We start from the raw sequence: 230,686 nt of genomic DNA, 5'->3' as shown, positions 1-230,686 counted from the left end.
TAGAAAAACAGTATTAGAGAAAGTAATCCCATGATACCTGGTATTCCAAATCCGGGCGAATACAATTCTACAATAAAGCCTAAGCTAGCTACCGAAAGTAAGATGGGTACAACTACGGGGTCCGTAATAAACCGTGCTATTCTTTCTGCAAAAGTTAATTCGATCTCTTCTACTTTTGCTTCACTTAAACGTAATTTACTAAGTAACTCCGTGCGATCTTCTGCTAAGCCTTCTGCATAGCCTACTTCTAACGCTTCTGTAGCACGAAGAGTCAGGAACTCTCCTTTTGGAGCACGATATTCTGGTAAATCTATCTCCGCATTGGCCATTGCCTCTGCATAGATGGGATCTCTACCATTCGCCTCCGCAGCCGCAGTCATGGATGAAATCCAGGCAGATTGTGCTTTCTTATCTGCTGCGGTACCATCTGAGTTAATTACTCCTGAAGCGCCCATGCGTGAGGTTGGTGTCATATAAATTTGATCGGCACTTAAAGCGATATAAGAACCGGCTGAATAGGCTTCACTTAATACAAAGGCTGTGTTCGGTATTTCTAAATTTATTAATAGCTGTGCTATGTCATCTGCTGCAGCAACCGTACCGCCTGGTGTATCAATTTCAAAAATGATATGGTCAACACCATTTTCATAGGCTTGTTCTATACTACGTTCTAAAAATGCATGCAATCCTTGTTCAATATTGTCTTCGATGGGTACTACATAAACCAAATCTCCTTCTCCGTTTTCAGCATGAGATGTAAACATTGGGAATAGGAATAGAAATAGTGCTGATATAGTAAAAAATCGAAGCCATCGAATTTCTCGTAACACGTACCCCCTACCTCCTTTCTCTAAGTGGCTTTCTATGTATACGTTTATCGTATCATACAGGTTTCAAATTAATTTTACAAAATTCGTTTCATTATTTCACCTAATAAGAGGTCTGTCATTTTCTACTGGCTTGTTGGCTGAACTCCAATGAATGAGAATCCCTTCTATATGAGAGGCTTTATGGGTAGAAATATAAAAAAGGCTGCCAGATTAGGCAACCTTTTTTATAAAACAAAAGTTTAGAGCCGTTTAGGACTTCTCGTAACTTTTATCTTCTTTTATTTTGACAAGTTTTCCATAACGAGTTTATTTACTTTACCACCGTCAGCTTTACCTTTCACTTTCGGCATAAGAGCACCCATTACTTTACCCATGTCACTTTTCGATTCAGCACCGGTCTTTTGAATGACTTCCTTGACCAATTTTTCTAATTCATCATCAGATAACTGCTCAGGCATATATTTTTGTAACACAATTATTTCTTGTTCAATTTTCTCAACAAGGTCTTCACGGCCGGCATCCTTAAATTCTTGGAGGGATTCATTTCTTTGCTTAAACTCGCGCGATAAAATAGATAGTTCTTCATCTTCTGTTAACTGAGGCTTTCCCAGTTTTATCGCTTCGTTTTGAATAGAAGCTTTCACCATACGAATAACACTAAGTGTCATTTTGTCTTTACTTTTCATTGCTTCTTTCATGTCTTGATTTAATTTCTCAAGCAAAGTCACTATTAATTACACCCACTTCTTACTTTTTACGCTTTCTAGCAGCCTCTGATTTCTTCTTTCTCTTTACGCTTGGCTTTTCATAGTATTCACGTTTACGGTACTCTGATAAAGTTCCGCTTTTAGAAACTGAACGCTTAAAGCGACGAAGAGCATCTTCAAGTGACTCATTTTTTCGTACACGAGTTGATGACATGTTTCTTTCCCTCCCTCCAAATGCACAACATAAAAATATAAAAAGATATATACTACTTAAGTACACATCTTAACATATTATATATAAACATTCTATTATGGTCAACTTCATTCTTCAACCGAAAAAAATATTATTCATGGATTCTATACCTTGTCCATACAATGTATAGAGGTGAATATTTCTATGGAAAGTATTATTACTGCTTTTATTGTATACATTGCTATCTTTTTATTTGGTTTAATTTTACTCAAGACGGGAATCCAGCAGCTCTCCATAAACAAAATGAAAAATTGGCTAATGCAGCATACAAAAAATCCACTAGAGGGATTTTTAATCGGCATTGTGATTACAGCCATTCTACAAAGCAGTTCTACTACTATTGTGTTAACGGTTAGTTTAACAGCTGCTGGGCTATTATCCTTTCAAAATACAATTGCGATTATATTAGGGGCAAATGTTGGTACAACGGTAACAGCAGAAATCATGTCCTTTTCGAGTGAATGGTTAATGTGGGGCTGTTTATTTTCTGGTTTCATTTTACTATTCATACATAAACAAGCCATTTTTTCGTTAGGATGTATTTTGTTTGGCCTTGGTACTATTTTTACAGCCTTATACGGGTTTGAAAGCCTCGTTGATCCAATCCAAAAAACACCTTATTTAGAGGAAGCTATTACAAATATTAGCGAAAGCAGTGGCTATAGTCTATTATTTGGCACAATTGTTACAGGGATTATCCAATCCTCTAGTGCTTTTACAGGACTTATTATGAGTTTTATGAATGAATATTTAATAACACTTCCCGCTGCCATTATTATGATTCTTGGTGCAAATATCGGGACATGCTTTACGGCTATTTTAGCTTCATTTGGTAGTACGAAGGAAGCTAAATGGACAGCATATGCGCATGTTTGGATTAACGTTATTGGTGTTGTCCTATTTCTACCTATCATCAGCTGGTTTAGTGACTTTGTAATTCAACTAACCCCAATCCCAGGTCGACAGTTAGCTCATGCATCCGTTATTTTTAACTTACTTGTTAGTTTGTTATTCCTACCATTTATAAAGCCTTTTGCAGTCTTTGTTCGGTGGACGAGTCGAAGGGTATAGGACATGCTATTTATCCTCGTACATTCTATCTGTCCAGTGATCAATTGTTCCCGGTTTTGAAATGATTAATTTTATTTATTGATAAATAAATCTTAACTTTTATGGAATTGTTATGGTTTGTTAACGAATTATCTATTTAAAGAAAGGGATTATTTCAAAAAACATAAGAAAAGCCTTGTACACATAGAGTACAAGGCTCGTTACTTTTATTTTAATAATCCTGATCGCTAGTTCCACCTGTTACGATAAGAACACCGGAGCTTGCTCCAATACGAGTTGCTCCTGCTTCCATTAAAGCTTCGGTAGCTTTTCCATCCCGAACACCACCAGAAGCCTTCACTCCCATTTCAGGGCCAACTGTCTTTCGCATAAGCTTGATATCTTCTACTGTTGCTCCACCACCAGAGAAACCTGTCGATGTTTTAACGAAATCAGCACCCGCTTCTTTTGAAAGCTCGCATGCTTTCACCTTTTCCTCATCAGTTAGAAGGGAAGTTTCAATAATAACCTTCACAATCGCCTTGCCTTCTGCCTCTTTTACAACCGCTTCAATATCGCTCTTTACAACATCATACTGTTGGTCTTTAAGTGCACCGATATTAATTACCATATCAATTTCTTTCGCGCCATTTTCTATTGCATTTTTCGTTTCAAACGCTTTTACTTCTGATGTCGTTGCTCCAAGAGGAAAACCAATAACCGTACAAACCACTACGGAAGTATCTTTTAATTTATCATAACAGTATGAAACCCAATATGGATTCACACAAACAGAAGCAAACTCATATGTCTTCGCTTCTTCACATAGTTGGTCCATCTTCTCTTTTTGTGTGTCTGGTTTTAGTTGAGTGTGATCAATCATTTTTGCAAGTTCTTTGTTCATTGTTATTCCACCTACTCTATCTTTTTTCATCATTCTATCTTAATTTTATCATTTCCTAAAAAGAAATACTATGTACCAAAAAGTAAAAAGGATTTTCTCCTTAGAAAATCCTTTTTTAATGAGCCATCCACTTAGGTGGTGTATTTTTATGATAATAGATTTCCCCAATAGGGTAATGCTCTTCAAAATTATCCTGACTTAAGTGATAATGAAAATTAAAGTAATACCCTTCCATAGGTTTATTGATCCTACTAACGTGGAATCTAGCAATATCCTCGTTGGTACGAATATCGTATATATTAAATATTTTCTCCCCATATCCTGGGGCTAGTTCTTCGGAAATGCCATAATAATAGATAGCATCTTCTTTATCTTGTAAAAGAGATGTGATAACCTCTTCGATATTCCACATTATTGTATCTAAACTTGTTTCATCAACGGAGTCTATAATTTTAGGTCCTAATTTCGTGATGGTTTGCATTTTCGCAAGATTTGTTATGTCATGTAAAGACCAAAAACGGTCCTTGTAGGTGGAAGAATGAACAGCCTCAAAACTCCATTCCATTTCATGACGTTTAAAGGTATCATCATTTACTTTCTCTTTCGAAGAATCGACCTCTGCGGCATCCGTATTTAAGATGGGAGGTGGAACATACATTCCTAATGTTAAGATTGTTATTAAAATTACAAATGTTTTTCTAATATACATCTTCATATAAATTCCCCTAAATTATGACCTAGTTAAATTTTAACATGATTCTGGGAAATGTCTATAAAACTGTTCCATCTCAACAAAAACTTAGGCATTTCGTACCAAACACGCTTTTTTTATATTCTTATAAAGAAATGGATTTCCCCTCTTTTCTCCAGTCTCGAAATTCAGCTGCTGCCGTAAAAAGGGCATCGGTTGAAGAGTTAAGTGCTGTTTCAAAAGAATCTTGTAAAACCCCAATTACAAAACCAACACCAACAATTTCCATCGCAATATCATTTGGTATACCAAATAAACTACAAGCTAGTGGGATCAGTAATAGAGACCCTCCGGCAATTCCAGACGCCCCACTCGCACATAACGCTGCTAGAAAACATAGAATAAGGGCTGTTGGTAGATCAACATCAATATTAAGTGTATGGACGGCTGCTAAAGTCAAAACAGAAATCGTTATCGCAGCTCCAGCCATATTTATGGTTGCTCCTAATGGAATAGACACCGAATAACGGTCTTTATCTAATCCAAGTTTCTCACACAAGCGCATATTTACAGGAATATTTGCTGCAGAACTACGAGTAAAGAATGCGGTAATACCACTTTCCTTTATACATGTGAAAACAAGTGGATATGGGTTTTTTCTTATTAAAAGATAGACAATCAAAGGATTAACAAAAAATGCCACAAATACCATGGTACCGATTAACACCAACAATAAATGTCCGTACCCTAATAGAGAATCTAAGCCCCTTGTGGAAAGCGTCTCAAAAACTAAACCCATTATCCCTATTGGTGCCAACCGGATTATCCAAGAAACAATAGTTGATATAGCTTCAGAAAGGCTAGAAAGCATGGTTTTCGTAGTAGATGGTGCATTTTTTAAGGACAGACCAAAGAGTATGGCCCAGGCCAGAATCCCTAAATAGTTTCCATTGCTAATAGCATTTACAGGATTATCAACAATGTTTAGTAAGACCGACTCTAAAACCTCACCAACCCCCGCTGGTGCTGTAAACCCTTCAGGAGCACCATTTAACGTTAGTTGTACCGGAAAAACAAAACTAATGATAACAGCTACGAGCCCTGCTAAAAAGGTTCCTATAAAATAGAGTGGTACAATGAGTTTCATATTTGTTTGCTGACCATTTTGATTTTGTGCAATAACGGACAACACTAATAGGAAAACAAGAATTGGGGCAACAGCCTTCAACGAACTGACAAATAAAGTACCAAATATCGAGATAAAAGTTGCTGATTCTGGGAGTATAAATGCAAGAACAATTCCAAGTAATAAACCAATAAATATTTGTTGAACAAGGCTAATTTTATTCCAGCGTAAAAATACGTTTCTCATCGTTATCCTCCCATCAATTTGAATAAACACCATTAAATTACGGTTCCTAAAGCTATTATGTACCAAATTACCCTTCCTACTTATCAAATAGAAAAAGCCCCCCCTAAAGTAAAACTAGATTTAAAGTTCACAATCTGTTTTTCTTTTCAAAGGGGAGCAAATGTATCCTTAAGCAGAAACTATTTCTTCTTTTTCATCCATAACTCTTACAAATTGTCCTTCACAATATGGATATCCTGCTTTCGTTACTTTAACTCTTACTACTTTTCCAATTAAGTCATCTGTACCTTCAAATTTTACACGTAGGTAATTGTCTGTATAGCCGACAATGATATTACTATTCGGTTCTTCCTTAGAATGTTCTTCCGGAATTACTTCTAGTACTTCACCCTCGTAATTCGAAGCGTATTCTTTTGCTAACTGGTTTGATAATTCAATTAGACGATGGACACGATCGTTTTTCGTTTCATCATCTACTTGGTTCTCCATACGTGCTGCAGGAGTTCCAGTACGTTGTGAATACGGGAATACGTGCAATTCTGAATATCCGAGATCTCGAATGAAGTTATATGTCTCCATAAACTCTTCTTCTGTTTCTCCAGGGAATCCAACAATAACATCAGAAGTTATTGCTAATCCTGGAAGTGCTTTACGAATTTTTTCGACCTTTTGCTTGTAATATTCAGTACTATACTTTCTACGCATTCTTTTCAATACAGAGTCAGAGCCAGCTTGTAGTGGCATATGTAAGTGGCGTACAATCTTTTCCGATTGATCAAGTACTTCAATGACTTCATCCGTAATTTGACTTGCTTCAATAGATGAAATACGTATTCGCACTAATCCTTCCACTTTTGTTTCCAAGTCACGTAGTAATTGAGCAAAGTTATAATCCTTCATGTCTTCTCCATATCCCGCTGTATGGATACCTGTCAGTACAATTTCTTTATAACCCGCATCTACTAGCTGTTGTGCTTGGTTTAAAACATCTTCTGGCTTTCTAGAGCGTAATAGTCCACGTGCCCAAGGAATAATACAGAACGTACAAAAGTTATTACAGCCTTCTTGTATTTTTAAAGAAGCACGAGTACGATCGGTAAATGCTGGTACATCCATTTCCTCAAAGACACGGTTTTTCATAATATTGGATACCGCATTAATAGGCTCCCTTTTTTGCTTATGTTCTTCTATATATTCCAGCATTTTTGTACGGTTTTGTGTACCAACAACCACATCAACACCAGGAATTTCCATAATTTCTCCTGGTGAAGTTTGGGCATAACAACCTGTTACGCAAATGACGGCATCCGGGTTTTTACGTACTGCACGACGGATTGTTTGTCGGCTCTTTTTATCGCCTGTATTCGTTACGGTACACGTATTAATAACGTATACGTCTGACTGATGTTCAAAATCTACTCTTTCATAACCATTTTCTTTAAAATAGTTCCAAATTGCTTCTGTCTCATAATGGTTTACTTTACAACCTAATGTGTGAAAAGCCACTGTTGGCATTTCGGTCACCTCTGTTCTTCAAATTGATATGACATAACGGATAGAAAATAAAGGGCCGCTGTTTCCGTTCGAAGTATCCTTGGTCCAAAGCGTGTAAATTGAGAATCCTCTTTAGCTAATAAATCCAATTCTTGTTCGGAAAAGCCACCTTCTGGACCAATGACAACAAGAACTTCATCACCTAAAGACATTTGCTGAATACTAGTACTTAATCGGACAGGCTCGTCCTTTTTTGCTTCCACTTCACTCGCAACGATTATATGTTTATAGCTGTGCACTTTTTGTAATAGCTGCTTAAAACTTACTAAGGAGTGAATCTCAGGTATTTTCGTCCGATGGGATTGCTCACTAGCTTCTTTCGCAATTTTAACTAATCTAGAAACCTTTTTATCTGCCTTTTTCGGATCCCATTTCACCACAGACCTACTCGCTTCAAAAGGAATAAAGGCAGAAGCCCCTAATTCTGTTCCCTTTTGCACAATTAAATCAAGCTTATCCCCTTTAGGAAGTGCTTGCGCTATGGTAACGGAAACTGGTAATTCTTTATGTTCCTCTAACCATTTCACAATACGACACGATACTAACTGATTGTTAATTTCTTCTATTTCACATAAACATGAGCGGCCATTTGGATGGCAGCAAATGATTTCATCACCTGGCTTCATCCGCATAACAGTTGCTATATGGTGATGATCACCGTCTAGGATTTCTACTTTTTCATTTTGTAACCATCCATCTGTTGGTATGAAATAACGCTGCATTTATCTTACCTGCTTTCTACTAAAACAGTAAAATTAGGAACGCGGAGAAGGTTTTTTAGCAACAAAGGAAATCCAATCTTCCATTTGGTTGGTTTCCAGGATTTCAAAACCTGCTTCGATTAAATTCGTTTTCACTTCATCTTTTTTTCCTAAAATGATGCCAGATGTAATAAATATTCCACCGTCTTTAAGGTTATCAAATGCCTCATTCGTAAATTGAACAATTATTTCCGCTAAAATGTTCGAAACAATTAAGTCTACCTGGTCTCGAACCCCTTTTAGTAGATCATTTTGTTTGGAGGTAATCCGGTTATCCACTTTGTTTAGCTTTGCGTTAATTTTGGATATTTTTACCGCTAGTTCATCTAGATCAAATGCTTGAACCTCTTTAGCTCCTAATAAGGCAGCTGCAATACTTAATACACCAGAACCTGTACCAACATCGATAATACGATCATTTTGTTCAATATATTGTTCTAAAGCCTGCAAACTCAAAACGGTAGTAGGATGGGTACCTGTACCAAAAGCCATTCCCGGGTCTAGTTCGATAATTACTTCGTCACTTTCAACTGGTTCATATTCTTCCCACGTTGGAATAATCGTAATTTTCTCGGATACTTTAACTGGCTTATAATACTTTTTCCATGCTGTAGCCCATTCTTCTTCATTCACTTCACTTATTGTTATATTATTTTTCCCAATGTCAATATCATACGCTATTAATCCATTAATAGCCTGTTTGATTTCCTCTACTGTTTCCCCTAGAAAACTATTGACTGGAAGATATGCTACTACATAAACACCTTCCTCTGGATAGTCATTCGGATCTAATTCAAAAATTTCACCATACTTTGAATCAAATTCCTTGATCAAATCCATAGGGTCTTGGATGACAACTCCACCAGCACCAATTTCATGTAAAATGTTCGAAATGGGTTCAATTGCCTCATGCGTAGTATGAATACGAATTTCAGACCATTTCAAAGGGACCAACTCACTTTATTTTATATTTTTAATTCTTAATAGCATCATTGCGAATCATTACTCGCCTTTAAAAGCTCTTTTCATTCGTTGAAAAAGATTGTCACCTTGTTCATTCGTAGTATCATTTCCACTTAATTCATTAAATTCACGTAATAACTCTTTTTGACGATCGGACAGGTTTTTCGGTGTAATCACCTTAATTCGAATGTGTTGATCACCTTGCCCACGACCATGAACATTTGGCACTCCTTTTTCTCTTAAACGGAAATGTGTGCCTGTTTGCGTCCCTTGAGGGATTTTCAGTTTTACTTTTCCATGGACGGTTGGAACTTCAATTTCATCACCTAACGCAACTTGTGCAAAAGTTAATGGTACCTCACAATGAATGTCATCGCCTTCGCGATCGAAAAATTCATGTGGACGTACACGTATCACAACATACAAATCACCTGCTGGACCGCCATTTACACCTGGCTCCCCTTGTCCACCAACACGTATTTGCTGTCCATTATCAATACCCGCTGGAATAGTAATATGAATTTTTTTACGCTTTTTAACCGTTCCAGAACCACCACAAGTGGAGCATTTGCTTTTAATGATTTTGCCTGTTCCTTGGCAGTAATGACAAGCTCTTTTATTTACGATTCTACCAAACGGTGTATTTTGCTCTTGATTTAATTGACCTGTACCATGACAATGAGAGCATGTATCAGGGGAGGTACCAGGTTTGGCACCAGATCCTTTACATGTATCACATGTCTCTTCTTTTGGAATATGAATGTCTGTTTCCTTACCAAAAACGGCTTCTTCAAAATCTAGTTCCATCGTGTATTGTAGGTCCGCACCTTGTCTTGGTGCATTCGGGTCACGACGTCTTCCGCCACCACCGAAAAACATATCAAAAATATCACCAAAGCCACCAAAGCCTTCTGTATCAAATCCACCAAAGCCTTGTGCATTCGGCCCATCATGTCCGAATTGGTCATATTGTGCACGCTTCTGTTCATTATTCAAAACTTCATAAGCTTCTTTCACTTCTTTAAACTTATCGGCAGCATCCGGCTCTTTGTTTACATCCGGGTGGTACTTCCGTGCAAGCTTACGGTAAGCTTTTTTTATTTCCTCTTTTGGGGCATCCTTAGATACACCAAGTACTTCATAATAATCTCGTTTGCTCAAGCCTAATCACTCTCCCGAATCTTCTCACATAGATTTAATATTAACATTCCTTTAGGATAAAGTGCAACGCGTTCGTATTATAGAGGGTAAATCCTTTCCTTAAAAAAAGTCAAAGTCAAGAACCCCTGACTTTGACTTTTTCACATATACATAGAAGTAAGTCTATTCACCATTTATTACTTTTGGTCGTCATCCTTTACTTCTTCGTAATCTGCATCGACAACATGATCATCTGCACCTTGTTGTGCTCCGCCTTGAGCCGCTTGTGCTTGTTGTTGTGCCTCTTGATATAATTTTACAGTAAGATTTTGAACAATTTCTTCTAAAGCTTCCTTCTTCGCTTTAATATCCTCTAAATCGTTAGCTTCTAATGCCTTTTTCAATTCTTCTTTTGCATCTTCTGCTTGTTTTTTCTCATCTTCTGTTACTTTATCTGCAAGGTCTTTTAACGTTTTTTCAGTAGTGAAAACTAATTGATCTGCTGTGTTACGTAGTTCCACTTCTTCACGACGTTTCTTATCTTCCTCTGCATTTTCCTCAGCTTCTTTTACCATTCGTTCTACTTCTTCATCAGATAGGCCTGAAGAAGACTTGATTGTTATAGATTGCTCTTTGTTGGTTCCTAAATCTTTTGCACGAACATTTACAATACCATTTGCATCAATATCAAATGACACTTCAATTTGAGGTACTCCTCTAGGAGCTGGAGGAATATCTGTTAATTGGAAACGGCCAAGCGTTTTATTGTGTGCAGCCATTTCGCGTTCCCCTTGTAATACATGAATGTCTACTGCAGTTTGGTTATCTGCCGCAGTGGAGAACACTTGAGAATGACTTGTTGGGATTGTCGTATTACGTTCAATTAGCTTTGTAAATACGCCACCCATTGTTTCAATACCAAGAGATAGAGGTGTTACGTCTAGTAATACTACGTCTTTTACATCCCCTTGTAACACACCACCTTGAATTGCTGCTCCAAGTGCAACTACTTCATCCGGGTTTACACCTTTAGAAGGTTCTTTACCAATAACCTTCCGAATTGCTTCTTGAACGGCAGGAATACGAGTGGAACCACCAACTAGGATAATTTGGTCAATATCGTTAGTAGACAATCCAGCATCTTGCATTGCTTGACGAGTAGGTCCCATTGTACGTTCCACAAGATCACTTGATAACTCTTCAAATTTCGCTCTTGTTAGGTTCATTTCAAGATGCAATGGTCCAGCTTCTCCAGCAGTGATAAATGGTAGGGAGATTTGTGTTTGTGTTACTCCAGATAAATCTTTTTTCGCTTTTTCAGCAGCATCTTTTAGACGTTGTGCCGCCATTTTATCTTTAGACAAATCAATGCCATTTTCTTTTTTAAATTCTTCTACCATATGATTGATAATTACTTGGTCAAAGTCATCCCCACCAAGACGATTATCACCAGCAGTAGCAACTACTTCAAAAGTACCATCACCGATATCTAGAATCGATACGTCAAATGTACCACCACCAAGGTCGTAAACAAGTACTGTTTGATCTTCTTCTTTGTTAATTCCATAGGCCAATGCCGCGGCTGTAGGCTCGTTGATAATTCTTTCTACTTCCAAGCCAGCGATTTTACCAGCATCTTTCGTAGCTTGACGCTCTGCATCATTGAAGTATGCCGGAACTGTAATAACCGCTTTATCCACGGATTCACCTAAATAATCTTCTGCATAAGATTTTAAGTGTTGTAAAATAATAGCAGAAACCTCTTGAGGTGTATAATTTTTACCTTCAATTTCTTCTTTATAATCTGTACCCATATGTCTTTTAATAGACTGGATTGTATTTGGGTTCGTGATTGCTTGACGCTTCGCAACTTCCCCTACTTGTCTTTCTCCATTTTTAAATGCTACAACAGAAGGAGTTGTGCGGTTTCCTTCTGGATTTGGAATTACTTTTGCTTCGCCGCCTTCCATAACTGCGACACATGAGTTTGTTGTTCCTAAGTCAATACCAATAATTTTGCCCATGGTAATATCCTCCTTATGTTTCCTATGTAATTGATTATTGATTTACTTTAACCATTGCCGGTCGAATAACACGATCTTTCAGCTTATAGCCTTTTTGTAAAACTTCCACTACCGTGTTCGACTCTTTATCTTCTTCGTTTACTTGCATAACTGCCTGATGTAAATTCGGATCAAAAGGTTCCCCTTCTGCCGGAATTTCTTCAATACCTGCTTTATCTAACGCAGTAGTTAGCTGACGATAAATCATGTTCATTCCTTCCACAAAATTTTTCATGACATCGTCCCCTATTTCAACTTGTAAAGCACGTTCAAAGTTATCTACTACAGGGAGTAACTCCATTGCTAATTCTTGGGATTTATATTTCAAATCATTTTCTTTTTCTTTTTTCGTTCTTCTACGAAAGTTATCAAAATCAGCTTGTACTCTTAATACTTTCTGATACAAATCTTCTTTCTCTTTCGAAACATTATCAAGCTCTACTTGAAGAGCTTTTACTTTCTCATCTTCATTGTTTTGAGTTTCTTCATTTTCAGAAGCCTCATTGTTTATTGTTTCCTTATCTATTATTTCATCTGATAGTGTTTCTTCCTCTACTATCTCTTGCTTTTCTTTTTCTGACATTCCAGTCACCTCTCTTTCTACATATCCAAACGGTTTAAAATATAACATTAAAAGTTACTCTTGAAAAGTATTGTGCGTATAGATGCAAACACAAAAGGAATGAGGGGCGCATATTAATCTCTTGCAAACCCTCATACCTCAACTATCACCTATAGCCATGCAGCTCATCATAATATAGCTATAACCTAGTTTAAGAGTTTTGATACCATGACTTAAATGCTTTTGACATTTGTTGTGACAGCTCATCTATTAAGGAAATCACTTTCGAGTAATCCATACGAGTAGGGCCTAATAAGGCAATTGTTCCTAAATGCTCCTGCCCTAAAGAATAGGAGGCTGTAATCAAACTACATTCATTCATTGCCTCGTGTTCATTTTCATGTCCAATCACCACATTAATACCTGCTTGATTTGCCCGTATAATCGGAGCAATTTCAGCCTCTTCATCAAACATCGAAATCAAAGACCGAACTTTTTCAATATCTTTAAATTCTGGCTGAAGTAGTATATTCGTTTTTCCACCTATATAGAGATTTTGAGGCTGTTGGTTCATGACAGTTGCCTTTACAAACTGATAAACACTCTCGAAATTCCTCGTATGCTTTCGTAACAACGTTGCTACTTCTGTTACAATTTTTCGATTCAGGTCAATAATTGGAACACCCTTTAACTTTTCGTTTAGAATATTGACGGTTTTTTCTAAATCGGTTGGATCTAAGCCTTCTGGGATCGAAAAAGTTCGATGTTCCACATGCCCTGTGTTCGTGATTAAAATGGCTACTGCAGAATTTTTGTTGAGCGGAATAATTTGCAGCTGCTTTAATTCTGTCTCAAACACCTCAGGACCTAAAATAATGGAAGTATAATTTGTTAAATCGGATAAGACCTTAACCGAATTACTAACAACACGCTCATACTCCATCAACTTTTCACTAAACATACTTCGTATTGAATGTAGTTCATTCATCGATAAGTAAAATGGTGACATTAAATGATCCACATAAAAACGGTATCCTTTTTCAGAAGGAACTCGCCCTGATGAGGAATGGGTTTTCTCTAGAAAACCCATCTCCTCTAAATCTGCCATCTCATTACGAATCGTAGCTGAGCTAAATTGCACATCATCTTTTTTGGAAATTGCCCGAGAACCTACTGGTTGAGCGGTACGAATAAAGTCATCAATAATAACTTGTAAAATGAGTAATTGCCTTTCAGTAAGCAAGATGAATCACCCCTGTTAGCACTCTATATCTCCGAGTGCTAAATCTAATAATAATTTATCAAAAGGGGTACTCCTTGTCAATGAATTGAGCTAAATTTTGACCCCTTCTTCTAATAAAAAGGAACTAAAAACATCGTTACCAAATAGCTTTCCATCTTTGGTCATCCTTAAGTAACCATTTACTTCTTCTAACCATCCTTTTGTCTTTAGCATCTCCACTTCGTATTTGTATAAATCCTCAATGTTTAAATCATATTTATCATAAAATCTTTGAATCGAAACTCCTTCTGATTTACGAAGGCCAAGAAACATTTCTTCTTCAATTTTCTCTTTTTTTGTAATTAATTCCTCATGTAAGACCGGCTTCTCTCCTTCGGCAATCCGTTTCATATAATGGTTTAGGGGACGTAGATTTACAATTCGCTTATTCGCTAAATACCCATGTGCCCCTGCTCCAAAGCCATAGTAATGCTGATTATCCCAATAGGTTAGATTATGCTGACTTTCAAATCCTGGCTTACCAAAGTTACTTATTTCATAGTGGTGTAGGCCCGCTATTTCCATTTCTTCTACAAGCGTTTCATACATCAAAGCCTCTATTTCTTCAGGTGGCTTCGAGAGCTTCCCTTTTTTATATCGCATATAAAAAACTGTTTTCGGTTCAATTTGTAAAGCATAAGCAGAATAGTGAGGAAGATTATATCCAATAGCTTGCTTCAAAGTATGATGAAAATGTTCTAGTGTTTGATTTGGTAATGCATATATAAAATCCATGCTTATGTTGTGCATATCATTTTGATGCAAACCCTCAACAGTTCTTTCTACATCGATTACTTTATGATTACGGTTTAACATTTTTAAAAACTCGTCATCTAGAACTTGAACTCCAAGAGAAATACGATTTACCCCAAATTGCTGTAGCATTTTCATTTTTTCCTGCGAAAATTCACCTGGGTTTGCTTCTACTGTAAACTCGAGATTCGCGCTTACTTCAAAATATTGGTTCACTATAGATAATAATCGACGGAACTGTTTATCCGAGAGACTTGTTGGTGTACCTCCACCAATATAAATCGTACGAACCTTTTTCTTCTCGTTTCCAATATACATATGCATTTCTTTATGAAGGGCATCTAAATATTGATCTGCAACCGTTTCGTTATAATAGTTTTTTGTAAAATCACAGTAATGACATATTTCATGACAAAATGGTATGTGAATATATACTGCTTGAATCACGGATATCACTCTTTCCAATTAAAGCGCAGGCGCTATAAATCTATTGTTTTTGTGTAAGTATCATTCTGACGTATTCTAATTGGGTTAAAAAACGAAACCGCAAGAGAGTTTCCTGCGGCTTCTACTTCATGCTATTTTTAATCCTCATCCATTTGAAGCACGGACATAAATGCTTCCTGCGGTACTTCTACTTTACCAATCATCTTCATCCGCTTTTTACCTTCTTTTTGTTTCTCCAACAATTTACGTTTACGTGAAATATCTCCACCATAGCATTTGGATAATACGTTTTTACGCATTGCTTTGATGTTGGAGCGTGCAATGATTTTATTTCCAATTGCAGCTTGGACAGGTACTTCAAATTGCTGTCTTGGGATGATTTTCTTTAGTTTTTCTACAATTACTTTTCCACGTTCATAGGCAAAATCTTTATGAACGATAAAGGACAAGGCATCGATTTTCTCACCATTTAGCATAATATCCATTTTGGATAGTCTGGATGGTTTATACCCTTTAAGCTCGTAGTCGAAGGATGCATATCCTTTAGTATGAGATTTTAACTGATCAAAGAAATCATATACAATTTCAGATAACGGTAAATCATACATGACATTTACCCGGTTTTCATCTAAATATTGCATATCAATAAAATCGCCACGTTTACGCTGACAAATTTCCATTACGGCTCCTACATAATCGTTAGGCACCATTATTTTTGCATCCACATATGGTTCTCGAATTTCGTGAATCGTTTGTGGGTCAGGCATTAAGGATGGGTTGTCAATTTTTACGATCTCACCGTCTGTTTGCTCTACTTCGTAAATAACACTAGGTGCAGTTGTAATGAGGTCAATATTAAACTCGCGCTCAATACGCTCTTGGATAATTTCCATGTGAAGCAAACCTAAAAATCCACAACGGAATCCAAACCCTAGTGCTTGAGATGTTTCCGCTTCATATTGTAATGCAGAATCATTTAGCTCTAATCGCTCCAATGCCTCACGTAAATCATTGTATTGGCTGGCATCAACAGGGAATAAACCACAATACACCATCGGGTTTAAGCGTTTATACCCTGGTAATGGCGCTGCTGCTGGATTATTAGCTAGCGTAATGGTATCACCAACTCGGGAATCACTTACATTTTTAATCGATGCCGTTAAATACCCTACATCGCCTACAGAAAGTTCTTTTAATTGAACAGGCTTTGGATTAAATACCCCAACCTCATTTACTTCAAAGGTTTTACCAGTAGCCATCATTTTAATCTGATCCCCGACTTTTACACTACCTTCTTTAACGCGGATATAAGCAACAACTCCACGATAAGGATCGTACAAGGAATCAAAAATCAATGCTTTTAATGGTGCTTCAGGGTCTCCATCTGGAGGAGGAATCTGTTTTACAATTTGTTCTAGAATTTCCTCAATCCCTATACCTGCTTTCGCAGAAGCTAGGATTGCATCTTCGGCATCAATTCCAATAACATCCTCGATTTCTTGTTTGACACGATCTGGGTCGGCACTTGGTAAATCAATTTTATTAATAACCGGAACAATTTCTAAATCGTTATCCATCGCTAAATATACGTTTGCTAATGTTTGTGCTTCAATCCCTTGTGCTGCATCAACAACTAAAATCGCTCCTTCACAAGCAGCTAAGCTTCGAGATACCTCATATGTAAAATCCACATGTCCTGGAGTATCGATTAAATGAAAAGTATATTCTTCCTCATCTTTTGCTTTATATTTTAGTTGAACAGCATTTAACTTAATGGTAATTCCACGTTCACGCTCTAAATCCATCGCATCTAAAAACTGCTCTTTCATCTCTCTTTGTGTTAAGGCTTTTGTTTTTTCTAGTATGCGATCGGCTAAAGTAGATTTTCCGTGATCAATATGGGCAATGATTGAAAAATTTCTAATGTTTTCTTGTTTCCGTTTTGACAAAATGCTCAACTCCTGTAATTAAACACACAATGCTAGCTTAGATTATAGCAATTGGAATTGTAAGATTCAATTGAAAATATATTGGACCTGATTATCCTAAACCTCTAAATAGTAGAACAAAAAGCTAACAATCCATGATGACTGTTAGCTTTTATAAAATAATTGTGTTATTTGATAAAAAACATCAATGATAACGTTAAACAACCACTGAACACTTGTTTCCACAACAGCTGCTATTTTTTCTGTAATAAAGTCTTCTTGAATATTTGTATATTCTTCCTTTTTTTGCTCTAGCGTTTCTTGCTGCTGGAAACGTTGTCCTAATACTTCTACTTCATTTTGACCATTCTCATTTTGAGATACTTGAAGTGCATCATACGTTGGTTCATTTGTACCTCTTACCTCATCCATTCCTTCACCAGCTTGGTTAAAGCCTAAAATGACTCCACCAAGAAAAAGGATAATCATTATGAAGAAAGTGATTGTATAACGTATCATTTAAATCAGCTCCCTGAAGGTTCCCCATCTACTTTTTCCGCATCCCAATAAAACTCACTAAACACTTCAGCAAAGGCATCCGCTGTCCGATAAAGCTCATTAAAATCGTTGTCAACTCCACCAAATTCAACTAGTATAGCTTGTTCTGATAAGTCCTGGTTAAACTTACCGTTAGTAGTAGCGCCTTCTTTTTTAATTACCCCGCGGCTTATTCCTGGGTATTTTTCATTAAGAAGTTTATGAAGCTTATCAGCTAGCTGATAGTTTTGCTCAAAGTTCTCGACTTCTCCACCTATTACAAACATTAACCTCGCATAGGACTTTCCATTAATTTCTTTGGTTGTAACGTCTCCACCAACCGCATCACGATGGAAATCAAACAAATATTGTATATCTTTATTAGTCTTCAGTGCATTTTGCACAACAGGTCTAGCAGCATCATAGGATTGCCAGTATTCCATCCCGTTCTTAACTAGGTTATTGTAGATGTCCGTTTCATCTGCAACCGCTCCGATACCATTTTTCTCTAGAGCCTCTACAAAACGGTCATTTACCATCGTTATATTTACTTCAGAGTGGAAAGCATCATCTGCCACTTTCCCACCTTCTATATGAGGTAAGAAGGATTCTCTATTATGAGTGGAATATACAAATACAACATCTCGGTCCTCTGTAGTTAAAGGTGGTTCTTCCTCCTTTGGCTCTTCTGGTTTTTCTTCCTCAATGTTATCTACTACTGTTTCTTTATCTTTTGCTATCGCTTCTATAGGTGGAGATGATTCTATCGGTAAGGTCGTATAATCCGTTCCTTCTCCCGCAACTAAAATTTTGCTATCAAAGAATGAAAAGCCAGGTAGTTCTCTGCCTAACAAGGAGCGAACATCATCAGGTCTTATATTAGTAGCCGTTTCAAAAAGTAACGAGGACCAATTAATATGATCCATTCCTTCTGGATATGCTTGCTCAAAAAGCCGATTTTCTTGACTGAATAAGTATAAAAACATAGACCCGTCAATTTCCTCTGTCCATTCATTTAACGTGGAGGAAGACAAGCGAAGACTCGGCTTAATAGATGTTAAAAAGCCAATCAATACATAGAGACAAATCGTTGCGACAACTAACACCATTGTCCCTTGATAGAAAGCCTTCCACTTATCCTTGTTTGCATGCGTGTGTTTCTTATATTTCATTGCCCCATCTCCTAAGACTCCATTCTAGTAACTCTATTAAATCTATATGGAGTACTTAGAGAAAATAGAACAACCTCTTTGTTATTTTGTATAATTTTCTTTATTCTCTTTACGGACAGCATCATGCAATGCGGCATTTATACTATTTGCTAATAGGTTTGCCATATCTTCAATAAAACCATCTACTTCCTTCGGGGTAACCATTAAATTATGACCTAATGGTGCCAGTACCTCTTTTATTAATTGGCGCTTTTCATCCTCAGGTAATCCCCCAATTACTCCTAAAAAGGTTTTCCGTTGCTCTATTTCTGGCAGGTCTTCATCTGTTAATTCTCTTTTTTCACCAAATGTTAATCCAGCTGGTGTTAAGGACCTCGCTGGCTTATCTTGATCCTTAATCTCTCTGCCAAAATGCTTTAAAATATAATCAATTGTATCGCTCGTAATTGTTACAGCATCTACTACTGTAGGGACTCCTATGGAAATTACCGGTATTCCTAAAGCTTCCTCACTTAATTCCTTTCTTTTATTCCCAACACCAGATCCTGGATGGATACCTGTATCCGATACCTGAATGGTTGCATTCACCCGGTTTATGGACCGTGAAGCTAGTGCATCAATAGCGATAACAAAATCTGGTTTTACTTGGTTTATAATCCCAAAAATCGTTTCACTCGTTTCAATTCCTGTTACTCCCATAACACCAGGGGAAATCGCAGAAACAGGTCGATAACCTTCGCTCACATATTCTGGATGTAGTTCAAACAAATGATTGGTTACAAGTAAGCGCTCTGTTGTTTCTGGCCCAAGCGCATCAGGTGTAACATTTCGATTACCAAGTCCTACAACTAAACAAGATGCATCTTTTTTTATGTTACAAATCTCTAGAAATTTTTCTAATTCATGTGCAAGAACATTTGCCGTTTCTGTTTGTGCATCTGTATCATGTTGACGAATACTTTGAGTTTCAATAGTTAAATACGTTCCAGGCTTTTTTCCGACTGCCTTGGAACCTTCCTCATCAATCTCAACATAGGTTACTTTTATATCTCCTTCTTTACGTTCCTTAACGACAACACCTTTAATATCCTCTGTTCGTACCTCTTGCTTTTCTACAAACATATCTCTTGCTTCAATTGCTAAATCTGTTCGTACCTGATACATTTCTTCCATTTCGTTCTTTTTCTCTTTATTTGCCATTTCGAAAGACCCTCCAAAATTTTCCCTATTTAGTATAAAAGGGTTTCCAATGGCAAAAAACTTTATACTTTCGATGCATGGCAAGCAGAATTTCTTGACACTTCCTATTGAAAACTTGTACTAGCTTTGGTAAAATGACTTTTGGTAAATTGAAATACCGTAAGCTTCTTCAGGAGGTGAAAATAATGCCAAACATTAAATCTGCTATTAAACGTGTAAGAGTTAACGAAGACAGCCGTACGAATAACCAATCGTTTAAATCCGAAATGCGTTCTTCTATTAAACGTGTAGAAGCTCTTGTTAACGAAAACAATGCTGATGAAGCTAAAGCTTCTCTAAAAGTTGCAATCAGCAATATTGATAAAGCCGTTCAAAAGGGAATCATTCATAAAAACAATGGTGACCGTAAAAAAGCTAGTCTAACTAAAAAAGTTAACGCGCTTTAATACAAAAAACGATCCTAATTGATAGGATCGTTTTTTTACTTTACTTTAGCTACTGTTGTTAAGTTATGAAGCAATAATTCAAAAGCTAGCTCTTTTTCCACTTCTCCACGTTTCATTTGTTCGTCGGTTTTAGCTAATACCGTAATCATTTCATATAATTGATTCAAACTAAAATGTTTCTCTCGTTCTAGAGCCATTTTCACCGCATAGCGATGAGCCTTCACTTGCTTACTCATCTGCTGGCTTGTATACCCTTTATTTTTTAATAATTTACATTGTAAAATCAACCGTAACTGGCTTGCAAATAACGCTAGTAGTGCAATCGGTTCTTCTTTTCGCTTCGTTAATTCCTTAAAAATACCAATCGCTTCCCCTAAATTCTTGTTCATAACCGCATCCACCATTTTAAAAGCAGATGATTCCACATGTCTAGATACCAGGTTTTCTACAACCTCTTTTGTAATTTGCTTGTTTTCCCCAACGTAACTTGCAAATTTTTCAATTTCCTTACTTATCGCCATAAGGTCTGTACCAACTTCCTCCAATAACACATTGGACCCTTGCTCATCGATATGTACACCTAGCTGACTAGCCAACATATTGATCCACTTTTGCACTTCCCATTCCTTGGGTGGATCACATTTTACCACCTTTCCAGTCTCCTTCATTCGTTTTACAATCTTCTTCCGTTCATCCACTTTTTCATAAGGAGCAACAAAAATAACAACGGTGTGGTCAACGGGATCCACAAGATAATCTTCTAAAACCTTTAAATTGTGCTCTACTTTCGTTTTATCTGGATTCGCTTTAAAAATCGATGCATTTTTTAAAAGCAAAATTTTCTTTTCTCCAAAAAAGGGAAAGGTTTCTGCATCGAGAATTGCTTCCTGTATAGGGGTTTCCTCTAAATCAAGTGTAGAGAAATTTAGACCATGCTCTGGCTCATCAATAATGCTTTTAATTAATTTCTGTTCAAGATCTTGTATTAAATAGGATTCGCTTCCAAATAATAAATATATCGGATAAAACTTTTTCTTTTTTATTTCTTCTACCACATCAAAATAGGACATTTTTTCCACTCCATCATAATTCGTCATTCTATATTAACTATATGGTTTATTTTTGTTGAAAACAAGAAAAAAACGAAAGTCCTTTGTGGGTCATATGAAGAGGAATTAAACGTAAATAAAGAGGGAAATGTCATGACATTTCCCCCAAAATCTATATGAACGTCCGAAACACCAGTCCCGGGAAACTGTCTTTCGAACGATATTTGCTTTCGAGTATAGATTGTGATAAATTAAGGTGAAATATAGGTGTTAAGTCTTGACAAAGCAAGATATGGTAATGAATTGTGAACTTTTATTATTCATATAGATTTTTCCAAAAAAATCGCTTATACTAGGAAATGATATAGGAGGGGTTTTTCGTGAACGAATTCGAAAAAAATATTAGCTCAAAAAATAACGATGTTGTAGACTCCATTAAAGGGTTTGCCTTCTCTACAATTTTCTTTTTAGTCATTTTCTTTATTGGAACAGTTTTTGAAGTTGTAGGACGTTAATCTAATTAAGTATGGTTACGGAAATTACATAAGGTTTCATTTTTCATCACCAATGATGAACAGATTGGGCATTTGTCTTGTGATAAATGCTGAATAAAGAGAGACAATTCGGTTGTCTCTCTTTTTTACTTTCCTACGGTATCATATGGAATCCACGGATAAAAGGTTCCATGATTATGATTAAATTTATATGTGATTGCTCCGTTGAGATCCGTTCTAAAAACGTGCACTTTCTCCTCCTTAAGTCTTTCGATTGTCTCCGTCGATGGGTGACCGTAAAGATTAAATTTCCCAGCTGAAATGAGCGCAACCTCTGGACTTATCTCTTTTAAAAATGCCTGTGAGGTTGAATGTTTACTTCCGTGATGAGCTACTTTTAATACATCAACTGGAGGTTTGTATTTTCGCACAATCTCCTCTTCTATTTTCGAGCTAATGTCCCCAGTAAATAAAAATGTTGCTCCTCCAAAAGTGCCTAACAATACGATGGAGTTATCATTTTTATTGTCTGCTTGGTTGTCAGGATGTAACACATAAAGTTTATATTCGTCTATTTGTAACATATCTCCAGCAGTTAGGGTCTGTTTCTTTTCCTTATCTAATTTCATATCCACATATGGACTAACATAAACAGAACCAACTTGAAAATGCTCCATCACATAATCTAAACTCCCCATATGGTCTACATCCTCGTGGGTAATAACGATATGATCAATTGTTTTAATTCCTTTCGACCAAAGAAACGGTTGAATTTGATATTTGGCTGTATTATTTTCGTTACTAAGTTCTCCCTCACTAAAATGGTTCTCTTTTGCTGCATCAATCAGTAGAACTGCTTTACGATACGGTAATTCCACTACGATGGTATCTCCTTGTCCAACATCAAGCATTGTAATCGTTCCGTAGGGATTTAAGTATGGTTTTAATTGTTCTGCAATTAATAACACTATCAAAATAATTCCATAAAGAAAGGCTTTCACTAGTTGCTTCTGTTCAAGCTTTTTCATAAAAAGGAAATACATAACAAAGTAGAGTACGAATATAGGAAAAGAAATTTTACCAATTACCCAAATAAACTGTAGCGAATCAAGTAACCGGATAGAAAAAGAAATCAAATCTTGATGGAATGAAAAGATAGGATTAATAATTATCGGAAAAGAAGGGAGCCAAGACAGAATCGTTGCGATTAAACAAATAGGAATAACAACAACCGAAAAATACGGAACAAATAAGAGGTTACTAAATAGCGAAAGTGGACTTACATAATAAAAGGCGCTCAGTTGTAGAGGAAGTAATACAAGCTGGCTTATGAAGCTTATATAAACACTATTCCAAAAGTAAGATCGTTGTTGGATTAGAATATTTTTAGAAAGTACTAAAGCATATGTGACGAGAAAAGAAAATTGAAAGCTCATTTGTTCTATTAGCTTAGGATCTAAGAAAATAAAACATAATGCTGTGATACTGATAACATCTGTTATTGGCCATTTCTTTTGAAAAAAAGAAGTTAAAAATAATATTTCCGCCATTACAACTGCCCTTAATACTGGAGGTTGACTTCCAGCAAATAAAGCATAAATCGGCAAAATAATGATTAAGATTATTTTACCTTTTTCTTTCGTTAGCCCTAAAATTTTCGTTAAAAAGAAATACAATAAACCAATGATTAATCCTACGTGTAAACCAGAAATTGCGAGGATATGGGACAGGTTCCAATATTGAAACTGCTCTATTACGTCTTTGGACAAGTAATCTTTATTTCCAAACAAAAGAGCCTGTATCCATTGAATGGTGTCCTTGCTATATGTAGAGGAAAGGTAAGATAAAAATGTATCTTTTATGGCGTATGGTGTTGCTAAAATACTCTCCCCCTTACAAAAGGTTTTCGAGAGGTCTGTGTTCAACTGGAGATAAATCCCTTTTGAATTTAAATACGCTCGATAGTCAAAATTCCCGGGATTCCCTGCAACTTGCGGAAGTCGTGGTGTTCCTTTTATTTCGCAAAACGCACCATGTTGGAACTGTTGCACATACAAAGCAACATCTTCTGTATTGATCGTTACATAAATCTTCTCTTTCGTTACCTTTTCCTTTAAAACAAACTCCATTTTCGTTTCACTTACTTCCGGATGTTGCACAATTTTACCTTGTACCGTTTGCGAACGGCCGATAAATGTTGAATCGCTTAAAAATGAGGAAGGTTGGGAGGGCAAAAAGCTGAACCAAAGAAAGGTAAAAGCGAAAAGGAGTAGAAAAGATAAGGGAGCTTTTCGCTTTATGAACCATAAAAATAAGCAACTAAATAAAACAAAGCCAAACCATAACCAATGCGCCTTATTCCAGATTGAAAATAAGGCGCACACAACAATTATGTGCCATTTTCCTTTCATATACGTACCCTATTAATCAAGGTTGGCAAAAAGCTTATCTGCTTGCAAGCGTAAGCCCTGAAGGTCCTCATTTGATACTCCCTTATCCTCAAGGAAATGTAGCATCTTGGAGAAGAATTCCACTTTCTCAACCGGATTCGTATCAATATGCACATGGTCTAACTCTACCTTCTCGACTTGAACGGAAGCTTCCTTAAAGAGCTCTACAGCATATGGATGATTTTTGTAATCTTCTGCATAAACGACGCGTTTAATTCCACTTTGTATAATCGCTTTACAACATTGAAGACATGGAAAATGGGTAACATAAATTTCTGCCCCATCTGTTGGTGCACCAAATTTAGCACATTGAAGTAGTGCATTTACTTCTGCATGAACCGTACGCACACAATGACCATCAATTACATAACAGCCTTCATCAATACAATGGACACCACCAGATACACTACCATTATATCCACCAGCAATAATCCGTTTATCACGAACAATTGTCGCTCCAACCATTAATCGTTCACACGTACTTCTTAATGCAAGCAAATGGCTTTGTGCCATAAAATACTGATTCCAAGGTATTCTCTCCATTCTACAAACACACCCCTTTTTTGACATAATACTAGTTTAGCACGGCATGAATTGTCCGTAAATGACACATTCAGAACATTCTCTTTCTTAAGGAACTCGAATGTATTCCTTTAATTGTTCTAACGTTTTTTCACCTATCCCACTGACATTCAATAAATCCTCCTCTTGCTGAAACGGTCCAAATTCATCACGATATTGAAGGATTGCATCCGCCTTTACGGGTCCGATTCCAGGTAAGTTCACTATTTCTTCTTTTGTTGCTGTATTTAATTTTATTCTAGGATTGCTAACATTCCCACCCCCATCCTGCTTTATCTCTGCACCTTCTTCTAAAACAACAATTGTCATTTCATCGTATACTCGCTCAGCTAAATTAATCGATAAGGGATCAGCACTCTGTGTCATCCCCCCAGCCATATCAATCACTTCATGAACTCGAGCATTACTGTCTATTTCATATACTCCAGGCTTTGAAACTGCACCTTTTACGTCTACCACAACATTCTCCTGTAATTCCCCACTGCTTGCGGAATCGGTAGCTTCAGATATGGCCTGCTTATTCAAATCATTGGTATGAAAAGAGTCATGTACGATTTCCCCCTTTGAACCTGTTGAGGAATAGATAATAAAGATAAAGATAGCAAGACCTAGTATGGAGATACTTAACTTAACATATAAATGACGTTTTCCCTTCATATCATCATTCCTTCTTTCATATTTTTATTTCCGTAACATACACATATAGGAGAAACACTAGGACGCATAAAGGAGGGATCGTAAAGTGAGATGGGGAGTCATTGGTACCGGGAATATGGGTAGTATTCTTATTGATGCCTGGGTTTCAAAAAATGTCGTCGATGAAGAAAACATTTGGATTCACAATCGAACTTTAGCAAAGGCTTTTGATATAAAAGATCGTTATTCCAAGCTGAACGTTTGTACAACTGCTGATAAAGTTGTAAAAAATACAGATATTATTTTTATTTGCGTTAAACCGTTGCAAGTATTACCATTACTCAAGCAATTAAAGCCTTATATACATGAAAACCACTGTATCATTTCCATTACGAGTCCAGTGTCAATTGAGGAACTTGAAACTGTAGTTCCATGTCAGACGGGAAGAGTAATTCCAAGCATTACAAATAGAGCAGGATTTGGGGTTACGTTAACTACATTTAGTGACAAAATGGACGAAACACTTAAAGCCTATCTTATCCAAAGTTTAAAATTATTTTCTAATCCTGTAGATATAGATGAATCGATTACCCGTGTATCATCCGATATCGTTTCATGCGGACCAGCATTTATTAGCTATTTATTGCAATCCTTTATTAAAGCCGCAAAGGAATATGCAAATTTAGAAGTAGAAAAGGGATACAAACTCGCAGAACAGATGATAATTGGATTTGGAAAGTTACTGGAGGAAGGTTATTACACTTTGGAAACCCTTCAAGAAAAGGTGACGGTTAAAGGTGGCGTTACAGGAGCAGGCTTAAAGGTATTGGATGAGGAGCTAGGAGATCTTTTTCTTCATGTTCTAGAAGCAACACATGAAAAGTACGGCGAAGATAAATCTGGCGTTAGCCAACAACTACCAACTTAATTCGACAAAATTTTGTTATCTCCTGCTTTTTATAAAAATTATTTATCTAGAAAAAGTGGGTAAGATCATGACAAATGATTTTACCTGCTTTTTTTGAGTTATTACTGGTGAGATTTTAGGAATTTAAAGCTGGTATAAAAAACGGGAACATAGAGGCTCGCTATGTTCCCGAAAATCGCTCTATTAACTAAAAACGGAAACATAGGCGATGCCTATGTTCCCAATTAAAATGTTATTGCTCTATCGTTTCTTACAAACAAAAAAAATCCGGTCGCCTGATTCATGGAAAGAGTCTGTTGAAAAATCAGAATGCAATCCGATTAATTCAAATCCAGATTCCTCTACTAGTTTCTTATAAACCGAGATTGGAAACGTACGCTGATAATGATACTCATCATATCGTTCATAAAATTCCTCTTTCTTTTTAATAAAAAAGGTAAGATTATGTTCAACAGAGGATTCCTCTTCACCTTGATCACAAAACCAGACATACGATACCTCATCACGAACCTCAGCAAATGTTTGATTAGCCAAAAATTCATTCACATAATGCTCGGAGTGGACATCGAACAAAAATAATCCATCCTCTTTCAGCGTTTGATGAACGTTTAAAAAGCTTCGTCTAACATCCTCTATATCTGTGAGATAATTGATTACATCACAATAACTTACTGCAATGTCATACTGATTTGGAGTCTCTAGTTCAATCATATTTTGGTGAATCCACATGATTGGGACATTTTGCTCTTGTGCCTTTTGATTCGCAATAGCAAGCATATTCGTAGACAGGTCAACCCCGGTCACATCATATCCAAGCTGGGCAAATCGGATGGATATTTCCCCTGTACCACATCCTAAATCAATAATTGATTTTCCAGCATTATACTTTTTAACAAAGTGTTCCGTAAAATGTATCCAATCTTCATATGGTGCATCTTCCATCAATGTGTCATAAATATGGGCAAAGGTACGATATGATTCCATAATGCTTACCCTTTTAGCTTTAGATTTTCATCTAAGACGCTATCTGCATCGCCCCAAAGTCTTTCCAAATTGTAATAGCTACGTTCATCTTTATGAAAGATATGACATACGACAAAATCTAAATCTACAAGCACCCACCTTGCGTGATCAAAGCCTTCGATTTTTTTTACTTCCAGACCCAATTCTTCAGCTTGATCTTTTACTTCTCTAGCAATCGCTTGTACTTGTCGTTCATTATTACCATGACAAATTAAAAAATAATCAGCAATTAAGGAAACCTCTTTCATATCAAGTGCTATGATATTTTCTGCTCGTTTGGAATCACATGCTTTTACAGCAAGCTCTAAAAGTTCTTTACTATTCATCTACTTGAAATCCCTCCATTACTTATTCAATAACCGTGCAAAATCATTATACGCGTGAAATGTATCTGGATATATGGTTTGACCTTTACTCATTAAAAACTGAATTGTATTTCTAAGGGCTAAGTAACACCCTTGATTTAAGTCCTCTTTTGCTACTTTTCTTACTTCATCAACACCTGGAAAACTTCGACCAGGCTCTATATAATCTGCTAAAAACACAATTTTTTCTAATAAAGTCATGTTTGCGTGACCTGTCGTATGATAAGTAATGGCACTTAGAATGTCGATATCCATTACATCATGCTCCACTCTTACTAAGTAAGCTCCTACTGGTCCGTGCCATAGCTCATGATGATAAAGTAATAAATCTTTTGGCAAAGCCGTTTCTTTTATGATCCACCGCTTCATTTCTTCTACATCTCGATATTTAGCATAGTCATGGAAAGCAGCTGCTATTTTCGTCTTTTCTATATCTTCTCCGTAAGCTTCCGCAAGCTCTACAGCTGTTTCTACAACACGCTTTGTATGCTCAAATCGGGCTGGTTTTAATTTCGGCTTTACCCGTTCATAAGCCTCTTCAAGATTCATATAATCCGTTCTCCCTTATATATTCTCTAACCTTTTTGGGCAGCCAATATCGGGTTGTGCCACCATGTTTTAAACGATTACGTAATATGGTAGAGGATATCTCTATCATCGGCACTTCCACTTCTATAATGGGATACTTCGACTTTACCTCATATCCAACGCGCTTTACCCCAACAAACGTAATATTGTGGATAAGCTCCTCAATTTTGTACCATTTTGGTAAATACTCTACCATATCCGCACCTATAATAAATAAAAATTGCTTATCAGGGTGCGATTGTTTAAGCTGCTCAATCGTATCAAAGGTAAAGGATGTACCTTTTCGTTTTAGTTCCATATCTTCAATTCGAAAGTGATCGTTATCTTCAGTGGCTAGCTGTAGCATCCGCATTCTGTCATCTGGACTCGTTGTTGTCCCCGTTTTATGCGGGGGTACGTAAGATGGGATAAACCAGATTTCATCTAAATTTAGTCGCTCGTAAACCTCTTCTGCCATTAACAGATGACCCACATGAATCGGATCAAATGTCCCACCAAATAAACCAATTTTTTTCATCACATTGACCCTTCTCTTACGGTAAAGTTATCTGTTTATTTTCTTCGGATTCTTTATATAATACAATTGTATGTCCAATTAATTGTACGAGTTCACTATTTGTTCCAGCGGCAAGCTCACTCGCAACCTCATCCTTATCCTCAAAACAATTTTGCAAAATACTAACCTTAATTAATTCACGCTTTTCTAACGCTTCACTTACCTGTGTCATTAAATTTTCATTAACTCCTGCTTTACCTACTTGGAATATAGGTTTTAAATGATGAGCTAGCGAACGAAGGTAACGTTTCTGTTTTCCTGTTAGCATAATATATCACCTTTTATCTTTCTTGTAATTTTTCCATTAATTCTTGTAGCATATTGGAAGGGTTGATATGAAGTCCTGTCCATAATTGGAAGGCATAAGCCGCCTGAAACAACAACATGCCATGACCATAATGAATATGAGCCTCAAGTTTTCTTCCACTTGATAAAAATTTCGTTTCCATAGGATTATATACAATATCACTTATAATCACGGCATCTTTTAGTTTGTTCAATGATATTGGTCTGCTATTCACATTTGGAGTCATTCCCATATTAGTAGTTTGAATAATTAAATCATATTGATTCGCCAATTCTTCTCCTTGTTCTAGAGTAAAAAGGCTTGTTACCACTTTGTCCGTTTTGTTTTCGATTAACGTATGTGCACGAGAAACAGTACGGTTTGCTATATCAATATATGTAAATCCATAAGAGGCTAAGGCATAATAGATTCCTCTTGCCGCCCCACCAGCACCAATGATTAATATTTTCTTATTATCAATTGTCTCGAAAAAACTTGGGTACTCATGTTGTAGCGATTTTATATAGCCTATTCCATCAGTGTTATAGCCTATCCATTGTCCATTCTGATTCACAACAGTATTTACTGCACCTACATATTTTACACTGTCGTCTACTTTATCTAAAAAAGGAATTATTTTTTCTTTATATGGAACTGTTACATTAAAACCATCTACATTCATCGCTTTTAAGGACCGTAAAAAAGAAGATAAAAAATCCTCTTCTATTTCATAGGCACGATAGACTCCATCTAACTCTGACATCGCGAGAAACTTCTCATGTATCCATGGTGATAACGAATGCTTTGCCGGATATCCGATAACACCTAATAAGTACCCCATAAGTCTTCTCCTCCCCAGTTAAATCAATGAATCCCGAATGCTTACACGGACGCCTTCCGGAATATGAGCTCGAACAGTAAGGTTCCCCTCCGTAACAGTTACCCAACCTAAGCCAGAAAACACAATATCGGTTTTCTCTTTAATATGAAAGGTGTGTGCCTTTAATGGTGGTAAATTTTCCATTGTCTCCGTACTCGGTGGATTTAATAGCTCTCCTAAATGATTCTCATACAGTTGATCTGCATTTTCTAATTTCGTGCGATGAATGTTGAGCTCATTGGAAAAGTAACAAACAAAGGATGTCCGTTCACCATTCATAAAATCGAGCCTTGCTAACCCACCAAAAAATAAGGTTTGTTCCGGATTTAATTGATATATCTTTGCTTTTATTTCCTTTTTAGGCGTAATATATTTTAAATCCTTCTCCGAAATGTAATGAGCCATTTGATGACGATTGATTACACCTGGTGTATCATACATCGATGCATTTTCATCTAATGGTATATCAATAAAGCCTAGTGTTGTGCCAGGAAAATAGGATGTTGTAATTGCTTCCTTTTCTCCAGTCGTCTCATGAATTAAATAATTAATAAATGTTGATTTTCCAACATTTGTACAGCCAACAACGTATACATCTCTTCCATTTCTCAATTGCTCAATCCCAGCTGATGCTTCTTCCATACCGGTTCCACTTTTAGCCGATACTAAAAAGACCTCTTCCACTTTTAAGCCCATATCCTTTGCTGTTTTACGCATCCATTGCTTTACTTTATTCGGATTAACAGATTTCGGTAATAAGTCAACTTTATTACCTACCAAAACAATTGGGTTGTTACCAGTAAAACGGGGTAAGCCAGGAATAAAGCTCCCATTAAAATCAAAAATATCGATAATTTTAACTACTAATCCTTGACTTTGTCCTATTGAGTTTAACATTTTCAAAAAGTCATCATCTGTTAACGATACATCTTGGACTTCATTATAATGCTTTAACCGAAAGCACCTTTTGCAAATAATATCCTCTCTATTTAAGGAGGAAGCTGGTGCATACCCTAATGCTTTCGGGTCAGTTGTTTGTATTTGGACACCGCAACCTTGGCAAATGATTTGTTCCTCTTCCATGCTTTAATCCTCCCAGGTAATCTTTCCTCGTTTTCGGAACCAGTTTAAAATAGCCCGTTCGATTCTTCGATTAAACTTTGTAATAAACCCATCTGTTTTAACAACAGGAACGACTAAAATCGTATAAAATTTTGATGAATTGCCACCTAATACATCGGTTAATAGTTGATCTCCAACTACTACAATTTCACTTTTATCTAGCTCCATAGCATGTTGAGCTTTTTTAAATGCTTTTGATAATGGCTTTCTAGCTTTTGATATAAAAGGTATATGTAAAGGCTTAGAAAAGTGACTTACACGCTCTTCATTATTATTCGATATGATGGTCACTCGAATACCTGCATCTTTCATAACTTTAAACCATTCGATAATTTCAGGAGTTGCATCGCTTTGATTCCAAGCAACTAACGTATTATCAAGATCGGTAATAATTCCTTTTATTCCTTTTTGCTTTAACTTTTCAGGAGTAATTTCAAAAACTGTTTTTACATGTTCATTTGGCAAAAATCGTTTTAACAAATTCGTCACCTCGTGCGCTTATGCCTTTTTCTATTTTTATCCTCTTAACATCATATACAATTTTATTCATTGTATCAAAGGAAAGTTGGTTTTTAATGGTTAACTTGTTATTTTTATGATTGAATATACGAATTTACGATAAAAACCGTTCGACAAATAGTATCATTTTTCGATTGTGGATAACTTTATTAACATTATCAACATAGAATTCACTTGATTTTATAACTATTTCTTACAAAAGCCCACAACTTATACACATAGACATGTGGATAGTTCCTTAGTTGTACAATCAGAATAATCATGATAGAGTTATTTTACATAAGAAATGCAAGTTAGTTCAGACAATTCGAAACGACATAAAAATAGCAATTCTCTCAAAAATCGATATTGTACAGAATCTCATTTAAATAGATTAGGATGACTGGTTGGAAGACTATAACGGGAGGTGAGATGTCATCTGAGCCTAAGATGACATACACATTATGAAACATTTGTCTGATGAACTTTTGATTGAATCGTATCATAAGGCATGTGAGCTAAATCTTAGTGCGGATTTTATTCAACTCATAAAAGATGAAATAATTAAACGATCTCTACTACATAAAATTAAACATTCTAGTTAAATAGGTAGAAACTTATCTTTTTTTTAAAACCTTTTTGCACATAATAAAATGCAGGGAGGTTTTTTCTTTTTTATAAAGGTTATAAGTTGATAAAAAGCCTTCATATCACATACAATTAAAGGGATATTGTCCTATCTTATGAAAATTTAGTACTCATACTATTTATTCACACAAAAATATAACACAACGTGTAGGGAGGAAATTTTTTAGATGATTTATGCAGTTTTTGCACCGTTAATCATACTTTTATTGATTCCGATCTTTAATAAGTGGAAAGATAAAATACATACTGGATGGTTTGTGTTACCTGTTCCACTACTCGTTTTTCTTTATTTTATTCCATTCGTTGGTAGTGATTTTACAACGAAGACGGAAAGCTATTCGTGGATTCCTTCCCTCGGTATTTCACTTGATTTTTATTTAGATGGATTAAGCCTACTTTTTGTACTATTAATTAGTGGTATTGGTACGCTTGTTGTTTTGTACTCCATTTTCTATTTACATAAGTCAGAACAAATTGGACATTTTTATATTTACTTGATGATGTTTATGGTCTCCATGCTAGGAGTCGTTTTGTCAGATAACGTCTTTGTTCTTTATACATTTTGGGAGTTCACTTCTATCTCTTCCTTTTTACTTATTGGTTTTTGGAACCATCGTGAAAGATCTAGGTATGGTGCATTAAAATCTATGATGATTACCGTATTCGGTGGTTTAAGCTTACTGGGTGGATTTATTTTGTTATCGATTATCACAAATACAACCAGTATTCGTGGCATGATTGAAAACTCGCACTTAATAATCGAAAGCCCTCTATTACCGTTAGTGCTCGTCTTTCTAGCGCTTGGGGCATTTACGAAATCTGCTCAATTTCCATTCCACATTTGGTTACCTGATGCTATGGAGGCGCCAACACCTGTTAGTGCTTACTTACACTCCGCTACAATGGTTAAAGCAGGAATCTATTTGATCGCTCGTTTTTCGCCAATTTTAGCTGGAGAACCAAGCTTTTTTGTTCTAGTAAGTATAGTGGGTATCATTACACTTTGTTGGGGCTCATACATGGCTGTTAGACAAACCGATTTAAAAGGAATACTTGCCTTTTCTACTATCAGTCAACTAGGTATGATTATGGCCATGCTTGGTTTCGGTACCCAAGCTGCAATATTTGCAGCTGTTTTCCATATTTTAAATCATGCAACCTTTAAAGGTAGTTTGTTTATGATAGCAGGAATAATCGATCATGAAACAGGTACAAGAGATATACGTAAACTTGGTGGTCTCATGACATTCATGCCGATGTCTGCAACCCTTGCATTATTTGGCATACTATCAATGTCAGGATTTCCACTTCCATTTTTGAATGGCTTTTATAGTAAAGAATTATTCTTTGACTCGGCTAATGCATTAAATGCATATACAGGTGGTTTCTTAGGCTTTCTACAAGAAGCGCTACCTTACTTAGCTGTTTTCGGAAGTATTTTTACATTTGTGTATTCCATGTACTTTTTCTTTGGTACATTCCGCGGACAAGCAAAATTGGAGGAATTACCGAAAAAACCACACGAAGCACCAATTGGAATGCTTATTTCACCAATTATACTTGTATTAGGGGTACTTGTTATTGGATTGTTCCCTAACGTATTTGTCAATGGTTTATTAGGTCATACCGCTACTGCTGTTTCAGGTGAATTTTACGAGCCTCATGAGATTTATTTCTGGCATGGGTGGGATTATAAACCTTTCCTAATGACTCTAGTCGTAATTGCATTAGGAGTATTGTTGACTGTTACAAGGAAAAAATGGTCTTCTATTTATAATGTGTTTCCTCGTCATTTAAGCTTTAATACAGTATATGACTTTATTATGGATAAAACAGAGACCGTATCATCACGAATTACAAAAACGTATATGACTGGTTCGTTGAGACATTACATGAGCTATATATTAGTGGCGATTATTGCCATTACATCCATTGTACTCGTTGTAACAAATGGTTTTGATATCAATACATCCTATTTAGCAACGATTACCATTCCTGAAGTATTAGTTGCCATTATGATGGCTGTAGCTGCAATTGCTACTATTTTTACGAACAGCCGTCTAGCAGCAATTATTATCTTAGGTGTGGTCGGTTATGGGTTGTCCATTTTATTTGTTATTTACCAAGCACCAGACTTAGCGTTAACTCAACTGATCATCGAGACCGTTACCGTTGCCTTATTTTTACTTTGCTTTTACCACTTACCAGAACTTCGAAAACGGGATGACACACTTGCTGTGAAAAGCTCAAATACCATTATTTCTGTTGGATTCGGTGTGCTCATCACGTTAATAGCAATTAGTTCTCATAGTAATAAACTATTTGAGCCAATTTCGAGCTATTTTGTTGAAACGTCGAAATCGCTAGGTGGAGGAGCAAACATCGTAAATGTTATTTTAGTAGACATGCGTGGTCTTGATACATTATTTGAAATTACAGTCCTCGGAATAGCAGCACTAGCAATCTACGGCATGCTCAAAATTCGCCGAGATAAGGAGGCGAAATAACAATGGAAATTATTACTTCCGTCCTTGGTGGTATTTTGTTTGCAACAGGTATTTACAACTTGTTACAGAAACAATTACTGCGGATTATTATTGGAACAGCTCTCATTTCACATGGAGCCCACCTACTTATACTAACGATGGGAAGATTGAAAACTGGAAAGCCACCTATTTTAGTGGATGGTGTTACCCAATATACCGACCCATTACCCCAAGCATTAATCTTAACTTCTATTGTTATTAGCTTCGGGGTAACAAGTTTGTTACTTGTATTAGCATATCGAGCTTCTAAACTAAACAATTCTGATAATATGGATGAATTAAGGGGAACTGAAAATGAGTAATTTAGCTGTACTACCCATTATCATACCAATGCTAGCAGGAGTCTTAGCTATCTTTTTCCATAAAAAAATCAAGGCTGTACGAATTTATGCCCAAATCATGATGCTACTAAATGTAGCTGTCGTTAGCTGGATTGGTTGGTATGTCTTAAAGAATGGAACCATTGTGTTGGAAACCGGTGACTGGCAAGCTCCGTTTGGAATTGTTTTAGTCGCTGACCCTCTAGCAATGATTCTTGTCATCACAACAAATTTAATAGCATTAGCTTGCGTATTTTACGCGCCTAGCTCATTGAGTGCTAAGCAAGAAGAATATTATTTCTATACCCTCTTTTTCTTACTAATTACGGGGGTGTCCGGGGCCTTTTTAACCGGGGACTTATTTAACTTATTCGTATTCTATGAAGTATTGTTAATGGCTTCATATGGATTAATTGTATTAGGTGGGGAGAAGGTTCAATTAAGGGAATCGGTGAAATATGTACTACTAAACTTATTCTCTTCCATGCTATTTGTGACAGCTGTTGCCTTTTTGTATTCCGTTGTGGGAACAGTAAACATGGCACAAATTGCAGAAAGAATTCAAGAAGTACCAGCGGAAGATCAGGGAATTATCACGACAATTGCCATCCTATTGTTTTTCGTGTTTGCGACGAAGGGTGCTATTTTCCCACTTTACTATTGGATGCCAAAATCCTATATCGTTCCAAATGTTGTGGTATCTGCCTTGTTTAGTGCATTACTTACGAAAGTAGGAATTTATTCGATCCTAAGAACTTTTTCGATTATGTTTGTTCAGGATACGGAACTTACCCATCAAATCTTTCTATGGTTAGCTGCACTTACGATGATATTTGGTGTTATTGGTGCATTATCAACGAATAATGTAAAGCTAATTATCGTCTACAATATTATTCCTGCTGTTGGATATATGCTTCTTGGAATCGGGTTACTATCCCCTTCTGGATTATCTGGTTCCGTATACTACTTAGTACACGACATGATTATCAAAACCGCACTATTCTTACTAATAGGTGCATTAGTATATGTTACGGGCACATCGGATTTAAAGAAAATGAGAGGAGTCATACACCAATATCCAGTTTTAGCATGGTTATTCCTATTAGGAACTTTCGTTTTAGCTGGTATCCCTCCTTTTAGTGGATTTATAGGTAAGCTTCTTATTTTAAAAGGGGCAGCCGAAGAAGGAGAATATGTATTAGTTGTTATTGGACTTCTTGTAAGCCTATTAATTTTACTTTCGATGGTTCGAATCTTTGTTGTAGGAATGTGGGGCGAAAAACAAGAAATACAACAGAAGCGAAAAATCGGTAAGTTTTTAATACCTAGTGCATTTTTACTGTTTTTCTCTGTATTTTTAGGAGTTGGAGCTGAATGGATTTATCCGCACATTGAAACAATCGCAAATAGTTTATTAGACCCAAGTATATACATTGATTCTGTATTAAAGGAGTAACCTAAAATGGCATTTCAAGTTGTGTTAAATTTAATAATCGCATTTATGTATATGTTTCTATCCGAAACATATGGGGTAGGCACGTTTTTGTTTGGTTACTTAATTGGTTTATTCCTACTCTTTTTATTACAAAGGTTTATTCCAGACGCCTTTTATTTGAAAAGGATTTACTACATTGTTCGATTGATTCTTCTCTTTCTGAAAGAATTAGTGAAATCAAATTTTAGTATTGTAAAGCTTGTCTACAAACCAAAGTTAGATATTAAACCAGGCATCTTTATGCTTCCTACTGAGTTAAGAAGTAATTGGGAGGTCACTTTACTTGCCAATCTTATTACACTAACTCCAGGCACATTATCTGTAGCTGTTTCAGATGATCAATCCCGCATATATATTCACGCTATGGATATACCTGATGTAGAAGCTGAAATTAAAGGAATAAAAGATACATTTGAAAAAGCGATTATGGAGGTGACCAGATAAAATGGATTGGGAAGAATTGCTTAAGGTCGTAACCGTTATTTGTATTGCAGGTGTCTCCATTTCCATCTTTATTCTCCTTTATCGTGTACTAAAAGGACCGACAAACCCAGATAGAGCTGTAGCATTAGATGGTATTGGCGTAAATTTAATGGCTTTAGGGGCACTAATTGCAATCTATATGGTTACTACTAAATTAAATGACGTCATTTTGTTAATTGGTATCCTATTGTTTATTGGAACGATTGCAATTGCAAAATTTTTAGAAAAGGGTGTTATCATTGATCGAAATCATAATTAGCATTATTCTTATTCTGGGCACCTTTTTCATCATCTCATCATCCATAGGTATCATACGGTTTCCAGATGTCTATACACGGCTACACGCTGCATCTAAGGCATCGACATTGGGAGTATCTTTAATATTAATTGGTGCTTTTCTATTTATGCTATATGAACATGATATTGTAAGTGGGAAGCTTTTGCTGGGAATCTTTTTCCTTCTACTTACTGCACCCGTTTCTGGTCATATGATCTCAAGGGCTGCATACAAAAGCGGTGTGAAATTATGGGATGGAAGTATCCAGGATGATTTAGAAGAAGTGAAAAAGAAAATAGAGAATTAATTTACGAAACAACCCAATGATTTGGGTTGTTTTTTATGTTGGATTTTTACAATAAGAATGTTCAAGTACCCTCCTCTTAATCAATTTGTAACAACCTTTGTTTAAATGGACAGACACAAAAAAGCACACGATTACATACCTTTAAATATAGGCATTTGCCTAAAATATTTTGGAGGTGTATGCACTTGTTTAGTGTCTTAAAAACAGTAGCTTTATTTATTAAGGATATGTTCTTTTTTGCCTCCTATATAAAAAACAATGCTTTCCCTCAACCGTTATCCAAAGAGGAGGAAGCTAAATACTTACAGTTGATGCAAGAGGGAGACGAAGACGCTCGTAATATTTTAATTGAACACAATTTGCGATTAGTAGCACATATTGTCAAAAAATATGAAAACACTAGAGAGGATCAAGAGGATCTAATATCGATTGGGACAGTTGGATTAATAAAAGGAATTGAGAGCTATTCACCTGATAAAGGTACTAAGCTTGCGACTTATGCGGCTAGATGTATAGAAAATGAAATATTAATGTTTTTACGCTCTTTGAAAAAGACGAGAAAAGATGTATCTCTTCATGATCCAATCGGTCAAGACAAGGAAGGAAACGAGATTTCTTTAATTGACATATTAAAAACAGACAATCCAGATATTGTTGAAAAAATACAAACCAACATGGAAATTGAGAAAATGAATGAATTTTTAAATATTTTAGATGAACGAGAAAAAGAAGTCATTATGAAAAGATATGGAGTCGGCAGTTATAAAGAAATGACACAACGGGAGATAGCAAAAAATCTTGGTATTTCAAGAAGCTATGTTTCTCGTATTGAAAAACGAGCGCTGATGAAAATTTATCATGCCTTTCATCGAGAAAGTCGAAAAAGTAATTAATATACCTTTTATATCTCACTTCTTGGATAGGAAAAACAATGCCATACAATAGCCTATACGACAAAAGGACTTTTATCATATTTTATAATTAAGACGTTATCCAGTGAGGTGAGTTCACATGTATTATGGTTATTCTCCTTATGATTTTTATCCATATGAACCATACTATTATGGACCGTATGGATATAATCAGCATAAAGGATATAACGGCTTTTGGTTAGGTTTAGCGGTAGTCCTACTCATTCTCCTCTTTTTATTTGGTGGTATCTATTACTATAATGACTAAGAAAAAAGCAAAGCGCTTTAATTCACGCTTTGCTTTTTTCTTTATGCTAAATCCTTCACCATATCTATAATTAATGTTGCTGCATTTTTAGCTGCTGTATCTAAAAATTGATCAAAAGATACTGAGGAATCCTTTCCTGCGATATCGGATAAAGCTCTTATAATAACAAATGGCGTTTTATATTGATAGCAAACTTGAGCGATTGCAGCAGCTTCCATTTCCGCCGCTTTTAAATCTGGAAATTTTTCTCTCACAAAATTAACTCGATCCTGGTCACTCATAAAGGAATCACCTGTGGCTATTAGACCTGTAACCGTGTTAACATCCATTTGTTTTGCTACATTTATTGCCAGGGAAATTAGTTTTGTATCCCCTTCATAATAGGTAGGTAATTTGGGTACTTGGCCATAGTCATAATCAAAAGCTGTTACGTCCACGTCATGATGAACAATTTTTTCCGATATTACGAGATCTCCAACATTTAGTTCTGCAGCAAAACCACCAGCAGAACCAGTATTAATTACATAGTCAGGTGAAAAACGTTCATGTAAGATCGTCGTAGACATAGCTGCATTTACTTTTCCAATCCCTGACTTTAATAAAACTACTGGTTGGCCCTTTAGTGTTCCTTTTATAAATATAGACCCTGCAATCGTTTCTTCCTTTTCTATCTCCATGGAAGATTTTAATAACTCTATTTCTTCATCCATTGCTCCAATGATACCAACTATCATTATTGTTCCTCACTTTCCTCTTGTTGTGCTTGTGCATCTTGATTCGCTTTTGTTTCTTCGTTACTAGAGAAGTGTTTTTCCTTTATATCATTTTCTTTTAATAACTCTACTTTGACTGGCTTCCATCCTTCATTTGTTACCCACTCCATATAGACACGATATGTTTCCGTTTGCGCTTTATTGGAAATGGTTAATTTTGCACTATGTTCATCCCCATTATTTGTTGCCCACCACTCAACCGTATCATCTTCACTTAAACCAGTAGCATACCTTGCTGCAGCCCACATTTCTTTCCAATCTTGTGAAGATGTATCATAAGTTGCAACATGGGGTTCCTCTTGAACCGTACCAATCGGCTGCCAATCCAGTACAATCGTTTCAATTACATTCGGATCATCGCTTTCCTCTATCGCTTCAGAATTTGTGCTATCTTCTTCCTCTTCAGCCTCTGAATCCTCGTCTGTTACAGAGTCTTCCTTTTCTTCCTCTGTTTCCGGTTCTGTTGAAGCATCTTCTTCCCCTGCTGCCTCGTCTTCCGAATCTACTTCTTCACTTAACTCGCTTGTATCGTTTTCTGCAACCGCTTCTTTTTCTGGACTATTTTTTTCCTCATCGTCACCAAATACTACAAAAAATAGGAAAAGTAAAAATAAAAATCCACCTAACACGATAAATGTATTAATAAGCTTTGTGTTTTTCCTTTTTTTATTATACTTGTCCACTCTTGATTGATCATCGAAAAAAGATTCTGGCACAATATTCCTCTCCCTTCCTAGCTATTATACAATGGATAAAAAATGTATGCTACATCTTACATTACCTAAAAAATCCCCTTGCCTTAAATGAAAACAACACTTGTTTATATAGTATACTAACAGGGACTCCAAATCCTGAACGTCGATTTCAAACTTTTATTGTCAAAAATCATCTAGTTTTGGCATATAGGAAGGTATTTGAACATACATATTTAATAATTACACAAATGAAAGGAGAAGGATTATGAAAAAAACAATTTTTAATGATAATCTTTGGGGTCTCTCCTCCTTTAATGAAATCGGCTATGATAAGGAACATCAATTATTAACCATTTATTACTACAGTGGAGAGGTCCTAGAGTTTCAGAACGTTAAAGAAAAAGATGTTTTTGAATTAATCATTTCTACAGACAAAGAGGAACTAATAAATCAGACATTTAAAACTACATTTCCATATAAGATTGTCGATAACCTTTCTATTCTTTGAATTCATTTATTCGTTTCATAAATGAATTCAACCAACTCTTTATATACAGAATAAATTTTTGAAGATTCTTCCGTGTTGTTAAATTCAACACCAACCATTGCATATTTCGGTTTTTCATAAGGGAAAAAACCACCAAACCAGTGATGTGTTTTTTTACTATCTCCCATTTGAGCAGTACCAGACTTCCCTGCGATGTCTAATCCTTGCAGGGAGCTTGCTGTACCATTTTCTGATGTCACTTGAATCATTAACTTTTTTAACTGATTTAACGAATATGGATTTAAAGTCTGTTCCTTTTTTTGTTCTTCAAACTCCGTCATCGTGCTTCCGTTTTTATATACGATTCTTTTAACTCCTCTAACCGATTTGTTCTCCCCATTACTCGCTATCGTAGCCATCATATTAGCAACCGCTAACGGAGTAAGCCGTACATCTCTCTGTCCAATTGCAGTAACCTTTACCACACCAGCATCTTTCTCAGCTCCTTCAAATCCCCATATGCTCCCCTTTTGCTCTTGTGGAAAATGGCGTAGGTTTTCATACTGATACCTGTTTCCTGTCCAGCCAACAGGACCTAATAGCCCAAGCCTATCTACATATTGGTTTAAGAGGTCGGGATCTTTTTCCATAAGCTCCACAGCTAATTCAGCAAACGTTCGATTACAGCTTTTAGCAAAACTTTGCTCAAAATTTAGCATCCCTAAATCCCGATTAGCTTTTTCATTATCATTTAAATAATCTTTCGAACAATTAAAGGTGCGATTAGGGTCTACATGTAATTGTTCTATTGCTGCTAATGCAACAACCGTTTTAAAAACGGAACCAGGAGGATTGGATATTAGCATTCGATTCGCGATGCTGTCTTGCTCATATGGATTATCAGAGTTAATTAATGGTCTTGATGCCATCACTAATACGTCCCGAGACTCCACATCAAGTAATACAATTCCTCCGTCTTTAATTTTATATTTTGCTAATAGTTCTTCAGCCTTCTTTTGCAAGGACACATCTATTGTAGTTTCGACTGTTAAAGGATAAAAACTATTTTCAAAGCCCGAATATAGTAATTCGTAACCAAACATTGGTTGTCCAACAGCATCTACATGATATAGGAGCTTCTCTTCCTCTTTTGCTAGTAAAAATGGGTCAAATGCTTGTTCTATACCTGAAATACCAACAGGCTTTATTTGGTCTCCCTTCGCTTCGTATCGTTTTTCATAAGCTTGTTTGTTTTCTCGAACTAAGCCCACAAAATGCGAGGCTACAGATGGGTCCTCACTAATGGAACGTTCTACAGGCAAAAAGCCCTGTACACTTATTTCCTTCAGGTCCTCAAATTGAGCTTCTGAAATTTCCACATCTAAAATATCTGTTAAATATAGTGGATTTTCTACTTCGTTTGTTTTACTCCGAATTTGATTCGTTGATACAGCTAGTACTTCCGCTATCCGATTGACTAGATCGGTATTTGATTGAAAGCCTGGAAAAATAATCGCATCATTCACCTTTTTGTTTGTTAATTCTATCCCATTGCGGTCCACAATTGTCCCTCTTCCATTGGATAAAACGATTTGATGGGATCGTTGTGCCACACTTCTCTCTAATAGATTAACATTACTTTGACCAAAGCTTTCAGTAGAGAATAATTGTATTTGACTTAGTCGAAATAAAAGTAATAAAAAAAGAATCGCTATTATTGCTAATAAAATATAAATTCGTTTTGCCTTCATCTTCATCACCTACTACCATTTTAGTCAAGAAAGTAGGCTTTAAAACAAAAGACATTACCTTTTCCTCAAAGGTAATGTCTTTTTATATCTTTATTAAATGAATAATTAGTAAAATTAATCCACTTTAATAATTTTCACATTAATTTCTCCACCTGGTGTCATTACAGCAACCTCTTCACCTATTTCATGGCCAAGAAGGCTTTTTGCCATAGGGGAATCGTTGGAAATTTTTCCTTCAAATGGATCCGCTTCAGCACTACCTACAATAGTGTATGTTTCTTCATCACCATCAGGAAGCTCTTGAAATGTTACCGATTTCCCTAGTTGTACTACATTTGAATTTTGATTATCACTCTCTATAATAACAGCATTGCGAATCATTTTTTCAAGCTGTGCAATTCGAGATTCAACAAAAGCTTGTTCATCTTTCGCAGCATCATATTCTGAGTTCTCGGACAAATCTCCAAAGCTTCTTGCTACTTTAATACGTTCTACTACTTCTTGTCTACGTTCCGTTTTCAAGAAATGTAACTCTTTTTCTAATTTTTGTTTTCCTTCTTCTGTCATGTAATAATTTTTTTCCAAAGCCATCAAAACACTCCTCCGTTACCATCAAAATCAATATACATATCTTATGCCATTTCCTTGTGAGTCATTCCCAATATTATACTACGATGTATGTAAACATTCCTGCAAATAGTATAATAAAAAGAGCAGCACTAAAAAAGTGCGCTCAAACCCTAAAAGAATATTGGGATTCTAAATATTATAAATTACTATTAATTACTATGGCAGATTTTATCATTTTTTTCAATACCTTTTTCCTGTATGCAGCTGAATTATTGTGATTTTGCTCTTTCTGCCAAAATACTTCTAATTTTAGTTGTCAGTAAATCAATAGCAACGAGATTTTCTCCACCCTCGGGAACGATTATATTTGCATACCTTTTCGTTGGCTCCACAAATTGTAAGTGCATGGGACGGACAACATTCACATATTGATCAATTACCGAATCAATCGTTCTACCTCTCTCATTGATATCTCTAGTTATCCTTCTAATAATACGAAGATCCGCATCTGTATCTACAAATACTTTAATATCCATTAACTCTCGTAAACGCTCATCCTCTAATACTAATATTCCTTCCAATATGATTACGTCTTTTGGCTCCACTCGTATCTTTTCATCCGATCGAGTATGTAATGCATAATCGTAAACCGGCTTTTGAATGGACTCTCGATTTAGTAATTTTTGTAGATGGTCAATTAACAAATCATTATCAAATGCCAATGGGTGATCATAATTTGTTTTCAGTCGTTCTTCGAAAGGTAGATCGCTCTGATCTTTATAGTAAAAATCCTGCTCTATCATTAGTATCGTTTTATCCTCAAATTGGTCGATTATAGATCGAGTAACCGATGTTTTTCCGGAACCCGTACCTCCAGCAACCCCAATTACTACTGGTTTTTCAAACATCTTCAAGCCCCTTTCCGGATTCGTCCTGTCTCGTTGGTTTATTTTTTTACTGTAATGGCAATTCCGTCCCCAATCGGAACAATTGTTGTTACAAAATTGGCTTGATCGAACAACCAATCATTGTAATTTCGTACTTTGTTTGCTATCTTTTGTAGCCTGCTTGTCTCTGCTTGGACTTCTTCCGCAACATATCCTCTGAATAGAACATTATCACTAATAATGATACCCTCTTCATTTAAAAAAGGAGTGAACGTCTCGAAAAACTTTTTATATTGACCTTTTGCAGCATCGATAAACAGGAAATCATATGGACCTTTTTCTCCTAGAGTATCGATTGCATCAAAGGCATCATCTTTAATAACTTCAATCCGGTTTGCTAAATTACTGTTTTCTATGTTCAATATGGCTTGTTCATATCTTACATCGTCTCGCTCAATAGTAACGATGTGAGCCTCTTCATATGCTTCCGCCATACGTATAGCAGAATAGCCAATCGCCGTACCAATTTCAAGTATACGCTTCGGTTTTGAGATCCGAATTAATTGGAGTAAAAACTCAATTCCTAGTGGCTCCATGATTGGTACATGATGTTCCTGTGCATATTTTTCCATATTTACAATGTGTTCTTCTTTTTCTTTGATCGTGCTTATTAAATAGGAATGCAATGAATCATTCACTCATTGTTCCCCCAGTCTACTAGATTTTACAACTTCCCTATTTTAGCATAAAAAAAGTAAGGAATGCGAGTCATATAACACATTCCTTACTATACCTCTTAATTGTGAATATATTGAGCTTTTTTCTGGTTATGCTCTTCTAAAGTATCCGAATAGTATACTTTACCAGTATCTGTTGCTGCTAAGAAATATAGTGCAGATGTTGGTTCTGGATTTAGTACTGCTTCCAACGCATTTTCAGCAAAATTGGAAATAGGACCAACAGGTAAGCCAGTATACATATACGTGTTGTACGGTGAATCAATCTCTGTATATTCTGTTAACACTCGGTCCTTATGCTCGCCTAAAGCATAAAGTACAGTAGGATCTGTTTGTAGTGGCATTCCCTCATCTAATCGATTATAAAAAACATCAGCAATTAACTTACGATCGTTTACCTCGCGAGCTTCATTCTCTACTAAGGATGCCATAGTTAATGCCTCATGAATGGTTAAATCCTCGTCCTCAAACTCTTCTATTTGATTCATGTATTTTAAAACCACTTCTTCTGTCTTATCCAACATAGCGATAATGATAGATTCCACCGTTGGGGTTTCTGTGTTAAAGTCATAGGTTGCTGCAAATAAGTATCCTTCTAATGGATGAATGATATCACTGTTGAGGATTTCCTCCGATAGTATAGTTGGATACATATTCATTACGTTCTCAATGAACTCAGGATCGTTTACCGTTTTCATAAATTCCTCTTCGGTAATGGAGGTGTGTTGAGCAAATATTTTCGCAATATCCTCTAACTTTTTCCCTTCTGGTATCGTAACCGTAAGCACTGCTTCCTCCATTAACTTCCCTGTTTTTAACGTGTCAATAATTTCATCTAGAGTCATAGAAGCTGAAAAGTCATAGTTTCCCGCTTGAAATTCCGTTTCATTTTTAAATTTCGTATAATAACGAAAAATAGTACCGCTTTTTATGATGCTATGTTCTTCTAAAATTTCCCCAATCGTAGAAATTGAAGAGCCTAAAGGTATTTCCACACTTTTTATCGTATCATCTTTTGGATCCATTGGCTCCAAAGCAGACTTAACGTATAGATAGCCAGAAACTCCGATGGCAATGATGAAGACCATGATCACAGCAAACACAATCAAAACAATTTTACGAACGGTTTTTGCCTCTTTATAGCGTTCCTCGTCTTGATTTGAAGTAGACATATCTACGTCTCCCCCTTTCATCCGGTATATTATACTATAATGTGCTATATTTTTCTATTTTTTATTAGTAAGAAAGGGTTCGATTTTGATTTTAGATGTCGAATATAAGAGAGTTGACAGATAGCGATGAATATCATACCTCCACAAAAAAATAGCCGACAGCTGTCGGCTATTTTTTTTAGGATTCTTCTTCGTCGTCACCAGCAAATGTTGCTAGCATTTCCTCTACCATGTCCCATTCTTCTTCACTTTCGATTTGGAAAAGGGTCAGATCATCTTCGTTACCGTTCGGCTCTTCAAAGCGAAAAGCATATACCTCTTGTTCTTCTGCTTCGGCTTGCTCCACTGGAACAACAACCATATAGGATTGCTCCGTTTCGTCTACGTCAAAGGTGAATAATACTTCAAATAAATGTTCCTCACCAGACTCATCGGGTATAATAATTCGTTCTTTTTCTTCAAGTGGCATGGTTTTCCTCCTTAATTTTTAGCATCCATGTAGCTTTGTAAAATAATGCTGGCTGCCATTTTGTCTATTACTTTTTTTCTTTTTTTTCGACTCATATCAGCCGACAATAATACGCGTTCAGCAGCCATTGTTGTCAACCGTTCATCCCATAATTCAACAGGCAGTTGGAACGTTTCTTTCAGTTTTTCAGCAAAACGTTCACAAGCCTGACCTCGTTCACCAATTGTACCATTCATGTTCTTCGGAAGACCAACAATAACCTTTTCGATTTTATATTCTGTAATGAGCTGTTTTAAATCTTCCGTGACGTCCGCAAAGTTCTCTTTCCATAAAAGCGTCTTGACGCCTTGGGCAGTCCAGCCCAAATCATCACTCACAGCAACACCTATCGTTTTTTCTCCTACGTCTAAACCCATTAGTTTCATTATTTTGCTCCATTATGTTCATTAATATAGTATTTAACCAATTCTTCTATTAATTCGTCCCTTTCAATTTTTCGGATTAAATTTCTTGCATCCTTATGACGAGGAATGTAAGCTGGATCTCCTGATAACAAATAGCCAACAATTTGATTAATTGGGTTATACCCCTTTTCTTGTAAGGCCAAATGAACCGTCAACAATATCTCACCTACATTATGTTCAACTTGCTCTTCTGAAAAGTTAAACTTCATTGTATGATCATTCGAATTCATCGTCGAAACACCCCTTTGGAAAGAATTACATCTATTCCCATTATATACGTTTTAAATGCTTTGTACATATTCGCGAGCATAATTAATAGCTTCTTCCAATTTCTCTGGTTGTTTGCCTCCTGCTTGTGCCATATCCGGGCGGCCACCACCACCGCCTCCACAACGAGCTGCAGCTTCCTTAATTAATTTTCCTGCATGGTAGCCTTTTTCAATTAAATCCTTCGTTACACCAGATGCCAATTGAACCTTCCCATCATTTGAAGCACCTAGTAAAATAACACAGGAGTTCAATTTTTGTTTCATTTCATCGACCATTTGTCGAAGACCTTCCATATCCGATACGTCGACCACTGCAGCTAATACGTTTACACCGTTAATTGTCTCTGCTTGATCTATAATACCGCTTGCTTCCATATTCGATAGTTTCGCTTTTAAGGATTGGCTTTCACGCTCTAATTCCTTAATTTCACCAAACAATGCTTCAATTCGCTCTGGTACTTGTTCTTTTCTCGTTTTTAATAAATCACTTGATTTTTGCAATAGCTCTTCTCTTTCTAGGAGCCATTCATAAGCACCTTTACCAGTTTGTGCTTCAATTCTTCTCGTTCCAGCTCCAATTCCAGACTCTTGTACAATTTTAAATATACCGATTTCCGATGTATTTCGAACGTGACATCCACCACATAGTTCAATACTATAGTCCCCAACCGATACAACTCTTACTACATCACCATATTTTTCTCCGAATAAAGCCATAGCGCCCATTTTTTTTGCATCATCAAAGGATTTACTCTCGATTGTTACAGGAATCATGCTCCATATCTTTTCGTTTACAATCGCTTCTATTTTCTTTAACTCCTCGTCTGTTACTTGTCCGTAGTGGGAAAAGTCAAAACGGAGACGATCTGGTGCCACTAAAGATCCCGCTTGATTAACATGATCCCCTAAAACATCCTTTAACGCCTGATGTAATAAATGCGTAGCAGTATGATTTTTAATCGTATGGGAGCGTTTTGCTAAGTCCACCTTTGCCTCGACCTTGTCTCCTTTTTGGAGAGTGCCTGCTTTCACAATTGCACGGTGCATGTTTTGACCATTTGGAGCTTTTTGCACATCTTGTACTTCTAATGTCATCGAAGTTGACTGGATAACCCCTTTATCTGCAATTTGCCCACCACTTTCTGCATAAAATGGTGTCTGATTTAGAAATACGTAAACTTCGTCCCCTTCTGATGCCGTTTCTACAAACGCATCCTCTTTTACGATTTCTACTACCTGTGCTGCTGTTTCCAAGGTTTCATAACCTACGAATGTGCTTTCGACCGTAACATCTCGTAATACCCCACCTTGAACCTTCATCGATTCCACTTTCTGTCTTGCTTGACGAGCTCTTTCTCTTTGGGCATTCATTTCTTGTTGAAATGCTTCTTCATCAATTTCTAATCCTGCTTCTTCTACGTACTCTTCTGTCAATTCCTTCGGGAAACCATACGTATCATATAAACGGAAGACTGCTTCTCCAGGAAAAACATTACTTCCTTGTTCTTTTACTTTTTCCATTACTTCTTTTAAAATAGCTAGTCCATCATGTAGCGTTTCATGGAATCGTTCTTCTTCTGCCTTCACTACGTTTGCAATAAAGTCTTGTTTCTTTTTCACATTTGGATAGAATGCTTCCATAATGGAGGCTACATCCGGAACGAGTTTATACATAAACGGCTCTTCAATTCCAAGCTGCTTAGCATAACGGACCGCTCTTCTTAACAGTCTACGTAACACATATCCTCTACCTTCATTAGACGGTAATGCTCCATCCCCAACAGCAAAGGAAACGGTACGTATATGATCGGCAATTACTTTAAATGCAACATCCAATTCCTCGTTCTGTCCATAAGAAACTCCAGCTATTTTCGCAGTATGCTCCATAATCGGGATAAACAAATCTGTGTCGTAGTTTGTTTTTGCATCTTGAATAACGGATACAACACGTTCTAATCCCATACCTGTATCAATATTTTTTTGTGGTAGTGGCGTATAGGTACCATCCGGATTATGGTTAAATTGGGAGAATACTAAGTTCCAAATTTCTAGATAACGTTCATTTTCTCCCCCGGGATACAATTCTGGATCATTGACATCATTGCCGTAGGATTCTCCTCGGTCATAAAAAATTTCCGTATTTGGTCCACTTGGTCCCTCACCAATATCCCAGTAATTTTCTTCTGTTCGTATAATTCTTTCTTTCGGAATTCCAATGTTATTCAACCAAAAATCATAAGCCTCTTCGTCTTCCGGGTGAACCGTAACCGATAATTTCTCAGGTTCAAAACCAAGCCAATCCGGACTAGTTAAGAATTCCCAAGCCCATGTAATAGCTTCCTCTTTAAAGTAATCTCCAATTGAAAAATTACCTAACATTTCAAAAAATGTATGGTGGCGTGCTGTTTTCCCTACATTTTCAATATCGTTCGTACGAATGGACTTTTGTGCATTGCAAATTCTAGGGTTGGCTGGCACTACACTACCATCGAAATATTTTTTTAACGTAGCAACCCCACTATTAATCCATAGTAAGGTTGGATCATCCTTTGGCACTAAAGACGCACTAGGTTCTACACCATGCCCTTTCTCCTTAAAAAAATCTAAGAACATTTGTCTTACTTCACTTGATGTTAACTTCTTCATTCTATTTCCTCCTTTTTCGTTCTAACCAAACAAATTGGCTTGCGAATGATCGGACTTACCAAAAAATAAAAAACTCCCATCTCTGCAATTCATGCAGGGACGGGAGTTGTATCCGCGGTACCACCCTGATTATGGACATAGATATCCATCACCTTGGGTTGCATATAACGGTGCAATTACCGGCGGGGATTAGCCGCACTCCAGACTAGCTTTCCATGATTCGTTTTCTAGGGTTCTTTCAGCCGAGGAACCCCTCTCTATAAAAGAGCGTCATCATGTACTTAAGGTCTTTCAACGTATTAACAGTTCATATATGCCGATATTATAGAAAACTATTTACGAAATGTCAATGTAATACAACTTAATTGGTTTTATACCATGCCTTTTTCATTTTCTTGATTATGTGTGTTGGTTCAATAAAAACCTTTGCAATGGTTAGCATAGGAACCGCTAATATCATCCCGACGATACCGAACGCTTCCGCTCCAATCAGTAAAGCAAGAATTATTAATACTGGGTGAACATGTAGGGAGCGTCCTACAATATAGGGAGATAATAAATTGCTTTCGATTAATTGTACTACAATGACGACACCAACTACAAAAATGACCCTTTGAGAAGAAATCGTAAAGGCAATAATGACAGCAGGTATGGCACCTAATATTGGGCCAAAGTACGGAATAATATTTGTTACCCCCATAAACAGGCCGAGAATGAGGGGATATTTCATGGATATGAGCCATAGTAGCATGGTAGAAATAACTGCTACAAATAAACAAACGAGTAATTGTCCTCTTAAATATCCACCTAAGCTTTTATCCAATTGACGTAAATACTCCTGGAATTTTCGCTTCTCCGGTACAATCGCAGTACAGGCGGCCTTAATTTTAGGGAAGTCCTTTAAAAAGTAAAACACTAATATCGGAATTACAGCAGCAATAACAAGTACATCGGTTATTCCGGTTAAAGAATAAATCGTATTCGTTAAAATTTGCATAAGCTTGTTTTCAATGGTTGCAAAAGCACTATCCATTTGATCATGAACCGTTTCTGGAAAACGAGACGTTTGAATGTATAAATTATATATCCATTCTTGATACGTCTGTATAAGTGTAGGTAAATTATGAATTAATTCTTGTAATTGGTGCACAAATACAGGATAAGCTTTCGAAATCCCAAATATAATCCCTCCAAAAATGAGGAGATAGATAATGAATATAGCGAACCATCGTGGGATAATTTGTTCCAACATTTCAATAATAGGATATAAAATATACGCGATTAATGCGGATATCAATACTGGTGTTAATACTGCTAATAGAAAGGAGAAAATAAAATTGTAAAATGGAAAACTTATCCATAACAAATAACATAAAATTAACGAAATTAAGGCTATAAGTAACCAATATAGTAATTTTCTTTGCGATTCATTCATATCCGAGTCCCCTACGTTATGATTTGCGTAAGGTTAGTTTCTGGAGGGAACTCGATTCTTATTCGAAGCTCTCCATATAAAGAGAGTAGCGTCTTATTCACGCTACTCTCCTTTTACAAAAATTTAGTTAGTTTAACTCCCCAACTGATAATTCCTCGTCACTAAACAAATCATCCAAAGAGGATAACGAGCCATCCTCTTCTACTTCATGTACATTAATTTTTCCATTTTGAACGCTTAATTCAATTAAGCAGTTCCAACAATAGAACTGCTGGTGACCGATTTTCCCAAGATTATGACTATGGCAATTTGGACAATTCATGAATTAGCAACTCCTTCTAGCTGTTTATACTAATTCTATTAATGTCCAATAGATTCCCAATCTATACATAGCAGGAACAAACTATTACATAAAATCGTATGGGGATATTTCTGTATCCTCTTCCTCTTCTTCCAAAGGTAAAACATTAGTTGAGTTCTCGGTTATATCGAACATCATTTGCAACCTTTTTGTTAACGTTGTATTCCGTACATTGTAATCCTCAGTTTGGACACCATGTAGAAAGGATTGGGCATGCCCACAAATAATAAGAGAGCTTTTGCTTCTTGTAATAGCGGTGTATAATAGATTCTTTTTTAACATTCTACGATAGGCAGGCATAACCGGCATAATCACTATATCAAACTCACTACCTTGTGATTTATGGATGGAAATACAATAGGCATGCATTAATTGATTTAACTCATTTCGGACAAAGTATACTTCTCTACCATCAAAATTTACTACTACTTGCTCGACATTCTCCTCTGTCTCATCCGCGCGTAGAATGGAAACAATTTCTCCAATATCCCCATTATAAACCCCTTTTTCAGGTTGATTGACAAGTTGAATTACCTTATCGCCAGACCTGAAAATGATCTCATTAAACTTTATAGACCTCTTTTGATTGGAAGGTGGATTTAAGAGCTGCTGTAGTTCCATATTCAAACGATTAATGCCAACATCTGATCGATACATCGGAGCCAAGACTTGTATATCCTTTAGCAAATATCCCTTATCAACTGCCATTTTTACAACGTTTTGAATTAATTGGAGAAGTTGTTTTTCTGAAGAAGGGATAAAGCTGAAGTCCTCTCCCTTCTGAAGGGAATCCTTTGCACAACTATTATTCTTAATTTCATGGGCTAGCTCAATAATCCGTGAGCCTTCCTTTTGCCGGTATATTTCAGATAATCTACTAATTGGCAACATATTTGCAGCTAATAAATCAGACAATACTTGCCCTGGTCCTACTGATGGTAATTGATCTTCATCTCCTACAATAATCACTTGAGCGTGACTTGGTATTGCCCGAAACAACTTATTAGCAAGCCATATATCTACCATAGAAAACTCATCAATAATAAATACCTCACCCTTTAATTGGCGACTGTGATTATATTCAAATTCGTCGTCTCCTGTCCATCCCAAAAGTCGATGAATAGTTTGTGCTTTTATTCCTGTCGCTTCCGCCATCCGTTTGGCTGCTCTTCCAGTTGGGGCAGCTAATACAAAAAGGGATTTTTCCCCTTCCTCTGTATCCTTTTTTCTACCACTATGAAGTCGATTGTAAGCGCCAATTATCCCTTTAATAACGGTCGTTTTCCCAGTTCCTGGACCGCCAGTTAGAATCATAATTTTAGAATTTAACGCTTTTGCAATCGCCTCGTATTGCTCTGTTCCATAGCTAAGTTCCTCATCCTCTTCTATTTCGCCAAGAACCTTCATAATTTCTGCTTGAGAAAACTCATTGGTTAACTGAATATCCGAGATTCGTTTTAATTGCGAGGATAATCCTTCCTCTGAAAAGTATAGGGAAGGCAAATACACCCGATCATCCTCTTTAATAATATATTTTTCCTCTGCTAAATCGGAAATTTTCTCTACTACTTCGTCAAGTGTAATCGTTTTTTCAAATTCATTTAATAACTGTTGTACTTCTTCGGATACCGTTGTCAAATATCCAAAGACATGACCAAGTTGGGAATATTTATTCAAAATATGTAAACATGCAGCTTGGATTCTAGCAGGATGGTCTAACGCTAAACCAACTTTCTTGGCAATCTCATCAGCACGCCTAAACCCAAATCCTTCAATTTCAAAGACAAATAAGTAAGGATTTTCTTCTAGTAGTTTTAATGTTTGTTCTTGAAACGTATCGTATATTTTTTGCGCTAATTGCAAACCAATTCCATACACCGCTAGTGCCATTACCACGTGTTCAAAACCTTGATTCTCCCGAAGCATTTGTACAAACTCCCCAATTTTATTTTTCGGGAAATTTGGTACCGTCTCCAATATGGTTTCATCTTTTAATATTTTATCAATTGCATTCTCACCTAATTGGTGCACTAGTTTTTCCGCTGTCTTTTTCCCAACACCATGAAAAAGATCGCTTGATAAGTATCGAATAAGACTGTCTTTCGTTTTGGGTAAATCTTTTGTATAGGTGTGGACATTGTACTGTTTACCGAATTTTGCGTGGTATTGAATCGTCCCAAAAAACACATATTCTATATCTTGCTCTAGTGGAAGGAAATAACCTTTTACAACGATTTCTTTTTCTTCCACTTCTTCGTTTGTATCCAAAATATGTACATTAGCAATAGAAAATTTTTCATCAGCATTATAAAAAATAGTACGATTTAGCTTTCCTTTTATATATCCTTTCTTTTCCTCATGCTTTTGCTCCATTGCCTTGTACTCCTTTATTTCATATGTATAGTTAAGCTTAATATAGATTTATTTCCATTCCTAATGCGATTCGAGACGTAAGGATAATCGGTAGTAATGTCCGTAATAATCGTTTGCTTTAATTAAGAACGCTCGTTTATCATTTGTTCCACTTTTTCTTTTCCATTTAGGGCTAATACATGATCTGGTTGTATTTCAATCGCTTTATCAAAATGCTCGATTGCCTTTTTTGCTTCATCTTTAAATAAGTAACAAATGGCTAAATTATAATGAGCATCACTATGACTTTCTTCTAACTCTAATACTTCGTTAAAGATATTCATTGCTAAATCGATTTGTTCCGATTGTGCTAATGCTAATCCGTATTGAAATGCGGCATCTACATCTTCTTTATTTAATTCTACTGCTCGTTGTAAATATGGTAAAGACAATTTCGGATTTCCTTGATTCACCATACACATTCCAAGCATAAAATACACATCACTAGTTGACAATCCAAGCTTCATTGCTTTTTCAAAATGTGTTTGTGCAAGCTGGAAGTTTTCTTGCTCAAAGTATGTATTCCCTAACCCATAATGAGCTGCTGGTATTTCAGGGTCAATTTCTAATGCTCGCTGAAAAAAAATAGTTGCTCTCTCGAAGTCCTGTACATGTAATAATAAATTTCCAAAGTTAATAAACCCTAGTGGATCTTTCGGATTTTCATCAATGGCTTCTGTGAATAGCTTTGCCGCTTCTTCATACTTTTGATTACGCATGAATTCTATTCCCTGCTCGACTTTATTCATTATTTTCATCCTTTACTATGTTTAATCGTTTGAACAAAAGGGAAGGCCAGAATGTACAAAGTTGTACACATCTGACCTGTTGTTTATGCTAAATGTTTAACATATTCTTCATTTTTTATTACTTTGTCAATGGTTCCCCCACCTAAGCACACATCACCTAGGTAAAAAACTACCGCTTGACCTGGAGTTATGGCACGCTCTGGGTTATCGAATTCTACTCGTACATCACCATTTTTTAATGGATATACTGTTACACCACTATCTTTTTGACGATAGCGGAATTTAGCAGTACATTTTAATGGCACTTCTAGATTTACTGGGCGAATCCAATTCAATTGGGAAGCTTCTAAAGCATGAGAATATAAATAATCATTTTCATAGCCTTGCCCAACATACAATACGTTTTCTTTTAGGTTTTTGCCAATTACAAACCAAGGGTCACCAGCTCCGCCAATTCCTAAACCATGTCTTTGACCAATCGTGTAGTACATTAGCCCATCATGATTTCCTTTTACTTCACCTGTGATGGTTTTCATTTTCCCTGGTTGTGCTGGTAAATACTCGCTTAGAAATTCTTTAAAATTACGTTCACCAATGAAACAAATTCCAGTACTATCCTTTTTCGTAGCAGTAGCTAAGTTATGTTTTTTGGCGATTTCACGAATTTCAGGCTTGTTGTACTCCCCTAGTGGAAACATAACCTTTGCTAGAATATCTTGTGGTAATTGGTTTAAAAAGTAAGTTTGATCTTTATTTTCATCCATTCCACGTAACATTTCATATTGATCACCAGTTTTACGAATTCGTGCATAGTGGCCAGTAGCCAAGTAATCTGCTCCAAGTGACATCGCATGATCCAAAAAGGCTTTAAATTTAATCTCTTTATTACACATAACGTCAGGATTTGGAGTTCTTCCTGCCTTATATTCATCTAGAAAGTACGTAAAAACTTTATCCCAATATTGTTTTTCAAAGTTTACCGAGTAATATGGAATGTCTAACTGATTACATACTTTCACGACATCTTCAAAATCCTCTGTAGCGGTACATACGCCGAATTCATCCGTATCATCCCAGTTTTTCATGAAAATACCAACAACATCGTAGCCTTGTTCTTTAAGAAGTAAGGCAGCAACAGATGAATCTACACCACCTGACATACCAATTACTACTCTTGTATCCTCTGGCCTTTTCTCCATGATTTCACCACCTCAATTTGTTAATCTCTTTACAATAGAAGCTACCTTTAATGCAGCTTCTTTTATGTTTTCTTCGTTATTCGCAATACCGAAGCTAAAGCGAATCGAATTTTTCGTTCTTTCGTTATCTGACCCATACATCGCTGACAAAACATGGGATGGATCCACTGAACCCGCCGTACATGCCGAGCCACTTGAGGCTGCAACACCAGCTAAATCAAAATTCGTTAGTAAGCTTTCCACATTTGTACCTGGAAAACTCAGATTAATCGTCGAAGGAATCGAAATCGCTGGATTCCCATTAATTTCATACTGTATTCCTTGGTCCGATAACGTATCTAAAAACAATTTACGATAGACTACATATGTTTCCATTCTTTTTTTCCGCTCTTCCATAACGAGCTCAACCGCTTTTTGAAAGCCGGCAATTGCAGAAGTGTTTTCCGTACCTGCACGTCGTTTTCGTTCTTGTTCACCACCATGCTGCATTGCCTCTAACATAATGCCTTCCTTAGCATATAAAAAGCCAATTCCCTTTGGGCCATATATTTTATGAGCAGATGCACTGAGTAAATCCACCCCTAAAAGCTGAACATCAATAGGTAATACCCCATACGCTTGAACCGCATCGGTATGGAATAAAGCCTGGTGGTTTTCAAGTATAAATCCAATTTCTTGAATTGGTTGTATAACCCCAGTTTCGTTATTTACATACATAATGGATACAAGTATCGTATCATCTCGCAAATTTGCTTCTAGGTCGTCTATCGAAATTTGACCATTTTCATTCACTGGTAAATAGGTTACTTCAAATCCTTCCTTTTCTAAATACTCGGCTGTATGAAGAGTAGCATGATGTTCAATGGAAGTAGTAATAATATGCTTACCCTTATGCTTGTATTTTTTGGCAACACCAAGTATTGCTAAGTTATCTGCCTCCGTACCACCAGCGGTAAAAATTATTTCTTTATCTTGAGCATTTATGCTACTGGCAATCGTTCTCCTAGCTTCATCTAGAATTTTCCGAGCTTGTCGTCCGAAATAGTGAATACTTGAAGGATTCCCATATACATTTTCTAAAATAGGTAACATCGCTTGAACAACCTCTGGGTGTACTGGAGTTGTTGCAGCATGATCTAAATAAATTGGGTTCATGTACGTTCCCTTCTTTCTTATAACATTGACCATTAAATATAAAACATATAACCCTCTAATCGGTCTTCATCGTCCTTGTAGTTTGCCAAATCCTCTAATGTCGTTGTATCTAACACATCTTTTACGGCATCCCTAATTCGCAACCATAAATCACGTTTTGCTGGTTCTTCTTCGTCTTCTATTCCTTCAACAGGTGTGATTGGTCCTTCCAAAACCCGTATAACATCACCTGCTGTAATGTTCGTAGGGTCCTTTGTTAGTAAATATCCACCATGGGCACCGCGCACACTTTTAACGAGACTATTATTACGTAGGGGAGCTATTAGTTGTTCTAAATAATGCTCTGATAAATTATGGTCCGTAGCAATACTTTTTAAGGATATTGGTTTTTTGGCATCATATGATTTCGCAAGATCAATCATTATTGTTAAACCATATCTTCCTTTAGTAGAAATTTTCACTACTTAGCCTCCCTTTAATCATTAAAAACATTTTGTTCATTATATGAAAAACTTCCATTATACGCATTCTTTCTAACATCCGCTATAAGCAACAACTGATATTATAGCATGAACACTCCTCCCTTGCATTTTAAAGGCACGAAGATTACCCTTTAAGTATGAAAAGAATATAGATATTTCGGAACTAGAAAAGCATCCTGTTTCATTATAAAAAAGCAATTGTTAAGAAAAAGGAGACATAATATTGAGTCGGAAACCATTAGCTTATCGAATGCGCCCACAAAATATGGAGGGTATTATTGGTCAGCAACATTTAGTTGGAGAAGGAAAAATGATTCGGAGAATGGTAGAAGCGAATATGCTTTCTTCTATGATTTTATTCGGCCCTCCAGGTACAGGGAAAACAAGTATGGCAATGGCCATAGCCAAAAGTTTAAAGCTTCCTTATAAGCTTTTGAATGCAGTAGTAGATAAGAAAAAAGACATGGAAATCGCTGTTGAAGAAGCAAAGTTTTCAGGGCAATTAGTATTAATACTAGATGAGGTTCACCGATTGGATAAAGCAAAACAGGATTTCCTACTACCACATTTGGAAAGCAATTTACTAACACTTATCGGTTGTACTACAAGCAACCCTTATCACTCTATCAATCCTGCCATTCGAAGCAGATGTCATTTATTTGAGTTACATAAATTAGAACCGGAGGATGTAAAAGTCGGGCTTGTTAATGCTTTACAAGATGAAACGTTAGGCTTAGGAAAATACAAGGTAAACATTACAGACGATGCACTGGACCATTTTGCGAATTCCTCCAATGGTGATTTGCGCTCTTCTTTAAATGGACTGGAGCTCGCAGTAATGAGCACGAAACCAGATTCGAATGATGATATTAACATTGATTTAACGATTGCAGAAGAATGTATGCAGAAAAAAAGCTTCTCCCATGATAAAGATGGAGATGCACACTATGACGTTTTATCTGCCTTTCAAAAATCGATTCGTGGAAGTGACGTAAATGCCGCTTTGCATTATTTAGGTCGTTTAATAGAGGCTGGTGATTTAGATAGCATTGCTAGAAGAATGGTTGTTTGTGCTTATGAAGATATTGGTCTAGCTAACCCACAAGCAGGGCCAAGAGCATTATTCGCCGTCCAAGCTGCAGAACGTATTGGGTTTCCAGAAGCAAGGATTCCATTGTCTGTTGCGGTTATTGAACTATGTTTATCACCTAAATCCAATTCTGCCTATAAAGCGTTAGATGAAGCCTTACAGGATATACGGGATGGTAAATCAGGAGATATTCCAATGCACTTAAAGGATGCTCATTATAAAGGAGCAAAAGCATTAGGGCGAGGAGTGGAATATAAGTATCCCCACAATTATGAACAAGGTTTTGTAGTACAGCAATATTTGCCAAACTCTATTAAAAATAAAGAATACTTTCAACCAAAAGAGACTGGTAAATTTGAGGCGTCCTTAAAGAAAATCTATTCCAATATTTTAGAACAACAAAAAAAGAATAAATAGAGTATAAGCTCCTTTTTAATTGTCCATAATAGATATAAACATTAACAAACTATTAAAAAAGCGTAAGTACATACGATTTGCTTCCGCTAAAACGAAGGAAACGAAAGAAACAAATGGTATATTTATAACCTTTTACCTTAATAATACTTTTGTTTTCCTATGTTTATATCATTTTTTGTTACGATAACAAACTTTAAACACAATTAAAAAGGAGTGGAAATTATGGCCAAAGTAAGACAAGATGCATGGTCACACGAAGACGATCTACTACTCGCCGAAACAGTTTTAAGACATATTCGTGAAGGTAGTACGCAGTTAACAGCTTTTGAAGAAGTTGGAGACAAATTAAATAGAACAGCTGCAGCTTGCGGCTTTCGTTGGAATGCAGAGGTTAGAAGACGTTATGAAAAAGCAATAGAGATTGCGAAACGTCAAAGAAAAGAAAAAAAACGTGCCATGGCGAATCAACAACGTTATACGCCAAGACCTACACCAACATATGAACAAACACCAATTCCAACATCATCTACAACAATCCAATCAAATGTAATGGAAAGTGTTGGACAAATTTCGCGAACACAAGCTAATGGTTCCTTTCGTTCTATTGACGAGGTTATCTCCTATTTGAAAGAATTTAAGAATGAATATGAAACTAGCTATAAATCTCAAACGCTAATGACAAAATTAGAGCAAGATAATAATTTATTACGAGATGAGAATGAAAAATTACAGCAAAAACTAGCGAAATTAGAAAAGAAATACGAATCCATGGAAGAAGACTATCAGGTGCTTATGTCCATTATGGATAAAGCAAGAAAAATGGTCGTTTTTGATGACGATGATAATAGTGAACCAAAACAATTTCGTATGGAGAAAAACGGCAACCTAGAGCGTGTTGCGAGATAAACCTCCTTCAATAGAAATAGATGGACGAGCTGTAATTAATAGAGCTATATTATATGTATTTATCTATAATTCGCAGTAATGCTCTCACTCATCTATTGGATAATGCGTGCTAAAAATGCTGCCGCAAAATACTTCGCTTTTTCTTTAAATAAAAAAATACAAAGAACACGATTTCATAAATGGGACGAAATGCTTTTGTCCCATTTTTTTATTTATAGGGCTTGCTAAAGGTAACAGAGCAGAATAGAAGGAGGTTTATCCTACATAGCGTTAATACCCCCACCCTCATTTATACAACCCCATGTATTAAAATACAAACAACTCCTCTCTCAAGTAAAACAAAATGCTTATTTTTTAAGTTTTTTTCTGATTTTCTATTGAAACTCTTCATTCATTTATGCATAATAATACAAAACAGTAAATAAAAATACATTGTGAAAAGGGAGGAGATTTAATTGACAAGAGAAAAAATCGTTTTAGCTTATTCTGGAGGTCTTGATACATCCGTCGCCATTAAGTGGTTACAGGACCAATACCATTATGACGTTATTGCAGTGGCGTTAGATGTTGGAGAAGGAAAGGATCTTGATTTCGTAAAGGAAAAGGCACTCCATGTAGGAGCAATTAAATCTTACGTAGTGGATGCAAAGGCATTATTCGCTAACGATTATGTATTGCCGGCATTAAAGGCAAATTTACTATATGAAAGTAAATATCCGTTAATTTCCGCTTTGTCTCGTCCACTTATTGCGAAAGTACTTACAGAAATCGCTGCTAAAGAAGGAGCTGTTGCTGTTGCACATGGCTGTACAGGGAAAGGAAACGATCAAGTTAGATTTGATGTTGCGTTTACGGCATTAAATCCAAACCTAAAAATTGTAGCTCCTGTTCGTGAATGGGCAATGTCCCGAGACGAAGAAATTGCATATGCAAAACAACATCAGATCCCTATTCCAATAGATTTAGATAATCCTTATAGTATCGATCAAAATTTATGGGGGCGTAGTAATGAATGCGGAATTTTGGAAGATCCATGGGCTGAGCCACCAAAAGACGCCTTTGAGTTAACGGTTGATCCCATTGACGCACCTAATGAAGCAGAAATTGTCCAAGTAACTTTTGACCAAGGAAAACCAATTTCTTTAAACGGAGAAACATTACCGTTAGAAGAATTAATCGTAACGCTTAACAAAATTGCTGGAAAGCATGGTGTCGGACGGATTGACCACGTTGAAAATAGATTAGTTGGTATTAAATCAAGAGAGGTATATGAAGCACCTGCAGCATTAACTTTAATTGCTGCCCATCAAGAGCTGGAAGCATTGACACTACCAAGAGAAGTTGCACAGTTTAAACCAACTATTGAACAGAAACTAGCGCAAACCATTTATGATGGTCTGTGGTATTCACCGCTAACAAATGCATTACTATCCTTTATTGAGGAAACACAGAAATATGTTTCTGGAACAGTAAAAGTGAAACTATACAAAGGACATCACCATGTTGTTGGAAGAATGTCTGCACATTCCTTGTATGATTTCGATCTAGCAACCTACAAGCCAGAGGATAGCTTCGATCATAATGCAGCACTAGGATTTATAAAATTATGGGGGCTCCCAACAAAAGTACACTCAACTGTGACTCAGGAGTATGCTAAGAAAGATGTGAAAATAGACCAAATTATTATCGATATGAAGGAAGCGGTAAAGCAATGAAACTTTGGGGTGGACGATTTACGAAACCAACAAACGAATTAGTGGATGAATATACAGCATCAATTTCCTTTGATCAAAAGCTTGCGAAATTTGATATTTTAGGCAGTTTAGCTCATGTCGAAATGTTGGCTAAATGCAAGATTATCTCAAGTAACGATGCTGAGGTAATCATACAGGGCTTAAAGAATGTAGCTCAAAAAATTAATAATGGCGAGGCTACCCTGTCGGTTGAACAGGAAGACATTCATATGAATGTGGAAAAGCTATTAATGGAGGAAATTGGTCCTACAGGTGGGAAATTGCACACTGGAAGAAGTAGAAACGACCAAGTTGCTCTTGATATGCGCTTATATTTACGCGAATCTATTGTTCATATTGTAGACCTTCTCTCAAAAGTCCAGAAGGCTTTAATGGCCCAAGCAAAGCAAAATATAGATACCATTTTACCAGGATACACACATCTCCAACGGGCCCAGCCTGTCCGTTTTGCTCATCATATGTTGGCCTATGTATTTATGTTTCAACGAGATGTAGAACGTTTAGTAGATAGTTATAAACGCGTCAATCAATCTCCATTAGGTGCAGGAGCATTAGCAGGTACCACTTTTCCAATAGACCGGGAGTATGTCGCTCAAAAACTACATTTTGACGGAGTTTCGTTTAATAGTTTAGATGCCGTAAGTGATCGTGACTTCGTTGTGGAATTTCTTTCAAATGCATCTCTTATTTCTATGCACTTGTCTAGACTGTGTGAAGAACTTATCCAGTGGTCTAGTACTGAATTTCATTTTATCGAGCTGGATGATGCTTTTTGTACGGGTAGCAGTATGATGCCCCAAAAGAAAAATCCAGATGTAGCAGAGCTAATACGGGGAAAGACAGGAAGAATCTATGGACATCTAATTGGAATGCTAACGACGTTAAAAGGATTACCACTTGCTTATAACAAGGATATGCAAGAAGACAAGGAGGGTATGTTTGATTCTGTTGAGACGCTAGAAGGGGCACTCGCGCTCTTTGCTCCAATGATTGAGACCATGACCGTAAACAAAGATACAATGCATAAGGCGGTGCAACATGATTTTTCAAATGCCACCGACCTTGCTGACTATTTGGTTAGCAAAAATATACCCTTCCGCGAAGCACACGCCATTGTTGGTCAAATTGTTTTGCACTGTATTCAAACAAATAATTATTTATTGAACTTACCCTTTGATACGTTTCAACAGTTTTCGCATGTAATCAAAGAAGATATTTATGACGTCCTTGCCCCAGCATCTGTTGTAGATGCTCGTAACGTATTTGGTGGCACCGCGAAAGAACGGGTAATGGAGCAATTGCAAATAGCGGAAGAACTAATAGATTCTAATATGAAATGGGTCACAAATTACGAGCCATTAAAAGATATGCTGTTAACCTAAAGAGAAGGAGATGAAGGAAATGGCAGGGGAAACAGGCTATCTCGTTTTAAGTACTGGAGATATTTTGGAGGGAAAATGGTTATCCCCAAAGAAGGAAATGGAAGGGGAACTCGTATTTAACACTGCAATGACCGGTTATCAAGAAGTTATGACAGACCCTTCCTACGCAGGTCAAATTGTGATCATGACTTACCCATTGATTGGAAATTACGGCTTCAATGATACGGCTTTTGAGAGTGTACGACCGCAAGTGGCCGGCCTTATTATAAATTTTCCATGCGTTACACCAGAGCACGCAGAATCTCAATATTCGATTATGGAAATGGTTCAGAAATTTGACATTCCTATCCTTTATGATATGGACACAAGAAGACTTACAACAATTGTACGAAATAACGGAAATGTATTCGGAAAAATGACCAGTAACAAAGATGAAAAACCTATTATCGAAAAGGTGGACCCGAATATTGTCAAAACAGTATCTGTCTCGACGACACATACCTTTTACCAAAAAACAAATAGAGAAAGAACGAAACACGTTGTTGTGGTGGACTTTGGCTATAAGCACTCCATTGTCAACGCTTTGTTAAATTTAAGTTGTCATGTAACAGTTGTTCCTTATCATTCGACATTACAGGAAATTCAAGCATTACACCCAGATGGAATCTTATTTTCAAATGGACCAGGAAATCCTGAAGATTTACAAAGTCTCCTACCAAAGTTGAAAGAGATGGCAGATCAATATCCAACGCTAGGGATTTGTTTAGGTCATCAGCTGTTGGCACTAGCCTATGGAGGGAAAACCAAACGATTACCATTCGGACATCGGGGTAGTAATCATCCTGTAAAAGATTTAAAAACAGGAAAGGTCTACATTACATCACAAAATCATGGTTATGTAGTGGATGAACAATCCCTTAACAAAACCGTTTGGAACATATCCCATATTAATGTCAATGACAATTCCGTTGAGGGGATGGTCCACCGTTCTAAACCAATAATTGCAGTCCAATTTCATCCAGAAGCACATCCAGGTCCACTAGATTCACATCATATTTTTGAGCATTTCTATCAGTTATTACAGGAAAAAGGAGCGAGAGAGCATGCCAAAGTATGAGCAAATCAACAAAGTATTAGTAATTGGTTCTGGACCAGTAGTAATTGGGCAAGCTGCAGAATTCGACTATGCTGGAACACAGGCGTGTTTGGCTCTTAAAGAAGAGGAAATGGAAGTTGTGTTAGTAAACAATAACCCAGCAACCATTATGACCGATGAAAAAATTGCAGATCGGGTTTATTTAGAACCATTAACCTGTGAATCTATTGAAAAAATAATTGAATTCGAACGACCAGACGGCCTGTTGCCAACACTCGGTGGGCAAACAGGCTTAAATCTTGCTGTTTCCCTAAGTGAGTCTAATATATTGGAGAGGTATAATGTGCAGCTATTAGGGACTCCTTTAGACACCATTCAAAAAGGAGAAGATCGAGAGCTTTTTAAAGCAATGATGAAAGAGATACAGGAGCCAGTTGCTGAAAGCATCTCCACCACTTCAATAGAGGAAGCCGCTCAGTTTGCCACAAAAATGAACTATCCAATTATTGTTCGACCTGCATATACACTTGGAGGCGCTGGTGGTGGAATTGCAAATAATACAGAAGAGCTAATCCGGATTGCAAAGACTGGTATTCATGCTAGTCCAATTAATCAAATTCTAGTAGAACAAAGTGTAAAGGGTTGGAAAGAAATTGAATATGAAGTGATGCGCGATGCCAATGATACTTGTATTATTATTTGCAATATGGAAAATATCGATCCTGTTGGCGTTCATACAGGGGATAGTATTGTAGTCGCTCCCTCTCAAACGTTAAATGATTACCAATATCAAATGCTTCGTAATGTATCTTGCAAAGTAATTCGTGCGCTTGGGGTAATCGGTGGCTGCAACATTCAATTTGCCCTTCATCCCGAAACAAATGAATATGTGATTATTGAAGTAAATCCTAGGGTAAGCCGTTCCAGTGCCCTTGCTTCAAAAGCAACTGGATATCCCATTGCTAGAATTGCTGCCAAACTAGCATTAGGTTATCACTTAGATGAAATTTACAATCCAATTACAAAAGAGCAATTTGCAAGCTTTGAGCCAACAATGGATTATCTTGCTGTTAAAATACCGAGATGGCCATTTGATAAATTTAAACATGCGAATACATTATTAGGTACTCAAATGATGGCTACAGGAGAAGTGATGGCACTAGCACGTAACTTTCCTGCTGCTCTTCAAAAGGCAATTCGTTCATTAGAAGCCGGTGTAGGCGATCTCGACCTCCCTTCCCTAGCTAACGTTACGAATAAAGAACTTGAGAATAAGCTAATATACCCAACTGATGATAGACTCTTTGCTATAGCCGAAGCTTTACGTCGTGGATATTCGATTGAAACGCTTTATGAATTAACGAATATTACAAAATACTTTCTTATTGAAATGAAGCAGCTTATCCAAGTAGAACAGGAATTAAAGCATACAGATTGGGGAGCTGTAACGAAAGAGATGCTTCTGAACGCCAAAGTATATGGTTACTCCAATCAAACGTTAGCGAAATTATTTCATCAGCAAGAAGAAACCATTGAGAACAAATTAAAAGAGTTGCAGCTAAAACCAGCCTACAAAATGGTTGATACGTGTGCTGGAGAATTCGAAGCAAAAACTCCATACTTTTACAGCACATGGAAGGAATATAATGAAGTTCCCCCACTTACGAAAGAGCATAAAATTGTTGTTTTAGGCTCTGGACCAATTCGTATTGGGCAAGGCATCGAATTTGACTATTGCTCTGTTCAAGCCGCTCTCTCTTTAAAAGAACAAAACTATGAAACGATTGTGATAAACAATAATCCAGAAACCGTAAGTACGGACATTCACATAGCTGATCATTTATTTTTTGAACCTCTCACATTAGAAGACGTAGTGAATGTAATTGAAACAGAGGAAGCAACTGGTGTAATCGTACAGTTTGGTGGTCAAACGGCTATCCATTTGGCTGATGGGTTAGCGGAAAAAGGAATACCCGTCTTAGGAACCACTACTGATGCTATTGAAATGACCGAAAACCGAGAACGCTTTTACAACTTATTGCAAAAATTAAACATCCCTCACATTCCTGGGGAAACCATTACAAACGTACAACAACTAAAGGCAGCAGTGAATACTTTAGGATTCCCAATTCTTCTACGACCTTCCTACGTTATAGGTGGTAGTGGGATGGTTGTCATTCGAAATGATCAGGAGCTAAACGATTATGTAGGGGAAATAGTAGATTTGGATGAACAAGATAAGATGTTTCCTATATTAGTAGATTCCTTTATTCAAGGAATGGAGGTTGAAGTGGATGCTGTGTGCGATGGGGAAGATATTATAATTCCTGGTGTTTTTCAACATGTGGAGCATGCTGGCATCCATTCTGGTGATAGTATGGCTATCTTCCCTGCACCAAACCTCACATTAAAACAAAAACAACTTATTACAGAATATACGAAAAAGATTTCAAAAAAAATGAATGCAAAAGGTGCTTTAAATATTCAGTTTGTCATAAAAGAAGAGGATCAATCTCTTTATGTCCTTGAGGTAAATCCTCGAGCATCTAGGACTGTTCCAATCGTAAGTAAAATAACTGGAGTTCCATTAGTGAATTTGGCCACAAAAGTGCAAATGGGTAAAAGTTTAAAAACATTAGGATATGAGCTTGGTTTACATCAAGAAATGCCCTATTATGCAGTAAAAGCTCCGGTTTTTTCTACGAATAAGCTAAAAGACGTTGACCCTTTATTAGGTCCAGAAATGAAATCGACAGGTGAAGTAATAGGACTAGGAATGTCTCTACAATCTGCAATGAAAAAAGCGTTTCATTGGAAAGAACAAACAGAACAATTGGAACAGAAGCCAAATGTATTCCTTTCCCCTTCTCGTGCCGATTTAACACACATTCATCAACTGAAAGATGTATTAAACGATATTACAACATTTTCAACAAAGCCCGGAGCAACCTTACTTGCGGAAACGGGAATAATCATTGATCACATCATCACCATTGATGAGGCAATCCAGTTATGTACAGATAACATACTGCAAATTCTGTATACAAGTGTAGAAACAAAAGGGGTTGAAAAGTGGCAGAACCTTAGAGAAACGGCGTTAAAAATGCATACAGCATGTTTTTCTTCCTTACAGAGTTTACTTGCATATTTAAGCGTCATGCATCACGACATGGAGGTTCCAAAATCAATCCAAGATTATGTATTAATGACGGAAAATTTGAATAGGCAAAAGGAGCGTGTCACTAAATGAACACGTTATATAGAGAGGACGTTACAAACGAGCTAAAAGGAAAAAACTTTTTATCATTAAAGGATTTTTCTAAAGAGGAGATCCATACTTTACTGGATTTAGCAATCTATTTAAAGAAGCGTTATAAACAAGGCTTGATCAATCATCCGCTAAAAGGAAAAACGTTAGCCATGATTTTTGAGAAAGCATCCACGAGAACGAGGGTTTCCTTTGAGGTTGGCATGTATCAGTTAGGGGGCTCTGCTTTATTCTTAAGCAAAAATGATATTCAACTTAGTAGAGGGGAATCCATCTCCGATACCGCTAACGTTTTATCTAGCTATGTAGATGGAATAATGATTCGAACATTTGACCAAGGAACGATTGACGCACTTGCAACACATGCCTCTATCCCAGTAATTAATGGTTTAACGGACCTATATCACCCTTGCCAAGTATTAGCAGACCTACTCACCATTAAAGAAAGGAAAGGTACTTTAAATGGAATGAACATTGCTTATATTGGAGATGGCAATAATATGGCCCACTCCCTAATGATTGGATGTGCAAAAGTAGGTGCCAATATCACAGTTGCATCCCCTAATGGCTACGAACCATTAAATTCGATTACGGAGTTCGCTCAAACGATTGCAAAACAAGAAAATAGTTCCGTTGAAATTACAAATTCTCCTCTTCATGCAGCGATGGAGGCAGATGTTATTTACACCGATGTATGGGCAAGTATGGGGCAAGAAGAGGAACAAATCGAAAGAGAACTTGCATTCCGTCCTTTTCAAGTAAATGAAAATATTATGAATGAAGCAAAAAAGGATGCGATTTTTATGCACTGCTTACCGGCACATCGAGGCGAAGAAGTAAGTACAGATGTAATAGATGGAGAACAGTCTGTAATCTTTCAGCAGTCAGAAAACCGCCTTCATGCCCAAAAAGCTTTACTAACAGCTATTATGGGAGAATTGGAATAAACACAGTAAAAAACCTTCGACATCCCTTGTCGAAGGTTTACTTTATACGTTATGTATCATCAATCCCAATCGTGCCGTCACCCTTAAACGTTTTGAACCCGCTCTCGGCAGGTGGGTGCCCTGTTCTTTGTTTTATACTTCCTCTCTTAGGAGGCTTGCACGCCACAATAGAAACTCCAGGCTCCCGTTTACGTTGTTGTTCGGTCAAAACTAATTGGTTAAGACGAACACATCAGGATTGATTACCTCAATTACTATACTTGAATGATAGCATATATAACTTGCTCATATCAAGTAGAGAACAGCTAACAATTTTTACAAATGCTTTACATATATTCGCCTATATTACAAGATTTTAACGTATTGACATGAGTAAGAAACGACACTGTTACTCCTTGCGATTTAACTTCAGTTGTAGCTCATCCAGTTGTGCATGACTAACTTCTGATGGCGCCGCTGTTAAGAGATCGGAAGCTGATGCTGTTTTTGGGAAAAGGATCGTATCCCGTAAATTGGTTCTACCTGCAAGCAGCATAATAAATCGATCAAAGCCGAGTGCGATTCCTCCATGTGGTGGTGCACCGAACTCTAATGCTTCCATTAGAAAGCCAAATTGACTATTCGCTTCTTCCTTCGAAAATCCTAATACTTCAAACATTTGCTCTTGCATCTCTTTATTATAAATACGTAAAGACCCACCACCTAGCTCATACCCATTTAACACGAGGTCATAGGCTTCAGCCTTCACTTCTGCAGGATTGGTTCTTAGTTTTTCCACATCTCCATTTTCAGGCATTGTAAATGGATGATGTGCCGCAAAATATCTACCTAACTCTTCGTCATACTCTAATAGAGGCCAGTCTGTTACCCATAAGAAATGGAACTTAGATTCATCGACTAGACCTAATTCCTTACCAAGCTTTAATCGTAAGGCACCTAAGCTCTCATATACAACATTTGTTTTATCCGCTACAAATAGTAGTAAATCGCCATCTTCCACTCCTAGCGCAGATGAAATACCAGCTACCTCTTCCTCAGATAAAAACTTTGCAATTGGTCCAGTTAACTGACCCGCGTCAGCCTTTAACCAGGCTAAACCTTTTGCTCCGTAAATTTTTACAAATTCTGTTAAATGATCAATGTCTTTTCTCGAAAAGTCCTTTGCTTTCCCTTTCACATTAAGTGCACTAACTTTCCCACCAGCTTGTACTGCTCCACGAAATACTTGGAAACTTGAATTTTCCACAATTTCAGATACCGATACAAGCTCCATGTCAAATCGTGTATCCGGTTTATCAGAACCGAATCTTTCCATCGCTTCCTGATAAGAAATCGTTGGGAATGGTGTCTGAATATCTAATCCTTTGATTTCCTTCATCACTCTTGTCATCATTCGTTCTGTCATCGCCATAATATCTGCTTTTGACATAAACGATGTTTCAATATCGATTTGTGTAAATTCCGGCTGTCTGTCTGCACGGAGGTCTTCATCACGGAAGCAACGTGCAAATTGATAATATTTTTCAAATCCCGCTACCATTAACATTTGTTTAAATAATTGTGGGGACTGAGGTAATGCATAAAATTCTCCAGGATGAACTCGACTCGGTACTAAGTAATCTCGAGCGCCCTCTGGGGTACTTTTAGTTAACATCGGTGTTTCCATCTCATAAAATTCCTCTTCATTTAGGAAATTCCGGATAACCTGAGATGTTTGATGTCTAATTTTAAATGTTTCTTGTAATGGTTTACGTCGCAAATCTAAATATCGGTATCTTAAACGTAAATCTTCTGCAGTATCTAGTTCATTTTGTATTAAAAACGGTGGGTTTTCTGATTTGTTTAAAATAGATACTGCTGAAACTTCTATTTCAATTGTTCCTGTTTCCATATTTTTATTGACAGTACTTGCATCACGAGCTACAACTTTACCTTTTACTTCTAACACATATTCACTACGGATTGATTCTGCTACCTTTAATGCTTCTTCATTAAAAGAAGGATTAAAGACGATTTGTACCAAACCAGAGCGATCACGTAAATCAATAAAAATGAGTCCACCTAAGTCCCGACGTTTTTGAACCCAGCCTTTTAAAAGAACTTCTTGGCCGATATGCTCCTCTGTTAACCTGCCACATTGCATACGCTCACTCATTTTACTTCCCCCTTAATGGATTTTTTTAGGAAGGAGATAATCTCTTCAAATGATTTTTCCGATTGCTCCCCAGTTCCCATATCTTTCACAGCAATTTTATTTTCTTTTAGTTCATTTTCACCTAATACTAAAACGTATTTCGCATGGAAGCGGTCTGCTTGCTTAAACTGTGCTTTCATTTTTCGATCTAGATAATCGATATCTACTTTTAAACCGGATAGTCGTAAATTATGACATAGTCCAACCGCTTCTTGCCTTGCTTCCTCACCCATTGAAACGATATAGCAGTCTAATGCCTCGTCTATTGGCAACGTAATGTTTTCCGCTTCTAATGCCAACAACAATCGTTCAATACTTAGTGCAAATCCGATTCCAGGTGTCTCTGGTCCACCTAAGTCCTGTACTAACCCGTTATATCTTCCACCACCAGAAAGTGTTGTAATTGCTCCAAATCCCTCAGCATCACTCATAATTTCAAAAGCCGTATGATTATAGTAATCTAATCCACGTACTAGAGTTGGATCTTCCACATATGGGATTCCCATCTTTTCTAGGTAGCTTTTCACTTGATCGAAATACTTCTTTGAATCTTCATTTAAATACTCGATTATAGAAGGTGCCGATTTCATTGCAGGATGGTCTCGATCCTTTTTGCAATCGAGTACACGTAATGGATTTTTATCTAGTCGAGCTTGACAGTCATTACACAATTCATCCTTGTGAGGTGTGAAATGATTGATTAATGCCTGTCTATGATTCGTTCTACTTTCTTTATCACCTAGGCTATTTATCACAAGTTTCAGTGATTTTAATCCGAAGGTCTTATAGCTTTCCATTGCTAAAGCCATTACTTCTGCATCTACAGCCGGATCACTACTTCCTAGTGCCTCAATCCCAAACTGTACAAACTGTCGATTGCGTCCTTTCTGCGGGCGTTCATAACGGAACATTTGACCGATATAATACAGCTTAGTAGGTTGGGTTGGATCACCATATAATTTGTGCTCAACATAAGAACGGACAACAGATGCTGTTCCTTCTGGGCGTAATGTTAAGCTACGGTTACCTCTATCTGTAAAAGTATACATTTCCTTTTGAACAATATCGGTTGTATCTCCCACCCCACGTTGAAAGAGTTCTGTATTCTCAAATAAAGGAGTGCGAATTTCATTGTAGTTAAATGCATTAGCAATATCTTTCAGTTTCGCCTCCACATATTGCCACTTTTTTGCCTGGCTTGGTAATATGTCTTCTGTACCTCTTGGCGCTTTAATCATTATGTATCCCCTTCCTATAATCTAATCAATCGTATTCTTGTAAAAACAGAAAAAACCCGTCCCTTTATAAAAAAGGGACGAGTTTATAACCCGCGTTGCCACCCTAAGTTAAAGTGTATAAAAAAAAACACTTTCACTCATTCATTTTAACGCTGTAAAGAGCGTCCAACATTTACTAAGAAATACCGACCGTTCAATGTGGAACCTCAAGAATGTCCTTCATTAAGCTTCGATGTGGAAATGCTTTCAGCCTAAGGCATATCCTCTCTTTTCACCAATTTACTTAATTACTCTTTCTATCATAGGTTCTGCTATAAAGTTTTGAATTGATAATTATCATAATGTTCTATGCGAAAAATGTCAAGAACGATTTAGCTTTTCTTTTAAATATTTAACATCTTTTAATGAAAGTCCAAATTCCTGAGCAAGCTCAATAGCAGATTGATCCGTTGATGCATTCATAAACCGATGAAAATCAACATGGAATATGTCTTGGCTTGTCGGTGTTAATTCAAATCTTTTGCCACTTACTCTCATGTTTGTTCCTCCCTTTCCTAGTAAGAATAGAATGCCAATATAACAGGATTTTGTTTAATCCATATTATTTTGTACATAAAGAGCGAAAATCTTACATAGGAAAGTAATTTTTGTTTCGATTAGAAAGGATTGTGAGTTAGGTTATAAGGCAATACCTAAGATTGATTATGAGGAATAACACGTCCCATTTTGCAAGATAATGATATTATTGTGATTGTTATATCCATCATAAAAACAGTAAGAATTGTACAACTTAGCAATTCTTAGGTAAAATAAAGAGATGAATGTACTATTAAATACATTATTCGATTAAGCGTATTGCTTGTAGGAGGTATCGTTTTTGAAAAAGAAGATTCTTTATATTCCTTCTTTAAGTTTTCTTCTACTTCTTTTATTTAACTCTCCCGTATTTGCTGTAGATGGAACGATAACAGTAGATAATTTAAATATAAGAAGCGGTCCTGGTACAGAGTATGATGTTGTTGGACAAGCTCATAAAAACACAAGTGTAACCATTTTAGATCAAACAGGTACTTGGTATAAAATTAAATTGGGACAAACAGAAGGATGGGTATCGCAGGAGTTTGTTACTGTAGCTCAATCTGGTAATAAATTAGATGCCTATGTCATAATAGATGCAAAAGATGTGACCGTCCAAGTAAGAGAAGAACCCCATATGAACGGTAAGGTTATGGATCAACTAAAGGGTCAACAATCCTATCCGTTTTTAGAAGAGAAAAATTCTTGGTATAAAATTCAGCTTCCATCTGGTAATACGGGTTGGGTTGCAAAATGGCTAGTTGAAAAAATAGATACGGTAAGCAATAACAAAGACCAACCACAAGAAGAAAAAGACCTACTGAAAAATAAAGTCATTATTATTGATGCTGGACATGGCGGAGATGATACTGGAACAATAAGTGTAACAGGGGACTATGAGAAGTATCTTACTTTCCGAACGAGTGATCTTTTAGCAGAAAAATTAGAACGTTTAGGTGCAATACCAATACAAACGCGTACAACAGATTACTTTTTAACGCTTGAGAATCGTGTTGCTTTTTCTCATGCGTATCAAGCAGATGCATTTATTAGTATTCACTATAATAGTGCCCCAGAATTTCCTGAGGTTCACGGAATTGGTACTTTCTATTACCATGATCAATATTATCCATTGGCAAATGAAATACAAAAAGAGGTCATAAAAGCAACTGGGTTAAAAAATAGAGAGGCAAGATTTGGGGATTATTTTGTAGTCCGAGAAAATATCCGACCCTCTGTATTACTTGAACTAGGCTTTTTATCCAATCAAACAGAGGAAAACATAGTAAAAGGGGATCAATTTCAACAACAGGCTACTAACGGGATTATTAGAGGTTTAATTCAATATTTTGATTATATCGAGTAAGAACAAAAGTGGAAGCACTAGGGCGCTATCGCTTGATGCGGCCATTCCTATTCGTAAACGTATACACTGTTTTTAAAATGATAATTCCCTAAACAAAAAAGGGTGCTTCTCATCAAAGAAGCACCCTTTTCTTAACGATCTTTACTATCTAATAGTAGTGTAACAGGACCATTATTGGTTAAGCTAACATTCATCATGGCACCAAAAACGCCAGTCTCCACTACTATACCTTTTTCCCTAATGAAGTCATTGAATTTCTCGTATAACGGATTTGCCACGTCCGGTTTCGCTGCATTCATAAAATTAGGCCGTCTTCCTTTACGGGTGTTCCCATAAAGTGTAAATTGTGAAATAGAAAGAATCTTTCCTCCAACATCCTTTAAGGAGAGATTCATTTTTTCCTGATCATCTTCAAAAATTCGTAAATGGACAATTTTTTCAGCTAAGTATTCTGCATCCGTTTCATTATCATCGTGGGTAACACCTAACAATACAACAAGTCCATCCTGAATTTCCCCCACTTGCTTGTCTTCCACTTCTACTTTCGCTTGAGTTACTTTTTGAATTACTGCTCGCATGTCTTTTAACGACTCCTTATTGAATCTTACGTCTTACTGTATATACTTCAGGGATCTGTTTAATACGTTCCACAATTTTACGTAAATGATCAATATTATGAATCATAATTGTAATGTTAATTGTCGCAATATGGTTTTGATCGGACTTACCAGTTACGGCTGTAATGCTTGTTTTCGTTTCATTGATTGCTTGCAATACTTCATTTAATACACCATGTCGGTCATAACCAGAAACCTCAATGTCTACACTAAACTGCTTCTTGTCATTGCCGTCACTTTCCCATTCAACCTCTAACAATCGACCTTGCATCTCCTCATCATTAAGATTTACATTGGAACAATCTTCACGATGAACAGAAACACCACGACCCTTCGTGATATATCCGATAATTTCATCACCAGGTACGGGATTACAACATTTTGATAACCGAATCAGTAAATTATCTGTTCCTTTTACTCTTACCCCAGAGTCTGTTTTTCTTCGTTTCGTTGTTTCATTATCTGTTTTTAATTCACTCAGTGCCTTTTCCAAGTCTTGCTGTTTTGGTTTGTTTCGTACTTTATCTGCTAAGCGATTTGCAATTTGCATAGCAGTAATCCCTTGGTACCCAACTGCAGCAAACATATCATCCTCATGATTAAAGTTAAACTTCTCTCCAACCTTACGTAAGTTGTCAGTAGTTAATACTTCTTTTAAGGAAACACCTAGCTGATGCAGTTCTTTTTCAACCAATTCTTTACCTTTGGCAATATGTTCATCCCGTTTTTGTTTCTTGAAGAACTGCTTGATTTTGTTTTTCGCTTGTGATGTTTTCGTAATTTTTAACCAATCCTGTGAAGGACCATAGGAATGCTTTGAAGTCATTATTTCTAAAATATCGCCCGTTTTTAACTTATAATCAAGAGGCTCCATTTTCCCATTAACTTTTGCGCCAATTGTTTTATTCCCAATTTCTGTATGAACACGATACGCAAAATCAATCGGTACAGAACCCGACGGTAATTCAATAACGTCTCCCTTTGGGGTAAACACATACACCATATCCGAAAACAAATCCATCTTAAGGGATTCCATGAATTCTTCTGCATCGTTTGCATCATTTTGCCATTCTAAAATTTCTCGGAACCATGATAATTTCTTTTCAAAGGATTTTGCTCGATTTACAGGTTTGCCTTCCTTATATGCCCAGTGAGCCGCAATTCCATATTCGGCAATTTCATGCATATCTTGAGTACGTATTTGTACTTCAAGTGGATCTCCTTTTGGACCAATAACTGTTGTATGCAAGGATTGATAAAGATTTGCTTTTGGCATTGCAATATAATCTTTAAATCTTCCAGGCATCGGTTTCCAACAAGTATGGATAATACCTAATACTGCATAGCAGTCTTTAATACTTTTCACGATTATTCTTACGGCTAACAAATCATATATTTCATTAAATTGTTTGTTTTGCATAACCATCTTTTGATAAATACTGTATAAATGCTTAGGACGACCATTAATGTCTGCTGAAATATGAACATCTTCTAATTGTTTATTGATTTCATCAATTACTTCTTCAATATAACTCTCGCGCTCCGCACGCTTCTGTTTCATTAAGTTTACGATACGATAATATTGTTGGGGATTTAAATAGCGAAGAGCAGTATCTTCTAGCTCCCACTTTATTGCAGAAATTCCAAGTCGATGTGCTAATGGTGCAAAGATTTCAATGGTTTCATTAGCAATTCTTCGTTGCTTTTCAGGTGGTAAATGCTTTAAAGTGCGCATGTTATGCAAGCGGTCTGCTAACTTAATTAAAATAACCCGAATATCTTTAGCCATGGCCACAAACATTTTTCTATGATTCTCGGCTTGTTGTGCCTCTTTTGATTTATAACGAATTTTGCCCAGTTTTGTTACGCCATCTACTAACATTGCTATTTCTTCATTAAAATTTTCTTTTATATCCTCTAACGTGTAATCTGTATCCTCGACGACATCATGTAAAAAGCCACAAGCAATGGTTTCTGGATCCATCTCTAAATCCACTAAAATACCTGCAACTTGAATCGGATGAATGATATAAGGCTCACCGGATTTTCGAAATTGATCCTTATGGGCATTTTCCGCAAATAGATAGGCACGCTCAAGTAACTCAATATCTTTTCCAGAAAGATATTGAGCAGCCTTTTTTATGACATCTTCGTTCGTTAATATTTGGTCCTTAGCCATGAAATCACCTTATATACATTAATAATCTGTTTTTCTTTTTTGCGAGCTGTCTTGTTACGTAAATTATAATAAATATTTTTTTATATTATTTATTCATTATTATGGATTTGTTACGTAAATGTAAAGTAAAAATACTTATTTTCTAGCAAAAATTAAAAAAATTTGTCGATTTTCTCTTCATGCTGAATATGAAAGTACCCTTGCCACTAAAATAAATGACAAGGGAAGAAAAATGTACCAAAAGTGTTTATACTAGTATTGCATTAATGTTAATACATCATAACCGTTTAATTTGTCTCTACCATGCAAATAACCAAGCTCGATTAAAAAGGCACAGCCTGCCACTACTCCACCTAGTTCCTCTACTAGCTTTATAGTTGCCTCAATAGTTCCACCAGTCGCTAATAGATCATCCGTAATTAAAACACGTTGACCAGGTTTAATAGCATCTTTATGCATAGTAAGAACATCCTTACCATACTCTAGACCATAGTCTACTTTTATTACTTCTCGAGGTAACTTTCCATCCTTACGTACAGGTGCAAATCCCACTTCAAGTGCATAGGATACTGGACAACCAATAATAAAGCCTCTCGCTTCTGGACCAACAACAAGGTCAATGTCTAATTTTTTCGCATATTCTACAATTTCATCTACTGCAGATTTAAATGCTTTCCCATTATCCATTAATGTTGTAATATCTTTAAATTTAATGCCTTCTTTAGGCCAATCTTCTACTACAGTAATATATTGCTTATAATCCATTTAAAACAGCCTCCTCTAAATTGCTTGCCTTCATATGCTCCGAAAACCAAGTCTTTAATTCATCATAAGTAGAATAATATAGAACTTTTTCAGCTATGATTTCCTTTTGCTTCACTTGATACGTTGATGCTTCGGTTAAATCTTGCTTTATCGGATTTGGATTGTAGATTAAATTTCCATTGTCTATTTTAACAAATTGAAGCTCTAAAAACACTTTTATTATAAAGTCTACAAAATCTTTTGACCATCCACGTGAATGAGCAAACCTTAGGCGATCTTGGACTTTAAGCTCTTTTTGTTTCATCATAAATGCATAAAATTGTTTAAAATGCTCACGAGTCGGTAGCTGACTTAAAAAGCTTTGCTTACTTGTCTTAAAATAGACATAAATCTTTTTAGGTGAGATACGGCTAAGCGCCTTTTCTAATTCTTCGATTTCGGTTGGCAAATCAACAATAAACAGCTCTTCAACTTCCATATTACGTGTTAGGAAATCTTCTATTTGGCAACATTGAAACGTCTCATTCATCCAGAGATCTTCACTGTCCAGTGGTTTAAAATGTAAGGCTACGATCGATCTATCATCCAGATTTTCAGCTAATTGCTTCACGGAATGTTTAGAGCCTCTGTAATCGAACAGCTGCCATTCCTTCACCATTAAATCCTTTAACATAATTTGCATTTTCTTTCGACCGTTCCACTCATTAATGCCTAGCTCACCAACAAGAGCAACTTTTGATTTTGACGATAATTCATGAAAAATACCGCCTTTCCCAAAACCAATCACATCAATCAATGTGCCATCTTTTTGAAAGTTCATTTTTAGATGATTTAATTTAGAACCAATTTGACGAATTTCATTTGGAATCTCTTGTTCAAATTGAAAAATTGGTTTTGGATTTCCCATTCCAAATGGTGCTAATTTTTCCACCTCTTCGATCGTTTCCATTGAAACGGTACCCATATCGACTTTCATATCAATTGGTGTGATTGGAATGAAATCCTCTGCTGTTAGTTTTTCGCTAGCAATTTGATTTAAAGCATCTCTAAGCTTGTCTACATTTTCAATTGTTAGCGTCATACCAGCTGCTTGAGAATGTCCACCAAAGCTTACAAATAAATCCTTCACCTCTAAACAGTTCTCAAACAAGTTAAATGCTGGAATACTTCGAGCAGATCCTTTTGCTATTCCTTTTTCTGCATCTATTCCTAAAACAATTGCTGGTTTATTGTACGTATTCACAAGCCTTGAAGCAACAATCCCTACTACCCCCGGGTTCCATCCTTCTTGCGCAACGATTAGGACAGACTGTTGATCAAAGTGATTATCGGTTATTATTTTTTTCGCTTCATTCGCAATATCACCAACAAGCTTTTGTCTCTCCTCGTTTAAACGATCTACTTCTTCTGCCATTTCTGTCGCGATTTCCATATCATCTTCTAAAATTAGCTCTACTGCAACGGTGGCATCTTGTAGTCTTCCAACAGCATTTAGCCTTGGTCCAATACCAAAGCCAATATGCTCCTCTGTAACGGTTCCAGATATACCAGATAACTCTTTTAATACTTTTAAGCCTGGTCTTTGGGTAGAAGTAAGAGCCTTTAATCCATAATAGACAATAATCCGGTTTTCATCTTTTAAAGGAACTAAATCCGCAACAGTACCTATGGACGCCAATTCAATTAAATGTAACGGTAATTCACCTAAAAGTGCGTGAGCAAGCTTGAAGGCAACCCCAACACCGGCAAGCTCATCAAAAGGATACGTATTTGCTAATTTCGGATGAATAATGGCATATGCATTTGGGAGTTCCTCTTGTGCCTCATGGTGATCTGTAATAATTAAATCAATCCCAAGCTCTTTTGCTACGTTCGCTTCATGAACAGCAGCAATACCTGTATCTACTGTAATAATCAAAGAGACCTCGGCTAATTTAGCTTGTCTAAAAGCCGCTTCATTCGGTCCGTATCCTTCTGTAAATCGATTTGGAATATAATAGTCCACGTATGCATCCTTTTCACGTAGAGCTTCTACTAGTAGGGAAGTTGATGTTACTCCATCTGCATCATAATCTCCAAATACTAAAATTCTTTCCCTATTTTGTATAGCCTGTTCTATCCGCTCTATTGCTTTTTCCATATCTGGAAATAAAAAAGGATCATGTAAATCCTCTAATTTGGGTTCTAAAAATTTTCTAGCTTCTTCCGTATTATAAATACCTCTTTTTATTAAGAGTTCTTTTACAATCGTAGATATATTTAATTCTATTTTTGCATCGCTATTCGTTGGATTTTCTACAATCCATCTAGAACTACTTTCAATCACAAAATTCACCCCTAACCTAGTTATTATACTAGAGGTGGATAACTGTGGCAAACCAGATTCGAACGGGTCTTATGTACCTTTATTGCTAGATTCACCCCTAGACACGTTATTTTGTTCCTTTTCTAGCTCACTTAACTTAGGATCCTCCTCTATAATGGTAGCAGAGTTGTTTTGCTTCGTTCGCAATGCCTTTATTTCCTTTTGCAATTTAAATACTTTTACAAACCCAAAAGCACCTGTAAGCAAACTCCCCATTAATACAGAGAATAGAATGACTAATATGAGAGGAATTTCACTTGTTCCGAATAGATAATTAACTGGAACTGCATCTACATTAATAACCGCAAAGATTGCGATAAGTACAGCAAAGATAATAGCTAATATAATTGATGATTGAGCTTTCATATCGCTTCCTCCTTTTATATTCTTTAATTCAGTTTCCCCTATTCATTCTTTCAATATAAGAAAAATCCCTTGACCATAAAACTTAGGCAAGGGATTTGATCTTTTCACTATTATACTTGTGGTCCGCCAGACGGCTTTTTCTTAACCGTTTGGATAGGATTACTTTCAATATTCTTCCCTCTCCATACTAGCCATAACTGGGCAGCAATGAATAAAGAGGAATACGTACCTGCCATTAAGCCTACAACTATTGCTAAAGCAAATAACGTAATGGAGCTTGCTCCGAAAATAAGCAGCATTAATGCCGCGAATATTGTCGTTATCGAAGTATTTATACTTCTGGTTAAAGTTTGCATAATACTCTTATTGACGATGCCAGCCAATTCCTTAAATGTTTTCACACGCTTTTTCATTTTTAGATTTTCGCGTATTCGGTCAAAGGTGACAATCGTATCATTTATCGAGTACCCTACGATAGTCAAGATGGCTGCAATAATCGTAATATCGAATTCCAATCTAAATATACTAAACAACGCAATAATAAAGAAGGCATCATGCAATAACGCAATAATCGCTGTTAAAGCGAAATAGAATTCAAATCGGATTGTCGTGTAAATGATTATTCCAATAGATGCATATAAAACAGCCAAAAAGGCATTTTTCACTAAATCTAACGCTACATCCGGTGTAACCGTACTTACACTCGGCTCGTTCCCATATGCTTCTGTAAAGTGAGCCTTTAATTTTGCAATTTCGTCATCTGATAAAATACTATCGAATCGAATCATCGCAATTTCGTTTTCATCACCAGCATGTGTAATCTCTTTAGCTTCAAAACCTAATTGATCTATGTGTTCATTTACTTCTTCTACTGTAATCGTATTTTCCGATAAAACTTGTATCCGTGATCCAGCAGTAAAATCAATACCTAAATTTAATCGGAATAGGGCTACAGAAATAATACCAATAGCAACCAAAACAATGGATGCGGTAAAAAACTTTTTGCGATGTTTTACAACATCGAAGCTTCTACCAAATACCTTCGGCTCCACTTCCTCGCCTTTGTTAATATCCTTGATTTCAGAAGCTTTTACACCAAACCAGCTTTTCTTCTTGTTTAAGTATTTACTCTTCACCCATAACCCTAGCATTAATCGTGTTCCATAAACCGCAGTTAGGAAGCTTACGAGAATACTAATAATTAGCATCGTAGCGAAACCTTTAACCGTGCTAGTCCCAAACATAAAGAGAACAACGGCAGCAATTAAGGTTGTGATATTTGCGTCAATAATTGCTCGTAAGGATTGGCTTGTCCCTGCTTTAAACGCAGAGGCAACCGTTTTACCTGATTTTAATTCCTCTTTTATACGCTCATAAGTAATAATGTTCGCATCAACTGCCATACCAACCCCCAGCACTAATGCCGCTAAGCCAGGAAGAGTTAATACTGCATGCATTAAATTAAATACGAGCAGAATTAAATATATGTACACACTCAATGTTACTACCGCTACAACTCCTGGTAAACGGTAATAGAAAATCATAAACAAGAAAATAATACCGATACCGATTGCACTGGCAAATACTGTCTTATCTAACGCTTGTTCTCCAAATTGAGCACCAACAGAAACCGAATAGATTTCATTTAAATCTACTGGGAGCGAACCAGCATTTAAAACATCTGCTAAACGCTTTGCTTCTTCAATTGTAAAGTCACCAGTAATTTCAACTCTCGTGTCATTAATTGGGAAGTTCACGTTCGGATCGGAAATAAATTTAGGATTTTCTTTTGTTACCTCTTCTAAATAAGAATCTCCCTCATCAAAATCCATCCATATAACCAATTTGTTATTAGGTGTCATTTGAGAAATTTCCGTCGTTACATCGAAAAATTTAGAGCTATCCTTTAATTCTAACGTTACATTTGGTTTATTATATTGGTCGAAGTTTTGTGCTGCACTTCCTTCGACTATGTCTGTGCCGTTTAAGTATTCCTTATCGTTTACATCTCGAAAGGAAAGCTGTGCTTCTGTTGATAAAAGCTCTCGTGCTTCTGTTTGATTTTGAATTCCAGCTAATTGAACGCGAATTCGATTTCCTTCCTCGATATCTATTGTTGTTTCATTTACGCCTAGTACATCGACACGCTCCCGTAGGCTTTGTACGGTAGCATCCATAACTGTACTATTAATTTCTTGTCCTTCTTCTAGTGGTTCCACTTCATATAAAATTTCAAAACCACCCTGCAAATCCAAACCTAGTGATATCCCTTTTGATATATCTGTTGTTGTTGTACCTATAATTCCTGCAAATATAAGCGTTAGCAAGAAAAAGGCAACAATTCTACCTCTTTTCACCATGATGAATAAGTGCCTCCTTTAGTTCGATAACATTGATAACGTATCATACAAACAGCCCAATAAGGCGTAAGAACCCTCTGTTAAGGTAGTGCGTGCCTTAACAGAGGATTTAGAATAGCTAATTTCATTTAGCTAAACGTTGTTCATAAATGATTATTCGTTATTCAACCCTGAAATTGCCTCGATTTGTGCAAGTAAATCATCATTACGATAAAATTCACGAGTTAAATATGCCATATATGTACCTGCACTTAGATGAAATATGTCTTGAACTACTTGATGTAATCGTAACTCCACATCTTTTTTCCATACTTTTTTTAGACAGCAATCCCACACATTTTCTTCATCAGCTTGGTCATAACCTAAAACATGTAATTCTTCCACTTTACTCTTTAATACAGGCAAAACAAAAGGTTTCCACTTCGAAACTGCTCTTGTCTCTATCATGAATTGCCCCCCTCTTTGTCAAAAAGCACGGATATTGTCTATCGTTCTATCCAACTTCGTACCTTTTATTTTAAACGATTGTGCTAGAAAGCAAAAATAATATTTACAAATTTTATGATTTTCATCTAGGCTTGTCATGCTTGACCAACACCCTTGCATATACATTCATTGTATATGATTTTTAATATTTTGAGAAGGCAGGGCATTATTATGGCGAAACAAACCTTTATCCAAGGTACGCTAATTTTGATTATCGCGGGTTTAATTACACGTTTCCTTGGATTTATCAACCGAATCGTAGTTGCACGAATAATGGGTGAAGAAGGCGTAGGTTTATATATGATGGCTTTGCCAACCTTATTTCTCGTTATCACACTGACTCATTTTGGATTGCCTGTTGCAATATCCAAAAGAGTTGCAGAAGCCGATGCTCAAGGGGATCGGCTGAAAATTAAACGCATCCTAATTATTGCATTTTCTATTACATTAGTATTGAGTGCTATTTTTACTGTTGCCTATATTTTAATTGCTCCCATTGTTGCAACTCAATTTTTAACAGATGAACGCACATTATATCCTCTTATTGCAATAAGTCCCATAATACCGATTGTTGCAATTTCAGCAGTGTTAAGGGGTTATTTTTTGGGGCTTCAAAATATGAAACCACAGGCAATCTCGCAAGTAATAGAACAAATAGTTCGAATTGCCTTAGTAGCATTGTTAACGAAAGCGTTACTCCCCTATGGTGTGGAATTTGCCGCTAGTGGTGCTATGATATCCGTTGTCATCGGGGAAGCCTGTTCTTTAGCATACATTGTCTATCAATTTAAAAATAAAAAGAGAATTAGAGTGAGAAAGAACTTCTGGAAGTCGTTTAAAAAAGGGAGAGAGACATTAGGGGAACTTATGTCTATTGCTCTCCCAACTACTGGAAGCAGACTTGTCGGTAACCTATCTCACTTTCTAGAACCTATACTTGTTGCACAAGCTTTAGCTATAGCTGGTTTTACAGTTTCGCAAACAACATCACTTTACGGAGAATTAACAGGTTATGTGTTGCCTTTGTTATTTCTACCTACTTTTATTACCAATTCCTTAAGCACTGCCCTTGTTCCATCCATAAGTGAGGCTGGAGCAAAAAACCAAGTAAAACTCATCCATTTTCGAATTCATCAATCGATTCGACTGTCCTTTGCTTCAGGAGGTATTGCAACAGTCGTATTGTTTATCTTTGCTGGCCCTATTCTAACCTTTATGTATAACGATGCGGATGCAATCAAATATGTACAATTGATGGCTCCATTTTTTATTTTACTCTATTTTCAAGCACCTCTACAGGCTGCATTGCAAGCGCTTGATCTAGCAAAACAAGCTATGTATAACAGCATAATTGGTTCGATTGTAAAACTAACCACATTATTTATTTTAGCATCGCGTCCTGAATTTGGAATACGAGGGGTTGTCATCGCTATAGTAGTTGGGGTGGTTTTGGTGACCTTTTTACATTATGCAGTATTAGTAAAAGCGATTTCCTTCAAACTACCTTTTGTTGATATAATCAAAATGCTAGGATTACTAGGAACCACCTATATGGTTGGTAAATATATATATTTCCTATTTCCGCAAGCAGAAAAGAGTGGGATCACGCTTCTATTCGTATTCCTTATTATTGGAATCATTTATGTCCTCTTGTTATTTTTGTTCCGTTTTATAACAAAAGAGGAATTAAAGCAGCTGCCTTTCTTTAAGAAAAAGTAACATAATTCGCTATAAAGGAGCACAATATGGAAAACTGGTTATTAGATATCATGGCTGAGAACGGGTATGGTGGTATTTTTGTGTTGATTGCTTTGGAAAATCTTTTCCCACCAATCCCTTCCGAAATCATTTTAACCTTTGGAGGTTTTCTAACTACTACCTCCAATTTAAGTGTAGTTGGCGTCATATGTGTGGCAACATTAGGCTCTGTGGTAGGGGCTATTCTTTTATATTTATTTGGTGCCCTTCTTGGATTGGAGCGGCTTGAAAGAATAATTGAAAAGTGGGGTAAATACCTACGTCTAAAAAAAGAGGACATTCATAAAGCAGAAGGCTGGTTTCAAAAATATGGTCCCTTGGCCGTCTTTTTCTGTCGCTTCATCCCTTTGATTAGAAGCTTAATCTCTATACCAGCAGGGCTCGCAAAAATGAATTTTACGTTATTCTTGTTATTAAGCACATTAGGTACTTTAATCTGGAATATCATCCTCGTGTTACTAGGTGCATCCTTAGGGGAATCATGGGATACAATTGTACATTATATGGATGTGTATTCAAACGTCGTATATGCAGCATTATTTCTACTAGTACTAGTAGCTTTTACGTACCTTTGGAAAAACAGAAGCTCGAAAAAATTGAAATAACGAAAGAAAATCCAAACTAGCCTGAACTTCTCATAAAAAGTTCTCTAGTTTGGATATTTTAGTCCCTTTGTTAAGTTTGTATAGTATTATTTAAATCAACATAAAGACTCCCATCTTTATTTAAGGAGCAATAAAATATACTTTTTATGTCATGATATCCTTGCTTGGCTAACTCCTCCACTAACCAATTCTCATCCTTCCCCATTTTCTGCAATGTTTTCTGTTGAATTACACCATCAGCAATAATTGGATCAAAAATGTCGAGTGGTTTATTCTTTTTTTCAAAAATCGAAAGTTTACCAGTTGGTTCCAGTATTGCGATTTCTACATCTTGAACCAATTGTATACCGTTTTCATGCAATTGCTCCAATAAATCATCAATATTGTACCGCTGTCTTCTCATTTCCCTCTCATTTATCTTTCCTTTTTCAATAAGAATGGAAGAAGTCCCATCTAGTATTTCTCTTGCTTTCTGACTTTTTAAGGAGAGGTGTGCTGTAAAGCGCTGAATAAGTAGCAATAGAAGCATCGGGATAATAGAAAAGAAAAATCCTTTATCTAAATTTTCAATGGAGATGACCGCCATTTCCGCCAGCATTAAAAAGATGACTAAATCAAAAACACCAACTTCTCCAATCTCCCTTTTCCCCATAATCCTTAAAATAAAGAAGATGACAATATAAGCACCTAAAGTTCGAGTAATAATAGTCAGAATTGGATCCATCCATTCCATCGTTCTATGCCCTCATTTCTTTTGTACAAAATAAAAAAGGTACTCATCGTTAGGATGAATACCTTTGCTCATTCTTATGTATGTAATTACTGTATCGTATTTTGTAAAAAAGGGAGTAAATAACGGAAGAATATATAGACCGTGGATATTACTAAAGATAAAAGAACAAATGGAAAACCATACAACATGAATTTTAAGAATGAAATGCCTTTACCTGCACTTGCTGCAATACCAGCAACGACAACATTTGCCGATGCACCTAATAATGTTGCATTCCCTCCTAAACACGCTCCTAAAGCTAAAGACCACCATAGTGGATCTAAGTTCATCATTCCGTATTCTTGAAACTCTTGGATAATCGGAATCGTTGCTGCTACAAACGGAATATTATCGACGATTCCGGACGCTAAACCAGATACCCACAAAATGATAATTGCTGTTGTTGGTAAATCCCCTTCTGTTACAAAAATTATTCCCTTTGAAATTTCTTCAATAACTCCTGTTGCTTGGAGACCACCAACTAAAACAAATAATCCCATAAAGAAAAATAATGTTAGCCATTCTACCTCTTTAAAAACTATTTCTGCATTCAACTCGTTATCGGTTAACAACAATAATAATAATGCACCACTAATCGCTATTGTTGTTAATTCAATATGTAAAAAAGGATGCAATAGGAAGCCTGTAATTGTTAAAAACAAAACAAATAAAGATTTATATAATAACGGGGATTTTTCTAAATATTCCTCAGGGTTAAGTTCGTCCAATTTTTGCTTATCAATGATATTCTCCTTCAGTGATTTTTGAAATAATAATACGATGAAAAACATCGTTACGACAAAAATAATGACAATCACTGGTGTCATATGCATTAAAAAAGAACCAAATGTAAAATGTTCTACCGCTTGACCTATCATAATGTTTGGCGGGTCCCCAATTAAAGTGGCGGCCCCACCAATATTGGAGCTTAGTATAATTGTCAGTAGGTACGGAAAAGTTGGCAAATTTAAGATGGAGGTTAGCTTTAATAAAACAGGTACAAACAATAGTACGGTTGTAACATTATCTAATAATGCAGAACCAAATGCCGTAAGACAAGCAATAACAATGAGTAATCGTATTGGTTCCCCTCTTACCTTTTGCGCTAAAACAAGGGCGATATATTCAAAAAAGCCTGTCCTTTGCGTAATGGACACTAGTACCATCATAGAAAATAGTAATGTGATCGTACTCCAATCAATAAAAGAAGTAAAAGCATCATTCCAATCAAATAGCCCCAAAATTAACATGAATACGCCACCAGTTAATGCGACAAGAGCTCTATTTACTTTTTCAAGGATAATAAAGAAATACGCCAGAATGAAAATGGCAATCGATAGTACCGCCTCCATAATCGTTCCCCTTTTACCTTTTTTATTCATGTATATTTTGTCCAACCGAAAAATATTTGCTTCTATTTTTATTTTTTCTGAATACAATGGTGATAAATTGGACAAACAAGGGGGAACGAATATGGCATTGACTCGATTAACTGCATTATTGTACGGATGGATCTCCATTTTCTTACTAATGTTGTTAAGTAGTTTTGTATTAGCATTATTTATTCGTTACACAGAATTAAGCAATAGTTCGTTAGAGTGGATTACACTAGGACTGGGACTCTTATATTTATTTGTTGGTGGATTTTTAGCTGGATTGAAGGGCAAGGATAAAGGATGGATGCTTGGTGCACTCACTGGTATTGGGTATAGCTTATTTATTTTCCTTTATCAATTCCTGGCTTATAACGAGATTTTTAGCGGGGAACAGTGGATATTCCACGGACTATTTTTACTTACTGCCGTTCTAGGTGGAATATTTGGAGTGAATGCACAGAAGGAGTAGGAGTATCAAGCTTTCCTAACCTTAAGAAAGAATATTCGAGCTGCTTCATCCTATCATTTCATTCCAAGCCGAAAACGGAAAAATTGTCAGACACGTTCGGCTTGGATTTTCCTAGTCTAAGATAGGGATCACTTATTAACGTCACCTCCCTATACAGAACCATAAAAGGGTAGGAATACTCGTAATCAAAAAAAGCGCTTCCCTCCACAATGAATAGGTAAGCGCTTTTTAATACAATGATTAATCTCTAACAACATCACGAATTGCTGTGCGGTCGTATGTAAGTTTTGTGCCATCTTCAACGCGAATAACAACAACACCTTCATCTAGCGCATGAACAACTCCGTGTAGGCCGCCAATTGTTACAACCTTATCATCCTTCTGCAAACTCGTTTGCATCTCTCTTACTTGCTTTTGACGTTTTTGTTGAGGTCGGATTAAAATAAAGTAAAAAATGACGAAGAATAAAATAATTGGTAGTAAACTAACTAATGTTTCCATCTATGATTTCACCCCTTTCCATTCTTAGAAGTTTTTCGCATTCGGTTTATTAAACCCATACTCTTCAAAGAATTCTTCGCGAAAGTCACCTAAACGATCGTCTCGTATCGCCTGACGAACTTGTCCCATCAATTTTACCAGAAAATGCAGATTATGATAAGTAGTTAGTCTAAATCCGAATGTTTCGTTTGCTTTAATTAAATGTCGTATATAAGCTCTGGAATAATTACGGCATGTATAGCAATCGCATTTCTCATCAATTGGTCGAAAATCTCGGGCATATTTCGCATTACGGACAACTAATCTACCTTGTGAAGTCATACAAGTGCCATTACGGGCAATTCTAGTAGGAAGTACGCAATCAAACATATCTATGCCTCTTATTGCTCCGTCAATTAAAGAATCGGGCGATCCCACACCCATTAAATACCTAGGTTTGTCTTTCGGAAGTAATGGAGTAGTAAATTCCAATACTCGATTCATAACTGGTTTTGGCTCTCCAACAGAAAGACCACCTACTGCATAGCCTGGTAAATCAAGCGAAACTAAATCTCTAGCACTTTGTTTTCTTAATTCCTCATATTCCCCACCTTGAACAATTCCAAACAATCCTTGCTTCTCTGGATTTTTATGAGCCTTTAAGCAACGCTCTGCCCATCTACTCGTACGTTCTACTGAATTTTTCATATATTCGTATTCCGCTGGATATGGCGGACATTCATCAAATGCCATCATAATATCTGAGCCAAGTGCATTTTGAATATGGGTTGCTTTTTCCGGTGATAAAAAGAGCTTCTCTCCATTTAAATGGTTGCGGAAATGCACACCTTCTTCTGTAATTTCTCGCATATCACTAAGGCTAAACACTTGAAAGCCACCGGAATCCGTTAAGATTGCTCCATCCCAATTCATAAATTTATGTAAGCCGCCAGCCTCTTCAATGATGTCTTCCCCTGGTCGGAGCCATAGATGATACGTATTAGATAGTAATATATTTGCGCCCATCTCTTTAATTTCTTCAGGGCTCATCGTTTTTACCGTAGCTAACGTACCTACCGGCATAAACACAGGTGTATCAAACGAGCCATGAGGGGTATGAACCTTCCCCAGTCTAGCTCCTGTTTGTTTGCATTCTTTTATGAATTCATAAGTAATTGCTGCCATGTATGTCACTCTCCTATATGCTAAAGAATTAGCATTGCATCTCCAAAACTAAAAAAGCGATATTCTTTTTCTACTGCTTCGTTATATGCTCTCAAAACAATCGCTCGTCCTGCGAAAGCGCTTATTAGCATGATTAAGGTAGACTTTGGTAGATGGAAGTTTGTAATTAATCCATCAATCGCTTTAAACTCATATGGTGGATAAATAAAAATGTCCGTCCAGCCACTAGCTTGCATAAACTTGCCATTATAATCTCTTGCAATCGTCTCTAATGTTCTAGTAGAGGTTGTCCCAACTGTAATAATTCGCCCCCCATTACTTCGAACCTGATTAAGAAGGGCTGCCGTATCCTCATCCACATGGTAAAATTCCGCATGCATTTCATGATTTTCGATTGATTCTACGGAAACCGGACGAAAGGTACCTAATCCAACATGTAAGGTAATATAAGCGATATGTACACCCATCTCTTCTATTTCTTGTAATAAATCCGTAGTAAAATGTAACCCTGCCGTTGGGGCTGCAGCGGATCCTTCCTCTTTTGCATAAACCGTTTGATAACGGTCTTTATCTTCTAATTGTTCTTTAATATATGGTGGTAGTGGCATTTCTCCTAATTGACTTAAGATTTCGTAAAAAATACCATCATAGCGAAACTTTAAAATCCTGCCACCATGATCCTTTTCACCTGTACAAGTAGCAGTTAATAACCCTTCCCCAAAGTCTATTTCTGTACCAATCTTTACTTTTCTAGCAGGTTTAACTAATACTTCCCATTCGTCTTCCTCCTGTTGGTGAAGTAATAGCACTTCCACTTTAGCGCCAGTATCCTTTTTGATACCAAAAACTCGTGCAGGAAGGACTTTTGTGTTGTTTAATACTAAACAATCACCAGGCTTTAAAAACTCCTTAACAGAGCGAAAGGTTTCGTGTTGAATTGTTCCTTCTTCACGATTTAAAACCATCAATCTGGATGAGCTACGATCCTTCAAAGGTGTTTGAGCAATTAGTTTCTCTGGTAAATTAAAGTCAAAGTCTTCTACTTTCATTATGTATCTCCCTAACGTCTAAGTTTATTACTTAAATTTCCCTATTATATAAAAAATAACAGATAAGATAATACTCACTACTATCGAGGTCATAATCGGGAAAAAGAAGGTGACATTACCTTTTTTAAACGTAAAATCACCTGGCAACTTCCCAATCAAACTCCAAATCAGTCCAATTACCACAAAAACAATACCGATGATAACGAAAATTTTCCCGAAATCATTCAATCTTAGGAACCTCCCGATTAAAATGCTCGTATGCTAGAGGTGTAACGATTCTCCCCCTTGGAGTACGCTGGATAAACCCAATTTGTAATAAAAAGGGTTCATACACATCTTCTATCGTTTGTGATTCTTCACCAATTGTTGCTGCAATTGTATCTAGTCCAACAGGTCCACCCCGAAATTTATCGATAATAGCTAGCAAAAACTTATGATCAATATGGTCTAGCCCCATTGCATCCACCTGTAGCATTTTTAACGCTTTTCTTGTAGTTTCTAAAGAGATTAAATCTTCTCCATCTACTTGCGCTATATCTCGAACACGTTTTAACAGACGATTTGCAATACGTGGCGTTCCTCTTGATCGTCTAGCTATTTCTATTGCGGCATCTTCCTGAATACCTACATGAAATATATCGGCTGTTCTTGTTACAATAGCACATAAATCCTTTGTTTCATAATATTCCAGACGACATAGTACGCCAAACCGATCCCGCAGTGGTGCCGTAAGTAAGCCTGCTCTTGTTGTCGCACCAACAAGTGTGAATGGAGGTAGGTCTAGTCGAACAGACCGCGCACTAGAGCCAGAACCAATGACAATATCAATAAAGAAGTCCTCCATAGCAGAATATAAAACCTCTTCCACAGAACGGGGTAAACGATGGATTTCATCAATAAACAGTACGTCTCCCGGGTTTAATGAAGATAAAATCGCTGCTAAATCCCCTGCTCTCTCAACGGCCGGTCCAGATGTAGCACGAAATTGAACTCCCATTTCATTTGCAATAATGGAAGCTAATGTTGTTTTTCCCAAACCAGGCGGCCCATATAATAAAACATGATCCAGTGGCTCGTTTCGCATTTTTGCCGCTTCAATAAATATGGATAGGTTTTCTTTTGTTTTGGATTGTCCAATATATTGCGCTAACGTTTCTGGACGTAAACTATATTCAACCGCTGCATCCTCTTCCTGCAGTTCACCTGAAATCATTCGCTCGTCCATGTAATCACCCCTTTATGAAGAAAAGCGTAAGTAACTCTTGTAACCCAATCGAAATTTTTGTAAGTTTGACAGTAATCTTTGGGTTCAGAGTGATTTTACGCTATAGCAACTATAATGTCATTTTGTTTACTGCTCCATCATTAAGGAAAGACCCTTTTTAATAAAATCATCAACTGTACTACATGAAGCTTTCTTTAATGCTGGTAAGATTCGCTTGATTTCACGATCCGAATATCCTAATGAGCTTAATGCTCCCATTGCTTCCTCTAACATTTGTGAAGTTTGATTGTTCCCTACAGATTCGCCATTCGGATCATTCGGTACAGACTGTCTCTCATCCCCTAACCACTCTGTAACTTTACCTTTTAAATCCAAAATCATTTGCCTTGCTGTCTTTTTTCCTACACCAGGAAAACTGGTTAAAAACTTTTCATCCTCCTGTTCAATGGCTGCTGCTACATGTCCTGCACTAGTAGTTGCTAAAATACTAAGTGCACTTTTAGGGCCGATACCGGATACATTAAGAAGCTTGGCAAATAACGTCTTGTCTTCTTTTTGCTTGAAGCCAAATAGCAATTGCTGATCTTCTCTTACATAATGGTACGTATATATTTTCACTGTATCATTAATTGCGCTTTGAAATTGAAAAGGATTGGCACACGTTATTTCGTAGCCAACTCCATTCGCTACAATGACAACATTGGAATCCTCAATAGAGTCTACCATACCTTCTATAAATGCATACATTTGTGATCCCTCATTTTCACTACCAATTTTTCTAAAAGGAGAACAAACTTTCTCTACTGTCTATTGTAGCACAAAAAAAGCACCTGTTACATCACTCACATTCTCGTAACAGGCACTTTACTAACATTTTATATCACTTCAAATTTCACGAGCGTCTTATTAATTAACAAACTTACAAAATTACAGCCTTGATTTTTTCCGTCAATCATTGACCGGTTCGCTACTCGCAAATTCCTTAAATGTTTCCATGACATTATCAAAGGTATCCTTCTTATTGATTTTAATTCCTTTTTCGAGCTGATCCATTCGATAACTTTCCAGTTTTTCTACATTAATTTGATAAAATGCTTTAATAACATTATCGTTCTCTGGTTTACCGTCAAAAATGGATAAAACATTGTTTTCATCTAAACCAAAATAGCCATTTTGTTTCACTGTTGGGGATAGGTCGTTAATCTTTTTTTGAAAAACCACTCTACCTTCTTCTTGTTCCATAACAGTCCAATCTGCATAACCTGCCCAGAAATCTTCTAATGACCAAACGGTTTGTTCTTTTGTTTCTTGTTCCATACTGCCGTCTATGTATTGTTTTTGAAGAACCACTTCTAAAACTAAAGGATCTCGTTGCCATGAAGGCTTATCATTCTCTACATCCTCGCCTGCAAAGGTATGTATGGAAACAATACTTATGAAAATAGCAGCAATAGGGAAAAGAAAAGTAATTTTTTTCATTTCCTACACCCTTCTTTATAGAAATTTATGTACAAATTACCTGCTAGTTCTATTTTGTCCATAATTACAACTTTTAATCTTAAACCTGAAATTGCAAGCTTCATCTATAAAACGAGGCCAATATACATTGGCCTCATTTATTTATGGTTCAAATCTCATTTCTGGATTAGTGCTCATATTTCGCATGCGATCAAAATAAGCACCATCCGTATAAATTCGTAGATCTCGCTCACCAACTAGTTGTTGCACTCGACTTCTTACCTTGTTTAACAAATTTGGATTTCCCCTAAATTCGTCTTCAGTATCCAAGGCAACATGAACGGTTTTGTCCGTAACCGTTGTTTGGACATCATGGATACCAGGTATATCTTTAATTTCATTTCTTATTTTATTTGCTAATTTAATTTCACCACTATCGCCATATGAGGCTGCATTTTGTTTCGCATCATCGTTCTGAGGAGCACTCAATGGCATTTGCGTCCTATTCCAATTATTATCTGTCTCTCTGCCACTATTATTGGAATTGTTTTTGTATTGAACTGGCTGTGTCATAGGGTCTGTTCGTTGACTTTCTGCTTCATCCCCGCAACCAACCGTAATAATACTTAATGTCGTTAACAGAACAACTAAACCTTTTCGCAAATAAAACACCCCCTCTTACACTTATTTTGTGAAGATGGGGATATTTTAAACGCAGTTCTTTTTTTACTTAAAATTTTGGGGGAGCTTTGGGCAACGCCCGTTTATGCGCAGTGTTATGATGCATGCGTTCAATGATTTGTTTGTCTTTCTCAGGCACATCTTCTCCCTTTAAATAACGATCAATCATATCGTATGTCGTACCCATTTCATTTTCGTCCGTCTGACCTTCCCATAAGCCAGCACTTGGAGCTTTATTGATGATTTCATCTGGCACACCTAATTCCTTCGCTAACTCACGTACTTCCCCTTTCGTAAAGTGAATAAGGGGTACTAAGTCTACACCACCATCGCCAAACTTAGTAAAATATCCCGTATGCCATTCGGCTGCATTATCCGTGCCTACTACAAGAAATTTATAATTGGTAGCTACTGTATATAAGGTACTCATTCTTAATCTTGCACGAAGGTTTGCATCCGCAAGCTTTTCTTGCTCCTCATTCCATTCGGACGTTGCGCTCTTTATGGTATGAAACATCACGTCATGTGTTTCTGTTAAATCAACTGTCATACTGTTAATACCCGATGAATCTACTACCATCTGAGCATATTTTGCATCTTCTGGATTACTTTTACACGGCATTATGACTCCTAAGGAATCCTCAGGGAAAGCACGCTGAATCAAATGTGCGACTACAGCGGAATCAATTCCACCACTAATACCAACTACAAGTCCATTTACACCAGCATCTTGTACTTGTTGTCTCAACCAGTTTATTACGTTTTCGATATGGTTTTTCATTATACTAGTCCCCTCTTTTTTTCCATAATAATCAATTATAGCACTATTTTGGTTTCTTTTGAAATTACGAGAACGTTGATTCCATTTCTGCTCAAATTGTTGCAAATAGCCTCTTAGCTCATGTTCTGAATCGATTCGCTGCAGGAAATGTAGCCATTCCCTTACTAAATCACCAGGAAACTTAACACCATACTGAAAATACATATTATCTTTATAGCTATTAAAAATAGGATAGGAAAGAAGCGCTTCATAGGAATCGACCCCATCAAACATAAACCGTTGAGCTAGTTGAATCCATTCATATTCATATGGAGCGTATTGTACAAGGTCGAAGTCAATTAAATAGACCTCCTCTGCACTTTGAAGAAAATTATGTGAAGCAGAATCTCCATGGATTATTGTCTTTCTTCGTTTGGCTTTTTGTTCCAGCTTATCCCACTTAAGCTGACGTATGGTTTCTAATCTTTGTCGTAATTCTTTATCCATTTTTTTATAAAAAAAGGAGAAGCCTAACCTTGTAAAGATATGCTTTGTCTCCGTAAATCGTTTATATCTATGTTCTAATTTTTCAACAAAAGATCTTTTATTATAACTTTTTATTTTAAGTCCTTTCGCTTCCTTGTGAAAATCGACCAGTAAGTCGATTGCGTGTAAGCGGTCCTGTTCATTACGAAAAGACAATTTACTCCCTTCAATAAAAGGCATCAAACACCATTTGTGCCCCCTTACATCCTCTAGCCACAATTTATCATTTGGAAATGGAACAAAGGTAACAAACGTATTTTTGGATGGTAATTTTTCAAATAAAGACCATAATTTTTGCATATTGTGATCATAAAGGCATTTTACAATCCACCACTTTTGATTACCAAATACTTTATAAACATTTTTCTTGATTGGGATGATGCTTTGGACCTCGAGGTCTCCTTTTTGCTTTAAAAAAATACGGAGACGATTCAGAAACGAATCGTCCCTCCAATTTTGATTGCTCAATCTTCATCCCAATCCCAATTATCCATTGGATTCGTATGACTTTGTGGGGATTGCATGTTGGGTTGATTAGCCCCATATCCATAACCCGCATATGGGAAATTAGCATAAGGCTGAGCTCCTCCCATTTGCATTGGATATCCTTGCATTCCTGGATAGGAATTTGGCATCATCCCATGCTGTGGTGCCCCCCAATAATTTTGCATCGGATTTGCACCTTGCCAGTTTTGTGCCGGGTAATTAGGTTGTGGTGGAGCTTGTGTCGCTGTGTTCATTTCTGTCGGCATTTCTGGCATCTCAAGAGAGGATGAGTCCTCATCATGATTCATTTCAGGATATTGACCTTGATTATATCCTTCGTGAGCTCCCATTGTAGTTGGTTGTGCAAACATTTGATACTGATTCATTTCCGTCATGTATGGTTGTTGTTGCATTGGGTAAACCGGCATATAATACGTAGCTACATTGTGTGCTGGTGAACCACAACCACATCCACACGGACTTTTCGGTTTGTGATGATAGAAATGATGATGCCCCATCATTGGATAATATGGGACGGTCGGCTTTTGATAATAGGTTGGCATCGAAACTTGGAATTGATTAAAGTAGTAATGGTCACTGGATTCATCGTATTCAATATGAGGCATACTAGGGATAGATGGTTGTTGATCAACTGCAGGCGCAACCGCTTTTGGTTGCTCTACCATTGGTGCTTGAACCTTTGGTGCTTCTTTCGTATAGGGCTTAAGCTGCTTTTCCATAGGTGTTATTTCATCCTCCTCGACTACTGGTTTTGCTTGTGGAGAGAGATCTTTGTATGGATGCTGCACCTGCTTCTTCGCTTCTTTCTGGATTGGCATTTGTCCTTCTTTTCTCTCCATTTTAACTGGCTTTGATACAGTTGGAATCTTAATTTTCATTCCAACTACAATGTTGTCTGGGTTAGCAAGTTGTTTATTAAATTCTTTTATTTTATCCACATCAACGTCATATTTTTCAGCAATCTTAGCTAATGTATCTCCTGATTGTACTACATGAATCTTCACAGACATTGCCCCTTTCCTTCTCATGGTGTTATTTAGTTCGGACCCATATCAATATCAACATATGCGCGATTTTGAAAATGTTGAGCCATTCGTCTAATTTTTTCTATTTGGATAAGCTAAATTTATTAATAAAAAAACAACCCATATTTGATTGGGTTGTTTTAAAGTTATTTATATTCAGGAGTGACAACATGTTCTAATTCCGCTTCTGAAAGAACATAGGTAGGGTAGGTGCCAAGGATTTTCATCTTACAGCCTAAAGCTCCTAATTCAGCTTGTACTCCAGGGAAAAGAACATCATCATAGGCTTGATTAACATCAATAATAAAAAAGTAGTTACCTAAGCCCGTTTTCATAGGACGAGACTCTATTTTAGATAGGTTCATTCTTCTCCAAGAAAAAGCAGATAAAACTTGATGAAGAGCTCCTGCATAATCTCTAGGTAGGGTAATCAATACGGTTGTTTTATAACCGCTATCCTCCAAATGGGATAACGTTTTTGGCTCATTTTCTTTATGTAGAACAACAAATCGTGTGTAATTATTTTCATAATCATGTATGGCCTTTTCCATTGTTTTTAAGCCAAATTCTCTAGCTGCAAGTTCATTGCCAATTGCCGCTACATTTCCACCAACCTCACGAACAAATTCTGCAGCATAAGAGGTTGAATCTGTGTAGGTGATTTTTGCATTTGGCATATTTTGATAAAGAAATTGATGACATTGAGCGATTGCTTGTCTATGCGAATAGACGACTTCAATATCTGTTAGCTTACCATTAAATGTAGGATGAACAAACAAATGCTGTTTGATTGGAACAGCTACTTCCGAGACAATTGGTAATTGGACTTGGTGGATTAAATAATCTAATGTTAAATTCACAGAACCTTCAATGGCATTCTCAATTGGCACAACACCGAAATCTACTTCCCTTTTATCCACAGCATCAATACTTGCTGGAATCGTATCGTATCCAACATGTTCATCATTTGGAAAGATTGCGTCCACTGCCATTTTTGTAAACGTACCCTTCGGACCTAAATACCCTACTTTCATTATTCTCCCCTCCCCTTAAGCGTTTGTACTTAAAATTTCCACTCGTAAAACGAAGTCTAACCTTTTTAATTGTTGGATTAACTCATCCATTTCAATTTGAATCGAATTTGTATTAATCGAAAGTGTAACATTTGCTTTCCCTTGTAATGGGATGGTTTGATGAATCGTTAAAACGTTACAGCCTGCATTTGCTACTGTTGCTAATAATTTGGATAACGTTCCTGCCCTGTCCTCCAAATGAAAAAACAATGTGATCATTCGTTCTTTCACCATGGCTTGAAAAGGAAATACGGCATCCTTGTATTTATAGAATGCACTTCTGCTTAAGTCCACCTTTTGAACAGCATCGTTAATCGAAGAGGCTTTCCCCATTTCTAGAAGTTCCTTAACCTCTAGTGTTTTCCTCATAGATTCAGGTAAAACATCACTTCGAACTAAATAAAACTTCTCCTTCTTTTCACCCAATCTTCCTTCTCCTCTACACAAATATGATTACTCTACAAATTCAAATTCAAAGTCTAACAAGCGTACCGTATCTCCGTCTTTTGCTCCCCGTTTTCTTAAAGCTTCATCTACTCCTAAATGGCGCATCTGTCTTGAAAAACGACGAATAGAATCATCCGTATTTAAATTGGTCATTTTAAACATTTTCTCTATTTTCGCACCTGATAATACAAAAGCACCGTCTGGATCTCTTGTAATTTCAAATGGCGTTTCTTCTTTACGATGACGGAAAATAACTCGTTCCTCTTTTTCTTCTTCCACAAATTGATTTTTCGGAATTCGCTCAAGCTGATCAGCGATTGCTAACAACAGATGATTTAAACCATCTCGTGTAAAGGCGGAAATTGGATAGACTGGAACATCTTCATCTAGCTGCTCTTTAAATTTTTCCAACTCTTCTTCTGCGTTAGGCATATCCATTTTATTTGCTACGACAATTTGTGGTCGTTCCTCTAACCGAATATCATATTGCTTCAGCTCATCGTTGATTGTAACGTAATCTTCATACGGGTCACGACCCTCCATTGCAGACATATCAATGACATGCACAATAACTCTTGTTCGCTCAATATGTCGCAAAAATTGATGTCCTAGCCCTACCCCTAAATGAGCACCTTCAATTAATCCAGGTAAATCAGCCATAACAAAGCTTCTTTGGTCACTTGTTTCCACAACACCTAAATTAGGGGCTAATGTCGTAAAGTGATAATCCGCAATTTTCGGCTTCGCAGCAGTTACAGCAGATAGTAAAGTAGATTTCCCAACACTAGGGAAACCGACTAGACCAACATCTGCAAGTACCTTTAATTCAACTTGAACTTCTAGCTCCTCACCCGGCTCCCCGTTCTCTGCAATTTCTGGTGCACGATTTCTAGCAGAAGCAAAACGGATATTGCCTCTTCCACCACGACCACCCTTTGCGATAATCGCTTGTTCCTCATTTTCCGTTAAATCTGCTATGAGTTCTCCAGTTTCTAGATTTTTAACCGTTGTACCAGGTGGAACTTTGACAATAAGGGAATCGGCATTTTTACCATGCATCCCTTTCCCCATGCCATGCTCTCCTCTTTTTGCTTTAAAATGCTTTTTATAACGGAAATCCATTAAGGTGTGCAAACCTTCATCCACTTCAAAAATAATGTCTCCACCGTTTCCGCCATCGCCACCAGCAGGACCGCCGTTTGGTTCATATATTTCCCGACGGAAGGCAACCGCGCCGTTTCCTCCATCTCCAGCTTTTAAATAAACTTTGACCTGATCTACAAACATATCTTCACCTCATTAGAAAAGCTCTTAAAATGCGAATAGCACGGATAACTTTTCTTCCTTAACTTCTATTGTTTCTACATACTCCTGTTTCTTTAGCTTTTGTCTACATTCTTCCAAGTTACGAAATGCACCATCAAACGTAAGTTTCACTTTTGGTTCACCTTCATTAAAGAGTATTAGCTCTCCATTATATAATTTTTCTTTTGAACTATAGTTATGTAATATTTGTATGATTTCCTGACAAGTAGCATATAAAGTTAAATCAAAAGTGGATAAGTCTTCTTGTATCAATACTTTATAGGAAAGACGTATATTTTCATACTGTGCATTGAAATTCATTAACCATAACGTAAAATGAGGACATTTCAAATTCGTTAATCGACGTTCCTCATTTGTCTTTTGTAACAAATCCTGAAGCTTATCTTTTATTTTATCTAGATTGCCCATTGAAGCATAACCATGAATTAATTGGATATCGTTCAATAAATCATGTCGATAATGGCGAAACATATCCACTACCTCATCTGCTTTCATATAGACCCGCTCCCTTTAAATAATAGTAAGAAAAATTATAACATATTTCCCTATTCTTTTGGGGAGCGGTTTCATCTTATTCTGTTCTTAAATTATTGCCCATATAATGATCAAGCAATAAAAAAAGAACTTTAACCTGACAGGTCAAAGTTCCTTTATCTACATTAAGCTTCTTGAGCTACAGGATAAACACTAACCTTTTTACGGTCACGACCGTAACGCTCAAAACGAACAACACCATCAACTTTAGCAAATAGTGTGTCATCTCCACCGATACCAACGTTTGTTCCAGGATAGATCTTTGTTCCACGTTGACGATATAGAATAGAACCACCTGTTACGAATTGGCCATCAGCACGTTTTGCACCAAGACGTTTTGATTCAGAATCACGTCCGTTCTTTGTGCTACCTACACCTTTTTTCGATGCGAAAAACTGTAAATCTAAACGTAGCATACTGTTGCACCCCCTCTTATTTAGGAAATTGTAATATATTGATGATAATCACGTTCAATCGTTTCGAGTGAAACAACCATTCCTTCTAGTAGAGTTTGTGCTTTTTCGAGCACTTCCGGAATCGTAATCGTAGGAAGGTCCATTTTTAAATAGCCACCTTCTCCACCTTGTTGAATAGTTGGCTCTATACACAATAGCTTCATTATTGCATTAACTGTTCCAAATGTTACAGCGGATACAGCAGCACATACTAAATCATGGCCATAAGGACCACTTTCTGCATGCCCCGATACTTCAAATGAAGCAATATGTTTATGTTCATTTCGTATAATTCGAACATGAATCATATCATTAATCCTTACGCTTGGATTTTATTGATCGTCAATTTTGTATATGGCTGACGATGACCTTGCTTACGCTTGTAGTTCTTTTTAGCCTTAAATTTGATAACTGTTACCTTTTTAGCACGGTCTTCTTTAACAACTGTTGCTGTAACAGAAGCGCCGTCAACATAAGGAGCACCAACTTTAAGTTCTTCTCCACCTACAGCTAAAACTTTATCAAAAGTTACTGTTTCACCAGCTTCAACACCTAATTTTTCAACGAAGATTTCTTGTCCTTCTTCTACTTTTAGTTGTTTTCCACCTGTTTCGATAATTGCGTACATTCCTGCACCTCCTCTTTAGACTAAGACTCGCCATACAGGTACTAACGAAAAGCAAGCACTGTAGCTTGATAAACACTAGTTTCAAAACCTGTTCTGTGCGGTTGTAGCATCCGGTGCTACCGTTTATTACAACATTTGAATACTACCACAAACTAAAAAAGTTTGTCAAGAGTATTACCGTTGGTCTCGAGACGCTTAAGCCAATTTACGTCACCTATAAACTTTATCACATACTTGCGATTTTCTAAAGTCTTTTTTTCTATAAATACAGGAGTTTTTAACTGATTTTTAAGCTTATCCAGTTGAATATATTGGACAAACATTTCATAGACAGTAGGGTCAAGCTCCACTAAAAACGCATCGGTATCTTTGTGACGATAACGTAACAATTCTCGCTCTAATTGATAGGCTACTTCTAAATCCGATTGTCTCGTATCTTTATTACTAAAAAGTGAAAAACTATCTAATCCCTCTCGCTTACGTGTCATTTCTAAAATTCCTAAACTAGTAAAGCCGTGAATTTGTGTAAAGGTTGGATCCTCTTGTAATAATTTGCTCATTTCCTCCAGCAATAATGCTTGATTTTGCTTTTGCTTCATGTCAATAAAATCGATTAAAATAATCCCTGATAAATTACGTAATCGTAACTCCCTAGCAATTTCTTTTGCTGCTAATATATTCGTTTTAACAATCGTTTCCTCTTTTGATTGTTTTCCAATGTAAGAAGCCGTGTTTACATCAATTACAGTGAGAGCCTCTGTTTTTTCAATAATTATCTCTACACCAGACTGTAATTTGACACGATTGGATGTTACTTGATTAATCAATGTATCAATGGACATAGGTAGTTCCTGTTCCAATCGCCTACTCCAACGAATACGATTTGCTAGATGGGGATATTCCTCCTTCATCTCTTGCGCAACCTCTACTTCATCAAAAACGATTTCCTCAATTTGTAATGAAGCAAACTTCCGCAAAAAACGATTTGGGATAACCGGGTCTTCAAATAACAACGTTGGTGCCTTTTTAGCTGCACTATTGTTTCGTAGCAACAACCATTTTTCCTTTAAATAGTGCCACTCTTTCTTTAATTGTTCCTCCGAGGCAAAAAGAGCAGATGTGCGAATAATGGCCCCTTCCTTGTCCATTTCCCAGTTCTTCCAGTATTGTTGAATTTGTTCCTTCTTTGCACCTAGGATTTTTTTGGAAAAGGCTAGGTAGTCACTATTTGGCAAGTAAATAAGATAATGACCAGGAAGAGTAATATTTGCTGTAACAGTAGGACCCTTATTTCCATAAGGGTCTTTCATTACTTGAACGATAATACTCATGCCTTCATGAATGATATGCTCAATTCCTTTTGAACTGTCTCTTCTTGAAGCTGGCAATTCTTTTTTCGATAGAAACCCTAATTTTTTATGGCCAATATCGATAAAAGCAGATTGTAATCCATGATCGATTCTAGCAACCCTACCTAAATAAATGTTACCAACTAGGGTTTGATTAATGGACCGATCCACGGAAAATTGTTGGATGTTTTGGCCTTCTGTTAACAAGGCAAATTTTTCACTTGGAATCGTTTGAATATAAATTGATTTCACTTTTATCGCTCCGCTAAGTTTTTACTAATTTTGCTACTGATTCTATAGACTCATAGGGCTTTTTCCATTCAAAAAACGCAGTCAAGCATTGTTGCTCATCAAGGGCAATGTATCCCTTTGTTGGACTCGTAAAATGGACAGTGTGATAGTATCCCTTGTGAAAACCTTTCATCACATCATAAACACTAATCGTTGAATCTGCTTTTAAATTTTTTATGATGCTTTTCTGATCGATCGGATTTTGATATCTTGCCAACAAATGACGTAAAAAGATAAATTGCCTTTGCTTCCATTCTAAGCGATTTTCTACTAACAGGAAACTGGCTAAGCATAATGTATGAAAGGTCATCCATTCAAATAAATACGTAATACATAACCCTACAAAAATAAAGAAAACAGAGATAATAATAGTATAATGGATTACTTTTTGAAAAGGAAATTGGTAAGACATAAGTAGTAACAATATCTTCCCTCCATCAAGGGGATAGATTGGTAATAAATTAAACAGAAACAAAGCGGTATTATAAGAGATAGCATACTCCATAAGCCCTGGGGAGAAGACATCGTTATGCAGAAGATACAGCAGTACAAAATGCATCCAAATATGCTGCAATGGTCCCATCAATACAACAAGAAACTCTTCTTTATAGGATCTCGTAAAGTATTCCTCCGTCTCCATTACTCCACCAAATGGCCAAAACATGACTTGTTTAATGCGCCAGCGAAAAAAAAGAGCCATAAAGAAATGGCCCATCTCATGTATAAAAATTAAAATAAAAATAACAATCATTTCTGTAAAAGAACCTGTTAAAACCCCGATTGAAAGAACAATCCACAATAAAGGATGGATGTGCCAAGAAGCTAGGTGGCTTTTAATTTTGGTCATCAACTTGAATCACCTTTATCGGGTCTACAAATGTTCGTTTATTCTTAATTGCAAAATAAAGACTTGCTGTCGCACTTCCTTCTTGGGGTTTAAGTGTACCTATAATTTCATTTTTTGAAACAAATTGATATTGAAATACATCCATTTCATCTAGATTACCATAAATAGAATTGCTTCCATCCTCGTGCTGTATAATAATCGTTTTCCCTGTCTCTTTATCATTGCCCGCAAATACGATTGTACCAGCTTCCATTGCCGTTACACTCATATCATCCTGAGTTGCAACCTCAATCATGACGCCTTCACCGGTTTCTTGAAAGGATTCGGAAATACTCCCGTTTACCGGTAAAACGAGTCCCTCATTACTAACATGCTCCACTTTCGAGTTGCTTTCATTTAAGAAGGCGAATGGAGTCCCTAAGTTATCACGGTACCATCCTTGCATCTTTGCAAAATTAAAATCCTCCGTAAGAGCACTTAACATAAAATTTCTGGGCTTGTCCAGTGCTTCCACATCCATTCGTAGTATTAATGCAGTGGCAACAAATAGAATACCCGCTAAAAGAGCTTTAAATAGGAAGGCTGGAATTACTAAACTATCACTATTACTGGATGGATTATGATTGGAGAAAGGAAAATATCCATGCTTTTCTTCCTCCTGTGGAACATCAAAGTGCTGAAAACTTTTTACCTTTGCTTTCGCATCACCAATATGAATATGCTGCCTTCTCTGTTGTTTTCTTTTTGTAATGTTTTTTCTAATTTCATTAAGATTTTTATTTGCCAAAGCTCCTCATTCCTTAAAAAGATAGTTTGTACAAGTCTATTCTCTGAAAGGAAAAATATGAACACATTTAATCGAGAAAAAGAAAAAGCTGTTCCATAAATCAAACAGCCAACATAAAATTAAGTAGTTCCGATATTGTGGAGAAGATCTAAAAAAACAGGCTAAATCGATATGCTGATTGCACTATTTTTAGCACTGTAAATAACAGTACAATTAGCAAACAAAAACGCTTGGGTATTTTAATTACCCAAGCGTTCAATCTTATATTTTCTTGTTAAACGAACCCACCCCTTTCGTTTAAGTTCAATACATTACAACAATCCCTTTAGGAATACTTACTCTATTTATAACTCAGCAATCACATTTCCAAATTTATCTAAGGCATCTATATTTAAGTTGTCGAAATTATTTTGAATATCCATTATAATCCAAATCGCAATTTCATTATTAAGCATAACAATATCTGCATTTTTTCCATTTACTTTTATGGTCTTCGTTTCAGAAACTATATCTTTTGGTATGATACCGTGAAAAAGACTCTCTCCATCACCATAAAAACCTGAATGTGAATAATCTCTATTTTTATAGTGAGAATGATAGCTTTTTTTCCAACCAAAAATCCCTTTCTCAAACTGAACTAAGGAAACACTATCTTCAAACTCAAATGGTACAAATGTATAATTACCCTTTCTGTAAAACTCTTTATCAATTTCATTCTGAGCAACTTCGGTTTTAAATTCACCGTTTATAAATTTTCCGAATGCTTCATCGACTGTTTTGGAGCTTAAATTTGCTGTTTCTATCATTGCAAATATGACATATATGGAAACAATAGATGTGACAAAAATTAAGGTTGCTTTTGTACGTCTTTCCATACAAATCGATTCCTCCATTCTTTATTTATTTTAGCGGTTGAACTATCATGCAGTAACCTGCGGCGTTAGCACAAGAAGCGATTGTCTTATTAACAATCGCCCCCGTTAGTTCAATTGAAATTATTCAAAAATAACTCTCTTATTAAAGGTTTGCTCCCCCTATTTAAAGGTGATTTTTGAACTTCTCATAAGCTTTAATTTAATACTAATTTACTAGGATTTATTATAATAAGGCATTTAGGAACTGATATATAAAACTTTAATTCTATACTGTTAACTCCTTCTCACACTAACCTGCCCCGTTATTTCAATAACTCTATAACTTAATAATAACATAAAATACCAATTGTCCTCTTTATTTAAAAAAAACAGCATTGAAATAACATACAAATTCGCATAGGAAAAAGTACATTGACAACTGTTATTGACACTATGCTATTTGGGGTATGATTTTAAATCGCTAATTCAAGCGTTAAAAACCAATAACCGCTGAAATACAAAAGAATAAAACAAGACCAAATCATATGTGATTTGGTCTGCTAATTAATATGCTATTTCGTATGTTACTCCACCGAAACGGAGCTACTTTACATAAAGTGACTGTTTTTTCATAATTTCATATATTACGAACGTATACCAAAAAATTTCTTTACTTTTGTAAACATCCCTTTTTCATCTTCTAATGACATCAACGGTACAGACTCTCCTAATATCCTTCTAGCAATATTTCGATAAGATATAGAAGCCTTCGTATTTGGCTGGAATGCTACTGGTTCTCCATGATGGGAAGCCTTTATAACCTCATCATCATCTGCAACAATTCCTAATAGATCAATTGCTAAAATGGAAACAATCTCATTCACATCTAGCATATCACCCGTCTTCACCATATGTGTACGAATACGATTGATGATCAAGCGTGGTGCTTCAATATGTTCTTCCTTCTCTAATAATCCAATGATGCGATCGGCATCTCGTACACTCGACTTTTCTGGGGTTGTGACAACGACTGCCTTATCAGCACCCGCAATGGCATTTTTATATCCTTGCTCTATACCAGCTGGACAATCTACTAAAATGTAATCGTAATCCCCTTTTAATTCTTTAATAATCTCTACCATACTCTTAGGCGTAATCGCACTCTTATCACTAGTTTGTGATGCTGGTAATAAATGCAAGCAATCAAATCGCTTATCCCGAACAAGAGCTTGGTTTATTTTACATCTTTTTTGAACAACATCTACAATATCATAGACAATTCTATTTTCTAAACCTAAAACAACATCTAGATTTCTTAATCCAATATCCGTATCAATTAAACAAACCTTTTTCCCTAATAATGCTAAGGATGTTCCTACATTAGCCGTTGTTGTCGTTTTACCAACCCCGCCTTTTCCAGAAGTAATAACAATTGCTTCACCCATTCATTATTCTCCTTTCAAAAGTACCTATATTTGGTCGAATTTTTGAGATTTTATGTAGTCGATCGATTAAAATCGTTTCGCTTTCTTCATCAATATATGCATATTCCATCGATATACCTTCTGTTTCATAATCTGGTGATCTACTGAAAAGGTCTGATATCCTTAGCTGCGTAGGATTCATATAAGAAGCAGCTACAATTGCATCGCGATTCCCATCATATCCAGCATGTGCAATTCCATTTAATCTTCCTAAGATATAGATGTTACCAGTAGCAGATATTTTTCCCCCTGGGTTTACATCTCCAATAAGCAATACATCACCATTAACATGCATGACTTGACCAGATCGGATAATGGAAGTTAATGTTGTTACTTCTAAAGACTTGTAAAATTCTTCTGCTTCCTTCTTTTGAATAACATTCGAAACGATTTCTTGAATAATAAAATTTTGTTTGTTACGTATTATTTCAGAAATCTCTTCCCGCATTTCCGGTGTCAAATATCTATTTCCAACATGAATATTCACTTTCACCATTGGATGATCACTTTCTACAACTGTTGTAGAAAGCTTCTCTTTTAGTTCTTTTATTATATCCGAGTAGGAACTTTTTTCATTTATATTAAAAGTTAATCCATTTTTTGTGCCTTTTATTGTAACAGCCTGATTTTTGTTTTTCACAGAGGTTCACCTCAATAATACTATTTTTCGATAAATAAGGTAGAAATTCCTTTATATTGCGTGTTGAACAAATTGAATTTTTTATTTCTCTGGTAACTGTTCTTCAGACCATTTTAATAACTTACCTTTGATAATTGGATACAGAATAATTAAAAACAATACATTCCCTAAAAGGGTAGGAATAAATCGTGTTGATAAATAACTTGTCCAACTCAAGTTTGTAACACCAATCATAAAGTATAAACCATAAATAAAATGCTCCGCCAAGAATATCCCTAAAATAGTTAATAGAAACGTTACAATAATATTCGGGTGAAATAGTTGCTTTAATTCATGAATAAGATAAACGACTAATCCATAAGAAAACATATAAACACCAAGAATATTTGTATACGTTAAATCAATTAAAAAACCAAAGATGATTGCATACAATACACAGAAGTATGTATGGTCGCGATCATAGAAAATAGCTACTAAAATAGCAAATACCAATGTCCAATGAGGAATAATAAAATTCTTCGAGTATATCCATTCTGTTGGTAATACATTAATTGCCGTACTTTCTAACACTAATAATATGAGTAGGAATAGAGGAATAAATAATCGCTTCATTATTCCTCCTCCTCAAGCTCTGCATTTTCCTCAGGGGCAGCAACATCACGGTCTATCACAATAACTTGATTTAAGTCATATAAATCTGCAGCAGGTTTTATATAGCCAATGTTTGTTAAACCGTATGGATCTGTCTCAATGGACTGAATTTCCCCAATTGGAATACCAGCTGGGAATACACCCCCAAGACCAGAGGTTACAACTAACTCACCTTCCTGCAATTCAGCGGATTTTACAGTCAATATTAAAGCCTCTTTTTCTTGGTCGTAGCCCTCAATAAGTCCATACGTATTATCTTTTTCTTCATTACCTTGGATCATAACCGAAACTCTATTATTTATATCAAAACCACTTAGTAATTGAATGGTGGAGGTAAATTGATAAGCTGTCTTCACTTTACCAATCATGCCGTCCGCTGTTCGAACAGCCATATTTGGCTCTACACCATGCTGTTTTCCTTTATTAATCGTTACCTGCTCTACCCAAAGCTCTGGGCTTCTACTATTAACTGTAGCATAAATTGGATGAAAATCTCGTAAAGTTTCTTCTATTTCTAATATACCACGTAATTCTTCATTTTCTTCTTTTAAAACTTGAACTTCATATAATAAATCTTTATATTCGGATAAATGTTCGTTTAATACTTCGTTTTGTTCATATGTTGACTTCAAATCGTTTACATCTGTAAAGAAATCAATTACAAAGTTGGTCGGAACTCGAAACACACTTTGTACCCAACCAATCGTATCCTTTAACAGTTCCTCAGGAAGAGAAACTTCTTCTCGATTTCTCATTGTAAAACCGATTAATGTCACAAGCAAAATAATACTTACTAATATGATAATTAAAACTTTTTTGCGAAAAAAGGACCACATGCCTTACACCTACTTTTGTTTGCTCTCTTAATAATAATCAATGTCTCGTTTGATTCGCAACATTTGGATTAGATCGAAAATGATGGATAAAATCTAATGCTTTACCAGTACCTATTGCAACACAATCTAGAGGGTCCTCTGCAACAAATACAGGCATTTTTGTTTCAGCACTGATTTTTTGATCTAAGTTTTTTAACAATGCTCCACCACCAGCAAGAACAATGCCTTTCTCCATTATATCCGCGGCTAGTTCTGGAGGGGTTCTCTCTAATGTATTTTTTACGGTTTCTACAATAGCTAAAACCGTATCACTTAAGGCCGAAGCAATTTCTTCATTTGTAATAGTAATCGTCTTTGGTAAGCCTGTAACTAAATCTCTACCTCTAATCTCCATATCATCAATGTCATCAGATATTAGAGCAGTGCCAAGCTCCATTTTCACTACTTCTGCAGTATGCTCACCAATTAAAAGATTATATTTTTTTCTAATATATTGAACAATGGAATCATCCATCTTATCTCCGGCAATACGTATCGATTGACTTGTTACAATACCACCTAGTGAAATAATAGCAACTTCTGTTGTTCCACCACCAATATCCACTATCATACTACCAGTTGGCTCCCATACAGGCAATCCTGCCCCAATCGCCGCTGCAAAGGGTTCGGCAATGGTAAAGGCATCTTTTGCTCCTGCTTGTTTTGTTGCATCTAATACAGCGCGCTCTTCAACCATGGTGATGCCTGAAGGAACACATACCATAACATTTGGTTTCCTCCCAAAAAAGGAACGTTTTCGAGATGCCTTATTCATATAATATTTCATCATCATAGCAGTTGTTTCATAATCAGCTATAACCCCATCCTTCATTGGTCGAATAACCGTTATACTTCCAGGAGTACGGCCAATCATCATTTTCGCGTTATTTCCGACTGCTTCCACTTTACCACTATCTACTCTTCTTGCGACAACTGAAGGCTCCCGCATCACAATGCCTTTTCCTTTTACAAAAACGAGCGTATTAGCTGTGCCTAAATCAATCCCTAGGTCTTGTGATAAACCGAATTTTGCCAAATGAATCTTCCTTTCCCAATATAAGTTGTTAGGGAATCCGATATTTTATCGATTTCGTCTCCATATATAACACGTGTAAATGGATTGTCATCATATGTATTGCTTGGAATTATGGTAAATGAAAAATACATCCTTATTTTCTTCCTAAAATTAATGATAATAAGCGCCATTATAAAATGGCGCTTTATTTTTCGTGTCTATAATATTATACGAAAAAAAAATCAAAATAGATAGGTCTATAAATATCCTTTTTCTTTTAACGATACGTATTTACGATCTCCTATAACTAAATGGTCTAAAAGTTCTATTCCAATCATTTTTCCACACTCAGATATTCTTCTTGTCACATGGATATCCTCCTGAGAAGGAGTTGGATCGTAGGGTAGAAGATAGACGCCAAACCAATGGAAATCTATTCCTCCCTCAGAACCGTACGTACACCTTTCAGCGTATACGGCTCGCCAGTTGATCGTTACTTCGAAAAATGAAGATCCTTAACCATAATAAATACATGATGCTTCTTGTTGTTATCGTCATCTTTATGAACAATCGTTAATCTTCCTTGTCTTGGTTTTCGTAATTGTTTAGCTACTTTGGAAGCAGTGCTTTTTCTTTTTAATGCAATGGTTTGGATAAAGCTTTTCTCTGCTAATTTAAATAATTTGTGCAGCAGATGAATAGAATCACTATTCGTGAATAATCGAGCAAAATCCTTTAGCTCGTTATTATAGACCGATACTATTTCCACATCCTTTTTATTAACTAGATATGGTCGATGGGTTGCTTGAAAGTTTTGTAAAGAACCATAGCCTCTGTTCCTGGCAAACTCAAAAACTTTACTTTTAGAAATAGTTATTGTTAACTTCCTGCACCCAGCTTTTGTATGTGGGGAGAATTTCAGTTCATAGTCCCCCAACGTAATTGGTTTTCTGCCATGAATATGCTGCACATTGATATTTTGTTTCGGGATACATAAATTTTTTTGGAATTCATAGTGAATTGAAGCTTTCACCTCTTCTGAAATACGTCTAGAGGTGTTCACGCCAATTAAGAGGGTTTGATGATAACGGACATACTGTCGTATATTTTTGTCATATAGGATTGCATTATCTAAAGGAATGAAATATATATTTACAAGGAGTCGAGATAATTTGTTAACCACTTTTTTTAAAGCTTTTGTTTCACTTAGCATTGAAAAATTTGTTATGGCATTATGAATAAGGCTTCTAAATCGAGTATCTTTTATTTTGGAAGCAATTGTTTTAAGCAATATAGAGTGGGAAAGGTTACGAATGTCTACCTGTACGTCACCTCGTATGTACCAGTTGGATTTTGCCCAATTTTTTTTCATATAACGACAAACGTTTTGATGATTGGGTAAACAGTGATTGTCAAAGCAATGATGCCTTTCCAACACTGGTTCATATATATGGAGCAATATTGTATAAAGTAATTCAAGAAGTTTTCGCTTCATTTCAATACTAATAGCATTATCTTGGAAGCGAAAAGTCCCTTGTTTTAACTGTTCTATTACGTAATCCGTGTGATGCCCCAAAACATTTAATTCCTCTTTTTTATTCAAACTTAGCCATAATTGCGATTTATATAATAGACGATAACAATCAACAATCCTTTTTCCCTTTTTAGAAGCATTTCGAATTACGTTTAATTGTTGAAATGGATTATTTGCCATATTCATGACTCCTTTCAAAACGAACGCACGATCAACCTGTCTCCCTTTCCCTTGCTAAACTCATTACAAGCAAACGTAGAGTACTATGGAGACTCCGTTACCTTATGGAATAACCAATTAGGCAATCCCTGCTAGTACATAAATTAGATACGTGATGGTTAGGTATCCATTTCGACGTTTTCCTTTATCAAAGGATTGATGAACAAACCTTACGATAGAGTGCGTTCTGGTGAAATGCTCCCTATTTTGTTCACGTTGCCGTTTAACTATCGTAGACAACGACGTTTCCTCTCGTTCATTCGTCTTGGATTCAAGCAGTATAGCCTTTACCATACATCACTTGGTCTGAAGAACAGAATCGACTAGATAGCTTTGTCGTCTTTCTCCTTTTCACATCATGCTTTTGTCCCTATCTGAGTTTCCTCTTCAGGTAAGATGCTGACCATAGAACATTGTAAGGAGTTCTAGATTATTCAATCGCTAAATACTATGCACATTGCAGGCGCACACCAGATGGATGATTATGGACACAAATGAGGGATGCTGCAGATCTTTTTACAGCTTCACGGAATATTTCACGAGGGTGGACAATAGAAGCATTTAGACTTCCAATAAAAATGGTTTGCTGATGGATTACTTGATTTTTTGTGTTTAAAAAGAGTGCAACAAAGTGTTCTTGCTTTAGATGTCTTAACTCTTCCATAACAAAGTCAGCACCATCTTCAGGACTTCTAATCACGTATCGCTCAGTAGGCTTATACGCATGAATTCTTTTTCCTAATTCCAAACACGCAATAAGATGCACGGCTTTTGCTTGTCCAATTCCTTTTATTGCGGTGAGTTCCTCCACCGTTGCATCTTTTAATAAAGGTAATCCTTCAAAATGTATTAGTAGTCGTTGAGAAAGAGACATGACAGATTCATTTTTCGAACCACTACCTAAAATAATCGCTAATAGCTCCTGATTGGAAATAGAGCTAGCACCATGTTGAAGCAACCTTTCTCTTGGCCTTTCATTTTTAGGAACATCTTTAATTTTGACATTTAGCCTTTCCACAAACTACCTCCTTCTGTTGTCTTGTTTAAGAAACAGGATTCCTTTTCCATACATCAAACTGGATAAATTCCGAAGTTTCGAAGTTCTCTAACGGTTTTCGAGAGAGGTAAACCTACTACATTGAAATAGTCTCCATTAATAGATTTTACTAATAATGCACCTATTCCTTGAATGCCATATGCACCTGCCTTATCATAAGGTTCCCTTGTGTGAACATAGGTTCGTATTTCGTTTTCTGATAGGTTCCAAAATTCTACTTCTGTCTTAACAGTAAAAAGGATGGCATTTTCCAAAGAGCGAATCATAACACCTGTATAAACATCATGTCTATTTCCACTAAGAGCAGAAATCATTCGATATGCTTCTTCTTCATCTCTTGGTTTCCCAAAAATGTTGTTTTGAAATGCCACAACCGTATCGGCTGTTAAAATAACCTCATTATTGGCTCGTATGCTCATACTTTCTCCTTTTAATTTCGCGAGCTTAGTTACCGTTTCCACCGGCTCAGCTAAAGGAACAATCGATTCATCCACTTCTTGCTTTCGTAACTGAAAAGGAATTTGAGCTTGTTTTAATAATTCTTGTCTACGTGGTGAAGATGAAGCTAAAATAAGTTGCTTTTTCATAAAAACTCCTCCTGTTTCTTAACCGTACATTTATAATAAGGAAAGCTGCTTTCATAATCAAATGATAAAAAATTCTTTTTATCCCATTTGGGTTTCTAAATAATGTAATATCTATTTTATAATTAAGCTTATTTAGCCTATTAAAAGCAATAAAAAAGAACAGCTCTTAACTGTTCTTTAATTTAATAGATAAGTTTCATATGCTTTTAACACTGTTATAAATTGTGCTTCCCTATCCCAAACAGATGCTTCGGAATTTGATATGGTATCTATAAAGGCTTTATATTGGCTTTTAAACGCCTCCCCAGATTCTGTTAACTCTTTAGGTCCCTCACTTAACCAGCTCGTCAATTTCTCATTTGTATCACTAGAGATTGTCGATTGTTCACGATAACCAGTAACTGCTTCTTGCCAAAGCGTCATTCCCTCTTTAATCCATTTCCCTTCTGCTTCTGTCGTTTCTTTCTTAGCTGGCTTGACAATCCACGTTTTATCAAATGCTCCATCTGCCTCTGCTATTGTATCTTTTATGGAAGTTTCAATTTGGTCTGCTTGTTCTTTTGTAAAGCCTAGACCTATAAATACAAAAAATTGATTATCTTTTTCCCAAATAACGGGATCTATATTTGCCTCCACAAAAGGAGCGTTTCCATTTTCCGCACTTTCTAAAGATGAATAAAGACCTACTTGAACAACTTGTGCTGTAATACCATCAAATTCAACTGGAATTAAATTTGTTGGATTCTCCTTTTCGCCATCTGTCCCACCAACCGGATTCGTATCTCCTTCTGTGTTCGTTTCTTTAACGTTAGCTGTTCCACTAGCTTGTTCGGCTTCATCATCGGCATCAACGCCGGATAATAAATTTAACATAATTATTCCAAGCACAATTCCTACAAGGATTGCAGAAAAACCTGAAATAAATAGATGCTTAAACTTTGGAATACTAGCGAAAAAAGATTTTTTGGATTGGTAGGGTCTCTCTAACACTTTTATTTTCGGTGGATTCTCATCAAAAGAAGAAGTCGTAGTAGTAAACTTACTTTTATCACTTGAATCCCTATTATTTTTGTCTATCGAGGCAGCTATTTCCTCTTCTGCCTTATGGCCATGTTTAATAGGAAATTCTTTAACTTGTTGATTTACACGAACAGTAATAGGTTTTGGTTTATTATCCACGAAATGTCCCCCACTTTTTTGCTAGTTTTAATATGACCTTATCATGTATAAACTAAAAAAGTAGACGAGTTTTGTCGTAGGGAAAAATCTTTTGTTCGAAATATTTCCGGTTATTTCGATATAATCTGTGGCGTAGCTCCGTTTCGAGTTCTTAGTCACCTATCAATTATCGATACCCCTAGCAGGCTAACTCCCAATAATAACAACAAAAAATCCAAATCATATAGCCTGATTTGGATTTCCCTATAGATATAACTATTCATTTTCAATAAGCTCATACTTCAATTGCTTTTTCATAGGTAGCTACTCGGTTTCTACCTTTTCTCTTAGCTCCAACATACATAGCTCGATCTGCATGTCGAATTAATTCCGTAGATTCATCACAATCGTCAGGAAATGTTGCAAGTCCAATACTAGCTGTAATTTGGATTTCGATGGAATTTTCACTTTCCATTATATGTTTTTGCAAAAAGAATGGCTCATCGCTTATCATTTTACGAATTCTTTCCGCTTCAAATATCGCTTCATCCTTCGTTCGATTTTTTAACAGGAGCACAAACTCTTCTCCGCCATATCTTGCTACTATCGTATTTTCATTACTTAATGAGTTCAGTCTTGTAGCAAGTTCTCTTAATACTTCATTACCACTTTCATGGCCATATAAATCATTAACCTGTTTAAAGTGATCCAAATCTAGCAAAATTAAGGAGTGATTTTCGTAGACACCTTTCGCTTTCATGTCTTCAAATAATCCTTGTAGATAGCCTTCAAAGTATCTAAAATTGTATAACTTTGTTAATGGATCTCGCTCACTCTTTTTCTTCGTATTTTCATAATGGCGTGCATTTTCAATAGCAACTGCTAAATAGTTAGATAAAATATCTAGTAACATGAAATGATATTTTTCATATGCTCGTTTCCTTTTTGAAACAATTGTAATAATACCAACAACTTTATCATTTCTACGAATTGGTACAGACATTAAACTCTCTGCATCCTGTGGTATGGTTTGGTCTTTTATTTTCCGATACCAGCTAAGACGGTTTGTGAAAAACATCCCCTCTTCCTTACCATACACAGTTCCACTAATTCCTTCATTTTTCGTTAACAATATATTCGAAATCTTCGTTTCACAGCTCGCATCTACATAACGAATTAATGATAACATTTCGTTGCTATTCGTAACATCGTATATATACGTATAATCTACTTTTAATAAATCACTAATTTCCGTTACAAAAACGTCTAATACTTCTTTAACATTTAAATGACCTGTTAATTTTTGACCAATATTACTTGTTTTCTGCATATAACGATTGATTTGGTTGGTTGTATAAAAACTAGTAATTATACCAGAAATCATAATAAAAGGAATACCAACAAAATAAATCGCAATTGCACCTAAATCACTATATAAAAGATATAAGATGAATCCTACAGGCAAAGTGATAATAGAGGTCATTAAATCCCATAATAGACTAGAAGAAAAGAACTTTTCTCTAGTACCTGTTGTAAACATCTGTAATAAATGCAGTAATACTTGGTTGGAAATAATAATTCCTAACGCATAGCAAATAATTGGTACAAAATTCTCTAAACTAAAGGAAGTCAATTCTCCATTTTCTCCGCCAACTAAATAAAAAATGGCTGCACCAATAATAGATGTTAATAAAAATAAGGTTAAATTTACAGGTATTCGATAAAGCTGACTCTTACTTAAACGCAGCTTAATTAATAATGTTATAACAGCTAATTCCGTTAGGATAATCTCGACGAATAATCCAAAATGTAAGAATACAGCAAAACTAATACCATGTATAAAGAAAATAGGAGTCTCCCCTACGATAATTGGAAATATCGCTACAATACACATTAATAGTGCGAAGGAAATAACATCAAACCACTTGCCGTCTATGCTTGTACTTGGATCTAATACATTAAATAGATAGATTATAATTGTTGGCCATATTAGTAACCATACAAGCCAAACAATCCATTGTTTACGTTTCGTCATGTCATTGCATCTCCTATAGAAGACTACTAAGTCCGTCCTCAAACACTTATATCAAAACAACCAATTTCCATAAATTCTTATTAAATAATTATAAAGTATTTTGTACATGAATGGGTAAAATGAAGTAGTTAATTTTAACTATTTTCAAATAATTACATTAATTCTATCATATCTGTAATTTTTCACCAATAGGAGATTGCTAAATATTTATCTTATTTTTTTAATAACGTTTCACGAACTTGAGAGATAAAGTATAAGGAGCCAGCAAATATGATTATGTCATTTTGATCATCTATTTGTTTGAGTAAATGAGAATATGCACTTTGCCAATTGTCCGCCATTTCTTTATGAGGATGGCTACTTAGTGAATACAACACTTCTTCACTATCTGCTCGCGGATTTGAAAAGCTCGTAAACCACACAGAGTCAAATACCTTATCAATTTGACGTATCATTTGTTGAACCGCTTTATCCTTCATAACAGAAAAGATGATATGTTTTCTCTTATTTGGATACCATTCCTTTAACGTAGCAATCATTGCCAGGATACCCTCTTCATTGTGCGCTCCATCCATAATGATAAGTGGGTTCGATTTCACGACCTCAAATCGCCCTTTCCATAATGTAGCCCATAGGGAATCTATCACAGTTTGTTCCATCACTTGAATATAGTCACGTTCACTTATTAGAAGGAAGCACTGCAATGCGAGCGCCGCGTTCTTTCTTTGATGCTCACCTAGCAATTGTAGTTTTATATTTTCGAAGTGGAACGTTTCATTCCAAAAGGAAAACGCATAGTCCATAACTTTAATATAAAAATCTTCTCCTAAACGAAATATAGGTGCATGGTATTGTTGAGCAATGTTGTAAATAACAGAAAGCGCTTCCTGTTGGTCAACCGCTGTTACAAGTGGAATGCCTTTTTTTATAATGCCAGCTTTCTCAAATGCTATTTCTTCATATGTATTTCCTAATATATTCGTATGATCCAAGCCGATCGATGTAATAATTGTCTGGATTGGATCGACTACATTGGTTGAATCAAATCTCCCCCCAAGACCCGCTTCCATTAGAACATAATCGGCTTTTTTACTAGCAAAATAATGTAGGCCAACAACCGTAAACACCTCAAACTCCGACGGCCTTCCCATTGGCAATGTATCCATTTCCTCTATGATAGGAGCTAAATAATTGATTCGCTGCAAAATTTCATTATCCGAAATTATTGTATGATTATATTCGATTTGCTCATTCCATTTGTAAAAAAAAGGTGATGTAAAGGAACCAACTGATTTGCCGTGATGAATAAGTAAGTTTTTTAGAAATTGTAAGGTGGATCCTTTTCCATTCGTCCCAGCAATATGAACCACTTTTATTTGCTTCTCTGGATTATTCCATTTAGACAATAAATATTCAACTCGTTCCAATCCAGGCTTTACTTGCTTAGATAAATGTGTGTTCATCCATGTCACGAGATCATTATATGTTTTTAGCATTTCATCAGTCCTTAACTCGATGATCTTATTTCTGTTCTATTAGAAAAGCCATTTCGGCTTCAATATGAGTGAAAAAACGTTGAACAATATTAATATTAGAATGATTACTCAACATACGACTACCAACAACATCTTCTATTTCGTTAAATAATAGTTGATTCTGTTCATCCAGTAAGAAATCAATACCTACGAAATCAAAGGAAAAGGAGTTAATGATTTTTTGAACGAGCAGCTCTTCTTCCTCCGTTAGTGAATAGAGGGTGGCTTGTCCACCCAACGTATAATTGGATTTAAAGCTGTCTTTAGACTCTCTTTTAACAGCTGCTACAATCTCATTTCCGATTACATATACACGAATATCTTTCCCATAATTTTTTGCTAAAGGTTGAATAACAAGGTCTTCTGTATGTACTTTTTGTATGACGACTTCAAGCTCCTTCTTATTTTGAATTAAATATACCTGTTTTCCTCCCCTACCGTTCCCTTCTTTTACAACGATTGGATAGTCAAACCGTATATTTTCTTCGCTAATTTCATTTCGTTTTACGAATATAGTATCTAGCATCGGTATTTGCAAGGCAGCGATAGCTTGATGTGTTTTCCCTTTATGGTTACACATTTCGGCTATCTCGGATCGGTTAAATACTCGAGCACCTAGTTGCTCCATTTGTGTACTAAAAAGAGGATCAATATTACGCATAATTACAAAATCTGGGAATTGTACATTTGCATTTCGATACAGGATGGAAAGTTGATGGTGTTTGATTCCGAATTGTACGTCGTCTTTTATGACGACTTGTAAATCAAAAGGAAAGTGCTCCGCTTCACGTAACAGCCAATTTACAAAGGCCTCATTTCTATCATAGTCCTGCTTATTGTATACGACCCAGCCTCTTACGTTCATTTTAGCGACACCTTTCCAAGTCTTGTAAAATATACGAAATAATATGTCGTGATATGTCAATTCCAGTACATGCTTGAATACTTCGAATATGGGCATTAGAGTTGACTTCACATACGATAGGTCCATCTTCACCAAATAACAAATCTACGCCAGCAAAATCCGTTCCAACCAATTTTGCTGCTTGGATAGCCAATGCTTTTTCTTGCTCGGATGGTTGGTAAGGTGATGTTTCTCCACCTGCCGTTACATTGGCTCGGAAATCATGTTTCGAAGTGCGCAGCATCGATGCAACAACTTCTCCCCCAACAACATTCAATCGTACATCTTTTCCATAGCTTGTAGTAATAAATTCTTGAAAAAGGAAAGGTTTACTTCCTAGTTCTGTAATTTTTTTGAACATCTCTTCTTTCGTGTGGACCAAATACACTTGTTGTCCAAAAGAGCCAAATGCTTCTTTTATCACCATGGGAAAGCCCAATTCCTCTATAATCTGATCAAACACACGAAAGTCTTGATATGTTGTTCCATCAAATAACATAGCACCTAAGATGGTCTTAGGTACTTTCATTCCAGCATCAGATAATTTTTGGTACATTCGAATCTTGTTATCACAAACTTCGATAGAATCACTGCTGTTATATACTTGGAGTCCAATTTTCTCTAAATGCTTTGCTAAAGGAATATCTTTATCACCAAAAAGGACAAAATCAGGTAGCTTATCTTGAAAGCTTCCTCTAATCTTTGCTTTCCCGTTTTCAATAACCATGATGAGCTCATGATTCGGAATAATTTCCGGCTGAATGTGTTGCTTTTGGGCTGCCTCTGCCATTAGATTGGCATAATCTAAAAACTTTTCCCCAACTAAATTTCCATTATAAATAATCCAACAAGATTTCAATCAATCAGTCTCCTTTATTCGTTCCACAATAAATTGTCTTAAACTATTGCACACCTTATAAAAATCAGTCATATTTCCATTTGGAGTATGTAACAAATTCCAATTTATCTCAATTTGTATCGCTATAATTCCTGTCTTTTTTGCAACATAAGAGGATACGGTATATGGATATCCAGCGGTAAAAATATAGTCAACCTTGACATCTTGAATATCGTTTTGCTGAAAAGAATGTGTTAAATTTTCTATTATTCGATATTGACTTTTTATATTTTTGCCTCTATTTGTTCCGATATCAATCATTTACGGTCTATTCGGTGACATGATATGGATATCTAGTAAATAGTTAATTTTTTCTTTTTTTACTAAGTTAATAATGGCATCTCTATAGCTACTTTTCTTGTCAAAATTAGCATCCTCTTGGTTATTTTTCGTTTTATAAATACTATAACAGCCTGTTAATCTTTGAAGCTCTTCTACAACGATACCACTTCGGTGTTCGCCGATTTTCCATTTTCCATCTCTAATTTGAGAAACACTATGAGGAGCTGAAACCAAAAACGGAATTCGCCCTTCTTTAATCAAAAAACCGCTTTCATCTGGAAAGGATTCCTCTGTAAACGATTTTTCTATTTGTAAAAGTTGACGATAAGAAATCACATTATTCACCACTACTTTTCTATAATCCATAACACTTATGGTTATATTCTACTATATATTATAAAGGATTTTTTCATTTTTAGGAAAGCGAATAAACAGAACAGAAGCCCTATTAAGAAATAGGGCTTCTGTTTCATTAGTCTTGCATTTCTTTTATTCTTGCTTCTACTTTCGACCGTTTCTCTAAATAATCTTGTTCTTTTTCTCGTTCCTTTTGAACAATTGCTTCTGGTGCGTTGTTTACAAATTTCTCGTTTGCTAGCTTCTTTTGAACGAGCTGAACTTCTGCATTCCATTTATCCCATTCTTTTTGTAGGCGTTGAAGCTCTTCTTCTTTGTTAATTAGGCCTTCTAATGGAAGATAAAGTTCAACACCAGTTATTACTGCACTCATCGCTTTTTCAGGTGTAGTAATGTCTGTATCAATAGTTAGCTCACTTGGATTACAGAATCTTTCTAAATAATGTCGATTCTCTGTTAGTGCTGATTTCACTTCTAGATCCCTAGCCTTCACAATCATTGGAATTGCTTTCGACATTGGCGTGTTCACTTCTGCGCGAATATTACGAACAGCTCTAATGATTTCTACTAATCGTTTCATATCATGAGCTGCTTTTTCGTTCGTATAGGCAGCTTGAACAGTTGGCCATTCAGCAACCGTAATCGACTCTCCTTCATGTGGAATATGCTGCCATATTTCCTCGGTAATAAAAGGCATAAATGGATGAAGCATTCGCATGGTTTGATCTAGAACATACACAAGAATGGATCTCGTTGTTTTTTTCGCATCTTCATTTTCCCCATAAAGTGGGATTTTCGCCATTTCAATATACCAATCACAGAAGTCATCCCAAATAAAATTATATAAATATCTTCCGGCTTCACCAAATTCATATTTTTCAATATTACGTGTTACATGATCAATCGTTTCGTTTAATTGCGTAAGTATCCATTGATCTGCAACAGACTTGGTACCAGAAAGGTCTACATCCTTGTAAGTCATACCGTCTAAATTCATTAATACAAAGCGGGATGCGTTCCAAATTTTGTTGGCAAAATTCCATGTCGACTCAATTTTTTCCCATTGGAAACGCAAATCTTGACCTGGAGCTGAACCAGTAGATAGGAAGTAGCGTAAGGAATCTGCGCCATATTTATCTACAACATCCATAGGGTCCACACCATTGCCTAACGATTTACTCATTTTACGTCCTTCTGCATCTCTTACCAAGCCATGAATCAATACATCTTTGAATGGACGTTGATTTGTAAATTCTACAGATTGGAATACCATTCGCGCTACCCAGAAGAAAATAATGTCATAGCCCGTAACTAATACATCTGTAGGGAAATAACGTTTAAAGTCTTCACTTTCTTCATCTGGCCAACCCATTGTGGAGAATGGCCATAAAGCGGAAGAAAACCACGTATCTAATACATCATTATCTTGCTCCCAATTTTCAGCATCATTAGGTTCTCCCATTCCTACATAAACTTCACCAGTTTCTTTATGATACCAAGCCGGAATTCGATGTCCCCACCATAATTGTCGAGAGATACACCAATCTCGAATGTTTTCCATCCAATTAAAATAGGTTTTTTCAAAGCGTTCTGGAACAAAGTTAACCTTGTCATCCTTATTTTGAATTGCTAATGCAGCCTCCGCTAGTGGTTCCATTTTTACAAACCATTGTGTTGACAAATATGGCTCGACAACTGCATCACTACGCTCTGAATGCCCTACCGAATGAATATGCTCTTCAATTTTAAATATTATGCCTTCCTCTTGTAGGTCTTTTACGATTTGCTTACGGCATTCAAAACGGTCTAATCCTTCATACTTTCCAGTGTTTTCATTCATCGTACCGTCTTCATTCATTACAAGAATACGCTTCAGGTTATGGCGATTTCCGATTTCAAAATCATTTGGATCATGGGCAGGGGTGATTTTAACTGCTCCTGAACCAAATTCCATATCAACGTAATCATCCGCAATAATCTCAATTTCTCGTCCTGTAATTGGCAATATTACTTTCTTACCAATTAGATGTTGATAGCGCTCGTCTTTAGGGTGAACAGCAACTGCTGTATCTCCTAGCATCGTTTCAGGTCGAGTAGTTGCGATTTCTATTGATCCAGACCCGTCTTTTAAAGGATACTTCATATGATAAAAAGCACCTTTAACCTCTTTATAAATAACCTCAATATCTGATAAAGCAGTTTTAGTGGCTGGGTCCCAATTAATGATATACTCTCCACGATAGATTAAACCTTTTTCGTAAAGACTTACGAATACCTTTTTTACAGCCTCCGATAATCCTTCATCAAGGGTAAAACGCTCCCTAGAATAGTCGAGCCCTAAGCCAACCTTTTCCCATTGTTTTCGAATAAATGACGCATATTCTTCTTTCCATCTCCAAACTTCTTCCACAAACTTCTCACGACCTAGATCGTAACGATTTTTCCCATCTTCTCGAAGTTTTGCTTCCACCTTCGCTTGTGTTGCAATACCTGCGTGGTCCATTCCTGGAAGCCATAGCACATCATACCCTTGCATTCGTTTATAACGAGTAATGATATCTTGTAGCGTTGTATCCCAAGCATGACCTAAATGTAATTTACCAGTAACGTTAGGTGGCGGAATAACAACTGTAAATGGCTCCTTCGATTTATCTTGTTTTGCTTCAAAAAACTTACCTTTTAGCCAAAAATCATAACGACCCTTTTCAACCTCTGTTGGATCGTATTTGGGCGGCATGGAAATTTGCTTTTCCTCCATGACTTTTCCTCCTCATTTTTTAAATTCTTCCTACTATTAAGAAAAATAAAAAACCCTTTTCATCCTATAAAAAGGACGAAAAGGGTATATTTCGCGGTACCACCTTTATTCATAGCAAAAAAAACATACTATGCACTTCATTAGGTTAACGGACTTTATCCGGCTTCTCCTACTTCGGTTCAAAGAAGCTGCTTCTGGGCGACCTTCCAAGGATTCAATAACCTAGGAAACTTTCAGCTAATGTTTCCCTCTCTGAAGGATTTCTCCTTGTACTCTTCCCATTCATTGCATTTATTATTTCATGTAATTGTACTTGTTATTTTAAGCATTTTTACATACAAAAGTCAATGGTTATTACACACTTTTACCATTTTCTTTTCATAATATACAATAAAAAAGTTAATTGGGTATCTAACTAGTTATAATACGGAGACTTTTATTTCAATAAAACTCCAAACAACAAAAAAAAAGCGCAACCCGTTTATTTAGATTGCGCTTCTTCTAAAAATCTTTTTTTCATAAGGAGGAGAAAACATGGCAAAGTTTTATCGTTATCGATTACCACCATGGTTAAGAAAATGTATCTTTGTGCTAGAAAAGTGTTCTTTACCCATTATGATTTATCAAAATATCCGTACCTTCTTTATTCCAACAACGTTAGATGTACTACTAACAGCAATTGTAACAGGGCTGTTTTGTTGCTTTTATTTCGATGTCATTTAAACATCTGATTCTTCGTCTACTAATTGCGTTTTGAATTGTTCCTGAAAATATAACATATGTTCAAGGTAATATAGATACCTTTGAAAAAGACGGACCCATTCTATTTCTGTTAACAGCTCTTTGTTCGAGACAAATTGCTTTAGCTTCTTCATCATTTGTTCCAAGTGTAGCATTTGTAGACTTAAGGAAGCAATTTCACTCTTCTTTAGTTTGTAATGGCGTATATACGCTTCAAAGGCAGCTAAAAGATCATCTCTATTTACATTACTAGATTGACAAGTGGTTGAAAAAAAGATCGCTAAATCTTGTACTGGTTCGCCATAAAAAGATTTTTCCCAATTGATTAGAACTGCTCCCTTTGTAGTATGAAGTAAATGAGAAGGTGTTAATTGTCCATGACATAGGGCTAGATTAACCGATTTATCGTCTACAATATAGGTCGCCCATTCATCATACCAATACTCTAAATTTTGACATACACTTCGAAATGTTGGGTATAAGTGACAAATAAGTAGCTCTGCTGGTGACATAAAATGTTTCGCTTCAAACGATGCAATCCATCGTTCAAAGCGATTAAAGGATTTTCGAACTTTCTCTTTTTGTTTTTTATACCATTCATCTACAAGAGACAAGTCTATTTTTTTCTCAAATTTCGTTTTTTCATGAACGATTGCTATCTCACGTAATACCATTTGATAGGTTGGAATTGGATCTACATTTTCCTTAAGCCAAGGCGTTAAATAATATACGTGACTTTTACCATTCACAATCATCCTATTCTGCCGTGTTAAGTATAAAGGAACAATATTCGTCAATTGATGCTCCCTGGCAATCTTATATACATTTTGAAACTTCTCTTCCACGTGCTTATTTTTTGATCGTTTGAGGACGACATATTGGTCCCCAGTGCTTATTTTGATTGTTTTTGAACTCAGCTTCTCCCCTTGATATGGTTGGAGGCCGTATTGCTGAAGTATCCGCACTAATTTACTCAATATCTCTCATCCTTACTTTTCATTAGGATGGACTTTTATTCTTTGACTTTGGGATGTATAAAATATCTCCCGCTTTGACTTCGTCTTCATTTAAGTTGTTATATCGAGCTATTTGGGATTTATTCATTTCGTAACGATCTGCGATGGAATCCAGTGTATCCGCCTCCTGGACAATACACATCCGAATGCTAGAATAGGATTCTTCCTCACGATTAAACATATTTACTAAATAGAAGACATCCTCACCGTTTCGCTCACTTTCCTCGTTAACCTCATCCTGTTTCTTCATTGATGCATAGCCAACTTTAGGAACAACATCTACTATCTGTTGTGTTTCTTCTTCAGCACGAGCTTCTTCGTGTGCCACACTTTCATGCTCTATGCCTTCATTTGCTTCCTCTACCATTTGACCTACTACTTCTTCTGTATCAACGGGTTCTTTCGTTGCTTCAAATTCTGGTCGCTCTATTTCAAATGTCTCTTCTTCATATTCCTGGTTATTCTCTACTTGTAATTCATATGATGGAGACGGAGATGGGGAAGGACTTTCCAATACATCCTCCGGTGAATCTTCCACTACTTCTTTATTTTTACCAAAAAACTCATCAAAAGACTGAGATTTCTTCTTGAACCAAAGTTCTCTATCCTTCTCTTCTTTCGACTCGATTGATTCATCGTGCTCCTCATTTGATGAAAACACCTCTGATTCCGTACTACTTTCTGCTTGAATGGATGAAGAAGATTCCTCTTGTTCAAACTTCAAATCAAAAGAAAAAGGTTGATTCACATCTTCCCATTCATTCTTTTGCTCTTCTTCCTTGCGTACTGGACTTCCTGTGCTTTCTTGCTTAATTCCAGAAATTACAACCTCAGCTTGTAGTTTTATTTGTGATGGATCAGGGATTTGATAATCAAAATAATCGATCTCGACCATAACATCATCTAAGGATGGGACACGGTATTTAGGTATTGTTACTTCAACTGGTATGTGATAGTGAAATTCATTTAATCCATCTTCAAAACTACGAATATCCTTTACATAGTTTTTTAGTTGTCTCTCCTGGAAGGATAATACTTGTGAGTCAAAACCGGAATCCCTGTCATTCTGTGCACTGTCTAACGGCATATATTCCCCTGTAAGTTCGATTACCCCTCGAATAGTAACATACTCATCCGACTCAAAAATGCTAATATCTGGCTCTAATGCAATCCCAATAAGCTCCATTACTTCCTGTCCCTTTTGAAAGGACAAAAGCTCGTTCAAATCAAATTTAAATACGTTTGATTGATCAGACAAAAAATTTTCCTCCTTCCAAGTCAAACTTCAACACAAGTGAACATTTTTCCACCTATGAAGCATGAACTGTAATATTCCAATATACTTATCTTTATACGTATATGAAAGAAGTAGTAAATTTATAACGTAACTTATAGATTCTATTGATATTTTTATAATAGTTGAAATATTAGAGGGATTTTTTTCGATTACTTAGATAATGAATATGATTGCACTAAAAGGTCAAGGTAAGAAAGACATAACAGCCAGTATATAACCCAAAGAATGCATCTAATAAAAAAAAAATGTTAGATACCAATTGGCATCTAACATTTTTTCGTTACTTACTTATTTTACGAAATGCGTTTTCAAATGCATTTAATGTTTTATCAATATCTTCTTCTGAATGTTCTGTTGATAAGAACAAACCTTCAAACTGTGACGGCGGCAGAAAAATCCCTTCATTCGCCATGGCACGGTAATAAGAAGCAAACAAATCAAGATCAGACGTCTTGGCTGTATCGAAATTGATTACATCTTCATTAGTAAGGAATAAACCTACCATTGAACCAGCACGATTAATGGTATGAGGAATATGATATTGGTCTGCCAAATTCTCAATTCCTTGTACTAAGCGATCTATTTTTTTGTTCATTTCTTCATAGGATGATTCTGTTAAAAGATTTAGTGTCTCATACCCTGCTGTCATTGCTAGTGGATTCCCAGATAATGTACCTGCTTGATAAATTGGTCCACTTGGTGCAATTTGTTCCATAATTTCGCGTTTGCCACCGTAAGCACCTACAGGAAGGCCACCACCAATAACTTTTCCTAAACAAGTTAAATCTGGAGTGACACCGTAATAGCCTTGTGCGGAATGAAAGCCTACTCGAAAACCAGTCATCACTTCATCAAAGATTAAGAGAGTACCATATTGTTCGGTAATATCACGTAAATGTTGCAGGAAATTGTCTCTTGGCGGAACAACTCCCATATTGCCACAAACAGGTTCTACAATTACGGCAGCAATATCATTACCGTATTGTTCAAATGCGTATTGAACACTATCCATATCATTGTACGGAACGGTAATAGTATTTTTCGCTATGGATTCTGGTACGCCAGGGCTATCCGGTAGCCCTAAGGTTGCCACACCTGAACCAGCTTTAATTAACAAGGAATCACCGTGACCATGATAGCTACCAACAAATTTCAAGATTTTATCTCGCTTCGTATACCCACGTGCTAAACGTAATGCACTCATTGTTGCCTCAGTACCGGAATTCACCATTCGCACTACTTCGATAGATGGGACACGATCGATTACTAATTTCGCTAATTTGTTTTCCATTTCGGTTGGGGCTCCAAAGCTTGTCCCATTGGCGACAACCTTCTGAAGTGCTTCCACAACCTTTTCATGAGCATGCCCAACGATTAGTGGTCCCCAGCTTAATACATAGTCAATATATTCATTTCCATCAATATCGTATATCCTTGACCCTTTTCCTTTTTCCATAAAAATAGGATCCATATGAACAGATTTAAAGGCACGTACTGGAGAGTTCACTCCCCCAGGAAGTAATTGCACAGCTTCTTTAAACGCCTCAACTGATTTCGAATACGTGTTCATTATTTTACACCATCCCTTATTTATGCATTATTCACTTAGCCACTTCGCTACATCTTTAGAAGCATATGTAATAATTAAATCAGCGCCAGCTCTTTTCATTGAGATTAATTTTTCTAATACGATTTGTTTTTCATCTATCCAGCCGTTTTGAGCTGCAGCTTTAACCATGGAGTATTCTCCACTAACATTGTAAGCAACTAGCGGTAGAGTGGAGCGCTCTTTTACATCCCGCATAATATCTAAGTAGGACATAGATGGCTTCACAATAATAAAATCTGCACCTTCTTCGATATCCGAATCTGCTTCTCTAAAAGCTTCATAGCGATTGGCAGGGTCCATTTGATATTCTTTACGGTTTCCAAATTGTGGCGTGCTATCTGCAGCATCACGGAAAGGACCATAAAAGGCGGAAGCGTATTTAACCGCATAGGACATGATAGGTATATTTGTGAATCCGGCTTCATCTAATCCTTTACGAATGGCAGCAACGAAGCCATCCATCATATTAGAAGGTGCAATAATATCAGCGCCAGCTTTTGCTTGGCTGATTGCTGTTTCCGTAATTAATTTTAGAGATTCATCATTATCTACTTTTCCATCCCGGATTACACCACAATGTCCATGAGACGTATATTCACACAGACAAGTATCTGCAATAACAATGATAGAAGGATGATCTCGTTTTATTTGTTTCGTCGCTAATTGAACAATACCATGTTCACAATATGCTTGTGAGCCAACCTCATCTTTTTGTTTTGGAACACCAAAAAGCAATACAGAACGGATTCCTAACGACTCTACTTCTTTCATTTCTTCTGTAAGATTGTCTAATGATAATTGAAAAATACCTGGCATAGAAGGAATCTCTCGTTTAATATTTTCCCCTTCTACAACAAATAAAGGGTAAATTAAATCCTCTTTATGTAAATGTGTTTCTCGTACTAAAGCTCTCATGCTTTCAGATGAACGTAATCTACGATGTCGTTTAAAATGTAAGTCATTCATTTTTCTCATGCTCCTTTTGTAGAAATTGTATTAATGCATCCATCATATCTACAACCGTAAATTGATTCGGTGTCAGTGTATTTTCAAATCCTGCAGCTCGGGCAGCTTTTTCCGTTGTAGTCCCTATACATAAGCAAAGGGTATTTACAAAATACTCTGCTTGCAGTCCTCCAAGTTCAAAAAACGCTTCAACACATGAAGGGCTTGTAAAGGTAATTATATCTAAATCATGTGCTCCTAAAACCTTTTCTAAATCCTTCTTTACCAATTCATTTGATGCTGTCTCATACACAACAATTGGTTGATAAGCTATGTGTTCCGCTTCAAAATATGCTGGTAAAACATCTCTGGACCGATTCCCTTGAACTAATAAGACCTTATCTTCATCTTTATGTATTGGTAGTTCCTCAACCATACTATCTGCGTTATAGATCGTTGGAATAAAGTGAACCGGTACTCCATATTGCTCAAGTCCCTCAGCAGTCTTTTTCCCGACAGAACCAATCCGAATATGTTTCGGAATGGATACATCTTCCTCCTGTAATAGCTCCATAAAAAAATGGACACCATTCGTACTCGTAAAAAAGATCCAATCAAACTGCTGTAAATGAGAGATAATTTTTTTGTTATCGACTCGTCTTGCTTTTTTATACGTTAATAGAGGGACTTGAAGAGGTATCCCACCAAACTTCGAAATCAGTTTTGTTAATTCCTTCGCTTGATTGGCACCTCTCGTAACAAGAACCTTTTTTCCCTCTAACGGGAGGTTCATGACTGCTCAAGCTCCTCTTTTGCCTGATCTATTAATGCCTTTCCACCTTGAGCCATTACCCGCTCTGCTGCTTCCTTACCAACTTGTTTCGGATCTTTACCACGAACAATCTCATGAATCACTTTCGATCCATTCGGCTTGGCAACTAGCGCACTAAGGATTATGTCATCCCCTTCTAAATGAGCATAGCCTGCAATAGGAACTTGGCAGCCGCCTTCCATAAGATTTAAGAACGTTCGCTCCGCTGCTACGGTGCGACTTGTTGTCTCATCGCTAATCTTTTCTAGAAGCTCTCTAAGTTCTGTATCGTCTTCCCGACACTCGATTGCAAGCGCTCCTTGTCCTACAGCCGGAACACAAACATCAACGTCCAAGTATTCTGTTACAATATCGGATGACCAACCCATTCGTTGTAACCCAGCCACTGCTAAAACAATAGCATCGTAATCCTCTTCTTTTAGTTTGCGTAATCTTGTTTCAATATTTCCACGAACCGATTTAATTTTAACATCTGGTCTTTGTACTAATATTTGCGCAGCTCTTCTTAAGCTGCTTGTTCCAACAATCGCACCTTCAGGTAAATCCTTTAACCTTGTTTTCCCATCTTTGGAAATAAATGCATCACGATGATCCTCACGCTCCGGTATAGATGCTATAATCAACCCTTCTGGTAATTCAGCTGGCATGTCTTTCATACTGTGTACAGCAAGGTCAATCTCTTTATCGTACATTGCTTGTTCTAGTTCTTTAACAAATAGACCTTTACCACCTACTTTTGATAACGTGACATCTAGGATTTTATCACCTTTTGTCATAATCTTTTTCGTTTCAAATGTATAAGGTAAACCTAAGCCCTTTAGCCTTTCAATTACCCATTCCGTTTGCGTTAGTGCTAAGTTACTTTTTCTTGAACCAACTATAATTTTACGCATCCATCTTATCTCCTTATCTCAAAAATGAAAATTTGATAATGTACTAAATAAAAAATAATTTACGAGTAAAAATAAAAATGCATATATGTTTAATGTTGCAATTTTCTTCCCTTGAATGCCTCTCCCAACTCGAATAAATAAGAAAACTGCATATACAATCAACACCGCAAAGGAGCCAATGGTTTTAATGTCATACCAGAAAAACACTTCATTAGAAGTATAGCCCCAAATAACACCTAATAATATGGCAATGAGCAAAATTGGTAATCCCATCAAAATAGCGAAAAAAGAGAATCGCTCCAATTGATTTAAATCCCCTAACCTTTTTAATCGACTATTCCACTTTTTTTGCTTTAATAAGCGATATTGAAGTATATACATGATCGAAAATATAAAGGAAAGTGTAAATATCCCATATGATAATAGCGCAAGTGTTATATGAGTAATCAACATTTCACTAGCAAAATCAATTTCATTCACGGTAGGGGATTGTTGAATCTTCGTGAAAATATGTAACACCATAATGAAGAAACCTACAACATTTGTAAAAAAAACAAAAAAGTCGACTCGAAATATTCGATTTATGATAAGCGAAAACGTAATTAAAATCCAAGCATAAAAATAAAGACCATCATAGATGGTTTGGATTGGAAAGTCTTCCTCACCTAGTAGATTACGAAACAAAAAAACGGTTTGTAGTATCCAAACCATTGATAGGGACCAGAAGGCCAAACGATTGACCTTCCGATTCTGTTGTATAAAATCAATAAAGTATCCGATTATTGCAACAGCGTAAATTAGGATAATAAGTTCATAAATCCATTTAAAGTCAACATCTAACATTCATTAGCTATCCCTTCTCATGAAAAGTAAAGGTAGATCGATTAAGGGATAAAGAACTTAAATTTCTTTTTGTTTCACCAATTTTTGCTTTATATGCTTTTGCGTCTTGTTTTGCGACCTCTTCTGCTACCTCTTCTTCTATCCCAAACGTCTGAATAAACTGCTCCAATCCTGCTTCTCGAGTTTTAGAGCCGGCCATTTCCTTTGCATAAAGAATCGGTTCTTTTAATAATTGGTTAATGATGCTCTTCGTATGTTTATTTAAAACCTTTCGCTCACGATCGGTTAAATCTGGCATTTTTCTTTCAATAGATTGCATGGTTACTTCTTGAATGGATAGTGCTTTTTTGCGAAGTGCTGATAAAATCGGCACCACTCCTAACGTTTGAACCCATTCTTGATATTCATTCATTTCTGCAGCAATGAATGCCTCAATTTCTGTAGCAATTTCTTTTCTAGCCTCTAAGTTAGCATCTACAACACCTTGTAAATCATCAATATCATAAAGAAATGCACCTTCTATATTATTAATGGAAGGATCAATATCTCTTGGAACTGCTATATCCATTAAGAATAGTGGCTTCCCATTACGTTGTTTCATAATGTTTTGTACTTCTGATTCTTGAAGAACATAGCCCGCTGCACCTGTAGAAGCAATTAATATATCTGTATTTAAGAGAACATGATTTAATTGGTCAAGGGAATAAGCGTCTCCCTTAAACTTTTGAGCAACCTCTTCCGCTTTGCTTTTAGTTCGATTGATTACAGAAATATGGTGAACCCCTGAGCCATGAAGGTTTTTAACAGCCAGTTCTCCCATCTTACCGGCCCCTAATATTGCAACACTCTTTTGTTGTAAATTACCAAATATTTTTTTCGCTAATTCAACAGCTGCATAGCTAATCGAAACAGCATTCTCACCTATTTCTGTTTCTTTATGAGATCGCTTTGCAACAGTGATAGCTTGCTTAAACAACTGATTAAATATAGTTCCAGAAATATGATAATCCTGTGCAACTAAAAACGCATGTTTAACTTGTCCAAGAATTTGAGTTTCCCCTAATACCATCGATTCGAGCCCACATGTTAAACGGAATAAATGTTCTACAGCTTCCTCTTCTTCATGAATAGAGATATAAGAAGAAAGTTCTTCCATATCCATTTGAAACCAATCCGCCATAAAACGTTTAATATAATAACGTCCCGTATGCAGCTGATCCACTACTGCATAAATTTCCGTACGATTACATGTAGAAACAATCACATTCTCTAATACGCTTTTTTGTTCGTTTAATAATTGCATAGCACCTGCTAATTGCTCATCAGGAAAGGCCAGTTTTTCACGAATGGCTACCGGTGCAGTCTTATAACTAACACTTACCACTAGTGTATGCATAATATCCATCCTCCGTCTAACAATACCAATCTCTATATAATAATAGTTACTTTGTACTAATCTCATTTCTTTCTATTATAGCATGTAATTCCATGTTCCTAATGGACACAAAAGTGAACATATTATGAAAATATCTAACCCTTCTGTACATTAACATACCTCCAATGTACAAGCAAGAATATTACTCAAGTCTGATACTCCTTCAAGCTTAGTATAAGCATGTGTTTCCTTAACCATTCTTTCTAAATTAGATAATTTTGGGAAAGATTCACTGCTTAGACTCTTGAGTCAGGATGAGGTCATTGACCGTATTTTCCTCTTTTACAAGCTCACCTAAAATACTCCCTATGACATTTTTCAACTTGATGACCAAACTAGCAGAATAATAAAAGCCGAAAATGGTAACTACAATCCCCATTTTCGGCTTTTATGAAATGCACTATCCGTACGTTACAATTCTCTTCAACAGCGTGTAGATCAACTGCGGTCGCACGTCGCAAACTCTTACTTTTTTACTTATTAATAAATCCTTTTATTGCTCCCCAGGCCTCATCTTTCCCTTCCCCAGTTTCAGAGGAAAACGTCACGATTTTATCACCTGGTTCTATATCTAACGCCGTTTTAATTCGCTTTAAGTGACCAGGTCTTTTCGTTTTCGGTACTTTATCCATTTTTGTCGCAATAACGAGAACTGGAATGTCATAATGCTTAAAAAAGTCATACATTAATAAATCATCTTCTGTAGGATCATGACGTAGGTCCACAATTAAAACAGCTAGCTTTAATTGTTTTCTTTCGGAGAAATATCTCTCCATCATTTTCCCCCATGCCTGTCTCTCTTTTTTTGACACTTTAGCATAACCGTAACCAGGTACGTCCACAAAATAGAGCATTTCATTAATAAGATAGAAATTTAAGGTTTGGGTTTTTCCTGGCTTACTAGAGGTACGAGCCATGTTCTTCCTTTGAATCATACGATTGATAAAAGAAGATTTCCCTACATTAGATCGACCAGCAAGAGCAATCTCAGGTAAAAAACCAGCTGGATATTGCTCAGGCTTTACAGCACTTATAACTAGTTCTACTTGATTAACTTTCATTTCTTACTCTCCCAACAGTGCATGTTCCAGCACTTGATCTAAGTGACGTACAGGAACGAACGTTAAGCCCTCCCGAACACTTTCCGGAATATCATCTAAATCTTTTTCATTCTCTTCTGGAATAATGATTTTCGTTAATCCAGCCCGGTGTGCACTTAGAGATTTCTCTTTTAAACCACCAATTGGTAATACTCTACCTCTTAAGGTGATTTCCCCAGTCATCCCTACTTCTTTACGGACTGCTCTACCTGTTAGAGCAGAAACAAGGGCAGTTGCAATCGTTATTCCAGCGGATGGGCCATCTTTCGGTACGGCACCTTCTGGAACGTGTATATGAATATCGTTTTTCTCATGAAAATCTGGATCGATGTTTAATTCCTTAGATCTGGATCGAATGTAGCTAAATGCTGCTTGCGCGGATTCCTTCATTACATCCCCTAGTTTACCTGTTAACGTTAAATTACCCTTACCAGGATATAAGGAAACTTCAATAGAGAGTGTATCCCCACCTGCAGTTGTATAAGCCAATCCAGTTGCTGCGCCAATTTGGTCTTCCTCCTCCGCTTGACCATAACGGAAACGAGGCTTCCCTAATAATTCATCTAACATCTTTTCTGTCACAACAACTCGTTTTTTCTCATCTGATACGATAATTTTGGCTGCCTTACGACAAACTGAAGCAATCTGGCGCTCTAAATTCCTTACACCTGCTTCCCTTGTATACATGCGAATTAATTTCATAATCGCATCATCACGAACTTGCAATTTACTTTTCGTTAAGCCATTTTCTTTTATTTGCTTTGGAAGTAAATGCTCCTTTGCAATATGAAGCTTCTCTACTTCTGTATAACCAGCTATGGAGATGACTTCCATCCGGTCTAACAACGGACCTGGAATGGTGTCTAGTGAGTTAGCCGTTGCAATAAATAACACTTTTGATAGATCATAGGTTTCTTCAATGAAATGATCACTAAAATTGCTATTTTGCTCAGGATCTAATACTTCTAGCATTGCACTGGATGGATCACCACGAAAATCATTCGACATTTTATCAATTTCATCTAATAAAAAGACAGGATTAATTGTCCCAGCTTTTTTCATTCCTTGAATAATTCGACCAGGCATTGCACCTACATATGTTCTTCTATGACCTCTTATCTCCGCTTCATCTCTCACTCCACCTAATGAGATTCGGATAAAGTTACGATTAATCGACTTCGCAATCGATTTCGCTAGGGAGGTTTTCCCTACACCAGGAGGTCCAACCAAGCACAGAATTGGTCCTTTAATAGACTTTGTAAGTTTTTGCACTGCTAAATATTCAAGTATTCTTTCTTTCACTTTATCAAGACCATAATGATCTTCATTTAAAATGTCCTCTGCGTGGTTAATATCGAGAACATCTTCTGTTTCCTTTGTCCAAGGTAGAGCAATTAACCATTCAATATAATTACGAATAACAGAGCTCTCTGCTGAATTGTTTGGAATTCGTTCGTAGCGATTTAATTCCTTTAATGCTACCTTTTCAATTCTTTCAGGCATATTGGCTTGTTCAATCTTCTCTTTTAATTGAGCAACCTCACCCGTTTTGCCATCTTTATCGCCAAGCTCTTGTTGAATTGCCTTCATTTGTTCCCGTAAATAATATTCCTTTTGCGTGCGCTCCATTGATTTCTTAACTCGTTGTCCAATTTTCTTTTCTAGATGAAGTACTTCTTTTTCGTTATTAATTAATTCAATTAGCTGTTGAAGTCGGTCGGTTACATGAAAGGTTTCTAAAATAGATTGTTTTTCCTTCATCTTTAAGGATAGATGAGAAGCAATTAAATCCGCAACGCGACTTGGCTCATCGATATCTTTTACCGTATTAAAGGTTTCTTGACTAATTTTTTTAGAAGCCTTTATGTATTGTTCAAAATATTGAAGTAGTGTACGCATTAATGCTTCTTCTTCTACCTTATCCCCACGAGTTTCTTCCACTTCTTCAATTTCGACAAAATAATATTCCTCATCTGCATCTATAAATCGAATTAATTCTGCTCGATACAAGCCTTCTACTAATACACGTATTGTACCGTTTGGGAGTTTGAGCATTTGCTTAACTGTTGCAACGGTTCCTACTCGATAAATATCTTCTTCGTTCGGTTCATCTATTCCCACTTCTTTTTGTGAAGCCAAAAAGATTTTGTTATCTTCCATCATTGACTTTTCCAAAGCTTTTACAGACTTATCGCGTCCCACATCTAAATGCAATACCATTGAAGGATAAACGATAAGTCCTCGCAAAGGTAGGAGGGGAAGCTGTAATTCTTTTCGTTCCGCCATATTCTTAATACACCTCCGAGACATCCATATCGTATTACCATCATAAAGAAAAGGAAATCGTTTGTAAACAATTTAGTATTTGACTTACAGACTAAGTGCTTGCATTTCTAGATACGTTATATCGTTTTTCGTTGTTGGATGGTTAAGATATCCTCTACCAATGAATGATTTTCTTCCTTTACCACAACATGCTCTAACACTTCTTTAAAATGCCCCACTGGAATTACTTCCATATTTTCGATTTGGTTCCCTACAACTTGAAGATTTTCTTTTGGAATGATTGCTTGTTTCGCTCCTGCTTTGTATGCAGCTTTTATTTTTGGCACGATGCCACCAACTGGCTTTACTTTCCCATGAATACTCACTTCACCAGTTAAAGCAATATCATTTTTTATTGGTATTTTATGAATTGCTGAAAAGATTCCGGATGCAATTGCAATCCCTGCTGATGGACCATCTACTGGCATCCCACCTGGAAAATTAATGTGTAGGTCATATTGATGAACTGGTACACCAATAGACTTAAGCATCGTAAGAACATTTTGAACGGAATGATTTGCCATACTTTTTCTTCGAATGGTTTTACCACCTTGATTCAACTCTTCCTCATCCACAATTCCTGATATTTTTACCGTACCTTCTCCATTTGAATTTGTAACCGGAAGAGCTAATACTTCTATTTCTAAAAGAGCACCACTATTCGGTCCATACACAGCCAAGCCATTAACCGCCCCGATTCTTGGTTTGCTAGGAACCTTTGGAGTTAACTTTGGTGTTAATTGACTTGATTCCGCAACCCATTCAATATCTTTTGTTGCTATCGTCGTACGTTGTTCTTTTTTCATGATTCCAACACATATTTGCACAATGTTTACTGCTTCCCGTCCATTTCGGGCATAAGCCGCAATTCTCTCTAACGCGTTTTCTTCTATTTCAACATGAACCTTATCGGCTGCTCGCTTTGCTACCTCTTTTAAATGGTCTGTTTCTAAATCCTTAAAGAAAATCTCCAAGCATCTAGAACGAATAGCTGGTGGTAGTTCTTCTGGTCTTCTTGTCGTTGCACCAATTAAACGAAAATCAGCAGGTAAGCCTTGTTGAAATATTTCATGTATATGTAGCGGAATTTTTTCATTTTCTTCACTATAATAAGCACTTTCAAAATAAACTTTCCTGTCTTCTAATACTTTTAGTAATTTGTTCATTTGAAACGGATGTAGCTCCCCTATTTCATCGAGAAACAACACACCCCCATGTGCATTCGAAACAGCACCTTTCTTAGGTTGGGGAATTCCAGCTTGCCCCATTGCACCAGCCCCTTGATATATTGGGTCATGAACGGAGCCTATTAATGGGTCAGCAATACTTCTTTCATCAAATCGAGCAGTAGTTGCATCCAGCTCAATAAATTTTGCATCCGATTTAAAAGGCGTTTCCTTCATACGCTTTGCTTCCTCTAAAACAAGACGAGCAGCAGCTGTTTTCCCGATCCCTGGTGGTCCATAAATAATAACATGCTGTGGATTCGCACTACATAATGCTGCCCTTAGTGACTCAATACCATCTTCCTGACCTACGATATCTTCCAGACGTTTTGGCCTTACCCGTTCAGATAGTGGTTCAGAAAGCGAAATGGATCGCATTTTTCGAAGCTCATCTAATTCTTTCTTGGACTCCTTTTCAATTGCTACTTTATTGGTTCGATTGTTTTTTAGCATGTTCCAAAAATAGAGACCAACGATAACCCCAACAAGTAATTGAATAAAAATAACAATACTAGTAAAACCGCTCATTTGTTCATCCTCCCATATGTAATCTGTCATAAAACAACAACATCTATACTTTGTTTTTGATGTGTTTGATTTTGAGCATTATTTCACTAGTATTTCCGAATCAATATTCAATTAAACGCCTACGGAAAATAGAAAAGCCAGAAAATCATATTGATTTTCTGGCTCTTTTTGTCGTGTTTTATGCACTTTCCTTAGGTGATTCATCATTTTGATCTAATACGGTTCCATCTGTCATAACAAGCTTCGGTTTTCCTTCTGGATTTATAACCGTTTCTTTCGTAATCACACACTTCTCTACATCGTCACGTGATGGAAGCTCGAACATTACATCCATCATAATACTTTCAATAATAGATCGTAATCCACGTGCACCAGTTTTACGCTCGATTGCCTTTTTCGCAATCTCTCTCAAAGCCTCTTCTTCAATTTCTAATTGCACATCATCAATTTCAAATAATTTCTCATATTGTTTTACTAGTGCATTTTTTGGTTTCGTTAGGATTTCAACCAGTGCATCTTCATCAAGGGGCTCAAGGCTACCAATAACAGGTAGACGCCCGATAAATTCAGGAATTAAACCAAAACGCAATAAGTCCTCTGGAAGTACTTTAGATAATAATTCTTCCTTATCTAAATCTTCACTTTGATTATCCGTTCCAAATCCAATAACACGTTTTCCTAAACGACGTTTAATAATTTGTTCAATACCATCGAAGGCACCGCCAACAATGAACAGTACATTCGTCGTATCAATTTGAATGAATTCTTGATGCGGATGCTTGCGTCCACCTTGAGGCGGAACACTTGCTACAGTACCTTCAAGGATTTTTAATAATGCCTGCTGAACACCTTCACCTGAAACATCTCTAGTAATAGATGGATTTTCAGATTTACGTGCAATTTTATCAATTTCATCAATGTATATAATACCTTTTTCTGCTTTTTCCACATCATAATCTGCTGCTTGAATTAATTTCAATAATATGTTCTCTACATCTTCCCCAACATAACCCGCTTCTGTTAAGGATGTTGCATCAGCAATTGCAAATGGCACATTTAAAATTCGAGCTAACGTTTGAGCTAGCAATGTTTTACCACTACCAGTTGGTCCGATGAGAACGATATTACTTTTGGAAAGTTCTACATCATCTTCTTTTTGATTCGTATTAATACGCTTATAGTGGTTATATACTGCAACCGATAATGACTTTTTCGCTTTTTCCTGACCGATAACGTATTGACTTAAGATCTCTAAAATTTCTTTTGGCTTCGGTACGTCTTTAAATTCAACTTCTTCCTCGTTACCTAGTTCCTCTTCCACAATTTCAGTACACAATTCAATACATTCATCACATATATAAACTCCAGGGCCAGCTACTAGTTTACGTACTTGCTCTTGTGTCTTCCCACAAAAAGAGCATTTCAGACGCCCTTTTTCATCATTAAACTTAAGCATTCAATCACCTCACCAATTATATCTGTCTCTAATTTAACAAGAAAATCTTACTTTAGTTCTTTATTCTTTAGCACATCATAACAAATATGTGCATGGAGAAGAAAGTAATTCAACTTGAATATTCTTTGGGAATATTTGCACATGCGGGATCGTTCATCATTATGTACAAACCATAGAAGCTAATTAATTAAGAACACACTTATTTATATATGTATGCTAGTAGGTAGCAAGATGTTCTCCTTAAACTATTCTTTCTTAATTTCGTAACTATGTATACCTATTAAAAAAATTAAATTACTATGTAGTATAAAACAAGGCACGAAAATTCGCACCTTGTTTATGTTCTGTTCTTATCCTTAATGGTACTTATTTAACTGTTTTACTATTTTCAGCTAAAAAGTCAATTGCTTTACGAACTTTCAAATCACCTTTTAATGCATCTTGATTTGCTCCAAGCAATTGTTTAATTTGCTCCACTTCCATGTTGTACATTTCTGACATTGACTTAAGTTCATTTTCAATGTCATCTTCGGTAACTTCTAGATTTTCTGCATCTGCAATTGCTTCTAGAGTTAGGCTAGTTTGAACACGTTTTTTCGCATCTTCTTTCATTTGATCCTTTAATGCATTCTCATCTTGACCTGATAATTGTTGGTACATTTCTAGGTTTAGACCTTGCATTTGGAGATTTTGTTCAAATTCTTGAAGCATACGATCTAACTCACTATCCACCATAGCTTGTGGGATATCTACTTCTGCATTTTCTGATGCTTTTTCCACTAATGTTTGACGCTTGTTATTTTCTGCATCTTCCGTTCTTTGCTTCTCAAGACGGGTTCTAATTTTGTCTTTTAGTGCATCTAAAGTTTCTACTTCATCATCAGCGTCTTTAGCAAATTCATCATCTAGCTCAGGAAGCTCTTTTGTTTTAATATCATGAATTTTCACTTTGAAAGTTGCTTCTTGTCCAGCTAAATCTTCAGCATGGTATTCTTCTGGGAAAGTTACTTGAATTTCTGTTTCTTCACCAGCTTTTTTACCTATTAACTGTTCTTCAAATCCAGGAATGAATTGACCAGAACCAATTTCTAATGAATGGTTTTCACCTTTACCACCTTCAAAAGCTTCTCCATCTTTGAAACCTTCAAAGTCCATTACAACTGTATCGCCTTCTTCAACTTGTCCATCTTCTTTTACAACAAGTTCAGCATGACGCTCTTGCATTGATTTTAATTCGTTTTCTACGTCTTCTTCAGTTACTTCGGTATTTTCTTCTTCTACTTCAAGACCTTTATATTCGCCAAGTTTCACTTCTGGCTTCACAGTTACTTTAGCAGTAAGTACAACATTTTTGCCTTTTTCAATTTGTTCTACGTCAATTTCAGGACGATCCACTGGTTCAATACCAGCTTCGTCAATTGCTTTGACATATGCATCAGGTAAAGCAATATCAAGCGCATCTTGATAAAGTGCTTCAACACCGAAACGCTTTTCAAAAATTTGACGAGGTACACGACCTTTACGGAATCCAGGTAATTGTACATCTTTTACAACCTTTTTGAAGGCTTTATCTAAAGCAGTATTAAACTCATCTGCTTCAATTTCAAAAGTTAAGACACCTTCATTTCCTTCTAACTTTTCCCATTTTGCTGACATAAATTTCCCTCCAACATCTATTATTCAATTATTACATGTTTAATTCGGTCATTATGAGGTATTCCTTATAGTAAGTTAAACGCATAATGAAACCATTATATTATAACATAGAATTATAACTGTTCAAGAATCTCATATGTAATTTAGCAAATTCTGTCTGAAATACCCTACAATTCTTTCCTATGATTCTATTTGGGAGAAGTACTTCATTTCCAAAGATTGAATTTTTTTCTTCCAATTGTCCCTTTGCTCATTTGGCTCCTCTAACATTTGCTGATACTCGCCGTCTATTTGTAAGTAATCTAGAGCCAAGGATAATACCGCTTCAGAAATATCGGTGATTTGCTCTTCGTCTGGAATGAAAGGAAAATATATATATAGGAAACGAAACAATATTTGTCTGATGAACTCAAATAACGTAGGATCTTGATCTTCCACATAAGACAATTTCAATAAAATTTGTTTTGCAAATTGGGTGTCCATAACATCTTTTAACTCTTTTGGATTAAAAATTGCCGATTGATCAAACTTATGCACTTGCATGTTTTGATCAACTTGTTGCTCGATAAAGCATTGTAATATACCGGTTTTTATTACTGGATTTAGCTTCGAATCAATTAAATATGGTACTAAATCATTAACATAAGGATGAATTGTATTTTTCCTAATGCTTGATAATAGCCTCCATTGTTCTTGAAAACTTCCATTATCCAATCGTTGTATAAAGGTTACGATGGCATCATCATATTCACTTTCTGCTTGATCATCATGAAATTTTTTACTTAAGTCGTAAATTTGCCAAAATTGTTGGCGATATGTATGTGGGATTTCTTCATTTTCAAATATCTCATCTAATAAACTCACGATTTCTCCATATTGACTGGTTTGAAACAAAATCGTTACATATATATGTAAATATTTATAATAATTATCTACATCTTCCTTCATAAGTTTCCGACAAACACTGATTGCATCATCATATCTACCTAATTCAATTAAACAGATTACCTTTCCAGTTAACATTTCAAATGTAGAAGCCTCATATAGTTCTAATTTCTCGAAGTGTTCCAATGCATCCTCGTATCGTTTTTCTTTTAAAGCATCTAATCCGTCCCGCTCTAATTGCTTTTTCCACCCAGGAAAAATAATAATATCCTGTTCGCTTTTTTTCATAAACACCCTTCCTGTCTGTATAAGGTAACGAAAGGTTTAGTTTTATATTGTATATTCATACCCTTATTTTCAAAATCATAATCCTTAAGCCCAAAACATTTATTAATTATTTTATATACTATAACATAAAGCATGATATTATATTAAAAAAGCATTTAAAAATAGGTAGATTTTGGTATGATTAATTATAATAGAAAAGTTCTACATTTAACTACACAACCTAAATTCAATATTTTTAAAATTAAAAAGGAGAAACTGTTATGGAATATCATGTTTTACACAAAATGATGAACTATTATAGGGGATTCAATAAAGTTTTAGAGGAGGATTGGCAGAAAAACGCTCAAAAAATCGGCATTACAAGTGCTGAGCAACACATTCTTTGGATTCTTCACTTTGAAAATGAAGCTACCATGTCAAAAATAGCACAACTAGGTTTATGGGACATAAGTACTGTTATGCAAGTTGTGAAACGATTAAAAGAAAAGCTTCTGGTTGAAGTTCAGAAGGATTCTAATGATCGTCGTATTTCCTATGTAAAACTAACCGAAAAAGGCAAAACAATAAGAAAAGAGTCTTCACTTAGTACTTTTCAGCTTCAAAAATTCGTCGAGGAATACGTGTCTAAAAGCGAGGCAAATAAGGAAAAAGTTATTGGAATGATGGATTTCCTAAAAGATCTAAATACACATTTTTATGGAGAACAATTTAGTAATTGGGTTGAAAATTCCGGGAACAGGTTTTAAAAGCTTTGCTCATTTTTCTAAACGACAGCAGCAAATTTTCGCAAGAAAATTTGCTGCTTAGCTCGCTGGAATATTTAAAATAGCCCATTTCTCTTCCCTATCCTCAAAATCAAGCCTAAATATTTTCAACAAAATCCCAGCTAAGTACACTAATATTTTTATATCCTAGGTGTGCTAAATAATGGTTAATGTCATTAACCTCTTCCTTAGGAACAATAATCGCTTCCACATCTTCATAAGAAAATACGAAATCCTTTAAGCACCGCCATTCCCTTTCCCCATAAAAAGAATCCTCATAGTCCGGATCAAAATGCGTTAATTTCAAAAAATTTACTAAAGGATTTCCTTTATGAATCCCAAGTGCACTTAAAAATTTCTCTTCCGATGTGGCTGTACTTGTTTCAAGAAATTCCGGTTTAACGATTTTCGCTAAATGTGGTTCAAAATATAAAACAGGGTGAAAGTTTTCATGAATCCTTTTGGCATTAAATCCAATGGCATAATCCCCATAATATACTTTATGAAGCGTAATATCCTCTAAAGGAATATCACATACACAACAAAATTTTTCTGTTTCCATATCATCCGCAATTATTTCCGTACAAGTTGCTTTTAAGGTTCTTGTGTTTAAAATATTTTTTAAGTTTTCCATGGCGGTATCAGGGGTTTTTAAAACGGTATTTTCTTTTACCTCTTGTAGACAGCGAAAACCGTGCCAGACAACTTCTCCTTCTTTGGAAACGGGGCCACCGGTAAAATGCCAATAAATATTAGAATAATATCGCGGTTTTGTCATCGTGTATTCTCCTCTTCACATACTACGTCTTATTTTTCATAACAAATGAAGGGTTTATGCAGTAGTGAAAGAAAGCTTAATAATAGCGCTGCTACTTGGGACTGGTCCTTGCGCTAAGCATCTTTACGTATATAGAATTTTTCTTTTCTAACCATTTTTTTGTTTCAAAATCAAAAAAACCTTCTGAAATACAGAAGGTTTACGATTATATGTATGGCGTCCCAGGAGAGATTCGAACTCCCGACCGACGGCTTAGAAGGCCGTTGCTCTATCCTGCTGAGCTACTGGGACATTTATAAAATAGTATATTTAGTAGAATCACCATAATAGAGTGAACTCCGTCGTCCTAACCTCAGTGAGTATTTCAAGATGTGTCTCGGTTAGTACGCTGATGTAACTTCAGTGATGCAGATTCGTTCGTGCTCTATCCTGCTGAGCCACTGGGACATTATTATTAGAAAATAATGGAGCGGGTGATGGGAATCGAACCCACGACATCAGCTTGGAAGGCTGAGGTTTTACCATTAAACTACACCCGCAACTCCTAACGGACAAATGTTATTATATAATCCATTTTTTATAATGTCAAGGAGTTCTAAAATATTTTTTCAAAAAAACATTATAATGTTACAACAACTTCTTTTTCCATCTTTCCGTTCAGGTTTAAAAAGGCAATTGTTATATCCTTCTTCCCTGACGTCCATGATAGTTTTACATACGTAGGGGTCCGACCCACTATTCCACCACGTGGCTGCTGGATACTTCCAGGATTAATAAATACCTTACCACCCTGTAGCTCAACACCAGCTACATGGGAATGCCCAAAGCATACGATATTTGCCCCCACCTCGTCACTACGATAAGAAATGGGCATTAAATTCATTTTGACATTATATAAATGACCATGCGTTATAAAAAAATGCATGTTATCAACAGTAATATTTACTTCTTTCGGATAATTAGTATCGAAGTCACAATTGCCTCTTACTTTATAATACGTATCCATCTCTTCTGATTGATATGCAAGTTCTGAATCCCCACAATGGATAAATAATTCTGTATCCTGTTTATGACGTCGTTTGATATCTATTAATTCCTTTTCCATCCCATGACTGTCACTCACAATAACGATAGTAGGCAAATGCATCACCCCATTTAGTTTTGTTCCTTTATCCATTCTACTAATTTATTAATGGCATCCCGACGATGACTAATGTTATTCTTTTCGTCTGGTTGTAGTTGAGCTAGTGTTTTTTCATATTCAGACGGATAAAAGATGGGATCATAACCAAATCCATTTGTTCCAACAGGTTCAAACCCTATCGTTCCCTCACAGGTACCTCTTTTCGTGATCGTATCTTCACCTGGCACAGCGAAAGCTAGAACACATACAAAGCGTGCTGTACGATCTTTTTCTTCTACACCTTGTAGCTCTTTTAACACCTTTTCCAAGTTCTTTTGGTCATTCTTCTCTAAGCCTGCATAACGTGCAGAATATACACCAGGTTTTCCCCCTAATGCATCAATAACAAGACCTGAATCATCACCAATAGTAGGTAATTGAAATTGGTTAGCAATTGTTTCCGCTTTGATGGCCGCATTTTCTTCAAATGTTGTACCTGTTTCTTCAATTTCTGGGATTTCTTCATCAAAATCAAGTAGGGTAACAACTTCGATTCCCATCTTCCCAAAAATCTCCTTAAATTCTTTGGCCTTACCTGCATTTTTTGTAGCTAATATTACTTTATCCAAGAGTTGCTACCTCCAATATCACTTTGAGTTCTTACTTTTTTTCATAATTGTTTCATGCCAATCTCCAACAGCTTCACGTTGTATTTCAATCAATTGCTGTAATCCATCATTTGCTAAACGTAGCATTTCATTTAATTCATCGAACGTAAATGTATCTTCTTCTCCAGTTCCTTGAATCTCAACATATTCATTACTACCATTCATTACGATATTAAGATCTACCTTTGCTTCTGAATCTTCTTTATAGCATAAATCCAAAATTGGCGTACCATTTGGTAATATCCCAACTGATGTAGCGGCTAAATAATTGTTTATCGGGAATTCCTTTATCGCTTTTCTTTCGATAAGTTTCCCAAAAGCTAGCACCATCGCTACATAAGCTCCAGTTATAGATGCAGTTCTCGTTCCACCATCCGCTTGAATCACATCACAATCTATCCAAACCGTTCGCTCGCCTATTTTATCTAAATCTACAACTGCTCGGAGCGCTCGCCCTATTAAGCGCTGAATTTCCATTGTTCGACCCGTTACTTTTCCTTTGGATGATTCACGAATATTACGTTGTTCCGTAGCTCGAGGTAACATGGAATACTCCGCAGTAATCCAGCCCTTACCTTGCCCACGCAAAAAAGGTGGTACCCGATCTTCAATACTAGCATTACAAATTACTTTTGTATCTCCTACACTTATAAGGACAGAGCCTTCCGGATGTTTAACAAAGTTTGTTTCGATATGTACTTTTCGTAGTTCATTTTCTACTCTACCGTCTACACGCATAACTACAAGGTCCTCCTTAACTCTTACTATGTAAGCCATCATACCATATAATTGAATCGATAACTAGGTTCCACACAAATAGAAAAGAGACTGCTTTAGGCAGCCTCTAAATTTCTTATATACTACTAGCTTTTTTTACATCTGAACGAGTTACTGGCTCTGAAAAAGCTTCGCCTTCTTCATTGAAGACTTGTTCTACACCCTCTACTTTCACTTGAACAGACTCTACACCTTCTTGTTCTGTTAAAGATAAAACAAGGGAGCTCAACACTTCATCAGAGATAGAATGATTTTCTAAATTGTTTAAAATCGCATCATTAAAGGTTAAAGTTAATATACCTTCCTCCACAGTTGGTTCGGAAACTAATTCAACCTCACTTTGGAATGGACTTAGCAATCCCGGAAGCTCATAACTAGGACCCTCTAATATACTATTTACAACAGCCGTAAGTCGTTTTTCATCTTCGGATTCAATAGGCACTGTAACAGGTACATAATAATAATGAGAGTCATGCTCTGCTGGGAAGTACACAGTGGTTAAATCTGCTTCGGTTACATCTTGTACATCCCCTACATGAATGTTAATTCCATCCGCGCGAGAATAACCATTCGATAGTGGTGTACCATTTACTGGCATCACATCTTGGTCGACACCATTAATTTGCAGCTTAATACGTTCTACAGAATCAAATTGGGTAAGTGTAAACGTCATTGCTTGAATGATCTGAAGCTCTTCCTCAGGTTGATATTCTTTAAACCCTTCTGTTAAATCTACAATTAAGGTACCGTCATCCTTAATTTCTAATCCATTAATACCTGTACCTGCTGGCAATACCGCTTGGAACCCATTCGGTAGAACATTTGTTACTGGGCCATCCTTAATTAAATATTCTAAGGCTTGTTTCGCAACAGCATTTGTATCCGACTTTGGTAGTGAAACCATTTGTGGGACAACCATTCCATTTTCGTCTAATAAATATAGCTCGCGAAGCACTGTCTCCGATGAACCTGTATCTTCTGACTCGTCAGGTTCTGTTGCAACACTCTCTTCCTCTGTCACTTCTTTCCCGACTTTCGCAAGGTCCTCAGTCATTTGAACATTTGGCGGTGGATCCATTTCTTCCTCTAAGGACTGTTCTCCTTTAAACAAGCACCCTGAAAGAATCAATATACTAAATAAAAAAGTTATTGTAGTGAATATGAAACGTTTTTGCATGCACATTCCCTCCTGTGATGGTTTGTACTACTATTTATACGAGCCTATTTTAAAAATAGACCAACTATCACGAAAAAAATGTACAAGCAAATCCTCCATCTCCAAATATAAAAAGTCTTGCCAGGAAAACTAGCAAGACCTTACTTATAAAATGATATTCTTTACATGACTTAAAGGATAGCCAAACCAAAAACTTGCGATTTGATGGAATAATCGAATATTACCTGTTGCTAAAAATTTATGCTCTGGCATACGTTGGCCTTTATATAATAAATCATGATAGGCTAATATAGCACTAACATCTCTAGCTGTTTCTGTCCCCGAAGAAATCACCGTTACATGTTCTCCTACCATCTTTTGAATAACTGGTTTTAGTAAAGGATAATGGGTACAGCCCAGTATTAATGTATCTATGTCCGTATGAAGCATTGGTTTTAACGATTCATACACAACTTGCTCTGCTTGTTCGCCATTTACAATTCCTTTTTCAACTAAAGGAACTAACGCAGGACATGCTAAACTATAAATTTGAATAGAAGCATTTATTTGTTTTAACACAGTTGGATATGCGCCACTTTCCACAGTGCCTTTTGTGCCAATAATCCCGATATTTAAGTTTTTTGTGGATTTAATTGCTGCTCTTGCACCTGGTTGTATTACACCAATAACGGGTACATTTAAGTTAGCCCTCAAATCCTCTAATACAAACGCAGTAGCAGTATTACAAGCTACAACGAGCATTTTTATATTGTATTGTAATAAGTGATTTACCATGGACCATGTAAATTCTTTTACTTCCTCTTTTGGTCTAGGACCATATGGACATCTTAAGGTATCCCCAATATATATAATTTCTTCTTTCGGCATTTGGCGCATTAATTCTTTTGCAACCGTTAATCCACCAACACCTGAATCGATAACTCCTATTGGATTTCTCACCCTATTTACGCCTCTCTCTTTATTTACTCAAGCTGTTTTCTCTATGGTTGGTCATCTTAGTCAACAATTGGTTTAACCCTGTTTTAATAGAGATAATTTCATCGTTATTAAATTCTTGCATGACTTCTAGTAAATATTGTTGTCTTTTTTCAATTACTTCATCAATTATTTCTTTTCCTTTTTGTAACAAGTGAATACGTACTACACGACCATCGGATACATCTCGCACACGTTTAACTAAACCGCTCTTTTCCATTCGGTCCACTAAATCTGTTGTCGTGCTAAAAGCGGAATATAACTTTTTGGATAATTCCCCGATCGTTAAATCACCCTCATCTAATAACCATTGTAATGCAAGAAATTGAGGGGTTGTGATTGGATAATTATTTAAAATTTCTCTTCCCTTTTGTTTAATAAGGTGAGCAATTATTCGCAAATCTTTTTCGAGTTCAGAAATTAGGATAGAATCTACTACCTTTTGCAAACGGAATACCTCCTAGTATAAAATCTCCTCTACTTATTTTCAATCTTTTCCCTCAAAAATTCAAGTATATAATAGAGAGATTCTTTTTTATGTATCAAAAAGATAGAAGGTTGACCCAGTAATTAAACCCCCTGGATCAACCTTTCCCTTAAAGCTTAAGCTCCCCCATACGAAGGAGCTCTACTACCGCTTGTGAACGCCCCTTTACACCAAGTTTCTGCATCGCGTTTGAGATATGATTCCGCACTGTTTTTTCAGAAATGAACAGTTCTTCAGCAATTTCTTTTGTTGTTCTGTCTTGCACAAGCAATTCAAAAACTTCTTTTTCCCGTTTGGTCAGTAGCTGCTTTGGTTTGTAGTCTTTGTCATTCAATCGGGAACCCCTCCTTGCTATTTCTTGAGCCACAAGGACCAAGGGGGATTATTTAGTCATAGTATATTATGTGTAATGGAGAGAGACTGTTCCCGCATTTTCAAAAATCATGTGTAAGACTAATTTTCATCATGAAGTTTTTCGATTTGCTCCTTATGAAAAGGAACAGGAATGCCTGTTTGTGGATTAATTTGAACGATTCTGCCCCTACCAGTTATACAAACCTCCTCCTTCTCATTCACCATTAAATAGTGAATATCTAACGATGTTTTCCCAATATGATGAACCTTTACAAATAATTTCAGCGTTTGGCCGAAGAACATTTGCTTATGGTAATCACATTGAAGATCCGCAACTACTGGTATTCGATCTACATCTTCACTCATATTTTGAAAGAGCCCTTTAGCTGCAAAAAATGCAATCCGTCCCTCCTCAAAGTAAATAAATGGGGAGACATTATTTACATGGCCAAACATATCTGTTTCTGAAAATCGAATTCGTATTGGTATATGAAATGAAAAACCTTGTTTCCATGACTCAAAATCTTCTATATAAGATACTTGCTTCATACGATTCCTCCTATCGCCATGAATTCTATTAGTTCATGGATTAAACTTTACGTTTATTCATACTTTACTATGAAAAAAGAGCCTCTCCTTAGAAGAGGCTCTTTAAGTAATTTTAGCTTAGTTGTTATAATCGCTACCAAAAAAACTCTTAAAGGACTGCACTGTTGCTTCTCTATTAAGAGCTGCAATGGATGTAGTCAATGGAATTCCTTTCGGGCAAGACTGTACACAGTTTTGGGAATTACCACAATTTGCAAGTCCTCCGTCTCCCATAATGGTTTCCATTCGTTCTGCTTTATGGAACGCACCAGTTGGATGAGAGTTGAACAAACGAACTTGAGATAACGGTGCAGGACCAATAAAGTTCGAATTACTGTTTACGTTAGGACAAGCTTCTAAACAAACACCACACGTCATACATTTAGAAAGCTCATATGCCCATTGACGCTTACTTTCAGCCATACGTGGTCCAGGACCTAAATCATACGTTCCATCGATTGGTACCCAAGCTTTAACTTTCTTCAATGAATCAAACATACGACTACGATCTACAGCCAAGTCACGCATAACAGGGAACGTAGTCATTGGTGCTAATCGTACTGGTTGTTCTAATTGATCTACAATAGAAGAACAAGCCTGTCTTGGTTTTCCATTAATAACCATGGAGCACGCTCCACAAACTTCTTCTAGACAACCCATTTCCCAGAATACAGGTGTTGTGTTTTCACCTTTTGCATTCACCGGGTTTCTTCTAATTTCCATTAACGCAGAAATAACATTCATATTTGGGCGATATGGAATCTTAAATTCCTCATCATAAGGTTTAGAATCGGGGCTATCTTGTCGAGTAATAATGAACGTTATCGTTTTAGATTCACTCATGGTTCCTAATCCCCCTTAATTAATGTTTTGTTGTATAGTCCCTCTTACGTGGTTCGATAAAGGAAGTATCTACTTCTTCATAAGAGAATTTTGGTGCATTATTTTCCGCATCATATTCTGCAATAGTCGTTTTTAGCCATTCCTCATCGTTACGTTCCGGAAATTCTGGCTTATAATGAGCACCACGGCTCTCGTTACGATTGTATGCACCAATTGTAATAACTCGCGCAAGTTGAAGCATGTTTTGCAATTGACGCGTAAACATAGCAGATTGGTTACTCCAACGAGATGTATCATTAATGTTGATATTTTCAAAGCGCTCCATAAGCTCTTGAATTTTTTCATCTGTTTGCAACAACTTCTTATTCTCACGAACTACCGTTACGTTATCTGTCATCCATTCGCCAAGCTCTTTATGGATTTGGTAGGCGTTTTCTGTACCATCCATCCCCATAATTTTATCGAACTTCGCTTCTTCCTCTTTTACTAAAGCATCAACAAAAGAAGATGATAAATCTTCTGTAGTCTTTTCTAATCCATCGATATAGTTAACTGCATTTGGTCCAGCAACCATACCGCCATAAATAGATGATAGTAAAGAGTTTGCTCCAAGTCGGTTCGCACCATGTTGTGAATAATCACATTCACCAGCAGCAAAAATACCAGGAATATTTGTCATTTGATTAATATCAACCCATAATCCACCCATTGAATAGTGAACTGCAGGGAAAATCTTCATTGGTACTTTACGTGGATCTTCACCTACGAATTTTTCATAGATTTCGATAATACCACCAAGTTTAATATCTAGTTCTTTCGCATCTTTGTGTGAAAGGTCAAGATATACCATGTTTTCTCCATTAATACCAAGCTTTTGATTTACGCACACATCAAAAATTTCACGTGTTGCAATATCACGAGGCACGAGATTTCCATAAGCCGGATATTTTTCCTCTAAGAAGTACCATGGCTTACCATCTTTATATGTCCAAACACGTCCACCTTCACCACGTGCGGATTCACTCATTAAACGAAGCTTATCATCACCAGGAATCGCAGTTGGATGGATTTGAATAAACTCACCATTTGCATATTTTGCCCCTTGTTGATATAAAGCAGATGCTGCAGAACCAGTATTAATAACAGAGTTAGTAGATTTACCAAAGATGATACCAGGACCACCTGTTGCTAAAATAACCGCATCAGCAGTAAAAGCTCTAATTTCATGAGAGTTTAAGTTTTGGGCGATAACACCACGACCTACTCCCTCATCATCAACAATAGCAGATAAAAATTCCCAGCCTTCATATTTGGTTACAAGACCGTTCACTTCGTGACGTCGAACTTGTTCATCACATGCATATAACAGCTGTTGACCAGTAGTTGCACCAGCAAAGGCTGTTCTATGATGCTGTGTTCCACCAAAACGTCGGAAATCTAAAAGACCTTCTGGAGTACGGTTAAACATAACACCCATACGGTCGAACATGTTAATAATACCAGGAGCTGCCTCACACATTGCTTTAACAGGTGCCTGGTTCGCTAAGAAATCCCCACCATAAATTGTATCATCAAAGTGAATCATTGGAGAATCGCCTTCTCCTTTTGTATTTACCGCACCATTAATACCACCTTGAGCACATACAGAGTGGGAGCGTTTAACAGGGACTAGTGAAAGTAGATCAACATGAACGCCTGCTTCTGCTGCTTTAATAGTTGCCATTAGGCCGGCCAATCCACCACCAACAACAACAATCTTTCGATTACTCATCAATTTCACTCCCTCAAATCTAGTAAATATAAATTTAATTAACTAACAAATGCGAATAGAGTTGAAACACCTACATAAGATAAACCTAAGAAAATTAAAATCGTTACATATGTAACTACCTTCTGTGAACGAGGAGTAACGGTTAGTCCCCAGCTCACACAGAATGACCATAAACCATTCGCAAAGTGGAAAATAGCAGATACTACACCAACAACATAGAACCAGAACATAAATGGTTCCGAAAGAATGGTATTCATCATATCAAAATTAACTTCTGTACCATAAAATAGGTTAGCGAGTCGAGTTTCCCATACATGCCATACTACGAAAATTAATGTAATAATTCCTGTTACACGTTGGATGAAAAACATCCAGTTACGAAAATATCCATATCTTGCTACGTTGTTTTTAGCAGTAAATGCAATATAAACACCGTAAATGGCATGGAATAATAGCGGAAGGAATATTACAAATATTTCAAGAAAATACCTAAAAGGTAAATGCTCCATGAATGCTGCTGCTTTGTTAAAAGATTCAGCACCCCCGCGAGCAAATTGGTTAACTACTAAATGCTGAATTAAAAAGATTCCAACTGGGATTACTCCAAGTAATGAATGTAATCTGCGATTAAAAAATTCACGGTTATTCGCCATTTTGACCCCCCTCAATTGATGTGAATAGTTTCTTCATAAAAGCGCTTTATTTTCCAAAAAAACAAAACAAACTTAGTTCCAATTCGGACTAAATTATGTTCCTTTGTACATACCCCTTCTAGCTATGTACAGACAGCAATTTGGAAAAATCCCCCTTCTCGCCTAATAAATCAAAATATTTCATAACATGTAATATTGTACCCCTCCCCTGAATAAGCGTCAAGAAATCTAGACAATAAAATATTCCTATTCTACTTATTGTACCTATAGAAAATATGGAAGTATCCAGTTAATGTATGGACAACTAATTTCTTCCACTAAAGCTATTGAATCGTATTTTCCAAATTAAAGAATGTATTGCAATGGTAATAAAACAAAACGATAATAAGAGAGGGGAAAGGATGATTCTACATGGCAAAAGAATATTCAATTAACGATAATGATAAGCTAAAAAGTCTTCAATTACCTTCATTAGGATATGAAATACTTAGACATATATCACTACCTGATCTACTTGGTGAAGATTCGTCCTTTATTCAATATTATATGGGGAAAAGCTTAGCTAGAAGGTTCCCTCTCTCTACTATTGATGAGATTTTAGCGTTTTTTGAAAATGCTGGCTTTGGGAATTTAGAATGTATAAAAGTGAAAAAAGGGGAATATACCTTTCAACTTTCAAGCGCCTTAATTACAGAGCGCTTTACGTACAAAGAAAATGTGACGTATCGATTAGAAGCAGGATTTTTAGCTGAACAATTATCTCAAATTCATAAAGAAACATACGAATGTCTTGATGAAGCAAAAAAACGGCAAGATTGTATTCTTTTTTATTGTATTCCTTCCATATAAACAGAAGCAGCCATCAGAGAAATTTACTCATGGCTGCTTCTGTTTTATTTCCTATTCGTCTGTTTGATTTGGATTACCTGTTTCATCATCCACTCCATTTAATACAGATAATATATTTTCCGCGACTGGTTGTGGAATCCCAAGCTGTTGAAAATCATTGATACTAGCTTTTTTTATATCGTCTAATGACTTAAAGTGCCTTAGTAAAAGTCGCTTCCGCTTCGTACCTACACCCTCAATATCATCTAGAATAGATTTAAAGGTGTTTTTCCCTCTTACTTGACGATGAAATGAAATGGCAAAGCGATGGACCTCATCCTGTATACGTTGAATTAAATAAAAGGGTTGAGACTTACGATCAAGAGGGACCATTTGTGGAGGAACTCCGTATAAAAGCTCGCTCGTTCGATGCTTATCATCTTTAGCTAAACCACATAAAGGAATATCTAAGCCGAGCTCATCCTCCAGTACTTCAAGAGCTGCACTCATCTGACCTTTTCCTCCATCAACTAAAATTAAATCAGGGAGAGGCAACCCTTCTTTAAGTACTCTTTTGTATCTTCTCCGAATTACCTCTCTCATCGTTTCATAATCGTCAGGACCAACTACATCTCTAATTTTATATTTGCGATATTCCTTTTTATTTGGTCTCCCATCAATAAAAACGACCATTGCAGATACAGGGTCAGTACCTTGAATATTTGAATTATCAAATGCTTCAATACGGTGAGGTGTTTCAATATGAAGTGCCTCTCCTAATCCTTCAACCGCTTTAATCGTTCGTTCTTCATCCTGCTCGATTATAGAAAACTTTTCTTTTAAGGCAATTTTTGCATTTTTCTTAGCTAACTCCACTAATTCTTTTTTTCTTCCTCGCATCGGGATCTTAACAGGTGTATTTAAAAGCTCATTTAACAAGTCTTTATTTGTAGCTAATGGGACTAAAATTTCTTTAGGCTTTGGGTGATTTTGGTGAATGTAAAAACGACCGATAAAAGTTAAAAACGTTTCATCCGGATCATCAAAAAACGGAAATATAGAAACATCCCGCTCAATTAGCTTCCCTTGTCTAATAAAGAAGACTTGAACACACATCCAACCTTTATCATAGGCATAACCAAATATATCTCTATCGATTTCATCATTTAAGGTCATTTTCTGTTTTTCCATAATGGATTCAATATGTTGAATTAAATCACGATATTCCTTTGCCCGTTCGAAATCTAACGTTTCCGCAGCCTGCTCCATTTTACTTTGAAGATCCTTTTTAATTTCTTTATGTCCACCACTTAGAAACTTTGTAATATTTTGCACGATTTCATCATTCGTTTCTTGTGTTACATGGTGTTCACAGGGACCTAAGCATTGATGAATATGATAATACAGACAGACTCGGTCCGGCATCGTATTACATTTACGCAACGGATAAAGGCGATCCAATAATTTCTTCGTTTCCCTAGCAGCATAAACGTTCGGATAAGGACCAAAATACTTCCCCTTATCCCTCTTCACTTTCCTTGTAATAATTAAGCGTGGGTGCTTTTCTGCAGTAATTTTAATATAGGGATAGCTCTTATCATCTCGAAGTAAAATATTATATTTTGGATCGTATTTTTTGATTAAATTCATTTCGAGTATTAATGCTTCCATTTCGGAAGAGGTGACAATGTAGTCAAAAAAATCAATTTCTTGTACTAACCGGGTTGTTTTCGCATCATGTGCCCCAGTAAAATACGACCGAACTCTATTTTTTAAAGCTTTTGATTTCCCGACATAAATAACTTCACCTTGTTTATTCTTCATTAAATAACATCCGGGTTGATCAGGCAATACTGCAAGCTTTTCTTGTATTCTTTTATTCAAGGAATTCACCTCCCTATCACCATCATAATAAAAATAAAATCCCTTGTCATGTTGAATAGACAAGGGAACAGTAGAAATTATATTATATATTTTACTTAAATGAACGTATTAAGCATGTTTATTAACTAATTCTGTTAAAGCTTCTTTTGGTTGGTAACCAATTACTTGATCCACTACTTCGCCATCTTTGAAAAGAAGTAATGTAGGGATACTCATAACACCAAACTTTTGAGCTGTTTCTTGATTTTCATCTACATCAAGTTTTACGATTTTTACTTTATCAGCCATTTCACTGTCTAATTCCTCAAGTACAGGAGCAATCATTTTACAAGGTCCACACCAAGTAGCCCAAAAATCTGCTAGTACTAGTCCATTTGAAGTTTCTTCGTTAAAGCTTTGATCTGTCGCATTTACAATTGCCATTATATATTCCTCCTAAACAATCAATATTTATTTCTTGATAAGTATAACATCATGAAAGAAGTTTATTCCAATAGTTTGTTTGGTAACTAGTTTCCCCGTTCAAAAGGGAAACATACTTTCAACTCGTTTTGTTCCTCAAGTTACTTACTTACGTTGTGCTATACTTCGTATTTGCAGCATCAAATAAGGCAATCTCTCTAAAGATTGCCTTATCCATGTTATGCATTTACCTTTAATTTTTTAATTTCCTCTGTCAGTTTCGGAACAACATCAAACAAATCTCCGACAATCCCATAATCCGCTACGTTGAAGATGTTTGCTTCAGGATCTTTGTTAATGGCAACAATTACTTTAGAATTGGACATTCCCGCTAAGTGCTGAATAGCTCCAGAAATTCCACATGCTATATAAAGGTCAGGTGTTACAACTTTACCAGTTTGACCAATTTGTAAAGAGTAATCACAATAATCCGCATCACACGCCCCGCGTGAAGCACCAACTGCTCCACCTAATACATCCGCAAGTTCTTGTAGAGGCTTAAATCCATCCGCACTTTTCACACCACGACCGCCTGCTACAACTACTTTCGCTTCTGAAAGATCTACCCCATCTGTTGTTTTACGTAAAATATCTTTAATCACCGTACGTAAATCTTTAATTTCTACTTCTTTCTTTGTTACATCACCACTTCTTGAAGTATCAGCTTCAAGTGCCGCAATGTTATTTGGACGAATTGTCACAAATAGTAAGCCATCTGTAACAATTTTCTTTTCGAATGCTTTACCAGAGTATATTGGTCTCGTGAAAACAACATTTCCACCAGTAACTTCAATGTCCGTTACATCGGAAATTAAACCGCTTTCTAATTTACTTGCAAGTTTTGGAGTCAAGTCTTTACCCGCTGCTGTATGACCCATTACAATTCCTTCTGGCTCTTCATCTTCTATAACTGCCAATGCTGCTTGCGCATAGCCCTCTGATGTATAGTTTTTTAGTTGGGCATTTTCGACTATAAGGACACGATCTGCTCCATAATGAATTAACTGTTGGGCAGCGCTTTCTAAATTACCATCACTAAAAATGGCTGCGACAACTTCTCCACCTTCACTTATACATTTTCCAGCTGCAATAGCCTCAAATGAGACATTACGTAGTTCACCGTCACGAACTTCTCCGAACACAAGCACTTTTCTGCTCATTGTCTTTTCCCCTTTCCATAGCTGTATCATTTATCTTCGTTTCCATTTTTCCTACAATACCTTTGCCTCGTTGCGAAGTAAGGAAACTAGTTCACTTACTTGTTCATCTAATTCACCCTCTAATACTTTTCCAGCTGACTTCTCAGGTGGAAGATAAACTTCAATCGTTTTTGTTTTTGGTTCCACATCATCTTCATCAATATCTAAATCATCTAGCTCTAATTCTTCTAGAGGCTTTTTCTTCGCTTTCATAATCCCAGGTAAAGATGGATAACGAGGTTCGTTTAAACCTTGTTGACATGTTACAAGTAGAGGTAGAGTCGTTTCTACTTTTTCCACATCCCCTTCAACATCACGCTCGATTTTTACTGTCTCCCCATCAATTTTCAAATCTGTAATTGTCGTAACATAAGGGATATTTAATAATTCCGCTAGTCTAGGACCTACTTGACCACTTGCTTGATCTATCGCTACATTCCCAGCTAATATCAAGTCATAATCTTTATCCTCAAAATAAGCCTCTAAAATTTTCGCTGTTGAATATTGATCACTTTCTTCCAAATCATCCTCTGTATTAATAAGAACAGCCTTATCTGCACCCATTGCTAACGCAGTACGTAGCTGCTTTTCTCCTTCTTCTCCGCCAATTGTAACAACTGTTACCTCGCCTCCATGCTCATCACGAACCTGGATTGCCTCTTCAATTGCATATTCATCATATGGATTAATGATAAATTCTGCCCCTTCATCCTCTATACGTCCATCTTCAATGACAATCTTTTCTTCTGTATCAAACGTTCTCTTCATTAATACAAAAATGTTCATTGTGTATGCCTCCCTAAAAGTCTATTTATCTTTAAAATTTGGCTTTCTTTTTTCAACAAAAGCGGTAATTCCCTCTTTTGCATCTTCTGTACCGAAGATGGAACCAAATTTCTTAGCTTCTTCCTCTACTCCTACTTGGAACTGAGTAGTATGAGTAAATGGTATGAGTTCCATAACCGCTTGGATGGACGGACCACTTTTGTCCACGATATTGCTTGCTAGTTTCATAGTAAATGAGGACAATTCCTCTTCCTCAACAGCATAATTTGCCAAGCGATAGCGAACTGCTTCTTCCCCACTAATTGGTGTTCCTGTTAAAATCATTTCATATGCTTTTGCTTGCCCAACATATCTTGGTAAACGTTGTGTTCCAGCAAAACCAGGAATAATACCAAGTGTTAATTCAGGAAGACCGAGCTTTGCTGTTTTTGTAACGATGCGAATATGACAGGACATGGCAAGCTCAAGGCCACCACCTAATGCAGCTCCATGAATCGATGCAATTACTGGAATGTGGAATTTTTCGATTCGATCAAACAATTTTTGGCCACCTTGAGCCAGCGCTGCATAATCATCACCGTTTTGCAATGATGTAAATTCCTTTATATCTGCACCAGCAGAAAAGAACTTCCCTTCCCCTTGAAATACTACGGCTTTTATCTTTTTATCCTTTTCAATAGTATCTAGCGTTGTCGAAAGTTCTTTTAGAAGATTAGTAGATAAAGCATTGGCTGGCGGACTATTAAAAGTAACGACTGCAATATGTTCTTGAACCTGTAGTTGAACCTTTTCCAAATCCCCACTCCCCTTTGAAAATAAGTATTTATTTATTTTTTAAACCATGGATAATAAAGTGATGTACATCGCTGACTTGTGATACTAAATCGTATTTCTGTTCCTTCATTACCCAGTTTGTTACTACTTCATCAAGTGTACCAAAAATCATTTGTCTAATAAGTTTACTATTCATTTCTTTATAAAATACGCCTTCTTCCATACCTTCCTGTAATATAGAGTCTACAATCTCCATATACCCTCTTAATACACGGTTGATTTTTAGACGTAATTCTTTGTTGGACTGTCTTAGTTCCAGCTGTGTCACAATGGCTAAATGGTGGTCTTGTGCTAATTGTGTAAAATGCATTTCAATTAAGGTATAAAGCTTTTCATTCGCATTGCTTTTCGTAGCTATTTCCTCTTTAATAATCTCAATAAACTGTCCCATTTTTTCTTCAAACATGGAAACAAGAATGTCTTCTTTGTTTTTAAAGTAAAGATAGATGGTACCATCTGCTACTCCCGCTTTTTTTGCAATTTTTGATACCTGGGAAGCATGATACCCGTTTTCTGCAATCACTTCTACAGCTGCATCAATAATTTGTTTATACTTTGGTCTATTCTTTTTCATCTTTTGCTCCTTACGAGATAAGCATAACCGCCTTAAGAAGTTGTATTGATCGTTGCTATCTCTAGTTGATTTAATTAAGGCGGCTTCTATTATTCATAATAATGAATGAATAGTCATTCATTACATCTTATTTTAAAAGGAACAAATTAATCTGTCAAGCAAATCCAAAGGAAATGTTATCTCTATTTTACTAACCTTACCATTTGAATACAAAGAATAAAACCATAGTAAGCGAATCAGACAAGACATGTTTGTTCGGTACGTATTCGTTTTTAACACGTTATTATATTGTTTGTTCTTTTTGTAGCTTTTCTTTTTCTTCATCCACAAGCTTTCTACGTAATATTTTTCCTACAGCTGTTTTCGGTAATTCCTTTCTAAATTCATAAATACGAGGTACCTTGTAAGCAGCTAAATTTTTTCTACAGAATGCATCCAGTTCTTTTTCTGACAACGATTTTCCTTCTTTTAATACGATATAGGCTTTAACCGTTTCTCCACGATAGGCATCGGGAATACCTGCAACAACTGCTTCCTGTACATCTTCATGTTCATAAAGAATTTCCTCGACTTCCCTTGGATATATATTATATCCACCTGCAATAATCATATCCTTTTTACGATCCACCACATAAAAGAAGCCCTCTTCATCCATGTATCCCATATCGCCTGTAAAGAGCCAGCCATCTTTTAAGACTTTTTCTGTTTCTTCTGGCTTATTCCAATAGCCTTTCATTACTTGAGGACCTTTAACAGCTAATTCTCCGATTTCTCCTTGCTCCGCTTCTTCCTTCAACCCTTCTTTGAAAATTTTCGCATCTGTATTGGGCCACGGTACCCCAATACTTCCACTCACTCGCTTATCCCATAAGAAGTTTGCATGTGTAACAGGAGATGATTCAGATAAACCATAGCCTTCTACTAGTTTTCCACCTGTTACTTTTTCAAATTGCTCTTGCACCTCAACTGGAAGTGGAGCTGAGCCACTAATGCATGCCTCTACAGAAGATAAGTCATATTCTTTAATTTTAGGGTGATTTAGTAGACCAACATAAATTGTAGGTGCACCAGGGAATAAGGTTGGTTTCTGTTTATCAATTGCTTTTAATACCTCTTCGACATCAAACTTAGGAATGAGAACCATTTTGTTAGCAGTACTAATACTTAGATTCATGACTGCAGTCATACCATATACATGAAAGAATGGTAAGATACCTAATGTAACCTCTTTTCCTTTCTTGGCTTTATACATCCATGCTTCGCTCATTTTTGTATTCGCTACTAAGTTATAATGAGTCAACATAACACCTTTCGGATATCCAGTTGTTCCACCAGTATATTGAAGCAATGCTAAGTCTTCTTTTGGATCAATTTCTACTCCCTTTACATTCCCGCTTGCTTCATTCATCATATTTACCCAAACATGTACATTTCCACCATGCTTTGCTTTTTCGAACTTTCCATACTCTCGTTTTTGAACAATTGGATAAAGGATGTTCTTAGGAAATGGCAAATAGTCTTTAATTCCTGTAACAATAATATGCTGTAGATCTGTGTCTTTCTTCACACCCATAACACGTTTATATAAAATGTCTAGACATACGATGACTTTAGAACCAGAGTCTTTCATTTGGTACTCTAATTCTCTCTCTGTGTATAAAGGATTTGTTTGAACAACAATAGCACCTGCCATTAAGGCACCATAGTAAGCAATTACAGATTGCGGGCTATTTGGTAGCATAATTGCTACACGATCGCCTTTTTGAATCCCTAGTGATTGTAAATAACTTGCGACTTTTTTCGACTGGTAATAAACCTCTTGAAATGACATTTCTTTACCCATAAAGTGAAGCGCTTTCAAATTTGGGTGATTTTCTGCTGAATCTTGTAGAAATAAATGAAGGGCTTTTTCCTCAAAATCTAGTGAAGTAGGAATCTCTGAAGGATAATGCTTATACCAAACTTTTACTTCCCCACTCATTCGTTCGCCTCCTTGTATAATATGGAATGATATAAATACTACTTCTATTTTATATCATTATTTACAATAGTCAAAAAATTTTTATTTTAGAATGAAAAATCCTTACAAGAGGAAGAGTTTACCACTCTACATGAATTCTTCTCACATCTGAAAAAAAACGCAACATAGCTGTAGTCAGAACCATACTTATCAGCTAATCTTTTTGTCGATTAGTGCTGAGTAGAGCTTTTGCAAATTAATATAATACAAGCCGAAAACAAATTACGCATCTGTTTTCGGCCTATTAGTAATGAATGTTTTGTACAAGTCTAAGTGTAAAATACCTTTTTTCATTATTCTACTGTCTATCATGAACGTCAATCCGTCTTTTCGTTTACGTTCGCGTCACAAAACGAAAATAACGCCTGCGATGATGAAGATGACTGCGACAATCATTAATACAATGGCTAATGTTTTCATTTTCTTTTCCCCTTACACAATATTCGCCCCGATAACATAGGACAAACCAACAGAAATAATCATAGCTATTAATCCAACTGCACGATTATCCTTTTCTATTTCCTCATCAATACGGAAGGTCGGTGTTAAAAATTCAAAAATAAAATAACCGATTAAAAGCAGTACAAATCCAAATGCACCCCAACTCATACTAACAAGTAATGAATCGTTATGCTCGATGGAATAGCGAAAAATGTTTGAAATACCAAATATCTTCCCACCTGTAGCCATGGCAACAGATAAATTCCCTTTTTTGATTTGTTCCCAGTTGTTATACTTTGTTACTAATTCAAAAATTGCTAAAAACACAATAACACATAAAATGACCACACTGTAACTAGCAGCTGTTTCGATTAATGCGTTTTCCCAAAAGTCCGCCCACATTCCAATTCTCCTCTCTTAGAATGCTACTTAAATTCAATTATTGTAACGCCAGTTCCGCCTTCATTCATTGTACCACTACGATGCGATGAAATGGATGGATGCTTATCGGCAAATTTTTGAACACCTTTTCGAAGTGCACCTGTACCTTTCCCATGAATAATCGATACATGGGGATATCCCGCTAATAAAGCATCATCAATATATTTCTCTAATTGAAGCAATGCATCCTCATAACGCTCACCACGAAGATCTAATTCTGGTTTAATGTGGTATCCAGAGCCTTTTACCGATGCTACAGGCTTTTCTTGAATAGGTTCCTTCCGTTTTACAAATTGCAAATTGTTTCGTTTTACTTTCATTTTCATGATTCCAAGCTGAACTTGGTACTCTTTTTCACTAATTTTTTCCACAATATGTCCTGTTTGATTTAAGGTTAATACCTTTACTTCATCACCGGGTTCAAGCTTTTCCCCATCCATACTCGGTTTGGAAGTTTTTTGCATCTGATCTGCATTCGCATGAAACCCTGCCTCTTCCAGCTGTTTTCGAGCATCGATAATTTCATGTTCTTTTATAGAGGCATGCTTTTCCATTTGACGAAGCTTTTCAATTATTTCTTCAGCCTGTCTTTTTGCCTTCTCTACTTCTTTTGCTGCTTTCTCTTCTGCTTTTTTCAACAGCTTTTCCTTTTGCTTTTCAAACGCTGACCATTTCTTCTCTAATTCCTCTTTTAATTCGTTCGCTTTTTCTAATATTACCTCTGCTGTTTGGTAATCTTCATCTGCTTTTCTACGCGATTCCTCTAAGGAGGCAATCATATTTTCTACACTTTGTGATTCTCGACCTGTTAATGATTTTGCTTGTTCTATAATCGATTCACTCAAACCAAGGCGTTTGGAGATATCAAATGCATTACTTCGTCCTGGTACACCGATTAACAATCGATAGGTTGGACGTAATGTTTTAATATCAAATTCTACGGAGGCATTGATAACACCTTCGCGATTATACCCATATGCTTTCAGCTCAGGATAATGTGTAGTTGCAATTACTCGTGCATTTCGCTTTACTACTTCATCTAATATCGCCATTGCTAATCCTGCACCTTCTTGAGGGTCAGTGCCTGCTCCAAGTTCATCAAATAATACGAGGGTCTTATCATTTACCTCTTTTAAAATCTCGACAATATTGGTCATATGTGAAGAAAATGTACTTAAGGATTGTTCAATCGACTGCTCATCCCCAATGTCCGCAAATACTTGATTAAACACGGCCATTTCACAACCATCCAATGCTGGAACTTGTAATCCAGATTGTGCCATTAATGTACAAAGTCCAACTAATTTCAACGTAACGGTTTTTCCACCAGTGTTTGGACCAGTTATGACAATGGACGTATAGTCTGCTCCAATTTCAATATCATTTGGAACAACTTCATCAGCAGGAATGAGCGGATGTCTAGCCTCCTTCATCCGAATGATGCCTTGGCTGTTCATCTTTGGTTTGGCCGCTTTCAGCTGATGTGCCAATTTTGCTTTCGCCGTCATGAAATCTATTTTTGACAATATGGCGACATTTTGTCGTAAAAAGCCTTCATCATTTGCCACTTTAATCGAAAGTTCCTTTAAAATGCGTTCTATTTCTTGTGCTTCTTGAACTTTAGCAGAATGAAGTTTATTGTTTAATTCCACTACCGCTTGTGGTTCAATAAACAATGTTGCACCTGAAGCAGACTGATCATGAACAATACCACCGAAAGAGGCTCGATATTCTTGCTTAACTGGCAAAACATAACGATCATTTCGAATAGTAACAATTGCATCCGAAAGCATTTTACTTTTAGATCTTGTATAAGATTCTAAGCGGTCTCGCACACTACTTTCCATTGTGCGAATTTTACTTCGAATGGAACGAAGCGCATCAGAAGCTCCATCCATAACATGGCCATGATCGTCAATGCATTGCTTAATGCTTCTCTCTAATTCACTTAACATGACAATATTGTTCGTAAGCTCCCGAATTATAGGAATGGGTAATTCGTCTGCATCTATATCATCAATATATTTTTTTAATATCCTTCCCCCATAAATGGTACTAGCGATATCTAGACATTCACTTGCATTTAACACCCCACCGATGCTTGCCCTTTTTACATAGGGTCTAATATCGTAAACCCCACCAAGCGGAATGCTCCCCTTAACACGAATTACCTGATGCGCTTCGTCTGTTTCTTCCTGCCAAGTAGTAACCTCTTGGAGTTCAGAAGAAGGATATAGTTTCTCTGCCAATTCTTTACCTAACGAAGAACTAGCATGATGGACTAATTGTTCCTTAATTTTTTTAAATTCTAACACTTTCATTACTCTATCGTTCATGCTGTAACTCCTTTATTTTTTCAGAAACTCCTTCAAATCCTCTAAGTTCCATGTATTAATAACATCCTCTTTTTTAAGCCAACCTTTTCTACCAAATTGCACCCCAATCTCCATATCATGGAGCATCATATAGTTATGTGCATCGGTATTTATAGCAATAGGTACACCGTTTTTCTTTGCTTCCATTAACCATTTCCATGAGAGATCCAAACGATTTGGGTTCGCATTTAATTCCAAGGCCGTATTTGTCTCTTTTGCCCAGCTTATTAGTTGTTCATAGTCTACTTCATATCCACTTCTTTTGCCAATCAATCTACCTGTAGGATGTGCGATTAAATTAACAAACGGAGATTCCATTGCCGTTCTTAATCTGGACATGATTTTTTCTTTCGGTTGATTAAAGCTTGAGTGAATGGAGGCAATAACAAAGTCCATTTCTTTTAAAAAGTCATTTGAAAAATCGAGGGTACCATCCGGTAAAATATCCATTTCAACACCAGCGAATATATGAATGTCCTCATATTTTTCATTCATACGGTCAATTTCTTCTCGTTGCTTTCGGAGTCTTGTTTCATCTAAGCCATTCGCAACCCGCAAATATTTAGAATGGTCTGTTATCGCAATAAATTCATAGCCTTTTTCACGAGCCTTATGAACCATTTCTTCTAGAGATTGAGCGCCATCACTCCAGGTAGTGTGCATATGTAGATCACCTTTGATGTCTGACAATGTAAGTAAATTCAAATTTTCCTCTGTCGCCTGTATCTCCCCTACATTTTCCCGAACCTCTGGAGGGATAAATGGTAAACCAAAATGGTGAAAAAATGCTTGCTCTGTATTAAACGTTAGAATTTCTCCGGTATCTAATCGTTCTACCCCGTATTCACTTATTTTTTCATTTCTCTCCTTTGCTAATTGTCGCATGGCTACGTTATGGTCTTTCGAGCCTGTAAAATGATGCAATGTAGTGGCGAATTCCGCTGGAGAAACGATGCGAAAATCAACAGATACTTCATAGCCTTCATTAAAAATAACGGTAATTTTTGTTTCCCCTGCAGCTACTACATTCTCAATACCTTCTAATGCTAGTAACGCTTCTCTCACTACTTCTGGTTTTGTAGTAGAAATAATAAAATCCAAATCCTTAACGGTTTCACTTAATCTCCGTATACTTCCTGCTTTAGAGTATTTTTCAATTTCTTTTATTTTCTTTACTTGCTCCTCAATTTTATTAGCAATAGGAAGCATAAAAGCAATAGGCAATCGTTCTGGTCTTTTACCAAAGGATTCTAATGATTTCAATATTTTTTCTGCCGTCTTTTTACCAAACCCACTTAATCCTTCTACCTTTCCACTTTCACAAGCTTCTTTTAAACTAGCTGCATCGATTACACCTAACTCTTGATAAAGCTTTGCTAACTTTTTACCACCTAGTCCTTGTAGGTCTAATAATGGAATGAGTCCTGCTGGTACTTCCTCAATTAATTGGTTTAGTGTATCCGAGAAGCCATCCTCCATGTATTCTTGGATAACAGCAGCTGTCCCTTTCCCAATTCCTTTCATTTTTGTAAAGTCTTCTATTTCAGAAAGGGATCGGTCATCACTTTCTAACGCTTGCGCTGCCTTTCGATATGCAGAAATTTTAAAAGGATTTTCAGCTTTCAGCTCTAGGTAAATCGCTATTTTTTCTAATAATTTTATTACTTGCTTTTTATCTACTGTCATTTTAATCACCTACTATAGTTTTTCCTTAATGAATTCCATTTTAATATAACAATATCATGTTAACGTGAAAAAACTTCTCACTACGAACTAGGAGAAGTTTTTAATCGTTTCTGCAATATGTTCAAACCATAATTCTTTTACTTGATTAGACAATAACGGTGTGTGCTCGATCATGAACTGAGCAATGGAAGAACCTTCTATATAACCTTGGATCGACTCGATTGGAACAAGAGCCATGAAATACAAAAGAATAAAAACAATAAAATAGGTTTCAATAAACCCTAATATTGCACCTAGCAAACCATTAAAGCTATGTAAAATTGGTAAGTCAGCAACAAAATCAAGCATGTTCGCAATAATCTGCAATACAACCTTTGCTACAAAGAAAATGATTACAAACGAAATACCATTATAAAAAGCGGTTTCTAAAGGTAAGGAACCGAATAACGCTCCAAATCCTTCTTCACCGAACTCAGGATAAGGAATCCACATCGTTAAAAGCGGTGTTAAGGATTTATAAAAAATAACTGCTAAAATAAAGGATAAAATAAAACCTGTTAAATGAAAGACTTGCATAATAAAGCCTCTTTTAAGGCCGATAAGCGTTCCTAATAATAATAGGATTATCAAAATGAAGTTAACCATTTTTCCTGCGTTCCTCTCTCCCCGTATGCACTTGCGTTAGTAAATGATTAAATTCCTCTTTTAATTTAATATAATCATTCATCGTATTTATTGCAGTTAAAACCGCTAATTTCGCCGTATCTAGTCTAGGATTTGATTCTTGTATTTCTTTCATTGTTTGATCCACTAGACTAGCAATCATTTGAATATGGTGAGGCGGCTCCTCTCCTACCACTGTATATTTTCTATTATAAATTTCAACTGTAGTTTTGATTTTATTTTCTTGTGACACATAATGGCCCCCTTACTATACATACATCCTTTTTCTATATTAACAGATATATGAACATTTTGGAAATCTATATAAAGATTTTCTATCGTGTTATACTAAAAAAATAGAAAGGAGCCATCTATATATGTCTCAAACTGTTATCAAAACGTCCGAAACTGAACTACATAAAATGAAAGAATACTATAAATCAAGTTTAAAACCAAACCCGCCAAGTGGAGCAATATTTGCTGCCAAAGTGGAGGATTGTTCCATAACTGCCTATCGCTCAGGGAAAGTTCTTTTTCAAGGAAAAGCACATAATGATGAAGCATCGAAGTGGGGAAAAGGAATCCCGAGCAAGGAAAAAGGAAAGCAAACGAAAGCAATACCTAACAGTGTTACGAAAAATCATATTGGATCGGATGAAGCTGGTTCAGGAGACTTTTTCGGTCCCATGACTGCAGCTGCTGCTTATGTAGAGGAAAAAAATATCCCTCTACTAAAGGAGCTTGGTGTAAAAGATTCCAAATTGATGAAAGATGAAACCATTTTAGAAGTTGCAAAGCATATTCAGCAAGTCGATATTCCTTACAGTATCCTTGTGTTACGTAATAATAAATATAACGCTTTGCAACGTAAAGGTTGGACCCAAGGGAAAATGAAGGTCATGTTACATTATCACGCGATCCAAAATGTACTTGATAAAATAAATGAATCAGAGCTACATGGAATTGTTGTAGATCAATTCGCAGAAGCTTCTGTATTTAAACGACACTTAGCATCTGAAAAACGAAACATGCCAGAGAAAATGCACTTTATTACGAAGGCTGAAAGCTATTCCATCGCTGTTGCTGCTGCATCTATTTTATCAAGAGCAAAATTTGTACAAGAAATGGATCGTTTGTCCAAAGAAGTAGGTTTCTCCTTACAAAAAGGAGCAAGTAAACTAGTAGATGAACAAGCGGCAAAGATTATTTTATCAAAAGGAAGGGATACGTTAACAAGTATTTCTAAAGTGCACTTTGCCAATACAACAAAGGCATGGGATCTAATAAAGAAAAGAAACCAATAAGAAAAGCACCCAACTCCGAATAATAGAGTTGGGTGCTTCTATGCTATCCTCTTAATTCTGCTTGGAAGGATTCTTTTACATTTGCAACAATAGCCGCTCTCGCTTCTTCAATTTCTTTATCTGTTAGCGTCGCTTCTGGATTTTGGAAACGCAACGTAAAGGCGATTGATTTCTTACCTGGTTCCATATGTTCGCCTTGATAAATATCAAATACGGAAACATCGGTTAAATAGTTACCTGCTGATTGTTTAATAACTTGTTCCATTGCTTGGGCAGGAAGCTTTTCATCCACCACGAATGCTAAATCTTGCGTTACAGATGGATGCTTCGGAATTGGAACGAATAAATGATCCCCATCAAGCTTTTCGATAATCCATTCTAAATCTAAATCAAACACATACGTATCTGTTAAATCGAGACGCTCTTGCAAGGCAGGATGTAATTGTCCGATAAATCCGACATGTTGATCATCTACTTTTATCGTCGCAGTTCTACCTGGATGCATATCTGGCAATTGAACGGCCTCATAGCTAACATTTGTAATATTTAAAAGGCGGAAGAGACCTTCAACAATTCCTTTTATTACATAAAAATCAACTTTCTTCTCTTCTTTTTGCCATGGATGCTCAACCCAAAGACCTGTCATTGCAGCAGCAAGACGTAATTTTTCTTCTGGTTGCTTCGTAACTTTTTCTTCTTGACTAATGTAAATCGATCCCATTTCAAATAGTGACACAGTAGGTTGCTGACGAGCTAAATTATACTGGACGCTTGAAAGCATTTCTGGCAATAAGCTTAGACGTAAATGGCTATGCGCTTCACTCATAGGCATTGCAAGCTTTACAGGAAATGGTTTTTGTTCCATTACTTTCGGATCCACGAATTGAGCTGTTTTATCTTCTGATGTTAACGAATAGGTCATCGCTTCATTTAGCCCAACACCTTGTAAATATCTACGGATTTGACGTTTCACATGCTGAACTAAAGATAGTCCCCCTGCACTTGCGCCTACTGGTAATGTATATGGAAGATTATCATAGCCGTAAATACGGGCAATTTCTTCTACCATATCTTCAACGATTGTAATATCACCACGTCGAGTTGGAGCAGTTACAATAAATTGATTTTGGTCTTGTGTAAACGGAAAACGTAATCGCTCTAAAATCGCTCCAATTTCATCAGATGAAATGGAAGTTCCTAGTACCTCATTTATTTTGTCAGAAGTAAACCGAATAACCTGCTCCTCTAAATGCAATTCATCAAATTCAGATACACCAGATACTACTTCTCCATTTGCGTATTGTTCAAGTAATTGACAAGCACGAAGACCAGCTTCCTTCACACGTTTCGGGTCTACTCCTTTTTCAAAACGAACACTCGCTTCACTTCGCAGACCATGATCCTTAGATGCTACCCGAACGGAAAGTGGATTAAAGTAAGCAGCCTCTAACAAAACGGTAGTTGTATCAGCTTGAACCTCTGAATCAGCACCACCCATTACTCCTGCAATTGCAGTTGGAACCTTTCCGTTCGTAATGACGATGTGGTCTGCCTTTAGAGTACGCTCTTCGTCATCTAATGTTGTAATTTTTTCTCCTTCTTTAGCTAAACGAACCAATACCTCTTTGGAGCCAAAACGATCATAATCAAACGCGTGAAGCGGTTGGCCATACTCTAATAAAATATAGTTGGTAATATCAACGACGTTATTAATTGGACGAATACCTGCAGCGATCAAGCGGTTTCGCATCCATAGTGGAGATGGTCCCACTTTCACATTTTTTACAATATAAGCGCCGTAGTATGGATTTAATTTTGCATCCTCTACTTTTACGTGAACATAATCTTCCGCTTGTTCCTTTGTTGGATGGATAGAAACCTCTGGTAAACGTATTTCTTCATCTAACAATGCCGCTACTTCATAGGCAACACCTAACATACTTAAACAATCTGAACGATTTGGAGTAAGCTCGAATTCTAAAATCGTATCATTTAGATTTAATAATTCAATGGCATCTGCTCCAATTTCAACATCTTCAGAAAAGACGAAAATACCATCCTCAAATTCTTTTTGAACAAATTTAGGGTCAACCCCTAATTCTTGAAGGGAACAAATCATACCATTAGATTGTTCACCACGTAATTTGGCGCGCTTGATTTTAAGTCCACCCGGTAGTCTTGCACCTGGTTTGGCTACGGCAACTTTTTGTCCAGCAGCAACGTTTGGTGCACCACAAATGATTTGTAATACCTCATCCCCAACATCAACTTGACAAACATTCAGTTTATCTGCATTCGGATGCTGCTCACATGATTTCACAAATCCAACCACCACGTTGTTCATTTGATCCTTCATCGTCTGAATGCCTTCTACCTCAATACCACTTTTTGTCACTTTCTCTGCCAATTCTTCTGGCGTAATACCATCTATATTTACATATTGCTTCAACCAATTTAATGATACTAACATGTCTTCTCCTCCTTTTATGCGTTATGGAATTGTTTTAAGAAGCGATTGTCATTCGTATAGAAATGACGAATATCATCAACGCCATATTTTAGCATCGCAATACGTTCTGGTCCCATTCCAAAAGCAAAACCTGTATAAACCTTTGGATCAAAGCCTGCCATTTTTAATACATTCGGATGTACCATTCCAGCACCTAAAATTTCAATCCATCCTGTTTGTTTACACACAGAGCAGCCGCTGCCAAGACAGATTTTACAGGAAATATCCATTTCTACAGATGGCTCGGTAAACGGAAAGAAGCTAGGACGTAGGCGAATTTCTCGATTTTGACCAAAAATCTTTTTCGCAAAAGTATCCAGTACCCCTTTTAAATCACTCATACGAACATTCTTATCAACATATAATCCTTCAATTTGTGTAAATTGGTGAGAGTGTGTTGCATCATCTGTATCACGGCGATACACTTTACCAGGGCAAATAATTTTTACAGGTCCCCTACCCTCATGGTTTTTCATTGTTCTTGCTTGTACTGGTGATGTATGGGTACGCATTAATAAATCTTCTGTAATATAAAAGGAATCCTGCATATCTCGAGCAGGGTGTCCCTTCGGTAGGTTTAATGCTTCAAAATTGTAATAATCTTGCTCTACCTCAGGACCTTCTGCGATTTCAAAACCCATTCCAATAAAAAGATCTTCAATTTCTTCAATTAGCTTTGTTAAAAGATGTGGACCACCTTGCTGTACTGGTCTTCCTGGTAAGGTCACATCAATAGACTCTTCTGCAAGTTTTGCTTCTAGTGCAACCTTTTCGAGTTGCTCTTGTTTTGTATCGATTGCGGTTGCAATTTCCCCACGGACATCGTTAGCTAATTGGCCAATTACTGGTCTTTCCTCAGCAGATAATTTGCCCATTCCTCGTAACACTTCGGTAATAGGACCTTTTTTACCTAAATATGCTACTCTTACTTCTTGTAGCTGTTTCACATCTTCTGCTTCACGAACACGTTGAAGCGCTTCTTGTTTTAGTTCTTCAAGACGTTCTTTCATGTCATATCCTCCTTTAATGTAAAAGCGTATACCTTTTTCCTCTAAACAACATAAAAAAGCCTCTATCCCTTTATAACAAGGGACGAGACTTGTATTCCGTGTTACCACCCTAATTGACATATACGTTCATATATGTCCACTTCATTTCCATAACGGTATTAACCGGTTCACCATTACTTGTGAAAAACACAAGGTCCCGGTGACAGCTCTAAGAGTGAAGGTTCAATTATAACCACGATAGAAGTGCTTTCAGTCTATGACACTTCCTCCCTATATCGATCATGTTACAATCTACTGGGCTCATTTCAACGCTTTTTTTATTATTAAATATAATATGAACTTATTATAGAAAACAAAAACCTTAAATGCAAGCCTATTGCCGTAAATTATACATAACAATGCTAGATGCAATACTAACATTTAAGGATTCTGCTTTTCCGGTAATTGGTATAAATACACGTTCATCGGATAAAGCCAACAATTCCTTATCCACTCCACTTCCTTCATTCCCGAATATGACAGCAACTTTTTCAGGCGGAGAAAGTTCTGGTAAGCTCGTTGCATCTTTTAATGCCGTGGCCCAAATCGAAAAATTATCTTGCTTTAGTCTTGGAATCCATTCAGCTAACTCTCCAGATAAAATAGGTAGATGGAAAAGAGAGCCTTGCGATGCACGAATCACTTTTTCATTGTACACATCTACTGTACCAGTACCTATGATAATCGCATCAAAGGAAAAAGCATCTGCAGTACGAATCATTGTTCCAACATTTCCTGGATCTTGGATAGCGTCTAAAATAAGTATTCTCTTCATATTAGATGGATATGTAAACTGTTTCATCTGCATTTCAGCCATAATACCTTGGGGCGATTCTGTATTACTAATCGCCGAAAATACTTTAGAGGCAACCTTTGTAATCGGCTCCTTTATAGGATGTAACAGCTCCGACTCATAGGATTCGTCCACAATAATTTCCTTTACGATCCAATCACTATGTATTGCTTCCTCTATTAAATGTTCCCCTTCAATTAAAAAGGATTGGGATTTTATGCGATCTTTTTTTCTTTTTAATTTGATCCAATTTTTCACTTTTGTGTTTTGAAGTGATTCGATCATGACATCACCTACATTCCCTAAACTTTATACCTTATCATACATATTTATCGTCTCTGGGGTCAAACTATATCCAACAATACTTTAATCAATGAGGTGTACATGTATGAATTTAGACTTAAGAAAAGCCGTTCTTCATAATATTTCTGGTAATAGTGTAGATGAATTAGAAGCAACTATTGTAGATGCCATCCAAACTGGTGAAGAAAAAACATTACCAGGCCTTGGGGTTCTGTTTGAGGTATATTGGAATAATGCGGATGAATCTGAAAAAGAAGAAATGTTGGAAACATTAGAAGACGCACTGAAAAAAAGCTAAAAGAGAGGCATATCGCCTCTCTTTTATTGTGTGTATTAACCAAAAGTAATTTCTTTTACTTTCTCTGCATCTAACCCTTTAATCACTTCTACTAATAACTTAACTGTATTTTCAAAGTCATCACGGTGTAAAATAGCCGCATGAGAGTGTATATAGCGAGTTGCAATGGTGATGGATAACGCCGGTACACCATTTGCAGTTAAATGAATAGAACCGGAATCTGTACCGCCACCAGCCATAGAGCTGTATTGGTATGGAATATTATTTTTATCCGCTGTTTCCACAACAAAGTCACGTACACCTTTATGTGAAATCATCGATGCGTCGTAAAGAATGATTTGTGGACCATCTCCTAAGTTACCAACAGCTTCTTTGTCAGAAATTCCTGGGGTATCTCCAGCAATACCAACATCTACACCAAATCCAATGTCCGGAGTGATGGTATGTGTAGAAGTTTTTGCACCACGTAGACCAACCTCTTCTTGAACAGTTCCAACACCATACACAACATTTGGATGATCTTCATCTTTTAATTGTTTTAAAACTTCAATTGCAATCGCACAACCAATTCGGTTATCCCATGCTTTTGCGAGTAACATTTTTTCGTTTTTCATTACAGTAAAATCAAAGTAAGGAACGACAGAGTCTCCTGGGCGTACACCAAATTTTTCTGCTTCTTCTTTGCTAGAAGCACCGATATCAATAAACATGTCTTTAATTTCATACGGTTTTTTACGAGCTTCTGGTGTTAATACGTGTGGTGGTTTAGATCCAATTACACCCGTAACATCACCATTTTTAGTCATGATTGTAACCCGTTGAGCAAGCATAACTTGATTCCACCAACCACCAATTGTTTGGAAGTAGACAAATCCTTTATCATCAATACGAGTAACCATGAAACCAATCTCATCTAAATGACCTGCCACCATAATTTTAGGACCATTCGCATTACCAGTCTTTTTCGCAATTAAGCTGCCAAGATTGTCTGTAAATACTTCATCGGCATATGGAGCGATGTATTTTTCCATAACGTCACGTGCTTCTTTCTCATCGCCAGAAATTGCTTTTGCATCTGTTAGATCTTTAAGCATCGTCAATGTTTCATCAAGCTTAGCCATATGTATTCCTCCTATATTTTTAAAATATATGTACCACCATATTATACACCTTTTTATTTACAATGAAAAAGTTTAATAGCCCTCGTCTTGTCTTACGTGATTGACTTCATTTTTTTGAAAGTACGCTTTTTCAATCATCTCTTCACTGAATCCTAAAGCAGAACCTAATAGGAGGTAGAGGTCTACCAATTGTATAAAAGATGTCTCCTTCTTATCCTTTTGCAGCATCGTTATTTGTTCATAAATTCGGAGAAAGTGCTCTGTTAAGGATAGCGCCCTATCCCGCTCTATTGTCTCCCGATGCTCAAAAGTAAATCCTAGCTCAATCCCTATTGATAAGATAAAATGTAACCCATCTACATATTCCTCTAAAATGACTTTTTGTTCATTCGGACCTTTATTACTCCAAAACTTAAAGCAACGTGTTTCATTCGCTAATTCCCCAAGCTCAACAAATAACGCGAGCAGCTTTTCAGGTACGAGGTTCCTTGCTTGCAGCTGGTGTTCTTCTTTAATACGCTTGTCTAATTTTCGTTGCATCGAAAATAAGGTATCCCAATTCATTATAAACAACCCTTTTTCTTTTTATTATAGCATTTCAAACAAAAGCACGAAAAACAAGCCATCAAAAAACTTTCATAAATAAAATGAAACAAAAAGGCTAGCTGTTACGTACCTTCTACTAGAAGTGTAATTTATGATTGGAGACGGTCGCCATGATTGTTATCTTATTTCGGATTTTACTTTTTGCCGCTATTCTATTTATCTTATACAGCGCCTATACCTTTTTTACAAACCCGAAAAGAAAGCTTGATATAGCACGTAAAAACAAAGATTTTTATGTTATTGATGAAGAGGATAATGTAAAAAAGAATTTTGTCATGACTTATAAGGGTGTTTTGTTTGAAGGTGAAAAATATCTAGGGGCAACAGAGCAGTCTTTTGATGTCGTTACAATAACCGTTTGGACTACGGAACCTAGTAGCTTAAGGGGAATTTCAAAAGAAGATCTTTTCTTTTTAGAAAAAGAGATTTTAATACGATATCCGAATGCAAAAATAGAATGGAAACATCCAATTAAACATCTATTACATTAAAAGCCTGGCATAAAGCAATAGTATAAGAGTTCGAAATCCGCCAAAAAAGGTTACTAAGCAACCGCTTAGTAACCTTTTTTTGTCCTGCTTTGCCTTTATCAATATGCTCTTCTATGCGTAGGAAGCTCCGGAACATTTTTCTCATCCTTATTAAAAAACACTTCCCATTTAATTACTATTTCTTTTTGTCTTAATAAGTATAGAACAGGTATAAAGGCTAGTACGACAATCATTACAATTAGTGGAGAAAAAGTGGAAATCCATTTTCCGAATGACGTATATACAAATGCTAATGGAATGTTTGATAGGATGGATAGCTTGAAATATTCCTTGTAGTTTCGAGACATTTCTATAATACAAATGCTTAGTAAGTGAAAATGAATAAATGGCATCAATCGTAACAATACAATCTGCCCTTTTGACATTTGTCTATTTTGTCCGATTATCTTTCCTTTCATCTTGACGAGACGATTAAAGGTTTTAGGCATAAATGTAATCATCCGATAAAACATCAAGCTCGATAGCGTTATTCCAACAACTGAATATATAGTACCAGATACCATTCCAAATAAAATCCCACCTGATACACAAATAAATGCAACTGGCATAAATAGTATAGGTCTTAATAAATGAAACGCAATAAAAAGAAAAGGTGCAAACATGCCACTGGATTCTACAATAGTGAGGACCACTGCGCTGATCTGTTCCATGACAAGAGCCCCCTTGACTAGTTTAGGTTGTTTTATTTATATGACATAAGACGAGCCTTTATGACAAGGTTAATTTTAAAATTATGATGACAGTTAGTTCTAAACTAAATAACACAGGCATACCAAACTTAAACTTACCTTTATTGGTTTTATGATGAAAGAAGTACATTCCGATAATACATCCAATTACCCCACCAAGAATCGCAACTAAAAAGAGCGTGGACTCTTGAATACGCCATTTCCTTTTTCTTGCCTTGTGCTTATCGATTCCCATAAGAAAAAATCCAACACTGTTTATTCCCAAAATATAAAAATATAGCCAATCCATGGTCAAGGTACTCTTCTCCTTTCTTAAGAAAATAAGCCATCTTCTAGATAGAAGATGGCTTACAGATCATTATTTTAAAGCTTCTTTAGCTTGGTTTACTAAATTAGCAAAACCTTTTTCATCATTTACAGCGATGTCAGCTAGCATTTTACGGTTAACTTGAATACCAGCAAGTTTTAAACCGTGCATTAAACGGCTATAAGAAATATCATTTAAACGAGCTGCTGCATTAATACGAGCAATCCATAATTTACGGAAATTACGCTTTGTTTGTTTACGGTCACGATAAGCATATTGACCTGATTTGATTACTTGTTGTTTTGCTGTTTTGAATAAAGTATGTTTTGAACCATAATAACCTTTAGCTAACTTTAAAACACGTTTACGACGTTTACGTGTTACTGTTCCGCCTTTTACACGTGGCATAAGAATTCCCTCCTATAATTGTCTTTCCAAATTTGTCTTGTCGTTCTTATTTTTTAGGAAGCATTGCACTAATACGTTTCAAATCGCCTTTAGAAACTAGTGTTGCTTTACGAAGTTTACGTTTTTGCTTTTGAGATTTATTTGCAAACAAGTGGCTAGTATAAGCGTGAGAACGTTTCACTCTTCCTGAACCAGTCTTTTTAAAACGTTTTGCTGAACCTCTATGAGTTTTCATTTTAGGCATAGTAAATGTCTCCTCCTTTGATTTGTCCTCATCTTGCTGCTACTTATTTTTCAGCCGTAGGAGCAAGCATCATGAACATACTACGACCTTCCATTTTAGGTCTTGTTTCAACCGTAGCAATATCTTTACACTCTTCTGCGAAACGATCAAGAACTTTTTGTCCGAGCTCTTTATGAGTAATCGCACGTCCACGGAAGCGAACAGATGCTTTCACTTTATCTCCTTTTTCAAGGAACTTACGAGCATTACGCAATTTTGTATTAAAATCGTGCTCTTCAATAGCAGGACTTAAGCGAACTTCTTTCACATTGATTACCTTTTGCTTCTTACGGTTTTCTTTTTCTTTCTTTTGTTGCTCAAAGCGATATTTACCGTAGTCCATAATTCTACAAACTGGCGGTTTCGCATTTGGTGCAACCATAACCAAATCAAGTTCCGCACGTTCTGCAATTTCTAAAGCTTCTTGACGAGATTTAACACCAATTTGTTCTCCATCTTTACCAATTAGACGAACTTCACGGGCACGAATTTTCTCATTTATCAAAGTTTCACCTTTGCTAATAGTTAGCCACCTCCACAATTTATTCAGGTCGTTTCAGACAAGTTAGCCTTAAAGCATTCACAACACACTGTCAAATAATAAAAAAAGTGTCGGTACACATAATGCACCCACACATCTACTGTTCTTTTATCCATGAGAACAATTTAGATATAACCTGCCAACTGCCTTAAGCGTCGATCAGGTGAGAAGCGGGTGCTTCTACTTGCTCTAAAAGACCTTATTTAATTCACTCTTAACATTATATGATGGACAACTAAGTTTGTCAACTAAAGAAAAGTGAAAAACACTCGAGCTACATTACCAAATAAAAAAACTTCCAACGGTGTTTATTAAATCACACCATTGGAAGTAATACAATGTTAATTTTTTCTACTCTTATTGTTAATATCTGTTTTTATTTGATTTACAAATTCATCAAATACCTTCGTAACGGAGTCTTTTTCCCCATACTTGCGAACATTTACTGCATTTTGTTCGATTTCTTGATCTCCGACGACTAAAGCATAAGGAATTTTTTGGGTTTGAGCTTCTCTGATTTTATAGCCGATTTTTTCATCTCGCTCATCAAGCTCTACACGTATGCCTTCAAGTCTTAATTGTTCTTCTACTTTTTTCGCATATTCTAGGTGTGCTTCATTGGATACTGGAATAATTCGAGCTTGAACCGGAGCTAACCAAGTTGGGAATGCGCCTTTATATTCCTCTGTTAAAAATGCTACGAAACGTTCCATTGTTGATACAACACCGCGGTGGATAACGACTGGGCGATGTTCCTTACCGTCTTCTCCAATATAAGATAATTCAAAGCGTTCCGGAAGTAAAACATCAATTTGCACTGTAGATAACGTCTCATCTTTACCTAAAGCTGTTTTAACCTGAACGTCTAGCTTAGGACCATAGAACGCAGCCTCACCTTCTGCTTCTACATACTCTAAATTCATATCTTCCATTGTTTCCTTAAGAATACCTTGCGTTTTTTCCCACATTTCATCATTATCAATATATTTCTCTTTATCCTCTGGGTCGCGATAGGAGAGTCGGAAATAATAATCGTTAATGCCAAAGTCCTCGTAAACACGTTGGATAAGTTCCACTACGCGAATAAATTCATCTTTTAATTGATCTGGTCGAGCAAAAATATGAGCATCATTTAAAGTCATTGCACGGACACGTTGAAGTCCTGCAAGAGCACCTGACATTTCATATCGATGCATTGTTCCAAGTTCGGCAATACGCACTGGTAAATTACGATAGCTCCACAATTGGTTTTTGAAAACCATCATATGATGCGGACAATTCATCGGGCGTAAAACAAGCTCTTCGTTATCCATTTCCATTACTGGGAACATGTCTTCGTGATAGTGATCCCAGTGACCACTTGTTTTATAAAGATCTACATTTGCTAATACAGGCGTATAAACATGGTCATAGCCTAGTCGTTCTTCTACATCCACGATATAACGTTCGATTTGACGACGGATTGTTGCACCCTTCGGTAACCATAAAGGTAATCCTTGTCCAACCTTTTGGTTAATTGTAAAGATATCTAGCTCTTTACCTAATTTACGATGGTCTCGTTCTTTACGATCCTCAAGAATTTGCAAATACTCTTCTACTTGGGATTGTTTTTCAAATGCAGTCCCGTAAATACGTTGTAGCTGTTGATTATTACTATCTCCACGCCAATAAGCACCAGAAATCGTTAACAGCTTAAAAGCTTTAATTTTACTAGTTGCAGGTACATGTACTCCACGGCACAGGTCGAAAAACTCGCCTTGCTTATAAATAGTTACCTGTTCTGCTTCCGGAATAGCATCGATTAGCTCTAATTTTAAATCATCGCCAATCTCACGGAACATTTCTTTTGCTTCTTCTCTTGTTACTTCTACTCGTTCCACTTTTAGGTTTTCATCTGCAATTCGTTTCATTTCTTTTTCAATTTTAGGGAGATCTTCTGGTGTAATCTTATGTTCCATATCAAAATCATAATAGAAACCTTCTTCGATGACCGGACCAACCCCAAATTTCACATCTTTATACAAACGTTTGATCGCTTGCGCCATTAGGTGAGCGGTAGAATGGCGAAGAACTTCAATCCCATCTTGTTCGCGTAATGTTACAATTTCAACTTTACTGTCCTTTAGAATCGGTCGAGTGAGATCGTATAACGCACCGTTCACTCTACCTACGATTGCTTGCTTCTTCAAACCGGAACTAATAGAGCTTGCAATCTCTTCACTTGTAACTCCCTTTGGGAATTCCTTTACTGCTCCATCTGGAAATGTAATGTTTACTACTTCTGACACAGTGAACACTCCTTTTCATCCATTTTTATAAATACAAAAAAGCCTCGTTCCTAAAATAGGGACGAGGCTTGATTTACCCGTGGTTCCACCCTAGTTCCGTATATGTAGCATAACCTACAACGGCACTTTGGCATCTGTAACGTAGATGAAACGCTAATCACTACTTTTTGTTCATAATCAGAGTTCAAAGGTGGTAAACAATATCTCTTACTTAGGAAGCTTACAGCCTAGACTTCCCTCTCTATAAAGCGATAATACTGTTCTTGTCCTTATCATAACCGTTTACTAAGCAAGCAATATGCATAAGCTTAGACGTATTCAGTTTTTATATTATTGTTTCCAATTAAATATGATTTTATTATACTTAATTGCACATTTCTTGTCTATGATAAAATTATAATTTCAATTAAGGTGCATAGAAGACATGAACACTATGCTTTCTTCCCTACAAATGGGAATGTATCAATAGGTCGTATAATTGCCTTTTCCTGAAACAAATTTTGTAACGTAATGATCTTCGGGTCTGAAATGTGATTCGTATAAATCACCACTTCTCTCGGCGCAATTGCAGCAATAAGAGACATTGGAAAATCATGAGATAGAACATCGATAAAGTGAACTCGTTCGTCATGTTGAATGGTTTTAATTTCAGAATAAGTCACACGTCTCCCGTTCGGTTTAAAAAAAAGTAGCTCTTTATCATACATAAGCAATAATGTATCCATTTTTGGCTCTTTATTCTTGATGAAATTTCGTAAGCTATGTATAAATTCTTGATAATCCTCTTCTCTCTTCCATTCATCAATAGCATATCCCGTAACATCAATTAAATTCGACATATACTCCTCTTGGTGTTGACTCATATATTCATTGAAATTTAAAACCGATTCTTTTTTCACATCCCTTTCAAACATTTGATAAAACGTATACGTGGTTTGAACCTCGAACTGATTTCCATAGTGCTTTGGATTTTTCATAATGGATTGTAAAATTGGAATTATATGATCCATTTCATGTTTGTCTGCATAATAATAATGCTTCGCCAAAATGGACTTCGCTATTTCTGGAAGGCGATAAAAAATAAAAACATGAATAAGAGCTTGGACAATATCCTTCCAAAAACGATGAAGTTGATTTTGACTCATTTCAAATTGAATTACATAGGAGTTTTCACTAGTAAGCTGGACATGTATTTTCTTTACCTTCGCCTTATTATAAATCTTGTTGTAAAATTCCTCTGCCTCATCCTGTTCCTGAAAAACATACTTCAAACGTATCAAACTCATCCCTCTCTCCCATAACAAACTGCTACATTATATGGGAAAAATCGTGATAAAATGAACAAAAAATTTTTAGCACAGCCATATTAATTGGTTAAGAGCGCGTCGATTCCTTTGTCTAACAAGGACTTACAAAATAAAAAAAGAAAGTGAATTTTTTCACTTCCTTTTTCCTTCTGTCAATTAAACTCTTCTGTTTTCAGCCATCACCGAAACAGATTCACTAACTTGCTTAATGCGTTCCACTATTCTTCTTGCTTTTAATCTTTCCGATTCCCCATTGTGGTTAGCAGAGGCGAATACAATTTCCAATTCTTTTAAGCTATAATTGGATGTGAAGAATACTGGAAGGCGCTCCATCATCCTATATTGAAGGATAGCCCCTAACACTTCATCACGGAACCAAGCAGATTGATATTCCGATCCGATATCATCCAAAATTAATATAGGTACCTTTTTAAATTTATCTATTTTCTCATTTATCGTAGAGTCCCCAATCGATGATTTCATCTCACGGACAAATTCTGGCATATAGATGAAAAGCGATTGTATTTCCCTCTCTGCTAGCGCGTTAGCCAACGCCCCTAATAAATATGTCTTTCCAACCCCAAATGGACCATACAAATACAATCCTTTTGACTGTTTCTCTTCCGTGCTATGAATAAATCGCTCTACTTTTCGAATAGCATCGAAACGCTCTGGGTCGTCTAGCTCAATTTTATCAAATCGCGCTTCTAATAAGTCCTTAGGCATGTAAAGACTTTGAACAAACGATTTCTTTCGATTTTGCTCATCTTGTATCACTTTCCGCGGACATCTTTCGTAAGCGATTCGAATTTGATTATTTTCAGCTGAAATTTTTGGTGCATATCCTCGTACCATATTACAGCAAGATTCTAAGGATTGGCATTTCTCACAGCGCTTCGATTGAGAGTCATATTCGTACAATTTAATTAATTGTTTTTCTATGATTTCAGGGGTGAGTTCTGGGTTTTCAGCTAAAAATGCTTGAACATCTTTTGATTCCAAAATTTGTTTTTTCATTTTTGTATAGGACTCTTGAAAACTATTGCTTTCGTTTAACCATTTTTTTAATGAAGCTTGTATCGATTCCACGCGCGCTCACCCTTAATTTAAAAATTTTTACACATTTCTCAAAGCTCTTTCTAATTCTTCTTTTTCTTTAAGGAAATCTCTATCCACCTGTTTCCCTACTTGTTCTACTTCATTTTTCTCTTTTTCCTGTTCCTTCTTAAACCAATCCGGTAACACTTCTTTTTTACGAGATCCTGCTCTTCTTGTTCCCCACGTTTGATAAAGTTTCGATTCTGCTTTCGCTAACGCCATCGCCTGTTTTGCATTATGGACATTTTTTCTAGCCCAATGTGTTGCAATTTTTTCCACATAGTTTTTCGTTAATTTCATATCGGACTTTTGCATCACATAATGAACTAATACATTCATAACACTTTGTGATAATCCATGCTTTAACATGATACTTGTTAACATTTTTATTTCATTTTCCGATGCGTATCCCGTTTGAGAAAAGTCTTCTAAAATTTCGCGGTGTGTAATGTTTTCAAAATGCTCAATAAGCTTATCTTCTTTCGATTTAGGTTGAGTATCCTTTGCTTTGACTTGTTTAGTATGTTCGAGCTTGTTGACAAGCTTTGGTGCCTTTATTTCAAAATGTTTTGCATAAAAGTCTTTACATGCCTCATGTAATTCCTCATGCATCAATTCTTGATTTTCGTTAATTGACCATAACATCGCTTTTTCCAGAGTTAGATTGTCCACATGGTATATTTTCACCAAGTTGGTAATAAAGGATTTGTTTTCTCTTGTTAATATGTTTTCTGGGTGAAGTGCGTTACGTCTTAGAGCTTGTTCAATCCAATCAAAGTCTACTATCTTTTCCGCTTCTGTATCCAAGGATTTAGGAGATACATCAATAGTAGAGTGCCTATTAGATGCCTGGGATTCAAATTGAATTGTAGAAAATACATCATTAAAAGATTTAGTCTTTTCTACTAAATTGCTAGTTGGTAGCTTTTGACTCGAAAGAAGATTCTGCTTTAATCGTTCAAAATGTGTTTTCCCAACCTGATGCTCCAACAATATCGAAAGCATGGAGTCATTAAAGAATTCTGTTACAGAAAACGGTGGGTTTAACACGTAGTAATAAGATCGTAATTCCCCATCGTCAACATAGGTTTTCATTAAACCAATTGCCTCTAGCTTAAGTCTTGTTTGGTAAAACTGATCCAAATCCATATTGGTCATGTTCATAATCGTATGATGTGTTGTAGGACCTTTTTGAACATTTCTATCATTTAATAAGGTTAAGTAAAGCGTAATAGATTCTAAGCCAATAAGAGGTTGATATAAATGAGTCAAAGCTAAAACATAGTCTTCACAACAAGTACCATGCATTTGAATGACATAGCTATCTTTTGGTAATAGGTTTTTCATTCTTTCATTCATAGCTAAAGACTCCTTTATCATCTTAAAATCACTTATCTGTTTTCTTAATAATATCTTCTAGTTCTTTTAGAAATACATTGATATCTTTAAATTGTCGATAGACGGATGCGAATCGCACATATGCCACTTCATCGATATTTGCTAATCGTTCCATCACCATCTCACCTATAAATTCACTATTGACCTCTGAATTGCCAATATTACGAAGTTCCTTTTCAACCTCAGATACAATTTGCTCAATTTGTTCTAGAGGTACAGGACGTTTTTCACAAGCCTTTATAATACCACGAAGTAGCTTTTCACGACTAAATTCTTCTCTTGTCCCTTCTTTTTTCACTACTATTAGAGGAGTTTGTTCGACTCTCTCAAATGTTGTGAAGCGAAATGTACAATCTTCACATTCTCTCCTACGACGAATGGACCTACCTTCCTCAATAGGTCTCGAATCTAGAACTTTTGTACTTTTAGAAGCGCATTGGGGACATCTCATATATCAATCAACTCCGGAATGTTTATCGCAATCGTTTTATACGATTTACTATTCTAGTTTTATTTGTTAAATCTCTTTATATTATAACACAAATAACAATAGAATTATTTACCTTTAATAGGTAGGGAAAGTAGGAAAACGCCTGGTGATGGTTACACCAAGCGTTTCTAATTTCAGCCTATTCCGTTACATTACTTTAAATTGCTTCACATCTACTGGTCCTTTTCCACGTGGTACCTCAACTTTCTCTACCACTTTCGCTTCCAAGGATTCCGAAATATATTCTGCTGCAACATTTGGATCTATTCTGTCACCACAAGTATAAACATCAATACTCGCATAACCGTGTTCTGGAAAACTGTGAATAGTCAAATGCGACTCTGAAATAATCACAACTCCACTTACGCCATGGGGTGCAAATTTATGAAATGCAACTTCCCTGACTTCAGCACCAGATTTTAGTGCAGCATGAACAAACACTTTTTCAATCAAATTCATATCGTTTAATTTATCAGCATTGCAATTCCATAATTCAGCAATAACATGCCTACCCATTGTTTCCATTGCAATGTCCCCCTTTACATCAAAATTGCACTCCTTACTGAAATCAATAGAACTCTGCACGGGGGAAAGTTAGTCCAAAGAGGTCCTAACCCTTTCAGCAGTTTACCTACATCAAGCTTTCAGTTTAGAGAAGTTCAAGTGAAAGTATAAATGGTTAAAACGAATTTTGCAACATATATTTATTTTATCTATATGAAAAGGATGGTCATGCATAACATACAGGGATAACGATTTACATGCACCACACAAAATAGACACATTGAAAAAGGATTTAAGAGGAAACGAGCACTCTTAAATCCTTGAACGATTACTTAAGAATAAGCATTTGTCACTAGCTTCTTCCCAACATATTTTGCTAAATCAACCACTCGACACGAATAGCCCCACTCATTATCATACCAAGCTAATACTTTTACCTTGCGATCTTCAATCACCATTGTCGATAATCCATCAACGATAGAAGAATAAGAGGAAGTTGTATAGTCTATGGATACTAAAGGTTCTGTACTGTACTGCAATATATCTTTTAAGTTAGTAGATGCTTCTTGTTGAAAAGCTTGATTTACTTCATCAATCGTAACCTTCTTCTTTACATCAACGACTAAATCCACTAAGGATACATTTGGAGTAGGAACCCTTAACGCAAGGCCGTGTAGCTTTCCTTTCATTTGTGGCAATACTTCCCCTATCGCTTTTGCTGCACCAGTCGACGTAGGGATAATGGATTGGGTGCAGCCTCTTGCTCTCCTTAAGTCTTTATGTGGATTGTCAATATTATTTTGGTCATTCGTAAACGCATGAACCGTAGTCATCATACCATTTTCAATACCAAAATAGTGATCTAATACCTTTACTACAGGCGCTAAACAATTGGTCGTACAAGAAGCATTGGAAATAATATGGTGCTCTTCGGGATTGTATTTCTCTTCGTTCACGCCCATTACAAAGGTTCCGTCGATTTCTTTTCCGGGGGCTGTTATAATAACCTTCCTTGCACCAGCTCGAATATGGGCAGAAGCAGTATTGTTGGTCTTAAACTTACCCGTTGCTTCAATAACAAGATCTATATTCAAATCATTCCATGGTAAAAGTTCTGGATTTCGGTTGGATACGATGTGAACAAAGTGACCATTTATGACAAGTCCATTTTGAACGGCTTCTACAGTTCCGTTAAAACGTCCATGAACACTATCGTATTGAATTAAATGTGCTAACGTTTCAGAAGGATAACTTGCATTAATTGCAACAACATCAAAATCTTCATCTAAAATTGCTTTTCGAAATACCATTCTACCTATTCTGCCAAAACCATTAATGGCAATTCGCAACTTGCTCATATATGACTCCTCCTAAGCTAAATATGTTATACTCTTTTTGTTATAGTATAACATAATAAAGTGAAAACGTTAGCAAAATATTTAAAAATTAATCTTTTTTTAAAAAAGTAAAGCCTTATGAATGTTTTATCATTTTATAATGTGCACAATAAAAAGCACACTTTTTATAAAGTGTGCTTGTCGTTTATATAACGTTCCATTTTTTTAGTAATGCTAACAATTGCTCCCTTGTTTCATCTAGTGAACCGTTGTTATTAATAACCGCATCGGCTAGCTTTATTTTATCCTTAATTGGATATTGGGATTGCATACGCTGTAGGGCCTCTTCCTTTGTGCTATTATCCCTTTTCATCAGACGTTTGAGTTGTGTGCTTTCCTCTACATAAACGACTAGCGTTTTTTCTACATAGTCGGTTAAACCACTCTCAAACAAAAGAGGTATATCTAAAATGACGGCCTTATAACCTTGCTCTTTATAATACTCTCTCTGCATGATCATTTTTTTCCGTACTTCTGGATGTACAATAGCATTCAGTTTTTTCCTCTGCTCGTCATTGGAAAACACAATCGCTCCAAGCTTTTTGCGATCAATCAAACCATCTGATTGAACGATTGCATCTCCAAAGGTTTTTACAATTTTTTCATAAGCTACTTCCCCTGGTTTAACAACTTCTCTCGCTATTTGATCTGCATCAACAATTGGTATTCCTAATTCTCGAAGCATATTCGAAACGGTACTTTTCCCCGTTGCAATGCTACCAGTTAAGCCGATTACAAGTGTCATACAATAATCCATCCCCTTTAATACAACTTCCAACATCCTAACACTATTAAAATAATGCCTGGTATAAACGCAATGTTTTGAACCCAACTCCATTTAGCTAAAAACGAGCCACTTTTCGTCCCAATCCACAAAAACAAACTTGACATGGTACCCATAATCAATGCCGTTAGAAAAGGGGTAAAGCCTAGCATTGCAGCAGCAATACCTGCCCCAAAAGCATCAATTGATAAAGCTGCACCAAGCAAAATTGCTTCCAAACCTCGGATATCACCAGAATGATCAAAGTCTGCACTATCGGGATCCTTTAAAATTTGAATTACAATACCTAGTGATTTAATCTCCCATTTGAGGACAACTGCGCTTTTCGATTTAGACTCATTATTTCCCTTATCACGCTCCCGGAAAAATTGATAAATCACCCAAATACCAATAACAATAAAAAGAGAGCCCCCAATGATATCTCCTGTTCGCTCCGTAAAGAGATGTGCTAGCTGCTTACCAATTAATAGCGCAATTAGAAATACAAATCCTGTAACTATTCCAATTGCTATTACTGCTTTAATCGATATGGTTATTTTCCTTAGACCAAAAGTAAATCCTGCTGTAAAGCTATCTAAACTAAGCGCAAAGCTAAATAGTATTAATGTTACTAATTCTCCCACATTTAGTTGCCCCCTCACGCAACAATCTAGGGTATTATATGAGAAAATACATGTTGCGTGCCTAACACGTAAATGAGGGCGAGGGTGAACAACTCATGCTTGAACGGTTTATTTTCTAACCTTTTGACAGGTTGGACAATAATGGGTCCCACGTCCACCAACTTTTGTTTTTTCAATAAACGTACCGCAATGTTTACATGGCTTACCAGTTTGGCCATAAACATAAAGCTGTAACTGAAACAATCCTATTTCACCAAGACTATTTAAGTAGGAACGAATTGTGGTTCCACCCGCCTTAATTGCATCCGTTAACGTAGCAATGATTTGCTCTCTTAACTTAGTACAATCGGTCAAGCTTAATGCTTGAGCAGGTGTTGTTGGATAAATCCCACTTCGAAACAACGCTTCATCCACATAAATGTTCCCTAAACCAGCGACAATGGTCTGATCTAATAGTACATTTTTAATTACTCTTGTTGTTTTTTGACAACGCTCATACAAATACGATGCTGTAAACTCCTCATCCATCGGCTCAGGACCTAGCTTATTGAGAGGAGGCAATTGAAATTCCTCCCCTTTTTGATAAAGATGCATCGTACCAAACTTTCTTACATCTTTATATCTTAAGTCCGTACCATCCTCAAAATGAAAAATAACATGCGTATGTTTATCGTATGGCTCTCCGGATTCAAAAATAGCATATTTCCCTTCCATTCTTAAATGGGAGATTAAACTATAATCTGTTAAATAAAAGATTAAAAATTTCCCTTTGCGGTCAAGATGCTCAATTCTTTGACCGATAATATTCATCCGAAATGCTTCTACCTCTTTTGGATATTGAATGATATTTTCATATCGTATAGTGACATCTTTAATAACGTTTCCTTGAACAATTCTATTTAATGTTTTCCTAACTGTTTCTACCTCTGGTAACTCTGGCATCCTTTGTCGACTTCCTTTCACACTAGAACCAAAAGTGAACAATATAAAGGCAGTGTGATTTATTTTGCTTCATACCAAGTAGGCCCATGAGATACATCTACTTTAAGTGGTACACTTAGTGAAACTGCATTTTCCATAACCTCACATAGAACCTTTTGCAATTGCTCAACTTCATGTTTTGGTGCTTCCAATATTAATTCATCGTGTACTTGTAACAATAGTTTTGCCTCAAATTTATCCTTTTCTAATCTATCGGCCAAATCAATCATTGCTTTTTTAATGATATCTGCTGCACTTCCTTGAATTGGTGTATTCATTGCAGTACGTTCCGCAAAGCTACGTCGGTTAAAATTTCTGCTTGTGATTTCAGGTAAATAACGTCTCCGATTCATTATCGTTGTAACATAACCGTTTTGTTTCGCCTCTTGTATGATATCGTCCATGTAGGATTTTACACCCGGAAAACTTTCTAAGTATGTATCAATAAATACTTTCGCTTCTTTTCTCGTAATCCCTAGACTTTGACTTAATCCATAGTCACTGATTCCGTAAACAATTCCAAAGTTAACTGCTTTCGCCTGTCTTCTCATATTGGATGTAACTTGATCAGCCTCTACATGAAATACATCCATTGCTGTTTTTGTATGGATATCCATACCCTCGTTAAAAGCTTCAATTAGTTTTTCATCATTCGCAATATGTGCGAGTACCCGAAGCTCAATTTGTGAATAATCTCCTGCTAAAATAACCCAATCATCCTTTGTCGGAATAAAGGCTTGTCTAATTTTACGCCCTTCCTCCAAACGAATCGGAATATTTTGTAGGTTAGGATCTGTCGAGCTTAGACGTCCTGTTTGGGTTAGCGCTTGGTTAAATCTTGTATGAATGCGGCTTTCATCCTTGTCAACGACCTTAAGCAGTCCTTCAATATATGTAGAATGTAGTTTTCCTAGTTGGCGATATAGCAAGATTTTAGGCATGATTTCATGTTTATCTTGTAATTGCTCTAATACATCCGCAGAAGTGGAATAACCAGTCTTCGTCTTCTTTATAACAGGTAAATTCAGTTTTTCAAACAATACTTCCCCTAATTGCTTCGGTGAATTAATATTAAACGTCGTTCCAGCTAATTCGTAAATTTCTCCTTCAACTGTATCCAAACGTTCCTTTAGTTCCTCACCCATATTTTGAAGTCGCTCTGTATCAACCCGAACACCATAATATTCTATATCTGCTAATATTTTTGCTAATGGTAATTCAAGGATTTCAAATAGATCATACTGCTCATTTTCAGTTAATTTTTCTACAATACGTTCCTTTAAACGAAATACCATATTTGTTTTACGAACGACATGCTCCGCTAACAATTCTTGTTCCGGAACTTTTTGTTTAGCTCCTTTTCCGTATATTTCTTCATCATAGGAGACACTTATTTCATTTAAGCTATGGCTAATGGATGGTATATCATCATGACTCTCACCAGGATTAATGATATAAGAAGCTAGCAATAAGTCGAACGTGATACCACGTAAGTCAATACCTTGCTTTCGAAGTGCAACAATCGTCTTTTTCGCATCAAATACATATTTTGTATTTTCTTGCTTTTCCGCCCACTCCTTAAATACGGAGGAATTTATCGCTTGATCAATTGTAAAGAAATAGTTGCCTTGATCATTTGCAATACCAATTCCGATAATATTTCCATAATAATAATGTTCCTCTAACATCTCAATATGAATAGCATCTGTCCCAGTAAACATTTCAGCTTTTATTTCATCTACGATTTCAAACTTTATTTCTTCCATCTCTCTAGACTCTACTTCTTCACCATCAGATTCCCCAATTCTTGTTAATAAAGAATTAAACCCTAGTTCTTTAAATAAATCAAATACTTTTCGTGATTCGTAGCCTTCATAATTTAGATCGCTCAAGTTAATTTCAACTGGGGTGTCTCGATATATTGTCGCTAACTCTTTACTCATAAACGCATCTTCTTTATGCGTTTCTAGCTTTTCTTTTAATTTCTTCCCCGTTACTTGATCTAAGTTTTCATATAAACTCTCTAATGTATCAAATTGATTCAACAACTTAACAGCTGTTTTTTCACCAATGCCAGGGACACCTGGGATATTATCCGACTTATCCCCCATTAACGCCTTCATATCAATAACTTGGTCCGGACGAATCCCTAACTTTTCTTCAAGTGTTTCTGGACTATAGTTTTCAACTGTTGTAATACCTTTTTTCGTTAACGTTACTTCTACTTTCGGATCTACTAACTGGAGTAAATCTCGGTCACCAGAAATGACTTTTACACCTATTTCGTCCTCTTGACTTACTTTTGATAGCGTACCAATAATATCGTCGGCTTCATAGTTGGAGAGCTCGTAATGTTTAATGTTAAATGCATCCAAAAGCTCTTTCACTAACGGGAACTGCTCCGACAGCTCTGGTGGTGTTTTTTGTCTTCCACCTTTATACTCGGTAAATGTTTTATGTCGGAAAGTCGTTTTACCTGCATCAAATGCAACTAAAACATGAGTAGGTTTTTCTTCTTCTAGGATTCTTAATAGCATCGTTGTAAAGCCATAAACCGCATTCGTATAGACACCTTTATCGTTGTTTAATAGAGGTAAAGCAAAAAACGCTCTATATAGTATGCTGTTTCCGTCAATTAATACTAGTTTTTTCGACATTTGTACCACTCCTTATTTCCTAGGAAATATATATTTAGGGATAATGTTCATAGTAAGAGAATCTTTCCTTAAGCAAATTTGATTTCCTTCATTATTATCCTCTTAACATGTTTCTATAAAAAGGCTAGTAATCCTTTTCCAATAAGGAACAAAAACGTAATTCACCCTACTACTTAGTGGCTTGTTATTATAACAAGCTTATCTACAGGTATAAAAATAGCTCTCTTCCTAATACATAAAAAAGGATGACTTCTCATCCTTCTATTTTAGCAGAATTACCATCAGAAGGAAAAAGTGTCATCTTTATCTTTTGAAGCTTATCGGAATACCTATAAGGTAAGACTCCTACTCCAAAGGTTTACGATATTTTATTTTGTAGATAAATGTGGAATGTAGTACCCTTCCCCAATTGACTTTCTACCTCAATCTTTCCTCCATGGGCTTCCACAATATGTTTTACAATAGCTAACCCTAATCCAGTCCCACCGGAATTTCTACTTCTTGCTTTATCAACCCGATAAAATCTTTCAAAAATTCTCGGCAGCTCTTCTTTTGGTATACCAATCCCTGTATCCTCAATACTTATTTTCACATATTCATCCGTATCTTTTGCAGTAAGTTTTACACGACCGCCTTCTTTTGTATAATGAATCGCGTTCATCACTAAATTTAATAGAAGTTGTGTGATTTTAGATGGTTCTACTCGTATTGGATACGATTGATCTAACTCCATTTCTAAATGAATGTTTTTTTCCTCAGCTGTATATTGTACAAAGCACTTTACATCCTCAACTAGATTCTTTAAATTAATATCTTCCAGCTTTAACTGATAGTCCTCTTTCTCAAGCTTCGATAGCTCTAGTAGATCCTGGATTAGATTTTGCATTCTCTCGCTTTCTTTATTAATGATTTGCAAAAACTGTGTTAGTGCTTCAGGATCGTCCTTTGCGCCTCCAAGCAATGTCTCAGCAAATCCTTTAATCGATGTAATTGGTGTTTTAAGTTCATGGGATACATTCGCCACGAAATCTTTTCGCATTTCCTCAAGCTTTTTATGTTCGGTTATATTGTGGAAAACGAGTACGACACCTTTCCACTTTTGATTATTAAAAATAGGGGCACCAGAGATAGCTAAATATTTTTGTTCTATACCACTACTAATAATCAATGTTTTTTGAACCGTTTCTTCTAGCATAAAAACGTCTTTTACGACGCTTTGAATTTCCTCATAAGAGAGTGCATCATAATATAAATAGCCTATGTAATCAGAAGAATCCCCTTCAAAGTCATGTAAAAAAGCGCGATTAATGAGTTGAATATATCCTTTTTCATTTATAAGCATAAGTCCACTGTTCATATTATCAATAACTGCTGCAATATGACTATTTTGTATTTCCGTTTTAATGCTCATTTCCTGTAGGTTACGAGCAAGTAAATTGATGGAGGAAGCCAACATACGCGCATCGTCATAATAAGCTTCATATGTTCTAGCATTATATTTCCCATCAGCTAGTTTCTTAGCTACTACAGATACGTTACGAATTGGCTTAATATACTTTTCATAGGTGTTATAGTTCAGAAAAAAGATAAGAATAAGTAATAAAAACGTAGCAAAAAAAATAAGAATCCACGTTGTTTCCGTTAATTGATCAACCGTTGCTGCAAGTTCAACATTATTGACTATAAGTTGATTCATAATCGAACCAAGCAAAATCATGATAACAATAGTAAAAAAAGAATAAAAAATGAATGCACGCTTTGGTACTTTACGCATGTACTTTCGGCTCCTCAAATTTATATCCTAAGCCACGAATTGTTTTAATATATATTGGTTTTTTTGTATTTGGTTCAATTTTTTCTCGTAAATGACTAACATGTACATCCACAATTCTTGTATCCCCAACAAAGTCATAGTTCCAAACTTCATTTAATAATTGATCTCTGGATAATACTTTACCTTTATGATTTGTTAAATATAGCAATAGCTCAAACTCTTTCGGCGTGAATTCAAGTAAGTCATCTTTTAAGTAAACTTCATATTTATCCTTATAGATAACTAGGTCACCGATTTCCACTTTATTTTCCTCTTGCTTGGTCTCATCCTTTTGCTTCGCCCTTCTTAAAATTGCCTTAATACGCGCAACAACTTCTCTCGGACTAAAAGGCTTCGTTAAATAATCGTCAGCCCCTAGCTCTAAACCTAATATACGATCGTATTCATCATCTCTCGCTGTTAACATTAAGATGGGAACTTCAATTTGACTTTGCCTCAATTGCTTACAAACCTCTACACCATCTAAACCTGGTAACATAATATCAAGTACAATAAGGTCAAAATTCTCTTGCTTGGCTATCTCTAAAGCAGATAAACCATCATATCGAACGTCCGTATCAAAACCCGCTTGTTCGATATTATATTTTAAAAGCGTAACAATTGATTCTTCGTCATCCACAATAAGAATTCTTTTGTTCATTTAAGAGTCCCCCCTATTATGCCTATAATCTCATCATACAACGAATACTTTAGAATAAAAAGAATCCTCTATAAAAATTTACAAGGCTTTTACAAAAGTAATACTATTTATTATAGATTAACCAAATGTAAAAGGCTCTATTTTAATATCCATTAAAACAGAGCCTCTTACTAATTATATATACTAATAAAAGTTCTCTAAAGATTGTGCTGTTAACGATTGCAATTCATACGGTGGAGAAATCTCTAATTTTCCTTCTAGAATAAGATCATTTTTATCATTATACCCTGTTACTTCAGCTGTGACGCTATTTGTCTTTACATCCTTTCCAACTATTTTCATCTGTATCGTAATATTTTCATAATGATACACTGGTTGTTTATATGTAATGGAATGCTTTGTTATATGACTGCCTGGTCCAGGTAAAGACATCGAAACCATTGAAGATACAATGCCATACAACATAACAGTTGGTACTAGAGGACGTTTAAAGGGAGTTTGTGATGCATAATCATGTTGAATATATAAAGGATTGGAATCTGACGTAAGCCCGAGATATAGTAATAAATCTTTATCTTCTATATTTGTTTGAACTTCATGAAAATCTCCAATTTTAATGTCATTCATTTGCCTTCCGAGTTTTCGTTTTTTACCTAACATTGCCTCACCTCTAATGTAAGCGTTTTCTTTTATTTGAGAATAGAAATCGAGATTGTATACAACCTCGATTTCTATATTTGTTCTACTTTGATAATACGTTTAACACGTTTTTAACAGAATCAGCCGATTGATCAAGCTTTGTTTTTTCATCTGCTGTTAGCTCTAATTCAATGACTTTTTCAATACCATTTCCACCAAGTACAGTAGGAACACCTAAGTAAATGTCTTCATAACCATATTCTCCTTCGAGATATGCAATGGCTGGAAGAACACGACGTTGGTCTTTCACAATAGCCTCCGTCATTTCTGTAAGTGCGGCAGCTGGTGCATAATAGGCACTTCCATTCCCAAGAAGGTTTACAATTTCTCCTCCACCTTTTCGCGTGCGCTCCACAATTGCATCAATGCGGTCTTTGGAAAGCAATGAGGTTAAAGGAATACCACCAGCATAAGAATATCGAATAAGAGGCACCATGTCATCTCCATGTCCACCTAAAACAAAACCTGTAATATCTTTGACCGATAAGTTCAGTTCCTCTGCTATAAAAGAGCGGAAACGTGCTGTATCTAGAACACCAGATTGACCAATTACGCGGTTTTTAGGGAATCCAGATTCTTTATAAACGGTATATGTCATAGCATCTACTGGATTTGTTAATACAACAATGTAACAATCTGGAGAGTATTTTACGATCTCATTCGTAACACTCTTCATTATTTTTGCATTTGTATTCACTAAATCATCACGGCTCATTCCAGGCTTTCGAGCAATACCAGCTGTAATAATAACAACATCTGAATCTTTCGTATCTTCATAATTAGAAGTACCAGTTATATTAGCATCAAATCCTTGGACTGGACTAGCTTCGAACATATCTAGTGCTTTCCCTTTTGTAGGGTTTTCCATATTTGGAATGTCTACAAGGACAACATCACCTAACTCTTTTTGTGCTACCATTAAGGCTGTTGTTGCCCCTGTAAAACCAGCACCAACTACAGATATTTTTTTTCGTTTTATTCCCATGATGATCCTCCTTTTGATTCTTATTAATTTCATATGCAAAACCCTTCAGTGAGAATTTCCCACTGAAGGATTATTTACAAATAAATTGGTGGCCAACCTACTTTGGTTCGAAATCGTCTCACCATTATTTAATTACATATTATTAATTAATGCATCTCCAAATTCAGAACATTTTACTTCTGTTGCACCATCCATTAAACGAGCAAAGTCATAAGTAACCACTTTGCTAGCAATGGTTTTTTCAACTGCATTGATTACTAAATCCGCAGCTTCTCTCCAGCCAAGGTGTTCAAGCATTAAAACACCTGAAAGGATTACAGAAGATGGGTTTACTTTATCTAGACCAGCATATTTAGGAGCTGTACCGTGAGTAGCTTCAAAAATAGCATGACCTGATTCAAAGTTAATATTAGCACCAGGAGCAATACCGATTCCACCTACTTGAGCAGCAAGTGCATCAGAAATATAGTCTCCATTTAAGTTCATCGTAGCTACAACATCAAATTCTTTTGGACGTGTAAGAATTTGTTGTAGGAAAATATCAGCAATAGCATCTTTAATGATTATCTTGCCTGCTGCTTCAGCAGCTGCCTGCGCTTCATTTGCAGCATCTTTTCCTTTTTCTTCTACGATACGATCATATTGAGCCCAAGTGAATACTTTGTCACCAAATTCTTGCTCTGCAACTTCGTAACCCCAGTTTTTAAATGCACCTTCTGTAAACTTCATAATATTTCCTTTATGAACAAGTGTAACACTCTTACGTCCTTCTCTTAATGCATACTCAATCGCTGCTCGTACAAGACGCTTTGTACCTTCTTTAGAAACAGGCTTAATACCAATACCAGAAGTTTCAGGGAAACGAATCTTATGTACTCCCATTTCATTTTGTAAAAATTCAATTACCTTTTGTACTTCAGGTGAACCTTTTTGCCATTCAATACCAGCATAAATATCTTCTGTATTTTCACGGAAGATTACCATGTCTGTATCCTCAGGACGCTTAACAGGAGAAGGTACACCATTAAAGTAACGAACTGGACGTAGACAAGTGAATAAGTCAAGTTCTTGACGTAATGCCACATTCAAAGAACGAATACCACCGCCGATTGGTGTAGTTAAAGGACCTTTAATAGCAATCTTGTATTCACGAATCGTTTCAAGTGTTTCTTCTGGCAACCACTCACCAGTTTGATCAAATGCTTTTTGACCAGCTAAAACTTCTTTCCACTCGATTTTTTTCTCGCCATTATATGCTTTTTCTACCGCTGCTTCAAGTACACGTGAAGCTGCAGCCCAAATATCAGGACCAATTCCATCTCCTTCAATAAATGGAATTACTGGATTATTAGGTACGTTTAATTTGCCATTTTCTACAGTTACTTTTTCACTCATGGGAAAACCTCCTAGTTTTTCTATTATTCACCTTACAAAGAGTTCTATTAAGTTAGATTACATGAAGAGAGCCGGTAAGACCGGCCTCTTTATCATAACAATATTTATAGGTCGTTTCCACTCTACTATTAAGAAACTAGTATTAAACTTTCTTAACGATTTTCAACAGGCTCATAGCTTTGAAGTGTTGGACCAACGTATTCCGCACGAGGGCGAATAAGGCGGTTGTTATCATATTGTTCTAGAATGTGTGCTAGCCAACCAGAAACACGACTAATTGCAAAAATTGGCGTAAATAAGTCGTGATCAATTCCTAAACTGTGGTAAACAGATGCAGAGTAAAAATCTACATTTGCTGGCAGACCCTTTTCACGTTTCATAAATTCTTCGATTGTTACAGACATATCATAAAATTTAGATTGACCTGTTAGCTCTGTTAAATGCTCAGACATTTTCTTCAAATGCTTCGCTCTTGGATCTCCATTTCGATATACTCGGTGACCCATACCCATAATTTTTTCTTTGTTTGCTAATTTTTCTTCAATATAAGGTAGAGCGTTTTCAGGCTCGCCAATTTCAGATAGCATTTTCATTACTCGTTCATTAGCACCACCGTGAAGTGGGCCTTTTAAAGCACCAATTGCAGATGTAATACCAGAATAAACATCAGATAATGTTGCAACACAAACTCTTGCTGTAAATGTAGATGCATTTAATTCATGGTCTGCATGTAGAATCAATGCCTTGTTTATTGCTTCCTCTTCGATTGGTTCAGGCACTTTATCATTTAGCATATACAAAAAGTTTGCCGCAAAGCTTAAATCGCTACGCGGTGCTACTGGCTCTAGACCTTCGCGAATACGAGCAAAAGCAGTAACGATTGTTGGCATTTTTGCCTGTAAACGCACAGCCTTGCGACGATTTGCTTCTGGCTCCATTTCATCTGCTTCACTATCGTAAAGACCTAACATGGATACAGCTGTACGTAGTGCTGCCATTGGATGAACTGTTTTCAAATCATAAGATTTTAAGTGCTCAATGATTCCTTTAGGTAATTCCATGTTTTCAGCTAATTCTTTTTTCAAAGAGTTTAATTCATCTAACTTTGGTAATCTCTTATTCCATAAAAGGAATACTACTTCTTCAAAGCTAGAGTTTTCAGCTAATTCATCAATGGAATAACCAACGTATGTAAGTTGATCATCAATGATTGAACTGATTGATGATTCCGCTGCCACAATTCCTTCTAGACCTTTAGTTCCTGCCATTGACTCTCTCTCCTTTTTCTCTATGATATCCCCTTAATTCACATAAAACTTTTAAAAATCATTTGGTCTATTGATAAACCAATTAAAATTATTTAGAAAGTAAACGCTTTAAAAAAAGATTAAAGCAACCTCTTCCATACTAATTATAAACAAAATGTTAAAGAAAGTGAAATCATTTTATTTAAAAGATGGAAATGTTCAGAATTAAAAAGTGTAGAAATGTATGATTTTTAATGATTCCTAAGCTTAAAATACAGTATTTGAAAATAGGAATTGTTAGCATGAAGTGGATTAATAGTTAATAGAATAATTATAGACAAGCCTTAACATAAGGCAGAAGAATGGAAGGAGGCACTTTCTTGCAGCACATCATAATACAACGAATTTTTCGCACCATATTTGTGATTGGTATCGTTTTTCTTGCTCTTTATCTGTTTTTTTTCTTATCAAAATATACCTATCCGTTTCTCTTTGCTCTTGGATTCGCTTTTTTAATGAATCCCCTTGTTAACTACTTATCTGATAAAGCAAAAATACCACGGCCATTTGCTGTCTTCTTCGTTATTTTATTTATTTTATTAATCATAATCGGGTTTATCACCCTATTAATATTGGAAATTATCAATGGAATGACATCATTGGCAAAGGAAGTACCTCAATATTTTACAGAGCTGGTAGAATATATCGAACTGTTTATTGTCCAAAATATTATACCTTTGTATGAAAACTTTAGCTCTATGGTCAATAGTTTAGATCCATCAGCACGCACACAAATATTAGATGCTATTGAAAATATTGGTACAGGGATTGCAGAAGCTGGACAAGACTTGCTTAGTAATATTCTTACATGGATTCCAGAACAAATTGCGGGGATTCCGAACTTTGCTACCGTTTTGATTTTTTCTTTACTTGGTACTTTCTTTATTAGTAAAGATTGGTACAAAATTCAAGAAAGAGTACAACATATAATACCACAAAAAGTAGTGCATTCGAGCAGTAATGTTTTTGATGGTTTAAAAGGCGCATTAGTAGGTTTTATCAAAGCACAGCTGACTCTTATTTCCATTACTTCGATAATTGTATTAATTGGTTTACTAATATTACAAGTAGATTATGCGATTACACTTGCACTTTTAATAGGTGCTGTTGACTTAATGCCTTATTTAGGTACAGGTCTCGTATTTATCCCTTGGATTTTCTATATGTTTTTTACAGGTAATTACTTTTTAACAATCGGTTTAGCGATTCTTTATATTGTTGTCATTATACAGCGGCAATTAATGGAGCCTAAAATTTTATCTACCAATATCGGTTTAGACCCGCTTGCAACTTTAATAGCCCTATTCGCTGGTTATAAGATGTTTGGGTTTCTAGGCTTAATTATAGGTCCAGTTGTACTGGTTTTTATTAATACATTAATTAAAACAGGTGTTCTACATGAAATTTGGTCCTTTATCAAAGGGGAGGTAAAAAAGTAAATTAGAAAATTTATCGACGTCCTCCTCTAAAAAACACTATATTCCCTTTATTCATCATATTTATGAAAAGATTTTTTAATTTGCGTTTAACTGGTTGGCGAGTTATCGGAATGAGCAAAAGAAAGCCTAATGTATCTGTTATGAACCCTGGAGTAAAAAGCAAGATAGCACCAATTAAAATTGCAATTCCATCCAGAATTTCATCATGAGGAAAGCCGCCCAAGCTCATTTGGCTTTTCGCACGATTTAGCGCTTCTATTCCTTGATTTTTAGCCAACAAGGCACCAATAATCCCTGTTCCAATAATTCCTAATATAACAAACCAGCCACCGAATTCGTTGCCTAACCATATAAAAACTCCAATTTCTAAGGCAGACAAGATAACAAGAATAATAAATAAAAAACGAAACATAATCTCACCTATTTCAATATATGGAAAGAGGAGGGTCTCCCCTCCTTTAACCACATTTCATTTATGCATTATAGTACTTTGGCATGTCCATTAAAGATATCGCCACGAACCGCATCAATGGTAATTTCTAACCCATCTTCAATGATCGAGGTTGCATTTTCTACTCCTACAATAACTGGAATTCCTAAGCTTAAACCAACTACAGCAGCATGAGAGGTTAACCCACCCTCTTCTGTAACGATTCCTCCTGCTTTTTCAATAGCAGGCATCATATCTCGATCTGTAGCTTGGCAAACAAGGATGTCTCCAGCTGTTACTTTATTAATAGCATCCGTACCACTTGTAGCAACTACCGCTTTACCAAAGGCATTCTTTTGACCTACTCCTTGACCCTTTGCTAAAACATCGCCAACGATGTGGACCTTCATTAAGTTTGTAGTACCACTTTCTCCTACAGGTACTCCTGCAGTTATAATTACTTTATCGCCACGTTTATAATGTCCCGTAGTTAGACCATAATCAATCGCCTTATCCAGCATTTCATCTGTAGAGCTAACTGTTTGTCCAATTACAGCATATACACCCCATACGAGGGATAACTGGCGCTGAACTCTTTTATGTGCTGTTACAGCAATGATTGGTGCTTCAGGACGATATTTGGAGATCATTCTTGCCGTATGTCCACTTTCTGTTGGTGTTAAGATTGCATTTACACGTAAGTTTAATGCTGCATAAGCAACCGATTGACTAATTACATTTGTAATTGTTAAATCCATCTCACTTGTACGGTTTTCAAAAATACTTTTATGATCAAGTACTTTTTCCGCTTGTAGTGCAATGTTATGCATTGTTTGAACGGACTCTACAGGATAACTCCCAGCTGCTGTTTCACCAGAAAGCATAACTGCGTCCGTTCCATCAAAAATTGCGTTTGCAACGTCACTTGCTTCCGCTCTAGTTGGACGTGGATTTCGTTGCATAGAATCCAACATTTGTGTTGCCGTAATAACCGGTTTCGCAACAGTATTACACTTTTTAATAAGCTGCTTTTGAACAAGTGGAACCTCTTCTGCAGGAATTTCCACGCCTAAGTCTCCGCGGGCAACCATTAGTCCATCACTAATTTCTAGAATATCGTCAATGTTGTCCACACCTTCACGGTTTTCAATTTTCGGTATGATGTGAATATGTTCTGCATTATGTTTTTCCAGTAACTCTCTAATTTCAAGCACGTCTGATCTACGGCGTACAAAGGAAGCTGCAATAAAGTCAACTCCCTGCTCAATACCAAAAAGAATGTCATTTGCATCTTTTTCAGTAATACCAGGTAAGTTCACACTTACATTTGGCACGTTGACACCTTTTTTGTTTTTTAACACACCAGAATTTAAAATAGTCGTTTTTATTTCTCCACGATCCTTATGTAAGTCCACAACTTCTAACTCAATTAAACCATCATCTAATAAAATTTTGGAACCAACATGCACATCATGTATTAAATTAGGATATGTGATAGAGAAACGCTCCTCATCACCTTCCACTTCATTCATAGAAACAATAATCTCGTTCCCTTTTTGTAAGTGAACCTCACCATTTTTCATGTTTCCTGTACGAATTTCCGGTCCTTTTGTATCTAAAAGAATAGCTACTGTTTTATTCGTCATTTCCGATGCTTTACGGATATTTTGAATTCGATTTAAATGCTCGTCATGGTCACCATGAGAAAAATTCAATCGTGCCACGTTCATCCCAGCATTGATTAATTCGGTTAACGTCTCTACAGATTCAGATGCAGGTCCAATTGTACATACAATTTTTGTTCTTTTCATCTTCATATTATCCTCCAATCAATAAGAAAAACAGAAGCGCCTCAATCGACGCAACTTACATATCATAACATAATAATGGATTAAATTGAGAGCTCTTTTGATAAGTGATACATCGAAACCTCTGGTTGACGCTCCATCTTTAATATATCCAATATATTGTGATCTACAATTTGGTTGTTTTGAATACCAACCATACGGCCGCCTTTTCCTTCCATTAGAAGATCAACAGCTTTAGCACCTAGTCTACTAGCTAATGCCCGATCCGCTGCCGTTGGCGATCCACCTCTTTGAATATGACCTAATACGGTAACTCTCGTTTCTAAGCCCATTTTTTCTTTAATTTTATTGGCGAACTCAACACCACTTCCAACACCTTCAGCAATTAAAATAATACTGTGACGTTTTCCACGTTGGTTTCCACTCTCGATTCGTCCAATAATGTCATCAAAATCCTCTTTCTTTTCAGGGATTAACACACTTTCTGCTCCGGCTGCAACACCTGCCCATAGTGCTAGGTCACCTGCATCTCTTCCCATAACCTCAATTACATACGTACGTTCATGTGAAGTAGCTGTGTCTCTAATTTTGTCAACAGACTGAATAATCGTATTTAACGCTGTATCAAAGCCTATTGTAAAATCAGTACCTGGAATATCGTTATCAATGGTGCCTGGAACTCCAACACACGGAAAGCCTTTTTCCGTTAGCTTCATGGCACCTCTGAATGAGCCGTCGCCACCAATAATTACTAAGCCTTCAATACCATGCTTCTTTAGCTGCTCAATTCCTTTTAATTGCCCTTCTTCTGTTTTGAATTCTAGGCTTCTTGAAGTAAAAAGCTTTGTTCCCCCACGATGTATGATATCACCAACAGAACCAAGTTCCATTTTTTCAATGTTTCCATTAATTAAGCCTTGATATCCGTAATAAATCCCATAAACTTCAAGATCATGATAAATACCCTTCCGAACAACTGCACGAATAGCTGCATTCATTCCTGGAGCATCACCACCACTAGTTAATACGCCGATTCTTTTCATATTATTTTGTTCACCTCGATTAATTGATGTTTGCGCAACTATACATTTTGGTCTTTATTTGAATGATGATATGAACACTATCATCAGAAACAAATCTTAATATTTCACTACTCTAACTGTTACTATAACCAAATATTTATAACTTTTGAAGGGAAATGCACTTTTTTTACAATTCAATGAATTTCCTATTTTTCAACATAAACGCCATCGTAATTGCTCTTTTCCATCTTTTCACAATCACTAAAAAAAAGAAAGCGTGCAATCTATTGGATTGCACGTAATGGATTCTTTCTAAAGCGATGTATAACTACCAATATTTTTATATTTTTCCCATCTGGATTCTAATAATTCCTCAGTAGTTAAACTTGTTAATTCTTTTAGTGCTTTTTGTAATGTTTTATTTATTTCTTGCGCTTGTGCTTGAATGTCACGGTGAGCCCCACCTATTATTTCTGGAATAACATCATCTATAATTTCTAATTCTTTTAAGTCAAAGGACGTAATTTTCATGGTTTCGGCAGCCTTTTGTGCAAGGTTAGAGTCCTTCCATAATAGAGCAGCTGCCCCTTCAGGAGAAATAACAGAGTATGTTGAGTTCTCCAGCATATATATTCGATCTCCAACTCCTAAAGCTAATGCACCACCACTACCACCTTCTCCTATTACAATACAAATAATAGGAACAGTTAGTCCAGCCATTTCTTTGAGGTTACGGGCAATCGCTTCACTTTGTCCTCTTTCTTCTGCTGCCTTACCTGGATAAGCTCCTTTCGTATCGATAAAGCATATAATTGGTCGATTGAACTTATCCGCCTGTTTCATTAAACGTAATGCCTTACGGTAGCCCTCAGGATGAGGCATACCAAAATTACGTCGAATATTTTCTTTCGTGTCTTTTCCCCGTTGATGTCCGATAATCGTTACTGGACGTCCATGATATTTTCCAATACCACCAACGATAGCTTCATCATCACCATACAGACGATCTCCGTGTAGCTCGATAAAATCTGTAAAAATTTCATTGATGTAATCGATTGTAGTCGGGCGACCTGGATGTCTTGCCATTTGGACACGATTCCACGGTTCTAGGTTCCCATAGACTTCTACTTCTAGTTTTGCTAGACGATCTTCTAGCTTTTTGATTTCATTGGATAAATCTAGATCACTATCAGCAGTGAATTTTTTCAATTCATTTATTTTCTCTTTTAATTCTACAACAGGTTTTTCAAATGGCAATACATGTTCTTTCATTCGGAATCACCTCCGACCTTATGCATGTCTAAAATCTTACCAAGTACCTCTTTCATATCCTGACGATGTATTACTTTATCAAGTTGTCCATGTTTTAATAAAAATTCTGCTGTTTGGAAGTCTTCTGGTAATTTCTCCCGAATGGTTTGTTCAATTATTCTTCGACCTGCAAAGCCTATTAATGCACGTGGTTCAGCAAAATTATAATCTCCTAGCGATGCAAAGCTTGCCGATACACCACCTGTGGTAGGGTGAGTCATGACGGAAATCATCAAACCACCAGATGTATGAAAACGTTCAATTGCAACAGATGTTTTGGTCATTTGCATTAAGCTGATAACACCTTCTTGCATTCTAGCCCCACCCGAAGCTGTAAAAATAATAAACGGAATGCCCGCGACTCTTGCATTTTCTATTGCTCTAGCAATTTTTTCACCCACAACGGAACCCATACTTCCCATACGGAATCTAGAATCCATTACTGCAAAAGCCGTTTCGCAACCTTCAATAGTTCCCTTCCCTGTCACTACGGCTTCATTTAAGCCAGACTTTTCTCGGTCCTTCTCTAGCCTTTCCAAATACCCAGGGAATTGTAATGGGTTTTCAGACAGTAAATCATTATCCCATTCTACAAATGTATCCTCGTCAAATAGGGACTCGATTCTTTCCCATGCTGTTAGTGGAAGGTGATAATCACAATTCGGACAAACCTTTAAATTATTATTCAGTTCTTTTCGGTAAAAGATTTTTTTACAATGGGGACATTTTTGCATTAATCCTTCTGGAACATCCTGTTTTGCTTCATCACGTGGAATGGTGGCATATTTTGTTTTCTTGCTAAAAATATCCTTAAGCAAGTCAATTCCTCCTTTAAACTGGCACAACAATCGTCGAGATATGTTGGATAAAACACATAAAAATATAAATTTAAAAAACTTTTATTCATCATACCGAATTTATCGTAAAGAGATTGTCAAAGCTTGTCTTCTTTTTCACAATTTTTATATAAACTTTCTACTAAATCCTCTATTAAATGTTTATCTTTGTTTTTCATTGCTTTCAATAGTAATTGATATGTTTCTTTTCCGTATTCAATTTCATGATTGGAGCTTGTAAAAGCTTCTATTAATTCCCAAATTTTTAATAACAAATGATTACCAGTAGCTTGAAATAGCTTCAAGAAAAAGTAATAATGTCGATCGTTATTATCCTTTTTCTCAACGATTTGACTTAACTCCTTTAAATATTGACTATTTAAAGAGGCTAGAATATATTTAGCTCCTTGTTGTTCAAGGAGCATTTTCACTTCAATCAGTTCATTTTTTGCCTTTGATTCTCTTAAAATAAACGACGACAGTAGCTCCACCGAATGGTAAGGCTGATAGGATTTTAAAAATGTACCCTCTCCCCGCCTCGTTTCAATGATTCCTAACAATTCAATGGCACGAAGAGCTTCTCTTACAGATGAACGACCAGCTTTTAATGTCTCGGCTAAATACCTTTCAGAAGGAAGACGATCACCAGGTGATAAGTTATGTTGGTCAATAAATAAACGGATTTGACCCAACACTTCTTGATATACTTTTAAATTATCTTTTAACACTTGTTTAAATCCTCCTCAAACATAGAAAGGCATCTAACTTAGATCCTTTAATTATCCCCAATTAGAGCTAATCTTCTCGTTTTCTCCGCAACTTCCTCTGGATCCTTTTCGTGTCTTGCTACCCCAGACTCCATCGCTGCCTTTGCAACACTTGCAGCAACAATAGGGGCTACTCTAGCGTCGAAGGGTGCTGGAATGACGTAATCCGGATGTAATTCAGATTCATCTACTAAAGAGGCAATCGCCTCGGCTGCTGCTACTTTCATTTTCTCATTAATCCTTGTAGCTCTAATATCTAAAGCTCCTCGGAATATCCCAGGAAATGCTAATACATTATTAACCTGATTAGGGAAATCCGAGCGGCCAGTACCAATAACCTTAGCCCCTGCTTCCTTTGCATCCTCAGGCATAATTTCAGGATCTGGATTTGCCATCGCAAAAATAATAGAATCCTTATTCATTGTTTTTACCATTTCTTTCGTTAGAGCACCGCCAACAGAAACACCAATAAAGACATCCGCACCCTTAATTACTTCTTCTAAGGAGCCTTCTATCTTATCTTTATTTGTAAATTGCGCGACAGATTCTTTGACACTGTTCATACCATATGTACGACCTTCAAAGATAGCTCCTTTCGAGTCACACATAATCATATCTCGAACACCAAAATGATATAAAAGTTTAATAATTGCAATACCGGCAGCACCTGCACCATTTGCTACAACTCTAATATTCGAAAACGATTTATTTACTAGCTTTAATGCATTAATAAGTCCAGCAACAGTCACGATAGCTGTTCCGTGTTGGTCATCATGAAAAATAGGTATATTTGTTTCCTTCTTTAATCTCTCTTCAATTACAAAGCAATTTGGAGCTGCAATATCTTCTAGATTAACGCCCCCAAATGTAGGCTCCATTAATTTTACTGTTTCCACAATTTTGTCGATATCACGTGTGTCTAAGCAAATAGGAAAAGCATCTACACCAGCAAAACTTTTAAATAATGCAGCCTTCCCCTCCATTACTGGAAGAGCAGCCTCTGGGCCAATATTACCCAGCCCTAATACAGCAGATCCATCTGTAACAACGGCTACCATATTGCCTTTCATTGTATATTCATAGACGGAATCCTTTTTATCATAAATTGCTTTACAAGGTTCTGCTACTCCTGGTGAATAAGCCAAACTTAAATCGCGGGAATTTTTCACTGGAACTTTAGAATGCGTTGCAAGCTTCCCTTGATTTACTCGATGCATATGTAATGCTTCTTCCTTAATATTAGTCACAAATGATCGCTCCTTTAATTCCATTAACAAAATAAAATCATCACCAATATTGGTCTGACCACTAGACTCCTTCATTATAACAAAAGGGATATATGTGTAAAGACTAAATTTTTGAAACCCTCAAAAAAACTTCTGGAATAAACGGTAATTCAATTGGTTCAACCTCATTTTTTCTGTAACACAACATAATCTTGTCCAAAGTAGTTTTTAAGTGTTTTTATACAGGAACTGTTCGGTTTGAGATTATATTGACTTGCTAATTGGTAGGTTTCCTTCCTTACTTGAGAATGGACTACAACAGGAACATTTCCTGGAAATTTTTCAGACACATCTTTCAAAAACTCTAACTGCTCCCGCTCATCACGTTGAAGCAATTTAATATAGAGCAATGTATTGGTTTTTTCCTCCGTTAGTTGTTCCGGATTAAACGGCGATAATTGGTTTATTAACATTTGCGCTTTATCCCTTCGCCATTCTAGCTTTCCTTGTACAGTTAACAGCATTTCCTCCATCAACCACTGCTTCGCTTCCCGGTATACATTTGGAAAAAGAACGCCTTCTAATGTATCTGTCTCATCACCTAATGTAACAAAAGCCATTTGATCTCCCCGCTTTGTACGAATAACTTTTATTTGCTGTATGGAGATAACCACTTTAGCATTATTTCCCAAATGTTTCTCTTTTAAAGTATGAATAGGTAAAAATCCATTATTTCTTAAATGATTTCGATATGTTGCTAAAGGATGGCTGGATACATACATTCCAACAATTTCCTTTTCATATGCCAATCTCTTCAATGCCGGAAATTCATCTACTTCTGTATAAGATGGTTCAAGCATAAAGTCTTCATCAAATAATGTACTTTGACCTTGTAATCCACCAAATAACTCCCCTTGCTCAATTGCTTGATCTATAGAAGCTAAAAGTGTAGCTCGATTAGAATGGGTTTCATCAAAGCATCCTGCTAATATTAAATTTTCTATAATACCTCTGTTAACCGTCTTTAGTGGTACCCTTTGACAAAAGTTAAATAAGGAAGAGAAAGGCTTTCCTTTCCTCGCTTCTAAAATGGCATCTACAGCATTTTTCCCAACGCCTTTAATAATTGGTAAAGCCATACGAATTTCATGGTTGTTTTCTACCGTAAACATGGAAGAGCTTTTGTTAATAGATGGTGGCAAAATAGATATACCAAAATCTTTTGCTTCTTGTACATATTGACTAACTTTATCTTGGTCATACGTGACAGAGCTTAACAATGCCGAAAAGAAATGGGCTGGATAATGGGCTTTTAAATATGCTAATTGGTATGATATTAAACTGTAAGCAACAGCATGGCTTTTATTAAACCCATAATCAGCAAAACGAACAATCCAATTGTAAATCTCTTCTGCTATTTCAAGCTTGTATCCTTTTTTTAAACAACCGGAAATAAACACTTCCTTCTCCCGGTCGATAATTTCTTTTTTCTTTTTACTAACAGCTCTTCGTAATAAATCTGCTTCTCCTAATGACAACCCAGCAAATTGGTTTGCAATCTGCATAATCTGTTCCTGGTAGACAAGCACCCCAAAAGTTGATTCTAAAATTGGCTGCAAATTTGGATGAGGATACTGTACCTTTTCTCTTCCATGCTTACGTTTTATATAGGTTGGAATAAACTCCATCGGACCAGGACGATACAACGCATTAACAGCAACAATATCTTCAAATGCTGTTGGCTTTAACTCCTTAAGTACCCTTCTCATCCCTTGTGATTCTAATTGAAATACGCCTGTGGTTTTACCTTCCTGTAGTAACCGAAACGTTTTCGAATCATTTAAGTTTAAATCTTCCAGAGTAAATGTTGGTGCGATATTCTTTCGGACCCTCTTTATAATTTGCTCCATTAAAGTTAAATTCCTTAAGCCTAAAAAGTCCATTTTTAATAGTCCAATTTGTTCGAGGTCATTCATCGGATATTGGGTTAAGGAAATGTCTTGATGTCCTTTAATGACAGGGACAATTTTCGACAAAGGTTCTTTACTAATGATGACCCCAGCAGCGTGGGTAGAATGGTGCCTGGGTAATCCTTCCAATTTGACTGCTATCTTAAATAAAAGTTGAAGCTTCTTCGATTGCTTTACATACTGTAGCAATTCTTCAGATTCTTGCAGTGCCGTCGATAAGGAAGACGTATTTTGAGAAATCTCATTTAATAGAAATTTCATATCTTGTTCATCAATGGACATTGTTTTCATTAATTCGCGCAATAGTGAGCGTTGTGCAAAAGTTCCAAACGTTATAATTTGTGCAACATGGTCGGCTCCGTACTTTTCTTGAACATATTTAATAACTTCATCTCTTCGATAATCTGAGAAATCAATATCAATATCAGGCATATTTAGACGCTCTGGATTAAGGAAACGTTCAAATAACAAATGATATTTTAGCGGATCAATTTCTGTTATATGTAATAGATATGCAACAATAGAACCTGCAGCAGAGCCACGACCAGGTCCTGTTAAAATATGATTCTCTTTAGCAAATTTCATAAAATCCCAAACAATAAGGAAATAATCACTAAAGCCCATTTTCTCTATGACTGTTAATTCATACTGTAGCCTTTTTTGTGCGCGTGCGAGATCCTTATCCTCGTATCTTTCGGCTAGCATTTCTTCACATAGGTTTCGCAAATACTCCACCGAGGTTATCTTGCTCGGAGTAGGAAAGGCCGGTAAATAGAGCTTTTCAAAATCAAATGTTACATTACATTGTTCCGCAATTTTTTCTGTTTCCTGAACAACTTCAGGCCAGGCTGAAAACTTTAATTCCATCTCCTCCTCACGAGCTAAATGACGATGCATGCTTGTGGTCATGTCTTTTTGGTGAGACCAATGCTTCCCCTCCCCCATATATCGATAGCAATCATACGCAACATAATCTTCTTCATTTAAATATCTTACATCCTGGATTGCCGTTGCCTGATACCCTTCCGCTATACAAAGTTTCTTCATTTGGTTATTAATTGTCCGTTCTTCTATTAGACCATGATCCTGTACACCTAAATAAAAATTGTCCGAGTTAAATGCATTTCTCCAATTATCAATTACAATAATTGCTTTTTCTAATGCATTCTCTAAAAGATATTTTTTCAAACCACCTTGAAATGCAGGTAAAATTACTACTAGATCCTGTAGTAAAAACGGAATATTTTTTAAAGAAATAGCGTGAAACTCCTGTTCCGCTGCATATGACGAGAGCTTAACTAATGATTCATATCCTTTATTTGACTTTGCTATTAAGATAAACGTATATTCCTCTTCTGTATCCGGAAGTACGAATGATGCTTTCATACCAATTAAGGGCTTTATTCCTTCTGCTATACAATGTTTATAGAATTGTATAATACCGTGTAAAACAAAATCATCTGTCAATGCAATGGAATGAAATCCTTTTGATTTTGCTCCTTGAACGAACTTCTCCACGGATAGCGTACTTTGCATAAAACTATATCCACTATTTGCTTGCAAATGTACAAATCCCATTTCACTCACGCCTTTTCATATAAATAAAAGAATTAAAAATGTAAAATATTTCTACAGCTACGCCCGTATAGTAGATGTATCCAATTATAAATGGTATATATTCTATTATATAACAACTACCATATGCATTAAATTGATAACATATAAAGATGGGGTCGTCCATAAACATATTATATAGGCTATGCACTCTTATAAAAGGATGATCAATATGGAAGAAAACTTCATTCCGACTCTAATAAAGTGTTATTTTATTGCATTTGGTGTACTTGCTGGTGGTTCCTTTATTGGTAGTATTGGGGCATTTTTAGTCGGAGAGCCTCCCATTACTACTGTCACTAGACTAGCAAAAAGCTTACGCATATGGGCAATTGTGGCCGCAATAGGTGGTACTTTTGATGCAATCTCCACCATCGAACGAGGATTATTTGAAGGTGGTACAATAGATGCCATTAAGCAAATCTCCTTTATTATTTCTGCAATGGCCGGTGTTCAATCCGCCATATTATTTATTGAATGGTTTAGTCAGGAGGAAATAACGTAATGCACATTCCACCGTATTACAAAAGAAGAGGTACCCAATACTTTTTCGTTGGAATGTTAGTTGGAGCAATTCTAGCCTATTTATTCTTTCTTTATATTAACGGAAAACTAACAGAACGTTGGATTGAACAAACGGTTGAACTAAGAAGCGAGATTGTGCAGTTAGAGGATCGAATAAACGGGCTTACGAAAGATAAGGAAAACCTCAGTAAAGAAAATAAAGAAATGTTAACGGTTCAAGAAATAAATATAGAAATTAGCAACAAGGAACAATTGAAATTAGACAGTATCGAAGCGGTCGAACTAACAGCACGTATACAGAAAGAATTATCCCCTTTAATAGGGAATAGCATTGAAAGCTTAAGCGAAAACCGGTCTCTTATTTATTCCACATTGGAAAACAAATCCTTTCAAATGAATAACTTTTCTTATCAACCATCTATAACAGAACTGATTATCGCAACAAAAATGGAAATAAAAATCAAACTTTCCATGACAAATTAAGGCGTAAAAAATGGAATGTTTTTTGAAATAATTTAGAATAAATGTAAAAAAATGACGTATAGGGATACAATAATAGTAGAAAATAAAGATAATTTAGAAAGGGTGAGTCACATGTTAGAAATAAATCGAAAATTGCTAGTGGAAGAAAAAACGAAGGATTTAGTAAATGGCTATTCTGCTTATGCAGATACTGACGAACTCATCCGACTCATTCAACGCAATGTAGCTGAATTAGATTTAGACGTCATTAAGGATCAAACAGATATCGGTTGCTGGTTCATACCAAATAAATAAGAATAGCCATTAATTAAATAGGAATTCAAGTCTGGTAGAAACCAGACTTTTATTTTTGCTGATACTGAAAACATACATCTTCTAAGTCCTTCACAACCTCATCTGTTTCCTCCCAAGAGTAAACGGTTGCTCCAGATGCTAACGGATGCCCACCACCATTATACTTTTGGGCAACAATATTAATAATTGGTCCTCTTGAACGTAAACGCACTCGGATTGCGTCCTCTTCTTCTATGAAAAATACCCAAGCGATAATCCCTTCGATGTCACCTAGAACACCTACTAGTTGAGAGGTTTCTCTACTTGTTAAACCAAATTCTTGCAATGTTTCTTTCGTGATTTTTATCGTACTTAACCCATTTGAAGAAACCGTAAAATTCTGCAGTATATAACCTTTTAACTTCGCAATAGAATGCTTTGTATTATACAAATTGTCATATAAAGCAGTTCGATCAAAGTTGTATTTCACAAGTTCAGAGGCGTACTGAAATGTTGTTGCACTGGCACTTGGAAATAGAAATCTTCCTGTATCCCCAACAATCCCAGCAAAAAGCAACCTTGCTCCTTCATTACTTAATACGAGGCCATACTCTTTCTTCCCATACCTAAACAACTCATAAATCATTTCACTAGTTGAAGAAGCATCTGTATTCACCCATGTAATATCTCCATATGGATCATGATTTGGATGATGATCGATTTTGATCACTTTTTTCCCTTTTGTATAACGTTGGTCACAAATTCGTTCTTGGTTTGCAGTATCACAAACAATGACAAGAGCACCTTCAAATGTTTCATCCTCAATTTGATCTAGTTCTGCTAAAAAACGAAGGGATGGATCCGCTTCTCCAACAACATAAACGCTTTTTTTAGGATATGTACTACGAATGATCTCTGCAAGCCCACTTTGTGAGCCGTATGCATCGGGATCGGGTCGAACATGTCGATGAATAATAATCGTATCAAATTCTTTAATGCTTTCTAATATCTCTTTTTTAAACATGAAATTGTTCCTTCCTTTTCTTCTATTAGTTAACCAGGTGTTATCATTATTTTGCTCAATTTTATACCGATAGTAGCAATACAAAGACGAGGACACTATTTTTAAAATAGGACATCTACTGGTTGAAGTTGGACTTCTCTATGGTATCACTAACACCATAGTAGCAAAAAAAGAATAAAAAAGTTAAAATGAAGAAGACATTTTGTCTCGTGTCTAAAGAAGAAGTGATCGTTTCAATTAAATCATATCAAATTCAGATACGAATAAAAACGATTTCCGTTTTAAACTACATAAAGGAGTGCAACCGTCATGATTATCTTACCGATTTTAATTATTTTAACATTAGTTATGTATATCTTTTTCAAGGTTAAAATATTGAGTCTAAAAGACCCACTTTTAATGCATTTTACGAACGCAAAGGCAAGACTAGCACTAGGCTTTTTAATCGCTGTTTTTGGCATTAATCAATACCTTTTCTATGAAACGACACTTTCTTTAATTATTGGAATTGTATTTGTTGTCATCGGAATTGCTCAATTACAATATGGTTTTAAATTATATCGTCATTATCGAAATGAACTGTTAAAACACGAAGTAGTAGCGGAATAGGAAACATCAAAATTTAAGATGAAAAAGCAAAAAAAGAGGCACAGTAAGCCTCTTTTTTTATCGATCAATAAATTGTGCCATTAATAGAGCTTTCCCTACCAAAACCGAATCTGAAAAGACTTCTACATCGATTTTCGTGAACTTTCTACCGATTTCAATCGGATTTGGTTTGATATTTAATAAACTACCAAGCTGAACAGGCTTCATAAAGTAAATGGAGATATTTTCAAAAACTAAGTCTGCTTTTTTATATTGCTTTAGCGCTCTAGAACTTGCTTCTGTAATTAAGGAAGTAAATACACCATAGGATAGCGTCCCTAAATGATTCGTCATTTGTGGGGTTACATCAACATAATACGTCTGTATATCTTTTTCTTCTTCTTGCAGCTCTAGAGGGTTCGTGATTAAATCATCAATTGTTTCCCCTACTTGTGGCTGACGTTGTAATTGTTGTAATCCTTTAATGACGTCCTGTCTTGTAATCACACCCTGAAAACGAGATTGAGCATCAACAACTGGTAATAGTTCAATTCCTTCCCATACCATTGTGTGGGCAGCGTTCGCTAAGGATGTGTTTGTTTGAACCAACATTGGGTTTTTCGTCATTACCTTTGTAATACTCATATCTAGCTCTTTCCCAATTACATCCTTTGACGTCACCATACCTACTACTTTTTGATCATGGTCTACTACTGGATAACGAGAATGATTGGTCTCATTATTAAGTTCGTACCATTTATCCACATGATCCTCCGTACTTAAATAATGGGTTCTATCAAGTGGTGTGTATATATCATCTACATTAATGATTTCTTTCTTAATGAGCTGATCGTATATAGCACGGTTAATCATTGTAGCAACGGTAAATGTATCATAGGATGTTGATATGATTGGTAATTGCTTTTCGTTCGCTATTTGTTTTACATAATCATCTGTATCAAATCCACCTGTAATCAATACTGCTGCTCCAGCCTTTAGCGCATATTCCTGTGCTTTAATTCGGTTGCCGACAATAAGTAAGGAATCCGCTTCTGTATAACGCATCATTGCCTCAAGCTTCATAGCACCAATAACAAACTTATTTAATGTTTTGTACAATCCTTCGCGCCCACCAAGAACTTGTCCATCTACTATATTAATAATCTCTGCAAAGGTAAGCTGTTCGATGTTTTCCTTCTTCTTCTTCTCGATTCGTATCGTTCCAACTCTTTCAATGGTACTAACTAGTCCAATATTTTCTGCCTCTTTAATCGCACGGTATGCGGTACCTTCGCTGACGTTTAGGTCCTTCGCAATCCCGCGGACAGATATTTTACTACCAATGGACAATGTTTCTATATAATCTAATATTTGTTCATGTTTAGTGGCCAAATAAATCACCAAACTTTCAATCTATTTACTGTATCTCCTATTATATCGTGAAAGTTGGTAATGCATCAATTTTGTTTCATAAAAACTTTTGAAACTTCTTCCTTTTTTACAGGACTTCTTTCACGGACATTGATTAAAATACCTAGATTTGCTCCTACAACTAGTAAAAAAAAGCCAATCCAACACGCCCAAAACAATGCACTTAAAGATGAAGACATTTCTCGAATATAAGGCATTGCCAAATACATTAAAAAAGCTGCCAAAAGAACTTTCAAAAAAGCATCTCGTTTCATTATCTTGTCCTCCCATTGTTTTCTTCTACATATTATGCTGGAAATCCGAATGTAAGAACAGAAGAGCGAATGATTCTCTTGAAACAGCGGGAGGGGAAGTAGATAAAAAATAAGCAAGTAGATAAACTTGCTATAGCCATAAGATAAGCATGTGATAAATGGAAATCACATGCTTATCAATTAGTACTATTCTAAAACCAAGCCTTCACCTGGTCTTAAAACTTTTCCTATTCCTTTTTCTAGACGTTCTACAAAAGCGTGAGGGTCTTGTTTGATTACAGGAAATGTATTGTAATGTATAGGCACTACTTGTTTTGCCTGAACCCATTCTGCTGCAACTACTGCATCATCAGGACCCATCGTAAAATTATCACCGATTGGTAAAAAGGCAACATCAATATTATTTCGTTCTCCAATTAACTTCAGATCTGAAAACAAACCGGTATCTCCAGCATGATATATCGTCTTACCCTCTGCATAAAAAAGAATTCCAGCAGGCATACCAGTATAAAGGACACTTCCATCTTCATCTGTGTAACTAGAGCTATGAAATGCTTTCGTTAATTTTACCGTACCAAAATCAAAGTCAAAACTTCCTCCTAGATTAAGAGGGTGTGTTTTAACACCTTTTGTTGAAAGAAAATCACTAAGTTCCACTGGTGCAACCACTAAGCAATCCGTCCTTTTCGCAATGGTAACCGTATCCCCAACATGGTCGTTGTGACCATGGCTTAAGAGAATGGCATCTGCTTCAACCGTACTCGCATCTAAGTCACAAAGCTCATTTCCCGTAATAAAAGGATCTATCAATATCCTTTTTCCTTTAACCTCAATTTTGACAACTGCGTGTCCGTGGTAAGTAACTTTCATGCATTTCGCTCCTTCCCTTTTCTTATATGTATTTCTTTCGATAAACTCTCGGGAACTCCTTCTAATAATAAGTCCAAGCCTCTTCGTATTTTTCGATTAAATGGGGATTGATTAACGTATTAGGCTCTAGTACAAGGGCTTTTCCCTTCTCCATGATGTCATTATCTTCATCTTTACCAAAATAGGTAAGTCCTATAATCATTTCCGAAGTTAAAAATTTTGTTTCTACGGAGACTTGTAATTCATCCGTTCGTATCGGCATCCTGCTCGCCATCACAAATCCCCAATTTCCAAAACTGGGAATATCAACATGAAAGTTTTCTGTGTTTAATCCTGTCGCTTCTAAAGTTTTGTTTATGGTCCAGTATACTTTAGGTGCAAAGACTGGACTTGTTGCTTGGACCATCATTGCACCTTTTGGATTCAAATGATTCCGTACTAATGAATAAAATTCTTTTGTATACAATTTGTTTAGGCTTTCATTGTTCGGGTCTGGTAAATCAATTAATACGACATCAAATGTCTTTTTTTCATTTTCCAAATACTCAAAAGCATCTTTATTTAAAACCTTAACTTTATCATTCTTCAAAGCGCCTTCATTTAAATTTAGTAGATGAAAGTTTTGATTTGCAAGTTCGACCACAGCTGGATCTAAGTCTACAAGCGTAATATTTTTCACATCATCATACTTTAATAATTCGCGAATAGCTAATCCATCACCGCCGCCAAGTATCAATATTTCATCGTGCTTTGGTACTTGTGACATAACAGGATGTACTAGCACTTCATGATAACGATGTTCGTCTGTTGAGCTAAACTGAAGGCCACCATTTAAATAAAGTCGTGTATCTCCTTGCTCTTTCGTAAGAACAATCGTCTGATACTGGGACTCATCCATATAGATAATAGGGTCTTTATATAACTTTTGTTCAAACGTAAAGGCTAATTCCTCTCCAAAAAAAAGCCCACCAACCATTAAAATAGCAATGATAATTCCGACAAATCCATGTTTTCGATAGCCTTTAATTTCATCCCGAAACATCCATAGAATAAACAATGCTACCGCTAAATTAATACATCCAACAAAAAATGCACTTTTTACCATGCCTAATTCGGGGCGTAAAAGAAATACAAATAATAATCCACCAATTAAACCACCTGCATAATCAGAAAAAAGCACACGTGCTGTACTTTTATTTAAAGCAACACCTAAATCATTTGCTTTTCGAATAAGTACTGGTAATTCTACCCCTGTTAAAGCACCGACAATAAAAGTGACAAGATATAAAAATAACGACTCCGATCCTTCGGGAAGAAGGGCTGTTACTCCAAACATTGTAAAGCTCGAAAATCCGCCAACTAACGCGACCATAAATTCAATCCAAACAAAGGAAAGAATTAAATTCTTCGTGATTTTCTCACTTATACTAGCACCAATCCCCATCCCTGTTAAAAACAACGAAATTGTAAGTGTATATTGCTTAACACCATCTCCAAGTATATAAGAGCCTAATGCCCCAAATAATACTTCAAAAACAATTCCACAAATGGATACGATTCCTGATGCCCAATAGATTAAATGACTTTTTCTTTCTGCGTTTAATTGCAAGTACAATCACTCCACTTCAAATCCCGCAAGCAAAACGATGATATCTAATTATTTGTTGGGCAACCCTTTCATCTACTTATGTAATAGACGCACCAATTACAAAAGCAAGGCCAACAGAAACTGCTAAGGACATAATACCAACAGCCATATTTCCGTCTTTTAATTGTTGTTCAACCGAAAAAGATCTTGTTAATACTTCAAAAATAAAGTAGGCGATAACTTGAAGTATAACACCATATGCGCCCCAAATTAACGTATCTAGTAGTTTATCACTATGATAAATCGCAAATGATAAGATAATACAAATCCCTATTACCTTACCTGCAATGGAAAGGGAAACAGCACTATTACCGTTCTTAATTTCTTCCCAATCCTTATATTTTGTAGTAATAATTTCAAAGATAACGACTCCAATAAATACTACAACAATTGCAATTAGAAAATATAAAAACGTATAAAGAAATGGTTCCATTCTTTTCTCCTCCTTTATTTACCTGCACTTGGTCCTCCACCACGATTAGTCGAACCTCTTAAATTTCCAATTCCACCAGAACGATATTTGTCGGTTTTCACATAGCCACCATAACAATTACCAGTATTATAACAAGACTGAGATCTTTTTTTGCCCCAATCATCTACATCTAACACTTCATCTAAAACCCATAATGCAAATAATCCATCAAAATAGTTCGGTGCGTAATGGTTTCGTACAAATTCTTTCGTAGCCAATTCCATCAAAACAATACTTTTATCCTCTTGATCTAATTGAACAGTTAGGAAATCATTAGAATATACAAAAGCTTGCTTCTCATTTTTTATATCACTTACTTGGTCTGGATTCGTATAGTCCTCAAACATGGAGGATAGCTCTTGTATCGAAAATTGTGAAGTAGCATAAATCCTTGTTGTTTCATTTGAGCCTTCTGAGATGACATCAACTAAAGTGAAATTTTGATCTAGCAATTGTTTAATACTAGAATACGATTCCGTTTTCACATTTCCTTCCACTGTCTCTTTATCAATTGAATCAAGGGAGGATGCATTTATTCCTTTATCTACTTCTTCCGTTAATAATCCACAACCTGTAAGAAATACAAAACTCACAATTAAAATAGCCATTCTAAATTTCAAAGTACCCCTCCTCCCTACATCGAAATATTAGACCAAGAACAAAATATGTTCATGGCCTAATTTTAACCTTCATCCCATTATATGTGTAAGTTTTGTTATTCTTTACCTAATTTCTTTTTCAATGCCGCAAGCTCATCGTCAACGCCACTAGAGCGATCTAATTCTTTAAATTCATCATCTAATGAACGACTAGATTGGGATAAATCCTCACTTGTCTCCGCTTCTGCTTCATAACGAAGTACCTTTTCTTCCATTCGCTCGAATCCTTGTTTTGATGAATCACTACCAATAGAAGACATCGTTCGATTCATCTTTGTTCTTGTCTTAGCCGATTCCGCACGTGCTTTTAATGTATCTTTCTTTAGTTTCATTTCACGATATTCATTTTTCATTTCATCTAACTTCGTACGAAGCGCATCGGAATCTTGTTTCGCTCTTTCCCAAGATTCTTTTAAAACAGTTGCCTGTTGTTCATAGTTGTTCTTATCCTCAAGCGCTCTTCTAGCCAGATCATCATTCCCAGCCTCAATCGCTTTTTCTGCTTGTGCTTGTCGTTTATCAACAATTGCTTGAGCATCATCATACTTTCTTTTTAACATCTTCTCATTTGCTATCTGCTTTGCAACAGCACTTTCCGCTTCTCGAATATCTTCATCCATTTCCCGCATAAATTGATCAAGCATCTTTACTGGATCTTCCGCCTTATCAAGCATGGCATTAAGCTCTGAACTTACCACTGTTTTAACACGTTTAAAAAATTTAAACATTTTTACTCCTCCTTTTAATTTACACTGAACCTGCGATTATTTTTATTTCATATTCTTCAATTGGGTAGCCTAGGCTTACTTCAACTTCGGTTCCCCAAGCTTCTACACTTAAATAATTTTCTTCCTGATCATCGGAGTAATCTGCATAATGTACCGTTCTACCATTTAACTGCTGACTCCTACCCTGACCAAAAACCTGTGCATGACCATCTTCTTCTAGATAATAAGTTTTCCCATCAAATTCTATTTTTTTAGGATATGGTTCACTTACAGACAGAGAAATTGTTTTGTATATACCTAACTCTAGTTCATCATCCATTTCCGCCGATAACCAAATGGTATTACGACCTTCTAGTAGTTGATAGGCAAACCATTCATAACCATGATCTCGGTATGAAATTTTTCCAACAACCTCATAATCTGTTAAATCATAAGAAACAATATCTCCAACCTTGATGGATAATACTGTTCTTTCTTTGATGGGACTAGTACTTTTATCCGGTTTCTTATGAAATAATTTTGAAAAAATGCCCAAATACTTCACCTCTTTATAGATTCTTTCAAAAATCATTACGTTATTTTTACGAATGTATTAGGAAATGGTTTCACTTTTTTTATCATTTTTTATAAATAATCTGGAGCAAAAGTATGTAGAGTCACTCTGGAAACGTAATTCTGTGTATTTTTATGACATTCTCCGATTTTTACTCATTCCCTCTGTTTTTACGTCTCTCATCTTAGTGTAACCGAAAAGTATGTTTGTCTACTAGAACAAAGAAGTGATATCATCTCCTTATAAGGAAAACTTTACATAGCATTTACATTAAAGGAGTGAATCCGATGGAAAGTCGATTCAGCAATTTAATAAATAATCTAAAGAAACAAAAGATGGATAGTATCTTCATAACCTCCAAAGCGAATGTATATTATTATTCGAATTATTATACGGACCCACATGAACGATTAGTTGGTATTTATGCTGATCGTAAAGATAATCCTCTTCTTATATTACCTAAAATGGAAGAGGAAGATGCGTTACGCGCTGGTTGGAAAGGGGATATTCTTTCTTATGATGATGACACAAACCCTTGGGATAAGTTTTTGTCGTTTATAACAGATGCAGAAAGATTACCACAACAATTAGCAGTAGAAAAAAGTCATCTTACAGTAGATCGATATGAACAGCTTAGAAAGCTATTTCCGAATAGTGCCATTCTAGATGGAAGTGATTTGTTAAACGAGCTTCGAGTAATAAAAGATAAAAAAGAATATACGTTGTTAAAGCAAGCTGCATTATTAGCAGACTTTGGTGTACAAAAGGGTATTCAGGCAATTGAAGAAGGAAAATCCGAGTTAGAAATTTTAGCTGATTTGGAATTTGCATTAAAACGAGAAGGTGTAAGAGAAATGTCTTTCTCTACAGTCGTTTTAACCGGTGCTAAAACAGCTTCCCCACACGGAAACCCTGGCAAGGATAAGGTTAAAGCTGGCGACCTTGTATTATTTGATTTAGGCGTTGTCTATGAAGGTTATTGCTCCGATATTACTCGGACTGTTGCCTACAAACAAATATCTGAGCAACAAAAAGAGGTTTACAACACCGTCCTAAAAGCACAACTGGCTGCAATCGAAGCATCAACTATTGGCACAGAAGTAGGTAAAATAGATAAAGCTGCTCGTTCCATTATTACAGAGCACGGCTATGGTGAATACTTTACGCACCGTATCGGCCATGGCCTAGGAATTGATATCCATGAGTATCCATCTATGAATGCAAGCAATAAGCTAGCATTAGCAGAAGGCATGTGTTATACCATTGAACCCGGCATTTACATTCCTAATATTGGTGGAGTACGTATAGAAGATGATATCTTTATGACAAAAAAAGGTGCAGAAGTATTAACGGAATATCCAAAAGAGTTACAAATAATAGGATAATAAACTATAAACGTATCTACAGTTGCTGTTTATCTCCTACTGTAGATACGTTCTATTTTAAGATTAAGAATTTATGAGTACGGTTTTATAAAGAAAGGTGCAAAACATCAATACTATTTTGCACCTACTATATTATTTTAATAGATTTTCAACATTTGAAAATTCCAACTGATGTGCTTCCGCTACTGCTTGATACGTTACATAGCCGTTTAACGTATTAATACCCTTTTTCAATGCTTCATTATCTAAGCACGCTTGCTTATATCCTTTATTTGCCAATTGCAGTGCATAAGGGACCGTTACATTTGTTAAGCCGATTGTGGAGGTTCTTGGTACTGCGCCTGGCATGTTTGCTACAGCATAATGGACAACTCCATGTTTCGTGTAGGTTGGATTATCATGAGTTGTTATGCGATCTGTCGTTTCAAAAATACCACCTTGGTCAATCGCAACATCTACGATTACAGACCCATCCCGCATGGATTTCACCATATCTTCTGTAACAAGTCTAGGTGCTTTTGCGCCTGGAATTAACACAGCCCCAATTACTAAATCAGACTCTTTAACAGCCTCAGCTATGTTTAGCGGATTGGACATTAATGTATTAATGGTAGAACCAAAGATATCATCTAGTTCACGCAATCGATCTGGGTTTAAATCTACTATTGTAACATCTGCTCCAAGACCTGTAGCTATCTTTGCGGCATTTGTCCCAACGACTCCTCCCCCAATAATCGTTACTTTTCCACGTTTTACACCTGGAATACCACTAAGTAATATGCCTTTACCACCTTTTGGTTGCTCTAAAAATTGTGCTCCAATTTGAGCTGCCATTCTACCTGCCACTTCACTCATTGGTGTTAGTAAAGGTAGTGAGCCGTTTCCTAATTGGACTGTTTCATAGGCTATCCCTACTACTTTCTTCTCAATTAATGCTTTTGTTAAGGATGGTTCAGCAGCTAAATGTAAATAAGTAAATAAGATTAAACCTTCATAAAAATATCCGTATTCCTCAGGTAATGGCTCCTTTACCTTCATCACCATATCTGTCTTCCATGCTTCATCAGCACTACCAACTATATGAGCCCCAGCTTCCTGGTATTGTTCATCTGTAAAACTAGAACCTAAGCCTGCCCCTGTTTCTACATATACATCATGACCTGCATTTGTTAAAGAAATTACTCCAGCTGGTGTTAATGCCACACGGTTTTCATTGTTTTTAATTTCCTTAGGTATCCCAATCCTCATTTTCATTACCTCCAATACTACGTTAAATAGGATGTATGTTGTTACAATAAAAATAGTACATAATAAAATGATTTCATTATGTGCAAGAAAAAGTTTTCCTACACATCACACATAATGTAAGCACTTACAATTCATTCTATCAAATTTTATTTAAATGTTAACACTTTTTTTATATTTTCTTCGATACGAGTTATAAATGCCGATGTATAACGTCTAATCCTCCTGTTATGTCCACAATGGAGCCTGTAATCATATCAGAAGACTCCTCACATAAAAATAAGACGGCTCGTGCAATATCTTCCCCTGTACCTGAACGGCCAATTGGTGTATGTTCATCCTTAAATTTACGGCTATGCTCAATGGTTGCTTCTTTCATATCACCGATAATATTTCCTGGGCAAACCATATTCGAGGTTATTCCGAATTCTGCTTCTTCATATGCTATTGTTTTGGTTAAGGATACTAGGCCCGACTTTGCCGCAGCAAATGCGGAACGGTATATCCAGCCAGGTGCATCACTTGCACCTTGGAAACCATAGTTTACGATTCTTCCAAACTTATTTTTACGCATACTCGGAATGACTAATTTCAATAAATGAAATACACAATTTAAATTTCCATTCACCATTTTATTCCACTCATCTGTTGTATAGTCAACGAGTTTCTTCCGTTCAAAAATATAGGGTCCTGCATTATTTACTAAAATATCGATGGATCCAAATTTGGCCATTGCATGATTAAATAACTTTTCAATGTCGTTTGGATCTGTTATATCTACTTGCACAATTTGTAGTCTGTCATTAAATTTTGCAAGTTCTTGCCCCATTTGTTCCGCCTTTTGTTGGTCAAGATGATACGTTGTTGTTACAGAATATCCTTTTTCTAGAAAGGCTTCGGTTACCTTTCGTCCAAGACCTTTTGTTCCAGCTGTTACTAAAGCGTGTCTCACAACCATTCCCCCCCAATATAGGCAAAAAACGCTTTTATAATTAAATATTATCATGACACGAAAAAATACCCAAAAATAAACATACTGTAGTAAATATAAAACCCTAGTTTTTAAGATTTGTACCATAAGAGTCAATGAATATTGCGAGGAATTCCATTGAGGCTTGCTTTAATACTTTCTCTTCGTTCAAATCTATATCGTCGCCCAATCCTGAAGCACGTCGGATTTTATTTCTAAACAACAAAGTAGATGTCATAGACATCTACTTAACACCACTTATTTCTTATTTCTATATTGTCCCTCATCTTGTCTAGGTTCGATTAAACCGCTTTGATAACTTTCTTGTATTTGTTGTGTTATGAATTCTTCTTCATTGTTTTGTTCCAATTCCTTGTTTTCCTTTTTATCCACAAATACACCTCCTTACCATTAGCTTGTCTAAAAGATTCACAAAATAATCAGACCATCTCCGGTCACAGCCTTTCTCATTTGATACAATAACCGTATAGAAAGGGGAGAGAAAGATGCCACATAATTACAAAGATATTTTAGTAGCTGTTGATGGTTCAGATGCATCTAGTGCAGCCTTTTTTAAAGCAGTAGAGATTGCAAAAGCAAACAACGCAACCTTAGTAATCACTCATGTCATTGACACAACTGTATATACGCATAGCGTCTTACAAGTGAATTACAATGAAGAATTAGAAGTGTATGCAAAAGAGCTCCTCCATTCATTCCAAAAACAAGCACAAAGTATGGGAATACATGATGTTGTGGTACACTTAGCTTATGGTTCCCCTAAAATGAAGATCTCTAAAGACATTGCAAAAAAGTATCATATTGATTTGATTATATGTGGTGCAACAGGGCATAACCGTGTGGAAAGGTTTTTGATTGGAAGTGTATCCGAGCATATTACTCGGCATGCAGATGTCGATGTTCTTGTTGTTCGAGCAAATAAATAAAACTCAGGTGATAAAGATGTCAAATTTCGTTCTCCACCCGAAATTAAATATCCCTATTCCAAGACTAGAAAAGGACTGGAATTCTTACTCTATAGCGGAAAAAGAATCTATATTAATGGAATGGGAACAAATAAGAGGTTCAATCCCTGATTATATAAAGAATATTGAGCAAGAAATACAGCGGAAGCAATCGAAACTAAACGAGGAAGAAGATTTTGAAAAGAGCTGTTTACTTAATAGTGAAATAAGTGAGTTAGCATCTATGATTAATGATTTTTGGATCTTATTTCGTCAAGAAGGCGTTTTGTAATAGCTAAAAAACATTCGAAAAGAGATTACTTAAAGCATACCTTTACGTAATCTCTTTTCACATATAAAACGATATTGGTAAAATTTCAATGAAAATTCAATAACCTTTTTCATATGATAATAAGTGGTTATTCCACTTATTCCTATACCCAACAACGGAGTGTGTTTCCTACCCTTCCTTCGTACGACACGACTGCAAAACAAAGATAGTACTTGATACAAAATTTGAATTATTGGTCCCTTCCCCGTTATTACCTTTTCCTGTGCCAGGTTCAATAAATCACGATCTGTTAGTTTCTTCTTTAACACGGTCCATTCTTCAAACTGATATGATTTTGGCATCATTGCTGCATTTAAAATATTTAATGCAAGCATCATCTCATAAGGGTTATTCATTTCGTGGCCAAATGTTAATCCAATTGTTTGTATGGTTTGCACATATAATACAATCTCTATCGGAAGGTTTATCGTCCCATATAAAGGATGGATGACTCCCATTAAGCTACCTCGTAGAACGGAGCTTTTCAATTTGCTTTTGCATTCCTTTTCAACAATCCAAGTAAGTTGAGAAAGATTCAGACTTTTCATCGATGCAATCGTTTCAACGTCTTCCTTAAAGATTTTACCTGACTGGATGATACGATCCCTTAATTGCTCTTGTTTAGGTAATCCTTGAATAAAGTGATACGTATAAAGAATGACATCATCCATTTTCTCCATATACGCTTCCTCTAACGTAAAGGAATCCCAAAAACCAACTCGATCTTTTTGTTTTAGCCGATACATTTCCAACTTTTTTTCAAATGAATCAATTTGCTTTTCAAAAAATGATAAACACATCCTAATCCCTCCAGCGGAATTTAGGAAATGCTTATTAAGGATCCTTCACTACTGACTAATAATACGCATCGTATCACGTGCAATCATTACTTCTTCGTTAGTTGGTATTACAATAACTTTAACAGGGGAATGTGGATAGTTAATAAACACTTCCTTCCCTCTCACATTATTCAAGGAAGGGTCCCAATATACACCCATAAATTCTAAGCCACGTAAAACCCGTTCGCGTATCGTCGTACTATTCTCACCGACACCAGCTGTGAAGATAATCGCATCAACTCCGCTCATTCGCGCAGCATAAGATCCTAGATATTTGTGGATTCTTCCAGCAAATACATCTAGTGCTAATTGCGCACGCTTCTCCCCTTGTCCAGCTGCTTCTTCAATATCTCTCAAGTCACTAGAAAAGCCAGATAACGCCAACATCCCACTTTTTTTGTTTAAAATATCAATTACTTCATTTGCTGTTTTACCCGTTTTCTCCATGATGTATGGAATTAAGGCAGGGTCTATGTTTCCAGATCGAGTGCCCATTGTAACTCCAGCAAGGGGAGTGAATCCCATAGAAGTATCAATAGATTTACCACCTTCAATAGCTGCAATACTTGCACCATTACCAAGATGACAAGAAATCAAACGTAACTGTTCAAGTGGTAAGCCTAACAGCTCTGCCGCACGGTTTGCTACATATTTATGTGATGTACCATGGAAGCCATACTTTCTAATTCCGTACTTTTCATAGTATTCATAAGGTAAACTATATAAGTATGATTTTTCTGGCATGGACTGATGAAATGCTGTGTCAAATACGACTACTGCTGGTGTGTTCGGTAATATTTCCTTAAAAGCACGAATACCAACTAAGTTTGCAGGGTTGTGCAACGGGGCAAGCTCCGATATTTCTTCTATTTCATGGATAACTTCATCTGTAACTAATACGGAATCCGTGAAACGCTCTCCTCCGTGTACAACACGATGACCAATAGCTTCAATTTCCTCATAGGATTGAATAACTCCAGTAGAAATTAACTTCTCTAATAGCGTTTTAACTGCTACTCCGTGATCATCTATATCTTTAACTTCTTTATCTTTATTACCGTTATACTCTATTGTAAAAATAGAATCTTTTAATCCTATTCGTTCTACTACACCTTTTGTTAAGACTTCTTCTTCTGGCATTAAAATCATTTGAAATTTCAAAGATGAACTGCCCGCGTTTATCGCTAAATATTTACCCATAATAAACATCCCCTTAGAAATCATGAAATTCTATATTACCTTTCCCCATTCAATCACCAGTTAACAAAGAAAGCAAATATGGATACGCTTAACTACAAAAGTCTTTATTTTAGGTGAATTCTGCAAATTAGAAAGATAAACATTATTTCGGGTATTCTTCTCAACTTGTATTTAGGGAATTAGGCATCCCATTTATCCTTTATTAAGAAAAAAACAGGCATTCACATACCTGTTTATCTGTCCTTATCAAACCAAACATTAATATGATTTAACGTTTTATCCATTGCCTTAACATCTTTAAAGGAGGGGAGTTGTGCCATGAGTACTTTTTTCGGCGGCTTTGTTTGGTCCCCTTTCTTTTGTAAAACAAAGATACATTTTGCATTCTGCTCATTTTGGAACATCGAATCTGGTAATTGTAGCACACCTTGAATATGGGCGTGTTCCTGAATGTAACCATGTAGCTTGTCCGAATTGTCCTCATTAAAGATAAATGCAGGTACTAGCAGCAAAACATAACCACCTGGTTTCGTATAGCGTAGGCTCTGTTCAATAAATAAGTGATGGGCAAAAGAGTGCTCCGATTCATTACGCAATTCAAACTTGCGAGCTTGTTGGTCATCAGGATAATATCCAACTGGTACATCGGAAACAATAACATCTTGTGGTTCAACAAGGAACGAACCTAAGCTATCTTGATGGTGAAATTCGATTTCTCTTTCTTGTAGATTTGCATTTACATAAGCTAAGTGAATTAACGTAGAATCCACTTCACTACCTGTTGCTTGGACCTTTTGCTTTAGCTGGTTTAGTACAGCAGTTAGTAAGTTTCCAGTTCCACATGCAGGATCAAATATAGTAAATTGCTGTTCGTTTTTCATAAACTTAGATAATAAATATCCCATAAATATGGCAACCGTGTCTGGTGTTATGTAATGGTGTTGCTGAGTTACACCTTTCATTCCCTTTAAAATGGCAAGCTGTAACCCTTTACGAACTTCTTCTCGCTCATAATGATCCATATTTATTTCAGCTAATTTTGCCTCCAGCTCACTCTTAAACTTCGCTTCTACCTCTTCAGATACTTGTTTTACAAATAACAATTCGCCCGCTTCCACTAGACTATCTAAATAAGGCATGTCTTCATGTCTTTGAATTATTTCTACCATTTGGTCAAACCAAGTAAATAAATTTTCAACATTTTGTTGATCCATGAAAATCCTCCATTCCATACAACATAACAGTACAATTAAATGAATCCCTTCTCTATTATAATGACGAATGGAATAATTTTAAACTTATCTGTTTGAAAATACGTTCTACGTGTGTATAGCCGAACTTGAAATAATATGGATTGCTAAAAAATAGAACCTAAATAAAGCAATAAAAAAGTCTAGCCTCTTAAGTTGAGGCTAGACTTTATCTTTTTTATTTTACATCCTTCGCTGCGTTTAAAGCAGCCTCATAATCTGGGTGGTTTGTTGCTTCACTTACATATTCTACGTATGTAACTTCATTCTCACTATTTAAAACAAATACTGCTCTTGCAAGCAAGCGCATATCTTCTATTAGTACACCGAATGCTTTTCCAAAGGATGCGTCACGATGGTCAGATAAAGTTGTAACATTTTCAACTCCATTTGCTCCACACCAACGTCCTTGCGCAAACGGTAAATCCATACTAATCGTTAAAATTTGAACATTACCTAAATTACTTGCTTCTTCATTAAATTTTCTAGTTTGCGCATCACAAACCCCAGTATCTAGGGAAGGAACCACACTAATTAGTTTCGGTCCTTTAAAATCATCTAATGTTTTAGGAGATAAATCATTCGCTAGAACAGTAAAGTTAGGAGCTTTGTCCCCAACTTTAATCTCTTCTCCAACTAGCGTTTTCGGTTCACCTTTAAACGTAATACTAGCCATCACAATTCCTCCTCCATATTTATTTTCTTATTTCTATTATGAATATATATACCAATATTGTCCAATCTTTCCTATTATAATTTCATTGGAGGGGGTTTCTCTTCGTCATTTTCATCATCCTTCTTTGATTCCTTTGATGACTCCTTTTTCTTTTTGTCGTCTTTCTCTCCACTCTTCTTTTGCGACTTAAATAACTCTTGGATTTTCTCGACAGCCTGTGGTGCTAAATCTAATAGTCGTTCATACAAATGGGCCTGTTCATTTAAATGTACCATTTTCACTCCGTTTTGATTTACAATTAAAAAAGCGACAGGTGAAATGGACACTCCACCACCACTACCTCCACCAAATGGTAGCTTATCACTCCCTTTACTACTTTGTTCATCATCACTATTGTCACTACTATCTTCTTGTGATTTTTGCTTTTGCCCTTTAAATTCACTACCTCCTGCAGCAAAACCAAAACCTACTTTGGAAACGGGTAAAATCACAGTCGAACCATCAGGTGTTTCAATTGGATCGCCAATTATCGTGTTTACATCTACCATTTCCTTTAAATTCTCTAAAGCTGTAGACATTAATCCTTGAATTGGATGCTCTGCCATTATGAATCTCCTTCCTTATACGAAGT

227 protein-coding genes, 2 tRNA genes, 1 other RNA gene, 2 pseudogenes and 7 other annotated features (1 of these 239 running past the window's edge) are annotated in these 230,686 nt (G+C 36.3%); of the genes and pseudogenes, 39 read left to right on the top strand and 193 right to left on the bottom strand.

The window, feature by feature from the left end; translation table 11 throughout:
• The 3 genes from C1A05_RS04435 to rpsU form a co-directional block, all read right to left on the bottom strand.
• A protein-coding gene (locus C1A05_RS04435) for an NfeD family protein (protein ID WP_373419461.1) crosses the window boundary here: on the bottom strand, positions 1-830 show its 5' portion. 496 nt of this gene lie to the left of the window's left edge; the window shows 830 of its 1,326 coding nt (coding positions 1-830); it begins with the start codon at positions 828-830; its stop codon lies beyond the left edge, outside the window.
• A gap of 278 nt (positions 831-1,108) precedes the next feature.
• On the bottom strand, positions 1,109-1,558 hold the full coding sequence (locus C1A05_RS04430; protein ID WP_102026985.1) for a GatB/YqeY domain-containing protein: 450 nt from the start codon (positions 1,556-1,558) through the stop codon (positions 1,109-1,111).
• Positions 1,559-1,577: 19 nt separating this feature from the next.
• Positions 1,578-1,751 carry a 30S ribosomal protein S21 gene (rpsU, locus tag C1A05_RS04425; RefSeq protein WP_102026984.1) on the bottom strand — a complete coding sequence of 58 codons (174 nt, stop codon included), beginning with the start codon at positions 1,749-1,751 and terminating at the stop codon, positions 1,578-1,580.
• 183 nt (positions 1,752-1,934) lie between these two features.
• Between rpsU and C1A05_RS04420 the strand changes: the two genes are divergently transcribed.
• A complete protein-coding gene (locus C1A05_RS04420; protein ID WP_102026983.1) occupies positions 1,935-2,861 on the top strand; it encodes a Na/Pi symporter in 927 nt (308 codons plus the stop codon).
• Positions 2,862-3,072: 211 nt separating this feature from the next.
• Here C1A05_RS04420 and deoC read toward each other — a convergent pair whose 3' ends face one another.
• The 15 genes from deoC to gpr form a co-directional block, all read right to left on the bottom strand.
• The gene (gene deoC / locus C1A05_RS04415) at positions 3,073-3,744 is read right to left on the bottom strand and encodes a deoxyribose-phosphate aldolase (RefSeq protein ID WP_102026982.1); all 672 of its coding nucleotides are present in this window, start codon (positions 3,742-3,744) and stop codon (positions 3,073-3,075) included.
• 115 nt (positions 3,745-3,859) lie between these two features.
• Entirely contained in the window at positions 3,860-4,459 is a 600-nt protein-coding gene (locus C1A05_RS04410) for a YpjP family protein (protein WP_102026981.1), read from the bottom strand.
• A gap of 121 nt (positions 4,460-4,580) precedes the next feature.
• Positions 4,581-5,807, bottom strand: coding sequence for a serine/threonine transporter SstT (gene sstT / locus C1A05_RS04405; protein WP_102026980.1), 1,227 nt, complete (start codon positions 5,805-5,807; stop codon positions 4,581-4,583).
• Between the two features lie 168 nt (positions 5,808-5,975).
• A complete protein-coding gene (mtaB, locus tag C1A05_RS04400) occupies positions 5,976-7,322 on the bottom strand; it encodes a tRNA (N(6)-L-threonylcarbamoyladenosine(37)-C(2))-methylthiotransferase MtaB (protein ID WP_102026979.1) in 1,347 nt (448 codons plus the stop codon).
• A 5-nt stretch (positions 7,323-7,327) separates the two neighbouring features.
• The gene (locus C1A05_RS04395) at positions 7,328-8,083 is read right to left on the bottom strand and encodes a 16S rRNA (uracil(1498)-N(3))-methyltransferase (protein WP_102026978.1); all 756 of its coding nucleotides are present in this window, start codon (positions 8,081-8,083) and stop codon (positions 7,328-7,330) included.
• 33 nt (positions 8,084-8,116) lie between these two features.
• Positions 8,117-9,067 (bottom strand): 50S ribosomal protein L11 methyltransferase, encoded by a 951-nt coding sequence (gene prmA / locus C1A05_RS04390; RefSeq protein ID WP_145997286.1) that lies wholly within the window; start codon positions 9,065-9,067, stop codon positions 8,117-8,119.
• A gap of 57 nt (positions 9,068-9,124) precedes the next feature.
• On the bottom strand, positions 9,125-10,246 hold the full coding sequence (dnaJ, locus tag C1A05_RS04385; RefSeq protein WP_102026976.1) for a molecular chaperone DnaJ: 1,122 nt from the start codon (positions 10,244-10,246) through the stop codon (positions 9,125-9,127).
• Between the two features lie 176 nt (positions 10,247-10,422).
• Positions 10,423-12,249: a molecular chaperone DnaK gene (gene dnaK, locus C1A05_RS04380; protein WP_102026975.1), complete on the bottom strand. Its 1,827-nt coding sequence runs from the start codon at positions 12,247-12,249 to the stop codon at positions 10,423-10,425.
• A 34-nt stretch (positions 12,250-12,283) separates the two neighbouring features.
• A complete protein-coding gene (grpE, locus tag C1A05_RS04375; protein ID WP_234998334.1) occupies positions 12,284-12,919 on the bottom strand; it encodes a nucleotide exchange factor GrpE in 636 nt (211 codons plus the stop codon).
• Positions 12,920-13,061: 142 nt separating this feature from the next.
• On the bottom strand, positions 13,062-14,093 hold the full coding sequence (gene hrcA, locus C1A05_RS04370; RefSeq protein WP_102026974.1) for a heat-inducible transcriptional repressor HrcA: 1,032 nt from the start codon (positions 14,091-14,093) through the stop codon (positions 13,062-13,064).
• A 90-nt stretch (positions 14,094-14,183) separates the two neighbouring features.
• On the bottom strand, positions 14,184-15,332 hold the full coding sequence (hemW, locus tag C1A05_RS04365) for a radical SAM family heme chaperone HemW (protein WP_102026973.1): 1,149 nt from the start codon (positions 15,330-15,332) through the stop codon (positions 14,184-14,186).
• A gap of 137 nt (positions 15,333-15,469) precedes the next feature.
• The gene (gene lepA / locus C1A05_RS04360; protein WP_373419460.1) at positions 15,470-17,281 is read right to left on the bottom strand and encodes a translation elongation factor 4; all 1,812 of its coding nucleotides are present in this window, start codon (positions 17,279-17,281) and stop codon (positions 15,470-15,472) included.
• Positions 17,282-17,425: 144 nt separating this feature from the next.
• Positions 17,426-17,779, bottom strand: a complete 354-nt coding sequence (locus C1A05_RS04355; RefSeq protein WP_102026971.1) for a DUF3679 domain-containing protein — start codon at positions 17,777-17,779, stop codon at positions 17,426-17,428.
• Between the two features lie 5 nt (positions 17,780-17,784).
• Positions 17,785-18,969, bottom strand: a complete 1,185-nt coding sequence (spoIIP, locus tag C1A05_RS04350) for a stage II sporulation protein P (RefSeq protein ID WP_102026970.1) — start codon at positions 18,967-18,969, stop codon at positions 17,785-17,787.
• Between the two features lie 81 nt (positions 18,970-19,050).
• On the bottom strand, positions 19,051-20,169 hold the full coding sequence (gpr, locus tag C1A05_RS04345; RefSeq protein WP_373419459.1) for a GPR endopeptidase: 1,119 nt from the start codon (positions 20,167-20,169) through the stop codon (positions 19,051-19,053).
• 185 nt (positions 20,170-20,354) lie between these two features.
• On the opposite strand from gpr, the gene rpsT reads away from it, so the two are divergent.
• Complete coding sequence (gene rpsT / locus C1A05_RS04340) at positions 20,355-20,615, top strand: 30S ribosomal protein S20 (RefSeq protein ID WP_102026969.1); 261 nt, start codon at positions 20,355-20,357, stop codon at positions 20,613-20,615.
• A 35-nt stretch (positions 20,616-20,650) separates the two neighbouring features.
• Here the strand turns inward: rpsT and holA are convergent, their stop codons facing one another.
• Entirely contained in the window at positions 20,651-21,685 is a 1,035-nt protein-coding gene (gene holA, locus C1A05_RS04335) for a DNA polymerase III subunit delta (protein WP_159461997.1), read from the bottom strand.
• Between the two features lie 359 nt (positions 21,686-22,044).
• On the opposite strand from holA, the gene C1A05_RS04330 reads away from it, so the two are divergent.
• Complete coding sequence (locus tag C1A05_RS04330) at positions 22,045-22,179, top strand: YqzM family protein (protein WP_102026967.1); 135 nt, start codon at positions 22,045-22,047, stop codon at positions 22,177-22,179.
• A gap of 125 nt (positions 22,180-22,304) precedes the next feature.
• Here the strand turns inward: C1A05_RS04330 and C1A05_RS04325 are convergent, their stop codons facing one another.
• The 3 genes from C1A05_RS04325 to C1A05_RS04315 all read right to left on the bottom strand — a co-directional run bounded on the left by C1A05_RS04325 (position 22,305) and on the right by C1A05_RS04315 (position 25,847).
• The gene (locus C1A05_RS04325; protein WP_102026966.1) at positions 22,305-24,569 is read right to left on the bottom strand and encodes a DNA internalization-related competence protein ComEC/Rec2; all 2,265 of its coding nucleotides are present in this window, start codon (positions 24,567-24,569) and stop codon (positions 22,305-22,307) included.
• 12 nt (positions 24,570-24,581) lie between these two features.
• On the bottom strand, positions 24,582-25,151 hold the full coding sequence (locus C1A05_RS04320) for a ComE operon protein 2 (protein WP_102026965.1): 570 nt from the start codon (positions 25,149-25,151) through the stop codon (positions 24,582-24,584).
• A gap of 87 nt (positions 25,152-25,238) precedes the next feature.
• Positions 25,239-25,847 carry a helix-hairpin-helix domain-containing protein gene (locus tag C1A05_RS04315; RefSeq protein WP_102026964.1) on the bottom strand — a complete coding sequence of 203 codons (609 nt, stop codon included), beginning with the start codon at positions 25,845-25,847 and terminating at the stop codon, positions 25,239-25,241.
• Between the two features lie 85 nt (positions 25,848-25,932).
• Between C1A05_RS04315 and comER the strand changes: the two genes are divergently transcribed.
• Positions 25,933-26,754 (top strand): late competence protein ComER, encoded by an 822-nt coding sequence (comER, locus tag C1A05_RS04310; protein ID WP_102026963.1) that lies wholly within the window; start codon positions 25,933-25,935, stop codon positions 26,752-26,754.
• Positions 26,755-26,994: 240 nt separating this feature from the next.
• Here comER and C1A05_RS04305 read toward each other — a convergent pair whose 3' ends face one another.
• The 8 genes from C1A05_RS04305 to C1A05_RS04270 are packed head-to-tail and all read right to left on the bottom strand — an operon-like array spanning position 26,995 to position 32,054.
• Positions 26,995-27,738, bottom strand: coding sequence for a class I SAM-dependent DNA methyltransferase (locus C1A05_RS04305; RefSeq protein ID WP_102026962.1), 744 nt, complete (start codon positions 27,736-27,738; stop codon positions 26,995-26,997).
• A gap of 5 nt (positions 27,739-27,743) precedes the next feature.
• Positions 27,744-28,103 carry a ribosome silencing factor gene (gene rsfS, locus C1A05_RS04300; RefSeq protein ID WP_102026961.1) on the bottom strand — a complete coding sequence of 120 codons (360 nt, stop codon included), beginning with the start codon at positions 28,101-28,103 and terminating at the stop codon, positions 27,744-27,746.
• A gap of 18 nt (positions 28,104-28,121) precedes the next feature.
• Positions 28,122-28,691 carry a bis(5'-nucleosyl)-tetraphosphatase (symmetrical) YqeK gene (yqeK, locus tag C1A05_RS04295; RefSeq protein WP_102026960.1) on the bottom strand — a complete coding sequence of 190 codons (570 nt, stop codon included), beginning with the start codon at positions 28,689-28,691 and terminating at the stop codon, positions 28,122-28,124.
• Positions 28,681-29,247: a nicotinate-nucleotide adenylyltransferase gene (locus C1A05_RS04290; RefSeq protein WP_102026959.1), complete on the bottom strand. Its 567-nt coding sequence runs from the start codon at positions 29,245-29,247 to the stop codon at positions 28,681-28,683. The genes yqeK and C1A05_RS04290 overlap by 11 nt, the downstream gene beginning before the upstream one ends.
• Before the next feature lie 16 nt (positions 29,248-29,263).
• A complete protein-coding gene (gene yhbY / locus C1A05_RS04285) occupies positions 29,264-29,554 on the bottom strand; it encodes a ribosome assembly RNA-binding protein YhbY (protein WP_102026958.1) in 291 nt (96 codons plus the stop codon).
• A 13-nt stretch (positions 29,555-29,567) separates the two neighbouring features.
• A complete protein-coding gene (gene aroE / locus C1A05_RS04280; protein ID WP_102026957.1) occupies positions 29,568-30,413 on the bottom strand; it encodes a shikimate dehydrogenase in 846 nt (281 codons plus the stop codon).
• 18 nt (positions 30,414-30,431) lie between these two features.
• Positions 30,432-31,535 carry a ribosome biogenesis GTPase YqeH gene (gene yqeH / locus C1A05_RS04275; RefSeq protein ID WP_102026956.1) on the bottom strand — a complete coding sequence of 368 codons (1,104 nt, stop codon included), beginning with the start codon at positions 31,533-31,535 and terminating at the stop codon, positions 30,432-30,434.
• A 3-nt stretch (positions 31,536-31,538) separates the two neighbouring features.
• Entirely contained in the window at positions 31,539-32,054 is a 516-nt protein-coding gene (locus C1A05_RS04270) for a YqeG family HAD IIIA-type phosphatase (protein WP_102026955.1), read from the bottom strand.
• Between the two features lie 482 nt (positions 32,055-32,536).
• Here C1A05_RS04270 and C1A05_RS04265 point away from each other — a divergent pair, with 482 nt between their 5' ends.
• The 9 genes from C1A05_RS04265 to C1A05_RS18160 all read left to right on the top strand — a co-directional run bounded on the left by C1A05_RS04265 (position 32,537) and on the right by C1A05_RS18160 (position 39,327).
• Positions 32,537-32,677: a sporulation histidine kinase inhibitor Sda gene (locus tag C1A05_RS04265; protein ID WP_102026954.1), complete on the top strand. Its 141-nt coding sequence runs from the start codon at positions 32,537-32,539 to the stop codon at positions 32,675-32,677.
• Positions 32,678-32,887: 210 nt separating this feature from the next.
• Positions 32,888-35,227 carry a Na+/H+ antiporter subunit A gene (locus tag C1A05_RS04260; RefSeq protein ID WP_102026953.1) on the top strand — a complete coding sequence of 780 codons (2,340 nt, stop codon included), beginning with the start codon at positions 32,888-32,890 and terminating at the stop codon, positions 35,225-35,227.
• A gap of 2 nt (positions 35,228-35,229) precedes the next feature.
• Positions 35,230-35,568, top strand: a complete 339-nt coding sequence (locus C1A05_RS04255; protein ID WP_102026952.1) for a Na(+)/H(+) antiporter subunit C — start codon at positions 35,230-35,232, stop codon at positions 35,566-35,568.
• Complete coding sequence (locus tag C1A05_RS04250) at positions 35,561-37,042, top strand: Na+/H+ antiporter subunit D (RefSeq protein WP_102026951.1); 1,482 nt, start codon at positions 35,561-35,563, stop codon at positions 37,040-37,042. Before C1A05_RS04255 ends, C1A05_RS04250 begins: the two co-directional genes overlap by 8 nt.
• A 6-nt stretch (positions 37,043-37,048) precedes the next feature.
• Positions 37,049-37,525, top strand: a complete 477-nt coding sequence (locus C1A05_RS04245) for a Na+/H+ antiporter subunit E (protein WP_102026950.1) — start codon at positions 37,049-37,051, stop codon at positions 37,523-37,525.
• Between the two features lies 1 nt (position 37,526).
• Entirely contained in the window at positions 37,527-37,823 is a 297-nt protein-coding gene (locus tag C1A05_RS04240; RefSeq protein ID WP_102026949.1) for a Na(+)/H(+) antiporter subunit F1, read from the top strand.
• Positions 37,804-38,148 carry a monovalent cation/H(+) antiporter subunit G gene (mnhG, locus tag C1A05_RS04235; RefSeq protein WP_102026948.1) on the top strand — a complete coding sequence of 115 codons (345 nt, stop codon included), beginning with the start codon at positions 37,804-37,806 and terminating at the stop codon, positions 38,146-38,148. Before C1A05_RS04240 ends, mnhG begins: the two co-directional genes overlap by 20 nt.
• Positions 38,149-38,333: 185 nt before the next feature.
• A complete protein-coding gene (gene sigK / locus C1A05_RS04230) occupies positions 38,334-39,041 on the top strand; it encodes an RNA polymerase sporulation sigma factor SigK (protein WP_373419458.1) in 708 nt (235 codons plus the stop codon).
• Between the two features lie 118 nt (positions 39,042-39,159).
• Positions 39,160-39,327 (top strand): hypothetical protein, encoded by a 168-nt coding sequence (locus tag C1A05_RS18160; protein ID WP_200816472.1) that lies wholly within the window; start codon positions 39,160-39,162, stop codon positions 39,325-39,327.
• Between the two features lie 41 nt (positions 39,328-39,368).
• Here C1A05_RS18160 and mtnN read toward each other — a convergent pair whose 3' ends face one another.
• A complete protein-coding gene (mtnN, locus tag C1A05_RS04225) occupies positions 39,369-40,061 on the bottom strand; it encodes a 5'-methylthioadenosine/S-adenosylhomocysteine nucleosidase (protein WP_102026946.1) in 693 nt (230 codons plus the stop codon).
• Positions 40,061-40,816 (bottom strand): YrrS family protein, encoded by a 756-nt coding sequence (locus tag C1A05_RS04220; protein ID WP_159461995.1) that lies wholly within the window; start codon positions 40,814-40,816, stop codon positions 40,061-40,063. Before C1A05_RS04220 ends, mtnN begins: the two co-directional genes overlap by 1 nt.
• A gap of 244 nt (positions 40,817-41,060) precedes the next feature.
• Here C1A05_RS04220 and C1A05_RS04215 point away from each other — a divergent pair, with 244 nt between their 5' ends.
• Entirely contained in the window at positions 41,061-41,303 is a 243-nt protein-coding gene (locus C1A05_RS04215) for a KTSC domain-containing protein (protein WP_102026944.1), read from the top strand.
• A gap of 2 nt (positions 41,304-41,305) precedes the next feature.
• Here C1A05_RS04215 and C1A05_RS04210 read toward each other — a convergent pair whose 3' ends face one another.
• The 16 genes from C1A05_RS04210 to cymR all read right to left on the bottom strand — a co-directional run bounded on the left by C1A05_RS04210 (position 41,306) and on the right by cymR (position 58,019).
• Complete coding sequence (locus C1A05_RS04210; protein WP_159461994.1) at positions 41,306-43,033, bottom strand: peptidoglycan D,D-transpeptidase FtsI family protein; 1,728 nt, start codon at positions 43,031-43,033, stop codon at positions 41,306-41,308.
• A gap of 114 nt (positions 43,034-43,147) precedes the next feature.
• Complete coding sequence (gene greA, locus C1A05_RS04205) at positions 43,148-43,624, bottom strand: transcription elongation factor GreA (RefSeq protein WP_102026942.1); 477 nt, start codon at positions 43,622-43,624, stop codon at positions 43,148-43,150.
• Positions 43,625-43,872: 248 nt separating this feature from the next.
• A complete protein-coding gene (gene udk / locus C1A05_RS04200) occupies positions 43,873-44,511 on the bottom strand; it encodes a uridine kinase (protein ID WP_102026941.1) in 639 nt (212 codons plus the stop codon).
• 38 nt (positions 44,512-44,549) lie between these two features.
• On the bottom strand, positions 44,550-45,188 hold the full coding sequence (locus C1A05_RS04195) for an O-methyltransferase (RefSeq protein WP_234998332.1): 639 nt from the start codon (positions 45,186-45,188) through the stop codon (positions 44,550-44,552).
• Between the two features lie 98 nt (positions 45,189-45,286).
• Entirely contained in the window at positions 45,287-46,399 is a 1,113-nt protein-coding gene (gene mltG, locus C1A05_RS04190; RefSeq protein ID WP_234998330.1) for an endolytic transglycosylase MltG, read from the bottom strand.
• Between the two features lie 178 nt (positions 46,400-46,577).
• Positions 46,578-46,868 (bottom strand): DUF1292 domain-containing protein, encoded by a 291-nt coding sequence (locus C1A05_RS04185; protein ID WP_102026939.1) that lies wholly within the window; start codon positions 46,866-46,868, stop codon positions 46,578-46,580.
• Between the two features lie 11 nt (positions 46,869-46,879).
• The gene (gene ruvX / locus C1A05_RS04180; RefSeq protein ID WP_102026938.1) at positions 46,880-47,293 is read right to left on the bottom strand and encodes a Holliday junction resolvase RuvX; all 414 of its coding nucleotides are present in this window, start codon (positions 47,291-47,293) and stop codon (positions 46,880-46,882) included.
• Positions 47,293-47,562: an IreB family regulatory phosphoprotein gene (locus tag C1A05_RS04175; protein ID WP_102026937.1), complete on the bottom strand. Its 270-nt coding sequence runs from the start codon at positions 47,560-47,562 to the stop codon at positions 47,293-47,295. The genes ruvX and C1A05_RS04175 overlap by 1 nt, the downstream gene beginning before the upstream one ends.
• A 51-nt stretch (positions 47,563-47,613) precedes the next feature.
• The gene (alaS, locus tag C1A05_RS04170; protein ID WP_102026936.1) at positions 47,614-50,247 is read right to left on the bottom strand and encodes an alanine--tRNA ligase; all 2,634 of its coding nucleotides are present in this window, start codon (positions 50,245-50,247) and stop codon (positions 47,614-47,616) included.
• Between the two features lie 92 nt (positions 50,248-50,339).
• Positions 50,340-50,551: a binding site (T-box leader), on the bottom strand.
• Positions 50,552-50,608: 57 nt separating this feature from the next.
• Complete coding sequence (locus C1A05_RS04165; RefSeq protein ID WP_102026935.1) at positions 50,609-51,682, bottom strand: AI-2E family transporter; 1,074 nt, start codon at positions 51,680-51,682, stop codon at positions 50,609-50,611.
• Positions 51,683-51,809: 127 nt separating this feature from the next.
• Positions 51,810-52,004, bottom strand: coding sequence for a hypothetical protein (locus tag C1A05_RS04160; protein ID WP_102026934.1), 195 nt, complete (start codon positions 52,002-52,004; stop codon positions 51,810-51,812).
• Positions 52,005-52,088: 84 nt separating this feature from the next.
• A complete protein-coding gene (gene recD2 / locus C1A05_RS04155; protein ID WP_102026933.1) occupies positions 52,089-54,416 on the bottom strand; it encodes an SF1B family DNA helicase RecD2 in 2,328 nt (775 codons plus the stop codon).
• A gap of 122 nt (positions 54,417-54,538) precedes the next feature.
• Entirely contained in the window at positions 54,539-55,204 is a 666-nt protein-coding gene (locus C1A05_RS04150) for a tetratricopeptide repeat protein (protein ID WP_102026932.1), read from the bottom strand.
• 83 nt (positions 55,205-55,287) lie between these two features.
• Positions 55,288-56,403 carry a tRNA 2-thiouridine(34) synthase MnmA gene (gene mnmA, locus C1A05_RS04145; RefSeq protein WP_102026931.1) on the bottom strand — a complete coding sequence of 372 codons (1,116 nt, stop codon included), beginning with the start codon at positions 56,401-56,403 and terminating at the stop codon, positions 55,288-55,290.
• A 12-nt stretch (positions 56,404-56,415) separates the two neighbouring features.
• Positions 56,416-57,558, bottom strand: a complete 1,143-nt coding sequence (locus tag C1A05_RS04140; protein ID WP_102026930.1) for a cysteine desulfurase family protein — start codon at positions 57,556-57,558, stop codon at positions 56,416-56,418.
• Between the two features lie 32 nt (positions 57,559-57,590).
• Positions 57,591-58,019, bottom strand: a complete 429-nt coding sequence (gene cymR, locus C1A05_RS04135) for a cysteine metabolism transcriptional regulator CymR (protein ID WP_102026929.1) — start codon at positions 58,017-58,019, stop codon at positions 57,591-57,593.
• 244 nt (positions 58,020-58,263) lie between these two features.
• Between cymR and C1A05_RS04130 the strand changes: the two genes are divergently transcribed.
• The 7 genes from C1A05_RS04130 (at position 58,264) to argF (ending at position 68,900) form a co-directional block, all read left to right on the top strand.
• Positions 58,264-59,547: a replication-associated recombination protein A gene (locus C1A05_RS04130; RefSeq protein WP_102026928.1), complete on the top strand. Its 1,284-nt coding sequence runs from the start codon at positions 58,264-58,266 to the stop codon at positions 59,545-59,547.
• A 222-nt stretch (positions 59,548-59,769) separates the two neighbouring features.
• The gene (locus tag C1A05_RS04125) at positions 59,770-60,453 is read left to right on the top strand and encodes an RsfA family transcriptional regulator (protein ID WP_102026927.1); all 684 of its coding nucleotides are present in this window, start codon (positions 59,770-59,772) and stop codon (positions 60,451-60,453) included.
• Between the two features lie 455 nt (positions 60,454-60,908).
• Positions 60,909-62,168, top strand: a complete 1,260-nt coding sequence (locus C1A05_RS04120; protein WP_102026926.1) for an argininosuccinate synthase — start codon at positions 60,909-60,911, stop codon at positions 62,166-62,168.
• Positions 62,165-63,589: an argininosuccinate lyase gene (gene argH / locus C1A05_RS04115; RefSeq protein ID WP_102026925.1), complete on the top strand. Its 1,425-nt coding sequence runs from the start codon at positions 62,165-62,167 to the stop codon at positions 63,587-63,589. Before C1A05_RS04120 ends, argH begins: the two co-directional genes overlap by 4 nt.
• Positions 63,590-63,608: 19 nt before the next feature.
• The gene (locus tag C1A05_RS04110; protein WP_102026924.1) at positions 63,609-64,706 is read left to right on the top strand and encodes a carbamoyl phosphate synthase small subunit; all 1,098 of its coding nucleotides are present in this window, start codon (positions 63,609-63,611) and stop codon (positions 64,704-64,706) included.
• Complete coding sequence (gene carB, locus C1A05_RS04105; RefSeq protein ID WP_102026923.1) at positions 64,693-67,935, top strand: carbamoyl-phosphate synthase (glutamine-hydrolyzing) large subunit; 3,243 nt, start codon at positions 64,693-64,695, stop codon at positions 67,933-67,935. Before C1A05_RS04110 ends, carB begins: the two co-directional genes overlap by 14 nt.
• Complete coding sequence (gene argF, locus C1A05_RS04100; RefSeq protein WP_102026922.1) at positions 67,932-68,900, top strand: ornithine carbamoyltransferase; 969 nt, start codon at positions 67,932-67,934, stop codon at positions 68,898-68,900. Before carB ends, argF begins: the two co-directional genes overlap by 4 nt.
• Before the next feature lie 58 nt (positions 68,901-68,958).
• On the opposite strand, the gene ssrS is transcribed toward argF, so the two are convergent.
• The 4 genes from ssrS to C1A05_RS18155 form a co-directional block, all read right to left on the bottom strand.
• Positions 68,959-69,142, bottom strand: a non-coding RNA gene (ssrS, locus tag C1A05_RS04095) — 6S RNA.
• 146 nt (positions 69,143-69,288) lie between these two features.
• A complete protein-coding gene (gene aspS, locus C1A05_RS04090; protein WP_102026921.1) occupies positions 69,289-71,055 on the bottom strand; it encodes an aspartate--tRNA ligase in 1,767 nt (588 codons plus the stop codon).
• Entirely contained in the window at positions 71,052-72,335 is a 1,284-nt protein-coding gene (hisS, locus tag C1A05_RS04085) for a histidine--tRNA ligase (protein WP_102026920.1), read from the bottom strand. Before hisS ends, aspS begins: the two co-directional genes overlap by 4 nt.
• 67 nt (positions 72,336-72,402) lie before the next feature.
• Positions 72,403-72,644: a binding site (T-box leader), on the bottom strand.
• A 48-nt stretch (positions 72,645-72,692) separates the two neighbouring features.
• Complete coding sequence (locus C1A05_RS18155; RefSeq protein WP_200816471.1) at positions 72,693-72,869, bottom strand: hypothetical protein; 177 nt, start codon at positions 72,867-72,869, stop codon at positions 72,693-72,695.
• Between the two features lie 340 nt (positions 72,870-73,209).
• Here C1A05_RS18155 and C1A05_RS04080 point away from each other — a divergent pair, with 340 nt between their 5' ends.
• A complete protein-coding gene (locus tag C1A05_RS04080) occupies positions 73,210-74,274 on the top strand; it encodes an N-acetylmuramoyl-L-alanine amidase (protein WP_102026919.1) in 1,065 nt (354 codons plus the stop codon).
• Between the two features lie 131 nt (positions 74,275-74,405).
• Here C1A05_RS04080 and dtd read toward each other — a convergent pair whose 3' ends face one another.
• From dtd to C1A05_RS04045, 7 genes are all read right to left on the bottom strand, one after another.
• On the bottom strand, positions 74,406-74,852 hold the full coding sequence (gene dtd, locus C1A05_RS04075; RefSeq protein ID WP_102026918.1) for a D-aminoacyl-tRNA deacylase: 447 nt from the start codon (positions 74,850-74,852) through the stop codon (positions 74,406-74,408).
• Between the two features lie 16 nt (positions 74,853-74,868).
• The gene (locus C1A05_RS04070; protein ID WP_102026917.1) at positions 74,869-77,070 is read right to left on the bottom strand and encodes a RelA/SpoT family protein; all 2,202 of its coding nucleotides are present in this window, start codon (positions 77,068-77,070) and stop codon (positions 74,869-74,871) included.
• Between the two features lie 252 nt (positions 77,071-77,322).
• Entirely contained in the window at positions 77,323-77,835 is a 513-nt protein-coding gene (locus tag C1A05_RS04065) for an adenine phosphoribosyltransferase (RefSeq protein ID WP_102026916.1), read from the bottom strand.
• On the bottom strand, positions 77,825-80,161 hold the full coding sequence (recJ, locus tag C1A05_RS04060) for a single-stranded-DNA-specific exonuclease RecJ (RefSeq protein ID WP_102026915.1): 2,337 nt from the start codon (positions 80,159-80,161) through the stop codon (positions 77,825-77,827). The genes C1A05_RS04065 and recJ overlap by 11 nt, the downstream gene beginning before the upstream one ends.
• 69 nt (positions 80,162-80,230) lie before the next feature.
• A complete protein-coding gene (locus C1A05_RS04055; protein WP_102026914.1) occupies positions 80,231-80,566 on the bottom strand; it encodes a LapA family protein in 336 nt (111 codons plus the stop codon).
• A 110-nt stretch (positions 80,567-80,676) separates the two neighbouring features.
• Positions 80,677-82,926: a protein translocase subunit SecDF gene (gene secDF / locus C1A05_RS04050; protein WP_102026913.1), complete on the bottom strand. Its 2,250-nt coding sequence runs from the start codon at positions 82,924-82,926 to the stop codon at positions 80,677-80,679.
• Positions 82,927-83,079: 153 nt separating this feature from the next.
• Positions 83,080-83,373 (bottom strand): post-transcriptional regulator, encoded by a 294-nt coding sequence (locus tag C1A05_RS04045; RefSeq protein ID WP_102026912.1) that lies wholly within the window; start codon positions 83,371-83,373, stop codon positions 83,080-83,082.
• A 210-nt stretch (positions 83,374-83,583) separates the two neighbouring features.
• Here C1A05_RS04045 and spoVB point away from each other — a divergent pair, with 210 nt between their 5' ends.
• A complete protein-coding gene (spoVB, locus tag C1A05_RS04040) occupies positions 83,584-85,131 on the top strand; it encodes a stage V sporulation protein B (RefSeq protein ID WP_102026911.1) in 1,548 nt (515 codons plus the stop codon).
• 26 nt (positions 85,132-85,157) lie between these two features.
• Positions 85,158-85,775 carry a DedA family protein gene (locus C1A05_RS04035; RefSeq protein WP_102026910.1) on the top strand — a complete coding sequence of 206 codons (618 nt, stop codon included), beginning with the start codon at positions 85,158-85,160 and terminating at the stop codon, positions 85,773-85,775.
• Between the two features lie 70 nt (positions 85,776-85,845).
• On the opposite strand, the gene C1A05_RS04030 is transcribed toward C1A05_RS04035, so the two are convergent.
• Together C1A05_RS04030 and C1A05_RS04025 are read right to left on the bottom strand one after the other, a co-directional pair.
• Positions 85,846-86,499: a DUF421 domain-containing protein gene (locus C1A05_RS04030; RefSeq protein ID WP_102027356.1), complete on the bottom strand. Its 654-nt coding sequence runs from the start codon at positions 86,497-86,499 to the stop codon at positions 85,846-85,848.
• 95 nt (positions 86,500-86,594) lie between these two features.
• Positions 86,595-87,899, bottom strand: a complete 1,305-nt coding sequence (locus C1A05_RS04025; protein ID WP_102026909.1) for an ArsB/NhaD family transporter — start codon at positions 87,897-87,899, stop codon at positions 86,595-86,597.
• 121 nt (positions 87,900-88,020) lie between these two features.
• Between C1A05_RS04025 and C1A05_RS04020 the strand changes: the two genes are divergently transcribed.
• A complete protein-coding gene (locus tag C1A05_RS04020; protein WP_102026908.1) occupies positions 88,021-88,392 on the top strand; it encodes a TIGR04086 family membrane protein in 372 nt (123 codons plus the stop codon).
• Positions 88,393-88,632: 240 nt separating this feature from the next.
• On the opposite strand, the gene yajC is transcribed toward C1A05_RS04020, so the two are convergent.
• From yajC to C1A05_RS03830, 40 genes and pseudogenes are all read right to left on the bottom strand, one after another.
• Positions 88,633-88,893 (bottom strand): preprotein translocase subunit YajC, encoded by a 261-nt coding sequence (yajC, locus tag C1A05_RS04015; RefSeq protein ID WP_102026907.1) that lies wholly within the window; start codon positions 88,891-88,893, stop codon positions 88,633-88,635.
• 24 nt (positions 88,894-88,917) lie between these two features.
• Positions 88,918-90,057, bottom strand: coding sequence for a tRNA guanosine(34) transglycosylase Tgt (gene tgt, locus C1A05_RS04010; protein ID WP_102026906.1), 1,140 nt, complete (start codon positions 90,055-90,057; stop codon positions 88,918-88,920).
• 20 nt (positions 90,058-90,077) lie between these two features.
• Positions 90,078-91,106, bottom strand: coding sequence for a tRNA preQ1(34) S-adenosylmethionine ribosyltransferase-isomerase QueA (queA, locus tag C1A05_RS04005; protein ID WP_102026905.1), 1,029 nt, complete (start codon positions 91,104-91,106; stop codon positions 90,078-90,080).
• A 27-nt stretch (positions 91,107-91,133) separates the two neighbouring features.
• Positions 91,134-91,334 (bottom strand): DUF2905 domain-containing protein, encoded by a 201-nt coding sequence (locus C1A05_RS04000; protein ID WP_102026904.1) that lies wholly within the window; start codon positions 91,332-91,334, stop codon positions 91,134-91,136.
• On the bottom strand, positions 91,327-92,331 hold the full coding sequence (ruvB, locus tag C1A05_RS03995; RefSeq protein WP_102026903.1) for a Holliday junction branch migration DNA helicase RuvB: 1,005 nt from the start codon (positions 92,329-92,331) through the stop codon (positions 91,327-91,329). Before ruvB ends, C1A05_RS04000 begins: the two co-directional genes overlap by 8 nt.
• Positions 92,332-92,457: 126 nt before the next feature.
• Complete coding sequence (gene ruvA / locus C1A05_RS03990) at positions 92,458-93,078, bottom strand: Holliday junction branch migration protein RuvA (protein WP_102026902.1); 621 nt, start codon at positions 93,076-93,078, stop codon at positions 92,458-92,460.
• Between the two features lie 201 nt (positions 93,079-93,279).
• A complete protein-coding gene (locus C1A05_RS03985; protein ID WP_102026901.1) occupies positions 93,280-93,810 on the bottom strand; it encodes a BofC C-terminal domain-containing protein in 531 nt (176 codons plus the stop codon).
• A gap of 141 nt (positions 93,811-93,951) precedes the next feature.
• Positions 93,952-94,452: a YhcN/YlaJ family sporulation lipoprotein gene (locus C1A05_RS03980; protein ID WP_159461993.1), complete on the bottom strand. Its 501-nt coding sequence runs from the start codon at positions 94,450-94,452 to the stop codon at positions 93,952-93,954.
• A gap of 67 nt (positions 94,453-94,519) precedes the next feature.
• Entirely contained in the window at positions 94,520-95,251 is a 732-nt protein-coding gene (gene nadE, locus C1A05_RS18245) for an NAD(+) synthase (RefSeq protein WP_234998362.1), read from the bottom strand.
• A gap of 264 nt (positions 95,252-95,515) precedes the next feature.
• Positions 95,516-96,076: pseudogene (locus C1A05_RS18240) on the bottom strand (phosphotransferase); the annotation flags it as partial.
• 164 nt (positions 96,077-96,240) lie between these two features.
• A complete protein-coding gene (locus C1A05_RS03970) occupies positions 96,241-97,287 on the bottom strand; it encodes a LysM peptidoglycan-binding domain-containing protein (protein ID WP_159461992.1) in 1,047 nt (348 codons plus the stop codon).
• Between the two features lie 167 nt (positions 97,288-97,454).
• A complete protein-coding gene (gene pheA, locus C1A05_RS03965; protein ID WP_102026897.1) occupies positions 97,455-98,342 on the bottom strand; it encodes a prephenate dehydratase in 888 nt (295 codons plus the stop codon).
• Positions 98,343-98,357: 15 nt separating this feature from the next.
• Positions 98,358-98,807 carry an ACT domain-containing protein gene (locus C1A05_RS03960; protein ID WP_102026896.1) on the bottom strand — a complete coding sequence of 150 codons (450 nt, stop codon included), beginning with the start codon at positions 98,805-98,807 and terminating at the stop codon, positions 98,358-98,360.
• Positions 98,808-98,834: 27 nt separating this feature from the next.
• Positions 98,835-100,115, bottom strand: coding sequence for a GTPase ObgE (obgE, locus tag C1A05_RS03955; RefSeq protein WP_102026895.1), 1,281 nt, complete (start codon positions 100,113-100,115; stop codon positions 98,835-98,837).
• A 24-nt stretch (positions 100,116-100,139) separates the two neighbouring features.
• Positions 100,140-100,649, bottom strand: coding sequence for a Spo0B domain-containing protein (locus C1A05_RS03950; RefSeq protein ID WP_102026894.1), 510 nt, complete (start codon positions 100,647-100,649; stop codon positions 100,140-100,142).
• A 164-nt stretch (positions 100,650-100,813) separates the two neighbouring features.
• Complete coding sequence (gene rpmA / locus C1A05_RS03945) at positions 100,814-101,104, bottom strand: 50S ribosomal protein L27 (protein ID WP_102026893.1); 291 nt, start codon at positions 101,102-101,104, stop codon at positions 100,814-100,816.
• A gap of 20 nt (positions 101,105-101,124) precedes the next feature.
• Entirely contained in the window at positions 101,125-101,451 is a 327-nt protein-coding gene (locus tag C1A05_RS03940; RefSeq protein ID WP_102026892.1) for a ribosomal-processing cysteine protease Prp, read from the bottom strand.
• A gap of 11 nt (positions 101,452-101,462) precedes the next feature.
• The gene (gene rplU / locus C1A05_RS03935) at positions 101,463-101,771 is read right to left on the bottom strand and encodes a 50S ribosomal protein L21 (RefSeq protein ID WP_102026891.1); all 309 of its coding nucleotides are present in this window, start codon (positions 101,769-101,771) and stop codon (positions 101,463-101,465) included.
• Between the two features lie 13 nt (positions 101,772-101,784).
• Positions 101,785-101,884: a sequence feature (ribosomal protein L21 leader region), on the bottom strand.
• A gap of 39 nt (positions 101,885-101,923) precedes the next feature.
• Positions 101,924-103,372 (bottom strand): Rne/Rng family ribonuclease, encoded by a 1,449-nt coding sequence (locus C1A05_RS03930; protein WP_159461991.1) that lies wholly within the window; start codon positions 103,370-103,372, stop codon positions 101,924-101,926.
• A 13-nt stretch (positions 103,373-103,385) separates the two neighbouring features.
• The gene (locus tag C1A05_RS03925; RefSeq protein WP_102026889.1) at positions 103,386-104,258 is read right to left on the bottom strand and encodes a site-2 protease family protein; all 873 of its coding nucleotides are present in this window, start codon (positions 104,256-104,258) and stop codon (positions 103,386-103,388) included.
• The gene (locus C1A05_RS03920) at positions 104,245-105,045 is read right to left on the bottom strand and encodes a M23 family metallopeptidase (RefSeq protein WP_102026888.1); all 801 of its coding nucleotides are present in this window, start codon (positions 105,043-105,045) and stop codon (positions 104,245-104,247) included. Before C1A05_RS03920 ends, C1A05_RS03925 begins: the two co-directional genes overlap by 14 nt.
• Positions 105,046-105,389: 344 nt before the next feature.
• Complete coding sequence (locus tag C1A05_RS03915) at positions 105,390-105,920, bottom strand: hypothetical protein (RefSeq protein WP_102026887.1); 531 nt, start codon at positions 105,918-105,920, stop codon at positions 105,390-105,392.
• Positions 105,921-106,543: 623 nt separating this feature from the next.
• Positions 106,544-107,344: a septum site-determining protein MinD gene (gene minD / locus C1A05_RS03910; protein ID WP_102026886.1), complete on the bottom strand. Its 801-nt coding sequence runs from the start codon at positions 107,342-107,344 to the stop codon at positions 106,544-106,546.
• The gene (gene minC / locus C1A05_RS03905) at positions 107,337-108,023 is read right to left on the bottom strand and encodes a septum site-determining protein MinC (RefSeq protein ID WP_102026885.1); all 687 of its coding nucleotides are present in this window, start codon (positions 108,021-108,023) and stop codon (positions 107,337-107,339) included. The genes minD and minC overlap by 8 nt, the downstream gene beginning before the upstream one ends.
• 81 nt (positions 108,024-108,104) lie before the next feature.
• Entirely contained in the window at positions 108,105-108,635 is a 531-nt protein-coding gene (mreD, locus tag C1A05_RS03900) for a rod shape-determining protein MreD (RefSeq protein ID WP_102026884.1), read from the bottom strand.
• Positions 108,635-109,510 carry a rod shape-determining protein MreC gene (mreC, locus tag C1A05_RS03895; RefSeq protein ID WP_102026883.1) on the bottom strand — a complete coding sequence of 292 codons (876 nt, stop codon included), beginning with the start codon at positions 109,508-109,510 and terminating at the stop codon, positions 108,635-108,637. Before mreC ends, mreD begins: the two co-directional genes overlap by 1 nt.
• 37 nt (positions 109,511-109,547) lie before the next feature.
• Complete coding sequence (locus C1A05_RS03890) at positions 109,548-110,585, bottom strand: rod shape-determining protein (RefSeq protein WP_102026882.1); 1,038 nt, start codon at positions 110,583-110,585, stop codon at positions 109,548-109,550.
• Positions 110,586-110,821: 236 nt separating this feature from the next.
• Positions 110,822-110,962: pseudogene (locus C1A05_RS03885) on the bottom strand (JAB domain-containing protein); the annotation flags it as partial.
• Positions 110,963-111,057: 95 nt separating this feature from the next.
• Positions 111,058-112,278, bottom strand: coding sequence for a hypothetical protein (locus C1A05_RS03880; protein WP_102026880.1), 1,221 nt, complete (start codon positions 112,276-112,278; stop codon positions 111,058-111,060).
• Between the two features lie 117 nt (positions 112,279-112,395).
• On the bottom strand, positions 112,396-112,557 hold the full coding sequence (locus C1A05_RS17965; protein WP_159461990.1) for a hypothetical protein: 162 nt from the start codon (positions 112,555-112,557) through the stop codon (positions 112,396-112,398).
• A 208-nt stretch (positions 112,558-112,765) separates the two neighbouring features.
• Positions 112,766-113,335, bottom strand: a complete 570-nt coding sequence (gene radC / locus C1A05_RS03875) for a RadC family protein (protein ID WP_102026879.1) — start codon at positions 113,333-113,335, stop codon at positions 112,766-112,768.
• A gap of 53 nt (positions 113,336-113,388) precedes the next feature.
• Positions 113,389-113,961 (bottom strand): Maf family protein, encoded by a 573-nt coding sequence (locus C1A05_RS03870; protein ID WP_102026878.1) that lies wholly within the window; start codon positions 113,959-113,961, stop codon positions 113,389-113,391.
• Positions 113,962-114,138: 177 nt separating this feature from the next.
• On the bottom strand, positions 114,139-115,140 hold the full coding sequence (locus C1A05_RS03865; protein ID WP_102026877.1) for a hypothetical protein: 1,002 nt from the start codon (positions 115,138-115,140) through the stop codon (positions 114,139-114,141).
• Between the two features lie 274 nt (positions 115,141-115,414).
• Positions 115,415-117,154, bottom strand: coding sequence for a sensor domain-containing diguanylate cyclase (locus tag C1A05_RS03860; protein ID WP_102026876.1), 1,740 nt, complete (start codon positions 117,152-117,154; stop codon positions 115,415-115,417).
• A gap of 212 nt (positions 117,155-117,366) precedes the next feature.
• Positions 117,367-118,650, bottom strand: coding sequence for a bifunctional folylpolyglutamate synthase/dihydrofolate synthase (locus C1A05_RS03855; RefSeq protein WP_102026875.1), 1,284 nt, complete (start codon positions 118,648-118,650; stop codon positions 117,367-117,369).
• 25 nt (positions 118,651-118,675) lie between these two features.
• The gene (locus C1A05_RS03850; RefSeq protein WP_159461989.1) at positions 118,676-119,554 is read right to left on the bottom strand and encodes an ATP-grasp domain-containing protein; all 879 of its coding nucleotides are present in this window, start codon (positions 119,552-119,554) and stop codon (positions 118,676-118,678) included.
• 1 nt (position 119,555) lies between these two features.
• Complete coding sequence (locus C1A05_RS03845) at positions 119,556-120,452, bottom strand: ATP-grasp domain-containing protein (protein WP_234998323.1); 897 nt, start codon at positions 120,450-120,452, stop codon at positions 119,556-119,558.
• Positions 120,453-120,752, bottom strand: a complete 300-nt coding sequence (locus C1A05_RS03840) for a hypothetical protein (RefSeq protein WP_102026873.1) — start codon at positions 120,750-120,752, stop codon at positions 120,453-120,455. It abuts the gene before it with no gap.
• Entirely contained in the window at positions 120,753-121,109 is a 357-nt protein-coding gene (locus tag C1A05_RS03835; RefSeq protein ID WP_102026872.1) for a hypothetical protein, read from the bottom strand.
• 136 nt (positions 121,110-121,245) lie between these two features.
• Positions 121,246-123,888 (bottom strand): valine--tRNA ligase, encoded by a 2,643-nt coding sequence (locus C1A05_RS03830; RefSeq protein ID WP_102026871.1) that lies wholly within the window; start codon positions 123,886-123,888, stop codon positions 121,246-121,248.
• 68 nt (positions 123,889-123,956) lie between these two features.
• Positions 123,957-124,183, bottom strand: a binding site (T-box leader).
• A gap of 239 nt (positions 124,184-124,422) precedes the next feature.
• Here C1A05_RS03830 and C1A05_RS03825 point away from each other — a divergent pair.
• Positions 124,423-124,611: a hypothetical protein gene (locus C1A05_RS03825; RefSeq protein WP_102026870.1), complete on the top strand. Its 189-nt coding sequence runs from the start codon at positions 124,423-124,425 to the stop codon at positions 124,609-124,611.
• Here the strand turns inward: C1A05_RS03825 and C1A05_RS03820 are convergent.
• The 14 genes from C1A05_RS03820 to C1A05_RS03755 all read right to left on the bottom strand — a co-directional run bounded on the left by C1A05_RS03820 (position 124,608) and on the right by C1A05_RS03755 (position 142,963).
• Positions 124,608-125,606, bottom strand: coding sequence for a phosphotransferase (locus C1A05_RS03820; protein WP_102026869.1), 999 nt, complete (start codon positions 125,604-125,606; stop codon positions 124,608-124,610). The genes C1A05_RS03825 and C1A05_RS03820 overlap by 4 nt on opposite strands.
• Before the next feature lie 22 nt (positions 125,607-125,628).
• Positions 125,629-126,903 carry a stage VI sporulation protein D gene (gene spoVID / locus C1A05_RS03815; RefSeq protein WP_159461988.1) on the bottom strand — a complete coding sequence of 425 codons (1,275 nt, stop codon included), beginning with the start codon at positions 126,901-126,903 and terminating at the stop codon, positions 125,629-125,631.
• A 319-nt stretch (positions 126,904-127,222) separates the two neighbouring features.
• Positions 127,223-128,512, bottom strand: coding sequence for a glutamate-1-semialdehyde 2,1-aminomutase (gene hemL, locus C1A05_RS03810; protein WP_102026867.1), 1,290 nt, complete (start codon positions 128,510-128,512; stop codon positions 127,223-127,225).
• A 27-nt stretch (positions 128,513-128,539) separates the two neighbouring features.
• Positions 128,540-129,517, bottom strand: a complete 978-nt coding sequence (gene hemB, locus C1A05_RS03805; RefSeq protein ID WP_102026866.1) for a porphobilinogen synthase — start codon at positions 129,515-129,517, stop codon at positions 128,540-128,542.
• Positions 129,510-130,289 (bottom strand): uroporphyrinogen-III synthase, encoded by a 780-nt coding sequence (locus C1A05_RS03800; RefSeq protein ID WP_102026865.1) that lies wholly within the window; start codon positions 130,287-130,289, stop codon positions 129,510-129,512. Before C1A05_RS03800 ends, hemB begins: the two co-directional genes overlap by 8 nt.
• Positions 130,286-131,221: a hydroxymethylbilane synthase gene (hemC, locus tag C1A05_RS03795; RefSeq protein WP_102026864.1), complete on the bottom strand. Its 936-nt coding sequence runs from the start codon at positions 131,219-131,221 to the stop codon at positions 130,286-130,288. The genes C1A05_RS03800 and hemC overlap by 4 nt, the downstream gene beginning before the upstream one ends.
• 18 nt (positions 131,222-131,239) lie before the next feature.
• A complete protein-coding gene (locus C1A05_RS03790; protein WP_102026863.1) occupies positions 131,240-132,064 on the bottom strand; it encodes a cytochrome C assembly family protein in 825 nt (274 codons plus the stop codon).
• Between the two features lie 7 nt (positions 132,065-132,071).
• Entirely contained in the window at positions 132,072-133,460 is a 1,389-nt protein-coding gene (gene hemA, locus C1A05_RS03785) for a glutamyl-tRNA reductase (RefSeq protein WP_102026862.1), read from the bottom strand.
• A 512-nt stretch (positions 133,461-133,972) separates the two neighbouring features.
• On the bottom strand, positions 133,973-134,560 hold the full coding sequence (gene yihA / locus C1A05_RS03780) for a ribosome biogenesis GTP-binding protein YihA/YsxC (protein WP_102026861.1): 588 nt from the start codon (positions 134,558-134,560) through the stop codon (positions 133,973-133,975).
• Between the two features lie 3 nt (positions 134,561-134,563).
• Positions 134,564-136,885: an endopeptidase La gene (gene lon, locus C1A05_RS03775; RefSeq protein ID WP_102026860.1), complete on the bottom strand. Its 2,322-nt coding sequence runs from the start codon at positions 136,883-136,885 to the stop codon at positions 134,564-134,566.
• Between the two features lie 116 nt (positions 136,886-137,001).
• Positions 137,002-138,678 carry an ATP-dependent protease LonB gene (gene lonB / locus C1A05_RS03770; protein WP_102026859.1) on the bottom strand — a complete coding sequence of 559 codons (1,677 nt, stop codon included), beginning with the start codon at positions 138,676-138,678 and terminating at the stop codon, positions 137,002-137,004.
• 178 nt (positions 138,679-138,856) lie between these two features.
• Complete coding sequence (gene clpX / locus C1A05_RS03765) at positions 138,857-140,134, bottom strand: ATP-dependent protease ATP-binding subunit ClpX (RefSeq protein WP_102026858.1); 1,278 nt, start codon at positions 140,132-140,134, stop codon at positions 138,857-138,859.
• A 366-nt stretch (positions 140,135-140,500) separates the two neighbouring features.
• A complete protein-coding gene (gene tig / locus C1A05_RS03760; RefSeq protein WP_102026857.1) occupies positions 140,501-141,790 on the bottom strand; it encodes a trigger factor in 1,290 nt (429 codons plus the stop codon).
• Between the two features lie 180 nt (positions 141,791-141,970).
• Complete coding sequence (locus tag C1A05_RS03755; RefSeq protein WP_102026856.1) at positions 141,971-142,963, bottom strand: tetratricopeptide repeat protein; 993 nt, start codon at positions 142,961-142,963, stop codon at positions 141,971-141,973.
• Between the two features lie 260 nt (positions 142,964-143,223).
• On the opposite strand from C1A05_RS03755, the gene C1A05_RS03750 reads away from it, so the two are divergent.
• The gene (locus C1A05_RS03750; protein ID WP_102026855.1) at positions 143,224-143,709 is read left to right on the top strand and encodes a MarR family transcriptional regulator; all 486 of its coding nucleotides are present in this window, start codon (positions 143,224-143,226) and stop codon (positions 143,707-143,709) included.
• A gap of 115 nt (positions 143,710-143,824) precedes the next feature.
• Here C1A05_RS03750 and C1A05_RS03745 read toward each other — a convergent pair whose 3' ends face one another.
• From C1A05_RS03745 to C1A05_RS03680, 14 genes are all read right to left on the bottom strand, one after another.
• Complete coding sequence (locus C1A05_RS03745; protein ID WP_102026854.1) at positions 143,825-144,505, bottom strand: abortive infection system antitoxin AbiGi family protein; 681 nt, start codon at positions 144,503-144,505, stop codon at positions 143,825-143,827.
• 214 nt (positions 144,506-144,719) lie between these two features.
• A tRNA-Arg gene (locus C1A05_RS03740) sits at positions 144,720-144,796 on the bottom strand.
• 174 nt (positions 144,797-144,970) lie between these two features.
• Positions 144,971-145,044, bottom strand: a tRNA-Gly gene (locus tag C1A05_RS03735).
• Positions 145,045-145,124: 80 nt separating this feature from the next.
• Positions 145,125-145,646 (bottom strand): metallophosphoesterase family protein, encoded by a 522-nt coding sequence (locus C1A05_RS03730; protein WP_102027354.1) that lies wholly within the window; start codon positions 145,644-145,646, stop codon positions 145,125-145,127.
• 14 nt (positions 145,647-145,660) lie between these two features.
• The gene (locus C1A05_RS03725) at positions 145,661-146,257 is read right to left on the bottom strand and encodes an XTP/dITP diphosphatase (protein ID WP_102026853.1); all 597 of its coding nucleotides are present in this window, start codon (positions 146,255-146,257) and stop codon (positions 145,661-145,663) included.
• An 18-nt stretch (positions 146,258-146,275) separates the two neighbouring features.
• Positions 146,276-147,034, bottom strand: coding sequence for a ribonuclease PH (rph, locus tag C1A05_RS03720; RefSeq protein ID WP_102026852.1), 759 nt, complete (start codon positions 147,032-147,034; stop codon positions 146,276-146,278).
• Between the two features lie 115 nt (positions 147,035-147,149).
• Entirely contained in the window at positions 147,150-148,250 is a 1,101-nt protein-coding gene (locus C1A05_RS03715) for a GerMN domain-containing protein (RefSeq protein ID WP_102026851.1), read from the bottom strand.
• A gap of 144 nt (positions 148,251-148,394) precedes the next feature.
• Entirely contained in the window at positions 148,395-149,189 is a 795-nt protein-coding gene (gene racE, locus C1A05_RS03710; RefSeq protein ID WP_102026850.1) for a glutamate racemase, read from the bottom strand.
• A 19-nt stretch (positions 149,190-149,208) separates the two neighbouring features.
• Positions 149,209-149,673 carry a MarR family winged helix-turn-helix transcriptional regulator gene (locus tag C1A05_RS03705; protein WP_102026849.1) on the bottom strand — a complete coding sequence of 155 codons (465 nt, stop codon included), beginning with the start codon at positions 149,671-149,673 and terminating at the stop codon, positions 149,209-149,211.
• Between the two features lie 148 nt (positions 149,674-149,821).
• Entirely contained in the window at positions 149,822-150,046 is a 225-nt protein-coding gene (locus tag C1A05_RS03700; protein WP_102026848.1) for a helix-turn-helix domain-containing protein, read from the bottom strand.
• 119 nt (positions 150,047-150,165) lie between these two features.
• Positions 150,166-150,615, bottom strand: coding sequence for an acyl-CoA thioesterase (locus C1A05_RS03695; RefSeq protein ID WP_102026847.1), 450 nt, complete (start codon positions 150,613-150,615; stop codon positions 150,166-150,168).
• Positions 150,616-150,732: 117 nt separating this feature from the next.
• Positions 150,733-151,497, bottom strand: a complete 765-nt coding sequence (gene sdhB, locus C1A05_RS03690; protein WP_102026846.1) for a succinate dehydrogenase iron-sulfur subunit — start codon at positions 151,495-151,497, stop codon at positions 150,733-150,735.
• Between the two features lie 19 nt (positions 151,498-151,516).
• Entirely contained in the window at positions 151,517-153,268 is a 1,752-nt protein-coding gene (sdhA, locus tag C1A05_RS03685) for a succinate dehydrogenase flavoprotein subunit (protein ID WP_102026845.1), read from the bottom strand.
• Between the two features lie 38 nt (positions 153,269-153,306).
• Entirely contained in the window at positions 153,307-153,921 is a 615-nt protein-coding gene (locus C1A05_RS03680; protein ID WP_102026844.1) for a succinate dehydrogenase cytochrome b558 subunit, read from the bottom strand.
• Positions 153,922-154,332: 411 nt separating this feature from the next.
• On the opposite strand from C1A05_RS03680, the gene C1A05_RS03675 reads away from it, so the two are divergent.
• Positions 154,333-154,770, top strand: coding sequence for a YslB family protein (locus tag C1A05_RS03675; protein ID WP_102026843.1), 438 nt, complete (start codon positions 154,333-154,335; stop codon positions 154,768-154,770).
• Positions 154,771-154,821: 51 nt separating this feature from the next.
• On the opposite strand, the gene uvrC is transcribed toward C1A05_RS03675, so the two are convergent.
• From uvrC to zapA, 12 genes are all read right to left on the bottom strand, one after another.
• Entirely contained in the window at positions 154,822-156,633 is a 1,812-nt protein-coding gene (uvrC, locus tag C1A05_RS03670) for an excinuclease ABC subunit UvrC (protein ID WP_102026842.1), read from the bottom strand.
• 108 nt (positions 156,634-156,741) lie between these two features.
• Entirely contained in the window at positions 156,742-157,056 is a 315-nt protein-coding gene (trxA, locus tag C1A05_RS03665; protein ID WP_102026841.1) for a thioredoxin, read from the bottom strand.
• 218 nt (positions 157,057-157,274) lie between these two features.
• On the bottom strand, positions 157,275-158,255 hold the full coding sequence (locus C1A05_RS03660; RefSeq protein ID WP_102026840.1) for an electron transfer flavoprotein subunit alpha/FixB family protein: 981 nt from the start codon (positions 158,253-158,255) through the stop codon (positions 157,275-157,277).
• A gap of 51 nt (positions 158,256-158,306) precedes the next feature.
• The gene (locus tag C1A05_RS03655; protein WP_102026839.1) at positions 158,307-159,080 is read right to left on the bottom strand and encodes an electron transfer flavoprotein subunit beta/FixA family protein; all 774 of its coding nucleotides are present in this window, start codon (positions 159,078-159,080) and stop codon (positions 158,307-158,309) included.
• A gap of 21 nt (positions 159,081-159,101) precedes the next feature.
• The gene (locus C1A05_RS03650; protein WP_102026838.1) at positions 159,102-159,875 is read right to left on the bottom strand and encodes an enoyl-CoA hydratase; all 774 of its coding nucleotides are present in this window, start codon (positions 159,873-159,875) and stop codon (positions 159,102-159,104) included.
• A gap of 28 nt (positions 159,876-159,903) precedes the next feature.
• Positions 159,904-160,488, bottom strand: a complete 585-nt coding sequence (locus C1A05_RS03645; RefSeq protein WP_102026837.1) for a TetR/AcrR family transcriptional regulator — start codon at positions 160,486-160,488, stop codon at positions 159,904-159,906.
• Positions 160,489-160,771: 283 nt separating this feature from the next.
• Positions 160,772-162,469, bottom strand: a complete 1,698-nt coding sequence (locus tag C1A05_RS03640; protein WP_102026836.1) for a long-chain-fatty-acid--CoA ligase — start codon at positions 162,467-162,469, stop codon at positions 160,772-160,774.
• 471 nt (positions 162,470-162,940) lie between these two features.
• Positions 162,941-163,351: a DUF350 domain-containing protein gene (locus C1A05_RS03635; RefSeq protein WP_102026835.1), complete on the bottom strand. Its 411-nt coding sequence runs from the start codon at positions 163,349-163,351 to the stop codon at positions 162,941-162,943.
• A gap of 23 nt (positions 163,352-163,374) precedes the next feature.
• A complete protein-coding gene (locus tag C1A05_RS03630) occupies positions 163,375-165,726 on the bottom strand; it encodes an endonuclease MutS2 (RefSeq protein ID WP_102026834.1) in 2,352 nt (783 codons plus the stop codon).
• Positions 165,727-165,738: 12 nt separating this feature from the next.
• Complete coding sequence (gene polX, locus C1A05_RS03625) at positions 165,739-167,451, bottom strand: DNA polymerase/3'-5' exonuclease PolX (RefSeq protein ID WP_102026833.1); 1,713 nt, start codon at positions 167,449-167,451, stop codon at positions 165,739-165,741.
• 87 nt (positions 167,452-167,538) lie between these two features.
• The gene (locus tag C1A05_RS03620; RefSeq protein ID WP_102026832.1) at positions 167,539-168,096 is read right to left on the bottom strand and encodes a CvpA family protein; all 558 of its coding nucleotides are present in this window, start codon (positions 168,094-168,096) and stop codon (positions 167,539-167,541) included.
• A complete protein-coding gene (gene zapA / locus C1A05_RS03615) occupies positions 168,089-168,367 on the bottom strand; it encodes a cell division protein ZapA (protein ID WP_102026831.1) in 279 nt (92 codons plus the stop codon). The genes C1A05_RS03620 and zapA overlap by 8 nt, the downstream gene beginning before the upstream one ends.
• 124 nt (positions 168,368-168,491) lie before the next feature.
• Here zapA and rnhC point away from each other — a divergent pair, with 124 nt between their 5' ends.
• Positions 168,492-169,418 carry a ribonuclease HIII gene (gene rnhC, locus C1A05_RS03610; protein ID WP_102026830.1) on the top strand — a complete coding sequence of 309 codons (927 nt, stop codon included), beginning with the start codon at positions 168,492-168,494 and terminating at the stop codon, positions 169,416-169,418.
• 43 nt (positions 169,419-169,461) lie between these two features.
• Here rnhC and pheT read toward each other — a convergent pair whose 3' ends face one another.
• The 3 genes from pheT to C1A05_RS03595 form a co-directional block, all read right to left on the bottom strand.
• Entirely contained in the window at positions 169,462-171,888 is a 2,427-nt protein-coding gene (gene pheT, locus C1A05_RS03605) for a phenylalanine--tRNA ligase subunit beta (protein ID WP_102026829.1), read from the bottom strand.
• Between the two features lie 14 nt (positions 171,889-171,902).
• Entirely contained in the window at positions 171,903-172,937 is a 1,035-nt protein-coding gene (gene pheS / locus C1A05_RS03600) for a phenylalanine--tRNA ligase subunit alpha (protein ID WP_102026828.1), read from the bottom strand.
• A gap of 75 nt (positions 172,938-173,012) precedes the next feature.
• Positions 173,013-173,255, bottom strand: a binding site (T-box leader).
• Between the two features lie 55 nt (positions 173,256-173,310).
• Positions 173,311-174,054, bottom strand: coding sequence for a TrmH family RNA methyltransferase (locus C1A05_RS03595; RefSeq protein WP_102026827.1), 744 nt, complete (start codon positions 174,052-174,054; stop codon positions 173,311-173,313).
• Between the two features lie 103 nt (positions 174,055-174,157).
• Here C1A05_RS03595 and sspI point away from each other — a divergent pair, with 103 nt between their 5' ends.
• Positions 174,158-174,370 carry a small acid-soluble spore protein SspI gene (gene sspI, locus C1A05_RS03590; RefSeq protein WP_102026826.1) on the top strand — a complete coding sequence of 71 codons (213 nt, stop codon included), beginning with the start codon at positions 174,158-174,160 and terminating at the stop codon, positions 174,368-174,370.
• A gap of 35 nt (positions 174,371-174,405) precedes the next feature.
• Here sspI and C1A05_RS03585 read toward each other — a convergent pair whose 3' ends face one another.
• On the bottom strand, positions 174,406-175,491 hold the full coding sequence (locus tag C1A05_RS03585) for a M42 family metallopeptidase (protein ID WP_102026825.1): 1,086 nt from the start codon (positions 175,489-175,491) through the stop codon (positions 174,406-174,408).
• Positions 175,492-175,563: 72 nt separating this feature from the next.
• Positions 175,564-176,055 carry a dUTP diphosphatase gene (locus C1A05_RS03580; RefSeq protein WP_102026824.1) on the bottom strand — a complete coding sequence of 164 codons (492 nt, stop codon included), beginning with the start codon at positions 176,053-176,055 and terminating at the stop codon, positions 175,564-175,566.
• A gap of 152 nt (positions 176,056-176,207) precedes the next feature.
• Between C1A05_RS03580 and C1A05_RS03575 the strand changes: the two genes are divergently transcribed.
• Positions 176,208-176,588, top strand: a complete 381-nt coding sequence (locus tag C1A05_RS03575; RefSeq protein WP_102026823.1) for a sigma-w pathway protein ysdB — start codon at positions 176,208-176,210, stop codon at positions 176,586-176,588.
• 98 nt (positions 176,589-176,686) lie between these two features.
• Here C1A05_RS03575 and C1A05_RS03570 read toward each other — a convergent pair whose 3' ends face one another.
• The 22 genes from C1A05_RS03570 to citZ all read right to left on the bottom strand — a co-directional run bounded on the left by C1A05_RS03570 (position 176,687) and on the right by citZ (position 199,224).
• Entirely contained in the window at positions 176,687-177,298 is a 612-nt protein-coding gene (locus C1A05_RS03570) for a TVP38/TMEM64 family protein (protein ID WP_102026822.1), read from the bottom strand.
• 58 nt (positions 177,299-177,356) lie between these two features.
• The gene (locus tag C1A05_RS03565) at positions 177,357-177,626 is read right to left on the bottom strand and encodes a DUF1294 domain-containing protein (protein ID WP_102027353.1); all 270 of its coding nucleotides are present in this window, start codon (positions 177,624-177,626) and stop codon (positions 177,357-177,359) included.
• A 69-nt stretch (positions 177,627-177,695) separates the two neighbouring features.
• Positions 177,696-178,052, bottom strand: coding sequence for a 50S ribosomal protein L20 (gene rplT, locus C1A05_RS03560; RefSeq protein WP_102026821.1), 357 nt, complete (start codon positions 178,050-178,052; stop codon positions 177,696-177,698).
• A 46-nt stretch (positions 178,053-178,098) separates the two neighbouring features.
• A complete protein-coding gene (gene rpmI / locus C1A05_RS03555; RefSeq protein ID WP_102026820.1) occupies positions 178,099-178,296 on the bottom strand; it encodes a 50S ribosomal protein L35 in 198 nt (65 codons plus the stop codon).
• A 43-nt stretch (positions 178,297-178,339) separates the two neighbouring features.
• Entirely contained in the window at positions 178,340-178,885 is a 546-nt protein-coding gene (gene infC, locus C1A05_RS03550; protein WP_102026819.1) for a translation initiation factor IF-3, read from the bottom strand.
• 47 nt (positions 178,886-178,932) lie between these two features.
• Positions 178,933-179,068: a sequence feature (ribosomal protein L20 leader region), on the bottom strand.
• Positions 179,069-179,217: 149 nt separating this feature from the next.
• Entirely contained in the window at positions 179,218-181,164 is a 1,947-nt protein-coding gene (gene thrS / locus C1A05_RS03545) for a threonine--tRNA ligase (RefSeq protein WP_102026818.1), read from the bottom strand.
• A 54-nt stretch (positions 181,165-181,218) separates the two neighbouring features.
• Positions 181,219-181,449: a binding site (T-box leader), on the bottom strand.
• A gap of 146 nt (positions 181,450-181,595) precedes the next feature.
• Positions 181,596-182,450, bottom strand: a complete 855-nt coding sequence (gene ytxC / locus C1A05_RS03540; RefSeq protein ID WP_102026817.1) for a sporulation protein YtxC — start codon at positions 182,448-182,450, stop codon at positions 181,596-181,598.
• Positions 182,451-182,627: 177 nt separating this feature from the next.
• Positions 182,628-183,560 (bottom strand): primosomal protein DnaI, encoded by a 933-nt coding sequence (dnaI, locus tag C1A05_RS03535; protein ID WP_102026816.1) that lies wholly within the window; start codon positions 183,558-183,560, stop codon positions 182,628-182,630.
• Positions 183,561-183,587: 27 nt separating this feature from the next.
• A complete protein-coding gene (locus C1A05_RS03530) occupies positions 183,588-184,928 on the bottom strand; it encodes a replication initiation and membrane attachment family protein (RefSeq protein WP_159461987.1) in 1,341 nt (446 codons plus the stop codon).
• Between the two features lie 28 nt (positions 184,929-184,956).
• Positions 184,957-185,418 carry a transcriptional regulator NrdR gene (nrdR, locus tag C1A05_RS03525; protein ID WP_102026814.1) on the bottom strand — a complete coding sequence of 154 codons (462 nt, stop codon included), beginning with the start codon at positions 185,416-185,418 and terminating at the stop codon, positions 184,957-184,959.
• 186 nt (positions 185,419-185,604) lie between these two features.
• The gene (gene speD, locus C1A05_RS03520; RefSeq protein WP_102026813.1) at positions 185,605-185,982 is read right to left on the bottom strand and encodes an adenosylmethionine decarboxylase; all 378 of its coding nucleotides are present in this window, start codon (positions 185,980-185,982) and stop codon (positions 185,605-185,607) included.
• Positions 185,983-186,293: 311 nt separating this feature from the next.
• Positions 186,294-187,319, bottom strand: a complete 1,026-nt coding sequence (locus tag C1A05_RS03515; protein WP_102026812.1) for a glyceraldehyde-3-phosphate dehydrogenase — start codon at positions 187,317-187,319, stop codon at positions 186,294-186,296.
• Between the two features lie 184 nt (positions 187,320-187,503).
• Positions 187,504-188,103 (bottom strand): dephospho-CoA kinase, encoded by a 600-nt coding sequence (gene coaE / locus C1A05_RS03510; protein WP_102026811.1) that lies wholly within the window; start codon positions 188,101-188,103, stop codon positions 187,504-187,506.
• A 17-nt stretch (positions 188,104-188,120) separates the two neighbouring features.
• On the bottom strand, positions 188,121-188,765 hold the full coding sequence (ytaF, locus tag C1A05_RS03505; RefSeq protein ID WP_159461986.1) for a sporulation membrane protein YtaF: 645 nt from the start codon (positions 188,763-188,765) through the stop codon (positions 188,121-188,123).
• Between the two features lie 108 nt (positions 188,766-188,873).
• On the bottom strand, positions 188,874-189,707 hold the full coding sequence (gene mutM / locus C1A05_RS03500) for a DNA-formamidopyrimidine glycosylase (RefSeq protein ID WP_102026809.1): 834 nt from the start codon (positions 189,705-189,707) through the stop codon (positions 188,874-188,876).
• Positions 189,708-189,766: 59 nt separating this feature from the next.
• On the bottom strand, positions 189,767-192,403 hold the full coding sequence (polA, locus tag C1A05_RS03495; RefSeq protein ID WP_102026808.1) for a DNA polymerase I: 2,637 nt from the start codon (positions 192,401-192,403) through the stop codon (positions 189,767-189,769).
• A gap of 358 nt (positions 192,404-192,761) precedes the next feature.
• Positions 192,762-194,177, bottom strand: coding sequence for a two-component system histidine kinase PnpS (gene pnpS / locus C1A05_RS03490; RefSeq protein ID WP_102026807.1), 1,416 nt, complete (start codon positions 194,175-194,177; stop codon positions 192,762-192,764).
• A complete protein-coding gene (locus C1A05_RS03485) occupies positions 194,170-194,877 on the bottom strand; it encodes a response regulator transcription factor (protein WP_102026806.1) in 708 nt (235 codons plus the stop codon). Before C1A05_RS03485 ends, pnpS begins: the two co-directional genes overlap by 8 nt.
• 183 nt (positions 194,878-195,060) lie before the next feature.
• Entirely contained in the window at positions 195,061-195,537 is a 477-nt protein-coding gene (locus tag C1A05_RS03480) for a MaoC/PaaZ C-terminal domain-containing protein (RefSeq protein ID WP_102026805.1), read from the bottom strand.
• An 82-nt stretch (positions 195,538-195,619) separates the two neighbouring features.
• Positions 195,620-196,561: a malate dehydrogenase gene (gene mdh, locus C1A05_RS03475; protein ID WP_102026804.1), complete on the bottom strand. Its 942-nt coding sequence runs from the start codon at positions 196,559-196,561 to the stop codon at positions 195,620-195,622.
• 132 nt (positions 196,562-196,693) lie between these two features.
• Positions 196,694-197,956, bottom strand: a complete 1,263-nt coding sequence (gene icd / locus C1A05_RS03470) for an NADP-dependent isocitrate dehydrogenase (protein ID WP_102026803.1) — start codon at positions 197,954-197,956, stop codon at positions 196,694-196,696.
• Positions 197,957-198,108: 152 nt separating this feature from the next.
• The gene (gene citZ, locus C1A05_RS03465) at positions 198,109-199,224 is read right to left on the bottom strand and encodes a citrate synthase (RefSeq protein WP_102026802.1); all 1,116 of its coding nucleotides are present in this window, start codon (positions 199,222-199,224) and stop codon (positions 198,109-198,111) included.
• 359 nt (positions 199,225-199,583) lie between these two features.
• Here citZ and ytvI point away from each other — a divergent pair, with 359 nt between their 5' ends.
• Positions 199,584-200,702 (top strand): sporulation integral membrane protein YtvI, encoded by a 1,119-nt coding sequence (gene ytvI, locus C1A05_RS03460; RefSeq protein ID WP_234998319.1) that lies wholly within the window; start codon positions 199,584-199,586, stop codon positions 200,700-200,702.
• 10 nt (positions 200,703-200,712) lie between these two features.
• Here ytvI and C1A05_RS03455 read toward each other — a convergent pair whose 3' ends face one another.
• The 8 genes from C1A05_RS03455 to dnaE all read right to left on the bottom strand — a co-directional run bounded on the left by C1A05_RS03455 (position 200,713) and on the right by dnaE (position 211,650).
• Positions 200,713-201,114: an FxsA family protein gene (locus C1A05_RS03455; RefSeq protein WP_102026800.1), complete on the bottom strand. Its 402-nt coding sequence runs from the start codon at positions 201,112-201,114 to the stop codon at positions 200,713-200,715.
• Positions 201,115-201,182: 68 nt separating this feature from the next.
• Complete coding sequence (gene pyk, locus C1A05_RS03450; protein ID WP_102027352.1) at positions 201,183-202,943, bottom strand: pyruvate kinase; 1,761 nt, start codon at positions 202,941-202,943, stop codon at positions 201,183-201,185.
• 80 nt (positions 202,944-203,023) lie between these two features.
• Complete coding sequence (pfkA, locus tag C1A05_RS03445; RefSeq protein ID WP_102026799.1) at positions 203,024-203,983, bottom strand: 6-phosphofructokinase; 960 nt, start codon at positions 203,981-203,983, stop codon at positions 203,024-203,026.
• Positions 203,984-204,274: 291 nt separating this feature from the next.
• Entirely contained in the window at positions 204,275-205,234 is a 960-nt protein-coding gene (gene accA, locus C1A05_RS03440; protein WP_102026798.1) for an acetyl-CoA carboxylase carboxyl transferase subunit alpha, read from the bottom strand.
• Complete coding sequence (accD, locus tag C1A05_RS03435; protein ID WP_102026797.1) at positions 205,231-206,091, bottom strand: acetyl-CoA carboxylase, carboxyltransferase subunit beta; 861 nt, start codon at positions 206,089-206,091, stop codon at positions 205,231-205,233. Before accD ends, accA begins: the two co-directional genes overlap by 4 nt.
• A 116-nt stretch (positions 206,092-206,207) precedes the next feature.
• Positions 206,208-206,837 carry a FadR/GntR family transcriptional regulator gene (locus C1A05_RS03430; RefSeq protein ID WP_102026796.1) on the bottom strand — a complete coding sequence of 210 codons (630 nt, stop codon included), beginning with the start codon at positions 206,835-206,837 and terminating at the stop codon, positions 206,208-206,210.
• Positions 206,838-206,884: 47 nt separating this feature from the next.
• Positions 206,885-208,093, bottom strand: coding sequence for an NAD(P)-dependent malic enzyme (locus tag C1A05_RS03425; protein ID WP_373419465.1), 1,209 nt, complete (start codon positions 208,091-208,093; stop codon positions 206,885-206,887).
• A 194-nt stretch (positions 208,094-208,287) separates the two neighbouring features.
• A complete protein-coding gene (dnaE, locus tag C1A05_RS03420; RefSeq protein ID WP_102026794.1) occupies positions 208,288-211,650 on the bottom strand; it encodes a DNA polymerase III subunit alpha in 3,363 nt (1,120 codons plus the stop codon).
• A gap of 208 nt (positions 211,651-211,858) precedes the next feature.
• Between dnaE and C1A05_RS03415 the strand changes: the two genes are divergently transcribed.
• The 3 genes from C1A05_RS03415 to C1A05_RS03405 all read left to right on the top strand — a co-directional run bounded on the left by C1A05_RS03415 (position 211,859) and on the right by C1A05_RS03405 (position 212,988).
• Positions 211,859-212,191, top strand: coding sequence for a YtrH family sporulation protein (locus C1A05_RS03415; RefSeq protein ID WP_159461985.1), 333 nt, complete (start codon positions 211,859-211,861; stop codon positions 212,189-212,191).
• Positions 212,191-212,694: a sporulation membrane protein YtrI gene (ytrI, locus tag C1A05_RS03410; protein WP_102026793.1), complete on the top strand. Its 504-nt coding sequence runs from the start codon at positions 212,191-212,193 to the stop codon at positions 212,692-212,694. The genes C1A05_RS03415 and ytrI overlap by 1 nt, the downstream gene beginning before the upstream one ends.
• 111 nt (positions 212,695-212,805) lie before the next feature.
• Positions 212,806-212,988, top strand: coding sequence for a hypothetical protein (locus C1A05_RS03405; protein ID WP_102026792.1), 183 nt, complete (start codon positions 212,806-212,808; stop codon positions 212,986-212,988).
• Positions 212,989-213,037: 49 nt separating this feature from the next.
• Here the strand turns inward: C1A05_RS03405 and C1A05_RS03400 are convergent, their stop codons facing one another.
• Positions 213,038-213,991 carry a DHH family phosphoesterase gene (locus C1A05_RS03400; protein ID WP_102026791.1) on the bottom strand — a complete coding sequence of 318 codons (954 nt, stop codon included), beginning with the start codon at positions 213,989-213,991 and terminating at the stop codon, positions 213,038-213,040.
• 309 nt (positions 213,992-214,300) lie between these two features.
• On the opposite strand from C1A05_RS03400, the gene C1A05_RS03395 reads away from it, so the two are divergent.
• Complete coding sequence (locus C1A05_RS03395; RefSeq protein WP_102026790.1) at positions 214,301-214,600, top strand: YtpI family protein; 300 nt, start codon at positions 214,301-214,303, stop codon at positions 214,598-214,600.
• A 57-nt stretch (positions 214,601-214,657) separates the two neighbouring features.
• Here the strand turns inward: C1A05_RS03395 and C1A05_RS03390 are convergent, their stop codons facing one another.
• The 8 genes from C1A05_RS03390 to C1A05_RS03355 all read right to left on the bottom strand — a co-directional run bounded on the left by C1A05_RS03390 (position 214,658) and on the right by C1A05_RS03355 (position 221,176).
• Positions 214,658-215,971 (bottom strand): DRTGG domain-containing protein, encoded by a 1,314-nt coding sequence (locus tag C1A05_RS03390; protein ID WP_102026789.1) that lies wholly within the window; start codon positions 215,969-215,971, stop codon positions 214,658-214,660.
• A gap of 65 nt (positions 215,972-216,036) precedes the next feature.
• Entirely contained in the window at positions 216,037-216,264 is a 228-nt protein-coding gene (locus C1A05_RS03385) for a hypothetical protein (protein WP_102026788.1), read from the bottom strand.
• A 186-nt stretch (positions 216,265-216,450) separates the two neighbouring features.
• Positions 216,451-217,134, bottom strand: coding sequence for a metal-dependent hydrolase (locus tag C1A05_RS03380; RefSeq protein ID WP_102026787.1), 684 nt, complete (start codon positions 217,132-217,134; stop codon positions 216,451-216,453).
• Positions 217,135-217,195: 61 nt separating this feature from the next.
• Positions 217,196-218,743: a polyamine aminopropyltransferase gene (locus C1A05_RS03375; RefSeq protein ID WP_102026786.1), complete on the bottom strand. Its 1,548-nt coding sequence runs from the start codon at positions 218,741-218,743 to the stop codon at positions 217,196-217,198.
• 76 nt (positions 218,744-218,819) lie between these two features.
• A complete protein-coding gene (locus C1A05_RS03370) occupies positions 218,820-219,215 on the bottom strand; it encodes a DUF350 domain-containing protein (protein WP_102026785.1) in 396 nt (131 codons plus the stop codon).
• A 14-nt stretch (positions 219,216-219,229) separates the two neighbouring features.
• Positions 219,230-219,874 (bottom strand): DUF4247 domain-containing protein, encoded by a 645-nt coding sequence (locus tag C1A05_RS03365; protein WP_102026784.1) that lies wholly within the window; start codon positions 219,872-219,874, stop codon positions 219,230-219,232.
• 95 nt (positions 219,875-219,969) lie between these two features.
• Positions 219,970-220,641: a PspA/IM30 family protein gene (locus C1A05_RS03360; protein ID WP_102026783.1), complete on the bottom strand. Its 672-nt coding sequence runs from the start codon at positions 220,639-220,641 to the stop codon at positions 219,970-219,972.
• A gap of 19 nt (positions 220,642-220,660) precedes the next feature.
• The gene (locus tag C1A05_RS03355) at positions 220,661-221,176 is read right to left on the bottom strand and encodes a DUF4178 domain-containing protein (RefSeq protein WP_102026782.1); all 516 of its coding nucleotides are present in this window, start codon (positions 221,174-221,176) and stop codon (positions 220,661-220,663) included.
• Between the two features lie 305 nt (positions 221,177-221,481).
• On the opposite strand from C1A05_RS03355, the gene C1A05_RS03350 reads away from it, so the two are divergent.
• A complete protein-coding gene (locus tag C1A05_RS03350; protein ID WP_102026781.1) occupies positions 221,482-222,579 on the top strand; it encodes a M24 family metallopeptidase in 1,098 nt (365 codons plus the stop codon).
• A gap of 132 nt (positions 222,580-222,711) precedes the next feature.
• Here the strand turns inward: C1A05_RS03350 and ald are convergent, their stop codons facing one another.
• From ald to C1A05_RS18405, 3 genes are all read right to left on the bottom strand, one after another.
• Positions 222,712-223,827, bottom strand: a complete 1,116-nt coding sequence (gene ald, locus C1A05_RS03345; RefSeq protein WP_102026780.1) for an alanine dehydrogenase — start codon at positions 223,825-223,827, stop codon at positions 222,712-222,714.
• Positions 223,828-224,017: 190 nt separating this feature from the next.
• Complete coding sequence (locus C1A05_RS03340; RefSeq protein WP_102027350.1) at positions 224,018-224,830, bottom strand: SDR family oxidoreductase; 813 nt, start codon at positions 224,828-224,830, stop codon at positions 224,018-224,020.
• A gap of 222 nt (positions 224,831-225,052) precedes the next feature.
• Positions 225,053-225,187: a hypothetical protein gene (locus tag C1A05_RS18405; protein WP_255398289.1), complete on the bottom strand. Its 135-nt coding sequence runs from the start codon at positions 225,185-225,187 to the stop codon at positions 225,053-225,055.
• Positions 225,188-225,300: 113 nt separating this feature from the next.
• On the opposite strand from C1A05_RS18405, the gene C1A05_RS03335 reads away from it, so the two are divergent.
• Positions 225,301-225,741: a universal stress protein gene (locus C1A05_RS03335; RefSeq protein WP_102026779.1), complete on the top strand. Its 441-nt coding sequence runs from the start codon at positions 225,301-225,303 to the stop codon at positions 225,739-225,741.
• A gap of 16 nt (positions 225,742-225,757) precedes the next feature.
• Positions 225,758-226,051, top strand: a complete 294-nt coding sequence (locus C1A05_RS03330; RefSeq protein ID WP_102026778.1) for a hypothetical protein — start codon at positions 225,758-225,760, stop codon at positions 226,049-226,051.
• A gap of 29 nt (positions 226,052-226,080) precedes the next feature.
• Here C1A05_RS03330 and C1A05_RS03325 read toward each other — a convergent pair whose 3' ends face one another.
• The 5 genes from C1A05_RS03325 to ytfJ form a co-directional block, all read right to left on the bottom strand.
• The gene (locus C1A05_RS03325) at positions 226,081-226,890 is read right to left on the bottom strand and encodes an EcsC family protein (protein ID WP_102026777.1); all 810 of its coding nucleotides are present in this window, start codon (positions 226,888-226,890) and stop codon (positions 226,081-226,083) included.
• Positions 226,891-226,938: 48 nt separating this feature from the next.
• Positions 226,939-228,129, bottom strand: a complete 1,191-nt coding sequence (locus C1A05_RS03320) for an acetate kinase (RefSeq protein ID WP_102026776.1) — start codon at positions 228,127-228,129, stop codon at positions 226,939-226,941.
• 233 nt (positions 228,130-228,362) lie between these two features.
• On the bottom strand, positions 228,363-229,343 hold the full coding sequence (locus tag C1A05_RS03315; RefSeq protein ID WP_102026775.1) for a class I SAM-dependent methyltransferase: 981 nt from the start codon (positions 229,341-229,343) through the stop codon (positions 228,363-228,365).
• A 214-nt stretch (positions 229,344-229,557) separates the two neighbouring features.
• Positions 229,558-230,055: a thiol peroxidase gene (gene tpx, locus C1A05_RS03310; protein WP_102026774.1), complete on the bottom strand. Its 498-nt coding sequence runs from the start codon at positions 230,053-230,055 to the stop codon at positions 229,558-229,560.
• Positions 230,056-230,129: 74 nt separating this feature from the next.
• Positions 230,130-230,660, bottom strand: coding sequence for a GerW family sporulation protein (gene ytfJ, locus C1A05_RS03305; protein WP_102026773.1), 531 nt, complete (start codon positions 230,658-230,660; stop codon positions 230,130-230,132).
• Between the last annotated feature and the right edge of the window lie 26 nt (positions 230,661-230,686).

Origin of the sequence: Salirhabdus sp. Marseille-P4669 (assembly GCF_900240405.1) — a bacterium.
GTDB lineage: Bacteria > Bacillota > Bacilli > Bacillales > Alkalibacillaceae > OEQK01.
This window is presented reverse-complemented; position numbering and strand designations above follow the sequence as displayed.

Bases quoted from the DNA above. Each gene is read 5' to 3' on its own strand.
- C1A05_RS04315 (WP_102026964.1), bottom strand. From the start codon at position 25,847: ATGAAGGGAAAACGTCATTTATATGTTAAGTTAAGTATCTCCATACTA.
- icd (WP_102026803.1), bottom strand. From the start codon at position 197,956: ATGAGTGAAAAAGTAACTGTAGAAAATGGCAAATTAAACGTACCTAAT.
- rplU (WP_102026891.1), bottom strand. From the start codon at position 101,771: ATGTACGCAATTATCGAAACAGGTGGAAAACAACTAAAAGTAGAAGAA.
- trxA (WP_102026841.1), bottom strand. From the start codon at position 157,056: ATGGCAATTGTAAATGCGACAGATCAAAGCTTTAACGAAGAAACTTCA.
- C1A05_RS03715 (WP_102026851.1), bottom strand. From the start codon at position 148,250: ATGCAAAAACGTTTCATATTCACTACAATAACTTTTTTATTTAGTATA.
- C1A05_RS03370 (WP_102026785.1), bottom strand. From the start codon at position 219,215: ATGGAACCATTTCTTTATACGTTTTTATATTTTCTAATTGCAATTGTT.
- nadE (WP_234998362.1), bottom strand. From the start codon at position 95,251: ATGAAAAACCATATCGAAAACGTAATAAACTGGTTGAGACAACAAGTA.
- pheA (WP_102026897.1), bottom strand. From the start codon at position 98,342: ATGAAAGTAGGGTATTTAGGTCCGAAGGGTACGTTTACAAAAATGGCA.
- recD2 (WP_102026933.1), bottom strand. From the start codon at position 54,416: ATGGAGCAAAAGCATGAGGAAAAGAAAGGATATATAAAAGGAAAGCTA.
- clpX (WP_102026858.1), bottom strand. From the start codon at position 140,134: ATGCTTAAGTTTAATGATGAAAAAGGGCGTCTGAAATGCTCTTTTTGT.
- C1A05_RS04140 (WP_102026930.1), bottom strand. From the start codon at position 57,558: ATGAACCCAATTTATTTAGATCATGCTGCAACAACTCCAGTACACCCA.
- ytfJ (WP_102026773.1), bottom strand. From the start codon at position 230,660: ATGGCAGAGCATCCAATTCAAGGATTAATGTCTACAGCTTTAGAGAAT.
- mutM (WP_102026809.1), bottom strand. From the start codon at position 189,707: ATGCCAGAGTTACCAGAGGTAGAAACAGTTAGGAAAACATTAAATAGA.
- dnaE (WP_102026794.1), bottom strand. From the start codon at position 211,650: ATGGGATTTGTACATTTGCAAGCAAATAGTGGATATAGTTTTATGCAA.
- alaS (WP_102026936.1), bottom strand. From the start codon at position 50,247: ATGAAGAAGTTAACATCAAGTGAAGTAAGACAAATGTTCTTAGATTTT.
- C1A05_RS03680 (WP_102026844.1), bottom strand. From the start codon at position 153,921: ATGGCGAATAACCGTGAATTTTTTAATCGCAGATTACATTCATTACTT.
- C1A05_RS04150 (WP_102026932.1), bottom strand. From the start codon at position 55,204: ATGAATAAAGTCGAGCAGGGAATAGAATTCATGCGTAATCAAAAGTAT.
- polA (WP_102026808.1), bottom strand. From the start codon at position 192,403: ATGTCGAAAAAACTAGTATTAATTGACGGAAACAGCATACTATATAGA.
- C1A05_RS03330 (WP_102026778.1), top strand. From the start codon at position 225,758: ATGTCAAATTTCGTTCTCCACCCGAAATTAAATATCCCTATTCCAAGA.
- mreC (WP_102026883.1), bottom strand. From the start codon at position 109,510: ATGTGGTCCTTTTTTCGCAAAAAAGTTTTAATTATCATATTAGTAAGT.
- C1A05_RS03480 (WP_102026805.1), bottom strand. From the start codon at position 195,537: ATGTTAGGTAAAAAACGAAAACTCGGAAGGCAAATGAATGACATTAAA.
- C1A05_RS04290 (WP_102026959.1), bottom strand. From the start codon at position 29,247: ATGAAAAAAATTGGTTTATTTGGTGGGACATTTGATCCGATTCATGTG.
- C1A05_RS04165 (WP_102026935.1), bottom strand. From the start codon at position 51,682: ATGAATGAATCGCAAAGAAAATTACTATATTGGTTACTTATAGCCTTA.
- C1A05_RS03950 (WP_102026894.1), bottom strand. From the start codon at position 100,649: ATGAAAGCAGATGAGGTAGTGGATATGTTTCGCCATTATCGACATGAT.
- C1A05_RS04020 (WP_102026908.1), top strand. From the start codon at position 88,021: ATGGCATTGACTCGATTAACTGCATTATTGTACGGATGGATCTCCATT.
- C1A05_RS04265 (WP_102026954.1), top strand. From the start codon at position 32,537: ATGAAACATTTGTCTGATGAACTTTTGATTGAATCGTATCATAAGGCA.
- mltG (WP_234998330.1), bottom strand. From the start codon at position 46,399: ATGTCTACTTCAAATCAAGACGAGGAACGCTATAAAGAGGCAAAAACC.
- C1A05_RS04045 (WP_102026912.1), bottom strand. From the start codon at position 83,373: ATGATAGAGACAAGAGCAGTTTCGAAGTGGAAACCTTTTGTTTTGCCT.
- C1A05_RS03575 (WP_102026823.1), top strand. From the start codon at position 176,208: ATGATTGTTATCTTATTTCGGATTTTACTTTTTGCCGCTATTCTATTT.
- hemB (WP_102026866.1), bottom strand. From the start codon at position 129,517: ATGAATGACTTACATTTTAAACGACATCGTAGATTACGTTCATCTGAA.
- C1A05_RS03645 (WP_102026837.1), bottom strand. From the start codon at position 160,488: ATGAAAAAGAATAGACCAAAGTATAAACAAATTATTGATGCAGCTGTA.
- C1A05_RS03585 (WP_102026825.1), bottom strand. From the start codon at position 175,491: ATGGCTAAGCTTGATGAAACATTGACGATGCTTAAAGATCTAACAGAT.
- C1A05_RS04210 (WP_159461994.1), bottom strand. From the start codon at position 43,033: ATGAAGGCAAAACGAATTTATATTTTATTAGCAATAATAGCGATTCTT.
- argF (WP_102026922.1), top strand. From the start codon at position 67,932: ATGAACACGTTATATAGAGAGGACGTTACAAACGAGCTAAAAGGAAAA.
- C1A05_RS04215 (WP_102026944.1), top strand. From the start codon at position 41,061: ATGAAAAAAACAATTTTTAATGATAATCTTTGGGGTCTCTCCTCCTTT.
- C1A05_RS03800 (WP_102026865.1), bottom strand. From the start codon at position 130,289: ATGAACCTCCCGTTAGAGGGAAAAAAGGTTCTTGTTACGAGAGGTGCC.
- lonB (WP_102026859.1), bottom strand. From the start codon at position 138,678: ATGAGCGGTTTTACTAGTATTGTTATTTTTATTCAATTACTTGTTGGG.
- C1A05_RS03380 (WP_102026787.1), bottom strand. From the start codon at position 217,134: ATGAAAGTTACTTACCACGGACACGCAGTTGTCAAAATTGAGGTTAAA.
- C1A05_RS04055 (WP_102026914.1), bottom strand. From the start codon at position 80,566: ATGAAAGCTCAATCATCAATTATATTAGCTATTATCTTTGCTGTACTT.
- carB (WP_102026923.1), top strand. From the start codon at position 64,693: ATGCCAAAGTATGAGCAAATCAACAAAGTATTAGTAATTGGTTCTGGA.
- ytrI (WP_102026793.1), top strand. From the start codon at position 212,191: ATGCACATTCCACCGTATTACAAAAGAAGAGGTACCCAATACTTTTTC.
- C1A05_RS04355 (WP_102026971.1), bottom strand. From the start codon at position 17,779: ATGATACGTTATACAATCACTTTCTTCATAATGATTATCCTTTTTCTT.
- minD (WP_102026886.1), bottom strand. From the start codon at position 107,344: ATGGGTGAAGCAATTGTTATTACTTCTGGAAAAGGCGGGGTTGGTAAA.
- secDF (WP_102026913.1), bottom strand. From the start codon at position 82,926: ATGGTGAAAAGAGGTAGAATTGTTGCCTTTTTCTTGCTAACGCTTATA.
- nrdR (WP_102026814.1), bottom strand. From the start codon at position 185,418: ATGAGATGTCCCCAATGCGCTTCTAAAAGTACAAAAGTTCTAGATTCG.
- C1A05_RS03530 (WP_159461987.1), bottom strand. From the start codon at position 184,928: ATGAATGAAAGAATGAAAAACCTATTACCAAAAGATAGCTATGTCATT.
- C1A05_RS18155 (WP_200816471.1), bottom strand. From the start codon at position 72,869: ATGAGAGTAAGTGGCAAAAGATTTGAATTAACACCGACAAGCCAAGAC.
- C1A05_RS03985 (WP_102026901.1), bottom strand. From the start codon at position 93,810: ATGAAAAAAATTACTTTTCTTTTCCCTATTGCTGCTATTTTCATAAGT.
- hemL (WP_102026867.1), bottom strand. From the start codon at position 128,512: ATGAACACGTATTCGAAATCAGTTGAGGCGTTTAAAGAAGCTGTGCAA.
- C1A05_RS03485 (WP_102026806.1), bottom strand. From the start codon at position 194,877: ATGAACAAAAGAATTCTTATTGTGGATGACGAAGAATCAATTGTTACG.
- C1A05_RS03335 (WP_102026779.1), top strand. From the start codon at position 225,301: ATGCCACATAATTACAAAGATATTTTAGTAGCTGTTGATGGTTCAGAT.
- ruvB (WP_102026903.1), bottom strand. From the start codon at position 92,331: ATGGACGAGCGAATGATTTCAGGTGAACTGCAGGAAGAGGATGCAGCG.
- mtnN (WP_102026946.1), bottom strand. From the start codon at position 40,061: ATGATAGTTGGTATCATTGGAGCAATGGATGAAGAAATAGAGTTATTA.
- mtaB (WP_102026979.1), bottom strand. From the start codon at position 7,322: ATGCCAACAGTGGCTTTTCACACATTAGGTTGTAAAGTAAACCATTAT.
- rsfS (WP_102026961.1), bottom strand. From the start codon at position 28,103: ATGAATAGTAAAGAACTTTTAGAGCTTGCTGTAAAAGCATGTGATTCC.
- C1A05_RS04305 (WP_102026962.1), bottom strand. From the start codon at position 27,738: ATGGAATCATATCGTACCTTTGCCCATATTTATGACACATTGATGGAA.
- C1A05_RS03635 (WP_102026835.1), bottom strand. From the start codon at position 163,351: ATGTGGGCGGACTTTTGGGAAAACGCATTAATCGAAACAGCTGCTAGT.
- C1A05_RS03515 (WP_102026812.1), bottom strand. From the start codon at position 187,319: ATGAGCAAGTTGCGAATTGCCATTAATGGTTTTGGCAGAATAGGTAGA.
- tpx (WP_102026774.1), bottom strand. From the start codon at position 230,055: ATGGCTAGTATTACGTTTAAAGGTGAACCGAAAACGCTAGTTGGAGAA.
- C1A05_RS03405 (WP_102026792.1), top strand. From the start codon at position 212,806: ATGTTAGAAATAAATCGAAAATTGCTAGTGGAAGAAAAAACGAAGGAT.
- speD (WP_102026813.1), bottom strand. From the start codon at position 185,982: ATGGAAACAATGGGTAGGCATGTTATTGCTGAATTATGGAATTGCAAT.
- C1A05_RS03315 (WP_102026775.1), bottom strand. From the start codon at position 229,343: ATGGATCAACAAAATGTTGAAAATTTATTTACTTGGTTTGACCAAATG.
- C1A05_RS03940 (WP_102026892.1), bottom strand. From the start codon at position 101,451: ATGATTCATGTTCGAATTATACGAAATGAACATAAACATATTGCTTCA.
- mreD (WP_102026884.1), bottom strand. From the start codon at position 108,635: ATGAAGCGATTATTTATTCCTCTATTCCTACTCATATTATTAGTGTTA.
- yajC (WP_102026907.1), bottom strand. From the start codon at position 88,893: ATGGAAACATTAGTTAGTTTACTACCAATTATTTTATTCTTCGTCATT.
- coaE (WP_102026811.1), bottom strand. From the start codon at position 188,103: ATGACACTTGTAATCGGCTTAACTGGTAGCATTGCAACGGGGAAAAGT.
- deoC (WP_102026982.1), bottom strand. From the start codon at position 3,744: ATGAACAAAGAACTTGCAAAAATGATTGATCACACTCAACTAAAACCA.
- aspS (WP_102026921.1), bottom strand. From the start codon at position 71,055: ATGAGTGAGCGTATGCAATGTGGCAGGTTAACAGAGGAGCATATCGGC.
- rpsU (WP_102026984.1), bottom strand. From the start codon at position 1,751: ATGTCATCAACTCGTGTACGAAAAAATGAGTCACTTGAAGATGCTCTT.
- pyk (WP_102027352.1), bottom strand. From the start codon at position 202,943: ATGAAAAGAACAAAAATTGTATGTACAATTGGACCTGCATCTGAATCT.
- C1A05_RS03790 (WP_102026863.1), bottom strand. From the start codon at position 132,064: ATGTTAGATGTTGACTTTAAATGGATTTATGAACTTATTATCCTAATT.
- C1A05_RS04185 (WP_102026939.1), bottom strand. From the start codon at position 46,868: ATGCCACTTGAAGAAAAAGAACGAATTATTATACCCGATGAGTCTGGT.
- C1A05_RS03830 (WP_102026871.1), bottom strand. From the start codon at position 123,888: ATGGAGGAAAAGCAAATTTCCATGCCGCCCAAATACGATCCAACAGAG.
- C1A05_RS04035 (WP_102026910.1), top strand. From the start codon at position 85,158: ATGGAAAACTGGTTATTAGATATCATGGCTGAGAACGGGTATGGTGGT.
- C1A05_RS04025 (WP_102026909.1), bottom strand. From the start codon at position 87,899: ATGGAGGCGGTACTATCGATTGCCATTTTCATTCTGGCGTATTTCTTT.
- C1A05_RS03340 (WP_102027350.1), bottom strand. From the start codon at position 224,830: ATGATAATATTTAATTATAAAAGCGTTTTTTGCCTATATTGGGGGGGA.
- sdhB (WP_102026846.1), bottom strand. From the start codon at position 151,497: ATGAGTGAATCTAAAACGATAACGTTCATTATTACTCGACAAGATAGC.
- dtd (WP_102026918.1), bottom strand. From the start codon at position 74,852: ATGCGAGCAGTAATTCAAAAAGTAACTCAAGCGAAAGTAGAAGTGGAA.
- C1A05_RS03360 (WP_102026783.1), bottom strand. From the start codon at position 220,641: ATGTTTAAATTTTTTAAACGTGTTAAAACAGTGGTAAGTTCAGAGCTT.
- grpE (WP_234998334.1), bottom strand. From the start codon at position 12,919: ATGTTATATTTTAAACCGTTTGGATATGTAGAAAGAGAGGTGACTGGA.
- C1A05_RS03925 (WP_102026889.1), bottom strand. From the start codon at position 104,258: ATGACCAAAATTAAAAGCCACCTAGCTTCTTGGCACATCCATCCTTTA.
- mnmA (WP_102026931.1), bottom strand. From the start codon at position 56,403: ATGGAGAAAAGGCCAGAGGATACAAGAGTAGTAATTGGTATGTCAGGT.
- hemC (WP_102026864.1), bottom strand. From the start codon at position 131,221: ATGCGTAAAATTATAGTTGGTTCAAGAAAAAGTAACTTAGCACTAACG.
- ruvX (WP_102026938.1), bottom strand. From the start codon at position 47,293: ATGAAACTAATGGGTTTAGACGTAGGAGAAAAAACGATAGGTGTTGCT.
- spoVB (WP_102026911.1), top strand. From the start codon at position 83,584: ATGGCGAAACAAACCTTTATCCAAGGTACGCTAATTTTGATTATCGCG.
- queA (WP_102026905.1), bottom strand. From the start codon at position 91,106: ATGAAAGTAGAAGACTTTGACTTTAATTTACCAGAGAAACTAATTGCT.
- C1A05_RS04410 (WP_102026981.1), bottom strand. From the start codon at position 4,459: ATGAAGATGTATATTAGAAAAACATTTGTAATTTTAATAACAATCTTA.
- C1A05_RS03855 (WP_102026875.1), bottom strand. From the start codon at position 118,650: ATGCTAAAAACATATAATGATCTCGTGACATGGATGAACACACATTTA.
- C1A05_RS04255 (WP_102026952.1), top strand. From the start codon at position 35,230: ATGGAAATTATTACTTCCGTCCTTGGTGGTATTTTGTTTGCAACAGGT.
- C1A05_RS03640 (WP_102026836.1), bottom strand. From the start codon at position 162,469: ATGAGTGGGGAAGTAAAAGTTTGGTATAAGCATTATCCTTCAGAGATT.
- polX (WP_102026833.1), bottom strand. From the start codon at position 167,451: ATGACAGTAGATAAAAAGCAAGTAATAAAATTATTAGAAAAAATAGCG.
- C1A05_RS03630 (WP_102026834.1), bottom strand. From the start codon at position 165,726: ATGAACGATAGAGTAATGAAAGTGTTAGAATTTAAAAAAATTAAGGAA.
- yqeK (WP_102026960.1), bottom strand. From the start codon at position 28,691: ATGAATCTTGAAGAGGCTTATGAACGGGTAAAGCCGAAATTAAAACCA.
- yhbY (WP_102026958.1), bottom strand. From the start codon at position 29,554: ATGCTAACAGGAAAACAGAAACGTTACCTTCGTTCGCTAGCTCATCAT.
- C1A05_RS03675 (WP_102026843.1), top strand. From the start codon at position 154,333: ATGGCAAAAGAATATTCAATTAACGATAATGATAAGCTAAAAAGTCTT.
- C1A05_RS18160 (WP_200816472.1), top strand. From the start codon at position 39,160: ATGTATTATGGTTATTCTCCTTATGATTTTTATCCATATGAACCATAC.
- C1A05_RS03385 (WP_102026788.1), bottom strand. From the start codon at position 216,264: ATGAAACGAGATGCTTTTTTGAAAGTTCTTTTGGCAGCTTTTTTAATG.
- sdhA (WP_102026845.1), bottom strand. From the start codon at position 153,268: ATGAGTAATCGAAAGATTGTTGTTGTTGGTGGTGGATTGGCCGGCCTA.
- hemA (WP_102026862.1), bottom strand. From the start codon at position 133,460: ATGCATACACTAGTGGTAAGTGTTAGTTATAAGACTGCACCGGTAGCC.
- argH (WP_102026925.1), top strand. From the start codon at position 62,165: ATGAAACTTTGGGGTGGACGATTTACGAAACCAACAAACGAATTAGTG.
- C1A05_RS03755 (WP_102026856.1), bottom strand. From the start codon at position 142,963: ATGAAAAAAAGCGAACAGGATATTATTATTTTTCCTGGGTGGAAAAAG.
- mdh (WP_102026804.1), bottom strand. From the start codon at position 196,561: ATGGGAATAAAACGAAAAAAAATATCTGTAGTTGGTGCTGGTTTTACA.
- C1A05_RS04325 (WP_102026966.1), bottom strand. From the start codon at position 24,569: ATGAAAGGAAAATGGCACATAATTGTTGTGTGCGCCTTATTTTCAATC.
- C1A05_RS03455 (WP_102026800.1), bottom strand. From the start codon at position 201,114: ATGTTTCGTTTTTTATTTATTATTCTTGTTATCTTGTCTGCCTTAGAA.
- lon (WP_102026860.1), bottom strand. From the start codon at position 136,885: ATGGCGGAACGAAAAGAATTACAGCTTCCCCTCCTACCTTTGCGAGGA.
- C1A05_RS03750 (WP_102026855.1), top strand. From the start codon at position 143,224: ATGGAATATCATGTTTTACACAAAATGATGAACTATTATAGGGGATTC.
- pnpS (WP_102026807.1), bottom strand. From the start codon at position 194,177: ATGCGTAAAGTACCAAAGCGTGCATTCATTTTTTATTCTTTTTTTACT.
- C1A05_RS03870 (WP_102026878.1), bottom strand. From the start codon at position 113,961: ATGAAAAAGCAACTTATTTTAGCTTCATCTTCACCACGTAGACAAGAA.
- C1A05_RS03825 (WP_102026870.1), top strand. From the start codon at position 124,423: ATGGCAAAGTTTTATCGTTATCGATTACCACCATGGTTAAGAAAATGT.
- C1A05_RS03395 (WP_102026790.1), top strand. From the start codon at position 214,301: ATGATTATCTTACCGATTTTAATTATTTTAACATTAGTTATGTATATC.
- C1A05_RS04260 (WP_102026953.1), top strand. From the start codon at position 32,888: ATGATTTATGCAGTTTTTGCACCGTTAATCATACTTTTATTGATTCCG.
- C1A05_RS04070 (WP_102026917.1), bottom strand. From the start codon at position 77,070: ATGGCTAAGGACCAAATATTAACGAACGAAGATGTCATAAAAAAGGCT.
- accA (WP_102026798.1), bottom strand. From the start codon at position 205,234: ATGAAAGAACATGTATTGCCATTTGAAAAACCTGTTGTAGAATTAAAA.
- tig (WP_102026857.1), bottom strand. From the start codon at position 141,790: ATGTCAGCAAAATGGGAAAAGTTAGAAGGAAATGAAGGTGTCTTAACT.
- greA (WP_102026942.1), bottom strand. From the start codon at position 43,624: ATGGCTTTGGAAAAAAATTATTACATGACAGAAGAAGGAAAACAAAAA.
- C1A05_RS04065 (WP_102026916.1), bottom strand. From the start codon at position 77,835: ATGGATTATAAGCAATATATTACTGTAGTAGAAGATTGGCCTAAAGAA.
- gpr (WP_373419459.1), bottom strand. From the start codon at position 20,169: ATGGCAAATAAAGAGAAAAAGAACGAAATGGAAGAAATGTATCAGGTA.
- C1A05_RS03840 (WP_102026873.1), bottom strand. From the start codon at position 120,752: ATGATTGATATCGGAACAAATAGAGGCAAAAATATAAAAAGTCAATAT.
- C1A05_RS03415 (WP_159461985.1), top strand. From the start codon at position 211,859: ATGGAAGAAAACTTCATTCCGACTCTAATAAAGTGTTATTTTATTGCA.
- yqeH (WP_102026956.1), bottom strand. From the start codon at position 31,535: ATGGAAGAGGAACAAATCATTTGCCAAGGTTGCGGTGTCCAAATACAA.
- tgt (WP_102026906.1), bottom strand. From the start codon at position 90,057: ATGGCAGCAATTACTTATGAATTCATAAAAGAATGCAAACAAACAGGA.
- ruvA (WP_102026902.1), bottom strand. From the start codon at position 93,078: ATGTATGCATTTATAGAAGGTATGGTAGACTCTATTGAGGATTCCAAT.
- spoIIP (WP_102026970.1), bottom strand. From the start codon at position 18,969: ATGAAATATAAGAAACACACGCATGCAAACAAGGATAAGTGGAAGGCT.
- pfkA (WP_102026799.1), bottom strand. From the start codon at position 203,983: ATGAAAAGAATCGGCGTATTAACTAGTGGTGGTGATGCTCCAGGAATG.
- rplT (WP_102026821.1), bottom strand. From the start codon at position 178,052: ATGCCACGTGTAAAAGGCGGAACAGTAACACGTAAACGTCGTAAACGT.
- C1A05_RS03620 (WP_102026832.1), bottom strand. From the start codon at position 168,096: ATGGTTAACTTCATTTTGATAATCCTATTATTATTAGGAACGCTTATC.
- C1A05_RS03565 (WP_102027353.1), bottom strand. From the start codon at position 177,626: ATGGATTGGCTATATTTTTATATTTTGGGAATAAACAGTGTTGGATTT.
- rpmA (WP_102026893.1), bottom strand. From the start codon at position 101,104: ATGCTACGTTTAGATTTACAGTTTTTCGCATCGAAAAAAGGTGTAGGT.
- C1A05_RS03695 (WP_102026847.1), bottom strand. From the start codon at position 150,615: ATGAAGCAAGTATCTTATATAGAAGATTTTGAGTCATGGAAACAAGGT.
- C1A05_RS03850 (WP_159461989.1), bottom strand. From the start codon at position 119,554: ATGAACGTAAGAGGCTGGGTCGTATACAATAAGCAGGACTATGATAGA.
- C1A05_RS03655 (WP_102026839.1), bottom strand. From the start codon at position 159,080: ATGAACATTTTTGTATTAATGAAGAGAACGTTTGATACAGAAGAAAAG.
- C1A05_RS03660 (WP_102026840.1), bottom strand. From the start codon at position 158,255: ATGAGCAGAAAAGTGCTTGTGTTCGGAGAAGTTCGTGACGGTGAACTA.
- C1A05_RS03400 (WP_102026791.1), bottom strand. From the start codon at position 213,991: ATGTTTAAAAAAGAGATATTAGAAAGCATTAAAGAATTTGATACGATT.
- C1A05_RS03320 (WP_102026776.1), bottom strand. From the start codon at position 228,129: ATGGGTAAATATTTAGCGATAAACGCGGGCAGTTCATCTTTGAAATTT.
- C1A05_RS03425 (WP_373419465.1), bottom strand. From the start codon at position 208,093: ATGCATCGAGTAAATCAAGGGAAGCTTGCAACGCATTCTAAAGTTCCA.
- C1A05_RS03350 (WP_102026781.1), top strand. From the start codon at position 221,482: ATGGAAAGTCGATTCAGCAATTTAATAAATAATCTAAAGAAACAAAAG.
- C1A05_RS03880 (WP_102026880.1), bottom strand. From the start codon at position 112,278: ATGGCAAATAATCCATTTCAACAATTAAACGTAATTCGAAATGCTTCT.
- ytxC (WP_102026817.1), bottom strand. From the start codon at position 182,450: ATGAGTTTGATACGTTTGAAGTATGTTTTTCAGGAACAGGATGAGGCA.
- rnhC (WP_102026830.1), top strand. From the start codon at position 168,492: ATGTCTCAAACTGTTATCAAAACGTCCGAAACTGAACTACATAAAATG.
- ald (WP_102026780.1), bottom strand. From the start codon at position 223,827: ATGAGGATTGGGATACCTAAGGAAATTAAAAACAATGAAAACCGTGTG.
- rpsT (WP_102026969.1), top strand. From the start codon at position 20,355: ATGCCAAACATTAAATCTGCTATTAAACGTGTAAGAGTTAACGAAGAC.
- C1A05_RS03745 (WP_102026854.1), bottom strand. From the start codon at position 144,505: ATGACAAAACCGCGATATTATTCTAATATTTATTGGCATTTTACCGGT.
- C1A05_RS03595 (WP_102026827.1), bottom strand. From the start codon at position 174,054: ATGATCGAATCACTTCAAAACACAAAAGTGAAAAATTGGATCAAATTA.
- C1A05_RS04395 (WP_102026978.1), bottom strand. From the start codon at position 8,083: ATGCAGCGTTATTTCATACCAACAGATGGATGGTTACAAAATGAAAAA.
- obgE (WP_102026895.1), bottom strand. From the start codon at position 100,115: ATGTTTGTAGATCAGGTCAAAGTTTATTTAAAAGCTGGAGATGGAGGA.
- C1A05_RS03325 (WP_102026777.1), bottom strand. From the start codon at position 226,890: ATGTGTTTATCATTTTTTGAAAAGCAAATTGATTCATTTGAAAAAAAG.
- C1A05_RS03860 (WP_102026876.1), bottom strand. From the start codon at position 117,154: ATGACGAAACGTAAACAATGGATTGTTTGGCTTGTATGGTTACTAATA.
- C1A05_RS04125 (WP_102026927.1), top strand. From the start codon at position 59,770: ATGGCCAAAGTAAGACAAGATGCATGGTCACACGAAGACGATCTACTA.
- C1A05_RS04320 (WP_102026965.1), bottom strand. From the start codon at position 25,151: ATGGAGAGAATACCTTGGAATCAGTATTTTATGGCACAAAGCCATTTG.
- C1A05_RS03915 (WP_102026887.1), bottom strand. From the start codon at position 105,920: ATGGAAAGACGTACAAAAGCAACCTTAATTTTTGTCACATCTATTGTT.
- pheS (WP_102026828.1), bottom strand. From the start codon at position 172,937: ATGAAAGAACGTCTTGAAGAACTAAAACAAGAAGCGCTTCAACGTGTT.
- C1A05_RS04110 (WP_102026924.1), top strand. From the start codon at position 63,609: ATGGCAGGGGAAACAGGCTATCTCGTTTTAAGTACTGGAGATATTTTG.
- C1A05_RS04420 (WP_102026983.1), top strand. From the start codon at position 1,935: ATGGAAAGTATTATTACTGCTTTTATTGTATACATTGCTATCTTTTTA.
- rph (WP_102026852.1), bottom strand. From the start codon at position 147,034: ATGCGTGTAGACGGTAGAGTAGAAAATGAACTACGAAAAGTACATATC.
- C1A05_RS04030 (WP_102027356.1), bottom strand. From the start codon at position 86,499: ATGGATCCAATTCTGACTATTATTACTCGAACTTTAGGTGCTTATATT.
- dnaK (WP_102026975.1), bottom strand. From the start codon at position 12,249: ATGGGCAAAATTATTGGTATTGACTTAGGAACAACAAACTCATGTGTC.
- C1A05_RS04160 (WP_102026934.1), bottom strand. From the start codon at position 52,004: ATGAATTGTCCAAATTGCCATAGTCATAATCTTGGGAAAATCGGTCAC.
- C1A05_RS03580 (WP_102026824.1), bottom strand. From the start codon at position 176,055: ATGAATTGGGATACCTTATTTTCGATGCAACGAAAATTAGACAAGCGT.
- rpmI (WP_102026820.1), bottom strand. From the start codon at position 178,296: ATGCCTAAAATGAAAACTCATAGAGGTTCAGCAAAACGTTTTAAAAAG.
- pheT (WP_102026829.1), bottom strand. From the start codon at position 171,888: ATGTTAGTATCATTAAATTGGTTGAAGCAATATGTAAATATAGATGGT.
- aroE (WP_102026957.1), bottom strand. From the start codon at position 30,413: ATGGGGTACTTATTAGGTGTTATCGGATATCCGGCAAAGCATTCGTTA.
- holA (WP_159461997.1), bottom strand. From the start codon at position 21,685: ATGTCCTATTTTGATGTGGTAGAAGAAATAAAAAAGAAAAAGTTTTAT.
- udk (WP_102026941.1), bottom strand. From the start codon at position 44,511: ATGTTTGAAAAACCAGTAGTAATTGGGGTTGCTGGAGGTACGGGTTCC.
- sstT (WP_102026980.1), bottom strand. From the start codon at position 5,807: ATGAGAAACGTATTTTTACGCTGGAATAAAATTAGCCTTGTTCAACAA.
- C1A05_RS04175 (WP_102026937.1), bottom strand. From the start codon at position 47,562: ATGAATTCGAATGATCATACAATGAAGTTTAACTTTTCAGAAGAGCAA.
- C1A05_RS03570 (WP_102026822.1), bottom strand. From the start codon at position 177,298: ATGGAACAGATCAGCGCAGTGGTCCTCACTATTGTAGAATCCAGTGGC.
- citZ (WP_102026802.1), bottom strand. From the start codon at position 199,224: ATGGCAGGAACTAAAGGTCTAGAAGGAATTGTGGCAGCGGAATCATCA.
- C1A05_RS04245 (WP_102026950.1), top strand. From the start codon at position 37,049: ATGGCATTTCAAGTTGTGTTAAATTTAATAATCGCATTTATGTATATG.
- sspI (WP_102026826.1), top strand. From the start codon at position 174,158: ATGAATTTAGACTTAAGAAAAGCCGTTCTTCATAATATTTCTGGTAAT.
- yihA (WP_102026861.1), bottom strand. From the start codon at position 134,560: ATGAAAGTTAATCAAGTAGAACTAGTTATAAGTGCTGTAAAGCCTGAG.
- C1A05_RS04250 (WP_102026951.1), top strand. From the start codon at position 35,561: ATGAGTAATTTAGCTGTACTACCCATTATCATACCAATGCTAGCAGGA.
- C1A05_RS04240 (WP_102026949.1), top strand. From the start codon at position 37,527: ATGGATTGGGAAGAATTGCTTAAGGTCGTAACCGTTATTTGTATTGCA.